The organism is Thermosynechococcus sp. (assembly GCF_025999095.1).
Lineage (GTDB): Bacteria > Cyanobacteriota > Cyanobacteriia > Thermosynechococcales > Thermosynechococcaceae > Thermosynechococcus.
Genome location: NZ_AP024678.1, coordinates 1,479,025 through 1,706,063 on the forward strand (window position 1 = coordinate 1,479,025; position 227,039 = coordinate 1,706,063).

Genomic DNA, 227,039 nt, shown 5'->3' on the forward strand with positions numbered 1-227,039 from the left:
ACTGCACATAGACGGGGACATCCTGGGCACGGACCAAAAGGGCGCGGGCACGGCCATCCTGAGAGAGAACCTGCAGTTGCCGATTGCCCGGCTCTAGGAGCGCTGCAAAATTTAAGCCCAGCCGTTGGAAGTAGGCAATACTGTCCTTGAGTAGGGCACCTTTGGGTAGGGCGATCGTTAGCATGGCCTAGACACTCTGAATCTGCAAATAGGTTGCCCCATCACTGAGGGCTTCAATCTGCGGTGGCGCATCACTCTCAATCCAAGCAATATAGGGAATCTGGCGATCGCGGGCATAGGCGCGGATTTGCTCTGGCGCCAGATCCAGAAGTGCCAACTCCACCCGGGTCGAGCCATCCGAGCGCAGTGTTTGGGCATGGTGGAGGGCAGCAGCGAGGGCGCTGGCTGTGCGGGGCACCACAAGCCATTGACTGCGGGGGGCTAATAGGGCGGCTGGGGGAATGGCGATCGCCTGCAGCAGCGCTTCAACATTAAAAACAAAACCAATCCCTGGCACTGCGGCACCGTCGGGATGGTAAATACTGAGCAGTTGATCATAGCGCCCCCCTTGAGCCACCAACCGCAGTTCCGTTGCTGTAGGAATCAAGACCTCAAAGATAATCCCTGTGTAGTAATCAAAGGACTGCACAAGGCTAAGATCCAGGGTAATGGCCAAGGACTCCGCCACCAACGCCAACAACTGTTGAAGTTCCCCAAAGCGATCAACAACCCCTGCAACATCAGACCACTGTGCCAAACGTTCCGCCACTTCCTTTGGGGTGCCCCGTAGATCAAAAAGGGCCAGGGCGCGATCGCGCCAAGGGGCAGGGAGAGCCTGCAAACTGACGCGGTCTAAATTGGCCAGGCATTGGCGGACGGTTTTTTGGAGGTCCGCTGGAAAGGTACTGAGCAACTGTTGCGTCAGGTGGGCATCCCCCACCAAAAGATAGGCCTCTTCAACCGCTAAAGCCCCCAGGCACTCCTGCACCAGCCAGAGAATTTCTGCATCCGCCGCCAAACCAGTGGCCCCCAGTAGTTCGACCCCCGCTTGGAAAAATTCCTGCTGATTCCCCAACTGTGCCCCGGTAGTGCGCCGAAAGACATTGGCTTTATAGTACAGCCTTTGGGGCAGTTGCATCCCTGCCATACGGGTCACCGCAGCCCGAGCAATGGAAGCCGTTAATTCTGGTCGCAATCCCAAGGGTTCATCCCCACTCCCCTGCACTTGAATAACCGTTTCTGGATGGACAGTGCCCCCCGCGGTGAGGGTTGCCAGGGTCTCAATTGTGGGGGTGATAATTTCTTGGTAGCCCCAGCTTTGGAAGACGCGCTCTAGGCGTTGCTCTAGCCACCGTTGCCGTGCCACATCAAGGGGCAAAATATCGCGGGCACCACAGGCAGGTTGATAGACCATAGTGAATTATTTTTTCCCAAAAAGACCAAAGAAGGAGAATTTCTTTTGCTCCGGTTTTGGTGGCTCAGTACTTTTTTGCTGTTTCTGGGCTTGGCGCTCTTTTTTGTTAATGGCTTCGAGTCCCTGTATTGCCATTACCTCTTGAGGATTGAGCTTCAGGGCTTGATTAAAGTGAATTTTGGCCATGCTGAGGGAGCCTTGCTGCAGATACACCTTGCCTAGTAGGGCATGGCAGCGAGCACTGCGGGGGTCAATTTTCAGGGCATCCTTCAGTTCTTTGATAGCCTCCAGATAGATGCCTTTATTGAAGAGTTCCTCTGCCCGTCGGAAGTATTGCTCTGTAAATTGCTCTGTTTTGGAAACTTCTGTAGAGGGTGTCGTCCCTGGGGTGGCTACTGGTGTGGCATGCCCTTGGGTTGTCGCCTCTGATTTAGCTGCAGCCGCAGGTGTAGAAACGCTAGGCGTGGCCGCCGTTGCCTGGCCGCCCGCCGATCGCCACAGGTAAATTAAATTCAGTTCACTAATTTGTTCGCTGATTTTTAGCGCATTGTTTAAGTCTTTGTATTGATCTTGGGCAAGGGTATTGAGAGCCCTGTGATAGGCCTCTTCAACATTGGTAGCGTTAAAGACTTCCTGTGCCAAATCAAAGGTGGGTGTGGGCACAATATTAGCTGTTAGCAGTTGCTTTTCCAGCAAGCGCAAAATGACTTGATATTCTTCCCGCTCTTTTTCTTGGGAAAGCACTTCATAGGCAGGATTCACAAACTTCGAGAGCAAATCACTGGCCATTTTTTTACCCGATTCATCATCACGACTATCGGGGTGCAGTGTCTTGGCAATTTTGAGATACCGCTTGCGAATTTCCCCGGGTGCTGCTGACAATGGAATACCGAGGGCAGCATGGAGATCCCGTTTGGAGTTAAAGCGACCCAGACCGTGATTGATCTCGAAGGGCATAGTCAGTGAAACCGCAGGGGCAGAACATTCCTTAATTATAGCTGCTGATAGCGGGGCTTGGCGACGCCAGGTTAAAGCGACAGGAATCCCTGAAGGCAACAGGCCCGCAGCGGTGAACCCCCTCAAGCAAAGACTGCCGTGCGATTACCATACACCAGAATCCGATTTTGCAAATGCAGCCGTACCGCCCGCGCCAACACCACCCGTTCCAAATCCTTGCCCTTGCGGATGAGATCTGCTACCGTATCGCGATGGCTCACAGGCACCACCGCCTGCTCAATGATTGGCCCTTCATCCAAATCCACGGTGGCATAGTGGGCAGTGGCACCAATGATTTTGACCCCCCGCTCATAGGCACGGTGGTAGGGGTTAGCTCCCGCAAAGGCCGGCAAGAAGGAATGGTGGATGTTGATCACTTGGGGAAAGGCCTCAATAAAATCAGGACTGAGCACCTGCATATACTTAGCCAGCACCACCAGATCAATCCTGTAGTCCTTGAGGAGTTGCAGTTCCTTGGCTTCCGCAAGGGGCTTGGTCTCTGGCGTCACAGGAATATAGTGAAAATCAATGCCAAATTGCTCGGCAATGGGACGCAAATGCTCATGGTTACTGATAATCAGGGGAATTTCTGCAAAGAGATCCCCCGCCCGCTGCCGCAGCAGCAAGTCCCATAGACAATGATCTTGGCGGCTTACCCAAATGGCCAAGCGATAGGGAATATCCGATGCCCGCAACTGCCAGCGCACCCCCTGCCAACTGGCAAAGACCTTTTCCCGCTGCGCATAGTTGATGAAAGTGGTGGCAATTTGATCCCGGGGGATTTCAAAGCCTTCTAATTCCCACTCCAACCGGGAGAGAAAAATACCGGCAACGGCGTCGGTGTGGTGGTCGGCATGGACAATGTTGCCGTTGTAGCGATAGACAAACTGCGCTAACTTGGCCACTAGTCCCCGTTGATCGGGACAGGAGATACAGAGGGTCATTGTCGGCCGGGGCATAGGGTAGGGACCAATTAAGCCAGAGCAACCTGTATTCTACTACTGCTGATGACTGGCAAAGCGATTCAATGCCTTGGCAAGATACCGCCCGGTGTAGGATTGGGGCATCAGTGCCACTGCTTCAGGGGTACCGACGGCAACCACTTCTCCGCCGCGATCGCCCCCCTCCGGTCCAAGGTCAATGATCCAATCGGCACAGCGAATCACATCGAGATTGTGCTCAATCACCAGAATCGAGTTGCCCTTGTCCACAAGCCGCTGCAGTACATCGAGGAGTTTGTGCACATCGTAGAAGGACAGCCCCGTGGTGGGCTCATCAATCAGGTAGAGGGTTTTACCGGTGGCGCGGCGCGATAGCTCAGCCGCCAGTTTAAGGCGTTGGGCTTCGCCCCCAGAGAGGGTGGGGGCAGTTTGTCCCAATTTCAGATAGCCCAGGCCGACATCCACCAAGGTTTGCAGCTTGCTGACTGCCTTGGGAATGTTTTCAAAAAACGCCAAGGCGGTCTCTGCGGTCATCTCCAAGACATCGGCAATCGAACAGCCCTTGTACTTTACTTGCAAGGTCTCGCGATTGTAGCGTGTCCCTTTGCACACCTCGCACTGGACATAGACATCGGGCAAAAAATTCATCGCAATGACATTCACCCCTTGGCCACCGCAGGCCTCACAGCGGCCCCCCTTGATATTGAAGGAAAAGTGCCCCGGTTTGTAGCCCCGGGCTTTGGCCTCAACGGTTTGGCTAAAGACTTCGCGGATGACATCAAAAACGCCAACGTAGGTGGCAGGGTTAGAGCGGGGCGTCCGACCAATGGGAGACTGGTCAATGACAATCGCTTTGTCAATGGCCTCTAGGCCTTGAATCTCCCCAATTTCCTTTGGCAGCGGCACATTCTGACCCAGATGGTGCTGGAGGGCAGGATAGAGAACCTCGTGCATGAGGGTGGACTTGCCTGACCCCGATACTCCCGTTAGACACACCAGTTTGCCGAGGGGAATTTCTACAGTGATGTTCTTGAGGTTGTGGCGAGAGACATTTTTTAGAATCAGGGATTTGCCATTCCCCGGCCGGCGAGCGCTGGGGGTTTCAATGCGCTTGCGCCCCGCCAGATAAGCCCCTGTCAGGGAGTCGGGATGGTTGAGAATCGCCTCGAGGCTGCCTTGCGCCACAATCTGACCGCCGTGGATTCCCGCCCCTGGGCCAATATCAACAATGTAATCGGCAGCCCGGATCGTGTCTTCGTCGTGTTCGACAACAATCAGGGTATTCCCCAAGTCCCGCAGGCGAAACAGTGTTTGCAGCAGACGATCGTTATCCCGTTGATGCAAGCCAATACTCGGTTCATCCAGGACATAGAGGACACCCGTCAAGCCAGAGCCAATTTGGCTCGCCAAGCGAATGCGTTGGGCTTCACCCCCAGACAGAGTTGCTGCACTGCGATCCAGGGTCAGGTAATCTAGCCCCACATCCACCAGAAACTGCAACCGCGCCGTCACTTCCCGCAAGGCTAGTGCCGCAATTTGTTGTTGGCGAGGCGTAAGTTGCAGGGATTGAAGTCGTGCTAAACACTCGCGGATTGAAACACCAGTGAGATCCGTGAGGCGGTATTGCCCCAAGCGCACCGCCAAGGCTGCCGGCTTCAGACGTTGCCCCTGACAGGCAGGACAGGTCTGATTGACTTGGTAGGCTTCCAGTTTTTGCCGGTAGGTCTCGGAGGTGGTTTCGCGATACTGCCGCTCGAGAATGGGAATCACCCCTTGGAATTGGCGGTAATAGTCCCGTTTGCGGTAGCGGGAATCGGCGGGGACCAAAATTGGGGTATCGGTGCCGTAGAGAATGATTTCCCGCTGTAATTCCGTCAGACGGTACCACGGTGCATTGATGTCAAAGTCAAAGGCTTCGGCAATGCCGCACAGGAGGGCAAGGTAGTAGTCATGTTCCTTTTCAGCCCAGGGGGCGATCGCCCGATAGACCGGTAATGCTGGATTGGGCACAATCAACTCCGGGCTAAATTGACGCAAGTAGCCCAAACCGTGACACTCCGGGCAGGCCCCATAGGGGGAGTTAAAGGAAAACAGCCGTGGGGATAGCTCATCCATGACTGCCCCATGCTCAGGACAGGCAAAATTCTCGGAAAATAGCAGGGTTTGTGCCCATTCGCCAGGGTCACGGGGCACCACAGTGACCATTGCCGTGCCATTGCCCTGGTGCAATGCGGTTCGCAGCGAGTCGGCTAAGCGTTCTTCAATACCCGGCTTGAGCACCAGGCGATCCACGACCAGTTCAATGGTGTGGGCATGGTTTTTCTCCAGTTCAATCGCCTCACTGAGTTCGCGCACCTCGCCATTGATGCGAACCCGCACAAAGCCTTCACTGGCCAAACTCGACAGGAGTTTTTTGTGGGTACCCTTCTTGCCCTTGACAAGGGGCGCCAAGACTTGAAAGCGGCTCTGGGGCGGTAACTCCATGACCTGATCCACCATTTCATCAATGGTTTGGGGGCGGATCGAGCGATCGCAGTGGGGGCAGTGGGGTTCACCGGCACGGCCATAAAGCAGCCGCAGGTAGTCATAGATTTCCGTAACGGTGCCCACGGTTGAGCGGGGATTGTGGGAAGTGGACTTCTGATCAATTGAAACGGCAGGACTCAATCCCTCAATGGCATCTACATCCGGCTTGTCCAACTGGCCGAGGAACTGCCGCGCATAGGCACTCAGGGACTCCACATAACGGCGCTGGCCTTCGGCAAAAATCGTGTCAAAGGCAAGGGAGGACTTTCCCGAACCGGAAACCCCAGTCATTACAATCAGGCGATCGCGGGGAAGATCGAGGTCAATGTTTTTCAGATTATGCTGCCGTGCACCTCGAATGCGAATTGCATCCGTAGGGACTGGATCGCCCATAGAACAAAGAAGAAATGTTAAAAAACGTTACATTGAGGCCTATTATAGCAACCCGGCCAGACCCTGTCGCAGCCACTCAGCCATGAAAAAAGCGGGGTCTGGTTGCCCCGCTTTCCGTCTGATTCAGGTGATGCTGGGTAACCCCAGCCTAGGCAGGTTCAGGGATTTACTCTGTGCCCAGGGTAGGGATGGGCTTAGTAGTCGAAGTCACCGCCCATGCCAGCACCGCTGCCCGCAGGATTATTTTCCTTGGGCTCGGGCTTGTCAACGATGATGCACTCGGTGGTCAGCACCATACCGGCAATAGAGGCCGCATTTTGCAGAGCCGAGCGAGTCACTTTGGCAGGGTCAACGATACCGGCGTCGAACATGTTGACATATTCATCTTTGGCGGCATCATAGCCAACGTCGAAGGGTTTTTCCTTGACCCGTTCAACAATGATCGAGCCGTTTTGACCAGCATTCTCGGCGATGCGACGCAGCGGAGCACTGAGGGCCCGCTCAACAATGTTGGCACCGATCAGTTCTTCACCGGTCAGGTGCTCAGCTGCCCAGTTGCTCAACTCAGGAGCCAAGTGCACCAAGGTGGTCCCACCACCGGGAACGATCCCTTCTTCGACAGCGGCTTTGGTGGCGTTAATCGCATCTTCCAGACGCAGTTTGCGATCTTTCATTTCCGTTTCGGTGGCAGCACCGACTTTGATTACGGCCACACCCCCCGCCAGTTTGGCCAACCGCTCCTGCAGTTTTTCTTTGTCGTAGCTGGAGTCGGTTTCTTCGATTTGGCGACGGATTTGCTCGCAGCGAGCCTTGACGGCTTTTTCATTGCCTTCGGCCACAATGGTGGTGTGATCTTTGGTGATTGTGATGCGGCGAGCTTTACCGAGCATGTCTAGCTTGGCATTTTCCAGCTTCAGACCCGCATCTTCGGTGATCACTTGACCCCCTGTGAGGACGGCAATATCTTCGAGCATGGCTTTGCGGCGATCGCCAAAACCAGGCGCCTTCACCGCAGCCACATTCAAGACACCGCGCAGACGGTTGACCACCAGGGTCGCCAACGCTTCTTTCTCGATGTCCTCCGCAATGATGACCAAGGGCTTACCGGCGCGAGCCACCTGTTCGAGGATCGGCACCAGGTCTTGCACCAAGGTAATTTTCTTGTCGGTAACCAGCACGAAGGGTTCATCGAGCACAGCTTCCATGCGCTCGGTGTCAGTGGCAAAGTAGGGGGAGATGTAGCCTTTGTCAAAGCGCATCCCCTCCGTGACCTCCAGTTCAGTGGTCATGGATTTGCCTTCTTCAAGGGAGATCACGCCTTCTTTGCCCACTTTGTCCATGGCGTCGGCAATCATCTGACCCACTTCTTCATCGTTTCCCGCCGAGATGGCCGCCACTTGGGCAATGGCTTTGGAGTCTTCCACTGGCCGGGCATGTTCGGCAATTTTCTCCACCAGGAAGTGGGTGGCTTTATCAATCCCGCGTTTTAGGGCAATGGGGTTAGCACCAGCAGCAACGTTGCGCAGCCCCTCTTTCACCATGGCATGGGCAAGAACCGTCGCCGTCGTGGTCCCATCCCCAGCCGCATCATTGGTTTTGGAAGCAGCTTGGCGGATCAGCGCCACACCGGTGTTTTCAATGTGATCTTCCAGTTCAATTTCTTTGGCAATTGTCACCCCATCATTGACAATTTGGGGGGCGCCAAATTTTTTCTCGAGAACCACGTTCCGCCCTTTTGGACCAAGGGTGACGGCCACGGATTCAGCCAAGATGTCCATCCCTTTTTCAAGGGCACGACGAGCATTTTCGTTGTAGATAATGCGCTTCGCCATAGGTGTTTCCTACCTCACTCGTTCAACAGTGATGAAAAATCGCACACAGATGTAAGGAAAGTCAGGGACCTAGCCCACAATGGCCAAGATGTCTTTTTCTGAGAGGAGAACGTAGTCTTCGCCCGCTAGTTTCACTTCGGTACCGGCATATTTGGAGTACAGCACTTTGTCACCCACTTTCACATCCATGGGCTGACGCTTGCCGTCTTCAGTGAGTTTGCCGGGACCGACGGCAGTCACCTCACCCACTTGGGGTTTTTCACGGGCGTTGTCGGGCAGGAGAATCCCCCCTGCGGTACGTTCTTCGCTTTCACTGACTTTGACAAAAATGCGATCGCCCAACGGCTTCACGGTTGAAACGCTTAGAGATACGGCTGCCATAGCGTACTGTTCTCCTAGTTGTAAGAGGATGGATTGATACCACTCACTGCACGGCTCATCGCGCAGTCTTTGCGGGGTAAGAGCATCACTGGTAATTTTTAGCACTCTCACCCTTCGAGTGCTAATGTAGCGAGAGACGGTTGGCGATCGCAACTCCTGCCGCAGTACGGTTTTCCGAACGGTACTTTAGTTTTTGAGCCCCGTGGTGGCAATACCGCGAATCAGTTGCCGCTGACCCAAAATAAACAAAATGATCACCGGTACCGTAGCGATGACAGCTGCAGCCATCATCAATGGCCAATCATTGGTAAATTGTTCCTGAAAATTAGCCAAGGAAAGCTGCACGGTGATCAGTTCTGGCTTGGTGGTAAAGACCAAGGGCTTAAACAGGTCATTCCACTCGCCAATGAAGGTAAAGATAAAGAGGGTTGCCAAGGCTGGTCGGCTCAGGGGCAAGAGAATATGCCAGAGAATCTGCCAGCGATTTGCCCCATCCAAGAGGGCTGCCTCCTCAAGGGCAACGGGCAATGTGAGAAAAAACTGCCGCATCAAAAAGACACCAAAGCCATTAGCCGCCGTTGGCAAGATCAACGCGCCATAGGTATTGATCAGATGAGCCGCCTTCAGGATGAGAAAAATTGGGATCACCAAAAGCTGAAATGGGATCACTAGGATTGCTAGCAGCAGCAGCAGAATTGTCTGTTGTCCCGGAAATGAAAGTCGCGCAAGGGCATAACCCGCTAGGGCTGAAGTTACCAACTGGAGCGCCGTCACCGCCAAGGCCACAAATGTTGAGTTGGCAAAGGCTAAGATAAAGTGCCCCTGCTGCCATGCCCCTTGATAGCTCTGCCAGGTCCAGCCTTGGGGCGGCAATAATTGGGTGGGGAGGGTGCCGGGTGGCCAGCCGGAGGTACAAAGCACCACTAGCAAGGGACTGAGAACCAACAATGCCCCCAGTATTAATAGGAGCGTTAAGCCTACCCTAGGAGCGACCACTGCCAGACATCCGTTTGAGCAAATCCACAAATCCTTTGACTTCTTCGCGCAAAAGGAAGCCCGCATAGGCCTCCATGCCATGCTCGCCAATGTCCAATCCCTCGATTTCCTCCTCCGGAGAAACGCGAATGCCAATGGTAAGATTCAGGAGCAGCCACACTGCTGTACTAAAGGCAACGACAAACCCGCCCACCGCCAGCACCCCCACCAATTGGCGCCCCAACTGGGTAAAGTCACCACTCCAGAGCAATCCCCTGAGAGGCCCTGCCCCAGCGTCGTAAAAGCGCCCCGGTCCATCGGCAAAGAGACCCACGGCTAGGGTCCCCCAGATGCCGTTGACTAAGTGTACGGAGATGGCTCCCACGGGATCGTCAATTTTCAGGCGATCAATCGTCACCACCGAAAAGATAATGATGCTCCCAGCAACAATACCAATTAAGGCCGCACTCTCAATGCTGACAAAGGCACAGGAGGCGGTAATGGCCACTAGTCCCGCCAGAATCCCGTTAATGATCATCGAAAGGTCGGGCTTACCAAAGTAGAGGGTGGAAACCACCGTTGCCGTGACACCTCCGAAGGCTGCCGCCATATTGGTGGTTACAACAATGTGGGCGATCGCCTCCGGATCTGCAGTCATCGTTGATCCCGGATTAAAACCAAACCAACCAAGCCAGAGGATCAAACAACCCAAGGTGGCGATCGCAAAATTATGTCCGGGGATGGCCGCCACCGACCCATCCGGCAGAAAGCGCCCCAAACGCGGCCCTAGGAGAGCTGCCCCCATCAATGCGGCCCATCCACCTACAGAGTGCACGACCGTAGAACCGGCAAAATCCCACATGCCTAGCTGTTGCAGCCACCCGCCACCCCAGATCCAGTGACCCGTAATCGGATAGCAAATCCCCACCAGCAGCAAGCTAAAGATAAAGAAGGCATAGAACTTAATTCGCTCCGCCACTGCCCCGGAAACAATCGTGGCCGCTGTTCCCGCAAAAACCAGTTGAAAGAAAAACTTGGCAGAGAGGGGCACCGCCGCCCAACTCAAGGAACGATAGACTCCCCGATAGGCTTCGCCAGTGGCCGGACTATTATCGGCACCCAGTAAAAAGAAACCGCTGGTGCCCAAAATCCCATTGCCATCCCCAAACATTAAGGCAAAACCAATCGCCCAATAGGAAATACTCGACAGGGCAAAGACAATCAAGTTCTTTGAGAGCAAGTTCACCGCATTCTTGGCACGGCAAAAGCCCGTTTCCAACATGCCAAAGCCAGCATTCATGAAAAATACCAACACCCCCGCAAAAATCACCCAGAGCGTGTTGAGCGCCACCTGCACCTTTGCCGGAACCGCTGTTGAGGCGGCAGTATCCTGCCCCAAGGCGGCTGTTGCACTCAGGACCCCAATCATCACCCCAACGGTCAAGAGCGTGCGGCGAGTGGGCAGATAGAGAATCTGAGTCAGGGGATGCTGAAGACGTAACCCGCGGCGCAAGATAGAACGCAGTTTCATAGGTGCAGATGTCCAATCTAGAAAGAAAACAGTTGGAACTGATAAATCCCCGGCTAAAATCCCTAGAAAAATCCTAGGGTTGAGCTGCAAAGTTTGACACAAATAAGTCAATCATCCCTGGATTCACCCCTAAGCATACGTATTCCACAATACAAAAACTTGGGTCTCTGCCTCAATTCTGCATAGGGGGCAAGCTGTGCCAGTTAAACAAGTTGCAATTGTCCACCCCTGTGGAGTGTCCAGTGATGACGCATCCGCACCATGCCAATTCCGCTGTTGTTCACCGCTGGGTGATGAGTTCGTTCTTGATTGGTTTAGGGTGTGCAACCCTACAGTTGGCTCCTGTCACTGCTCAAATTGCTGTCTATGAAGGGCAGCGGGTCACGGGGGACGTCACCCTAACCCTCCCCGATGGCAGCACCTACAAGGGGGAATTGCTAAACGGTCGCTTTAATGGCCAAGGCATCCTCACAATGGCCAATGGCAACCGCTACGAAGGGGAATTTCGCAATGGCCGCTACCACGGTCAGGGGGTGCTCACCTATGCCGACGGCGGACGCTATGAAGGTGGCTTTGCCGATGGTATCTTCAATGGCAAGGGCATGCTGCAACTGGCCAATGGCCAGCGCTACGAGGGGACGTTTCTCAATGGTCAATACCATGGGGAGGGGGTACTCACCTTTCCCGACGGTACGCGCTACGAGGGACAGTTTCTAGCGGGCAAGTATCATGGCACTGGAATGCTCTCCTTTGGGAATGGCACAAGCTATGCTGGACAGTTTCGCAATGGCTTATTTGAAGGGGAGGGGGTACTCACCCTGCCCGATGGCTCCCGAATTATTGCCACGTGGCGCAATGGTCGTCGCGAACCGCGCTAATCCTTTTCAAGCGGGCTGGCTGTGGCTGATCCACTGACGGCAGCGCTAGCCCCCTACGCCCGCTTTGGGGTGCGCCTTAGCCTTGAGCCTATCCAGGCGCTCCTGAGTGCCTTGGGGTCTCCCCAGTTACAGGTGCCCTTGATCCACGTTGCGGGGACAAATGGCAAAGGCTCCGTGTGTGCCTATTTGGATAGTGTTTTGCGGGCAGCGGGCTATCGCACGGGTCGTTATACCTCGCCCCATCTGTTGAGCTGGTGTGAGCGCATTTGTGTCGATGGTGAAGCCATTGCCCCTGGGGTCTTTTTGACCCTCCTTCAACACATTGAAGCAGTCCTGCCCCAGGTGGCCTATCCCCCCAGTCAGTTTGAAGTGGTCACGGCGGCGGCATGGCTGTATTTTGCCCAGCAGCAGGTGGAGGTGGCGGTGATGGAGGTGGGTTTGGGGGGACGCTTGGATGCCACGAATGTGTGCCAGCCCCCTTTGGTGAGTGTGATTACCTCCATTGGCTGGGATCATTGGCAGCGGTTGGGCAACACCTTGGGGGCAATTGCGGGCGAAAAAGCTGGCATTCTCAAGCCAGGGGTGCCCGCCGTTATTGGTCCTGTTCCCTCCGAGGCGCAGCTGGTGATTGCCCAACGCCTAAAAGCTCTGGCATGCCCGGCGATCTGGCCAGAACCGGCGCAGTGGTGTGTTGAGCGGGCTGGATGGGCGACGTGGCGTGGCATCGAGTACCCCTTGCCGTTGGCGGGAGACATGCAGTTAATCAATTCCGCAATCGCGATCGCCACGCTACAGCAGTTACAATCTCAAGGTTGGCAGATTTCCCTGCCAGCGATTCAACGGGGAATGGCCGAAACCCGCTGGCCAGGGCGCCTGCAATGGTTAAATTGGCAGGGGCGGCGGGTCCTGATTGACGGCGCCCACAATGCCCCGGCAGCGGCCTACCTACGGCAATATGTAGATCAATTGGGCTGGACAGAGGTGACTTGGGTAGTGGGGATGCTGGCCAATAAGGATCATGAGGGAATTCTCAAACATCTCCTGCGAGCCGGCGATCGCCTGTGGTTGGTACCCATACCGGATCACGCTAGCGCCGACTTAGAGGACTTGAAGGCACTGGCCGCCACCTGCTGCCCTCGGTTGGGGGAATGCCGCCTTTTCAAGGATGTGGCTGAAGCCCTCGATAGGGTGGGCGATCGCTGTGTGGTCTGTGGCTCCCTTTACTTGATTGCTCGCGTTTTGGGGGCGATCGCCAGCCAAGAGGCTCAAACAACGAGACTGTAGAAAATTGGCTGAAGACCCACGCTTGCCCGACTGGATCAGTTCAATCAAGAGTCAATATCTTTTATGTGAGTTTTTATGTGGGACACTCGCTTTCAAGGAGACACCTATTTCTACGGCACGGAGCCAAACGACTTCCTCAAAGCCCATGCCCATGCCTTTGTGCCCCAAGGGCAAATTCTCTCCCTCGCCGAAGGGGAAGGGCGTAATGCCGTTTATCTTGCTCAACAGGGATATGCCATCACGGCTGTGGATGCCTCGCAAGTGGGACTGGCAAAAGCACAGCGCCTCGCTCAAGAGAGGGGAGTCTCAATTACCACCTATCACTGCGACCTACGGGATTTTGACCTGGGTGAAAATGTATGGGATGGAATTATTGCTATTTTTTGTCATCTGCCGCCAGAGTGGCGCACCCTGGTCAACCAGCGTATCGTCAAGGCTCTCAAGCCCCAAGGCCTCTATCTCAGCGAGACCTATAGCAAGAAACAACTGGGGATGGGCACAGGGGGCCCCCCTACGCTGGAACTACTGCACGATTTAGAGGAAATGAAAAGAGAACTGACGGGTCTAGAGTGGCTCCACGCCGTTGAACTCCAGCGGGACATCCATGAAGGTCAAGGCCATCGCGGGCGAGGCTGGGTGATTCAACTGATTGGCCGCAAGTTTTGATCTCCCATCCAAGTGCAGCCACAGGGGGGACGGTAAAATTAAGGTAATTCATGTTGTCCTGATTACTATGCCACCGCGCCGCACCCGTAGCCAAGCGATTATTCTCGATGCCCTCAGAGACAGTGGGCGATCGCTCTCGGCGCAAGAGCTTTTTTTAGAACTGCGGCAACGACATACACCCCTAGGTTTGGCAACCGTTTATCGCACCCTCGATAGTCTGCGCATCAATGGTAAGGTGCAAGCACGGCCCTTGCCCAGTGGCGAACTGGTCTATAGCTTGGTGCAGCAGGATCAGCACTATCTCACCTGTTTGCAGTGTGGTACGTCAGTGACCATTGATCAGTGTCCAGTGCAGCCACTTGAAACGGAGCTCCAACAGTCCTATCACTTCAAGGTTTTTTACCATACCCTGGAGTTTTTTGGCCTTTGTGCCAAGTGCCAAGGCATGGCACAGGGCTGAAGCGGTATCCTGGATTAGGCAAGTCTGGGGAAAGTGGTGTGATTGAATTTGCCAACTGTGCTTGGACTCGGGCGATCGGCCAGGGTTGGGAGAATCCTTATCGCGTTCGCTATGCCAGTAATTTAGACGATGGCCCTTGGCATGGCATGCCCCTCGGCGGCTTTGGCGCTGGTTGTATTGGCCGTTCCCCTGCTGGCGACTTCAACCTCTGGCACCTTGATGGCGGAGAGCACCTCTTTGGCACCCTGCCTGCCTGTCAATTTAGCCTCTTCGAGCAGGGTAAGCAAAGACAGGCCTATGCCCTAGGCAGTCCCCCTAAGGATGGTACCCTGAGCTGTTGGCAATGGTATCCTGCCGGCAAAGGCACCTATGGGGCGCGCTATCCCCGCAGTTGGTTTGTCTATGAGGGAGTCTTTAGCGCCCAGATCAGCTGCGAGCAGTTTTCACCGATTCTGCCCCACAACTACCGAGAAACCAGTTACCCTGTGGCGGTGTTTCTGTGGACCTTCAGCAATCCCACAGATCAGTCCCTCACCCTGAGCCTAATGTTCTCCTGGCAAAATACCGTCGGGTGGTTTCGCAATACCACTCCTTCCTCTGCCATTGCAATCCGCGATGATGGTAGCCCCATCTATACCTACACGCCCGCCTGGGGGCAAAGTGACGGCAATTTTAATGAACTGATTCAAACGGCCTCCTATCAAGGTTGGCGACTGCGGCGTCTGCCCCACCCCAACCCACCCCAAGAGGGGGATGGCGAATGGGCAGCATTGATTCCCACGGGCCTCGGTGAGTTTTTTGGCTGTAGTCGCTGGCAGCCAGAGGGAGATGGGGCACAACTATGGCAATCATTTGCCGTGGATGGTTCCCTACCGTTTGTTAATGATCCCACCCCAGCGGCAGCGGGAGAGCAGGTGGCTGCTGCCTTTGCAGTGCGCTTTTCCTTGGCAGCGGGGGAAAGAAAACAAATTCCCCTGGTCCTAGCGTGGGACTTTCCTGTGACCGAGTTTGGCAAGGGGGTGATCTATTACCGGCGCTACACGGATTTTTGCGATCGCCGAGGTACCAATGCCGTCACCCTTGCTGCCTATGCCCTCGCTACCTATGCCACATGGCAAGAGCAGATTCGCACTTGGCAAGCACCAATCCTCAGCCACCCCGATTGGCCCGACTGGTTCAAGATGGCACTGTGCAATGAGCTATACGTTCTCAGTAGTGGCGGAACGCTCTGGAGTGCGGCCAGCGATCGCGATCCTGTGGGTCAGTTTGCCGTTTTAGAATGCCTAGACTACCGCTGGTATGAAAGTCTGGATGTGCGTCTTTATGGCTCCTTTGCCCTACTGCAACTGTGGCCAGAGTTGGAAAAATCCGTGATGCGTGCCTTTGCGCGGGCGATTCCGAAAGCGGATTCAACCCTGAGAATCATTGGCTACTTCTATCGCGGTGATCCCGAAACCGCCTACAAAGCACCTCGTAAACTGGCCAATGCCGTACCCCACGATCTCGGTGCCCCCAATGAGCACCCTTGGGAAAAGACCAACTACACGGCCTACCAAGACTGTAATCTCTGGAAAGATTTGGCCTCGGATTTTGTGCTCTTGGTCTATCGAGACTTTTTGTTCACTGGGGCAACGGATCTCGATTTTGCCCGTGAGTGCTGGCCGGCTGTGGTGGCAGCCTTAGACTATTTGAAACAATTTGACCACGATGGCGATGGTCTGCCAGAAAATGGGGGTGCCCCAGACCAAACCTACGATGACTGGCAGCTCCAGGGGGTCAGTGCCTACTGTGGTGGCTTGTGGTTGGCGGCCCTAGAGGCGGCGATCGCCCTCGGCACAACTCTCCAACAACCGCAGGTGGAGATCTACCGCCAGTGGCTTAGCCAAGCTCGCCCCCGCTACCATCAACTGCTGTGGAATGGCGAGTACTATCGTCTTGATACGGGCAGTGGCTCCGAGGTGATCATGGCGGATCAACTGTGTGGCCAGTTTTACGCCCAGCTCTTGGGCCTGGTGGATATTGTGCCCCCGGACTGTTGCGATCGCGCCCTGCGGCAAATTTACGACACCTGTTTTCTGAAATTTCACAACGGTCAGTTGGGCGCTGCCAATGGTCTATTGCCCAATGGGCAACCTGAAAACCCCGACGCTACCCATCCCCTTGAAGTGTGGACGGGGATTAACTTTGGCCTGGCCGCCTTCCTATGGCAGCGGGGAATGACCGACGAAGCATGGCACTTAGCTGAAGTGGTGGTACGGCAAATCTACGGCAATGGCCTGCAATTTCGGACACCGGAGGCGATTACGGCCAAGGGCACCTTCCGTGCCGGTATGTACCTGCGCCCTATGGCCATCTGGGCACTGGCTCTAGTCAGTCGGGGATCACAATCCGCCTAAAAATTTTGTAACCTATTTTACATTGTTTTAATTGCTGCAACCGCGACAATAGCGACCAATAGGCTGCCCGTCTATGATAGGGGGTAGCGCGTCAACAACCATCTCTTTAGATAACCTATGGATACTCTCAGCCAACGTTACCTACGTCTGTGCCAAGCCTATAGCCAACTGGCAGAACGCTATACCAAACTCGATATTGACCACATGGCCCTGCGGGAAAAGCTCGTCCCTTTTCTAATGGCGTTCAAATACTACAAGCAAATGACAGAGCAGCTTATGGCCGAAAAAGAGGCCATGCAGCGGGAACTCCATGACCTGCGCGATCGCTACCAGTTGCTAGTCAGTCAAAACGGCAACGTCCCCCTCCATGAAGAACTGCTCAGTGCCCTCGCTGAAGCAGAGGAGCAGATGGAACTCATTGAAGAAACCCTCAAGGAACAGGAGGCTGACCCAGATCCCAACCTGCTTCCCATCGAAAAGCAATTGCTGGAAGAATATACAAAGGGGAGTGGTGACTTCCAAGCCCTGCTCCCGCAAGTGTCGAGTCACTCCGGGGTTACTGCCTAGATGCTCTGGCCAGCCAGTGAAGAATTTGCTGCCCTCTGTCGCACCCAATTGGAACTCGTTGTCAACAGCTTGGGTGCCTCTTCACTGGCGGTCTATCTTAGTGAAACCCTCAACGACTCCCCCTCATGGTCTCCTGTTGCGGTCTATCCAGAGGCGTCCCCTCTCCTGAGCTTACCCATTCCCCCGACACTACCACCGCCAACCGCCGCCCCAGCGATCGCTTTAAGCCATTACCCTCAACAGGTTGTCTCCTCCTTGACCAATCAACTGATCCTGCCCCTGATGTACCAAAATTGGGTCTTGGGGGTACTGGTGGCGCAGCGGCAACACCGTCCTTGGCTAGCAGCAGAGCAGGCACAATTGCAACAGGTGGCACAAACCCTGGCCATCGCCTGCGTCTTGGATCAGCGGCAACAATGGCTCAGCCACTCCTGCGCCCACCCCCTAGATCAACAGCAACAGCGCTTTGACGATCTACTCCATCAACTGCGCAATCCCGTGGCCGCCATTCGCACGTTTGTCAAGCTCCTGCTCAAACGCTTGGAACCTGATCACAGGGGGCGCCCCCTCGCCGAAGGCATTGCCAAGGAAACAGAGCGGCTCATGGCACTGTTGGAGGACTATCGCCAACAGCGCAACGATATTCCCGCCCTCACGGGTAACCAGCCCCTATCCCTTGCGGGTAAACCCCTCGATCTAGCTGAAACTCTCTTGCCGCTGATCAGCGCCGCCCAAGCTCGCGCTGAAATGGAGGGTAAAACCTTTGTGGTGGAGATACCGCCCCAACTGCCGCCCGTCTGGCTTGAGGAACGGGTGCTGCAGGAGGTTGTCGGTAATCTCCTGGACAATGCCTTTAAGTACACCCCGAAAGGGGGCACGATTGGTCTGCGCTTGACGCTCTCGCCCGCCGCCTTAGAGTTAACCGTTTGGGATACCGGCTGTGGCATTCCTAAGGAGGTGCAGCCGCGTCTTTTTGAACGGGGGTATCGGGGGATTCAAGCGGACAGCGAGATTGAGGGTAGTGGCCTGGGCTTGGCGATCGCCCAGGATTTGCTGCGTCCCTATGGTCTGAGCCTGCGGGTGACGAGTCCCTACGCAGGCGATCGCGGCACGGCCTTTACCTTGGCGATTCCCTGGCAAATGGAGGTGGAACCATGAGCGCTCTGAAACAGCGTCTTGCCAAGATCAGCAGTCAGGGGCATCAATTCCTTGGGGTGATCTTTGCCCTGCCCCTATTGATCTCAGCCACAACGGGAATAGCCCATCGTCTTGGGCGCAGTTGGTTTGGGCTATCTAAAGACTTTGGGCGGGCAATGATGACCCTCCATGAGGGTCGCTATCTGGGGGAATGGGGCGTGCCCCTCTATGTGTTGGTCATTGGCTTGGGCTTGCTGGGAATCATTGCTACGGGTTTGGGTCTCCTGTGGGGGCGATCGCTCCCTGGCCAGTGGTCAGCGCGGCGGCTGCATCACCTCCTAGCTGGCGCTGCAGCATTGCCCTTGCTCGTGAGTGCCACGACGGGAATTGCCTATCGCCTTGGCCGCAACTGGTTTGGCCTCTCCAAAGAGCAGGCGGCAATTTTCCTGAGCCTACATCAGGGAAGCTATTGGGGGGAGGTGGGGCGTTCCTTCTATGTGCTCTTGGTGGGGCTGAGTTTGCTGACACTTCTGGCCACAGGAGTGTCAATGCTGACTATCCTGCGACGGCTGCCCCACTGGCGTTCTAGGGTCACCCCAGAGACCTAGCTGCAAAATGTTACGAACTATGAGCAAGCGTTGCCAAAGGGAAGCGCCTATGGAGTAATAAATACAGCACTTAATCGCGACTGTTATTCCATAAAGGAGTTGTTCATGGCGCTGACCGATACCCAAGTTTACGTTGCCCTTGTGATTGCCCTGCTGCCTGCGGTGCTGGCATTTCGGCTTTCCACTGAGTTGTACAAGTAGTCAGAGCTGTTGTTGCCAACTGGCGGCATTGCTCTATTTCGCTAAAAATTTAAAAATTTATTAGGAAAATTTATTAGGCGGTTCCCAAGGGTGTGGCGCAGGCAAGGGAACTGCTTTTTTATCTTTATACTGATAGATAACTTGCCGTTCACGGTTTAGCCATGGCTCACTCTCTTCGAACAATTCCTGCTGCGATTGCCTGGGAAGCGGGTGCCAAAATTGCAGTGAATCTGGTGCTGCTTGCCTTTGCCCTTGGGGCGATCGCCAAGCTGGTGCCCTATCAACTGAGTCAACTGCAAAAACTCCATGCCCTCGAAGCCGAAGTCGCCCAGCTGGAGGCGCGAGTTCAGGAATTACAACGGGAACAGGAGCGCGATCGCCAGCCCCAAGCATGGCGGCGCATTGCCCAGGAGGAGGCCAATTTAATTGGCGCCAATCAGCGGCGGATCATCTGGGTACAACCTAAAAAGCCAAAGCAAGAACCTGATTAAGCCCAAAACAAGGCCAAAACTAAACCACAGACACCACAGAGGGCGGCGCTAAGGGAAGCATAGGTCATTTTTCGTTTTTGCTGTTTGTACTGCTGAAGCAGCGGATCCTCAACGCTCAGGGAAATGATGAATTTTTGTCCCCTATTTTGCGGCCTTTGGAGGCGGAGAACTCCCCCCCGATCCGAGGCCATGCCCACCACCGAGATGGGTTGCCCCAAGGGCAGCACCCACTCCTGATAGCGATAGCCAAGCGTTGTAGTACTGCCAAACCGCCAATTCAATGACAGAAACCCTAAGGAGAAGGTCAAGGCATGGGGTTTATCCGCTGGCCGCAGTTCATCTAAGACCTGCACCGCTTCAATCTCAGCACCGACAGGGTTCACCTCAATCTCCCCTTGAGGATCGCGCAGCAAAAATAGGGTTGACTGCTCATGGCGGCCAATGATTTCCCAGTGGCGATCGCGCCCCTCTTTTTCATACTCGCGGCTGATAATCGTTTTGTAATAGACACAGGGAATGCGCTTCACTTCCGAGAGCAAGGGCTGCGACGCGCTGACTTGACCAACCACCTGCACATACTCGCGCCAACTGCCGCTACCCATCTCCTGAGCCACCTGTTGTTGCAATTTTTGTAACTCGCCAATGGTGCTAGGACTGGCCACCTTTATTCCCCTTAGCTTTAGCCGATAATAGCCCTCAAGGGCAAAGAGAAAGGCCGACCCCGTTAAGCAAAGGTGAGCAAAAACCCCCATGGCTGCCGTTGAATCCCTCTGTGCTGATTTTAGCTTTAGGGGCGGGCAGCCCCCATGCCAACAGAGGTTAATTTGTTCAACTCATGGAGATTAGGCCAATGGTGAGGCCAAAGAGACCATCAACAACTAGGGTGCTCAAGACAGCGCCCATAAATCCCCATAGGGGCAAGACGGCGGGATAGCCACGACGAATCTGGGATTCAAAGAGGGGCAGCAAACCAATGAGGAGCAAACTCAGGCTCAACAGCACCCCCCACACCTGGCCACTAAAGGTCTGGGCTTGGGCGATCGCCTGGGCGAGCATCTCCTGAACTGAAATGACATCCCCTTCGAGATACATAATGGCGCGCCAATGGGGAATCACATCAATTAAGTAAAAGTAGGCATCAGTGATGGCAGTGCCCAGAAAAGATCCGCAAAAAAAGAACACCCCCAGCAGTTGCTGCCGTCGCCGCAAGTGCCAGAGCATGAGCGGAATGGGTAGAGCCTCAATGGGCAAATGCCACAGAGGTTCCCAGCGCAACCATCCCCAGTAGAGCGAACCTGCCCCCCAGCACCAGCTAAATCCATAAAGCATCTCACCCCAATAGCGGCAGTGGGGCTGGCGTTGGAGATAGAAACTGAGACCCACAAGCAGCGGCGTCAAAGCCAAACTCAGCCAAGGCCATGTCCGCACGAGAGGGGCCTCAATAAACACGGGAATGGAGACCAAGAAGGCGGCAAAGCCAAAGACCAACCAGGCCAGCCGTGAGCCAAGGCGCAGAGAGGAAAGTGTCGAGGGGGAAGTAAGAGCAGTCAAGGGAAGATCGAAAATTGTTAACTTTTATTTCTTTCCTTTAAGGTATCACAGGCTGGAACGTCGGGGCGATCGCCGCGGAGCTTGAGAGCGCGCTTTGCGCCGCAGCGTTTCTGATAGATCAATAAAGGCATCCCGCTGCAAAATGGGGTAGGTGCCAATCCAGAGGCGATGGCGGGGCAGGAAGACTTCAGAAATCAGGTCAATCTCTGCAAGATCAGGACGCCGGGAAAGAACTAGCATTTCCGCTATATCGCCGGGGCGAATCCCGCGGTGTTGCCGCAGCAGCTTGGCACGGACTCTGGTTTCAAAGCCGGTTTTATCGCCAATCTCCAGATTCAAGCAGCGTTCACGGTTCTCAATAATCACGAGTTGCCCCCTCGCGTCAACGGTTTCCTCCTTGCCAATTAACTCTTCTGTAACATAGACCTCCAAAACGCGCCCGCGCCAAAAGCCCCCATAGGGAAACTGCCGGTGACGACGATTCCGCAAGGTCGCCAAAACGGCCGGTGCCCAAAGCCAATAGAGACCCGCCACCAGACCTAAAATCAGTTGGGTGCTATCCCCTAAAAAATTGAAACCAAAGGCAATAACGGCCACCGCCACCACGGAGAAGGTTAAGCGTCGTAGAAAGTCCTGAAGTTTACCCCAAACATAGCGATACTGGGAGCCAGTGGCTGCCAAGGGCACCAATTGCCGAACTTTTTCTTGGGTGAGGGGAATGAGCACAACCAGTTAGGGCGTAGGTGTTGTCTCCAGGGTATTCGTAGCGGGACGAGGCGGCTGGCGATCGCGCCACCAGGCAAGGAGGGTACTGGCAATGAAAATACTTGAATAAGCCCCTGTTGTGAAGCCAATCAGCAAGGCCAAGGCAAAGTAGCGCAGTGTATCGCCCCCAAAGAGAAGGATTGTCATCAGGGGCAGCAACGTTGTCAGGGTGGTATTGATGGAGCGGCCAAGGGTTTGCACCACGGCCTGATCCACCACCTCTTGAATTCCAAGCTCTGGGTTGAGCTTCAGTGTTTCCCGCACGCGATCGTAGATGACCACTGTATCGTTCACCGAAAAACCAATGATCGTGAGCAGCGCCACAATGAAGAGGCTGTCAATTTCTACCCCTGCCACAAGTCCTAAAATGGCAAAAATTCCCGCGCTCACCAATACATCGTGGACAAGGGCGACCAGGGCAAAAAAGGCATAGTCAAACTGGAAGCGCAGCGTCAAATAAATCGTAATGCCAATAAACGACACCAACAGTGCCAGCAGTCCCGATCGCAGGATTTCGTTGCCAAGGGTAGGGCCAACGGTCTCAATTTGCGTTTTCTGGGGGTCAAAGTCACCGATTTTTTGCCTGAGGGCATCACTGAGGCGGGTGCGCTGATCCACAGAAAGGGGCACTGTGCGAATACTCACCCCATACTCACCCACAATTTGCAGGCTGCTGTTGCCCAATCCCTGCTGGTTGAGCACTTGACGCACCACATCAATATCAATGGGCTGCGAACAGTTCTTGGTGGCGCTACAGGCCAGCTCAAATTGCAACCGCGTCCCGCCAATAAAATCTAAGCCTAACCGCAGGGGACTGCCCAGGGACACCCAAGAGATGGCCATGGCCACAAGCCCACTGAGAATGACCACCAAAGATAGACCCCACCAGAGCGATCGCCAGCGATTGACACTAAAGCTCATCGAACGCTCTCCAGTTTTGGACAGAACCAATGGGGCCTACGCAGACTGGGAATGCTAATGGCATAGAACAGGAACGTGCGACTACAGGTGAGAGCCGTAAACATACTAATGCCAATCCCAATGGCAAGGGTAACGGCAAAGCCGCGGACAAACCCTGTCCCGAAGGCAAAGAGGGCAGCACAGGCAATCAAGGTGGTGACATTGCTATCAAGAATACTGGCAAAGGCGCGATCGAATCCCGATTCAACGGAACGGTAGAGGGTTTTCCCTGAGCGTAACTCCTCGCGAGTGCGCTCAAAAATCAGGACATTGGCATCCACTGCCATACCAATACTGAGAATAAAGCCCGCAATCCCCGGCAGGGTGAGCGTCACCCCAAACAGCAGAAAGGCCGCATAGGTAAAGATGGCATATAGAAGCAGGGCAATATCGGCAATGAGTCCCGGCAGGCGGTAGTAGGCCACCATAAAGACTAGCACCAACACCAAGCCCGCCAAGCCGGCATAGAGGCTATCGCGAATGCTATCTTGCCCCAGGGAAGCCCCCACCGTGCGGTTTTCCACCACCTCTAGGGGAACCGGCAGCGCTCCCCCCTGCAACTGAATTGCTAAATCATTGGCAGTCTGGGCGGTAAAACCACCGGAAATCTCCGCACTGCCCCCGACAATTCCCGTTGCGGCATATTCTACAGAGACCGTTGGGGCACTGATCAGGCGATCGTCGAGAAAAATCCCAAGGCTGCGCCCTGTACCAGCAATCTCCTTCGTCAGTTGGGCAAAAAGTTCAGCCCCCTGGTTGTCAAAGCGGACAATCACACTCCAGTTGGGGGAGCCAGGGGCGACAGGACTGGCAAAGGCTTCCTTGAGCATTGCCCCCGTCAAATCGGAGGGCCTAAAGAGGCTAGCGATCGCTTGCTGGCTTTTTTCAAGGGATTCCCGATTTTTTTCTAGCTTTGCTGCAATCTCCTTGAGGGCTTCTGGATCCTTAGCCTTTTCAGCCTGCTGCGCCAAGAGTTGAGCCTGTTCCAAGAGCAGTTGCGACTGAAGTTGCCGCTCAATTTGCAGTTGTGCCTCTGTGCCCGGTTTTTGCACAGCAAAGAGCAGTTGCGCCGTCCCCTTGAGAATGCGCTCCGCCTGCTGCGGATCCGTCACCCCCGGCAATTGCACCAAGAGCTTGTCGTCCCCGGCGGTTTGTACTACTGCTTCGGTGACACCAAGGCCATCAATCCGCCGTTGCACCACCCCTTGCACCGCTGCCAGCACTTGGGGCGTAATTTGCGGCACCTTGTCTGTGGTTTGCACCTGCAACGTCAGTTGGGCACCCCCCCGCAGATCTAAGCCCAGCCGCGCCGGCGTGCGCACAATGACCCAGGTGGCAGCCATCAGTAACACTAAAATGGCAATCAACCAGCCCCGATACTTGCCCATGGCTAAACCTGTCCCTGCACCAGCTTTTGCACTGCCGCTACAATTTGAGGCGGTTGCACAATCGTCAGATTCTCTAGGGTGCCATTGTAGGGGGTAGGGACATCTTTGGAAGAAAGGCGAATGACCGGCGCATCCAGTTCATCAAAGTAGCGTTCCATAATCGAAGCTGAGAGTTCGGCCCCAATCCCCCCTGTCTTCATGCACTCTTCGACAATCACCACGCGATGGGTTTTGCGAATCGAGGCACCAATTGTCTCAAAGTCCAAGGGCTTGAGGGAAATCAGGTCAATCACTTCGGGGTCGTAGCCCTCTTTTTCAAGGGTTTTCACCGCTTGCAGAACATGGTGACGCATCCGCGAGTAGGTCAAGATGGTCACATCTTCGCCAGGGCGAACAACTTCCGCTTTATCAAGCGGTAGGAGATATTCTTCCTCCGGGAGATCCTCCTTGAGGTTGTACAGGAGCACATGCTCAAAGAACAGCACCGGATTGGGATCGCGAATCGCCGACTTGAGCAAGCCTTTGGCGTTGTAGGGAGTCGAGCAGGCAACAATTTTTAATCCCGGCACCGCTTGAAAGTAGGCTTCGAGCCGTTGGGAGTGCTCTGCCCCCAGTTGTCGCCCAACGCCACCGGGACCACGGATAACAATCGGAATTTTGAAGTTGCCGCCAGAGGTGTAGCGCAGCATGCCAGCATTGTTGGCAATTTGATTGAAGGCCAAGAGCAAAAAGCCCATGTTCATGCCCTCGACAATGGGACGCAAGCCAGTCATGGCTGCCCCAATGGCCATGCCAGTAAAGCTATTTTCGGCAATGGGGGTATCCAATAGGCGCAGTTCACCATACTTTTTGTAGAGGTCTTTGGTGACTTTGTAGGAGCCGCCATAATGTCCCACATCTTCCCCCAGCACAAAGACCGTGGGATCCCGCTCCATTTCTTCATCAATGGCAGCACGAAGGGCGTTAAACATGAGGGTCTCAGCCATGGTTGCGCGGCATACATTCAGTAAGGACTATTTCCTAGGGTAGTTGAAACTGGGCCGCCTGCGATCGCCCACCCCTACTAGTTCTGATGATTAAAAGTCTTGATTGATATCCCGATGCCTTCTAACGCCTAGGGCGTGTACACTGCAAAAAAACATACTGACCCTCAGCGGTTTCGGAGTACCCACCATGAAGTCCTTGGCGCGATCGCTCCCGGCCAATCCCAGCAGTTTTGCAACCATTCACCATGAGCTGCAACAGGATCAGGTGGTCATTTTGCCAATGGCAACCGTCTATAGCTTGGTGGCCAATGGCACCAGTCCAAGGGCGATCGCCCAGCTGCGCCATCTCAAGCACTTTGGTACAGAGCAACCCCTCGCCATTCTCACCCGGGGCGATCGGGCAGCTGAAGTGGCAGAACTCTCCAAAGATGCGAAAACAATGGTGGAGCATTTTCCCTATCCCGTAACGATGATTGTCAAGGGGAAGCCCCACTTGGATCCGCAAATCATGCAGGGGTTTGACTGTGTCTATCTCGCTTGTCCTGATCAGTTCATTTACGATCTCGTGGGGACTTTGCCCTTCTTTCTGGTGGCGGCAACAGCAAAAGTGGGCACAGAGCTCATTGTCAACTTTGAAGATGCCCAAAAATACTATGGTGAGCAGGTGCCCCTCATTGTAGACGGGGGTCGCTGTCGCTATGGCCGGCGAGGCACACTGGTGGACTTCACACTCGAATTGCCAACGATCATGAACTTTGGCCCTGTCTCTGTGGATGACTTGCGACCTCTGCTGCCCAATATTATTTTGCCGTCACATTTAATGAAGTGAAAAAGGAAATGAAATGGGTATAATCCATTGAGAACTATCGCGACGACCGTAGGGAGGGTTGAAAATTTCACAGCATTGCCAGTCTTTACTCATTACCGGTGTCGATACTGGTGTGGGCAAAACAATGATCACACGAGCCCTGTGGTCTTACGCCCATCGCTATCGTCCCCAAGAACGCTGGGGCATTCTCAAGCCCATGCAAAGTGGAACAGCGGTTGAGATTGGGGATGGGGATTACTACTGTCAAACCCTACCTCTAGAACAAACGCCCAGGGAGGTGTGCCCTCTGAGTTTTGGAGCCCCCCTTGCGCCTCCCATGGCAGCCCAATTGGAAAATCGCAGGATTGATTTAGCCCCCATCTGGCAGACTTACCAGCAGCTTCAGGAGCGGTTTGATTATCTTTTAGTTGAAGGAATCGGGGGCCTAGGCTCGCCCATTACTTGGGAGTGGACAGTGGCGGATTTGGCAGCCGCTTGGAAGTTGCCCATTATTTTAGTGGCAACGGTACGCCTGGGGGCGATCGCCCAAATTGTGGCCAATATTGCCCTTGCCCGGCAATATCAGTTGGCCATTCGCGGTCTGATTCTCAACTGTGTCACCCCCTGTAGTGATGCCGAGATTGAGCAGTGGACTCCGCCAGTATTTCTCAGCCATTTTACCCAAGTGCCGGTGTTGGGGGTACTGCCCTATGGTCAACAGTCCAATGAACAGTTGGCGGAAATGGTAGCTGAATGGCCCCTGGATCTGCTTTGGCGCTGAGGACAGTTAGGCAGGAAATTATTTTGAGGTCCCTCAAGGATCAATCAAGAATCATAATAAATAAAAGAATAAATAAAAGTGACTGAGATTTGATTGACACATTGATCGCTGCAACTGACCTATGCTAAAGCTCTATGGCGGCGCCAAATCCCGCGCCAGTATTGTCCGCTGGTATTTAGAAGAACTGGGCATTCCCTACGAGTTTGTGCTGATAGATCTCCAAGCTGGGGAACAACATCAGCCTGAATTTCTCAAACTCAACCCCATGGGTAAAGTGCCCGTGATTGTGGATGGGGATGTGGTGCTTTGGGAATCGGGGGCGATTTTGCTCTATCTTGCCCAAGTTCACGGTGAATTACCCAAGGATGCGGCCGCCGCTGCCCACGTTTATCAGTGGGTGCTGTTTGCCAACTCTACTCTAACCCAGGCCATGTTTCCTTCCGAAACCCGCGATCGCCAGCTTCCACAACTGCTCAAGGGCATTGAGACGGCTCTGATGGGGCAATCCTACATTCTCGGCAAGGACTTTTCAGTGGCCGATGTTGCCCTAGGGGCAATGCTGGCCTATCTTCAAATGCTCTTTCAGGTGGACTTGAGTCCCTATCCTGCCGTAGCGGATTATGTAGCCCGCTTGCAACAACGGCCTGCCTTTCAGAAGGGTTTAATGGGAGCTAGGGCATGAATGTCATCTTCCGTGAAGTGAATCCCTTTGATGTATGGATTTGGGTGGAATTTGCGGCACCCCCTTCGTCCGTGGAGCAGCAGTACCTGGAGGAAGTCTTTAACTCCTGGTTTTTCCTAGGGAAACTGGGGGGATTCAATGCTGAGAATCTCCAAGTCCAGGAAACGGGTTTAGACCTCAGTCACCTAGAGTACGATCGCGCCCAAGCCGAGAGTTCGCTGATGGCGGTGATGCACAATATGGGCGAGTTTGAGTACAACGATCGCTGGGCTCGTTGCTGGTTTGATTTGGGCACCAGTGACGCCTTGGCCCTGGATGTCTTAATCAATGCCCTCCATCAATTTAGTGAGGACTATGTCCCCTTAAAAACCCTCGTGATTGGTGGTGACAACCCCGAATGGCCGATCGCCACCAGTGAACAGCGGGAAAGGATTGCACAATCGGCGTGGAACTAAGGGCGCGGCGGCTTGCCCTCGATGCCCTAGACCGGGCAGCCAAGGGAGCCTATGCCGATGTGGCACTGCATCAGGTCTTGCAGCGGTATGCCCCCGATGGGAGCGATCGCACCCTAGTAACTGAACTGGTCTATGGAACTATTCGCCAACAGCGCACCTTAGATACCCTGATTCAGGGGTTTTGTCGCCAACTGCCGCCCCTCCCTGTCCAGTTAGTCTTGCGTTTAGGCCTCTATCAACTGCGGTACCTAGATCGCATTCCTACCCATGCCGCCGTCCACAGCAGCGTTGAACTGGTCAAAGAGATTGGCTTAGGCGGCTTTGCCAAACTGGTCAATGGGGTCTTGCGCCGTTACACCCGTTCAACCCTGGATCCCCTTGACGCCCTGATTGCTGATCTACCGTTGATCTCACAACTGGGCTGTCGCTACAGCTTTCCCGACGAATTGATTACCTCTTGGTTAGAACGTTTGCCTCTTCAGGAGTGTACTGCCCTCTGTCAGTGGTTCAATCAGCCGCCCCGCCTCGATCTACGCCTCAATCCACTGCGAACAACAGCTGATCAACTAATCGCTGATTTTGAAACAGCAGGCTATGGGCTGCAACCAATTCCCCCCCTGCCCCAAGGACTGGTTCTATCCCACTGTGGGCAATCCATGCAGGCACTCCCCGGCTATGCCGCGGGTCACTGGTCGGTTCAGGATCGGGCAGCACAATGGGTAAGCCATCTGTTAGATCCCCAGCCTGGGGAGGTGGTTATTGATGCCTGTGCAGCACCCGGGGGGAAAACCACCCACATTGCTGAGTTAATGGGAGATCAAGGCCGTGTCATTGCCTGCGATCGCTCCCCCACTCGCCTGCGGAAGTTAGCGCAAAATCGCGATCGCCTCGGCCTCAAAAGCATTGAAATCCACACCCTAGATAGTGCGACGGCAGAGAATTTTGCAGCAGTGGGCGATCGTGTCCTTTTAGACGTACCCTGTTCGGGAACAGGAACGCTGCACCGCCATGCCGATGCCCGCTGGCGACCCCTGAAGACGCGATTAGCTGAACTCTTGCCCCTGCAAGCCCAACTTTTGGCCACCGTCTGCCAGTGGGTGAAACCCCACGGCTTACTCGTGTATGCCACCTGTAGCTTGGAACCGGCAGAAAATGAGGCCCAGATTCAGCAGTTTCTGGCCCACCATCCCCAGTGGCACATTGAACCGCCACCCCCAAACTTTCCCCTCAAAGCAGCGCCCGAAGGTTGGATCACCGTGTGGCCGCAACGGGATGATATGGATGGCTTTTTTATGGTGCGGTTGCGACGCGATAGCTAAGCCCCAAAGCCACCAGAATTAAAATACCTACCCCCATCAGGCCGGCGATCGGGTTACCGTTAATGCCCGTTAGCCACTCTGGTGCCACACCGGTGTAGGTCACCAATTTTCCCGCATTGACACCAAAATAAGCCCAGACTAAGCCACCGTGAAGTCCCATGGGAAAGCCTAAACGGCCACCAAAGACCCATTTACTCAAACTGAGAATCCAACCCAACAGTGCTAAGCCAAAAAACTGCGGCCATGTGGCTAAAATCACCTCTAAGGGATGCAGATAGTGCAACGCCGCAAAAATCAGGCCATTGAGCAAGAGAGCAAACCACGGTTGGTACTCCAGCTCTAGCTCCTGCAACAGCCAGCCCCGGAACAACAATTCCTCAGCAAAGCCCACAGCAACACCGGTTAGGACGCCATCCAGCAGGACCAGACCAAAGCGATCCGGCAGCCCCTGCCAGCTCACCCAACCCAAAAGCCCCTCAATGACAAATAGCAGGCCAACCAAAAACACACCCGCTAGCCACCCCAGCAGAGCATCCCGCCCAAAGTTCCAACCGCCCTTCAGGCCATAAAACACGAGGGGCGATCGCTGGTGGTGTACCCGCTGCCCCCAGACTCGCAGCAAGAGGATAAAAATGAGATACAACAGCCCCATATTGACAAAGCTGGCTGCTCCCCCTTCTCCCCACAGAAAATAGATGCCTAGGCCAAAGGGCAGCCACAGCAGCAGCAGGGTCAGGGCAAAACTAAAGATGCGAAGCCAAAAGGGGCGGCGGATCATTTGCCGCCAAAACTGGGAAAACAGTGGCTTACTCAGTCGGCTCAATGGTACTCGTTAGGCCTGCCATTTTCAGGCCTTCACAGTAAAACTCAGCGTGCTCAAGGGCACAGGTAATCACCAGGGCAACCCCCGTCAGGTGTGCCTCCATCATAATATCCACGGCCTGGGGTTGGGTGAGGCTTGGCACCGTCTTCAGCAATACCTCCACCACATACTCCATAGAGTTGACGTTGTCATTGTGAAGGAGCACCCGATAACGGGGAGCCAACTTGCGAACGGTTGCTGGTTTTTCAATAGTTTGCACTGACATTGTTGGCCATGCCTCCATTCAGTGGACATTCAGGGTAAGACATTCAATAAATACGCTTAAGATTTTAGCAAACCCATCAAACCTGACCACCCGCCGATTCAGGACGTAACAGCGGGAAAGCAATCACATCACGAATACTTGGCGAGTCCGTTAGCAGCATTACCAAGCGGTCAATGCCAATTCCTAGACCTCCCGTGGGCGGCATTCCATGTTCCAAGGCGGTGAGAAAATCTTCATCAACACTATGGGCTTCCAAATCCCCAGCCGCCTTGCGTCGTGCTTGTTCCTCCAAGCGTTGCCGTTGATCCAACGGATCCGTTAACTCCGAAAAACTATTGGCATGCTCGCGGCCGACGATAAATAATTCAAATCGCTCCACCAGTCCCGGTTGACTGCGGTGGGGCTTGGCCAAGGGAGAAATCTCCACAGGGTAGTCGAGAACGAACGTGGGCTGAATCAATGTAGGTTCAACGGTTTGCTCAAAGACTTCGTTGAGCACGCGGCCTATGGTGTCGCAGGCTGCTAAGTCTTTTACCCCTGCCTTTTGGGCCGCGGTTTTAGCCGCTGCTAGATCGCTGAATTGGCGAAAATCAATCCCAGTGGCTGCCCACACCGCGTCGTGCATCGTCACCCGTCGCCATGGGGGCGTCAGATCAATTGTTTCTCCTTGATAGGTGATCTTGAGTGTGCCCAACACCTCCATCGCTGCTGTGGTGATGATCGCCTCGGTGAGCGTCATCATATCGTTATAGTCCGCATAGGCCTGATAGACCTCAATGGAGGTAAATTCAGGGTTGTGCTTGGTGGAGATGCCCTCATTGCGAAAGATGCGCCCCAGTTCATAGACCTTCTCAAACCCACCGACAATGAGGCGCTTCAGGTGCAGTTCGGTGGCAATGCGCAGATAAAGCTGCATCTCCAACGTGTTGTGGTAGGTAATAAAAGGACGTGCCTCGGCCCCCCCGGCTTGCGCCTGGAGAACAGGTGTTTCAATCTCAATAAAGCCCTGGGCATCGAGGTAGCGGCGAATGGCAGCAGTAATCAGTGCTCGCTTGCGGAATGTGTCACGGACTTGGGGATTGACGATGAGATCCACATAGCGCTGACGATAGCGCTTTTCCACATCCGTGAGGCCGTGCCATTTATCCGGTAGGGGCAACAATGATTTTGTCAGCATGGTGTAGGATTCCACCACAACCGAGAGTTCGCCCTTCTCAGTGCGCTTGAGGGTGCCTACAGCGCCAAGGATATCACCGACATCGGTAAGGTGCTTCAAATCGGCAAAGGCGGCGTCCCCCATGCCTTGGCTAATGGTTTGCCTATCGAGGTAAAGCTGAATCGTACCGCTGTCATCCTGTAGCGTAAAAAAAGCTAGCTTGCCAAAGATGCGCCGCGCCATAATGCGGCCGGCCACACTCACGCGATCGCCCACCGCTTCGCCAGCGGCCAAGTGGGCATATTTTTCTTGCAGAACTGCCGCAGTATGGGTGCGCTCCCAACGATAGGCATAGGGGTTCATTCCCTGTGCTTGCAATGTTTTTGCTTTCTCAATCCGTGTTGCCCGAATTTCGGCTCCCGTTGCCCCCACGTCGGCCATATTGGTACAAACTCTCCACGATTAGCAAACCTTAACCTTCTTATTGTACGCTCTGGAATCGGTAGCAACGCTGTAAAAGGGGAATCGAGTACAGTGGAAGCTAGTGTGACCAATGAACAAGAACAAACGGCTATGCCTTCTGCGAAGTCCCCTCGCCGTAAAGCACCCGACCCCATTGATCTACATGATCCGCAATACTACTTCAATCGCTCTTTAAGCTGGCTGGAATTTAATAAGCGGGTTCTTCACGAAGCCTATGACCCCCGCACACCGCTACTAGAGCGGCTCAAATTCATGGCCATATTCAGTTCCAACTTGGATGAATTTTTCATGGTGCGTGTGGCCGGTTTGAAGCAGCAAGTGGAAAGTGGCATTCTCCAAGGCGGAGCCGATGGCATGCCTCCAGCGGAGCAATTACAGGCAGTGCGGCAATATCTCCTACCGATTGTTACGGAGCAACACCGCTATTTCGACCAAGAACTGCGTGCCCTCTTGGCCAAGGAATCTATTTTCCTCACTCGCTTTAATGAGTTGACGCCCGAGCAGCAGGCCTACCTTAACGACTACTTCCAAGCCCAAGTGTTCCCCGTGCTCACCCCTTTAGCCGTTGATCCAGCGCACCCTTTCCCCTACATTTCTAGCCTCAGCCTTAACCTTGCTGTCCTGATTCGTGATCCAGAATCTGGCCAAGAACGACTGGCACGGGTGAAGGTACCGAATCAGTTTCCACGCTTTGTTGCCCTTCCCCAGCACTTGCACTCGCCCCAAGGTATTCATTGGCTGGGCGTTCCCCTCGAAGAAATTATTGCCCACAACCTCAGTGCTCTCTTTCCGGGGATGGAGATTCAGGCCTACTTTGCCTTTCGCATTACCCGCAGTGCCGACCTCGAACTAGAAACGGACAAGGCCGATGATTTACTGATTGCCATTGAACAGGAAATTCGTAAACGGCGCTTTGGCTCTGTGGTGCGTCTGGAGGTGCAGCGGGGCATGCCACCGCTTCTGAGGCAAACCCTAATGGAAGAGATGGATCTCGAGGAAATTGATGTCTATGAACTCGAGGGTCTGCTGTGCCTCAATGATCTTTTCGCGTTTATGAGCCTGCCCTTACCCTACTTGAAGGATCCAGAGTGGCACCCCCAGATTCCGCCAAGTTTCCAGCGCGTGGAGGAGCGGGAATCCATGTTTGACACAAGCAGTGAAATTACCACCCTTGGCACCGACTATTGGGAAGCTGTTGCCAACGAACTCTTTGGTCTCATTCGCGAAGGGGATATTATCGTTCATCACCCCTACCATTCCTTTGCGGCAACGGTACAGCGCTTCATTACTTTGGCGGCCCATGATCCCCAAGTGCTGGCCATTAAGATGACGCTTTATCGCACCTCCGGTGACTCGCCGATTGTCAGTGCCCTGATTAAAGCTGCAGAGAATGGCAAACAGGTGGCGGTTTTAGTGGAACTGAAGGCGCGCTTTGATGAGGAAAATAATATCCTCTGGGCACGAAAGCTGGAGAAAGTGGGGGTCCATGTGGTCTATGGTGTACCGGGTCTGAAGACCCACACCAAAACAGTTTTGGTTGTGCGCCAAGAGGCGGGGCAAATTCGCCGCTATGTCCACATTGGCACTGGCAATTACAATCCCAAAACTGCTGGTCTCTATGAGGACTTGGGGCTATTTTCCTGCCGCGAGGAATTGGGAGCAGATCTCTCGGAACTCTTTAATGTGCTCACGGGCTATGCCCGCCAGCGGGATTATCGCAAGCTTCTTGTTGCCCCAGTCACGATGCGCGATCGCACCCTCCAATTGATCCATCGCGAGATCGAACATGCCCGCAATGGTCAGCCGGGGCGGATCATTGCCAAGATGAATGCAATTACAGATACGCAGGTGATTCGTGCCCTCTATGAGGCCTCCCAAGCAGGGGTGGAAATTGATTTGATTGTTCGCGGTATGTGCTGTCTGCGCCCCGGTGTACCGGGCGTCAGCGATCGCATTCGGGTGATTAGTATCATTGGCCGCTTTTTAGAGCACTCCCGCATTTTCTACTTTGGCAACAATGGGGAGCCAGAGTATTACATCGGCAGTGCCGACTGGCGATCGCGCAACCTAGACCGCCGCGTTGAGGCCATTACCCCCATTGAAGATCCAACCATTCAACTGGAACTCAAAGAATTACTTGAAATTATGTTGGCAGACAATCGCCAAGCGTGGGAACTGCAACCCGATGGCACCTACCAGCAACGACAGCCAGCACCTGGAGAAGCGGAGCGGGGCACCCATAGTGTTTTAATGGCACGCACCCTCAAAGAAGTACAAGCAAGCCACTAGGGTGCTCCTGCATACCCTTGGGCAATGGCTCGAAAGTCTGGACTCGTTTGCAGAAGTTCTTGGTAGCTCCCTACAGCGATCACTTGGCCATTGGCCATTAGGTACAGGCGATCGCACCCCATAACAGTGCTCAGGCGGTGGGCAATCATAATGATTGTCTTGTTGCCGCTAAGGGCTTGAATTGCATCCATGACCCCCGCTTCCGTTTGGTTATCAAGGGCGGCTGTCGCTTCATCCATCACCAAGACGGAAGGGTTGTGATAGAGGGCCCGAGCAATGCCAATTCGCTGCCGCTGTCCCCCAGAAAGGCGGATCCCCCGTTCCCCGACCACCGTATCCAGACCCTGCGGTAGCGAATCAACAAAGGCAGCCAGCTGCGCGGCCTTGACCGCTGCCCATAACGCCTCCTCATCAATCGCCTCATCCGCTAGGCCAAAGGCAATATTCCGACGCAAGGTATCATCCGATAGATAAATTGTTTGGGGAATATAGCCAATTTGCCGTTGCCATTGGCCAAGGTTGCCATAAATGCTGCTACCATCGACGCGAATATCCCCCTGGTAAGGGGTGAGCAACCCCAAAATCAAATCAACAATGGTCGTTTTCCCTGCGCCCGACGCTCCCACAAACCCCACCATTTCCCCCCGTTTAATCTTCAGGGAAACGCCTCGAATCGCAGGTTGAGCAGCATTGGGGTAGGTATAGTGCACATCAATGAGTTCTAGGCAGTCTTGAAAAATGGGTTCTTTTTCCCTTCGCCACTCCAGAAGCTCAGAGAGCGGAAGCGTCCGCGCCGCCCAAATATCCTCATAAACCAGATCCACCGCAGCAGAATAGTAGATTATAGTATTGAGGCTAAACATCAGGCGCCCTCCCGAGGGCAACAGGCGAAATGCGGCGGCGGCAAACAGGGAGATTAGGGGTAACACCTGCGCCACATTACCTCGTTGCAGCAGGGTTAGGATAATAATCAGAACGATGATGAGAACTGCCAAGCTTTCAAAGTAAAGACGGGGTAACTGCTGCATAAACAGGACAAATAAGTTGGCTTTGCGTTCGTTAGCCATGTTTTCACTATAGGTCTTGAGGAAGTAAGCCTCTCGACCAAGTAACTTGACTTCCTTGATCCCACCCAAAGCTTCATTAATGCTTTGGATCACTTTTTGGGCATAACCAACACGGCGCTGACCCACAGTCTTAAGTTGGCGCCGAAACCCTTGAAAGAAGATAAAAGAAAGTATTGAAATTAAAGCGATAACCAGAATTGAGATGAAGGGATTGGCCAAAATAATAACTGAAAATATAGCCAAAACAATCAAGGATTCCGAAAAAACAGTCAGTAGGGGCAGTAGGTAGTTGTTGAAAACATTATTTACTTCATTATTTACATTTTGGATCAACGTGGCGGTATTAGTTTGTAAATGAAAGGTGTAGGGCTTGTAGAGATAGCCTTGCAATAGTAAAGTCGCAAACTTACGGTTCTTGCTATTTAAGAACTGCAACTGCAGATAACTGCTCAAGGCAAGAAATAAATTTTTGCATAGATACAGAAGGCCAAAAGCTACACTCAATATCAAAAGCCACTGAGCTTGCTCTGTATCTGTAAGGGGACTTTGACGCCAAAAGAGAAGGGCATTCAATCGCTCCGGTTTTTCCACAACCGCTATAAAGGGCAGCACTAACCCTACCCCCGCCGCTTCCCAAAGACTCGCAAGCACCATCAGCAAGCCAATGCCGAGCAATTGCCAGCGATCGCCCCGATCCAGGAGTTGCCAAATTTTGCTAAGGGAGCGCAACGCAGGGTGCTTTCGCATTTCATTTGTTTAGGCCTAACAACGCCTCTATCTTAAACCAGTTATGCCCAGGTGGTGCTTCCTAGATCTGGGGGAATGTCTTGCCAGCGACCTTGACCAACCGCACGAACGGCTTCCCGCAAATCCACTGCTTTGGTATAGAGCGCCTTGCCAACGATCGCTCCCACTAAACCATGGGGTGTCAGAGTAAAAAGGCTGAGAATATCACTGAGGGAACTCACACCGCCAGAGGCAATCACGGGGCGATTAGTTACGGCCAACAATTGCTGCAGTGCTGGAATATTCGGTCCTTGGAGGGTGCCATCCCGCTGAATATCGGTGTAAACAAACCCCGCCACCCCCCTTGCTGCCATGTTTTGGGCGAGATCGATTGCCAGAATTTTTGAAGTTTCCAACCAACCCCGCGTTGCCACATAGCCATCGCGAGCATCTAGCCCGACCCAAATCCGTCCGGGGTATTCTGCAGCCAAGCTGGTGACTAGCTCTGGATCCTCAAGAGCCACAGTCCCCAAAATGACACGATTGACGCCTTGCAGAAGCAGATCAGCAACTGCTTGGCGCGATCGCAAGCCGCCCCCAACCTGTACCGGAATTTCTAGGGATGCGACAATTTTGCCAATCAGGTCGTAGTTGCGCGGCTCTCCTGTTTTGGCGGCATCTAGGTCAACTAAATGCAAGCGGGGGGCGCCCAAGCGTTGCCAATAAAGGGCGACTTTTAGAGGATCGTCATGAAAGACATTGACCTTGTCATAGTTCCCCTGCACTAGACGCACACATTTGCCGTCAAGTAAATCAATGGCGGGAATCACATCCATTGGCGTCAGAAATCCTTTCCTTATTGAAAAATTAAAAATTTAAGCATAACCCCCATCCTAGCAGTCACAGGGGATGAAGCGTATGAGTGGACCCATAAAGAAGGCGGGCGGTGAGTGAACCTGTAATCTGTTCTGAGTTGAGCGCGGTGTTGAATGCCCCTGCAGGGAGGCAGGCCAGCCTTCAGGCTATGGACAAAAAGCTGGATATTCCCATTGCCACCAGTAGCAAGCAGTTTCAAAGACTGAAAAGACTGAGAACAAAATTGATGCAGTAGAGGCAAGCTGGAGCAATGTATTGGTGGGGGCAAGCACAATTGGGCCAGGGGATTAGACAGTAGAAGCCACATTAAAGGATATTTTCAGCGGCAGGCTAGAACAGATGCAAGAGTAGGGGGGTCTTGGCTGCGCTTTTGCTGGCTACCCTTGGGTGACTGCCAAACCTCCTCTGCGCCATAACGATGTTTTGAGAGCGGACGATGGGACTCGAACCCACGACGTTCAGCTTGGGAAGCTGACATTCTACCACTGAATTACGTCCGCAGTCTTGCAATCTATAATCTTAGCACGAACTGTCCGGCTGGCGATGGTGTTCGACCGTAATGATGGTATGTACATTGCCACGGGGGGCAAAGTCCCCTTTGATTTTCATGTAGAGGGGGTCACAGGCAGCCACAAGATCATCGAGAACTTGATTCACAGCTTCTTCGTGGGAAATGTAGCGATCGCGATAACTGTTGATGTACAGCTTAATGGCCTTCAGTTCCACCACCTTTTCATGGGGAATATAGCTGACATAGAGGGTCGCAAAGTCAGGATAGCCTGAAAATGGACACTTGCAGGTAAACTCCGGCAGGGTAATCTCAATAGTGTATTGCCGACCGGGACGGGGGTTGGGAAATGTAATCAGTCGGCCTTCTTGAATGGCGCGTTCGCCGTACTTCATTTCTGATACTTGCATTGTTTACTTCCAACAGGTTGAGAATGAATAGAAGATTTTCTGTGGACCATAACTAAAGTTTATCAAGATTTAAGTTGTTCGCCCCTCGACACCAAGGTTGCAGGGTGAAAATAGGGTGGAGAGTTTGTTGAGGCGAGAGTCCTATGGAACGGTATCAGCCAAATGGAACCCCTCTCTCAGAGGCCGATAAAGCAGAACTCGCCAAACTAAAGGAACTACTAGAGCGAGCGATCGCTGACGGGGTACTGACCGCTGACGAAATGGGCCAGATCAAGCAACAAATTCGTGCCGACGGCAAAGTGACCTATGAAGAGCTAGAGCTTTACCGCCAGCTTGTGGAGGAGCAAATCCGTCAAGGGCTGTTGGTGCGGGAAATCTGCTAACGCCCTAGACTTTGTAGGGAATGTTGGTGTCCTGAAAGGAGTGGGCTGGATCCAATCCCATCAGGATGACGGTGTCAATGACATGGATAATACCGTTCTCCGCTTCTATGTCGGCAGCAAGAACCGTGGCGTTTTTCACCTCAAGGGGATTATCACCATGAATAGGAATGGTGGAACCTTCGAGGGAAGTGACGGTGCCCATCCTTTTCAGGTCTGCTGCTTTGTAGGCACCAGCAACCACATGGTACTTGAGAATCCGCCCTAACTGGGGAGGATTTTGCACAAGGGAGGTAATGGTGCCATCGGGCAACTTGGCGAAGGCGTCATCATTGGGGGCAAACACTGTAAAAGGTCCCGGCGACTGTAGGGCTTCCACCAGATTGGCCACTTTTACAGCAGTGACTAGTGTGGAAAAGCCGGGAGTATTCACTGCAATATCAACGATGGTTGCCATAAAAGTGTGCCCCAAAACTGCGATGAGAATAGACAACAATGATTTGCGATCGCCCCATTGATCAAAAAGACGAGAACTATAACAAACGCTAGAATTAGCATACTGAACCCGGGTCCTAGGCGCTAGCGATCGCTGGCGTTAGCCAGATAGGGAAATTTAATTATGGCAATCGCGTCCGTTAATCCCACAACTGCTGAGGTCTTAAAAACCTTTTCTCCCTTGGGGGCTGAGGAAGTGGAGAAAGCCATTGCCCAAGCGGCGATGGCCTTTGAGACCTATCGCCTGACATCCTTTGAACAGCGTGGCCAGTGGCTAGGAAACACGGCAAATCTCCTGCAACAGCAGCGGGAGGCTCTTGCTCGCCTTATGACCCTTGAGATGGGCAAACCGATTACAGAGGCCCGGGCTGAAATTGACAAATGTGCGTGGGTTTGTCGTTACTATGCCGAGCAGGGGGCAACTTTCCTGCAGCCTGAATTCATTCCTACGGAGGCAAGCTACAGCGCCATTCATTACCAGCCCCTTGGCATTATTCTGGCGGTGATGCCGTGGAATTTTCCCTTTTGGCAGGTATTTCGTTTTGCGGCACCGGCTTTAATGGCGGGGAATGTGGCTCTGCTCAAGCATGCTTCTAATGTGCCGCAGTGCGCACTGGCGATCGCTCATCTGTTGAGTGAAGCGGGCTTTCCTGAAGGGGTCTTTCAAACCCTGCTGATCCCTGGCAGTGCTGTTGCTGATCTGGTGGCGGATCCACGGATTAAGGCGGCTACCCTCACCGGCAGCGAAGCAGCGGGCAAAAGTCTCGCCCAAGCAGCGGGTCAGCACCTCAAGAAAACGGTTCTAGAACTGGGGGGGAGTGATCCTTTTATTGTGATGCCCAGCGCCAATATCTCCCAGGCGATCGCCACCGCGGTCCAAGCGCGCATGATTAACAATGGCCAGTCCTGCATTGCCGCCAAACGCTTTATTGTCCATGAGGCGGTCTATGACACCTTTGCCGAGGGTATGAAAGCTGCCTTTGAGTCCTGGGTAATTGGTGATCCCTTGGCACCCACCACCCAACTCGGCCCCCTGGCCACTGCCGCCATTCGCGATGAGCTCCACGCCCAAGTTGCACTCGCCCTGAGTCATGGTGCCAAGGTATTTTACCGCCGCTCTCTAGATCTGCCGACCCAGCAGGGGTATTTCTTTGCGCCGACAATTTTGACAGAGGTAACTCCCGATAACCCCGTATTTACCCAAGAGCTGTTTGGGCCTGTGGCCGTGCTCTTTCGGGTATCGTCCCTGACTGCGGCAATTCAACTGGCCAATGCCACACCCTTTGGTTTAGGCGCCAGTGCTTGGACACAAAGGGAGGAGGAAGCGGCGTTACTGGTGCGGGATCTGGAAGCTGGGGTTGTCTTTATTAACGGAATGGTCAAGTCTGATCCCCGTCTGCCCTTTGGGGGGATGAAGACCTCCGGCTATGGCCGTGAACTGGGACGGGCAGGACTTTTGGAATTTGTTAACATCAAAACCGTTTGTCGCTGGGGCTAACGGACAGCGTAGAATTGCCATTCGCGATCGCCTTTCAGTTCCAGAACGTGGGTGTGATACTGCAGCAGGCTCTCACGGTGGCCTACACTGATGTAGCTGCGAGTAATGCGCTGAATATGGGCATAAACCCGTTTTTCGTTGGCTAAGTCGAGGGCACTGGTGGCTTCATCTAAAATGGCGTAGGGGCGCTGATTGAGTAGGAGGCGAGCGATTGCCAGTCGTTGCTGCTCCCCAAGAGACAGCACATCATCCCAGGCCAATTCCACATCGAGACCACCCACGCGATCGGGCAAATGGGCCAAGTTCACTTCATCCAGGGCGTGCAAAAGCACATCGTCCGGGGTTTGGCGATCGCCCCCAGGATAGAGGAGTTGGGTGCGCAGCGTGCCCAACACCATATAGGGACGCTGGGGCAAAAAGAGCACTTCATCCATGGGTGGACGAATAATGCGACCGCTGCCACTTTGCCAGAGGCCGGCGATCGCCCGCAGTAGCGAACTTTTACCGACGCCACTGGGCCCCATGATCACCACACTGTCCCCCGCCTCAAGGGCAAAGGTGACATCTTCCACCAGCCGTCGTGCCAAATTGGGGGTATCCACGGTGACATGTTCTAGGGCAATGTAGGGTTTTTCCACCAATTCAATGTGCGATTGCGGTGGTAGCGTGGGAGTTGTTAGCGACTCATCAAACTCTGCCAAACGCTCAATGCCGGCAATAAAGCCCGTGAGGTTCGTAAACTGGTTCACAATGACTGAGAGGGCCCCCAGCACCTGAGAGAAGGCAAAGCTAGCTTGGCTAATAGAACCAAAATCAATCTCACCAGCAAAGTAGCGGGGAGCAACCACCGCTGCCGGCACAATAATCACAAAATAGTTATAGGCTGTCGTGAAAAAATCAAGATTTCGCTGCCAGCCAATCAAAAGGTTAAAGTTCCGCAGCACTTCAAGAAAGCGTTGACGCACTTGCACCGACTCTTGGGCTTCACCGCGATAAAAGGCAATAGACTCGGCATGATCGCGCACATGGACAAGGCCATAACGAAAGTCTGCCTCCCGCCGCAGTTGGTTAAAATTCAGCCAAATCAGCCGTTGCCCAATTAAAACCGTGACGATGGTGCCGACAATGGCATAGCCAATCAATGTCAGTGTCAGGGTTTGCGAGATACTCCAGAGAATGCCACTAAAGGCAATGAGGTCAATAATTTCGCCAAGAATGATCAACAAAAACTGGAGCGAGGTTTGCGTAAATGAGCGGACATCCTCAGTAATCCGTTGATCAGGGTTATCAATCTCCCCTTGGTTTTCGATGGTGTAGTAGGCCCGATTCTGGAAATAGCGATCCAAAAAATGGCGGGTGAGCCAATCCCGCCAGCGCAGCCCTAAATACTCCCGCACATAGCGATAAATGACGACAATGGGTGTCCCCACCACAAAAACTGCGGCATAAACCCAGAGAAAGCGCCAGTAGGTTTCGGCATTTTTTTCCGCCAGTGCCGTTTGGAAGAAGCGCCCGACAAAGCTAATGATCACGTTTAGGCCACTCACCGACAGGGAGAGCATCAGCAGCAAGCCCAGGAGTGCCCATGCTTGCCACCGCGGCAATAGGTCTTGCCGTAGCAAGACAAAAACCCCCAAGGGCACAATCACTGTGCCTAGGATGAGACTACGACTGAGGGGCTGTGCCCACAGGGAGTGCATCATCTCCATGAGGCCCCCGGCAATTTGTCCCATCAGTTCGGGGGCAAGGGCATTCAGGCCAAAGGTGATAGCTGCCGTGAGGCCAAAGAGGAAGCCAAACATGAGGGCAATGACCAGAAAAAGCAGCAGGATAAAGATCACACTGCTGCCCCCGCGATCGCGGGGGAAAAAGTAGGGTTGGGCAATCCGCAGAAACTGCCCCCAGACACGGGCATCAAAACGATGGGTCGGCTGTGACATTGGCTGATTCCTCGACAGTGGCAAGGGGCTACAAGGCTACTATTGTAGTAGGGTGGCTAGGGAGACGCACGGATGCATCGTCAAAAAATAGCACCCACCACATCTCATATCTCGCCCTGGCTTTACTGGGGACTCTGGCCTCTTCACCGTCTATTTCTGCCCCTATATTTTTCGCGAATAACGATTGTGGGTCGCGAGCATTTACCCAAGGAGGGCCAGTTTGTCCTCGCTCCCAAGCACTATAGTCGCTGGGATCCCGTCATCTTGCCCTTGGTGTGGCCCTATCCCCTGCGCTTTATGACCAATGCCATTGAGTTTGGCGGTGTGCAGGGCTGGTTTATCCGTCGCCTGGGGGCCTTTGCTGTCAATCTGAAATGCCCCCAACCCAGCAGTTTGCGCCATGTCTTGGCGATTCTCAACGCGGGCCAGCCCTTGGTGATCTTTCCGGAAGGGGGGATTGTTCCCAATCAAGTGGTTCGTCCCCTCAAGCCAGGCCTTGCCCGTCTGGTCTTGCAGATCGATCGCCCGCTACCGATTTTTCCCGTCGGTATTGCCTATCATCCGCAGCCACAGTTCCGTGCTCGGGTGGCGCTGTGGATTGGATCACCCCTGTGGACAGCCCCTGGGCAAGAGGGCAACCGCAAGCAACAGGCTCAAGACTTCACCCAGCAGTTGCAAGCAGCTTTGCATGCAGCCGTGCTTGAGGCTCGCAAATGTGCCCAATCCTAGGGCTAATTGGTAACCCATTGCACAATTGGCCTAAGTCAAGGGAATTTTGTAGAATAAAGGCAAGATTGAATTAAATCATCCCAAGCCTCAATCGCGATATCTTCCAACCCTGGAGGGAGCGATCGCCCACCCGCATTATCCACTTAAAAATTCTTCATTAAGTTAGAAAAAGTTGCAAAACAGCCACCAATCCTAAAAGTTAATTAAGACAGCGGGCAAATTGTTCTTCTGCCTTTATGCTGAAATTATAGTTTTACTGAAGTTCAGCACTTCACCACTTTTTGCCCAAGGATGGAAGACACCCATAGAGCCTGTAGGACAGACGTGCTCCCTAGGCCGTAGGCCAGACGTCGAGAGCCATTTAACATTGAGTTTTTGTTAACTGGGATACTTTCTTAAGAGCGATCAAAATTTTAATTTTAAGGAATCTTTTGGCCGGTTCTTGGCAACTCCGTAAAAGCTAGCTAAAGTCATCTGTTTTTACCGAGGTTCTAATGATGGTTTCGACACTCCCTGAAAAACAACCCAAAAAACAAAAGGTGACAGGCTATATTCATTCGGTTGAAACCTGTGGCACGGTTGATGGTCCCGGTATCCGCTATGTCATTTTCACCCAAGGTTGTCCGCTGCGCTGCCTGTACTGCCACAATCCTGACTGCCGTGAACCCCATCAGGGGAAGCTCGTCACCGTGGATGAACTGATTGCCGACATTCAACACTATCAGTCCTATTTGCGCCAAGGGGGCGTGACGGCCAGTGGCGGGGAACCCCTGATGCAGCCGGAATTTGTCCGCGAAATTTTTGAGCGTTGCCACGAGTTGGGATTGCACACTGCCCTAGATACCTCAGGTTATGTCGTTCTTGAGGCGGCAAAGCCAGTTGTGGCGGTCACCGATTTAGTCTTGCTAGACATCAAATCCTTCCTGCCAGAGACTTATCGGCGGGTCACCGGTGTCACGATTACCCCCACCTTGGAGTTGGCCAAGTACCTTGATGAGATTCATAAACCGACCTGGGTCCGCTTTGTCTTGGTACCGGGGCTGACGGATGATCCCGAAAATATGCGGGGGTTGGCGCAATTTGTGGCTGGTCTCAGCAATGTTGAGAAGGTGGAGGTGTTGCCGTTTCACAAGATGGGGGAATACAAGTGGCGGCAGTTAGGGTTGCCCTATGAACTCTTTGATACTCCAGCCGCTAGTCCAGAGGAGGTGCAGCGGGCGATCGCCCTCTTTCGGGAATATGACCTCAACGTCCAATAACTTGCCAATTTGAAAAATTCCTTTTCTAAGGAGTCGTCCATGAATGCCCCAACCTTGAACAGTTACCCACCCGTTCAAAGCCTTGCCGATCTGGAAGGGCTGATTGAGCGCGTCCAACGGGCGCAGCGTCAGTACGCCCAATTTACCCAAGAGCAAGTGGATCACATTTTCCACCAAGCAGCCATGGCGGCCAACCAAGCACGGATTCCCCTGGCCAAACACGCCGTAGCCGAAACTGGCATGGGGGTTGTCGAAGATAAAGTCATTAAAAATCACTTTGCTTCGGAATACATCTACAACAAGTACAAAAATGAGAAAACCTGCGGCGTCATTGAGGATGATCCCATTTTTGGTATCCAAAAAATTGCCGAACCGGTGGGGATCATTGCTGGTGTGGTCCCGGTCACGAACCCCACTTCAACGACCATCTTCAAGGCACTGATTACCCTGAAAACTCGCAATGGCATTATCTTTTCGCCCCACCCCCGCGCAAAGGGCTGTACGGTTGCAGCAGCCAAGGTGGTGTTGGATGCAGCGGTCGCTGCCGGCGCGCCCCCCGATATTATTGGCTGGATTGATGAGCCGACGATTGAACTCTCTCAAGCCCTGATGCAGCACCCGCAGATCAAGCTGATTTTGGCCACGGGGGGGTCGAGTATGGTCAAGGCAGCCTATTCCTCTGGCCATCCGGCGATCGGGGTCGGGGCGGGGAATACCCCCGTGCTCATTGATGCCACAGCCGACATTCCCACGGCGGTGAGTTCGATTCTCCTCAGTAAGGCCTTTGACAATGGCATGATCTGTGCCTCGGAGCAGGCAGTGATTGTTGTTGATGAGATTTATGACGCGGTCAAAGCTGAGTTTCAACGGCGAGGTGCCTACATTCTCTCCCCCGAGGAACGGCAGCAGGTGGCCCAACTACTGCTGAAGGAGGGTCGCCTCAATGCCGCCATTGTTGGTCAATCGGCAGCCACCATTGCAGCAATGGCCAATATCCAAGTGCCGCCAGAGACGCGGGTACTCATCGGCGAAGTGAGTGAAGTGGGGCCGCAGGAGCCATTTTCCTATGAGAAACTCTGTCCGGTATTGGCCTTATATCGGGCACCCCAGTTCCATAAGGGGGTGGAGATGGCGGCCCAGTTGGTGAATTTTGGGGGCAAGGGGCATACCTCGGTGCTCTATACCGATCCCCGCAATCAAGATGATATTGCCTATTTCAAATACCGCATGCAAACGGCGCGGGTTCTGATTAACACCCCTTCTTCCCAGGGGGCAATTGGAGATCTCTACAACTTCAAGTTAGATCCGTCGCTGACCCTTGGTTGTGGCACCTGGGGCGGCAACGTCACATCGGAAAATGTTGGTCCCCGTCACTTGCTGAATATCAAAACGGTGAGCGATCGCCGGGAAAATATGCTTTGGTTCCGGGTGCCGCCCAAAATCTACTTCAAACCCGGCTGTTTGCCCATTGCCCTGCGTGAGCTGGCAGGGAAAAAACGCGCCTTCCTCGTGACTGATAAACCCCTCTTTGACTTGGGCATCACTGAACCAATTGTGCACACCCTTGAAGAACTGGACATCAAGCACGACATCTTCCATGAGGTGGAGCCAGATCCAACCCTCAGTACTGTCAACCGCGGCCTAGAGTTGCTGCGGCAATATCAGCCCGATGTAATTATTGCCGTGGGGGGTGGCTCACCTATGGATGCGGCCAAGGTGATGTGGCTGTTGTACGAACACCCAGAGGTGGAGTTTGACGGCCTTGCCATGCGCTTCATGGATATTCGCAAGCGGGTGTATCAACTGCCTCCCTTGGGTCAAAAGGCAATCCTGGTGGCAATTCCCACCACCTCAGGGACAGGTTCGGAAGTGACCCCCTTTGCCGTGGTTACCGACGATCGCGTGGGGATTAAATACCCCTTGGCGGACTATGCCCTTACCCCAACGATGGCGATTGTGGATCCCGACTTGGTGCTGCACATGCCCAAGAAACTGACGGCCTATGGTGGCATTGATGCGCTGACCCACGCCCTGGAGGCCTATGTGTCGGTGCTCTCGACGGAGTTTACGGAGGGACTGGCTCTAGAGGCGATCAAACTGCTCTTTACCTACCTACCCCGGGCCTATCGCTTGGGGGCTGCCGATCCAGAGGCGCGGGAAAAGGTCCACTACGCCGCTACGATCGCCGGCATGGCCTTTGCTAATGCTTTCTTGGGGGTTTGCCACTCGATGGCCCACAAACTGGGCTCTACCTTCCATGTGCCCCACGGCCTGGCGAATGCACTCATGATTTGCCATGTGATTCGCTACAATGCCACCGATGCTCCCCTGAAACAGGCGATCTTCCCGCAGTACAAGTATCCCCAAGCCAAGGAGCGCTATGCCCAAATTGCCGACTTCCTTGAATTGGGCGGCACAACTCCAGAGGAAAAAGTGGAGCGTCTCATTGCGGCAATTGAGGATTTGAAAGCCCAGTTAGAGATTCCCGCCACGATTAAGGAGGCCCTCAACAGTGAGGATCAAGCTTTCTATGAGCAGGTGGAGAGCATGGCCGAACTGGCCTTTGACGATCAGTGCACGGGGGCCAATCCCCGCTATCCGCTGATCCAAGACCTCAAGGAGTTGTATATCCTTGCCTATATGGGGTGTCGGCGGGAGGCGGCAGCCTACCATCCCGAGGAAGCACCTGCGAGTTGATGTGGCGTTATATTCCCCCCTTGGCAGCGCCGGGGAAGGTACAAATGGCGGTGGATTGCTGGCTCTGGCAGGGGAGCGATCGCCCCTGTCTGCGGTTTTACACCTGGTCACCGCCAGCCATTTCCCTTGGCTACCGTCAACGGCAAATTCCGCAGCAGTGGCAACACCAGCACTGGCAAGGGCAACCTGTAGAGCTGGTGCGGCGACCCACCGGTGGGCGAGCTGTTTTACATCAAGGGGACCTCACCTACAGTTTGGTGGTGTGGGGGTTAGGGCAACGGCGGCAGCAGGTCTATGCCGATTTGTGTCAATTTCTAAAGGTGGGATTTGAGCGCCTAGGGTGGCCACTGCAGTTGGGACAGGAACGCTATCGCGCCAACGCTCCCATCAATTGCTTTGCACGGGCAACTGTGGCCGATTTAGTTTTACCGACTGGCGAGAAGGTCATTGGCAGTGCCCAAGCCTGGCGGGGCGATCGCGTCCTTCAGCACGGTTCGATTGTCCTTACCCCTGACCCCAATCTATGGCAGCAGGTCTTTGGCAGTGTTCCGCATCGGCAGTCCCTTCCCCCTTTGCCGGTGGTGCAAAGGGCTCTCTTGGACGCCTTTGAGGCGCAGTGGCAGGTGAGCCTGACCCCAGAACCCTTGAGCGATCGCGAGTGGCAAGACATTAACAGAATTTTGAACTGAGCCTGGGGCTGCCCCGCCTAGGCTATGATTGGCTTATTGTCTTGAGTATTGCCATGGTTCGCTGGCTGAGTGCACTTGTTTTAGCCCTTACGCTTTTGATCACGGGTTGTGCCTCCACCCCCCCCTCGCCCTACGAGCAGGTGCAACAGCAGAGCACCCAGCGCAATGCCCCAGCGGCAGTAAGTCGCCAAGCCACCCAAGGCAGCGAATTTAATCGCTTCTTTCCGCCGGCGGGGAATGGCTTTGAGCGCATCTTTGTCCAAGAGAAAAAGGGCTTTGCCGAGGCTAAGCTGAAAAAAGATGGCAAAGAGTTGGCGATGCTGGCCATCGCCGATACCATTAGCACCCCTGAGGCGGCAGCCAAGTTCCAAAACACTACGATGCAGATTGCCGGCTATCCAGCCGTAGAGGTGGGGACAACGCAAACGGCAATTCTGGTGGCTAACCGCTATCAGGTGAAGGTGCTCTCCCGCGATCCCAGTTTTACCGCCAGCGATCGCAAGGAATGGATTGAAAAATTTGATCTGGCTGGTTTAGACCAACTTGCCCCCTAAGGAGACAACCGTGAGCGAACCTATCTACAAAATCGTTGATCAACTCCCCACCGGGGGTCTTACTGTTATGGCTCTCAAGTCCTTGGATTTCATCATCCCGGGGCAGTGGCAAAATATCGTTGGTTTTGATAACACGATCCGCCATGTGACGGGGGAAACGGATCCTGCCCTGATCCGCCAAATTGGCGATCGCGCCGTGCGGCTCTTTAATGACAAATCCCAAGGCTATCAGCGGGCACTGTGGCTCTATCAAACCGTGGACAATACCGATGCCCTCCTAGGGGCGGCTGCCCTTGCCAACAAAGTGGGTGAGAAAATTTCATTCTTCGGTTTCCTAGACAAAATCACCCCCAAGCCAGAGCGGGCGCAGTCCCTTGACCTCAGCCTTAAGCTGATTGTAGAAATTCTCGCTTTTTGTCAAATCAATGGCATTCCCGGTGATAGCCTCGGTGACTTCCTGCGGGCCCTTGCCGACTACAGTGGTGAATCCCTCATGCGGATGGCCGCCCTCATCTGCTTTGATGGTCTGATTCCCCTAGGGCCTGACTTTCTCCTCAAATGCTTGGGCACACTGCAAAGCTTGCAACCCAACGACTTGCAGGAAAACCCCACCTTCAAAGCCATTAGTGCTGTGGTGCCGGGGGGCAATCCCAGCGGTCAATTGGGCTTTATTATTCAGAGCTTTAATGCTGTGCAGGGGTGGATGAGCCAATTTGTGAGCAGCCACGAGTTAACACCGCAAAAGGTGATCAATCGTCTGCAAAGCTTTATTGAACTCTCGAAAGATAACCTCGACTACTTGGGTGCTTTTTTAGACATGAGCACCAACTACTACTACCACACTGGGGTGCAAACCTTGGCGCGGCGCCTGATTGAGCGAGCAGTTGCCGAGATCTAACCTTAGGACATTTCCAGCATGCGTTGGATGGGCTTGAGGGCAGCAAGGCGCACGTCCTCGGGCAGCTGAATTTGGGGCTGGCGATCGCGCATACACAAATAGAGCTTTTCTAGGGTATTCAGACGCATAAAGGGGCACTCGTTACAATTGCAGGTCTGATCCTGAGGCGGTGCAGGAATAAAGGTTTTCTGAGGGTTGCGCCGCTGCATCTGGTGGAGAATCCCGGGCTCGGTGACAACGATAAACGTGTCGCAATCTTCGGTTTGGCTGTAGTTAAGCAGGGCGGTTGTTGAACCAATGAAATTGGCATGGCGGAGCACCGCCTCTTCGCATTCGGGATGGGCAATGACCTGAGCGGTGGGGTAGGCAGCCTTGAGTTCGAGGATACGTCGCTCTGAGAAGGTTTCATGGACAATACAACTGCCCTGCCAAAGCACCATTTGCCGACCCGTTTGCGCCATCACGTAGCGGCCAAGGTTGCGATCGGGGGCAAAAATCAAGGGTTGATTCGCCGGCAACTGCTGGACAATTTTCACCGCGTTGGAACTGGTGCAGATGATGTCACTGAGGGCCTTAATTTCGGCAGAGCAGTTAATGTAGGAAATCACCAAATGGTCAGGGTACTGCGCCTTAAAAGCAGCAAAGGCGTCTGCAGGGCAACTATCTGCTAAAGAACAGCCCGCCGCCAAATCGGGCAGCAGCACCAACTTATCGGGGTTGAGGATCTTGGCGGTTTCGGCCATGAAATGCACCCCCGCAAAGACAATGACATCGGCATTGGTACTGGCCGCCTGCCGTGACAGCCCCAAGGAATCACCAATATAATCGGCCACATCTTGAATGGCCGGGTCTTGGTAGTAGTGCGCCAGAATGACTGCATTCAGTTCCCGCTTCCGGTCTTGGATAGCGGCAACCAGATCAAGGGGGAGGGGGGGGGTGGGGGGCAGCAAGGGTGGCAAACACAGCGTGTCCGTTTCCTCATCAATTGATTGGCCTCGGTGTTCCTCTATTATAGTGATTTTTACCAAAATTGGTATCACTGGCAACCACCTGTTGGACGAGGGCACGGGCACCGTAGCTGACGCCGGCAGTGCCTTCCCCTGGATGTACAGAATCTCCCACTAACCACAGGTGGGGAATTGGGGTGCGGCTTGCCAAGCCAAAGGGGCCAAAGGTGCTCAGGCGTTGACTAATGCCACCGACAATGCCATCTATCCGTGCCGTGTAGCGCCAGAAGGTGCGGGGAGTGGCTGCTTCGCAGTGGACAATGTGCTCGGGCCGCAGATCAAAGAATTCCCCGAGGCGTTCCAGAGCCGTTTGGGTATATTGTGCCTTGGTGGCGGCGTAATCTAAGTGGGGCTGCCGCCAGAAATTCGGTTCGGTAAAACTAGAAGCAATCAGGGTGCGATAGCCGTCGGGAGCACGGCCATCCTGGGGCTGACTCACAGAAACAAAGAGGGAGTTGTTTTCGCCAATTGGCCCCTGCGGATCGTAGAGAAATTGCAGGTGCGGTGGACACGCTTCCGGAATGGCGGACTCCTTCACTCCCAGGTAGAGGACGAAGGCACCGGCGGCCGGCGGCAGCCTTTTTAAGCGGCGGGCATAGCCAGGGGGAAGGGCATCGCCAAGGAGCTGGGGCAGGTTTTGGGCAGGGACATTGGCCACAATGTGATCGGCGGCAACGCGCTCCAAGGTTTTTGTTTTTAGGTTTTCCACCTGTACGGCGACGGCACGCCCTCCCTCGACTTCAATGTAATGGACCCGATGACGGGTGTAGATTTGGCCGCGATCCCGCCGCAGGGCATTGGCTAGCAAATCACTGAGCACCTGCATACTGCCGTGGAGATGGTAAAGACCGTGGGGCTCCTGGGCAAGGCAGAGAGCGGTGGCACCATAGAGCAATGCCGTTTCACTGGCATCCACTTGGGAGTAGAGCTTGAGCTGGAGATCTAGAAATTGCCGCAGCCGGCGATCGCTCCCCAGACCACAGAGATTCAGCCAATCGGTTACCGTCATCAGACTAAAGGGCACCGTGAGGAGGGTGTCGGGACGCAGGGCTTGCACCAGTTTCCACAGATCAAAGCCATTGCGGGGGGGCAAAATTGGCTGCCGCTGCTGAAATCGCCAACTAATGGCAAATAGTTGTTCAAGGCCTTGCCAAAATCGCTCACTGCCCAGAAAGTGGCGTTGACGTTCTAGTCGCCAGCGATCGCGATGGCGCCAAACATTAATGGGCGTTGTTTCCTGCGGCAGATACACCGCACAGGCGGGGTCACAGGGGGTTGCTGCTGGCAGAGGCATCTCTAATTCAGCCAAAATCTGGGCATGGATCCCCCCCGGCTCCAGACCCGCCACTTGGGTGGCACCCACATCAAAGGTAAAGCCGCGTCGCTGAAAGGTTGAAGCACAGCCCCCTAATTGGGCGGCCTGTTCAAATAGTTGGACGCGGTAGCCCCGTCGTGCCAACAAGGCTGCTGTCGTCAGACCACCAATGCCGCCGCCAATGACGACCACGTGCTTTGCCATTGTTATTCCTAAGTCAGTGAGCAGTACTTAGCACTTTAGCCACGGGCAGCCAGGGCTGACAAGGCAAAAGGCGATCACCTAGCGCCGCCGCAACTGCAGCTGCTCATAGACCTGCCGCAAAGACACCCGATGATAGGCCAAGGCAACAAGGGTGTGGTAAAACAAGTCTGCTACCTCGCTGGCGATCGCCTCTGGATCATCGTCTTTGCAGGCCATGACCACTTCTGCGGTTTCTTCCCCCAGCTTCTTGAGAATTTTGTTATCCCCGGCAGTGAATAGGCTAGACGTGTAGGACTGCAACTGCGGGAAATCCCGCCGCTGGCAAACAATGCTATATACCTGTGAGAGGGTATCGGCGGGAGGGGGCTCAATGTATTCTCCCTTGGCTCCATGGCGGTGAAAACAACTACGCTCGCCTGTGTGGCAGGCAATGTGCCCCACCTGTTCTACAGTGAGCAATAGAGCATCACTATCGCAGTCATAGCGGATACTTTTTACCCACTGCACATGGCCAGAGGTTTCCCCCTTCGGCCACAATTCTTGGCGCGATCGACTCCAAAACCATGTGCGACCCGTCTCAAGGGTTTTCTGGAGCGATTCCCGATTCATCCATGCCAGCATCAGCACGGTTCCGTCCAAATAGTCTTGGACAATCGCTGGCACTAAACCCCGTTCATCGTAGCGAATCTCATCTAGGGGGAGGCTAAGGGCAGTGGCGGGCATCAATTCGTTGGCAGTTCTCCAGAGGGTGACCCGGAGATCACGCCTATCGCAAGCATCCCGTATTGCTGCTTCCTTCCGGACCTGACAAGGTTTAGGCGTTGCGATCGCATGATTCCGAGCCAACCTATATCATAGCACATGTCATCCAACCCCATAAATTGCCCTATTAGGAATTTTTATCCCTAGTTTCTTAAAGAAAGTTTATATTAAAAGGGTAACAGCGTAAGATTTGGTAATGCCTATGACCCTTGCTGCACTGATGGTGACGCAGGCTGAGACTCTCCGGGGTCTCTTTCGGACGTTGACGGCAACCAGTTGTCCCTATCGTTATAACTTTCATCTCCACACGATTTGTTCAGATGGCCAGCTAACACCGCAGCAAGTGGCGCAACAGGCAATGATCCACGGTCTCAAGGGCTTTGCCATTACCGATCACCATGCTTTAGAGGGCTATTTTCAGGCTCGGACATACGTCGAAGCCTATCCAGGGACGGATCGTCCCAAAGTTTACACCGGTATTGAAATTACTGCCCAACTGCTTGACACAGAAGTGCATATCCTGGGCTATGGCTTTGACCCCCATGCCCCAATCCTGCATCCCTATACCCTGGGCAGCACCCCTGAAGGAGAATGGGCCCAGGCGGAGCGTGTGATTGCGGCTCTCCATGAGGCGGGTGGCTTGGCGATTTTGGCGCACCCGGCTCGCTATCGGCTGCCTGCGGAACAACTGATTCCCGCTGCGGTGGCACGGGGAATTGATGGTGTGGAGACCTACTATTGCTACGGTAACCCCGATCCCTGGGAATCTACGCCAGAAACAACGGCCTTGGTGCATGCCTTGGCGGCAGAGCATCAACTCCTAGAGACCTGTGGGACCGATACCCACGGCCAAAGCATTCTGGTGCGGCGATGACAGGAACTGAACTTCTGATCACCGTGGGGGCGATCGTCATCAGCTGGTTTGTGCTCCGCTGGCTCATCACTGTGCTCAAGGTCACTCTCGGTACGGCGATTAAAATTGCCCTGGTTGTCTTCCTATTGCAAATCTTTTTTGGTATCGGTCCCGATCGCCTAGGGGAGCAGCTACAGCTTCTATGGTCACAAGTTACGTCACACGTTACTCGTTATCTGCCCAGACCTGCTTTGCCATCCTCCCAATAGGAACAACCTGCAGCTGCTGATGCTGGGGGGCGATCGCGAGCCTTTTTGTGATTGCAGTCAGAATCCAGCCGTCCCTATGAAAGTGATCTTCAATTACCAAGAAGAGAAATCTTGGCATTCTAGGCAGCCAGCCACGCCTCCCACATCAACACATTCCACAAATGGTATGCCCAGTTCCGCCGACCCAAAAGATGCTCCTGCCACTTTTGCCGCACTAGCTCTGGATTGAGAAAAGCTTTGCGCTTGAGGCGCGCTTCCGACAGCAAATCCTCCGCCCACTCCCGCAGCGGGCCGCGCAGCCATTGATCCAGCGGCACGCCGAACCCCATCTTAGGCCGCTCGATCAATTCCTTGGGCACGTATCGGTAGAGCACCTGGCGCAGCAGCCACTTGGACTGCCCCTCCCTGATCTTGAAGTGATAGGGCAGCCGCCAAGTAAATTCCACCACGCGGTGATCCAGGAGCGGCACGCGGGTTTCCAGGCTCACCCCCATCGCCGCGCGATCCACCTTGACCAGGATGTCATCCGGCAGATAGCTGAGCTGGTCGAGGAACATCATCACTTCCTCGAAGGGCCGCTGGCCCTGGGCCAGGCTCGCCGGCCACGCATCGCGGCGGGAAAGAATCGTCTCGGGCTCCGTGCAACCGATGACCAACTCCTCCGCCGGATGCTTCCAGTGGGAGACCAGGTAGCGATACACTGCCTCCAGGGAATCGAGCGCCAGCAACTCGGCGAGCTTGTGCATCTTGTCGCCGGCGAGCTTTACCCTAAGCCGGCGCGGCAGCAGCGGGCCCAGCAACCGAAACACGCGATTCCACGCGGCGGGTGAGGGCCCGGTCAAAGCTGCCGCCAACGCCCGGCGCAGCGGCATGGGTACCACACCCAGCCGCTTCCACAGCGCGCGCGTCCAGAAATAGCGGGTGTACCCCCCAAAGAGTTCGTCGCCCCCATCGCCCGAGAGGCTCACCGTCACCTGCCGGCGCGCGAGCCCAGCTACCAGAAAGGTAGGAATCTGGGACGAATCGGCGAAGGGCTCGTCGTAGAGCGCGGGCAGCCGGGGAATGACCGCCATCGCGTCGTCCGGTGTCACATAGAGATCGGTATGCGCCGTGCCCAGATGCCGCGCCACGGCCTTGGCGTGCTCGGCCTCATTGTAGTCGCCCTCGTGAAAACCGATGGTGAAGGTCTGCACCGGCCGCGCAGATTGCGCCTGCATCAGCGCCACCACGGTGGAAGAATCCACCCCGCCCGACAAAAACGCCCCCAGGGGCACATCGGCCACCATTTGCCCAGTGATGGCTTGCCTGAGCAGGCGTTCGAGTTCCTGGGCGGCCTCCGCTTCCGTGCACGCAAGCGGCTCTCTGAACCCCGCCTCTGCCACCTCGCGCACCGACCAATAGGCTTTGATCTCCCCTTTCCCGGCAGGAGAGGCGCCGGGGCTGAGGGACTGCTCCCCAAACTGCACAAAGCAACCCGGGGGCAGCTTCCAAATGTTTTCGTAGATGCTCCACGGTGCGGGTATGTAGTCGTACCGCATGAAAAGCGCTAGCGCCTGGCGCTCGATAGCATTGTCAAACCCTGGATATGCCCGCAATGCCTTGAGCTCGGAGCCAAATACTAGTGTGCCGTGCACCCAGCCATAGTAGAGCGGTTTTTCACCCATGCGATCGCGCGCCAGTGTGAGCATACGCCTTTTCCGATCCCAGAGGGCAATGGCGAACATCCCCACGACGCGCTCGAGGGTCTTTTCAATACCCCAAGCTTCAAATGCCGCGAGCAATGTCTCCGTATCGGAATGGCCGCGCCATGGGGGAACCATCCCGGTAGGGTTGACTTTGGTAAGCTTTTCGCGCAACTCGAGATAGTTGTAGATCTCGCCGTTGAAGACGATCACGTACCGTCCAGAGGCCGACACCATGGGCTGGTGGCCAGCAGGAGATAGATCGAGGATAGCGAGCCGACGGTGACCCAGTGCAATGCCCACTTCTGCATCTACCCATACTCCCGCATCATCCGGCCCGCGGTGGATGAGAGTGTCGGCCATGCGTTGCACAGTGGCGCGAGCATCATCACCAGGGCAACCGCCAAACTGCCAGAAACCAGTTAAACCGCACATAGCTCAGCTCTGCACCAATTGTTTATAGAGTCTATAGACGTAGTCATTGCATCCCGAACCGACAATATCCGAAAACCTTCCCTAGCGTGCGAAAATCGGAACTGGTGTAAAGTTAGCCCGATCATTCGGGCGGACACTTCATCGGGCCTGATGGACTCATACGGCCAGCCACCCAGTCCATCATGGATATCGTGGTAGTAATCCATTGCGCGGTTACCACGATAGGCGGTCACATAGTCTGCAAACCGCCGGCCAGTTAACCGAAGGCCAAGGCGCAAAAGGGTCACATACACCCATCGCATCCGAGCCTGAGCCGCAGGAGAAGCCTGCGCATACCAGTACAATTGTTTTCCCAACTGTTTTCCCAACGCCAGAACAGCTCCATCCAGATGCGCCGATAAAGTGCCAACACAAGGAGACCCTCGAGTGTCACCATCCGCGCGGCACAAGCCAAAGCGCAGTCGAGGTCGCCGGTGTGGTGCAGTCCCCCAGGAATAAACCACATCGAAAGTTCCCCATTCGGTGGGTGCGAGCTTGAAGATACTTTCTTGCTTGATGCGGTAAGCGCCGCCGGACACGAAATGAGAAAGCACAGCATGGGTGGTTGCCACCGAATCGGCGTTGCTGTTCACCGCCACCACCTCCCGCGCCCCAAGTCGAAGGGCCGCGAGATTGTGCAGATCTGAACCACCTCCGATATTGAGAAAGCGCTTGCCATCAAGCCCCTCTCCACCCAGAAGCTACAAAAGCCCCGCTTCCGTCTCACGCACTTCAACCTCTGTGATCTTCCAGCCAGTTGCGCCCGAAGGCAAGGTGAGCCTCCGCTTGGGTTAGTTTTTTGGGGGGGCATTAGTCTCATTTCCTCTAAAGAGTTTGCTCAATAAGTTGTTCCGCGAGCAGAGGCTCTCGGTCAGTCAGTTGTGTTCATTATAGTCATTCCAATAAACTATTCCAATAAATAATGAGACATTACGCACCACAATAATTCCGAATCACCTCATCAATAGAACCGTTGGAGCCTGCATCCATCGGTGCTCGCTTCAGCGCAGGTCAAGACCCGGGACATGACCTACCTTTGAAACAACAACTCTGGTCGCTCCATTGGCCATGTTCAGAGTTTCTCGATGGGTGTCATGTGGTCCCAAGCGCGTTGGGGAATTCGGTGATTGTGCGTCCAAAGGTAGCCTGTGAGCGTCTCTTGCAGATCAGCGGCGGAGACAAACGCTCAGCGCCCAGAATCTCGGCAATGCGACCGTTGAGGCGCTCGACGATGCCATTGGTTTGCGGGTGGCGAGGTTGGATGAGCCGATACTCAATTCTCTTGTTCGCACAGAGCTGATCGAACGGATGGCGTCCGGTGGGTTGGCGATCGCCCGTGGTGCAGAAGCGGTCGGTGAACTCCTTGCCGTTATCTGGAGAAAGAGTATGTACCCCAAAGGGGTGTTGGCAAGCACGTGCGCAAAAAAGTGCGTCGCAAATTCAGCGTTCTGATCCTCGTGGATTGCCAGATAGACCCAACGCGTTGCCCGGTCAATTGCGACGCAGAGCTAAGGGCACTTCTCTTCTTGAGACATTGCGGCAGGTACTTGAGTTGATGCGAATAAACCTTGGCTCGTCGTCTTTGAACTGCCGCGTGGTCGTTTTGTCCCTCCTTCTGCGCTTGCGCGCTCCTTTTGCAGTGCGCGTAGGTTCGAGATCCTGTGGCGGCGCAGACAGGGATCTAGCGCTGAGCGGCTGAGGTTGGAGTTGAGGAAGGTTCAGGCAAGAACCAGCAGGTCATCAAGGGGCAGCAAAAGGAGCTTACGCACCTCAACGATCGCAAGCTCTTGCGCTGCAGTAAGCATAGTGTTCAAGCGATGAGGGCGGGTGCTCTTGTCTGCAACACCTCTGCGGCACCCCGGCGCTTTCGCCATTTCGCGACCGTATGGCGGTGGATACCGTAGCGTCTGGCAAGGTCGCGGTGACTTACCGAAGCGGGTGCTTGTCGGGCCTCGCGGCGAATCCGAGGTGTGGTTCGGGCTTAGCGTGAATCCGGGGCATGGCTACGCTCCTTCCTTGCATGCTTTTCGGTCTGGTAACAGGCGTTCGAAGAGCCGGTCTGCTTCGAGGAGTTGAGCACAACTTCTGGGAATATAACGATGCAGGACCGGACAACTAAACCCTCAGAGGCCTTAAAACTCCAGCTCATCCTCTTCAGCAGCTTCAGGAATTGGGGTGTCCGGACTTTCGCCCTCATCGGGTAGGCGAATAACCACACCGTTAAAGAATCGTGCCAGTTTTTCGGCAGATTCACGCACAGGATCGGCAGCGGTGGTGAGGGGTGGTGGGGGTGGAACAGGGGTTGGCTCTCCAGCGGGGGGGTGGTGGGGCTTCTCTTGGCTGCTGGGGGATGACGACAGAGGATTGCGGCGGCTCCTTGGCTTCGGGTGCAGGTGTGGTGTTGTGGGGCAGCGGCGCAACCTCAAGAGTGCAACTTTGGTGCGGCGGCCTAGAACTTGGGAAAAGGCAGCTTCAATTTTGGCTTGGTTATTTTTCGTCAGATTTAACAGAGTTTGGTTGACAATACCAATCTGTACCTCGCGATCGTCCAAGTGCCGTAGGTGACCATGTTGTGAAAGCAGCGCATAGGTACTCATTTGCATCTGCTGCAAGACCTGTAGTGCCTGTTGCCACACCTGTTCGGGATTGGCTACGGGATTGGCTACGGGTTCAGGAGATGCCGCTGGTTCAGGTGCCGCAGCAGCGGTTTCTTTAATTTGCAGGTGTTTAACTGACAATTCCGAGTTCTGAGGGAGGGGTTCTGCGGGCTTGGCGGCAACAGCAACTTCGGGTTTAATCCTAGGCGGCGCCCCAGTGGTCGGTTGTGGACTGGCAGCAGGCATGACCGTAGCTGGGGGCGGTTGGGGAACCCTCTCTGTCATCAGTCCTAAAATGCTAATTTCCAGCCAGAGGCGGGGTTGATTGCTCTGTTTGATTTGGCTTTCACAGGTGCGCAGATGTTGTTGGGCGTGCAGAATCTCCTCAACTGACCATGCCTCAGCAAGGGCAATCAAGGCCTGCCAAGTTTCTGCGGTGAGGGCTACCAAGTCCTGCCGTTGAGGGACAGTTTTTGCCAAGAGCAAATCACGATAGAGACTGGCCAGATTTTGCAGAATTGTCAGCGGATCGCGACCCCGCTCCAGTAATTGGCGGGTCTGCTCGAGAACTGCCACTGCATCCCGACGGGCGATCGCCCCCAACAATTGCCGCAAATCTTGTTCTGGCACCGCTCCGGCCAGTTGCCATACGTGTTCTACCGTGATCCGTTCAGGATATAAGCTCAACTGATCCAGCAAGCTTTCAGCATCCCGCAGTCCCCCTTGGGCTAATTGGGCCACAAGGGTCAAGGCTTCAGGCTCAATATCAATTTGCTCTTTATCAGCAATGTCCTGAAGGTGGGCAACCATCTCCCCTAGGGGAATCCGCCGAAAATCAAAGCGCTGGCAGCGGGAAATAATGGTGGGCAGCACCCGCTGTGGATCCGTTGTCGCTAGGATGAAGACCACATGGGGCGGCGGCTCCTCTAGGGTTTTGAGGAGGGCATTGAAGGCCGACACACTCAGCATGTGACATTCGTCAATCACATAAACCTTGTAGCGACACTGCACTGGGGCAAATTGTGCCTTCTCAATCAGTTCGCGGATATTATCCACCCCAGTGTGGCTGGCTGCATCAATTTCAATGACATCCAAACTGGTGCCATTAGCGACCTGCCGACAGACTTCGCACTGGCCACAGGGGTCAGGAGTTGGTTTCCGACTCTTCAGGCAGTTGAGAGACTTTGCCAAAATACGGGCACTAGAGGTTTTGCCTGTGCCACGGGGACCGCAAAAGAGATAGGCGGGTGCAATGCGCTCCTTGAGCAAAGCCTGGGTGAGGGTGGTGGCGATCGCCCCCTGACCCACTAGGTCTGCAAAGCGTTGGGGGCGGTATTTGTGATGCAGGGGTTCGTAGGTCACCGCTGGGCTGCAATGGATAGGCCAAAGAAATCCTGTGGTTAACTTCCTGAACTTAAAGCTTTAAACTTGAGTGTGCGCCTGTTATTCTAGCAGGCCAGCAATTGCCGCCATCTCCCCGGATGGAATAAATCCGAGACCTTAGAACCACCCCTTTTTAGCAGCGATGTAGGTATTGTAAAACTCCTGGTCACTTTTGCTGAGGTACATAATTCCCTCAATTAAGCCAATAATACCCATGACCGGGGCGGCCAAGCCGCAGGTCAACAAGCTTAGCAGCAACATGATCAAGCCCTCGGTGTTGTAACCAAGGACAAATTTGTCAATGCCAAGGGCACCCAAGAGGATACCACAGATGCCAGCGGCAAGTTTTTTCCCTGAGATGTCGGAATTTGAAGTCATCGTCCCTTTCCCAATGGTTATTTTTGATACAGGGAGACCAAGCCCCTCTGGCCTATATCCTTCAGAGTTGAAGGAAGACTGTCAAGGGGCAAGTAGGCAGTTTGTGGATTGACGCAGCAGTGTTAGAGCCTAGGCAGCAGCAACCCAATCCGCAAGGGGTTCCCAGCGCACAACGCGATCGCCCCCCACTTCCACCACGACTTTGAACTTCGGTAGGGTTTGGGTCAACTGTGCCAAGTAGGCAAATTCTTGCCTTGAGAGCCGCTTACCATCAATCAGCCAGAGCACCAGTCCCTTAGCATTGGGGGGTAGGTTTTCCAAATGGTACGTCACTAAGGGCGGCTGAAAATAAACGCGAATGTCTTCTTTGCCCGTGTGAGCCGGACGAATTCCGTGCTCTTGGGTCAGGTAGGCTGCTAAATCCCCCAAGCCCGGTGCGCTCATGGGCAAAGTGGTATAGCCCTTGGAACGCAGTCGCCGTTGATAGCGACCCTCAAAACCGCCCTCTGGGGGAACAAAGAGTGCCAATGCCCCAGCGGATTCTAAATCTTTGACAAATTGATAGCCAGCCAGCAGACCCATAGATCTTTTCTCAGAGGTTTTAGCATTTCATCCAGCACTTTATCATGGTTATTCTTACTGCGGGTATGCCTAAGTTAATAGCAGTGCAAATAACCCACATAAGGCAATGCCATCAAAGACACCCGCACCACCAATACTGAGCACCCCCGCCGACATTCGCTCAATTTCCCGCAGGTGTAGTAAATCCGCACCAATCAGCGTTCCCAACACGCCCCCGGCAAAGGCAATAGGTGCTGCCGCTATGCCCCCAGAAATTAAAATGGCTGTCATTGCTGCCGTGAGGGGGGCAACCAAAGCATTCATTTGAATCCCAATGCCAGGTACCACTTGGGCAGAATAGTAGCTCACCACAGCCACGATCAAGGTCACCAAAAGAATCGCTAGGGGACTCACACGGGTAAATTGATAGAGTGCCAGCAGTGTGGGGATTAGGCCACCGCCCACATTCAGGGCCACAATAGTTTTTTGCTGAATTTTGCGCAGGGGAATTCCCCAAAACCGACTTAACCAGAGTTCTTCAAAATCGGGAACAATCGCCACCGTAGAGACCCGCTCGTAGAGGGGAATGTTAATTGTACTGCCGAGAATCACCATCAGCAGTAAGACCGAGGCAGCAGTCGGTGAAAAGCCCAACTTGGCAACGGCCACCTGTACGGCATCGAAGGCGATCGCCAGCCAGAAGAAAGGCAGCGACAGGAGCAGCAGCACAAACAGCAGGGCAGTAACGGGCAGATAAATCATAGAAACCTACAACTCGTTCAAACTGGAGCATCAAACTTTGGACGATTCTTGGGAGAGTTCTGCCAGGGTCTGCCTAAGTGCTTTGGCCAAAGCAATAGCAGAAGGATAGCGCTCAGATAGCAAAGGTGCGGTGGCGCGGTGGATCACGTCCTTCAAAGGATTGGGAATTTCTGGGCGATCCGATACATCAAGCCGATGGTAGCCCTGACGGTGATGATAGAAGCGCATTGGATTATCTCCCAAAAGTAGAAAGGCTAAGGTTGCGCCCACTGCAAACAGATCGGACTGAATGGTGGGTTTGCCCATCATCTGTTCCGGGGCGCTGTAGCCCTCCACAGCAACGCGGGTGGGGGAATGCCCCAGTTCTTTGACCGCCCCAAAGTCAATCAAAACAATTTGGTTATCCCGCGATCGTACCAACAGGTTACTAGGTTTCAAGTCACGGTGAATCACTGGTGGATCCTGATTGTGCAAGTAGTCTAAGACACCACAGGTTTGAATCATCCACTGCAGCGCCTGAGGAATCAGCACCGGGCCATTGCGCAGTACCCAGCGCTCTAGGTCAATACCATGAATGAGTTCCATGACCAAATAGCTTTTCCCATTTTCCACAAAAAAATCATAAAAGCGGGGAATCCCTGCATGCTCAAGGAGTTGCAGGATACGAGCTTCCCGTTCAAAAAGTTCCTGCGCCTTCTCATTATCCGCCATCTCAGACCGCAGTTCCTTGAGAACCCGCACCTCTGGAACCTTGCCAGTCCATCCCCCAGGGGGGTGAGCTTCACAGGCCAAGTAGGTCCTGCCAATCCCACCTTGGCCTAAAAGGCGCAGGATGTGATAGTTGCGTACGGTGCGCTGCACATTGAGGGGTTGACCGCAGTGAATGCAAAACAGATTCCCGGGCATATTACCGGCATGGGTACACTCACCAAGAGTGGGGGCACTGCGGCGAAAGGTTTGCTCATGGAATTCCAGAATCGGGCCTGTGGGTCCTAGCTGGATGAGGCTGCCACTGGCAAGTTTGCTCTCATCAACAAGGCGACCATCGACAAACGTACCGATCGCCCCCAAACTTTTGAGAAACCAACGACCGAGATTCTCTGGATCCCGGTAGCACGAGAGTTCCGCGTGATAGCGGCTAACCAGAATATCGTTGAGAATCACATCATTGTCGGCAGCGCGACCAATGCGGATGGTTGTTTTTATGGGAAAACGCCAGGTTCTAACCGGAGTGCGTTTCCAAGGGTCCAACAGGTGCAGGATAATCACGGTAGTGCAACTGCCACAGGAAGCTAATCAAAACTTAGATCATTTTCTTTAGATCATTTTCTAGGCGTTGCTGATGGCTGCTGGGGTTTGCAATGAATCATTAACAACTCAAGCCCGATTGCTGCGATCTTCAACTTGGCATCCCCTTAGCAGGCCGCCTTGCCCTTGCATCTTTGCGGCGCTGGGACTGCGCAATGCCCAAAAAAGATTGATAGGTAAGGTTCCCCACTGTTGCTAAGACGTAGTATGCTAGAAATAGTGCTGGTGTAGCTCAGTTGGTAGAGCAACTGACTTGTAATCAGTAGGTCGTCGGTTCGAGTCCGACCATCAGCTTGGCGAGAGGTTACTCTTCCTAAAGAGTCTTGCCCTGCCGCAAGGGTGGCAGATATTCTGGGGGCATTATTATAGAGGAAACCTTGGATCAGCAGGTCCATGTTGGCTTATTGTACTCGTCCCCATTGCCCGCGTCCGCAAAACGCTCTTCCCGAATTGGATCAACCTAACCAGAGCTACAGTCGCATTCGTGACCGATTTTGCATCACCTGTGGCATGCCCCTCATTTTGCGGGGTCGCTATGTGGCAGAGCGGGTCTTGGGGCGGGGGGGCTTTGGGGCTGCCTACTTAGCACGGGATTTGGATACGCCAGGGTGGCGATACTGTGTTATTAAACAATTTTTGCCCAACGTCTCAGACCCCCGCAGCTTGCAAAAGGCTCAAGAACTCTTTGAGCGGGAAGCAAAAGTTCTCGAAGAACTGGGTCAACATGCTCAAATTCCTGATTTACTGGCGTTTTTTCGCGAGGAAGTCCCCAGCTTTAACGGCTCCGGTGAAGAAAGCTACTTTTACTTGGTTCAGGAGTTTATTGATGGCGAAACCCTAGAAGACGAGTTGGCCCAGCAGGGCTGCTTTAGCGAAGAGCAGGTACGACAAGTGCTGCGGGAGCTGCTGCCTGTCCTGCAATATGTCCATGAGCGCGGTTCTATTCACCGCGATATTAAGCTCTCGAATATCATGCGCCAGCACCCCAGTAAAACCAAGTTTCCCGGCCAAGGGCGGCTCTACTTGCTGGATTTTGGGGCGGTGAAACAAGTTTCCCAAACGTCTATCCAAAGCCGCAGTACCGGTATTTATACCGCTCACTATGCGCCTCCAGAACAGATACGCGGTGAACGGGTCTTTCCTAACTCAGATCTCTATGCTTTGGCGGTCACTTGTATTGTGCTGCTGACGGGCAAAGACCCCGAAGAGCTATTTGATGCCTATAACAACCGCTGGAATTGGCACTCCTATGTTCCCTCTGTCAGTCAGCAGCTCCAGCACATTCTAGACCGCATGTTGCAGTCGGCGCCGAGCGATCGCTACCAATCGGCGGCAGAGGTCTTAGCAGACTTAAATGCTTCGCCTACCCCCGCCCCAGCACCCCCCCCCTCGCCACAATCAGTAACACCGCTCCCCTCGCCACAGCCAGTGACGGCGCCCCGCCCGCCCTCCCAAGTGAGCTCACTACCGTCACCTTCGGCGCCGATACCGTCCCCCAAAGGGGCACCCCCTGCAAAGGCGAGACCACCGCGGCGGCCTCCTCCACCCTTACCCGCCTTCAAAATTCTCATGGGGGCGGGCTTTACAGGCTTTGAAATGGCGGCGTTGGGGGTGATGGTTTCCAGCTTAATGACCAGTTGGCAATTACCCCTTGGGGTCAGTGCTGGTGTGATTGGGGGGGTGTTTGCCCTCTTGGTATTTATGCAGCTCAAAGGCTGGATTGAACACTGGGAACAATTGATCATTGCGACATTGTCAGGGGCGGCTCTTTTCTTTTTTCCTTCCTTGCAGGCGGGATTGGGGGGACTGACGGCCCTGCTCATGTGTGGTTTAGTCGGCTTAGGTTGCGTTGTTGTCGGTAACATCTTTTTGTTGATTTACAACGTTTTGGCGCAGTTCTTGTAGGAGCGGAGCGATGCAGTTAATGTGGCTGGAGAGCAATACGTGGTTGTGGAAGCTGGGTTCTACAAGGGTTCTGGTTGATCCGTGGTTGGTGGGCCCGCTCACCTTTGGCAATACCCCCTGGCTATTTCAGGCGGAGCGATCGCGCCCCTGTGCCATGCCGAGCGATGTGGATATCATTTTGCTCTCCCAAGGACTACCGGATCACTGCCATGAGCCTACCCTCCGTGCCTGCGATCGCGCCCTACCAGTCATTGCCTCCCCCAGTGCCGCCAACGTTGCCCAGAGTCTTGGCTTTGAAACGGTGATTTCCCTTAGCCCCCACCAAACCCATACCTACCGCGATCTGGTCATCCAAGCCACCCAGGGTGCCAGTATCGGCCCCACGCAACAGGAAAATGGGTACATTCTGCGCTGGGGTACTCAAAGTCTCTACTATGAACCCCATGGCTGTCATGATCCGTGGCTGCGCAGCTATGGCAAGGTGGATGTGGTGATTACCCCCCTATTGGATGTGTGTTTACCCCTGGTGGGGGCGATTCTCAAGGGGGGCAAAACGGCCTTGACCCTGGGGCAATGGCTACAACCGAAGGTCATGATCACGACAGCGGGCAATGGCACCCTCCGCCTTCAGGGATGGCTACCGCGACTACTCTCGGTTCAAGGAACCCTTGAGGAATTGCAAGGGTCGTTTCAGCGGCTTGGACTCAGCACGCGTTTGGTGGAACCAGTGGCCTACACTCCCCTTGTTCTGCTGGCTGAGGCATAGGAATGCGAGGCTGGTTGCGGTCTTTAATTGGCCTTGGGCAACAGGTCGTCATGCTGCTGCAGGACAATCAGCGATTTTTGCACCTTCTCAGCCAGATTGAAGGCATAGCAACGCGGGTGCTGGCGATCGGGATGCTGCTGGTGGTCATCGTCGCCATTGTTGATTTGGGGCGGATTTTGACCGTAGAGCTACTCTCACCCCCCGTGGGGCAGTTTAGCTTGGAACTGGTGAAAATCTTTGGCCTCTTTCTCAATGTTCTGGTGGCATTGGAAATTCTCGAAAACATCACGGCCTACCTGAAAACCCATGTCTCCTCCCAGATTGTTGAGCTGGTGATTGTTACCTCCCTGATTGCCATTGCCCGTAAAATCATCATTCTGGATATTAGCCAACCAGAAACGGTGGCAAAGCTCCTGGGGCTGGCGATCGCCATCTTGGCCTTGTCTGCCAGTTACTGGATTGTGCGTCGTCTAAACTATCGGCGGCGTCCCTGAGGGATAGACCTGCTCACGGTAAGCTTTGGCCTGCTCCAAGGTTGTTTGCAGGCGCTCCCAGTCCTGCTGCTCCACTTGGCGAATCAGATCATCAAGGGTGGCACGGTAGTGAATCAGGCAGTGGCGCAGGGCGGCGCGGTTATATTCCGCCATCATCCGTCCCAACTCTGGGTTACCACCCCCAACGCGGCTGGTATCGCGAAAGCCAGAGCTAGCCAACTGCTGGGCAAGCGTCCGAATTGGCTCATTGGCTTCTTGGGCATTAGCAAGAATCAGGGCTGCACTCACCAGTACGGGGAGGTGGGATATCCAAGCAACGGCGCGATCGTGATCCGATGGGGTGGCATAGAGCAGCTTTGCCCCGAGATCATTGACCACGCCAGCGACACAGTCAATGGCAGCACTTTGGGTGTGCAGGGTGGGGGTGAGAACATAGGGAGCATTCTCAAAGAGATGGGCCTGGGCCGCTTCAATGCCGGATTCTGCCGTACCGGCCATCGGGTGACCACCGACATAACGTGGCCAGAGTTTTTCGAGGGCGGGGACGATCTCTCCCTTGACGGATCCCACATCCGTCAGCACGGTTTCCGGACTGAGATAGGGGATGATCTCAAGTGCGACAGGAAGGATGCTGCCGATGGGGGGGCAGAGAAACACCAGATCAAGGGCACGCAAAATTTGCGGCTCCGTACCGCCCCAGTCAATGGCTCCCCTGGCGATCGCCCGCTCGCAGGTTTCAGGGCGCCGACTCAGCCCCACCACATAGTGCCCCCTGGCCCGCAGATCAATGCCCAGCGACCCACCAATCAGTCCCAATCCGACAATGCCAATGCGCAGCATCCCGCCTCTAACCTGAACATCTTTCCAATTGTGACCTGATTCTTGTTCTGAGGGATATTCTCCGCCGCTGCAGATTTGTGCTTTGGCTTCACAGCCAGCGGAGATAGCTTCGATACAATCAGAAATAAATCTGTTGCGCTCTAGGCCATCCATGATGAAACGCCTTGCCCATTTACTTGAGCAGACTCTCAAATTCTGCCTTGGCCTTACCCTGGTTTGGTATCTGAATAGCAATACACCGGTCTGGGCCGCCGCAGCTCACCATAGTTTTGTCGCAGCTGCAGTAGAGCGGGTTGGCGATGCGGTTGTTCGCATTGATACTGAACGCACAATTGTGCACACCCCCGATCCCCTCTTGAGTGATCCCTTCTTTCGCCAATTTTTCCCCGGTTTAGCCTTGCCCCCCCAAGAGGATCGGCTGCGGGGTCAAGGGTCAGGGTTCATCATTGATCCTAGTGGCATTGTCATGACCAACGCCCATGTGGTGAGTCAAGCCGATACGGTGACAGTGCGCCTCAAGGATGGCCGAGTCTTTGAGGGGGAAGTGCGCGGCGTGGATGAGGTGTCTGATCTAGCGATTGTCAAACTCAAAGGGGTCACCGAACCATTGCCCACGGCGCCCCTTGGTGATTCCAGTGAGGTGAAAGTGGGGGATTGGGCGATCGCTGTCGGCAATCCCCTTGGCCTTGATAACACGGTAACATTGGGGATTGTTAGTACACTCCACCGCTCCAGCGCTCAAGTGGGTATCCCCGATAAGCGCCTTGATTTTATTCAAACGGATGCGGCCATCAACCCCGGCAACTCGGGGGGACCTTTGCTCAATGAAGCGGGGGAAGTAATTGGCATTAATACCGCCATTCGTGCCGATGCCATGGGGATTGGCTTCGCCATTCCCATCAACAAAGCCAAAGCCCTGCAAGCCCGCCTGATTCGGGGTGAGAAAATTCAACACGCCTACATTGGCATTCAAATGACCACCTTTACGCCGGCAATGGCTAAGGAAAACAATGCTAACCCCAACTCACCGGTGATTCTGCCGGAAGTCAATGGCGTTCTTGTTCTACAGGTGTTGCCCAATACGCCTGCGGCCAAAGCCGGTCTGCGCTGGGGGGATGTGATTACGGCAGTAGATGGGGAACCCATTACCAGTGCCGAGCAGTTGCAGACTATTGTGGATAGTGCCAGTGTTGGGCAAGTGTTGAATCTCACGATTCAGCGGGGCGATCGCGCCCAACGGATTGCAGTGCGGACAGCGGCGTTGCAGGGAGCGGCCTAGGATGCGCGCAGGGCTACTGCTGCTCTGGCTCTTTGCCCTTGCTACCCGCTTTTGGGGGCTGAACCGCTTTCCCACCCTAGTGTTTGATGAGGTCTATTTTGCCCGCTTTGGCCGCCACTATCTTGCAGGTGTGCCTTTCTTTGATGCCCATCCCCCTCTGGGAAAATACCTGATTGCCCTGAGCATCTGGCTGGGGGGCGGCTTTCACCCTTGGGGCTATCGCTGGTTGAATGCACTAATGGGATCACTGATTCCCGTGGCCGTGGCGGTGTTGGCCTATCTCCTGACGCGGCGATCGCGCCTGGCGCTGTTATCGGGAGTTTTCGTTGCCCTCGATGGCCTCTTTTTGGTGGAATCCCGCTATGCCCTCATCAACATCCCCCTTGTCCTTTTTGGCGTGGTGGCACAGATTCTGTGGCTGTGGGGGTTGCGCCACCAGGGAAAGGCGCGATCGCTCTGGCTGATGGCCGCAGCTATTGCCTTTGGGGCCTGTGGGGCTGTCAAGTGGAGTGGCTGGGGATTCCTGCTGGGGGTGGGGCTTTTCTGGATTGTGCAGCAGAGGTGGCCCCTGGCTGCTGAGGGGCAGACGACCTACCGGTGGTGGCAGATGTGCCTGCTTCTACCCCTGGTCGCCTTTGTGGTTTATACCCTGCTCTGGCTGCCCCATCTCCAGTTTCATCCCCACCAGGGCCTGCTTGACCTCCATCGCCAAATGTTTAACTTTCACCGCAGTGTTGCCAGTACCGCCCATCCCTACTGCTCCCCGTGGTGGTCTTGGCCGCTGTTGCTGCGCCCCATGAGCTACTTTTTTCAGCGAGTGCAAACCCTCAGCGAACCCGTGCCCGTCATTGGCCCGCCCCTACCCATGGCAGATACGCCGTGGGTTTATGCCGTTTATGCCCTCTTCAATCCCCCCCTGCTATGGCTAGGTACCCTAGCCACCCTTGCACTTTTACCCCTTGGGCTGACCACAACGGCAGGCCGTTTTGTGCTCTTAAACTATGCTGCCAATCTCTTACCGTGGGCAGTTGTAACCCGCTGTGTCTTTCTTTATCACTACCTCCCCGCTGCCCTCTACAGCTTTATGGCTTTGGCCTTGGTCTGGGCAGCCAGCCACCACTGGGGAAATTGGGCACACTGGGCACGTATTGCTGTGTTAGGGGCGGTAGTCGGGGGATTCCTCTACTGGCTTCCCCTCTACTTAGGACTGCCCTTGACGCCTCAAGGCTTTTTCAGGCGGATGTGGTTACCGTCTTGGATTTAGAGCTATCCCAAGAGCTGTTTGACGGTGGCAACCAGTTCTGCAGGATCAAAGGGCTTAGTGATGTAGGCATCTACACCCTGTTTTTTGCCCCAGTGAATATCAAATTCTTCACTTTTGGTAGTACACATAATCACTGGCACCTTTTGGGAAGCCGCTTCTCCCTTAATCCAGCGGCAGAGTTCGTAACCATTCATGCGCGGCATCACCACATCGAGAATCACTAAGTCGGGACATTGAGCTTTAATTTTTTCCTGAGCTTCGATGCCATCCTCTGCTTCCACAACATCGTAGCTCTGCGCCTTCATCAGCTCAACAATCATTGCCCGCAGGGTGGGACTGTCATCAACAACCATAATTGTGGCCATAGAAGTTTTGCCTGATGCCGCAAACAACGCAAACAATATGCTGACTATTATGCATGAGTATTGGGCAATAGAACAGCCCATGATACTGCCTATGCTCTAAGCTACCCATTTCAGGTCTGAAACTTATCAGGGTTGGAAAAGTGCCCGCAGTTCTCGGCCAAAGTCCGCCACTGTGCGGGGCAGGGGGCGCCCTTGTCGCCAGGGGGCGGGCAATTGTTGCCAAAGAGCAAGGAGGGTGGGGGTTCCCAGTTCAGGCGCAAGGTCAGACCACTGTTGAAAGACCTGCTGGGCGCGATCGCTCACCGCCACACGACCATTGACGAGAATCATAATCGAGTCTGCCCAGTCGTAGGCAAAATCCAGATCATGGGTGGCAATCATAATGGTTGTCCCCTGTTGGTGAATTTTCCCTAGGACTTCTCGCAACTGCTGCCGCTGCTGATAGTCGAGGTAGGTGGTGGGTTCATCCAGGAGCAACAGCCTGGGTGCCAAGGCCATCACCCCTGCCAGAGCTACCCGTCGTTTTTGCCCCAAGCTCAAATGATGCAATGGACGATCAGCGAGATCGACTAAATCAAACTCCTGCAAGGTTTGGTAGAGGCGAGCTTCCACGGCGGGGGGGCTAAGACCCAAATTGCACAGCCCATAGGAGATGTCCTCGGCTACGGTTGCTGCCACCAACTGTTGTTCCGGATCTTGAAAGGCTAAGCCAATCCGTTGCCGCCACTGCCGCAGTTTTTCCGGTTGATGAACCAGGCGTTGTCCCTGCCAGTAAATTTCGCCGCGATCGCGCCGGTAGAGGGCCGCAGCCAAATAAAAGAGGGTGGATTTCCCTGAGCCATTCAGGCCCAAAAGGGCAACTTTCCGTCCTGCCTCTAGGGTAAAGGAGCAGTCCCGCAGAACCGGTTCAGGGGTATTGGGATAGCGAAACTCAACCTGATGAAATTCCAATAGGGGGACAGACATCTTAGACCATCACGGTGTTTAGCAGGAGCAGGGCACTGCCACCAATGAGGGCTTCGAGGCCATACCGCTGGGAATAGGTATAGGTGCAGGGGCGCAACACTCGAAACTGCCCTTGAAAGCCCCGACTGACCAAAGCAAGCTGAATGGCTTGATAGCGATGCAGCGATTGTTGCAGAAGCTGAGCTGCTAAGAGACTGACACTGAACAGCCAGCGCGATCGCCGTTGATAGCCTCCCCGCGCCCGCTGCGCCAACTGCAGCGTGAAGGCAGTTTCGAGCAGGGTGAAGATATAGCGGTACATCAGCATCAAGACATCGAGGACGAAAGCGGGAACGCCCCAGCGCTCAGCCACTGCCAACAGTGCTGGGAAGGGAGTCGTCAATAAAATCAATAGTAAACAGGTGCTGGCAACAATTGTCCGCAGTCCTACCGTTAAGCCTTGGTGCAATTTCTCGGCACTAATAAAAAGCGACCAGCCCATTAGGGAGATGTCACTAAGCACCACTTGCCCCGAAGCCCTTAAAGTCTCCGTCGGGATGATTTGCACCACTAACCCTGGCAAACTCACTAGCCAAAACACAGCCACTGGAGCTAAGAGGGTGAAGTAAACCCGCCACGGAATGCGGGCATAGCCAAGAATCCAAAGGCTAAGCCATAGCCAAAGCAAGCTCTGGATAAGGGGGCGAGCAAAAAATGTAAATAACAGGCTGGCGATCGCAAAAATCAGCTTTTGTTCGGGGTGCAGATGCCGCAGACCATTGGTGTAGGCGTAGGTATCGAGGTGATGGTGCATTCACGCCCTAGGATCCTTAGAATGTCGAGGGGTTGCTGAACGGGCGTGGTACTGACCGGCAATAAAGCCGATGACCCCCGCCCCTAGGGCTGCTTGTACCGCAAATAGGAGCGATTCCACTTCACTACTGGGCGGCTCAAAAAGGGGTTTTGCCCACGGCTGAAAGTCTGGCGCCACCTCCTGAATCAAGTCCTGCGCTTGGGCATCGGCACCTTCAAAATTCCCCTTGACGAAAAGTAAAGGAAAGATGCCCAGGGCAACGGTTCCTGCTCCGAGTAGGAGGGCCGCTATTTTTTTATTCATCAAAAACCTCCACCATCTTTCTGCTGCACAGCCTCGAGTGCCAGTTTTTACCAGTTTTTAAGATCAAACGTCCCAGAAATAACCATCCTTCAGTAGCCAGTAGAGTCCTTTAGGGCAACTCTTCCTCAGGCAAGAGTCTTAAGGCCTGCAGTTCTGCAACACAGTAGGTCGTCAACCAGTGCCACACCAAGACCGTCAGCAGCCCTTCACTGATGGCGAGGGGAATCTGTGTGACTGCAAAGAGGGTGCCAAATTTGGCAAAGGAAGTGGCCACGCCACCCCCGCTGTCGGGAAAGGCCAAGGCCAATTGGAAAGACGTCAAGGTGTAGCTACCTACATTGCTAATGAAGCTAGCCCAAAACAGAGCGATCGCCGGCTTTGCTTTCAAACGAGACGCGCCGCAGTAGGTAAGCCAAGCCAACCACGGTCCTACGACAGCCATCGAAAAGGCATTGGCTCCCAGTGTCGTCAATCCACCATGGGCAATGAGGAGGGCTTGAAAGAGCAACACCAGTGTCCCCAATACTGCCATCAAGGGAGGCCGAAAAAGAACCGCCCCAAGGGCAATCCCCATGGGATGGGAACAGCTGCCAGTCACCGAGGGAATCTTCAAAGAAGAGACAACAAAGGCATAGGCGCCTGCCAAGGCAACCAGTAGGGTGGATTCGGGGTGTTGTTTGATCTGTTGCTGCAATGACCACAGTCCCCATGCCAAGAAGGGGAGAAAGGCCAGCCACCAACCCACAGCCCACCCTAAGGGCAAAAAGCCCTCGCTGATGTGCATGGCCAAGGCGGGATTAGGACTCGCTACCACGAGGTATGTAGTCAGAAGGGCGATCGCCCCCAGGGACGCATATCGCTTTGCTTGACTACGTTGGACCATATTACTAGACATAGCCTCCAATCCAAGTAGCTCCCATCTTAGGGGTCAACCGATTGCCTGACTATCCCTAGTGGGGGCTTCAACGGATAAGGAAAACAGCCACCCATAGCTCAAGAATTGATTGGTAGCCAGATCTCAAAGCTGAAATATGCATAGACTTTGATGTAGTCGGTATAACAAAATAGAAGTCTAATGGGATTATTAAATCCATAGGTACAGTTGCTATGTTCCCAAGGGGGGTGTCATGAGTGAACTAACTGCCTTTAGTCATTCCTTGAGCAGCGGTTATGAAGTAGTGGTGATCAAGCCGCAGTCCCTCAGTGATACCACCTTGATTGTGCAAGCGCTGCGGGCGGACAAGGCAGTGATTCTCAATCTGGAGCACCTTGATGTGGCTGAGGCACAGCGCATTTCCGATTTTGCCGCGGGTAGCACCTATGCCATCAATGGCCATCAATCGCGCCTTGGGGATGGCGTCTTTCTCTTTACCCCCAACGTGATTAATATCCAGGAACGCACAGCAACACCGACACCCGCCGGACTGGTCTGAGCAAAGCTGTTGATGAACCCTGAGGATCTGCTCACCGTCAGCGAGTGTCAAGAGATTGATCAACTGCTTTTGCCCGCAGCAGATCGCTTTGCGATTCGAGTGGCGGTCTATGCCCAGCGCTATCTGCGTACCAAGGCTGAAGGGAAACCCCTCGAAGACCTGACAGAAGCTCAAGTGTATGAACTCATTGCCGCCGATCCGCGGTTGCAAGTGGAGGAAGCACGCCAGGGGGGATTTATGACCTGGTATGGCCAAATTCTCGTCAGTGCCCTCAAGCAACTACGGCAAATAGCTGAAAGGGAGAAGGTGCCTATTGCCGAGCTAACCATTCCCCAGATTAGTCGCTGGTTTGAGCAGCAGTGTCAGGCACGCTTGCGATCGTCCCCGCCGTTACCTTAAGAATTTGCGCCTGCTTGCGCCAAGGGGTTGCGAACGGGGCAAGGTGGGTGGTGGTAATCAGGGTTTGGTGGCGATCGCCCATCACCTCCAGCAAGATTCCCTGTCGCTGCAAATCCAGTTCGGCAAGAACATCGTCCAGGAGCAAGAGGGGCACATCCCCCACTACCCGTTCCAGCAGTTCCAGTTCTGCCAACTTCAGTGCCAATACCAGTGTGCGCTGTTGACCTTGGGAAGTAAATTGGCGAGCCTGTTGCCCGTTGAGCCAAAAGCCGACATCGTCACGGTGGGGACCCACAAGGCTGGTTTTTTGCAATCGTTCAATCGGACGTCGCATCGCCAAAGCCTCATAAAAGGCGGCAGCAATGGCTTCAGAGGTGCCAGCGCCAAGGGGCACATGGCTTTCATAGGTCAAGGTCAAAACCTCGCGATCGCCACTCAGCACACCCTGCCAATGGTGTGCCAAGGGCCCTAAGCGCTCAATCAGTCGCTGTCGGCGTCGGATGATGCGGGTGCCATAGATCACCAACTGCTGATTCCAGGCTTGCCAGAGGGCTTCATCCCACGGTTGACTGTCAGCCTGTTTGAGGAGCGCATTCCGTTGGCGCAGGGCTTTTTGGTAGGTTTGCAGGAGCTGGCTATAGAGGGGTTCTAGTTGTACCAAAATCCGATCTAACCAGTGGCGGCGAATGGCCGGTGTGCCCCGCACCAGTTCCAAATCCAAGCAGGAAAATTCCACGACATTGAGTTGACCCAGAAATTCCGCAGTGCGCTTGACCGTACAGCCGTTGACCCGTAGGACACGACCTGAGAGGGGGCGCAAGCTCACCGCCAGATCAACGGGGATGCCTTGGCGCTCAAGGGTGGCTTCAATTTGGGCGCTCTCTTGTCCCTGCTGAATCAGGTCGCGATCCCGATGGGTGCGATGGGATTGCAATGTGGCCAGCCACTCCACAGCCTCCAGCAGATTAGACTTGCCCTGGGCATTGTCCCCCACGACGATGGTTTTCGGCGCAGCAAACCTGATCCATGCATCACTGTAGTTACGGAAGTGGCGCAGATGGAGTGATTGAAGAAACACTTAGCAGCCCTTACCAAGCCCACGTTCCCGGTGCCCCCTTAAATGGGCCAACAATCTCCGGAGTGATCCAGCCACCATAGAAGGCCCCCGGCTGCGGAATCACCACCACACCATCCACGGTGCATTCATCCATCAAAGCAGCATAGAAGGCAATGTAGTGGCGGATCGGCGCAAAGGCAGGGGTGGGTTTCGGGTAGAACCAGGCCGCATTAGCCGCCTGGCGATCGCCCACCTTGACGTGGTAGTAGGCTCCTTGTCCTTTCCATTCACAAAAAGTTTGCCGTGCCGAGGGCACCAGATACTGCAACTGTACATCCTCTGGCGGAAAGTAATACACCGGGGGGTGACTGGTTTCAAGGACCCGCTGTCCCCGCCGGGTGTCGGCAATCACCACGCCATTAAAGACCACCCGCAGGTGTTTTGCCGTGGGTTCCACACGGGGTGGACGGGGATAGTCCCAAACTGATTCTTGGCCAGGGGGAATCCGTTGCATGGGGTCTCAGCTCCTGAACATCCTGCTTTGACAGTAACCGTTATCGCTCAAATATCGCTCAAAGCTGGGAACTGGTTTGTTGCTCCACCAAGCCCTGTTCAATTGCCAGGCGCACCAGCTCAGCCCGATTGTGAACTGCTGTTTTTTGAAAAAGGCTACTGACGTGCTTTTCAATCGTTCGCGCGCTCAAGTGCAGGCGATCGCCAATCTGGGCATTGGAGAGTCCCGCCACCAGCAAAGCCAAAACGTCCTTTTCCCGCGGCGTCAGATCCACCCTAACGCGTTGGCTTTTCGGGACAGAGAAAGGCTGCTGTCGCCGCTGCCACTCCATTTGTACCAGTTGGGCCCGATCGAGTAGGTTGCGCACCACCGCTGCCAACTCATTGAGGTCAAAGGGCTTGGCCAGATAGACATCGCCGCCGGTACGATAGGCACGAATTCGCTCCTCCAGTTCCGTGCGCGCCGTTAGGTAAATCACTGGCAGTAAGCGTAATGCGGGATGCTGGCGGACCTGCCGCACCAACTCATAGCCATTCATATTGGGCATGGCAATATCCGTAATCAGCAGGTGAGGTTGATAGCGATGGATCATTTCCAACGCTTGGGCACCCTCTCCCGCCGTCAGGCAACAGTACCCTTCGGATTCCAAAAAGCGACTCACCGACAAGCGGATGCCGGGATCATCGTCGGCAATGAGTACCGTAAGGGACATAGGAAATTTATGTCTCCACTAGACCACAGTATTTCTCCACACAGCGGACAAACAGCTCAACCCCAATACTTAAAACGGTTTCATCAAAGTCAAAGCGGGGATGGTGGTGGGGAAAATCTAACCCCAGTGTGCCATTGGCTGACCCCAAAAAGAAGTAGCAGCCTGGAACAGCTTTCAGAAAAAATGACATATCCTCCGCCGCCATCGTTTGACAATGGGACGTGACTCCAGCCGGCACCTCGACGACCGATTCCGCAACAGAGCGCACTAATTTCGCCATTTTGGCATCGTTGACCGTGGGGGGATACATCCGCTCATAGTGAAAGCGATAGGTGGCACCATGACTCTGGCAGATACCAGCAATCACCTGTTCAATGCGCTGGGGTAGCCAGTCCCCCAACTGTGGCTTAAAGTATCGAACTGTGCCCCGAAACGTTGCCGTATCGGCAATCACGTTTTTTGCGGCGCCCGCGTGCACTGCCCCCACGGAGATCACGGCCGTCTCTAGGGGATCCACATTGCGCGAGACGATGGTGTGCAACGCTGTAATGATTTGAGCCACAACGAGCACAGTATCCACCGTAAACTGGGGTAAAGCCGCGTGTCCTCCCTTGCCGTGCACCTCACACTCAAAGAATTCCGCTGCCGCCATCAAGGGCCCACTACGCACGCCCACCGTGCCAACGGGCAGAAAATTCCAGAGGTGCAGGCCAATAATGCCATCCACTTTTGGGGCATCGAGAACCCCGGCTTCAATCATTGGTTTGGCACCACCGGGACCTTCTTCGGCCGGCTGAAAGATGATTTTGACCGCACCAGCAAAATCGCGGTGAGTCGCCAGATATTTCGCAGTGCCGAGGGCGATCGCCGTATGACCATCGTGCCCGCAGGCGTGCATTTTCCCCTCATGGAGAGAGCGATAGGGCTTATCGTTTTCCTCCTGGACTGGCAGGGCATCCATATCAGCGCGAATTGCCAGCACAGGCCCCGGTCGAGATCCCGGAATGACCGCCACAATGCCCGTTTCGGCAATGCCAGTGCGATGCTGAATGCCCCATTGCCGCAGTTTTTCACTGACAAAGGCCGCTGTCAGGTGTTCCTGAAAGCCCAATTCCGGTCGTTGGTGCAAATAGCGTCGCCACTGCACAAGTTCAGGTTGGAGGGCAGCGACCTCCGGACGCAGTTGGCAGTTCACTTGGGGAAGATGGAAGGCCATGGAACAGTCTTTAAGATTTTGTTTAGGATGCACTTCTAGGATAAGGCATGCCCTTAGCTAGCGGCTTGATATGGTATTCAGCCCTCAAGGCAACTTGGGTGCCACTTACTTCCACCAGTCCTAGGATTTTCTTCGTCAGCACCCCCTGACTTAGGAAACATTTGTTATTATGGCAGGTAGCTCTCTAGGGCAAAAATTAAAATAGTTCAGTATTGGATATTACAATTTGCCAATTCTGACTCCTAGGGTCTCTTCAGCCAAACGAGGATGTTATGGTTCAATCCCTTCAGTACTCCATTGAACTCGTCAAAGATGAGGCACGACGACTGGTGGCCAAAGGTGTGGTAAGTCGGCAGCAGCCCATTTATACCCTTTGCCAGTTTGTGCCCGTTCGGGAGTGGCCCCTCATTGAGGCAGAGTTAGAGCGCTGTGATTTTATGCTGCGCGATCGCATTGGTGACCTCATTGGTCGTGAATGCTGGGACAACGACTAAAGAGCAATAAAGAGCAATCCGTAAGGGCACCTACTTCCCCCACTGGGCAAATCCTAGGACGTGGGTGCCTCTAAATCCTGCTGTAGGTCTTGGCGAAGAGCTCGCAGCGTTTCCAGAAGCGTCTGAATATCTGCGGCCAAGTCGGCACTTTCGCGGGGAGCAGGCTCAGGGGTGGAAGGGGATGGCGGCTCCTGAGCAATAAAGGCTTGAATCAGTTCCCGGGCCTGGGCTTCAGTGAGTCGGCCTTTCTCAGCGCAGACCGTGGCCAGTTGCCGGGCATCCACTCGCAGTTGCATCAGGTATTCTTGGCGCTTGGCTTCATCCTGTAGCGATTCAATGGCAGCGGCCGCAGCTCCAATACCGGTGTAGTAGAGTTGCTGTACAATTTCCAGGGGATTGCGATCCATAGAGTTCATCCCGAAGCAGACTATCCCTTTTACTCTACGGGAAATCTCTCGTCCTCATCAAGGTTGAGGAAAGCGGCTGCGGTAGAGATGGACAATTTTACTCACTACCTCATCGATCCCCAAGTTGTCAGTACAGACTTCTATCGCATCGGCCGCTTTACGAAAGGGGGCGTAGGCGCGTTGCTGATCCGCTGTGTCGCGAGCGGTCATCTGAGCGAGTAATTCCTCATAGGAGAGGTCGCATTGTCCCTGCTGTTGTAATTCCTGCCAGCGGCGCTGGGCACGCTCTTCGGGGGAGGCCGTTAGGAAAATTTTCAAGCCCGCCTCTGGAAAGACATGGGTGCCAATATCACGCCCTTCAGCAGCGATTCCGCCATTGGCCCCGATCGCCCGCTGCTGTTGTACCATTAGCCGCCGCACACCGCGCAGGGCGGCAATCTGGGATACCCGCTGCGTCACCTCTAGGGAGCGAATCGCTTGGCTGACCTCGCGATCATTGATCCACACTCGCGTTGGTTGATGGGGATCATTGCTTTCAAGACGCAATTGGCAGTGGGCGATCGCCTCTACGATCGCTGGCTCATCCTGGAGATCAATGTTATTTTCCAAGCACCACCAGGTTACCGCCCGATACATGGCACCGGTGTCAAGGTACTGCAACCCTAGGGCTTGGGCAGCCAGTCGCGTCACGGTTGACTTCCCGGCACCGGCAGGGCCATCCACGGCCAGAATCGGCAGGCGGCGATCCAGTAGACAATTGTCAATGAGGCGCGTTTGCCCCACCCAGCCAGCGATCGCCAACAGACCGACGGTCTCAATGCGTTCCAAGGGCACAAGGGTCTGGGGATGCACCAATTCGGCATAGTCGAGGCGCAACTGGGGAAACTGGCGCAGATGATCTTGAACCTGGGCTAGAAGCAGACTCGCTTCCAAGCAGCCCTGACGGAATGCCGCCTGAGCCACCTCCAGGCTTTGGCTTAAGGCAAGGGCAGTGGCGCGCTCCTTAGGACTCAGGTATTGATTGCGGGAACTGAGGGCAAGGCCATCGGCAGCGCGGACAATGGGGCAGCCAATGATCTCCACGTCCAGATTCAAGTCCGCTACACAGCGGCGAATAATCGCTAACTGCTGGGCATCCTTTTGCCCAAAGTAGGCGCGATCGGGCTGTACCAGATGCAACAGCTTCAGCACAATTGTTGCTACCCCGCGAAAATGGCCGGGGCGCGATCGCCCACAGAGGTGTTCCGTTAACTCCCTTGGCGGCTCCACCACGGTCAACTGCTCCATCCCCGTTGGGTAAAGCTCAGCCACACTGGGCACAAAGAGCAGATCCACCCCTAACTGCTGACAGAGGGCAGTATCGGCCTCAAGGGCACGGGGATAGCGTTCCAGATCCTCTTGGGGACCAAACTGCAGTGGATTGACAAAAATACTGACAACAACCACATCACACTCTTGCCGTGCCCGCTGAATCAAGGCAGCATGCCCCCCATGGAGGGCCCCCATTGTTGGCACAAAACCAACCGTGGTTGCGGCAGAGAATGTGCCAAGGGCAGTCTGTAAACCCGCCGTGGTGGTTAAACGGTAAAACTTACCCATAGAGTGCTTCGGGGGCGATCGATGGAGTTTTGATACAATCTGTCATATTACAGCCCTTTTCCCACACAGAGAAGCCACGCAAGCTGGTGAAAACTACGATCCGATCAGAGAGGCTTTTTAGGGTATCCCGATTGTAGAAAGGGTCTGTTCAATGCCCGGGCCTGCTTTTTTGACCAAAGTTTGTACATTTGTTGCAAGGGCTTTAATCTTGCGGGCAGGTTTTCTAAAATTCAGGTACTTTCGTTTTTCTATACTTGCAAACCCTGTAACACGACGCCAAGTTTCACCCCCCCTAGTCAAAAGCTTGTTTTTTAACTGGAACCGTTAAGGATACGCCGCGAGGATAGCCCCTATGGCCAACGAACTACAAAACAGCTTACAAAAATACCGTTTCGTCTGCACCCTCACCTTCGGGGATATTTATGGCCAAGTCATTGTTTGGCTGATTGTGATCTTTATTGGTTTGGCTGCCTCCCTCACCCTCTACAACAATCCAGTGCAGGCGTTTCTGGTCGGGGGACTAATTTTGGTCTTAACCTTGCCCTTTTTACTTTTTGCCTTTGTCACGACTCTGCTCAACCATATTGAAATGCGACCTGTGACAGTGACAGAGAAGAAAAAACGTAAAGATGCCGCCGTGGCCTCAACCACCGAAGTGGCTGCTGCAAATTAAAAACCCGTAAAAACAGCGGGCGATCGCTCCCCACACTGAAATTACCCCTGCAGGCCTATGATGCTTTACTGGCTGACATTTTTGCAGGCATTACCGACACCAGAACTGTCAGCACGACCCCGAGCGCAAACCCAAGCCACGCTACTGGCGGAGCCTCCCCCCATGGTCATGGGTAATCTGGGCGGGCTGCTCTTCTTTCCCGGTGTTATTGCCGGCATTGTAATTTTGCTGCTCCTGAGTATTTGGGCCTACACGCGCGTCTATGTCATTACCCCCAACAATGAAGCCTTTGTGCGCACGGGGGGGATTTTTGTTAAGAAAAAAACCGTGATCCTCAATGGTGGTTGCATCGCCCTGCCAGGGTTCCATGAATTGACACGGGTACCACTGCGGGAGATTTCCATTGATGTAGAGCGAACTGGCAAATTGGCGGTGCGTACCCGAGATTATCTACGGGCTGATATGCGGGTCACCTTCTATGTCTGCATCAACCCCACTGAAGAGGATGTCCTTACCGCTGCCGCTCGCCTTTCCCAAAATAACCGCATTACCCCCGAAGACATTAAAAATGCCCTCGAAAAACGGGCGGACGATGCCATTCGCGCAGCAGCAAAACACAAATCCCTTGCTGAAATTGACTCCGACAAACTGGGGTTTGCCCAAGAGGTGCTCAACTTGATGCAGCAAGATCTGCAAAAAGTCGGACTCACCCTCAATAACATTGCCATCTCAGAAGTCCAAGAGAGCGACACCTACGACGAAAATAACTTTTTTGATGCTCAGGGGGTGCGGCTGCGCACAGAAACTATTCAACGCTCGATTCAGCAAAAGCGGGAAGTCGAACTCTCAACGCGGGTGGCGATCGAACAGAAGGAGCTGGATGCCCAAAAACGCTCCCTGCAAATTGAAGAGGAAAAAGAAGCGGCACTGTTGAGCCAACGCTTGAAGCTGGAAGCCCTGAAAGCGCAGCGGGAGCGGGAAATTGAGGAGGCCAAAGCAGCGGAGGCCGCCGCGATTCAGCGGGCAAAGTTGCTCCAGGCCCAAGTGGTCGAGGAAGAAGCAATCCGCAAAAAACTGGCCATCCAACAAAAGGAAATTGAGGCCAGCATTGAACTGGAGGAAAAAAATAAACTCCTGAAAGTGACGCAAGCCCAGCAACAACAGGAGGCAGAAATCGCCGAGATCAGTCGCCAGCAGCAGGTGCAGGCCAACCGTTTACAAGCGCAGGTGGCCATTGCAGAGTCCGAACGTCAAGCGCGCCTTGCCCAAGAGGACGTGGCGATCGCCGTTGCCACCAAGAAAAAAGAAAGTCTGATGGCCGAAGCCGAGCGGGCACGGGCAGAATCTGCGGTCACCACCGCCATCGAAGTGGAGAAAGCTAATCGCCACAAGAACCTAGCCATCATTGCCGCAGAACGGGAAGCAGCTGAAAAACGGGTACTGGAGCAAAACGTTGTGGAAATTGATGCTTTTCGGCGGCGGCGGCAAGCGGAAATTGCCCAACAGGCAGCACAACTGGAGGCGGAAGCGATTCGCACCCTTGCTGCGGCCAACCGCGATAAAGCCCTTGCTGAGGCCGAAGGAATAGAGGCCATGCTCGCGGCCAAAAATGTCATTAGCAACGCTAACTTGACAGCTCAAGTGATTACAGCCCTCTGGCCAGAACTGGCACCCCAACTACCGCAAGTTCTCCAAGCCCTTGCCCCCCAACCGGGGGTGATTGGCGATGCCAAAATTTATACCTTTGCCAATGGCGGCGGCACCGCTGATTTTAATAACCTGCTCCTGTCTGCTAGTGGGTTGGCCCTGATCAATGCCCTTTTTGAGGAGGGGAAACTTGGCCAATTGTTAGCACAAATTAAATCCCTTCTCCAAGACAGTACGGCCAATTCCTAAAACGTGACTGCATACCCCTAGCTGCAGGAGTGGATAACTCTTCAGTCGGGCTGGGGGGCAGAGGCATGCATAAAGGATTTATTGAATTCATCTCTATTTTCAAAATTCATAGAGCCTTATCAATAGAGAAAATATAAAAGAAAGATTAAGAACCGCCAAAGGTCAGTGTTAGTATTCTCACGAACAGATTTAGAAATGTTAAGATTCTTAATATATGTAACATATCCAGGAAAACGCTGTTAAAGCACCGTTGGCTTGGCCGCGCTCTTTAGCAGAGGCGATCGCCCATCCTATAGAGAAAACGATATTCCTAGGCCTTGAACGAATCACTGCTGTCAACCTTGAGAACGAGCGAGAGGGACTATGGATACCTCAAAAGATTTAGTGCGCACTTACCTACGGGAGATTGGCCGTGTGCCATTGCTCACCCACGAACAGGAAGTGATCTATGGCAAACAGGTGCAGCAGCTTGCCGCCATGAACGAGATTCGCGAAAAGCTGGCGGCAGAACTGAACCGTGAACCCACCCGAGCTGAATGGGCTGCCGCCGCCAACATAAGTGAAGCGGAGTTGCAGACAATTATCGAGAATGGCGAGCGCGCCAAACGGAAAATGGTGGAAGCCAACCTACGGCTGGTGGTTTCAGTGGCCAAAAAGTACATCAAGCGCAATGTGGATCTGCTCGATCTCATCCAAGAGGGAACCATCGGGATGCAGCGCGGGGTAGAGAAATTCGACCCCACCAAGGGGTATCGCTTCTCGACTTACGCCTACTGGTGGATTCGCCAAGCCATCACACGGGCGATCGCTGAAAAGGGGCGGACAATTCGCCTGCCTATCCACATCACCGAAAAGCTGAACAAAATTAAAAAAGCCCAGCGACAACTGTCCCAGCGCCTGGGTCGCGCCCCCACGATTAATGAACTGGCAGCAGAACTGGAATTGACCCCTGCCCAAGTGCGGGAATACCTCGAACGGGCACGGCAGCCCCTCTCCCTTGACGTCCGTGTCGGCGATAATCAGGATACGGAGTTAGGGGAATTGCTGGAGGATTCCGCCATTTCACCCGAGGAGTTTGCAACTCAATCCTCATTGCGCAGCGACCTCGAACGGCTGATGGCGGATCTCACGCCCCAGCAACGCCACGTCCTCTCCCTCCGCTTTGGTCTAGAGAATGGTCAACCCCTCACCCTTGCCAAGGTGGGAGAACTGCTCAACATTAGTCGTGAGCGGGTACGGCAAATTGAGCGGGAAGCCCTCAGCAAACTCCGCAAACGCCGGGGCGATATTCACGAGTACCTTGCCAGCTAGCCCATGCTCACTGACGAACAGCACCGCCAAAAAATGCAGCAGCGCAAAGCCGTGCAGGCCCAACGCCTCGCGGAGCGCACCCGTGAAAAAGGTCTGATTATTGTCCATACGGGCAACGGCAAGGGCAAAACCACAGCGGCCCTTGGCATGGTGCTGCGTTCCCTAGGGCATGGCTACCGAGTAGCAATTATTCAGTTCATTAAGGGGGCATGGGAGCCAGCGGAAAAAACCGTCCTTAGCCATTGGTCAGACCAATTGGCCTTCCATGCGATGGGAGAAGGCTTTACGTGGGAAACCCAAGACCGGCAGCGGGATATCGCCTGTGCCCAAGCCGCTTGGCAGCTGGCCCTCAGTTACATCACAAACCCCGAGTACCGCCTGGTGCTGCTGGATGAAATTAACGTTGCCCTCAAGCTAGAGTACTTAAATGTGGCAGAGGTGCTCGAGGGGCTTGCCCGCAAGCCCGAAATGACCCATGTGATTCTCACGGGGCGCGGTGCTCCCCAAGCCCTGATTGACACCGCGGATTTGGTGACCGAAATGACCCTTGTCAAGCATCCCTTTCGGGAGCAGGGGGTCAAGGCCCAGCCGGGGATCGAATTCTAAAGCAGGAGTTCCCCGGAAAAGATGGTAACCGCCTGACCCAATAGCAGCAGGCGATCGCCCCCTTGGGGTCGCATTTTAATCACGCCGCCCCGTACTGAAGCTTGATAGGCCACCAGTTCCCGTTGACCGAGCTTGGCCTGCCAGTAGGGATAAAGACTACAGTGGGCAGAACCAGTGACAGGATCCTCTGGGATGCCCAATTGGGGGGCAAAAAAGCGAGAGATAATGTCATATTCATATTTCTCGCCACGGGCGGTCACAATCAGTCCCCGGCAGGGCAGGCGGGCAATCTGGTCAAAATCGGGTTTTACCTGTGCTACCGCATCGGCATCGGCCAGTTCCACCAGCAGATCACTCCCTGCTTGTCCCATAAACAGGGGCGTTGTTCCCAGGGCTGTCATGATTGCAGCTTGCACCTGCTGATCCTCAAGGGGGGTTACGGGCTGCTGCGGAAAATCAAGGGCGATCCAATCCCCAAGGCGCTGGGCACGCAGGAGACCACTGTGGGTGTGAAATTCTAGGTCCTCCACCACCCCCTGATGCTGCCAGAGGACGTGGGCCGTTGCGAGGGTGGCATGACCACAGAGAGCCACTTCCGCCACAGGGGTAAACCAGCGCAGGTGAAAGCCACTGGTCAGCGGTACGACAAAAGCCGTTTCTGAAAGGTTCATTTCACGGGCGATCGCCCCCAAGGTCCCATCATCAAAAAACGTCCCTAGGACACATACGGCGGCCGGGTTCCCCCGAAAGGGTTCTTGGGTAAAGGCATCAACTTGGTACAGTGGTAGCGGCATCCGACCCCCGAAAACCGTAAGATCAATCCTGTAGATCGAGCAGAGGACATACTGCGTGGAACGGACATTTGTAGCCATTAAGCCCGATGGCGTACAGCGTGGGCTAGTGGGGACGATTATCCAACGATTTGAACAAAAAGGCTACACCCTGGTCGGCCTCAAACTCATGCGCGTCAGCCGCGAACTTGCGGAGCAGCACTACGGCGAACACAAAGATAAGCCCTTCTTTCCGGGGCTTGTGAATTTCATTACCTCTGGGCCAGTGGTGGCCATGGTCTGGGAAGGACGGGGGGTGATTGCGAATGCCCGCAAACTCATTGGTGCCACCAACCCCCTCAATGCTGAACCCGGAACGCTACGGGGCGATTTTGCCGTGGATGTGGGACGGAATGTGATTCACGGCTCTGATAGTCCCGAAAACGCGGAGCGGGAAATCAATCTCTGGTTCCAAACCCAGGAACTCGTGCCCTGGGAGCCGGCCCTTACCGCTTGGGTGTATGAGATGTAGGCTCATGGGTTGATTTAGAAAGACTTGGGGGAGTTTCTGGCTCCCCCACCTGCCGCTTGGAAAAGCCCCACGTAAAGCAAAGGGCAATTAGGCTAATCATCACCCAGTCAGAGGGGACCAGTTGCGGATTGATGACACGAATCAGCAGCCGCAGGCCCACTAGCGTCACCGTGAAATAGCCCGCATCCTCAAGGCGAGGAAATTCTTGGAGCCAACGAATAAATAGCTCCGCCATAAAGCGCAGCATAATCACCCCAATCGTGCCGCCGAGTAATACCAGCCAACGCTCATCCGACAGGGCGATCGCTGTGGTCACGCTATCGAGGGAAAAGGCCAAATCCGCTAAGGCCAGCAGGGGGACTGCCTGCCAAAAAGAACGAATCACCCGCTCGTGCTCATGCTCTGGCTCAGTCGTAAAGAAAAAGTACTTTGCCGATAACCACAGTAGATAAAGGGCCCCCGCCAACTCAAACTGCCAGAACTGCAAGACCCAAGTTGCTGTGAGGATGAGCCCAATCCGAAAAACATAGGAAATGCTGAGTCCCAGATTGAGTGCCCGCCGCTGTTGATCTAAATCTTCGATGCCTCGCACCAAAGCTGCTAGGGCGATCGCATTGTCCGCTGAGAGAACTGCTTCCAATGCCAACAACACCACAAGTAACAACAGGGTATCTAGTCCCCAATTGGGCGAGAGTTCCAATAGTTCATCAATCATCGGGCGAGGGAAGTTCTCCAGATTTTTGGCTGCTTATCCTTATCGTCGCACACTAGCGGCACAGCCTTTTTCCCAGGATGGAACCCCTCACGTCAGTACTGGCTTCAGTCTTGGAACCCCAAGGAGTTCCTTTGTCGGAGCCAGGACCCTAGCCCTGCGGTAGGATGCGGCGGCTAAACTGCTGAATCTCCTCGCGAATGCCTCGTGGCAATTGGTTTTGTTTGGCAAGGGCCTGCTGGAAGTATTGCTGCGCCTGCGATCGCTTGCCACTGGCGGCTAAAATTTGCGCTTTCAGATAAAGCAGTTCTGGATTGTTGGGCGCAAGGGCCAAGGCTTGATCAACAGCGTTTAAGGCTTGGGGCCATTGCTTGCGATCGCGATAGGCCAAGGCTAACCCCCGATATCTCAGGTAATCAGGAGCAGCGTAGACTTGCAGGGTTTGAATCGCCCGATCCATGCTGACAAAGCTGACATTACTAGCAATGCCCCACTCCATAAAGCCACGGATAAGATTCAATTCCGGATCGCGAGGATTGACAGCTTCGGCGCGGCCCACATGATCGAGAACCCGCTGTACCCGCAACAGAGCAGCTGGTGTACCCATTACAGGACCGGATCCTGCATCGGAGATTTCATAGCCAGCCATCAAGAAGTGACCGACTGCTTGGTAAAGGTTACCCCGCAGGGGATCGCGGCGCGTGAGGGCTTGGGCAGCGCGGAGGGTTTCCTCAGCATAGCGTTTATACCCTGCCCAGTCTTCATTGAGGTAGGCAATGGCGGCAGCCAAGGTCAGCGTTAGGGGTTCTTGGCGATCGCGCTCGAGGGCAGCGGGCAGTAGCTCCTTACCTTTGACATAGTTACCATCGCGAAAGAGGGCAACAAAGACGGCTTCCGTTGCATCCGAAATGGGTCGCGCCTGGGAGCCGTTCCGGAAAGGATCGCCAGCAAGGGCCGCGCTACTCAGTACCCAGGGCGCGATCGCTCCACTAAGATAGAGAGCAAAGTATTGCCATAGGCGCCATTGACGTCTTTGCACGGTCGTTACCTCCGGAGTCTGCATCTTGTTTTCGGTTCGCCATCTCAGCTACCATCCCGCCGCCACCCCTCAACCCATTTTGCGGGACATTAATTTAGATTTGGGTATGGCTGAACTGGGATTGATTATCGGACCCAGTGGATCCGGCAAGACCACCCTACTAGAGATTTTAGCGGGCTTGGCCACCCCTAGTCGGGGAATCATTCGATGGCAGGATCAGGTTCTCACACCAGATCATTTACAACAGTTGGCCGGATTGGTCTTTCAGTTCCCAGATCGCTACTTCTGCGGCAGCACCATTCTTGAAGAGTTGCGCTTTGGCCACCCAGAAATTCCCTACGAGAATTTTTACCGTGCTCTTGCCGATGTTGGCCTCGAGCACTTGCCTTTGCACACCCGCCCTGAATCCCTCAGTGGTGGGCAGCAGCGTCGCCTTGCTCTCGCTGTGCAACTGGTGCGCCAACCCTATCTGCTCTTGCTCGATGAACCCACGGCGGGTCTGGATTGGTCCATGCGCCGCCAATTGGTACAGGTCCTGGGCCGCCTCAAGGAACACTGGAGTCTTCTTGTGGTGACCCATGAGGCCACCGAACTGTGGGAGATTAGCGATCGCAGGTGGCGATTGGAAAATGGTTGTCTAGTGCCACTGACTTCCCATCAGTCAAGTCCTGTAATAAGTTTTAATACTTAGGTAGCAAAACTTTGCAATTTGTTACCACAGGGGCGCAAAGTCGCTCTACAGCTTGATTTTCTGCTACAACCACAAGAGGTACAGCCCTTCTTGCAAGGATGGAAAACCGGCAGCACTGTGCAGGCCTGAGGGAGATAGTACTTCCTCGATGTCCGCTATCGTTTTAGCAAAAGGGCGTATATCCCACTTGGGGTTTGGTCTCGATCGTTACAAGGAGTTTGAACGCATGTTCACCCACGTCAAGTCCACGATTCGGCATATCGCACCAGTGGCGTTAAATGGGCGATCGCTGTTGCGAGTGGTGTATGTGGTACTTGAAGCCCAATACCAGAGCGCGCTGTCGGCAGCGGTTCGGCGCATTAACGATACCCATCCACAGGTGGCCATTGAAATCAGTGGCTATCTCCTTGAGGAACTGCGCAATCCTGAAAACTATGCCGCCTTCTGTGAAGACGTGGCGCGGGCGAATGTGTTTATTGCCTCCCTCATTTTTATTGAGGACTTGGCGGATAAGGTGGTCGCGGCCGTTCAGCCCTATCGCGATCGCCTCGATGTAGCGGTTGTCTTCCCCTCACTGCCGCAGGTGATGCGCCTCAACAAAATGGGCAGCTTTTCCTTGGCGCAGATTGGCCAATCTAAGAGCGTGATTGCCAATTTCATGAAAAAGCGCAAGGAGAAGTCAGGGGCCGGCTTCCAAGATGCCATGCTCAAACTCCTGCGAACCCTGCCCCAAGTCCTGAAGTACCTCCCCATTGACAAGGCACAAGATGCCCGCAACTTCATGCTCAGCTTCCAGTACTGGCTGGGGGGCTCGCCGGAGAACCTAGAAAACTTTCTCCTGATGCTGGCCGATCGCTATGTCTTCAAGGGGCAATACAGCAGCCATCTCAACTACCAAGAACCCATCACCTACCCCGACACGGGCATCTGGCATCCCCTAGCACCCCAAATGTTTGAGGATCTCAAAGAGTACCTCAACTGGTTCAACAGTCGTCGCGATATTGGCGCCGATCTCAAAGATCCCCTGGTGCCGACCATTGGCTTGCTGTTGCAGCGCACCCACCTTGTCACAGGTGACGATGCCCACTACGTGGCAATTGTGCAAGAGTTTGAATCCCAAGGGGCGCGCGTGATTCCCGTCTTCTCCGGCGGCCTGGACTTCTCAACGCCCCTAGAAAAATTTTTCTACGATCCGCTGCACACCGATAAACCCCTTGTGGATGTGGTGGTTTCCCTAACAGGCTTTGCCCTCGTGGGAGGCCCCGCCAAGCAGGATCATCCCAAAGCTGTAGCGGCACTGAAAAAGCTCAACCGTCCCTACATGGTGGCACTGCCCTTGGTGTTTCAAACCACCGAGGAATGGGAGGACAGTGATCTGGGGTTGCACCCGATTCAAGTGGCACTGCAAATTGCCCTACCGGAACTGGATGGCGCCATTGAGCCAATTATTCTTTCGGGTCGCGATGGCATGACTGGTAAGGCGATCGCCCTCCAAGACCGCGTCGAAATGATTGTGCAGCGAGCCTTGAAGTGGGCCAATCTGCGCCGCAAACCCAAGGTACAAAAGAAAGTTGCCATCACCATCTTTAGCTTCCCACCCGACAAGGGCAACATTGGTACGGCTGCCTACTTGGATGTCTTTGGCTCCATCTACAAAGTCATGGAAGCCCTGAAAAACAATGGCTATGATGTGCAGGACATGCCGGCGAGTCCTGAAGCCCTGATGCAGGAAATTCTCCACGACGCCCGCGCCCAAGTGGGCAGTCCTGAACTCAACATTGCCTACCGCATGAGCGTGCCCGAATACGAGCGCCTCACCCCCTATGCCAAGCGCCTTGAAGAAAACTGGGGCAAACCGCCGGGACACCTCAACAGCGACGGCCAAAACCTGCTGATCTACGGCAAAATCTACGGCAACGTCTTTATTGGCGTGCAGCCCACCTTTGGCTACGAGGGGGATCCGATGCGGCTGCTCTTTTCTCGCTCCGCCAGTCCCCACCATGGCTTTGCTGCCTACTACACCTTCCTCAACCACATTTGGCAGGCGGACGCCGTCCTTCACTTTGGCACCCATGGCTCCTTGGAGTTTATGCCCGGCAAACAGATGGGGATGTCCGGCGATTGTTATCCCGATAATCTCATTGGTTGTATTCCCAACCTCTACTACTACGCCGCCAACAACCCCTCCGAGGCCACTATTGCCAAGCGCCGCAGCTATGCCAACACAATTAGCTACCTCACACCGCCGGCGGAAAATGCCGGTCTCTACAAAGGGCTACGGGAACTCAGCGATCTCATTGGTTCCTACCAAAGCCTCAAAGATAGCGGTCGAGGGGTCCAGATTGTCAACACGATCATGGACAAGTGCCGGATGGTGAATCTCGATCAGGATGTCGCTCTCCCCGACAAGGACGCTGCCGAACTCACGGCTGAGGAGCGCGATACCCTCGTGGGCAAGGTCTATATCAAGCTGATGGAGATTGAAAGCCGCCTTCTGCCCTGTGGTCTGCACGTGATTGGTAAACCACCAACAACGGAAGAAGCAGTGGCCACCTTGGTGAATATTGCCAGCTTGGATCGCGCTGAGGACGGCATTAAGAGTCTGCCCCGCCTGATTGCCGAAAGTTTAGGCCGGGATATTGACGACATTTATCAGCAGAGCGATCGCGGCGTACTGGCGGATGTCGAATTGCTGCGCCAGATTAACGCAGCCACCCGCGCCGCCGTCAGTGCCCTTGTCCAAGCTCAAGCTGATGCCGATGGTCGGGTGTCGCGGGTCTCGAAGCTGAATTTCTTTAACATGGGGCGCAAAGAGCCGTGGATTGAATCTCTCCATGGTGCAGGCTATACCCAAGTGGATGCCGCCGCTCTCAAGCCCCTCATGGAATATCTCGAATTCTGTTTGCAGCAAATTGTCGCTGACAATGAACTGGGAGCACTGTTGCAAGCCCTTGAGGGCGAGTACATTCTCCCGGGTCCCGGTGGCGATCCAATTCGCAATCCTGAGGTCCTGCCGACCGGCAAAAATATCCACGCCCTGGATCCCCAAGCCATTCCTACGGCCGCGGCGGTGCAATCTGCCAAAATTGTTGTGGATCGCCTCCTCGCACGGCAAAAAGCAGAAAATAACAACCAGTGGCCAGAAACCATTGCCATGGTGCTCTGGGGCACAGATAATATCAAAACCTATGGCGAGTCCCTTGCCCAAGTGCTGTGGCTAGTGGGGGCACGTCCTTTACCCGACTCCTTGGGGCGCGTCAACAAGGTGGAACTCATCCCCCTCCAGGAGCTGGGGCGGCCCCGCATTGATGTGGTTGTCAACTGTTCGGGCGTCTTCCGCGATCTCTTTATTAACCAGATGGCGCTGATTGACCGTGCCATCAAAATGGCTGCCGAAGCCGATGAGCCCCTTGAGCTAAACTTTATCCGCAAGCACGCCTTGCAACAGGCCTCAGAACTAGGGATTGACCTGCGCCAAGCGGCCACACGGGTCTTTACCAATGCCTCTGGTTCCTACGCGGCCAATGTCAACCTAGCGGTGGAAAATAGCTCCTGGGAACAGGAGTCGGAACTTCAAGATATGTATCTCTCCCGTAAATCCTTTGCCTTCTCGGCGGATTCGCCGGGGACGATGCAGCAGGCCCGGGAACTCTTTGAAACGGCGCTCAAAACTGTGGATGTGACATTCCAAAACCTCGACTCCTCAGAAATTAGCCTCACGGATGTCAGCCACTACTTTGACTCGGATCCGACCAAGCTGGTGGCAGCACTGCGGGGGGATGGCAAGCAACCCAAGGCCTATATTGCCGATACCACCACCGCCAATGCCCAAGTGCGAACCCTCTCGGAAACCGTTCGCCTCGACAGCCGTACCAAGCTCCTGAATCCCAAGTGGTACGAAGGAATGCTCGCCCACGGCTACGAGGGGGTGCGCGAGATCTCGAAGCGGCTCGTGAACACAATGGGCTGGTCGGCTACCGCCGGGGCTGTGGATAACTGGGTCTATGAAGAAGCGAATGCCACGTTTATTCTCGATGAGCAGATGCGGCAGCGGCTTTTGAATACCAACCCTCACTCGTTCCGTAAGATGGTCAGCACCTTCCTAGAGCTCCACGGACGTGGCTACTGGGAGACCAGTGAGGCCAATCTGGAACTGCTACGGCAACTCTATCAAGAAGTGGAGGACAAGATTGAGGGAGTTGAGTAAACAACGTTAACAAACTGGGGGAAACTCTCCCCCTTTTTATTTGATTTGGGTTTATTTGATTGGGGCGCAGGTGTGATCGGAGCCCTCCCTATAGATTGCGCATCAGACCCCGCAGGATGTTTTTTCTGGGGAGGAGTTGCGGATGTTGACAACGCTCCAAGTAGTTGGCCTATCCTCCTTGACTGGTTTGACCATCCTTTCCTTTGCGGATACAACCACCGCTTAATTGAATGCCAATGTGGAGCTCGGTGGTTGCCGTCAGCCGGTGTATGGGGTGCCGCTAAGAGGGGTTAGTGTTCCGCCAGCCTCCTGGCGATCGCGCCATCACCGCAAAACGCCCCATCCCAATCAACCGCAATGAGTGATTCCCACCAATCCTAGACAGGTGCTGATCACGTTTTCAGCATTTCAGCTAGAATCACCACCCCTTCTGCTAAGATGGATTGGCATATCGGTATTCCGATCGATTTATCGTAGATTAACAGTAGAATGGTGAGTTGGCGGCGTTTTAGGATTGGGTTAATCTTATTCTTACTAGCGGTCGGCCTCAGTGGTCTCACCGCTGCCTGTCAGTTTCAAGCCACCTTACCGGATGGTCGTCCTGCCCAGGTCAACTTGACCTTGGTGTCCTTCGCCCTGACTAGGAAAGCCCACGAGGCAATTATTCCCCTCTTTGCCGCTCAGTGGCAACGGGAACATCAACAGGAAGTCCGCTTTCGCACTAGCTATGGTGCCTCTGGGAGTCAAGCCCGAGCAGTCATTGATGGCCTAGAGGCCGATATTGTGCATTTATCCCTTGGCTTAGATGTGGATCGCATTGCCCAGGCAGGTTTAATCCGCCCCGATTGGGCGCCTCAGGCCCCCCACAACAGTATTGTCACCACCTCTGTCTGTACCCTGATCACCCGTGAGGGTAACCCGAAAAATTTACACACCTGGCAGGATTTAACCCGTGAGGGCGTGACCTTTGTGACGGCCAATCCCAAAATCTCTGGAGCCGCCCGCTGGAACTTCCTTGCCCTCTGGGGATCAGTAACACAGACGGGGGGGACCCCTCAGGAAGCCGAAGCCTTTCTCACTGAGGTCTTTCGCCACGTAGCGGCTCTCCCCCGCGATGGCCGTGAGGCCACCGACGCCTTTTTGACGCAGGGACAGGGAGATGCCCTGATCAACTATGAAAGTGAAGTGATTTTGGCCCGAAAGCAGGGGAAGCGCCTCTCCTACCAGATTCCTCAGGTAAATATCCTCATTGAAAACCCAGTGGCGATTGTGGACAAATACGCCGATAAGCACGGTACTCGTGAGGTTGCCCAAGCCTACATTCAGTTTCTCTACACACCTCAGGCTCAAGAAGTTTTTGCTCAATATGGCTTTCGGCCAGTGGATGGGACAGTTCTGGCTGCCCATGCCCAAGAATTTCCACGGGTACCTACTCTGTTTACCGTTAGGGATCTCGGGGGATGGGAGAGGGTGCAGGCTCAATTTTTTGCCCAAGGTGCCCTGTTTGATCAAATTCAGCGGCAAATTCAGCGGGAGAACCAAGCCTGATGAGTGCTACTCACCCCATTTCCCCCACATTCTCTCCTCAGAAACGGCGCTGGCGGTTCCCTTGGGTCTGGAAAATCACCGTCTTTTACTTGCTGGTGATGCTGGTTGTGCCCGTAGCTGCCCTCTTTAGCCGCGCGAGCAGTGCCGGGCCATTGCATTTTTGGCAGGTAGCAACGCGGCCGATCGCCCTCTCGGCCTATGAGGTAACTTTTGTCACTGCCCTAGTGACAGCCCTGATCAATGGCGTTTTTGGCACCCTGATTGCTTGGGTGCTGGTGCGCTACTCCTTTCCAGGGAAGCGCTTTTTTGATGCCGTGGTGGATCTGCCCTTTGCGCTGCCAACGGCGGTGGCAGGTCTGACCTTGGCAACGGTCTATAGTGAAAACGGCTGGATTGGCAGTGTACTGGCCCCCTGGGGAGTGAAAATTGCCTTTACCCGCTGGGGAGTTGCGGTGGCTATGCTCTTTATTTCCCTGCCCTTTGTCATTCGCACGGTTCAGCCTGTCCTCATGGAAATGGAAAAAGATGTAGAGGAGGCTGCGTGGTCCCTGGGGGCCACCCATGGGCAGACCTTTTGGCGAGTCATTTTGCCGCCTTTGATGCCCGCGATTCTCACAGGCGTTGCCCTGGGCTTCTCACGGGCCGTAGGTGAATTTGGCTCAATTGTTATTATTTCCTCCAACACCTCGTTCCGGGACTTGACTGCCTCGGTGCTCATCTTTCAGAGCTTAGAGCAGTACGACTATGAGGCGGCAACCATTATTGGTACGGTGATGCTCTTGGTCTCCTTAGGAATTTTATTTCTGATTAATCTGCTGCAAGCATGGGGACGGCGCTATGCGGAGCCTTAAACCCTCTCCCACCCAAGCAAAGCCGTGGCTGCATGTCCTTTTAATTGGCATTGCCATCGGCTACCTAGCCCTTGTGCTGCTGATTCCAGCGGCCAATGTCCTTTTCCAAGCGTTTCACAAGGGAGTCATCCCCTTTGTCGAAAATTTGCTGGAGCCCGATTTTCTCCATGCCCTGTGGTTGACGTTTGCCCTTGCCTTGGTGGTGGTGCCCTTAAACACCGTCTTTGGCCTCTGTGCCGCTTGGGCGATCGCCCGCCATCGTTTTCCAGGACGCACCCTCTTGCTCAGCATTATTGACTTACCTTTTTCCATCTCCCCCGTTGTTGCTGGACTGATGCTGGTACTGGTCTATGGCCGCAATGGCTGGTTCGGGGGCTGGCTGCAAGCGCTGGATATGCGCGTTATTTTCTCCTTTGCGGGGATGGTGCTAGCAACCGCCTTTGTTAGTTTGCCCTTTGTGGCGCGAGAAGTCATTCCTGTGCTGGAAGAAATCGGCACCGAGCAGGAGGAGGCCGCAAAAACCCTTGGAGCCAATGAGTGGCAAACTTTTTGGCGAGTCACTTTACCCAATATCCGCTGGGGGCTGCTCTACGGTGTCTTGTTAACCAATGCCCGCGCCATGGGGGAATTTGGTGCTGTGATAGTGGTCTCTGGCAATGTGGCTGGCCTTACCCAAACCCTGCCCCTCTTTGTGGAGGACGCCTATAAAAATTACAACACCGAGTCTGCCTATGCGGCAGCGGTCATCCTTGGCCTGCTGGCCTTGGTGACCCTGGTAGTGAAGGAAATTTTAGAGCGCAAGACAGGCATCAAGCCCAATCCCTAGGACATGCCCAAAACCCGCAAAACGGAGGGCACTGCTTCAATGTCTGCCATTTGGGCAATCTCGGCCATCGCTTGGCGAAACTCGCCCTCGCGCACGTGGTGGGTGACAATCACAATTTCTGCCAGCTCGTTATGGCTGCCAATTTGAACTAGGGATTCCAAGCTAACATGATGCTGACCAAAGCAGGTGCCCAGTTTTCCCAGCACCCCCGGATGATCTTGGGCATGGACACGAGCATAGAAGCGACTATCCACCTCTGCCATCGGTAGCAGCGGCATAAACTGATTGTGCTGGCAGGTGAGCAAAGGGTGGCTGGCGGGTCCCTGGGGTAGAAGAGCAGCAACGTTAATTAAATCTGCCACGACGGCACTGGCGGTTGCCCCTGCCCCGGCACCGGGACCATAGAACATCACCTGTCCTAAGGGCTCTGCCTCTAGGAGAATGGCATTATAGACGCCATTGACACCCGCAAGGGGATGATCGAGGGGCACGAGGGTGGGATGAACGCGCACCTCAAGGGGCTGACCACTGAGTTGGCGGGCGATCGCCAGCAGTTTAATGCGAAACCCCAGTTTTTCAGCGTAGGCAATATCCACTGCTGTGATCCCACCAATGCCCTCGGCATAGACTTCTTCGCGGCGAATCCGTCCTCCAAAGGCAAGGCTGGCCAGAATGGCAATTTTATCCGCTGCATCCCAACCCTCAATGTCGGCACTGGGATCAGCTTCGGCATAGCCTAGGCGCTGGGCATCGGCAAGGATGGGGGCAAGATCCCCCTGCTCCTGCTGCATGCGGGTCAAAATGTAGTTGGTGGTGCCATTGAGAATGCCGCTGACACTGTGGATACGATTGGCCCCGAGGCTCTGTCGTAGCGCTTGAATGACGGGAATGCCACCGGCTACGGCAGCTTCGAGCATCACATAGACCCCTTGGGCATTGGCAGCATCAAAAATTTCGGCACCATGACGGGCAATGACGGCCTTGTTGGCGGTCACAATGTGCTTGCCATGGGCAATGGCCTTGAGGATCAGCGATCGCGCCGGTTCAATACCGCCGAGGACTTCCACCACAATGTCAATGGCTGGGTTGGTGACAATGCTTTCCAAATCCGTTGTCAAAAGTTGCCGATCAAGGGCAACGGCACGGGGCTTATGGGGATCCCGTACCCCCACTTGGGCGATCGCCAGTTCCTTGAGCAGGGGATGGCGCCCCGCTGGATCTGCCAAAATTTGCGCCACAGCGCCACCGACCGTGCCCAATCCCAGTAAACCAATGTGATACATCAGAGCCGTCCTATTGCACTGTTCCTATTATCAGTTGCCCTCGCCCTAGTCACACACATGGCGAACGTAGGGCTCCTCCTCCGGTAAAAAGGGTTCAAAATTGGCCATCTGGCTTTCTAGCAGTTCTGGAGTAGCCTCGGCAATATCCCCCTGGCGATCGCTCAAGCGGCGGCGCAGTTCCTCCGGCGGTGCATTGCAGAAATGGATCTCCAGGGGCGTGTGCAGTTTCTCGGCTAGGGCAATCACCGGTTGGCGCAGCGCCACGCGATCGTACTTCGCATCCAAAATCACCGTTTGTCCCTGACGCAGCAACAGTTCTGCATAAACCAAGAGTTGATCGTAGGTTTTTTGGGTCATGGCCTCAGAATAGAGATCTAGTTCGGGAAAATCTCTACTGTGGCGGTCTAGTGGCAAGCCTGCCAAGTGCTTGCGCACGGCATCGGAGCGAATTTGAACTGCTTGCTCCGCCTGGGCTAGTCGCCGTCCCCGCGTACTTTTGCCTGCCCCTGAAAGACCGCACATGACATAGAGTTTTGCCGAACGCGGCTGGGTATAGCGATAGGCGGCTGCATAGTAAGCAGAGGCGGTGGCTTGGATTTGGGCCTTTGCGGCGGTGCTAATGGCCGGGTCATTGAGGGCCAAGGCGTTCACATTGCCCCGAATATAGGCTCTCACACACAGGTACAGGGGCAAGAGCACCGCCCCCTCATAGTCACCACTCCATTCCAAGTAGGTGTTGAGGAAAAGATTGGCCAGGTCACCACGACCGCGAAACTCCAAATCCATCAGCAAAAAGGCGGCGTCATAGATGCCATCAATATTGCGAAATTCTTCGTTGAACTCAATACAGTCAAAAATTTGGACCCTGCCCCTGTATAGACAGATATTATTCAGGTGCAGATCGCCGTGGCACTCGCGAATTTTGCCCCCTGCCTGCCGCTGCACAAACCACTCTTGATGACGGCTCAAAAAGTCATCGGTAAAGGCTTGAATGGCCGCGTACTGCGCTGGGGATTGACACCGACCGACAAACTGGGCAGCCAAGGCATGGCAGTTGTTAATCACTTGGGCGATCGCCCGCGGAGAGCCAAATTTACTAATGTGGGGACTCGTAGCAGCGCTGCGGTGGAAGCCGGCTAGTTCTTTGCCGAGGGATTCAATCAGGTGAGGGGTGACTTGGTTAGCCGCAAAGAGGTGAGAAAACAGTTGCGACTGATCAAATTGGCGCATTTGCACAGCATAGTCAATGACCTCAGCCCCCGCGGGTAAGTCTTGGGGATCCGCCACACAATAGCGATCGCCCACCGCCACAATGGGCAGCACCCCCAAGTAGAGATCTGGCGCCAAGCGGCGATTAAGCCGCAACTCCTCCTGACAGTAAAACAGCCGCTTGTCTAGAGTTGTAAAGTTCAAAAAACCAAAGTCCGCTGGCTTTTTCACCTTATAGGCATACTCCCCCGTCAGAAACACATAGGAAATATGCGTTTGCAGCAATTCAATCGGCGCGGTGACCGCATGGGGGTAGGCAGCAGGGGTTAATAGGGCTTCAACAAAGGCAGGCAAAGACATGTGTATTGTGAGTGAACGACCCCCGACGCTCCTCTTCCCTGAATAAACACATTTCAGAGGGGGATCGGGCTTCACGTTTTATGGATATCTTTATACACCGGTCTTAGGGTGCTGCCACCGTGGAATCCAGGGCGCAGACATATAAGACCTATCAAGGAAACTCTCCCGAGACCTCAGTTCTCTTTAATCAATCATACCCTATACAGCTGTGACCTCGACACTGAATTTACTTTTGAGTGAACAGAATTCGCAATGGGCGGCTTCCTGCTGATAAAGCTCAATTGACGTTTTCTCTGTTCCTTTAGAGGATGGGGATACAACCCTTTTAGATATGGCTATGGTGCGTCGCCCTGTAACATTACCCCAACTCCAAGAAAAAAAAGTGCTGGGAGAACCCATTACCATGCTCACGGCTTGGGATTACCTGTGGGCACGCCTGTTGGATGCGGCAGGGGTAGATGTGATCCTTGTGGGGGATTCCCTGGGGATGGTTGCCCTGGGATATCAAACCACGTTGCCTGTGACCCTTGACCAGATGATTCACCATGCCCAAGCCGTGCGCCGAGGCGTTACCCATAGTTTCCTGGTGTGTGATCTGCCCTTTTTGAGCTACCAAGAAAGCCCTGAACAGGCTCTGAGATCGGCGGGGCGCTTAATCAAAGAGGCAGAAGTGCAAGCGGTGAAAATGGAAGGCGCCTCCCCTGTGGTGCAGGCAGCCACGCGGCGCTTAGTGGAGGCGGGAATTCCAGTGCTGGGTCATGTGGGTCTATTGCCGCAGCGGGTGCATCAGTTGGGGGGATGGCGACAACAGGGGAATACTCCCCAGGGGGCAGCCGGGATTCTAGCGGATGCCCTTGCCCTTGCCGATGCCGGTGCCTTTGCCGTGATTTTGGAGCATATTCCTGCGGCTTTGGCGCAGCAGATTACTGCCCAGCTCAAGATTCCCACGATTGGGATTGGCGCCGGCCCCCACTGCGATGGTCAGGTACTGGTGACGGCTGATATCTTGGGTTTAAGCGACCAGGTGCCGCCCTTTGCCAAGGTATATGCCGACTTGGGAACACAGGCGATCGCCGCCATTGAAAATTACTGCCAAGCCGTCAAATCGCGGCAATTTCCCTGACTTAGATCGGCCAATGGGCACGGGGATTAAAGGTACGGAGCGATCGCAATTTTTCGTAGAGGTCTTTTTCTTGGGCACTCAGGGATTTGGGGGGGACAATTTGCACCTTGGCAAGGAGATCGCCAGCCATGCCGCCACTACTGCGCCAGCCTTTGCCCCGTAACCGCAGCGATTGCCCCGATCGCGTTCCCGCCGGCACATTCAAAACCACATTCCCCGAAGGTGTCGGCACCGTCACCTGCGCACCCAAAGCCGCCTCATCGGGAGTGATAGGCAAATCAATCACCAGTTGATCATCCTCAAAGCGGAAGAGGGGATGGGGCGCCACCTGTACCGTGAGATATAAATCTCCCCGCTGTTGACTATAGGGGTTATATTGACCTTTGCCCCGCAGCCGCAACTTTGTCCCTGGCTTAATGCCAGCGGGAATCGTCACGGTCACCTGTTCATTACCAATGGCAAATGATTTTTGGCAGCCCTGAAAGGCCTCCTGAAAGCTAATTTGGATCTCCGCTTCTGCATCGGCACTGCCAAATCCTGAGGTGTCAAACCCAACCGTGCTCCAAGTGCGGGTACGCCCTGTGCCTGTCGCAAATCGCCCCAGCAATTCATTGATAAACTCTTCAAAGTTGGCAAACTGACTAAAATCAGCGCCAAAGTCGCCCACATTGACATTAAAGCCACCCGCCTCCGCGGCACTGGCCTGCTGCCAATACTGACCAAATTGATCGTATTTGCGTCGTTTTTGCGGATCTGAAAGCACTTCGTGGGCTTCGTTAATTTCCTTAAAACGAGCTTCTGCCTCTTTATCCCCCGGATTCAAGTCGGGGTGGTACTTGCGAGCAAGGCGGCGAAAGGCCTGCCGAATTTCGGCCTCCGTGGCATTTTTGCTGACCCCGAGGATTTGGTAGTAATCTTTGAAGTCGGTACGCGCCATAGGAACATTCGCCTCTACGTAATCAAAAGATAAAGGTTGAGTATCAGGGCTGGCAGCAAATTAGGGCAAAAAGCTCAGTGCTATTATAGTTGAATCCCTTTATACCGTCTTGGCATGGCGACGTTTCTTCGTCCAGAACTGAGCAACTTCCGCGCCTACTCCACCCCCACGAGCGACTCCCTACCCCTAGAACTGGACTACCTCGATACCAATGAGTTTCCGTGGGATTTGCCCACTGCCCTTAAGGAGGCGTTAGCTCAGCAGTACGTCAGCACCCTAGCCAGTCATCGCTATCCCGATAGTCACCACTGGCCACTGCGGCAGGCGATCGCCCGCTACGTCAGTGAACACAGCCCAACTGAAATTTCCCCACACCAAATTGCGGTTGGCAACGGCTCCGATGAGCTGATTCGCTCCATACTGCTGGCCACGGCGATTGGGGGCTACGGTTCTATCCTAGTGGCAGAACCGACATTTTCCATATACGGGATCCTCGCCCAAACCCTAGGGATTCCCGTCCATCGGGCACCCCGTGATCCTGACACGTTTGCAGTGCAAATTGCCGCCGCCAATACCCTCATTGCCCAAGCGGCTCCACCGGTGCGCGTTCTCTTTATGCTGCAACCCAACTCGCCGACCGGAAACCCCCTCACTGCAGCTGAGGTGGACTGGCTACGGCAGCTTCCTGAGGATATTTTAGTGGTGATTGATGAGGCCTATTTTGAATTTTCCGGCAAGACACTAGTGGGGGACTTGGCAGCCCATCCTAACTGGTTGATTCTACGGACGTTTTCCAAGGCCTTTCGACTGGCGGCACATCGGGTCGGCTATGCCATTGGCAATGCAGAGGTGATTGCGGTTTTAGAAAAAGTTCGTCTGCCCTATAACCTGCCTACATTTTCGCAAGTGGCGGCGCAAGTTGTGCTTGACCATCGTCAGGCCCTGCTCGCAGAAATTCCCACGGTGCTAGCGCAGCGGGATCAGCTCTATGAACGGCTTCAGTCCTGCCCCCAACTGCGGGTGTGGCCGAGTGTGGCCAATTTCCTCTTTTTCCGCTTGCGGGAACCCCAACACACTTTGCCCCTGTGGGCTGCCTTCAGGAGTCAGGGGACCCTTGTGCGGGCGATCGCCGGCGGCATCCGGGTAACCATTGGCACGCCTGCGCAGATGGAGCGCTTTTGGCAACGGCTGCAAGCCTATTTGAACCAACACGATTAATCCGACACCTAATCCGACAACCGGCCATTGGGGAGAACTGTGCCCCGCAGGGTTGCCGCGGCCAAGGAAGTACGGGTGAGTTTAGCACCTCGCAGATTGGCTCGACTCAGATTCGCCTGGTGCAGTTGCACCTCCGTGAGTTCAGCATTGATCAGCTGAACCTCAATCAGCTTGGTATCAGTCAAATCTACATTGGTGAGTGTGGCATTGCTTAAATCCGAACCACTGAGGTCTGCCCCTGCTAAATTCACGTCTTCTAGGGTGATACCGCGCAAATCAAGCCGCCGAAAGTCACGCCGCCCTCTGCCATAATCCGCCAGCATTTGATTGGCTCTATTTTGATTAATAATGGCTGGGGCGTAGCGACTGAGAAAACCATGTTTATCAAAGGAGTCTGAAGATCGCCCCGAAGAAGCAGACATCACTAAAGTTACGAAAGTTAGGATCAGGATTCGGATGATTTTACTATAGCCTAAGCCTAGGGCAGCAAGCGTTTTTGAGACTCGTGGCCACAGGATCTGAAGAAAGTGGCATACTGCTATAGATAAGGAACCAATAGGGAGATAACGCTGTGGGACTCTTTGATCGCGTCAGCCGTGTGGTTCGCAGTTGGCTCAATGCGCTGGTGGGTGCTGCCGAAGATCCTGAACAAATTCTCGAGCAGACCATGATCGAAATGCAGGACAATCTGGTAACACTGCGGCAAGCCGTTGCCCAAGCGATCGCCTCCCAAAAGCGGTTAGAGCAACAGTTCAACCAAAATCAACAGCAGGCGGCTGAGTGGGAACGCCGGGCCAAAATTGCCCTACAACATGGGGATGAGCAACTGGCGCTGGAGGCCTTGAGTCGCAAAAAAACAGCACTCAATGCAGCCATGGCCCTCAAAGGGCAACTGGAGCAGTCTGTGACTCAAGTAGAAACGCTCAAAAAACAAATGCAACAACTTGAAAGCAAGATTGCTGAAGCGAGAACCCGCAAAGAAATGCTAGTGGCACGGGCACGGGCAGCCAAGGCCTCAGAGCAACTGCAACAAACCTTTAGCAGTATGAACATCAACGCCCCCATGGCCGCCTTTGAGCGCATGGAAGAGCGGGTTCAGGAACTGGAGGCTCGCTCCCAAGCGGTGGCTGAACTCAATAGCGATACCCTCGAGGCCAAGTTTGCTGCCCTCGAAGCGGGCAGTGTGGAGGAGGACTTAGCGCGGCTGAAGGCAGAGTTAGCCAATCCGCAACTGTCCCCCAGTAGCACCCCTGCCTACGATCCAGAGTTGGAAGCGCTGCGGCGGCAACTGGAGAAAAACTAACTATTTTCCATGGATTTGCTGCGATCGCTCCCCCTAGGGCTCTACCTTGAACAACCGATCACTTGGCTGCACCGCCTTGATCCACGGGTCAAGTTGGCATGGTTGATGACATTTCTGTTGGCCCCCATTTTAGCGGATGTCACTTGGCGGTTGGGGCTAGTGGTCAGCTTAATTCTGCTGACACTCGTAGGGGGAATTCCCGCACGGGTATGGCGGCGGCAACTGCTGTGGCTCCTCCTGGTGGGTAGTTTAATTCTAGTGATCACAGCTTTGATGCCCGATGGGATGGCTGTCACCTATCAACCCCGCCGTCCCTTGGCAGCGGCAGTTCCGGCCACGAGTTACCGCTATATCCTGTGGCAATTTCACGCCCAGGTGGGTCAGTTTCCCCTTCAGCTGCAAGTCTCCCAGCGATCGCTGGATTTAGGCATCCGCCTGAGTACCCTCCTGTTTACACTCCTGTACAGTACGCATTTGTTTTTGCTCACCACTGCTCCTGAGGAAGTGACCGCTGGCTTAGAAAATCTCATGCAGCCCCTGAAACGCTTTAAGCTGCCGGTGGCCGAAATTGCCCTGACGTTGACACTTTCACTGCGGTTTATTCCCTTGGTCTTGGAAGAAGTGCAAAACCTGAGCCGCTCGGTGCGGACTCGTGCCATCAATTGGCGACTCGTGGGCATTAAAGGCAGTATCAAGCTGTGGCTCACCTTAGCGGTACGGCTGTTGGAAAATTTGCTCCTGCGGGCAGAACAGGTGGCCTGCGCAATGCACGTGCGGGGCTTTCAAGAACCGGGAACCTACGATAATCCGTGGCACCATCTGCGATTGCAGCGGCGAGATTGGTTGGCCTTGGGGGGTATGGGGCTATTTTGGTTAATTCGCTTGGGTTGGTTGGGGGTTGAGCACTCGTGATGCGCCCCTGTGAGCCGTGGCTTTGGCGTTCGCTGCCCCTGTGGGGGCGCCCGGGTCGCGCTATTTTTCAGCAGTTGTTTTTGCGGGAGCCGATTGCTGTCCTACTGGAAAGTCCAGCCCAAGCCCCCACACCCCAAGCTCGCTATTCCATTTGTGCGGGGTCACCGCGGCGCGATCGCCAGTGGGTTTTATCCCTCGGTGAGGTGTTGCCAACCCTACAAACATTTCCCCAAGCAACCGCCGTGCCTGAAGAAGTCAGCCATCTGCCCTTTGCAGGCGGTTGGTTGGGATGGCTGGGATACGAATTGGCATGGGAAATTGAAGCGCTACCACCGCCCAAGCCCGATCCGCTCCCTTTTCCAGTGGCCTTTTGGTATGAGCCTCAAGCCTTTGCGGTCTTGGATCATCAGGCGGATCGCCTGTATCTGGCGGCTTCGAGCGCGAGTGAACTGGCGGCGCTGCAACAAACTCTTGAAGATCCCCCCCCTGAGCCGTCGCTTTTATTCCCGGATCGCCCCAGCCGCATTGAACTCGCGGCGGGCTGGCAGTCCGATACCTACCAAGCAGCCGTTGAGCAAATTCTCCACCATATCCGCGCCGGCGATATTTTTCAGGCCAATCTGTCGGCGCGCTTTTGCCATAATGGCCGCGTTGATCCGTGGCAACAATACCTGCGGCTACAGCAGATTAACCCTTCTCCCTTTGCCAGCTTTTGGCAAACCCCTTGGGGCTACATTGTCAGTTGCTCACCGGAACGCTTGGTGCAGGTGCAGGGAGATTGGGTGCAAACCCGACCCATTGCCGGTACCCGTCCCCGCGGCCAAACCCCTGCGGCCGATCGCGCCCATGCTGAGGAACTCCGCAGCAATACCAAGGAACAGGCAGAACACATTATGCTTGTGGATTTAGAGCGCAACGACTTGGGGCGGATCTGCCAATGGGGCAGTGTGGTGGTGGATGAACTCCTAAGTTTGGAGTACTACAGCCATGTGATGCACCTCGTGAGCAATGTGCGCGGCAAGTTGCAGCCGCGGAAATCCCCCGTGGATGTGATCTGTGCCCTCTTTCCCGGTGGCACCATTACCGGCTGTCCCAAGGTGCGCTGCATGGAGATTTTGGCAGCTCTTGAACCCTTTCCCCGCAATTTGTTCTACGGTTCCTGTGGCTACTGGGATCAGCGAGGGCATCTGGACTTGAATATCCTCATCCGTACCCTCTTGGTGGGGCGCGATCGCCAGACAACTTGGGGACAAGTAGGTGCCGGTATTGTGGCCGACAGCGATCCAGAGCGGGAATGGCAAGAATCCCTGAGCAAAGCCCAAGCCCTGCTCCTTGCCCTCGGAACAGCAACGCCCATTGCCACCCGTTCCTAAACTTCCGCCATCAGGGCCTGCCACTCAATGACCACCGCGGCAGGAACAGCAATCTCAATCCCCTGCTCCTCTAGGGGTGGACGCAGAACCAAGGGTTCACTCCGCGGCAGTTGCGAGGCGAGGGGCAATAGATCAAACTGTCCTACATTGGCAACAGTGTCTGCCTTGGGAAAGTCATCCGCAGCTGTGAGGGTTTGACCGCTGGACGTGACCAACACCAAGGGATCGGGATGGCGAAAATGGTACTGCTCTGGAAACCCCACCAAGCGCAACTGCAACTGCTCGGGACGCGAAAAGAGAATCACCTGCCACGTAAAGCCCCGGTTATCGCGCAACGAATGCCGCGACTGCACCACCACTTGATTGGGAGCCTCTTCAATGGTGCGAATCATGGCATCGCTACTGGGGGACACCGCCAGCCACAGGGGAATCATTAACAGGATCAAAAGTAAGCAACGTTCCCAACGGACCATGGGAGCACCTCCTTAGGGTGAGGTTTGGAGTGCCTGCTGAATTTGCGGAATCGTCACAGCGTACATGCCCCGCAGATCGCCAACACGGAAGCCATAGGCGCGATCGCTGGGATATTTTTCCTGAATAAAGGCAGGACGGCGATTTTTAGCCCCATGGCAGGCAAGGCAACTGGCTTGGACATCAATGCGACGGAAGTAGTGCACCCCTTCCTTATCGGTTTGCCAAAAGGCTTGCAGTTGGCGGTTGTTATCAAACTGATTGAGGGCTTGCACTTCCAGGGCTGTGCGCGGGGCATGGTTGGGGTTGCGATACTTGAGTGCCACCTGACGCACTTGCCAGCCATTGGCAGCGGCAATTTCCTTGGCTTGCTTGCCCACGGGGGCACAGACGGCCTTAAAGGTGTCAAGGGTCGGTTCGCTAGTACCCCCTTCTAGGGTAGAGGCAAGGCCAATGCGCATTTGATCCAACTGTTCAATGGCCGTGACCACTTTCCCCAGTTCATCGGGATTCACACTGGCCAAGGTGGCCGGAGAACCCTGGATCCATAGGGACGCCATCAACAGAACCATGAGCAAGATGCGCACCATAGACATTACTCCTTTATTAAATTTTGTCAATGTTTGTCTATCAAACTTTGATGATGGGTTGCTGCTCTGGAAACACCGTGGGTCGCAGGGGACGCACAAGGGAAAGGCCAAAGAATAGCCGCAGTCCCCACTGTTCAAACCAAGGGACACTCAGTCCCCACCGCATTTTCAGCAGGAAGTAGCGTTCAAAGGCGGCCTTGACCCAACTGACCCACGATCCTTGAATGGCATAGGCCAAGCGACGCCTCTCCCCAGGGGGTTCCGGCATCACCGGAGCGGCAATATAGGCAATACCGGTATTGCCAAAGTCAGCAAAACATAGGGCATCCAGTGTCGGTACCACAGGGTCAGCCGCTAATTCCCCAAGGGCAACGGCAATGTTGTGGCTGGCAGCGATCGCCATCTCCTCCGTCATTTGACCGGTTTTGGGCACTCCCATAGGCACAGGGGTCACTTCTAAAGGCTGAAGGTGAACACTGATGCCAACCCCGTAGATCTCAGGATAGTCGGGATGCTGAAGTGTGGGCAGCAGGGGCAAAAACCCCTTCTCATTGCCAAGGCCAGAGGCGCGCACAAAGCCCACGCCGCGAAAAGGTGGCAAAATCATGCTGTAGCCAAAGGGGATCACCTGTCCATCCCGCAGCAGGATTCGATGCGGCTCGATGGCAGTTATCTCAGCGTTGGTGATTGTTGCAATGCCTCGTTTCTCTATCAGGTTGCGGGTGAGTTGATCGCTGTTGGCCAACCCGCCAATCCCCAAGTGGCCAACGTAGGGTTCAGGGGTAATGAAGGTGATCTTGACCCGATCGCGCAACCCATGACGCCGCAGGGTGTGCTCTGCCAAAAAGAGAAATTCATAGGCAGGCCCAAAGCAACTGGCTCCGGGAGCGGCCCCCACAACTAAGTCCTTTGGCTCTTTTAGGAATTCTTGCCATGCTCTCTGGGCGGCAACGGCGTGGGCGGGAGTACACACGGAATGGCTGTGGAGGCCAAGGCCAGGAATCAGATCGACAGCGAGTTCTGCCCCTGTGGCAATCACCAAATAGTCGTAGTCAAGGGTTTGTTCAGGCAAGTCAATTTTCTTTTCCTGAGGAGCAAGCCGCTGAACTTTGCCTTGCACCCATCTCAGCCGATGGCGCCGGCTCACTGTCTCTAGGGGCACTTGCAGGTGTTCGAGGGAATTGTATCCGAGGGCAACCGCCACTAATCCCGGGATAAAGGTAAAGCGATCCCCATCAGAGACCAAGATCACTTCATGGCGATCGCCCAAACGATGTTTCAATTCGTAGGCTGTGGGCAATCCACCAATGCCCGCCCCAAGGACAACCACCCGTGCCATGACTGTATCCTCTACAAATTTATTTAATTAACTATATGGTAGTATAAGAACATAAAATTGGCCACAGGCGTCTGTGCTGAGGCAACCCCCAGAGTGGTACTGTATTCATCCTGTGGCCTTGTTGCGGCAGCGATTGGGACTATACTGGAAGGAACATGAGCTGTTGGAAGTCCACAGATGAATAGTTGCGTCCTCTTTGCGGAAGTGATCCAAGCCCCAGAGCTGCGCTACACCCAAGAACATCAGATGGCAGTGGCGACGATGGTGGTGCAGTTTGCCAGCCTTCGCAGTGAAGACCCCCCCATGAGTTTGCGAACAGTTGCTTGGGGTAATTTGGGACAAAAAATGCAGGCAGAATGCAAGGTGGGCGATCGCCTGATTTTAGAAGGTCGGCTAAAAATGGACACCATTGACCGCCCCGAGGGCTTCAAAGAAAAACGCGCCGAGTTAGTGGTGAGCCGTTTCTACACAGTTGAGGGCAACATTGTGGACCACGCGGCACAACCTGCAGCAAGCCCAATGGCCACACCCGCCGCCACCGTACCCATGACACCCAGGGTGGCCTCCCCACCCCCCGAACCGGAGGATATTAGCTTGGACGAGGTGCCCTTCTAAATTTCCAGCCGCAGGGTTACCACTTCCCATGGCTCCAGGGTCATTTGGTCTCCACGGTCGGTGGACATCTCCAGAAGGGTTTGTGCCCCTTTGACTTGCCATGGGATGAGGGTTGAGTGCAGTGCCAAGGTGCCCCCTTCCCCAACCACGTCTGCCACTCGCAATTGCCAGCCCTCTCTATCTTCAGCTTCCTTGAGAGCAAGGCATTGAATGCCAGCCTCCGACCAATGGAGCAGATGGGCGTGGGCGGGTAAGGTTCCCGTACAGTGGCCAAACAGCTCCGCTGCACCGTGGCCGATCGCGCTCCTGAGGGGATGATCAAACTGAGCCGCCCATTGCGGGACAGCCGCCGCCCGCCATGAGCCACTGTGGGGAAACACACCATAGCTAAAGCGGTGCTGACCGCGATCGCTGGTCGGATCAGGCCATGTGGGCGATCGCAAGAGGGTCAAGCGCAGTTGATTGGCTTGGGCATCCAGGCCATGCTTGCCGTCGCTGAAAAGACTCACCCCATACTCCGGTGTACTTAGATCTACCCACGTGAGAAAGGGCACCTCCCACTTTGCTTGCTCATGGGGACTGAGGTGCGGATTAGGGAGTGTCGGGCGCACCGTAACACCACCGGGAGTTTCACAGGTGATCTGCTCAGCACTGATTGCCAAGGGAAACGCTGCCTTGAGGAGAATATGTTCCTCCTGCCAGTCAATTATTGTATCAATGCGCAGCCAGGGGGTTTGATACTGCAGCACATATTCCTGCTGAATCCACGAGGACTGAAAGCGCCACCTTACCCGTAGGCGTTGCTCCAGTTGGTGCCACGTCACCCATGCAATTGACTCTAAGATCGCGCCCGCCAGTCGGTGCTGCCCATAGTTGGGATCAATGTTCCAGGCATCCCAGTACTGCCCCTGATCACGGAAAAATTGCAGTTGATTGCCGCGATCGCCCAAACAGGGACGATGATTCAACTTGTCGTAGAGGTTGGTGATTTCCCCCGTTGCCGGATCAATCTCAACGTGGAGATAGTTATTTTCCAAGACATAGCCCAAGGGCGGGGTGGGTAAGGGGTCGGGGCGCGATCGCGGGCAGAGCCACAGGAGTGTGTAGCCAATTCCCGGCACCTCAGGGGTACAAAACGTCAGACACCCTTGGGGAGTATTTAACTGGGCTGGTAAGTCGTAGTCCCCCCGTGGACAATACACCCGCCAAGAGGGGATTGCCGGCGGTAGCTGCGCCAAATCAATGTGGACAACCCCAGCGCGATCGCCTACCCCACTGTTGAAAATAACCACAGGAATTGCCCCTGCCACGGGGGGGGTGCCGTAGTCTATAGAGGCCCACAGAGCGGTTTGGGCCGCCTTAAGTAAGGTTTCTGTCGTTGTCAGAAGTTGCTGCCATGTTAGATTGACCTCAGCATAGACCTCAGGAATTGAGGATCCGGGCAGAATATCATGAAACTGGTTAAAGAGCAGTTGTTGCCAACAGGTTTTGAGTTCTTCCCTGGGGTAGGAAAAAGCAGTCGTCATTGCGGCGAGGGCACACCAGCGCTCTGCCTCTTGCAGTTGCCGTTGGGCGCGATCGTGGGCAGCCTTTTGATCACCATGACTGGTATAGCAACCGCGATGGAATTCTAAATACAGTTCCCCTTGCCACTGCGTGGTCGGCGGGGTTTCTTGGCTCAACTGTTCTAAATACTGCCGCAGGGTTGTCCATTGCCACTGCGGCCCAATACCGCCAAGGTGTTGCCAGCGTCGCACCCGTTCCAACATTTCTGCCGTCGGCCCACCGCCATGATCCCCAACACCGGGGAGCCAGAGGCTGCGCCGCGATCCCGTTTGTTGCCACCACTGTTGGGCGTAGGTAGCCATTTTCACTGGATCAATCCCCTCGCCAATGGGCGCTGACATCAGGGCGTTGATCTGAGCCCCCGCCACATCCCGCCAGACAAACCAACCGTGGGGAAAGCGGCTGGTGTCATTCCAGCGCAATTTTTGGGTGACAAAGTAGCGAATCCCCCCTTGGGCCAAGAAACTGGGCAAGCGTTCCGGAAAGCCAAAGGTATCGGGCAACCAAGCAATGGGGCTAATGTCACCAAAGACCCGCTGCACGTACTGCTGCCCATAGAGAATTTGACGGGCAATGGACTCAGCATTAATGAGATTTAGCTCCGGTTCCACCCAAAGACCCGCTGCCACATCCCACCAACCGGCGGCAACGGCTGCCTGAATTTGCCCAAAGAGTTCCGGGGCATGGGTTTGCAAATGGGCATACAACGCTGGGGTGGAGTGGCTAAAGGTCAGCTCAGGGTAGCGTTTCTTGAGCCCCAAGACAGATTGAAAAGTGGACTGTGCCACTTGCCATGTTTCTGCGATTGGCCAGAGCCACGCCAAGTCTAAATGGGCATGACCACACAGGTGGATTGTGAACTCCCGTAAAGGGGTGGCGATCGCCAGCATGCTGTCATGAATCTCCGCCAGCAACGGATCTAAAATGGGGCGCTGCCCTTGACTTTCTAGAATTTCCTTAAGCAGCGGTTCAAGGGGTTCTAGGTTGAGGGTTTCACCAAAAATCTCCAAAATGTGCAACTCAGTGGCAACAAAGTCGGGGTCAATTCCCAGGGGCGATTCAAACCGCAGGCAGGATCTCACCAAAGCACCGTCATCGTGGCCGGGACTGATGAGATGCAACACCACATCCCAGGTTTGGCCGGGGGTTACGGCTTCCCCTAGGCAAAGACTCACCGAATGATCGAATAAATCCCCCTGATGCATCGCCTGGCCATTGACATACACCGTTGCCTGATCCGCCCACCACGTGAGATCAAGGCGTAGAGTTAAACCTGCCACGCTATAGCCTTGAACCATCGCCGGTACCCTGATCCGCTGCCCCAACCACAGGGAGTGCCGACCCTTGGGCCACGCCAGATGACCCTTAACATTCACGGCATAGGGAGTCGTCCCTGCATCCTGGAGCGAGGGTGAGGTGAGGGGAAGCCACTGGGAATGAATCTCGATGACTGCCAATGAATGTAAATAGTTACGAGATTCTTTGATTAATTCTGTCAAGACCATAAGAATTCGTTAATTTGCCGGCGATCGGCCTAGGCCAATTGCTATGCTGGAGGTGTGAGGAGCTGTCGTCATTTATTTAACCAAACTGTCAATAAAAAATTTTATTTAAGGGGAGTGACCTCATGGTAACCCGACGTGAGCCCTGGCGGGGCTTTTTGCTCTCCTCGGTCTGTGGCATCCTGACCGCCCTGGCGATCGCCCCAGTGATGCTTGCCCAATCCCAACGCCCCCCTGCCCCCGATCAACCTGGGGAAACTGTTGGGGCGGATCCCCGCCAGAGTTCCCTCCCGCTCCCTTGGCAATGGATTGAGGACGGCCACGCTGCCGCCGTCAAAGCCAAGAAATCCCTCCGCTTCACGCAACAGACCCCCCAATATATCTCTCCCGATGGCCGCTATGTGGCACAGGCCACCCTCTATTTCACGGCACATCCAGAAGCTCATCGGCAACAACTGGTGAGTGTTCTTGAAATTCGCGATCGCCAAAGGGGCACTCAAGAGCGGATTGCAAGTCTCAAGGAAATGCCGCCTGAATTTTTGGCAGAGGTGCCCCAAGGCCAAGGTCTAATTGCGGTGCTGGTTCCTGTGGGTTGGTCAGCAACGGGCAATCGTCTTTTGGTGCGACAGGTCGGTGGGCTTTTTGCCACGGATTTAATCAGCGACGGTGCGTGGATTTGGCAGGCGGGGGTGGGTCATGTGGCCACAGTTTATCCCACCGCTGCGGAATACGACTTTGCCACCCTCCTCGGCTGGAGCACAACGGATCCGCAACGGGTACTCTTTCAAACCCAAACGATGGGGAATCCCAAAGCTACGATTTGGGCAGTGGATGCCCAAGGCAGCAGCCAATTGGCCCAGGGCGATCGCCCCCGTGTCTATGGCACCACCCTACCCGCCACTGCCAATGCCCAACGTCAGCCCTAGGTTTCCTTCCCTAGGGCCATTCAGAGATGGAAAGAAATTTTATCCAAAATTCCCAGCGCCCCAATTATCTCAGTTGGCTGAGGTAGCGGTCAATGAAGCCAATCATCACCGCCGGGCACTCCAACTGGGGCGTTAGTCCCACCTCCGGAATCACGTCAAAGGCACGAATCGCCTCCCGGTTTAACTGTGCCAAGCGTTGACCGACCGCCAGCGGAGGGAGTTTTGCCTGCTCTCCCCAAACGATATAGGTCGGCACCGTCAAATGGGGCAGGCAGCGACCGAGATCGCAGCAGAGATCACCCCGCACAAAAGCCAGTGCCGCAAATTCCGCCCCCGGTGACTGTGCCACTTGGGTATAGGTGGCAACCATTTCGGGGCTGATGCGGCTGGGTCGGGCAAACTGTTGATTGGCCATAAAGGACTGCACACTCAGGGAATTGGCCACGCCAAGGCGATAAAAGACTGTATCTACGTAGGGCTGGCGGGCAATCTGGGCAAGGGGGGTTTGGCGGTAATCTTGACCAAAATCACTCAACCCCGTTGGACAGGTGAGAATGAGGCCGCGGAAGCATTGGGGATGGGCGATCGCCCCCTGGATGGCAAAGGCTGCCGTCAGTGACGACGTGATCACCACCGCTGGTTCCGCCGTCAATTGACCAAGGCACTCCAGCAAGTGATCCACATAGGCCGCCACCGTATAGGGTTGATCGCGATGCTCAGAGGCGCCCCAACCGGGCAAATCCAAAGCAAAAAGGGAATACTCGGCTGCAAAGGCTGGATAAACCGCCGACCACTCATAGCGGCTCGAGCCACCGCCAAAGCCATGCCAAAAAAATAGAGGCGGCCGGGCATGGTTCGCCGTGCTGACATCATTCGTCACGTAGGCCACCTCACCCATAGCCGTTGTCAGGGTGCGCGATCGCAGGCAATCAAACATGGGGATTTCCTAAAGAGAAGAAACCTGCTATGATGATAAATCGCGCTGAATTAAACGGGTAGCAACGGGCTGCCCCGCCCCAATGGAGTGCCGCCGTGAGCAAGAGTACCGAAGGCGAAAAGCCCACTAGTGGCTTTAATCTAACCGAGTTTTTCCGCGAAACCAAGGAAGAACTCAACAAAGTGGTGTGGCCCGATCGCCAGCGCCTGATTGGCGAATCTGCGGCGGTCATTCTCATTGTTTCCCTTTCCGCTGCGGTCATCTACCTAGTGGATGAACTCTTTCGTTGGCTGGCCACACTGATTTTTTAGACAGCCAAAGATTTCTACGAGTACGCGCCTATGGTGAGTGAATTTACTGATCATACTGATCATTCCGCTCTCAACGATCCTCTTGACGATACCGTTGAAGTATCTGAAGGGGAGCAAGCGGGTAAGGTCAAACGGTTTTGGTACGCCGTCCAGGTGGCCTCTGGCTGCGAAAAAAAAGTGAAAAGCACCATCGAGCAGCGGCTCCATACGCTAGATGTGGCCGATCGCATCTTTCGTATTGAAATTCCCCAAACCCCAGTCATCAAAATCAAAAAAGATGGCTCGCGGCAAACCATGGAGGAAAAAGTTTTTCCCGGTTATGTGCTTGTCCAAGTACGGGCACAGCAATCTCCCGAAACCGGCGAATGGCAAATTGATGATGAAGCTTGGCAGGTGATTAAAAACACCCCCAATGTGATTAACTTTGTCGGTGCTGAGCAGCGCCGCAGTACAGGCCGGGGACGCGGTCACGTCAAGCCTATGCCCCTGAGTCCAGCTGAAGTGGAGCGCATCTTCCGCAAAGCCCAAGAACAGGAACCGGTGCACCGCATTGATCTCAACAGTGGTGATAAGATCAAAGTTCTCAATGGTCCCTTTAAGGACTTTGAGGGAGAGGTGATTGAAGTCAGTGCTGAGCGCAGCAAACTGAAGGCATTACTCTCGATTTTTGGCCGCGAAACGCCGGTCGAACTCGAAGTAACTCAAGTGGAAAAAGTAGATTAGGACGCTAACTCACTATGGCGAAAAAGGTCGTCGCAGTTATTAAACTTGCCATTCAAGCAGGTAAAGCCAACCCTGCTCCCCCCATTGGCCCAGCCCTGGGCCAGCACGGTGTGAACATCATGATGTTCTGCAAAGAGTACAATGCTCGCACCGCCGATCAAGTGGGGATGGTGGTTCCCGTTGAAATTTCGGTCTATGAAGATCGCAGTTTCACCTTTGTTCTCAAAACTCCACCCGCTTCCGTATTGATCCAAAAAGCCGCTGGCATTGAAAAGGGCTCCGGCGAACCCAACAAGAAAAAAGTGGGCAGCATCACCCGTGCCCAACTGCGGGAAATTGCTGAGAAGAAAATGCCGGATCTCAATGCCAACGATATTGAAGCGGCCATGCGGATTATCGAAGGCACGGCCCGCAATATGGGCGTGACCATTACCGACTAAAATTTTCTGAGGGTGTTCCTGTTGAGTCCTTTGTTGTGTTGGGGGAGAAACTTTGTTTCGTTGGTACCCCGTGGAGGTAAATTCTGATGCGTAAACTCTCGCGACGACTGCGCGAACTCTATGCCAAGGTGGAGGATCGTCCCTACGCTCCCCTTGAGGCCTTGCAATTGCTTAAGGAAACGGCCACCGCCAAATTTCCTGAATCGGCCGAGGCCCACATCCGCTTGGGCATTGATCCGAAATATACAGATCAACAATTGCGTACTACCGTGGCGCTCCCCAAGGGCACCGGTCAAACCATTCGCGTGGCCGTGATTGCTCGGGGTGAAAAAGTGACCGAAGCTAGTGCCGCCGGTGCCGATGTTGTAGGCTCAGAGGAGCTGATTGAGGAAATTCAAAAGGGGCGGATGGACTTTGACCTCCTCATTGCCACCCCCGATATGATGCCCCAAGTGGCCAAAGTGGGCCGGATTCTCGGTCCGCGGGGACTAATGCCATCCCCCAAGGCGGGTACGGTGACTTTTGACTTGCCCCAAGCAATTCAGGAGTTCAAAGCGGGGAAAGTGGAATTCCGTGCCGATCGCACCGGGATTGTCCATGTGCTCTTTGGCAAAGCCAGCTTCAGCGCCGAAGACCTGCTCGTTAACCTCAAGGCCCTGCAAGAAAGTATTGACCGCAACCGCCCGAGTGGTGCCAAGGGGCGCTACTGGCGCAGTGTCTATGTGGCTGCGACAATGGGGCCGAGCATTCAGGTGGACATTAATGCTCTGCGGGAGCTAAAACTGGCCGAAGCCGCCTAAGGAGGACTTGCCTATTGCCCAATACCTGACAACTCAAGACGAAAACCGAAGACCGCAGGGGTCTGGCTGAGACATAATCTTCCTGCCGAGGTTTGCGAAGTCCATCCATTGCGATTGGGCGATCGCCCCGGCACCACTGCTGGGGTTTTTCTTTCACTGACTAGAGGAGGTGATGCGCGTGGGACGCACGCTAGCAAACAAAAAAGAAATTGTGGCGGAGCTCAAGGAACGCCTGAGGGAGTCCCAAATGGCACTGGTGATTGACTACCAGGGTCTCACCGATGCTGAGATGAAGGATTTGCGGCAACGCTTGCGCAAGTGCAATGCCAGTTGCAAGGTCACGAAAAACACCCTGATGGCATTGGCGGTCAAAGAAAGTGACACTTGGCAACCCATGACCCAATTCCTCAAGGGACCGTCAGCGTTTCTCTTGGTTAAGGATGACATTGGCGGCGCAATTAAGGCCTACCAAGAATTCCAAAAGGCCACGAAAAAAACCACCCTCCGCGGTGGGGTCATGGAGGGACGTGCCCTTGACGAAGCGCAAGTGAAGGCCATTGGTGATCTGCCCTCAAAAGAACAACTCATGGCGCAGATTGCCGGTGCCCTCAACGCCGTCACAGCAAAGATTGCCATTGGCATCAAGGAGGTTCCTGCTTCCTTGGCGCGGGCAACGCAGGCGATCGCCGACAAAGGTGCGGAATAGATCGATCCTGTTTTCGGTTTCCCTTGGGAAGCCACCTGTTCTTGTTTTCCAACTTTGAAACGATAGGAGTTTACAATGTCTGCTGCAACCGATGAAATTCTCGAAAAGTTGAAATCCTTGACCCTGTTGGAAGCGGCCGAGCTGGTCAAGCAAATTGAAGAGACCTTTGGCGTCAGTGCCGCGGCGCCGGTTGGTGGGATGATGGTGGCGGCGCCTGTGGCCGGTGCGGCGGCAGCTCCCGCAGAAGAAGTCGAAGAGAAAACCGCCTTCGATGTCATTCTTGAAGAAGTCCCCGCGGACAAGAAGATTGCTGTGCTCAAGGTGGTGCGCTCCTTGACTGGCTTGGGTCTGAAGGAAGCCAAGGAAGTGGTGGAATCCACACCCAAACCCGTGAAAGAAGGTGCCACCAAAGAAGACGCCGAAGCCGCCAAGAAAGAACTGGAGGAGGCCGGCGCCAAAGTCAGCATCAAGTAATCTTTGGTATCCATTTGTTTGGAGGGTGGTGTTCTGGCCACCCTCTCTTAGTATTTGGGGAGTATAGAGACCCATGACCCCTATTCGTGCCATCTATACCGATGGTGCCTGTGCAGGCAATCCAGGACCGGGGGGGTGGGGCGTGGTTATTTACTTTACCGATGGCTCTGTGCAGGAGCTTGGGGGACACCACCCGGCTACTACGAATAATCGCATGGAATTACAGGCTGCTATTGAAGCCCTCAAGGCATGGCACCAACTGGCGCCGGGGAGCGCGATCGCCCTTTACACCGACAGCGAGTATGTCCTCAAGGGCATTACTGAGTGGATCCTCAATTGGAAACGGCGGGGCTGGCAAACGGCCGCCAAAAAGCCGGTTCTCAATCAAGACCTGTGGCAGGAGTTAGATGCCCTCAATCATCCCTTAATCCAATGGCACCATGTACGCGGCCATAGGGGCGATGTCGGGAATGAACGCTGCGATCTGATTGCCCGCAGTTTCAGCCGTGGGCAGCCCATTGCCCTAAGAACGCTGCCACCACCGCCGGGGTAATGTCGCGGGTGCGTTCAAAGACTGCACTGGCTCCCGCTGAGCGCAGGCGATCGCCATAGCGTTGCCGATCTTCGGGCTTGACATGGGGAGGAATCACCCCAAGGGCAATCCAGGGCGTTGTTGCTTGTTCTTTGCGAGCATTGACAACGGTTTGCATATCCGCCACAGTATCCCCCACATAAAAGGCGGGAATCGTTTCTTGATCACTGGCCTGACGGTAGGCTATGCGGAGTCCTGTGGGGTCAGGCTTGCCAGGAGCATCTTCCATGGCGATCAACAGGGGCTGATCCAGACCCAAGCGGTGTCTCAGGACATATTCTGCCGAGTCCCGCGGGGCACCACTGACAAAGCCCCAGTGGATCTGCGCTTGATCGAGGGTCTGAAAATAGGCAACATCCACTAGTAGCGGCTCATCTTGAATATAGCCTGACCAATTTTCACCGCTATAGCGCTCCTCAAAAAAGATCACCAACTGTTCGTAGTCCAAGGGCACTTGGGAACGGGGGCTTCCTTGGTGTTCAAAGTAGCGGTAAATGAGTTCGCGGGAGGCTTCCCAGTCGTTATTCCAGCAGCCCTCTGCTTTGAGGTTGTCAATTTCCTTTTGACTGGGGCGATAGGCACCCCCTGTAAAATGCTCAACGGTATCCGCTAGGGCACGGCGATAGGAACGACTGACGTCGCGAATCACCCCATCAATATCAAAAAAGACACAGGCACAGGGGGTACTCAACTGTCCCTCTCCAGAAACTTGTATGCAGTTGGCCTGATTGGTTATTATAGAAGATGGTCTTCGGTAAAAAATACGTTTTAGGAGGTTAGAATTGTCCCGTTTTACCCTAAGAGTGCTTTGGTTAGAGAAAGACGTGGCGATCGCTGTCGATCAAATTGTTGGCAAAGGGACAAGCCCCCTCACCTCCTACTTCTTTTGGCCCCGCACCGACGCTTGGGAACTCCTCAAGGCAGAGTTAGAGAAGAAATCTTGGATTACGGAAGCCGAGCGCATTGAACTCCTCAACCGTGCCACCGAAATCATTAACTACTGGCAAGAGGAGGGCAAAAATCGTCCCGTTAGTGAGGCCCAAAAACGCTTTAGTGATGTTAGTTTTGTAGGCACAGCCTAGGGTGCTCTCAATCCCAGGGTCAATTATTGCAAGTTGAGGAGAAACAGAATGGGAGTTGTTTTGTACTTTGTCATTGTTGCTGGCGCGATCGCCCTAGCCACGATTTTGTTTCACACGCTACGCACCGTGAAGCTCATTTAGCTGCATCCTACCCTCTTCGTATCTCTGGATTGAAGTTCTGCATAGGGAGAGAGAACTCGTGTCCCACGCTGTCACCTTAATTCGCGGCGACGGTATTGGTCCTGAGGTTGCCGCTGCAGCTCGCACCGCCATTGATGCCACAGGCGTCAAAATTGACTGGGTAGTTGTGGATGCCGGCGTGGACATGATGGAACGCTACGGTACTCCCTTGCCCGAACAGGTTCTCGATGCCATCAAAAGCACGAAAACTGCCATCAAAGGCCCAATTACCACCCCCGTGGGGACAGGCTTTCGTTCTGTCAATGTCGAGATCCGCAAGCGGCTGAATCTCTATGCGAACCTACGGCCTGCCAAATCCATTGTGGGGGTGAAAAGCTATTTTCAAAACATTGACCTCATCATTGTTCGCGAGAATACCGAAGACCTCTACGCCGGGATTGAGTTTGAATACACCAGTCCCGAAGCAGCTAAAGCCCGCGCCTTTTTGAGTGATCTATCGGGCAAGCCGATTCGGGAGGATGCAGCCATTGGTGTCAAGCCCATTTCTGTGCTGGGGAGCGATCGCATCCTTGAGTTTGCCTTCAAATATGCCAAGGCCAACGGCCGCAAGAAAGTGACAGCTGTTCACAAGGCCAACATCATGAAATTTACCGATGGCCTCTTCCTCGAACGGGCCCGCGAAATTGCCACCCGTTACCCCGAGATTGCCTTTGAAGATCGCATTGTCGATAACATGTGCATGCAGTTGATGCAGAAGCCCGAACTCTACGATGTGATGGTGATGCCCAACCTCTACGGCGATATTCTTTCAGACCTGTGTGCCGGGATGATTGGCGGTCTGGGGGTGGCTCCCGGCGCCAATATTGGCGATGAATATGCGGTTTTTGAGGCGATTCACGGTTCAGCCCCCAAATATGCAGGTCAAAACAAAGCCAATCCCACCGCCTTGATTCTCTCAGGGGTATTGATGCTGCAACACCTGGGTGAAATGGAGGCAGCACAGCGTCTGCAAGCGGCTGTCGAAAAAGTAATTGCTGAGGGGCGCTTTGTCACCTACGATTTGGCGGCACCGGGCAAAGACCCCGTAGGTACCCAACAGATGGCTGCTGCGATTGCCGAGTACGCCGCACCCTAACCCACCAGCAGATTCTCCTCGGGATATTGAACGTTAGAAGGCCGGGGATCACCGATAATTGCCGCCATCAGCAGCAGGATACCCACCCGTCCGGCATACATCGTTACAATCAAGACCAACTTGGAAAAGATGCTTAGATCACTGGTAATACCGGTGGAAAGCCCAACGGTGGCAAAGGCAGAAACGGTTTCAAAGAGGATATTGATGAAATTTTCTTCCGGGTCAGCGATCGCAATCAGGGTGGTTGAAACCAGCACCGTAAACATTGACCCAAAGGCAACGGCAACGGCTTTCATGATGAGGGAGGGGGGCACTTGACGGCGGTAGAGCAGTACCACCTCTTTCCCTTGGAGCGCCGACTTGGTAATCCCTGCCAAAATTCGTAACGTAGTTGTTTTAATGCCCCCTGCCGTGCCACCGGGGCTGCCGCCAATAAACATCAGGGCAATCATAATAAATAGCCCGCTATTATTGAATTCACCAATGTTGACCGTATTAAAGCCCGCTGTGCGCGCTGTAACCGACTGAAACCACGCCAAGAGGAGCTTCTGATCCCAGGAAAAAAGACCAAATCGCTCGGGCGATCGCAGCTCCGTCAGGAACAGCATGACTGTTCCCAAGATTAGGAGAACTGCTGTGGTACTGGTAACAATTTTGAAATTGAGGCTAAAGGTCATCTGGCTGGCTTTGCGGATCAAGTAGGCGGGTTTGCCCCAGTAGCGCAGATGCTCCCGGAGCCAAAGGTAGAACTCAAAGATGACCTCGTAGCCAATACCACCAAAAATAATCAGTAGGGAAATCACCAAATTCAAGGGCACTGAGGTTTGATACCCCATTAAACTGTTGCTAAAGAGGCTAAACCCGGCATTATTCCAAGCACTGATACTGTGAAACACCGCCAGCCACAGGGCCTGTGGATCCCTAAAGTCTTGGCGAAAAATTAGCCACAGCAAAAAGGCACCCGTCAATTCAAAGAGAAAGGTCAAGCCCAAAATCGAGCGCACCAGTTGCCGTGCCCCCTGGATGCCCCGCCGATCCAAGGCCTGCTGGAGCGCTATTTTTTGCCGTAGGTTAAACTTGCGCCCTAGTAAAATAATCAAAAATGTCGTGGCCGTCATGTACCCCAGACCGCCCACTTGAATCAGCAGCAGAATCACCAGTTGGCCAAAGGGGGAAAAATGGGTGGCCGTATCAACAATGATGTGGCCTGTCACGCAAACCGCTGAGGTGGCTGTAAATAGGGCAATAACGAAGGGATTCCAATGCCCATTACTGGTGGACCAGGGCAGACACAGGAGGAGCGTCCCTACCATAATCACTGCCAAAAATCCAAGGCAAATTGTCCGTGGAACCGTCAACATCAATGAATGCGTATCCAAAAGGCCTGAGGCTAATCTATCGCAGGATTGTATTGGCAACAATCTTCTAGGGTTACGGTTCCCAATCGGGATGACAGGATTTGAACCTGCGACCCTCTGCTCCCAAAGCAGATGCGCTACCAAGCTGCGCTACATCCCGGCAGTTAATCTCTATCCTACCACTGAATTCTCAGCACAATAGGACGGGGACCCTTAGAATCAAGATAAGGAGTTTTTCATTTTGTTAAGGTTGCCCTCGCTGGTATGACCGACGTCCCCGTTTCCCACATTCGCAATTTCTCGATCATTGCCCACATTGATCACGGTAAGTCAACCCTTGCCGATCGCCTGCTGCAATTTACGGGCACGGTGGACCCCCGTGAAATGAAGGAGCAGTTTCTCGACAATATGGACCTGGAGCGGGAGCGGGGAATTACGATTAAGCTGCAAGCCGCCCGCATGACCTACATCAGTCGCGATGGCGAAACGTACATCTTGAATTTGATTGACACCCCCGGCCACGTGGATTTTTCCTATGAGGTGTCGCGATCGCTGGCCGCCTGTGAAGGGGCACTCCTGGTGGTGGATGCCTCCCAAGGGGTAGAAGCCCAAACCTTGGCCAATGTCTATCTGGCCTTGGAACACAATTTAGAGATTATTCCTGTCCTCAACAAAATTGATTTGCCCGGGGCTGAACCCGAGCGCGTGAAGGCAGAAATCGAAGAGATTATTGGCCTCGACTGCTCCCAAGCGGTTCTAGCCTCTGCCAAGGAAGGGATTGGCATCGAGGAAATTCTGGAATCCATTGTGCATTTGGTGCCCCCCCCGCGCGATACCCTGGATCAACCCCTGCGGGCATTGATTTTTGATAGCTACTACGATGCCTACCGTGGGGTAATTGTCTATTTTCGAGTCATGGATGGTGTGGTCCGCAAGGGCGATCGCATCCGCTTGATGGCCTCCGGCAAAGAATATGAGATTGACGAACTGGGGGTCCTTGCCCCCCACCAAAAACCGGTGGACAGCCTCCATGCCGGGGAAGTGGGCTACCTCGCCGCCGCCATTAAAGCCGTTGGCGATGCCCGTGTCGGCGACACCATTACATTGGCGCAAAACCCGGCCAAGGAACCCCTCCCTGGCTACGCCGAAGCCAAACCCATGGTCTTTTGTGGCCTGTTTCCCACCGATGCGGATCAGTTTGAAGATCTGCGGGAAGCCCTTGAGAAATTAAAGCTTAATGATGCTGCGCTCCACTATGAGCCGGAAACCTCCAGTGCCATGGGTTTTGGGTTCCGCTGTGGCTTTTTGGGACTGCTGCACATGGAGATTATCCAAGAGCGGCTCGAGCGGGAATACAATCTGGATTTAATCATTACCGCTCCTTCGGTGGTTTATCGGGTCACCACGGTGAAAGGGGAAGTGCTCATGATTGACAACCCCAGCCTGTTGCCCGAACCCCAATACCGCGAAAAAATTGAGGAACCCTACGTGCAACTGGAGATGATTACCCCCGAAACCTATGTCGGCACCCTCATGGAATTGGCACAGTCGCGGCGGGGCATCTTTAAGGATATGCGCTACCTTGCCCAAGGGCGTACCACCTTGGTCTATGAAATGCCCTTGGCGGAAATTGTGACGGACTTTTTCGATGAAATGAAGTCGCGATCGCGGGGCTATGCCAGTATGGAATACCACCTCATTGGCTACCGTCCCAATGATCTAGTGAAGCTGGATATCCTTATTAATAACGACCCTGTGGACTCCTTAGCAGCCATTGTCCACCGCGATAAGGCCTACTATGTGGGACGTGCCTTGGTTAGCAAACTCAAGGATCTAATCCCGCGCCACCAATTCAAAATTCCCATTCAAGCAGCCATTGGTTCACGGGTGATTGCCAGTGAAAGCATTCCCGCCCTGCGCAAGGATGTCTTGGCGAAGTGCTACGGCGGTGACGTGACCCGCAAACGCAAGCTCCTAGAAAAACAAAAAGCGGGTAAAAAACGAATGAAGGCGATCGGGCGGGTGGATGTGCCCCAAGAGGCCTTTATGGCGGTATTGCGACTCAAGAATGAATAGGAGGCTCAGGGTGTCTCAACGGTCATCGGGCAAATGGGTGGCGATCGTCACCGGTGCCATTTCCCTACTATTGGGAATTGGCTACTTGGTGTTAGTACAGCTTTTGGATTGGCGCGGCGATTGGCAGCCGGCTCCCTTGGGCCTCCTGCAATTGCTCTTCCCTTAAAACTGTTTAGACAAGCGGGGGCAGTTCACCGTGAATGGTAAAGCGCACATGGTTGAGGGCTAAATCTCCAAGGCGTAGGCCGCGATCGCGATAATTGGTGGTCTCAAAGCGAATGCCTTTGCCCACTTCCACGTGGTACCAGGGCAGTCCCATAAAAAACCGTGTCGGATAGGGACCGCGCTCTACCACATCATCGGGGTTGGACTCCATGGGCAGCCAGCCAATTCCCGGCACATAAAATTCCAACCAGACATGGTTATAGGTAGGCTGGAGGGGAATGCCGCGCTTTTGGGGATAGGGGGGACATTTATAGCGACCTACCGTGCGGCAAGCAATGCCGTTCAGTCGGGCTAAGGCCAGCAGTACGCCCACATACTCGCCGCAGGAGGCCGTTCCCCGCTTCAAAACCACATCGGGCGTGTCAATTGTTGGCCGCATAGCATAGCTGAGGCGATCGTAGACATAGTTACGAATCTTGAGCATCTGGCGCAGGATATGGGTCTCTGTGCCCACGGCTTCCCGCGCCGCCTCGCGGACTATGGGTTGATCCATTGCCAACTCATCGTTATCCACCAGATACTGCGCTGCAAATTCCGGCGGCAGCGGTAGCGTCTCATCAATGTCGTCAAAGCCAAGATGGTACTTCATACCTCTCACTTCTAGCCAAGCCCGCCAACCAAAAAGGCGGGCTTCGTAGGGACGCACCTCAGGAAACTCAAACACTGCCACTGGCTGATCCGCCACCGTTTCCAAGCGAAAGGGGGTACCCACGGGTTCGACCCGCAGTAGTTTTTGGCGCAGGGAATTGATCGGCAGCGCAATCCGCCACTCGAGGTTATCTAAGTGCAGCGCATCAAGGGGAGACATTTCCTCTACGTAGGCCATCTCAATCAGATAGCCATTGGAGACTGTGTAATGCTGCTCCCTATGGGTGTGGTAGAGCAGCGGGTGAATCAGGCAAATATCGCGATAAGCAATTTCGAGGGGGGCTTCGCGGTTGTTGGGGTTATCCCGCAGATAGGGCTCTTCACCGCCATAGGCCACCCACAACTGGCCCGTCGCATCAAAGGTAAAGGCCGTTGGCTGGGCAAAGGGGGTCAAGGCCACCCATTCAACACGGCCGCTCTGGCGATCGAGGCAATAGATGGATTGCTCTAGGCGATCGCTCACCCACAAATAGCCATCCTTGAGGGCTAAATTTTCACAGCCAATGCCCGGGGCACTCAGGCGATACTGCTCTCGAGCGGTCTCATCAAAACAGTGGATGTAACCGGATTTTTGACAGGCCACATAGATGCCTGTGTCATCCACCGCCACACCGTAAATGGGATAGCGGCACTCCAGCACCTTTTCTACATGCCAGTCAGGGAGATGACAACGGTAGAGCCATGTGTCCCGACAAAACCAGAGGGTCTCGCGATAGAGACAGAGGCCATGGGCATCAAGAAATGGCTCTAGATCGTAGGGATTGAGAATCTCGCTGTGGTCGTTTTCGCCGTTAATGAGCAAAATAAAGCCCCGTACCCGATCCAAGGCCAAAAAGTTGGCGCCAAGGGTTGCTTGGCAAAAGGGTAAACGGGGCAATTGACGTAGCCACAGGGCTTGGGGATCGACCCATGCCAGACCGGAGAGCTGGTAAGCACCTAGGGGATAAATAGTGCGCCAATTGTGATCCAGGGCTCGGGAGCTGAGGGAGTCCCCATAACCCTGTGCCGGTGTCTCTGGCATAGGCAGCAAATACCCTACTCAACCGCCTGGGGCAATAGCTCACGCCGCGGTTGAGCTTGGATCTTCACTTGACCGGATTCATCCACATCAATGAGGGCAGTGTCGCCTTCGCGGATGCGGCCAGAGAGCATTTCCTCAGCCAAGGTGTCCTCCAAAAGGCGCATAATCGCTCGCCGCAGGGGCCGTGCTCCATAGCTGGGGTTGTAGCCCTCATCAATGAGCCGGTCCTTGAAGCGCTCGGTCACCTCCAAGGTGATGCCTTTTTCGGTGAGGCGCGAGAACACTTCCTTGAGGAGAATGTCGGCAATTTGCTTGACTTCGTCCTTCGTCAATTGGCGGAAGACAATAATCTCATCCAGGCGGTTGAGGAATTCAGGGCGGAAGTATTGCTTCAGTTCCTCATTCACCAAGGAGCGAATGCGATTGTATTGGGATTCAGCGGCATCCTCAGTACCAAACTCAAAGCCAAGGCCAGCCGCCCCCTTCTCAATCACCTTCGAGCCAATGTTCGAGGTCATGATCAAGAGGGTATTCTTGAAGTCAACGGTACGCCCCTTGGAGTCAGTAAGACGGCCATCTTCAAGGATTTGCAGCAGCAGGTTAAAGACATCGGGGTGCGCTTTCTCGATTTCATCGAAGAGCACCACCGTATAGGGACGCCGCCGCACGGCTTCGGTGAGCTGACCGCCCTCGTTGTAGCCCACATAGCCGGGGGGCGAACCGATGAGCTTAGAGACGGTATGCCGCTCCATGTATTCGGACATATCCAAGCGGATCATCGCCTCTTCAGAGCCAAAGAAGTAGGCCGCCAAGGCTTTCGTTAACTCCGTTTTACCGACACCGGTTGGCCCAGAGAAGATAAAGCTGGCAATGGGACGGTTGGGATTTTTGAGACCGACACGGGCACGGCGAATGGCGCGGGAGATCGCCTTCACCGCTTCATCTTGACCAATGACCCGCTGGTGTAAGGTCTCCTCCATGTGCAGCAGTTTTTCCGACTCGCTTTCGGTGAGCTTGCTCACGGGCACACCCGTCCAAGAGGCCACAATGTGGGCAATGTCTTCTTCGGTGACGACGGGGGTTTCCTCTTCACCGTTGGCGATTTCGGCTTTTTTCTGCTGGGCAATGGCACGGATTTGTGCTTTCAGTTCCATCTCGCGATCGCGCAGTTCACCCGCTTTGTCAAAGTTTTGGGCCCGCACGGCATCATCTTTTTCTTTGAGCACTTGCCGCAATTCGCGATCCAGTTCCTTGGCCGCAGGTGGTAGTTGCGAGTTAATCAGGCGCACCCGTGAGCCCGCTTCGTCAATGAGGTCAATGGCTTTGTCGGGTAGATAGCGATCGCTAATGTAGCGATCGGACAGCTTCGCTGCCGCCTCAAGGGCTTCATCGGAAATTTTCAGTTTGTGGTGCTTCTCATAGCGTTCCCGCAGACCATAGAGAATCTCAATGGTTTCCTCAACGGAGGGCTCACCCACCATCACCGGTTGGAAGCGCCGCTCCAGGGCGGCATCCCGCTCAATGTGTTTGCGGTACTCATCCAGCGTAGTGGCCCCAATGCACTGCAACTCACCGCGAGCCAGGGCGGGTTTGAGGATATTGGCTGCATCAATGGCACCCTCCGCCGCCCCAGCCCCAATTAACGTGTGCACCTCGTCAATCACTAAAATCACGTTACCGGCTTGGCGAATTTCATCCATGATCTTTTTCAGCCGCTCTTCAAACTCACCCCGGTACTTTGTGCCTGCCACCAAGAGGCCGATATCAAGGGTGACCACCCGCTTGTCTTCAAGAATATCGGGGACATCTTTGTTGGCAATGCGCTGGGCAAGACCTTCAGCAATCGCGGTTTTACCCACCCCCGGTTCACCGATCAGCACGGGGTTATTTTTGGTGCGACGACCCAGAATTTGAATCACCCGCTCAATTTCTTTTTGCCGACCCACCACGGGATCTAGCTTGCCCTCAATAGCCATCTGGGTGAGGTTGGCACCAAATTCGTCCAGCGTTGGCGTTTTGGTACGTCCTTGGCTAGCCCCCGCGGTCACCTCTGCGGTTTCCCCCAGCATCCGAATCACTTGAGTGCGCACTTTCGATAGATCAACACCCAAATTTTCAAGGACGCGGGCGGCCACCCCTTCCCCTTCGCGAATCAGTCCCAGCAGGAGGTGTTCGGTACCAATGTAGTTGTGACCCAGTTGGCGGGCTTCTTCAAGGGAGAGTTCTAACACTCGCTTGGCACGGGGGGTAAAGGGGATCTCCACCGCGACAAAACCAGACCCACGGCCAATAATTTTTTCCACTTCAATGCGGGCATCCTTGAGGTTCACGCCCATGGAACGTAGAACCTTGGCAGCCACACCGGTACCTTCCCCAATCAGTCCGAGGAGAATTTGTTCGGTACCGACAAAGTTGTGGCCGAGGCGGCGAGCCTCTTCCTGTGCCAGCATGATGACTTTGATGGCTTTTTCTGTAAAGCGTTCAAACATGACCCTTCCCCTAATGGCTCCTGCGTGCTGGTAACACTCATCTTAACACGTCCACTTTGGCGTGTTTTTGTATGCCAATTTACAGCCCTTTTGCCAAAATATGGAACAGACTCAGAACCGTCAAATCCACTTTCAAACAGGATCAATGTCCCTTGACCTACCCTATGGCATAGTCTAGATACAGGGCTGTACTCTTACTATAGATGTTGACTTATTTTTTTGCAGGTGTGGTTGCCCGTATTTGAGTTGAGATTTGGGGGGCTCTCCTGCGGCAACACTCCATTGATGAATTGGCCAGCCTCTTTAGGCTCAAAAGGCGATAGACTACACTTGCTGATGCCCAAATTTTTCCACAATGGCTAATTCTTCGCAGTTTTTCGCCGTTGAACCCTCGCAGCGGGCCCTGATTTTCGACATGGACGGGGTCATCTGCCATACGATGCCCTATCACCTGGAAGCTTGGCGCGTCTATGTGGAGCGCACCCCTGAACTGCGGCAGCACATCAACCTGGAACACCTGCGGCACATGGGGGGCAAACGCAATGCGGAACTGTTGCCGGAACTTCTAGGGCGATCGCTGAGCGAAGCGGAAATAGAGCGTTGGGGCGCGGGCAAAGAGGCGGTCTTTCGGGAACTGCTAGCACCCCATTTGGAACTGTTGCCGGGGTTATTGCCCTTTCTCAAAAGTGCCAAGGAAAAAGGCTACCGCTTGGGCTTAGGCACCTCCGCCTGTGCCGCCAATGTGGAATTGGTGCTCTCCTGTGAAGGGGTGGGTCACTTTTTCGATACGGTGGTGATGGAGCAGGATGTGCAGCGGGGCAAGCCCGATCCAGAATGCTATCTACTGGTGGCGGAGCGGTTACAGGTGGTGCCGCAGCACTGTCTTGTCTTTGAGGATGCCGTGGCGGGGGTTGTGGCAGCGGTGCGGGCAGGGATGCTCTGCTGGGGAGTGTTGACAACGCAATCGGCAATGACCCTTCAAGCCGCAGGGGCAGAGGTCTGTATTGAGGACTTTACCGATCCACGCCTTCAACGGCTATTGTCCTAGGGAATTTTCGGCGATCATGGGTACTGGCGCGTTAGGAATCCACCACATTGGGCGTTGATCTGCGCAGTTATGTCTATCTCGATTCCATCCAACCGCAACACGCGGCCTATTTGGGAACCGTGGCCCAAGGGTTTTTGCCATTGCCGGGGGACTGCTCCCTTTGGGTGGAGATTTCACCGGGCATTGATGTGAACCGCCTTTTGGATATTGCCCTGAAGTCTGCGGTGGTGCGGCCGGGAGTCTTATTTATTGAGCGACTCTACGGACTACTGGAGGTGCATTCAGGCAATCAGGGGGAAGTGCGGGCAGCGGGGCAGGCCATTTTAGATGCCATTGGCGCTCGAGTCCAGGATTGCTTGCGGCCACGGGTGATTTCAAGTCAAGTCATTCGCAACATTGATGCCCACCACACCCAACTGATTAACCGCTCCCGCCGGGGCAACATGATTCTAGCGGGACAAACCCTCTATGTCTTTGAGGTGGAACCGGCAGCCTATGCGGCACTGGCAGCGAATGAGGCTGAAAAGGCAGCACTCATTAATATCTTGCAGATTTCCGCTGTGGGCAGCTTTGGCCGTCTCTTTTTGGGGGGCGCAGAGCGGGATATTCTGGCGGCGGAACGGGCAGTCTTGGCTGCCATGGAACGCTTACCAGGGCGCGATAGTTTTAGCGATCGCCGGGAGTAGCTGCGGCATGGGCCTTTAACTTTCTCTCAAGGTGTTCGATAAAAGGACAAGGGTCACTGTCCTGTAGTTGATAAAACCCTCGCCAATTAAAGTTTTGCCAGTTAAAGGGAGCCTGCTTGGCAGCTGCTAGCCACAGGAGGCGCTTGGCACGGGTCATGGCGACGTAGAGCAGGCGATATTCCTCGGCGGTTTTGGCTGCTGTGGCTTTTTTGTAGGCAGTTTGCCAGTTGGGCAGCGGCTGGTTATGGCCGTAGGCCCGCAGTTGCGATCGCACCACGTCCATAAAATCCACCTCAGGACTGAGGAACTTAGCATTGGCAGCAACCCGACTCTCACCGGGGAGGGTTCTTTTCTCTAAAAAGGGGACAAAAACCGCATCCCAATCCAGCCCCTTGGCGCGATGCATCGTCATAATGGTTACCTGACCCGGTCGCACTAGGCGGCTATGGAGATCTTCCATCTCCACCGCTTGAAAGCGATCCGCTGCCACCAATTCTTGCCAACGGGGATAGATACGCTCCCACAGTTGCGTTGGTTCCTGCTGGGTCAATTCCCAGATCAGGCGATCGGTAGTGGCCAATTCAGCGGCATCATAGCCCAATTCCTGGGCGCAGTAGGTGATCAAGGGAAAGAGAGACAGCTCTAGGCGGGCTTTGAGGAGACGTTGGCAGTAGTGGCGTGCCTTCAGCACCGGTTCCTCGGCAGGGGGGTCTAAAGGACCGGGGTAGAGAAACACCTCTGGCTGGGCTGCCAAGCGATCCAAATTTTGGGGTGGAATGCGTTTGCGCTCCTGAAGCACCGTTAGGGCTGCCTTGACCGCTGCCGGAGAATAGGGACAGTGGAGAAAGTAGAGAATGTCCAGCAATTCCTTGGGCACCTGCGATCGCCGTTCGATGCCGGCCACGTCCAGCAGCAAAATTCCTTGAGCACAAAGGTCAATATCCAGGTTGAAGTCACTGGGCGATCGCAACACATCGGCAACAAATTCAGCCTGGCGGTTAGTGCGCACCAGCACCGCTACTGCAGCCTCTGGATGGGCCGCCAGCACCTGAGCAATGCGCTGCGCCAGATGCTTAACCGTCTCAACAACCGTTGGCGGTCGGGCAATTTCTACCCCTTGTCCCCAGGGGGGTGGGTTGGCCTCCGTTTGTTGATCCGTCGGCGACACACACTGAATGACTTGGTCACGGAAGGGGGGTTCTTGATCTTTGAGTGCCTGATTCGCCCATCGCACCAAATAGTTAGCGGCGCGAATGATCAGAGGGGTCGATCGCCCCGCTTGGGTCATTTCATAAAAGGCCTGCTGCTGAGCACATTCATCACAGAATTCATTAAAGAAGAGCGGGTCTGCTGCCGTAAACGTGGAGTTAATGGCTTGGTTGGGATCCCCCACCCGCACAAAATGAACTTGCCCGGTGGTGTGGTCCTCGGCTAGCAGTTTCAGTAACTGCGATTGCAGGGGGGTTGAGTCTTGAGCTTCATCCTCAAAGACGGCATACACGCGCTGTTGCCATTCCTGGCGGTACTGGCGATCGCCCTCTAGGAGTTGAACAGCTGCCAAAATCATTTCATCGTAGTCAATTTGCTCCCGCTGCGCCAGATAATTCTGGTACAGTTCCAAAAGGTCGGCACCAATCTCTAAAAAAGGGTAGGGTTCTGCTTCGGCTGCGCTTTCGGAGCGCAACTGCTGGGACAACTGCCGCAGATCATGGGGCATCAAAGCCATACTGCGGGCACTGCTCATAACGGTCTGGGCCAACTTCACCAAGATGTCGGTCAACAGTGCACTTTTGCGGCCATCGTGTTCAACGTCGCTCAGGGGACTGGTATCGCAACCTTGGATGAGTTGCTCGAGGATGTCGGGGTGCGATCGCGCCCACTCCTGAACACAGGTGATACAGAGGCGGCGCTGCTCATGCTCACTGATTAAATTCTCCCCACTCCAACGCAGACCCGCTGTGGGGTGGCTGGTGGCAATTTTCAAGGCCAAACTGTGGAGCGTCTGCACACTAAAGCCATTGCGGGGCAGCCCCATATCTTGTAGGTACTTGCGGATGCGCCCCTTGATATTGGCGGCAGCTGAACGACTGTAGGTGACTACCACCAGTTGCCGCTGTTGATGGAGCCTTTCCCGCGCGATGGCGATCGCTGCCCCTACCGCCATGCCGTGGGATTTGCCCGCCCCTGGCACTGCCGAGACTGCCAGCATTCCCCCTTGCCATTCACTGATTTCCCGTTGACCTGGACGTAGTGTCCCGAGGAGGTGACTCACCGTGGGGGAGAGTGGCAACGAGTTCATAGGAAAACTATTAAGAGGCCAAAAGATTGATTACAAAAACTGGCATTTACCGGCTGAATATCGGAAAATCGTATAATAGAATACAGAAAGTTAGGGACAGGTTGTTCCTTCAGAGAGACCACCTAAACACCTAAAGACGAGTCAATAGGATTCAGCGAGGAGCCTTGATTTAATTATGCAACTAATCTATCGCGGCGCTAAATACGAAACTTCTGAGCAGCACATTGCCCTTGTTGAATCGGGGACCAAGGGGCTCTACCGCGGTGCCCAATGGGTGGGGCAGAAGGCGGCTGAAACTGTTCCGCAACCCAATCATGTTCTGTGCTGGCGGGGGGTGACCTACCAAACCAACCGGGCGCCAGTGGCCACAACCGCTCCAAAGGCAAGTGCTGCCCCTTCGGTAGTGCCCCAGCGTAGGCGCGACTCCTGGGTCGAAGCCCATCGCCATGCGATTCTGAAAACGCTGGAGCGGCGGCTGCAAGTGGCCCGGAGTCAGGGCAACAAGGAACTCATCAGTCTGCTAGAAGAAGAGTGGCAGCAATTTGCCTAAGGTTTGGATCACCAAACCCCAACCTGTGGTGCCGTTGGTTACAGCGGCACTTTATTATTTTTTATTTTTTTTAACTTTTTTGTTTTTCATTGGTGATGCTCCTTCCCTTGGCGAAAGGCTGCCGCCTGGGCAAAGGCCGCCGCCGCCCGCGCGCGATCGCCCAAGGCTTCATAGGCACGCCCCAATTGTTCCGCGGCAATTTCCCGCACATAACCCAAAGGAAAAATCATCTGTTTGCTGTAGCCATTGGTGCGTCCCAGTTCAAGGCAATACTGAAAATAGGCCGTTGCCCCCAAAGGAAATCCCAAGGTCATCAGCCAGCGACCGGCCAAATCATTGAGGGGCGGATAGGTGGGAAACCAAGCCAAACTTTGCTGACACAGAAGTTGCAAGGTATCGTGATCCCCTGTGGCCAAGAGGCGCCGTCCCAGTTGATTGAGCATTTCCGGCAGGGCACCGGGGGCATTCTCAGGCAGTTGGCCGCTGAGGAGGTGAGGCAGGAGGCGGTCAAAGAGTTCCTGGTAGCAGTTCTCCGCCCCAGCGGCATTATTCACCGCCTGGTACATATCTGCCAAGGCAAAAAGGAGATTCAAAGGCAGACCTTCACTGGCACGGATGCGCTCCAAAATCGGGATGTTGCGATCGCGCATCTTAGCTTGAATTTGGGCGGGTTGATAGCCATAGTGATCAATGCGCAGGGTTTCCAGAGTACCAATGGTCAAGGATGCTGCGGCTGTGGAAACCAACTGCTCATGGAAGCGCCCCTGATAGCGCAGTGTCGGCAGATTGCGAAAGAGCCGCACAATGGCAAAGTCGGAAAATTGCTCCCCCGTGCCGATTTCCCGCCGTAGGAGCTGGTAGGCAGTGAAGGTACTGCCCGCCAATTGTTGTCCGAGGGGCACAGGGGGTTCTTGCAATGTCACCAGCACCTCATCGGCATCCATCACTAAAATCCAATCGCCTGTCGCCTGTTCTAGGGAGTAATTACGAGCGGCGGCAAAATCGTCTTGCCAGGAGAAGTGAAAGAGGCGGTCTGTAAACTGGCGTGCGATCGCCGGCGTCTCATCCCTGGAGCCAGTGTCAACAACAACAATTTCATCCACCCAGGGCTGAACACTGCCCAGACAGCGTGCCAAATGGGCAGCCTCATCTTTGACAATCAGACAGGCAGAAACCCGCACCATCTACAGGAGCTTTTCCAATTGTTGGCGCAGGCGATTCAGTTCACTTTCGGAGAACTCACTCTCCGCAGCGGGCGGCACGCGATTTTCCAGTTCCCAGTCGGTTTCTTCAACATTGCGTTCGGGGGGCGCCAAGAAGAGACGCTCAGCCTCATTTGTCGGCACAAATCCCGCGGGAACCAAGTGACAGCTATAGCCTGAGGATTCACAAAAGTCCTCAACTTCCTTGGCATCAATGGGAACGACACTGGGGGGATGAAAATCCTGTGCCTCTAGGAGCATGGCGTAGCGATTGGCATCGTCTTCGCTTTCAAACATCAGAATCAGGTTGCGATCGCCCAGTTGCAGAGAATGAATACCCTCATTTTCAGTCCCCGGGTTATAGAGCAACACGTAAACGCGCATGATGCCTCGCCAATGAAATCTCAACAGCGATTATAACGATTTTAGTTCACCCTACCCGTAGGATTTTTGAGTTCCGGGTCATCCGAATGCCAAAAATAGACTTTGGATTAGAACAATGTTTTTTCAGGTTCCCCCTTGAGCCGCTGCTCAAGCCAGGCTTGGCGATAGGTGAGTTCTAATTCGTTGCCAGTGCGACGAAAAATTTGTGCCTGCTGCAACAGAAAAGCCTGAAAGAGCCGCTGAAAGGCAAGGGCGATAATCGCGACCACCAAGCCAGAAGCAGTACTAATTAAGGCCTCACTAATGCCGAGACCTACCCCCATGGTTGCGGGTGTGCCAATATCCCCCAAGCGAATAGAACTGAGGGCACTAATGAGACCTAGCACTGTTCCCAACAAACCCAACAGAGGTGCCATCGTAATCGTTGCCTCTAGGACCTTTTCGCCCCGCCGCATGGCACTTAGTTCCTCATCGGCCGCAGCCTCTAGAGCCAAGCGAAAGATTTCTGGGTTGGTGTCAATCAGTTGTAAAGGAGTGTAGAGGAAGCGCCCAATGGGTTGATCACAGGCATTTGCCGCCAACTCAAGCGCCTCTTGCCAATCGTGGCGAGCGGCATCTAGAATTTGCTCCGCCAGTTTGGTCTCTCCTCGCAGAACCATGCCCCAAAACCAAAGCCGCTCAAAGATGGTGCCTAAGGTCAAGATCGAGAGGATCAGTAGTGGCCACATGGCCAAGCCACCACGGTTAAAAATTTCAGCGATATTCACGGCCAGTTCCCTGTCAGAGCATCCGACGTTTAGTATAGTCCAGCCGGTGGCGGCAATTGTTTCCCAACTTCTAGCAAACCGCACGGCCAAGGGGCTTGAACCACTGTTTCTGATGTCCCGTCTAATACAGTGATTACGTTAATGGAGCGATACCTCGCATGAGTGTATCTTTACCCCTATCAGCGGCAACCGCATCAACGGATATCGTGACCCAAGTGAACGATCCCGATCGCCCCCTGATTGAGCAGTGCCTTGCCGGGCATCCCAACGGCTTTCGGGAGCTGTATCAACGGCATCAGCAACGGGTGCGATCGCTCCTGTTTCAGTTGTGCGGTGCAGTTGCCCTTGATGATTTGGTGCAGGAGGTTTTCCTACGGGCATGGAAGGGGCTAAAGGGTCTCAAACACGAGGCAAAGTTTTCGACATGGCTCTACCGGATTGCTTGGAATGTGGCTTGCGACTACCGCCGTCAATTGGCAATGCGCAAATTGCGACATCAGCAATACTTGTCTCAAAGGGAGCCACTCACCCCTGGACTAGATCTACGGCAATTGCACTATGAAGATTTGGTACAGCGAGGGTTGGCTACATTGCCCTTAGAGTATCGCAGCGTTTTGGTCATGCACGATCTCCAGGGCTTACCCCAAAAAGAAATTGCTGAAATTCTGGGCATTCCCGTGGGTACTGTAAAATCCCGCCTCTTTCGTGCCCGTGGCACCTTGCGGACTTACTTTACCGAAGCCGGAGTCAGCCTATGAAACGTGAACCCCCACCTACGGAGGATACAAATTTGGTTAAGTTTTTGCAGATGTACGCGGGAACGCCCCCGCTACCACCTCCCTACTTGGAACAGCGTATTGTTCAAGCCGGTTTGCATCAATATCAACCGCGTAAGCGACGTGGGCAGCTCGTGTCTATTTTGGGGGTTGGCGCGATCGCCACTGCCACCAGTGTCTGGTTCCTCAAACCTGCGGCTCAAGTGGCGGAGCAGACACCTGCCGATGACCTAGAAACCTTCATTGCCAGCAATTGGCAAGCGCTGTTTGAGAGTGTGGAACCTGTCCCCTTCGAGTAAATCTTTTCTCACGTGATTTTTACGTTCGTTTTGTTAACTTTTGACACAGGAGACCACAGCAATGTTGAAAAAATCCCTTACTACCCTTTTGCTCTTTAGCACCCTCAGTTCCTTGGCAGTTGTGTTGCCCACCTTTGCAGGTCCCGCTGACGGTGGCATTGGTTGGGGTGCCAAAGTGGAGAATCTCAATCTCACCCCTGAACAACGCCAAAACTTACAGGCGGTGCGGCAGCGATATCAAAGCCAAATGGAGCAAACCCGTGCCCAACTGCGGACTGCCAAAGATGAACTGCGGCGGCTTATGGCCAGCAATGCTAGCGATGAGGAAATCCGCGCCAAACATGCCCAAGTGCAACAGCTTCAGCAGAAACTAGCAACATTACGGTTTGAAAGCATGCTGGCCACACGGAAAATTTTGACCCCTGAGCAGCGCCAAGCCCTGGCAGAACGCATGCAAAACCGTCAGGGTCAGCGGCGACTAGAGCGCTAGGTAACTGTTTTATAGGGCTTTGAGCCTTTTGGCGGTCAGGGCATCAGGCTCTGGCCGTTTTCTTTCGATTGGCAAAAGTCGATGGCATCCTGACTCCCATATTTCCTGAAGGGGATGGGAACTCCCGCCCTGCGCTTTAAGGCAGGAGGGCCACTCAGCAACCTAAGATCAGCAATTTTAGATCAGCAATTTTGAAAGATCAGCAATTTTGAGCGATTAAGTTCAGAATTTCTGTAGCGGCGCGATCAACGACGCCAGGAGTGCCCATGGCCGCTCGCATTTCCGCGTAGCCTGCCTGCATGGCCAATCGTTTTTCCGGGTGCTCCAATAGGGCAAAAGCTGCGGCGGTGATGTTCTCAATCGTGGCGCGATCCTGTAGGAGCTCGGGGACAATTTCTCTGCCAACCAGTAGGTTCGGAGGCGATACAAACTGGAGATCGAATTTGAGGAAGCGCCGATAAAGCCACAAACTTAGGGGATGCACACGGTAGATGACCACTTGGGGCACATTCAAAAGCGCCGTTTCTAAATTCACTGTGCCCGATTTGGCGATCGCCAGATCGGCGGCCGCCAGAACTTGCAGTGAGTCTGCCGCAAGGGTGACGCAAATGGGATATTGCTTGAGAGCTGCTTCAATGGCTGGACGATACTGCTGTAGAGACAAAGGTAGCCAAAAGCGGGCTTTAGGATAGGCTTTACCGATATTCGTAGCCGCCCCTAGGATCAAGGGCAACAGAGATTGAATTTCCTGTTTGCGCGAAAGGGGCAACAGGGCGATCGCCAGCTCATCGGCAGCAATCCCCAGACTTTGGCGTGCCACCTCACGACTAGGAGCGGCGGCCATACGATCCAACAGCGGATGCCCTACCCACACCACATTGGCCCCGTGACGGCGATAATAGCTTGCCTCCTCCGGAAAAATGGCCAGCAGGCGATCGCTGAGGGCAACAATCTGCCGGGTCGTCTTGAGGCTATGGGACCAGACCCACTCCTGGGGGGCAATATAATAGACCATTGGGATGGCAAAGTGCCGCCGAATAAACTGCCCCATGGCCACATTGCCACCAATGTAATCAATCAGAACCACCAAGTCCGGCGGATGCTGCTGTAGGTAGCGACGTGCCTTCAGTTGCAGGGCGATCGTGGGTTTGATGAGGGGCAGGGCTTCTAGCAGTCCCACCGAGCCAATACTCCCCGTATTAAAGAGCACCTTTGCCCCTGCTGCTGCCATGCGATCGCCCCCCAGGGCAGAAATTTCCAAAGGAATTCCCCGCTCTGCAGCCAAGCGATAGAGTGCCTTCACCAGTAGCGCACCCTGCAAATCCCCGGACACTTCCCCCGTACTAATGAACAGATGCGCCATGCTTAGCCCCGCACTGCCGCCACTGGTTGACAGACTTGATCCGCAAATTCCTGTTCGCTGGCGGCCATTTCCTGTACGGCTGCGGCCATAATCTCAGGGATGGATTGTCCTGCTGCATACTGAGCCAACCATTGCTGGGCGGTATTTCCCTGTCGCAGGATTTTCTTGATCGGTGCCAGAAAGCAGCTAAAGCCCTGTGCTTTGGCGATTGGCCAGACCTCCTCATAGAGCTCTGCTATCCAGGCAGCTGCCGTTAGTTGCCGGCGATCGCGCCAGTGGGTCAACACCGCCTCAAGGCTACGTTTTGCAGCAAGCTGCTCATTCGCATCTGCCAGTTGTACCAAGGTCTCGCGATCGCCCCAGCGCAACGGATCCAGGTCAGGGGTGTCGAGCAATTGCAGCAGCCGCGCCTCTAGGAGAGCCGTAATGGCCAGTAGGGCAATGGGATCCGTCACCAAATCACAAATGCGCAGTTCCAGACGATTCAGATCGTAGGGCCGGCGATCGCCATTGGGACGCACAGCACTCCAGAGATGCCGCACATTTTGCATCGTGCCCTGTTGCAGTTGCGCCTCCGTCCACTCAATAAAGTGGGCATGGCTAGTAAATAGGGGCACTTGGGGTGGCGTTTTAGGAAAGATGGCCCAACGGGTGGAGTGATAGCCCGTAACCTGGCCATCGAGAAACGGTGAAGCAGCACTGAGGGCTAGAAACAGGGGTGCCTCTAACCGCACCAAGCGACAGGCACGCATCAACTCCTCTGGATCGCGCAAACCAATATTGATGTGGACACTGGCCGTCACCACCCGCGTGCCGTAGGTTTGCTCAATGTAGGTGTGATAAGGATTCTGGGGGTCAGAACGATAAAAGCGTTGAGTATCACCAAGACTCAGGGTGCTGCCCGGAACCAGCGTTAAGTCCCCCAAGGACTGCAGATAGGCCCGCAGCCGAAAGCGGGGGCGCAGCAAGTCACAGAGGGCTTGATCATAGAGATAGACAGGGGGCGTCGTAAATTCCACATTGCGGCTATCCGGTTCACGCACAAACCCCGGCAAGTCCCTCACAATGCGATCGGACAATCCCACAATCTTGCCTGTGGGTTTACCCGTATAGAGTTCAACCTCAAAGCCCTTTGACAGCATGGCAGCCCCTTAACTGAGTTGGCTGAGCGGGCAACCCCGCATAAATGGGGAGTTTTTAGATACTTAGTCACAATACCACGCTCTCGCCCTTGCCGCATACATGAACATTCCTGAAACTGCCACTGTAAGCATAACAATCTGATAGGATAGCCTGTAGTGCAAATTACACTGGCCAGTAGGAGTTTTCGCATGTTTGGTCAGCGGCGAGTCCAAGCAGATGTGCGTGTCGGGCGTCTCTTAGATCAATTGGGGATTCGTTACCAAGTGGATGAGGATGGCGATTACCGTGTTATTTTTGATCTAGGTAACGGGCGATCGCAACAAGCCTTTATTGACTCGCAGACCCAACAACTGGGCAGCTACGAGATTCGCGATGTCTGGTCAATTGGCTACATCTGTGACGGCTATCTTGACCAAGAGATAGCTAACTATCTCTTAATTGAAAATAGCACTAAGAAAATTGGCGCTTGGGAATTGCGCCCCCTTGCTGATAATAAATACATTGCTGTGTTCTGTAACAAAGTCGCCGCTGATTGTGATGCAGAAGCCCTCAATATGAGTATCCGTATCGTCTTACAGGTGGCTGACGAATTAGAAAAAATTCTTGAGGCGGGCGATCGCCTCTAGTTTTTAGTTGTTCTAAACCATCCTCAGCACTGATTGCCGCCTAGGGTGACGCCAGATGCGAGCTGCTGACTGATTCAAACCCCTCGCCGCCACAACTCAAGGGGGGTAAATCATTTCAAAAATAGAAAAAAGATTTTTTGTGGTATCCCTGCTGCCTATTCCGACTAACTGCGCCGGATAACACATTAGCTGCGATCGCTAGAGGCACACCCTAGCGGGTTGCAGTGGTCTCAATATTATGTACCAAATTAAAATATGTGCCAAATTAGCAGGAAAACTGAAGCAGCCAAAACCAATGCTCCTCGGAAGAAGGAACACGATTACACCAGCAATCAGCATATATTCATCGCCGTATTGAGCATTTCAAAAACCTACCCTTAGAGATGCTTTCAGAATCCTTTGTTCAAAATCTCAGTGACGAAGATCAGTTTTTTCTGCTCTTGGCCATGAAACAAGAAGAAAAGGATAAGCAGTGGGAGCATCCCGTTAGGACCGGTCTCGGAATTGCTGCGCCAGCGGGGGTCATCCTCCTGCTCTCTCAGCTCTTTTTTGGTAATCCCTCTTAATTTGAATGGGTTTGAATGGAGAAGCGCCATCAGGAAGAAAAAGCATGCACCACTCTTTTTAGGGGGAGCCTGTCCCTAAAACCCATCCTACCCCTACCTTGAGCGAAATAAAATGTGGTAGCATATCTGCTCTGGCATTATAGATAGTGTTTAGCTATGCCCAAGGTTCTGGTTTCCGATCCCATTGAACAGGTGGGGCTTGATTTGCTTGCCCAAGTGGCACAAGTAGATGTCAAAATCGGCCTCTCAGAGGAAGAACTGATCAAAATTATTCCCGACTACGATGCCCTCATGATTCGATCGGGAACCAAGGTCACGAAAGAGGTGATTGAGGCTGCCAACCAACTGAAAATTATTGGCCGGGCTGGGGTGGGTGTAGATAACGTTGATGTGCCTGCCGCCACTCGCAAAGGGATTATGGTGGTCAACTCTCCGGAGGGCAACACCATTGCTGCTGCGGAGCACACCTTAGCGATGATGCTCTCCCTTGCCCGTCATATTCCCGATGCCAATGCTGCGGTTAAAGCGGGCCAGTGGGATCGCAAACGCTTCACAGGGGTAGAAATTTACAAGAAAACCCTTGGCATTATTGGCTTGGGTAAAATTGGCTCCCATGTAGCCACGGTTGCCCGGGCCATGGGGATGAAACTCCTTGCCTATGACCCCTATCTTTCAACGGAGCGAGCTGAACAACTGGGCTGCCGCCTTGTGGAGTTGGATGTTCTCTTTGCGGAGTCAGACTTTATTACACTGCACTTGCCAAAGACTCCCGAAACGCAGCATCTGATCAACGCTAAAACTATTGCTAAGATGAAGCCCACGGCCCGCATTATTAACTGTGCGCGGGGCGGCATTATTGATGAGGCAGCCCTTGTGGAAGCGCTCAAGAGTGGTAGGCTGGCGGGGGCGGCCCTCGATGTCTTTGAAAATGAACCCCTTGAGGCCGATTCTCCCCTGCGGGGTCTGGGCATGGAAGCCATCTTGACTCCCCACTTGGGGGCGTCTACTGAGGAAGCACAGGTGAATGTGGCTATTGATGTCGCTGAGCAAATTCGCGATGTCCTCCTGGGATTGCCGGCGCGATCGGCAGTGAATATCCCCGGTCTGCGTCCAGAGGTCCTAGAAAAACTAGCGCCCTATATGCAGTTGGCGGAAACCCTTGGTAACTTGGTGGGGCAGTTGGCTGGTGGTCGGGTCGAGTCTCTGGAAGTCCGTTTGCAAGGAGAACTGGCCACTAATGACAGTCAGCCCATTGTGATTGCTGCGCTGAAGGGGTTGCTTTCCCCAGCCTTGCGGGAGCGGGTCAACTATGTGAATGCTGGGTTAGAAGCCAAGGAGCGGGGAATTCGCGTAGTTGAGACTCGCGATGAGTCGCAGCGCGACTATGCCGGCTCCCTGACGTTGATTGCCAAAAGCCCATCGGTGACGCGCTCGGTGTCTGGAGCTTTGCTCTCCCACAATGAATTGCGCATCACCAGTATTGATGACTTTCCCATTAGTGTGGCGCCAACCCGTTATATGCTGCTGACATTGCACCGCGATATGCCCGGCATTATCGGCAAGATTGGCACCCAGTTGGGGAGTTTCAATGTCAACATTGCCAGTATGCAGGTGGGACGCAAGATGGTGCGCGGCAATGCGGTGATGGTGATTAGCTTGGACGATCCCCTACCCGAAGGACTCTTGGAGGAAATCCTCAAGGTCCCCGGTATTCGGGATGCCTATATCGTGAATTTGTAGGCACGGTTGTGGTGCAGCGTTGGTGGGAAATTACCGTCACTTGCCAAGCTGAGGCGGAAGAGCTGGTCTATTGGCGCCTGCAATCCTTTGGCTGTCAAGGAACGGCAACTCAACTACAGCAGGGACGGGTGTTGATCCAAGGCTATGTGCCGCAGCAGCAGGTGACCTTACTGGATATTGCTGCCCTAGGGGTTTGGATTGAGCAGGATGTGGTGGCCCAGGGCTATCTCTCGCCAAAACTCCACTGGCAGTTGGTGAACGAGCAGGATTGGGCCCATAGTTGGCAAGCCTATTGGCACCCGATACCCGTGGGCGATCGCCTGCTGATTTGTCCCGCTTGGGAAATGCCGCCCCTCGATAACACACGCTTGGTCATCAAACTGGATCCCGGCATGGCCTTTGGCACAGGCACCCATGAAACCACCCAGCTTTGCCTTGAAGCCCTAGAGATGCAATTGGATCAGACCTTTGAGCCGCTGCCGCCCACGGTAATTGCTGATATTGGCTGTGGTAGTGGCATTCTGGCGATCGCCAGCCTCTCGCTGGGGGCACAAAAAGCCTATGCCGTGGACACCTCGGATCTTGCCGTCACCGCCACTCAACGGAATGCAGAACTGAATGGCATTGGAGCCGACCAGTTGATTGTCCGCCAAGGAAGTTGGGAGCAGGTTCTCGAACTCGTTGATGGGGTCGTCTGTAACATTTTGGCCTCTGTGATTATTGAGATTCTGCCCCACTTGCCCGCAATTGTGAAACCCAAGGGCTGGGGTATCTTTAGTGGCATTCTCTTGGATCAAGCAGATCGTGTTGCAGAACAACTGAAACAACAGGGCTGGAGCTTGGGGAGTGTCTGGCGACGGAACGAGTGGTGTTGTCTCAATGCTCGCTTTGAACGTTTGCCAGACTAAAGGGAGCTAGCTTTTCACCTTGGCCGCAGGTCGCAGCAAAGAATAGGAGGTCATCACTTCTTGATAACAGGCCTCTAGGCGATCCAAGTTGTGACTAAGGCTATAGCGCTGCAGCACTCGTTGACGGGCTTTGTCCCCCAGGAGGCGAATCATTTCCGGATGTTGATAAAAAATGGGCAGCAGCGCCTGCAACTGGGTTTTCACATACTGGGGATTCAAGACAATGCCGGCACCGGTGAGCACTTCACCATCAGCACCGACATCAGTGGCCAAGCAGGCCAAGCCACAGGCCATGGCCTCTAGGAGCGAAAGGGATAACCCCTCAATTTGCGAGGGCAGGATGAAGACATCACAGCCACGTAAAATTTGCAGCCGTTCTTGATCATTGATGATCGAGCCGAGCCAGAGAATATTTTGCTCCGGACCGTAATTCGCCATCAGTGAGGGCATCAGCGCCCCACCCCCCACCATCAGCAACTTACAATCCGAGGGCATTTCTGCTGCGCACCAAGCGCGCAGGAGCGCTTCAACATTTTTCTCAATGGCCATTCGCCCTTGGTAGACATAGAGGTAGCGCGCCTTAAAGTCCTCTTTGGCCGTAGAAGGTCCTGGGGTATATTTGCGCGTATCCACCCCATTGGGAATCACTCGCAGGGTCTCAGCACCGACCCCAAGACGAATCAGCAGTTCCTTTTGCGATTGGGAAAAGACAATTACGCGGTCATAGCGAGCTAAAAAGGGGGCATAGAGCTGGTAAGTCATCAAGGCGGTACCCGCCGTTAGGGTACGATACTTTTCGCTATAGGCAGGATGAAATGTGGCAACTAGGGGAATCTTTAACTCTTCGCAGATGTCAGGAAGAAAGAAATCGAGGGGAGACAGGGTCAATGAGGCGTGGACAATATCGGGTTTGAGTTTCTTGAGGGATTCAACCAGAACTTTGTTGGCTCGCAGGGAGGGCAGGGTATAGACTTGCGATTTATAGAGGCAAGGGAGCGTTACATCTGGCATCTCACCTTCGCGCTCAGCTTCCTGTTCATCCTCTTGGGCAAAATGCAGAAAGCTCACCTGATAACCGCGATCCAATAGGCCATTGGTAATTTCACGACTATAGGTGACATTGCCACAGGGGGGAGATTTTTTGCCAAGCCACGCGATATGTAAAGCCACAATTAGGGATTCCTTTTTATGCGTTGTCCATGGAGCCTATTTATAGAGCAGCGGTACCCACTTGATCAATGATGCGGATGGGACCATTGACATCGCCGCTGAGAAACTGCCGCAAATAGGGATTATCTGTTGTCTGAGCTTCCCTTTGGGTTCCCTCCCAATAAATGCGCCCTTGATAGAGCAGGATCAAGCGATCCCCCGTGTGTTCAATCGTACTGTTTTGGTGGGTCACGACAACGTAGGCATGACCCGTCTTCTCCTGTAATTCACGAATCAGATCCTCAATCACTGTCGAGGCAATGGGATCTAGCCCTGCCGTTGGCTCATCGTAAAGCAGGAGATAGGGATCATCATCGGGGTCTTCCGGATTATCGACAATGGCACGGGCAAAGCTGACTCGCTTGCGCATCCCCCCAGACAACTGCGCTGGGTAGAGGTCTTCGATGCCAGAGAGGCCGACCATCGCCAGTTTTTCACTGACAATTTCGCGGATGCGGGCTTCGGGCAAACGGGTGTGCTGGTACAAATAAAAGCCAACATTCTCAGCAACCGTGAGGGAGTCAAAGAGGGCAGATTGCTGAAAGACCATGCTCATGCGCAACCGGCACAGACCATCCTGGCGTAAGCCTTGGCGGCGTTGACCGGCCACATAAACTTCGCCCCGATCAGGAGCAAGTAACCCAGCAATAATTCGCAGAAGCGTTGACTTGCCAGTCCCAGAAGGTCCCAGAATCACAAGGGCATCCTGGGGATAAATCACTAAATCCACACCATTGAGGACAGGCTTATTGCCAAAGGCTTTGCAGACACCGCGCAGCTCTACCAATGGTTCGGCCATGTGACCCATCCCTTAGCCAAAGGCTTCTAGTTGTAAATCTTCGATGGCTTGCAGTCCCCGCGCATCCCCCAGCTTAAACAGCGCCGCCTTAGCATCTTCTTGGACGCCCATATCACTGTCTTGGAGGGCAGCAATCAGTTGATCAATGGCTTGGGTGTAAAGGGGCCCAAGGGGAATTTTGCGACAGGCATGACCCAAGGCCCAAGCACAGTTACTACGCACAGCAGCGATCGCGTCCTGAGCCAAGGCAAGGGCAAGGGCAGGAATGGCAACCGTAGCCGCCTCTTCACTTGCGTCTGCCACCTGACCCAAGGAACTAGCTGCCCACAGGCGCACGGCAGAAATATCCGTTTGCAGGGCATGAATCAAGGGGTCAAGGGTTCGGCGATAAATTTCTGGCAAGGGAAAGCGGACGCCACAGTTGCCCAAAGCCCAAACAATGCCTTTGCGGACATAGCCATTCCAGTCTCGCTCCAATTGCTGAATAAGGGCATCCACCGCTGCCAAACTGGGGTTACGGCCAAGGGCATAGGCAGCACTGAGGCGAACCAGAGGACAGGGTTCTTGCAGGAGATGGATGAGATAGGGTGTGGCGCGTTCATCCTGCAATTCGCAAAAGGCGCGAGCCGCCAACATCCGCTCTGTCACATCGGCAGAGGTCAGCAGGGGCAGCATGGCTTCCGGATCGGGGCGATCGCTCTCCTCATTCGGTAGCGCCGCTAGGGCATCCTCGGAACTGTCCAGAAGGGGGAAATCATTCTCATCCATACTGTTTAATCTACAGGATGCTTGGAATCCCGACTAGAGCGCACCGTTGACTTCCCCCCGAAAGCCATAGATTTGACGAGTGCCACCAAAGGCCACTAGTGGCACCACCCGCTCATCCCCCGGCTCAAAGCGAATGGCTGTGCCAGCGGGAATATCTAAGCGCATTCCTCGTGCTTGTTCACGAGCAAACTGGAGGGCCGGATTGACTTCGTAAAAGTGGTAGTGAGACCCCACCTGAATTGGGCGATCGCCCGTATTGGCGACCGTTAAAGTCACCGTTGGCCGGCCCGCATTAAGTTCAATGGTTCCCTCTGCGGGGATCAGTTCACCGGGAATCATGGGGGTCGCAGCCCATCTCTAAAGATATCCCTATCCTAGGGGTAGAGGCGCACCCGCTGCCAGTGGTCTCCTTGGCGACGATAGCACAGGCGATCGTGGAGGCGATTGGGTCGCCCTTGCCAAAATTCAATCAGAGTCGGTAGGACACGATAGCCTCCCCAATGCTCTGGCCGAGGGACATTTTCGCCGTAGCGGGCCTCCACTGCCGCCAGGCGGGCTTCCAGCTCGGCGTAGGACTCTAAAACCTCACTCTGCTGGGAGGCCCATGCCCCCCAACGGCTACCCAGGGGACGACTTTGAAAGTAGGCATCAGACTCCGCCGCACTAATTTGCTCAACATTGCCCTCAATGCGCACCTGCCGTTCTAGCTCTGCCCACCAAAACACAAGGGCAGCCTTGGGATGGGCGGCTAATTCCCGACCTTTGCGACTGCGGTAGTTCGTGAAAAAGACAAACCCGCGATCGTCCACTTCCTTGAGCAACACCAGTCGGGCAGCGGGCATCCCATCCAGGCCAACTGTGGCCAGTGTCATTGCATTGGGTTCCGGCAACTCGGCGTTGACCGCCTCCGTAAACCAGAGGCGAAACTGTTCGATGGGATCCTCGGCAGCCTCGCTTTCGAGGAGACGTTGACGACGGTAATCACGGCGCAGATCAGCAATGCTGGTCATGGGTTTTCTTTGGACTGCTTGTTTGGGAATTCTTCACTGATCCTAGAGGATTCCACGGGCGATCGCCGCCAGAGGGCGCGGAAAAAATAGCTCAGCAGTAAAAAAATTAAACCAAACCCCATGAATAGGAGCACTCGCCACACCGGCGCAAGATTGATGAGATCAACCAAGAAAAGCCGCCCTAAAGTAATGATGAGGGTGATTAAGGCCACCGTGCGCACCGCGGCGCTGTCCCGTTGCAACCCAGCGATGAGCAGTCCCACGCCAAACAGTCCCCAGACAAGGGTGGCTGCCCCCGTGCCCAAGGGTGCTAGTTCGTGCTGAATCCAACTCATCGTTACCCCATAGCCCAAGGTCCAGTACAGGGGGCGGGTGGGTGGGGGCAAAAAACGAGTACTGACGGCTGCGGCGCCAAGCACCACCAAATGGGTGACAAAAGCCAGATTCCACAGCGGGGGGCGATCGGCGCCGGTAAAAAGCAGGTGACCAACAAAGCCAAGGCTGAGTAGTCCCCACCAAAGATGGGCAATAATCCGCAGGGGTCGCGAGGAATAGTGTTGGCTCAGATAATGCAAAATCAGTCCCTCAATCGCCAGGGGTGCCAGGATAAAGCGATTGCTGGAGGAGCGAACAACAATGCCAAAGGCAATCAGCACAAGTCCCGTCAAGCTATAGACCCAGCGCCAAGGTGGCGGTAGGCGTCGCCAGAGCAGACTAGTTCCGAGGTAAAGCACCCCAAAAAGGATAAACATCCGCCCCGTTATCGTTGCTGACCACCCCCAGAGGGCAGCACTCAAGCTGAGGGCAATCAGTGGGTTAAAAGGGGCGATCGTTTGACCATAGGGTTGTGGGGAAGTCTTTTGGGGGCGATATAGCTCCGCTGCGCTGTTGCGATCGCGCCACTGATACCAAGGGGGCAATACCGTAAAGCCCAACCAAGTCAACCCCAGAATCCCCTGTAACGCCACCACCTGATCAACGTGCTGAACGGTCACAGACACCCTTAACATCACCCATCCCAGCCAAAAGGTTGACAGCAGGAGCGATCGCCAGCCCTTTACCGCATAAATTGCCCAGCTGCCTAAGAGGATTAAAAAGGTGTAACTGGCCAAGGCCAAAGGGCGACTAGTCTCTGGGTTGTAGAGCAGCAAGGGGGTCCCTAGGCCGCCAGCCACACCAATCACTGCAAAGATGGCTCGATTTTGGCGCAACGACATGAAAAACGCCCCCAGGGTTAGCAACACCATCACTGGGAAGGCCACCCCCCAAGGCATGACCCTCAAAAACTGATAGCCAGCAAAGATCGTGAGGTAATAGGTTGCGAGGCCACCCCCCTGCAAAAACTGGCTCAAGATAGCTCGCCGCTGCAACCGCCAGCCCAAGCCCATCAAGGCAGTCCCGATCGCAAAACCCATGGCAACGAGAACTGCATCGCTAATCCAGCCCAATTCAACGGCATACCGAAAGAGGAAACCAATCCCCAACAGCAGCAGGCCAATGCCGAGACGGTTGAGCCACAGTTCCCAATTTTGTAGCCAGTCAGCTTGGGCAGGGGTGGGTGCCACCAATGGGGATTCAGGAGCTTGGGATTGTGCTTTGATCGCCGCCGGTTCCTCAGGTGGCGTTGATGGTGTTGAAGGTTCTGGGACTCCAGAAGAAGAGCGGTCTTCACGGAAAATAGCGGTTTGCAGAATCTCGAGCGATCGCTGGAGAGCAGCCACAGCGGCTTCTAAGTTGTCCAGACGACGCCGCAAGTCATCCCTGTCTTCCATAATCTGACTCCCTACGGACGATATCCCCGTTTTATGCGCTCCAGGGGAGGGCAATTCCTTGGGCAATGCACTTTATGGAGTGGCTGGAGGAGCATCGCCACAGGAGTAAAAGAGAAACAAAATTGGGTCAGCCATCGTCCTGTAACACACAGAAAAGGTTACAAAAAGCAAATTTTCTATCTTAGAAAAATTTTTATTTTTGGTGATCTGAGTCACAAAAGCATTCGGAAATTAAAAACAATTTATTAAAAGTTTATAAAATTTCCTTATTTTCTCTTATCAACTGTAAATTCCGTCAATGTGCCAGTCTGCGTAGGTTTCACCGCCTTCAGCGCTTTTTTATTCTCTTTCAAAATGTTTGCCACAAACAAAATGCTCCTGATGCTTGATTCTAGGCCTTCGTGGTAGGTTGAAACAGTTCCGCGATGAGAGCGAACACGGCACCAGTAGGGGGTACCCCTGTGTGATGTTGGTGCCCTACTGTCCAGCCGTATGGATGCCCTTTTTAACGGACGCCTATGAAAAAAACGCTTTATGTGGGTCTGACAACAACCACGTTGGCTGTGTTGGGAACGCTTTCCAGTAGCCGGGCAATTACACCCACACCAGCCCCAGACTCTGTTTCAGCCCCAGCCTCGCCCGCCGTTGCCACCAAAGTTGGGGAACGCCAAGCCACTGCCCCGGTGATAACGCGAGCGATCGCCAGTCTCCATCGTCACCAACAGCAAGGCCGCGAAGCCGTAACCGTCTACTTGCGGGGGATTCCTGTACTCACCTTCTTGGGGCAGCGGGTCGCAGCCACGCAGGGCGTCAAAGTCGCTGCCGCTAATAGCGCTGGCATGCCAGAGCAAACCACCCTCTCAGAGGCAGCCCAACAGGCAACCCTTCTCACTGCTCGCCTCAATCAGCTCCACGAACAGGGCTTTGACGCCAACCTTGTGCGTGTGCGTTGGGATGCCCAACAACAGAGCTATCGCATCTACGCCGATCAAGAACCTCTCCTGACCCTGAACAATCAGGTAATCCTCCCGAATAGTTCACAACGCAACGATGAAAACGCCCTGCGAATTGCCAACCTGATCCGACGCCAGTTGGGCAATGCCCCTGCTTTAACCAGCGTAGAGGGCAGCCCAAATACAGTTGTGGCCGTGGGGCCAATTCGGATGCAGTTTACGGGCATTGCCTCCTGGTATGGCCCCGGCTTCCATGGTGGCCGCACCGCCAATGGTGAGCGCTTTGATCAAAATGCCCTGACGGCCGCCCATCGCACACTGCCCTTTGGTAAACGGGTGCGGGTGACCAATCTCCAAAATGGCCGCTCAGTGGTGGTGCGGATTAACGATCGCGGGCCTTTTACGGGGGGACGGGAAATTGACCTCTCGCGGGGGGCGGCGGCTGCCATTGGCCTCATTGGGGCCGGTGTCGGATATGTACGCATTGACGTTTTGGACTAAGCCCACCCCCTAAGGGCAAAGTGATAGAATGAACGACATGCTAGGGGTGTCTGCGGTCACAGCAGGCTGAGAGCAAACCCTTAGAACCTGAACCAGATCATGCTGGCGCAGGGAAGCTGTCTAGAGAGGATTCTATCAATGGTGCGTAGCGAATGGATTGCTGCCCGCAAAGGGCACGACAATGTCACCCAAATGCATTATGCCCGCCAAGGGATGATCACCGAAGAAATGCACTATGTGGCACGGCGGGAAAACTTGCCCCCTGAATTGATTCGCGATGAAGTGGCCCGCGGGCGGATGATTATTCCCGCCAATATCAATCACCCCAACCTTGAGCCGATGGCAATTGGAATTGCCGCTAGGTGCAAAGTCAATGCCAACATTGGTGCTTCCCCCAACTCCTCCAGCCTTGAGGAAGAGCTAGAAAAGCTGCGGCTTGCAGTGAAGTATGGTGCCGATACGGTGATGGATCTCTCCACAGGGGGGGGTGACCTCGATGCCATTCGCACCGCCATTATTAATGCCTCACCGGTGCCCATCGGTACAGTGCCCGTCTACCAAGCCCTTGAAAGTGTCCACGGCAACGTTGAGCGGCTCACCCCTGAGGATTTTCTCCATGTGATTGAAAAGCACGCCCAGCAGGGGGTGGACTACATGACGATCCATGCAGGGATTCTCATTGAATACCTGCCCTTGGTAAAAAACCGTATTACTGGAATTGTGTCCCGCGGGGGTGGCATTCTTGCCAAGTGGATGCTATATCACCACAAACAAAATCCCCTCTATACCCACTTCCGCGACATTATTGAGATCTTCAAAAAATATGATGTCTCCTTCTCCTTGGGAGACTCGCTGCGGCCGGGGTGTCTGCATGATGCTTCCGATGAAGCCCAACTGGCGGAATTGAAAACCCTTGGTCAGCTTACCCGCAAGGCTTGGGAACACGACGTCCAAGTCATGGTGGAAGGGCCCGGCCATGTCCCCATGGATCAAATTGAATTTAATGTGCGCAAGCAGATGGAGGAATGCTCTGAAGCTCCCTTCTATGTCCTTGGTCCTCTGGTAACTGACATTGCCCCCGGCTATGACCACATTACCAGTGCCATTGGCGCTGCCATTGCCGGCTGGTACGGCACGGCCATGCTTTGCTATGTGACCCCCAAAGAGCACCTCGGCTTACCCAATGCCGAAGATGTGCGCAATGGCTTGATTGCCTACAAAATTGCGGCTCACGCGGCGGATATTGCCCGTCACCGGCCGGGGGCGCGCGATCGCGATGATGAACTGTCGCGGGCACGGTACAACTTTGACTGGAACCGCCAGTTTGAACTGGCGCTAGATCCAGAGCGGGCCCGGGAATACCACGACGAAACCCTGCCGGCAGATATCTATAAAACCGCCGAGTTCTGCTCCATGTGCGGGCCCAAATTTTGCCCCATGCAAACGAAAGTGGATGCCGAGGCCCTTGCGGAACTGGAAAAATTCTTGGCCAAAGATAAACACCAAGTGAGCGCTTCCGCCTAGGACATGGCAGCGAACTGGCAGGGAGGGGGGGTGATTGCGATCGCCCTCCTTTTTGATGTCACCAATGGCTTCCATGATGCCGCCAATGCCATTGCAACGGTGGTGGCCACCCGTGCCCTTTCCCTGCGCTCGGCGCTCCTCCTTGCTGCTGTGGCTAATTTTGGTGGTGCTTTCCTGAGTACGCGGGTGGCACTCACCATTGAAGCAGGCATTCTCAACAGCACTGCCTTGGGTGGTCATTGGTTTGGCGTCATTGGTGCTGCCCTCCTTGGTGCGATGGCCTGGAATTTGTTCACTTGGTATTGGGGCTTGCCCAGTAGTTCTTCCCATGCCCTCATTGGCGGCTTGGTGGGGGCGGGGATGTCCCAAGTCTCACCCGCGATTGTCTATTGGCAGGGAATTGTGCAGGCAGTTCTCATTCCCATGGTTGTCTCCCCTCTGGTGGCGATCGCCGTCGGCCTGAGTTTCATGACCCTTGTCGAGCAATGGCTGCAATGGCAAGACATTCCCCCAGAACACTGGCAACGGTTGCAGATGCTCTCCGGTGCCTTGATGGCTGTGGCCCATGGGGCCAATGATGCTCAAAAAACCATGGGGGTAATCACCCTCGCCCTTGTGGGTTGGGGAAAACTGTCGCCAGAGGCGGGGGTGCCCTGCTGGGTCATTGCTGCCTGTGCTCTAGCGATCGCGATCGGAACCTATGGCGGCGGCGAGCGCATTATCCACACCACGGGGGAGAAAATTACCTCCCTTGACCCTGTGAGTGGCTGCTTAGCTAACCTGAGTGCCGCCTTGACAGTCGGAGCCGCTAGTCTAGTCGGCTTTCCCGTCAGTACCACACAAGTCGTGGTGGGGGCGATTACGGGTGCCGGGTATCGCCATCAAGGGAAAGTGAACTGGCAAGTGTGGGGCCAAATTTTCATGGCATGGCTGCTGACGTTTCCCGGTGCAGCCCTGCTGGCGATGGCAATCTCTTTTTTTCTGGCGCAACTTTAAGCCAAACTCAGGAAACCTGCGTGGGTTGTCTCCGTTGGGCATACTCCCGAAAGCGCTCGAGATCCGCTTGCAGTGTACTTTCAACTACCCGACCCAAGAACAGGCGATCCATCATTTGTGCCAAGACCCCCGGAATGGCATAGGAGACCGAGAGCTTGACAATGGTGCTGCCCTGGCGATCGTAAAAGCGAATGGCCCCCCGATTGGGGAGGCCATCCACGGACTCCCACTGAATAATTTGGTGCTTTACTTGGCGGCAAATGCGCGATCGCCAGCTAAAGTGCCAGTTTCCCGTGGCCAATGTCCAGCGGGATAGCGTGGGGTCCTCAGCGGTGATGACCACCGATTCAATCCACTTCATCCACAGGGGCATTTTCTCCAGATCGGACCACAGGGCCCAGACGCGATCAACATCGGCGGCCACCTCAATCTGCACCGTGTGCTCTAACCAAGCCATGGGTGACCTCCTGCCAAAATCGCCTGGGCGGCTTGTCGTCCGGACATCGTCGCGCCCTCCATACTGTCAATGTAGTCCTGCTGCGTGTAGCTGCCCGCCAAGTAAAAGTTAGGAACAGGCGTCTTTTGGGGTGGCCGATAGGGATCCATGCCGGGGGCTTCGCGATAGAGGGACTGCGCTAATTTAACGACACTGTACCATGTCATGTTGAGATGGCGCGACGACGGGAAAAGCTCATGGACTTGCCGCAACACGTGTTGGGCAATCTCGGCATTGCTGGCCTTAATGAAGGGATCACCGGGGGTGAGCACCACTTGCAGCAGGGAGCCTTGGCCTTCGCGATAGTAATCCGCAGGGCTAGTGAGGGCCAAATCGGCAAAGCAGGAAAAATCGGCATCGGCGGTGTACAGCAGGTTATCAATACCCGTTGCCGCCACCTGTTTTTGTTTACTGGGGTCTTGCAGTTCCGTAACCCAGCCATCAAATCGCAGTTGGACCGTGGCCACCGGCACCGCTTCGAGCTTAAAGATGTTGTCGAAGGTTGGGTGCGATCGCCACGCTGGCGGAATCAGGCGCTGAATCCCCGGCACATCACAGGCACAGAGATAGGCATCTGCCGTTACAATTTCCAACTGCTCCCCCAGGGGAATCACCAAACCTTCCACGTACCAAGTCCTTGGATCCTGGCCGCGAAAGAGAATTTCCCTCACCCGCCGCCGCAGGTGAATCTTAGCCCCCCGCGCTTCAATGTAGTTCACCAAAGGCTTGAGCAAGTACTCCGCCGGTGAGCCCTTGAGCATATTCAGCCGCGAGGCGGTGGTCTTGGCGGCAAACATCATAAAGATCGTCAGCATGCAGCGAGCGGACATGTGCTCGGTATCAATGAAACCCAAAGCGTAGGAAATGGGATTCCAAAGACGTTTGAGGCTATTTTCTGAACCGCCATGGCGGCGAAACCACTCGGCAAAACTCATGCGATCTAGGGCACGGATTTGGCGCATCGCCCCTTCATAATCCACAAGACCGCGAACAATGGGACTGGTACCCAGGGCAATGGCATTAAAGAATTTATCGGCCACTGAGAGTTGACTGGTCGTAAAGAAGGCCTTGAGACCGTTGAAGGGAGCCCCCAAGGGAAAGCGAAAATCCAGTTCTCCCACCTGAGCGCCACGATTAATAAATGTGTGGGTATGTGCCTTGGGCAGGAGGTTGGCGATCGCCCCCACCTTGGTCATCAATTCAAAGAGATTGGCGTAGTTGTAAAAGAAAACATGCAACCCCATCTCAATGTGGTTGCCCTCAGCATCTTGCCAACTGCTGACTTTGCCCCCCACAAAGGGACGGGATTCATAGATTTCAACACTGTGACCGGCATCCACCAAATCCACTGCGGCGGCTAGGCCAGCCAGCCCTGCACCAACAATGACAACCCGCATCGGTAATCCCAGAAAACTTTACAGATTTTAACATTTTTCGCCCCGCCGCTGGTTTCCTGCGCGTTAAGAAACTTGGCAGAGACCCTTGCCCCCGCGAACCCTCATCTATGATCAAGGTAAGTTGCAGTTTTTGAATCGCTCACGCTCACGGTGTGCTTATGGCTACGCGTCGTGTCCTTGCCTTTCCCCTCTGGCAGTATTTGAACCAACGGCTATTCAGTCCAGGCTTTACCCTGAATCCCAAACGGTTCTGGCGGCAGTATTACGATGCTTACCTCGAACGCTGCTGGCAAAAGGACTGCGCCTCCAAGGAAGAACCCTCCTGTTAGTCGTTTTAATCGTTTTAATCATTCCACAGGTTCGCTAAAATGAGATAGCTCACTTTCCCGATCAAGATTAGGGACTTTTAGCCGTCATCATTTTGGTTACCTTCACCTGTGGGAAGACAGAAATACTATGGTTGCTTCGCCCCCGTCTGCCGATGCTGCACTAAAACGCTCAAAAATTGAAACGCTCAAGGAACAGAGCCAACATCTGCGAGAGCCTGTGGCCACAGAATTACTGGAACCAACGAATCGTTTTAGTGAAGAGGGTGTACAGATCCTCAAGTTTCATGGCTCCTATCAGCAGGACAATCGCGATAACCGCGTCAAAGGGCAGGAAAAAGACTACCAGTTCATGCTGCGCACCCGCAGTCCAGCTGGTTATATTCCGCCCCAGCTCTACTTGACCCTGGATCGCTTGGCAGATGAGTATGGCAACCACACCCTGCGAGCCACCACCCGCCAAGGGTTTCAATTGCATGGCATTCTCAAGAAGAATCTAAAAGCGGCGATCGCCGCCATTGTTCGCAACATGGGATCGACGTTGGGGGCCTGCGGTGATTTGAACCGCAATGTTATGGCGCCCCCCGCCCCCTTTCGCGATCGCCCGGAATATACCCTTGCCTATGAGTATGCCCACCGCATTGCCGATCTCCTAACACCCCAAACGGGTGCCTACTACGAGATTTGGCTCGATGGAGAAAAAGTGATCTCCGCCGAAGAGCACCCCGAGGTCAAGGCGGCACGGCAACGTAATAGCAATGGCACCATTTTCCCGAATAACGAAGAGCCAATCTACGGCGATCACTATATGCCCCGCAAATTTAAGTGCTGCGTCACGGTGCCGGGGGATAACTCGGTGGATCTTTTCTCCCAAGATTTGACGCTGGTGGTGATCACCGACCCCCAGGGGCAGCTTGAGGGTTTTAACATCTATGCCGGGGGTGGCTTGGGGCGCACCCACAACAAAGAAGAGACCTTTGCCCGCATGGCCGATGAAATTGGCTTTGTGCGAGCGGCAGATGTCTATGAGGCGGTGAAGGCCATTGTGGCGACACAGCGGGATTATGGCGATCGCTATAATCGGCGCCACGCCCGTTTGAAATACCTGATCCACGATTGGGGGGTCGAAAAATTCAAGGCTAAGGTGGAGGAATACTTTGGCAAACCCCTCGAACCCTTTCGCCCACTGCCACCGTGGCGCTATCAGGACTTTTTGGGCTGGCACCCCCAAGGGGATGGCAAATTCTTCTATGGCTTGTCCATTGCCAATGGCCGCATCCTGGATCGGGGGAACTTCAAACTCAAGTCGGCCCTCAGGAAAATCGTTGAGGACTTTCATCTCCCCCTGCGGGTGACGCCCCACCAAAATCTGCTCCTGTGCGATGTCTCTCCCGAGCAACAGGCTGCGATTCAGCACCTCCTTGAGCAGCACGGCGTTCGGGATGTCAGCACCATTGATCCCCTCGAACGCTATAGCATGGCCTGCCCGGCATTGCCCACCTGTGGCTTGGCCATTACCGAATCGGAACGGGCGATGCCGGGGGTACTGGAGCGGATCCGCCGCCTCATGGATCGGCTGGGACTGAAGGACGAACATTTTGTGATTCGGATGACAGGGTGTCCCAATGGCTGTGCCCGTCCCTACTTGGCGGAATTGGGCTTTGTCGGCATTGTCCCCGGCGCCTATCAAATTTGGTTAGGGGGGAGTCCTGATCAAACCCGCTTGGCGGAGGTCTACATTGAGCGGTTACCTATTGCCGAACTGGAAACGGCCCTAGAGCCATTGCTGGTCTTTTATCGCGATCGCCGGCAGCGGGGAGAATCCTTTGGTGACTTTTGCCATCGGGTTGGTTTTGCAGCCTTGCGACAGTTTGCGGCAAATTACGTGCCCCCTGCCACAACAAAGCGCTATCGCGTGGATGTGCGGGCTGATCAATACCAACAACTCAAGGAATTGGCAGCAGCGCAGGGCAGGTCTCTAGCGGCGGTGACCCGTGAAGCCATTCAGCATTACCTTGAGCAATCGCGGCAAAACAAGCAAGGATAGGATGCCTATCGGCTATAATGAGGAATCGCCAAATAGGGCGGCATAGCCAAGTGGTAAGGCAGAGGTCTGCAAAACCTTTATTCCCCGGTTCGAATCCGGGTGCCGCCTTCCTTCCCTTAGGTTGCCGTTTCAAGCTGCTGCTCAAGCCAATCTAAGAGTCGATGGATACCCCAGCAGTAGTCTGGATCGCCCCAAAGGCGTTGGCACTTGCGATCGCTGGTAAAACCCACGTGACCCCCCTGTTCGGTCAGCAGTAGGGTAAGGGCAGGATTGCCTTCGGCAATTGTGAGCAGCTCGGACACAAGACAGGGATCAAATAGGGGATCATCAGCGGCATAGAGAATCCATAGGGGTATTTTCAGTTGGGGCAGCAGCGGTAAGGGACTGCTGGCAGCGTAGTACTCAGCCACACTGCTAAAGCCAAGGCGGTCAATGACTAGGGCAGCATCAAAACCGGCAATGGTGTCAATCTTGGCAATGGTGTTGAGGTCAAAGCTCTGAGGATGCAAGCGATGGAGGCGGCAAGCCAAGTGTCGGAGTTGACGGCTGATGGCGCGTTCAAATTGCCGTCCCCAAAACGTGGTGCCTAGGTAGGCTAGGGACCGGTTGGAGTCAAGGTTGGGGCAAATCACAGCGGCGCCCCCAATCTCTTGTTGCCGTTGCTGTTGGGCATACCATGCCCCCCAAAGGGCTAACTGACCCCCCAAGGAATAGCCAACCAACCAGTAGGGAGGGGTATAGCCAAGGACTTGACACTGCTGGGCGATCGCCACAAAGTCCTGCCCTTCGTAGAGGCCATCACTGGTTAGCACTGGGGACAGTTCGGCGCTGCGGCCATGGGCGCGCCAATCAAAGAGCACCACATTAAAGCCGCGGGCGATCGCCCAATGGGCGAGGGTATGTAGGTACCATTGATTCTTGAGATCACCGGTAATGCCGTAGGTGGCAATAATGGTGCCGCGGGCTTGGTCAACCCGATACCCCTCACCGTACAGGGGCACCCCCTCAGCCCCGTGGAACACATGGCTGGTTTGCCCTTGCCAAGGGTAGAGACATCCCCAGCGTTGAACATAGGCGGTAAAAACGGTGTGGATCACGCCAGAGTGCAGGGGCAGTGGTGGCCAATAGGAGAGGGATTGCATAGAATTTAGTCATCCATCGTAGGCAAAATGGGCAAACTTGGGGGTTTTTCGTGATCATTGTGAGGCATGGGCGATGACACAGAGTGATAATCTGCAGCGGACAGACCCCTACATCATAGAAACCTGTCTGACAGAGGTCCAAGCCAATCGCTTGCTGGATGAGGTCTTTGCCACTGTGGAGGCCAACCCCAATGAGCCAGAATCCCTAGCAGCGGTTTTAGAGCCTCAGCCTTCCCTCGCCGTCCCTTTTGAACCAACAACTCCTCCTTCGGAACCTTCTCGCTGGCTGCACTGTCCAGAGCCACAGCAAACATTTTCTTGGGGCGATCGCTTTTTGATGGGGGTAGGCATTGCCGCCTTTGTCGTGGGGGTTGGCCTTTGGATCAGCCTGAATCGCCAACCGGTCGCAGTTGCCCCTGACGCTGCGGTGACCCCAAGCACTAGCCCTGCCGACATGGCCTTCGCTGAGTATCTCCAAACCTCCCTGCAACTCCTTAGCCAACAGGCGGCCACCTCCTCTCCTTCACCGCCGGCGATCGCCAGTAATTCTGCTGGTCTCAGCCCCTCCGCCTCTGCCCCAACGGTTGAGCGCATCTATATTCCGCTGTACCAAGCCCCCAGCCCGCCGGCAGTCACACTGCCCAATTTGCCCACAGTAACAGCTCCAACCCCAGCCCCAACAGCGTCGCCCCCGACGCCTGCTCCCCCCCAACATACGCTAGTTGGCATCTTAGAACTGGGCGATCGCTCGATGGCACTTTTTCAAAGTAATGGCCAAACGCTGCGCTTGAGTGTCGGTGATACCATTGGCAACGACGGCTGGCAATTGGTACAGATTCAAAATCAGCGGGTGGTGCTACGACGTCAAGGGGAAGTGCGCTCCCTCACCGTTGGCCAAAGTTTTTAGAGAAGGGGCACCCATGAGCTTTTTTCGAGACTTGAATGCATTCCTAGAGCAAAAACTCGAGGACTTTATCCGAGCCAATCCTCAGCTCGAACTCAATCTGTTGCTTTTGGAGCTAGAGGATCAAGAACGGGAAACCCAAGAGCGATTACTGCGGTTGCAACAGGAGGTCAATGCCTGTGAACAAGAAATTTTAGGCCTTGTTTCCGAGATTCGCCGCTGGCGCGATCGCACCCAAACGGCGCTGGCCGCTCAGCGTCCTGATCTTGCGGAATTGGCACAGCAACGGGAGGGCGAATTACGCCGCCGCGGAGAGCAATTGTGGACCCAGCGCCTCAATGCCCTCAATCAAATTCCCGTTACCCAGCAGCTCCTGCAAAAGATTCGCGATCGCCGTCAGGAAGTGATGAACCGCGTTCCTGCCGCCAGTGCAGCCCCACCCCCACCCCCCCCCGCCGCGCCTCAGCAGTGACCTCAACGATCCAATTGAAGCTGAGTTTCGCCGCCTGGAATTGCAAACTGCCCTGGAGGAACTGAAACGCTCGATGGGGTTATAGGGCAACAGACGTGGGACAATCGAGAACGCGGTTTTATCCAAATGTCCCATGGCGGTTATTCAGATTACCTCCGACAACACGTGGCAGATTCAAGCCGATGGCCATCCCCTGCGGGGCACCCTCCAAGTCCCGGGGGATAAGTCCATTTCCCACCGTGCCCTGATGCTGGGGGCCATCGCAGAGGGCACTACCCATATCGCAGGATTGCTCGTGGGTGAAGATACCTGTAGTACCGCCTCCTGTTTCCGTGCCCTGGGGGCGGAGATTTCGCCTCTCAATGCCACAGCAGTAACCGTACAAGGCTTGGGAATTGGCCGCCTTCAAGAGCCTGGGGATGTGCTGAATGCCGGCAACTCCGGGACAACGATGCGGCTATTGTTGGGGGTATTGGCCGCCCAAACGGGGCGCTTTTTTACGATGACTGGGGATGCCTCCTTGCGATCGCGCCCCATGGCCCGGGTCGTCACCCCCCTCCTACAGATGGGTGCTCAGATTTGGGGCCGTCAACACCACAGTCGTGCCCCCTTGGCCGTTGTGGGACAGCCCCTCGAGCCCATTACTTACTACAGTCCCATTGCCTCCGCTCAGGTAAAATCAGCGCTACTGCTGGCCGCCCTCCACGCCGAAGGCACCACCATTATTCGCGAACCCCACCGCTCACGGGATCACAGTGAACGGATGCTGCAGGCCTTTGGTGCCCGTTTGAGCGTGGATGAGGCCACCTGTACAGTCAGTTTGGAAGGGCCGGCAGTCTTAAAGGGTCAGAAGGTCATTGTCCCTGGGGACATCAGTGCAGCTGCCTTTTGGTTGGTGGCAGCCTCGATTATTCCTGATTCAGAACTGCTGCTGACCAATGTGGGGGTCAACCCCACCCGCACCGGCATTCTCGATGCTCTTTGGGCAATGGGGGCAGAGATTACCCTTGAAAATGAGCGACTGGTTACGGGAGAACCGGTGGCAGATCTGCGGGTGCGATCGGCGAGGCTCAAGAGCACCCGTATTGGCGGTGAATTGATTCCCCGCTTGATTGATGAGATTCCCATTTTGGCCGTGGCTGCCGCCTTTGCGGAGGGGGTCACCGAAATTCGTGATGCGGCAGAACTGCGGGTCAAGGAGAGCGATCGCCTCAAGGCCGTGGCCACAGAATTGCAAAAAATGGGCGCTCACGTCACCGAACTCAGTGATGGCCTCGATATTCAAGGGGGCGTGCCCTTGCAAGGCGGCCATCTAGAAACCTACGGCGATCACCGCATGGCCATGAGTCTGGCGATCGCTGCCCTCAATGCCAAGGGAACCAGTGAAATTCACAACGCCAGTGCAGCAGCGGTCTCCTATCCAGAATTTGTAACAACTCTGCAACAAATTGCTTGATAGCACAAAAATCCCAGGAATTTTTGGGAAAACTTCACTCAACACTAAACGCTGTATGCTAACATCAAATAAATTGTTTTGGCATCACAATCGCGGCTGGCCGGAAGCTGAATTCTGCGTACCCCTAGGTAATGGAGTGTGGGTGTTCCCGGGGATGCCGCGACTCACTTGAGCACCAAAATGATACACGATCAATAAAATACGATATCATAGTTTCACCTCTGCCCTTCTACCCTAGGAGCGCTGCTGCCTTTAACCTAGGCTTTAGAAACTTTCCTGACTCTCTGTTTTTATCCAAAAAAGGTTGAGTTTGTTCATCATGGCAACAATTCAAGACTTCGTTCATGTTCAGGATCAATGGTCATTAGATGAGTTGGTGGAAATCGCCAACGAACTCTTGCCGCAGCACCTCCCCCAGGAGGACTCCAAAAACCGTGTTTTAGAAGAGGTCAACCCGCGGCTGGTGCGCCATTACACCTCCTGTAAATTGATTGACCGTCCCGCTCGCATTGGCCGCGAAGGTCGCTACGGCTATCGCCACCTTGTGCAATTGCTCGTGGTGCGGCGGCTGTTGATGGAGGGCTATACCGCAGGTGCCATTTACAAACTGGTGTATCGCATGAGCACCCCAGAACTGCGGGCCCTCCTTGAGCAAGGGGTGCATCTTCAATTGAATCCACCCCCAATCAACCCCGCTTTGGCCTTTCTGCAGCAGGTACAGGAGCGCTCCGAGCATCGCTTTGGAGAGCCCATGCGCGTCAGTCCCACCATCAGCCGCCGCGAGGTAACGCCCCCGAACCATTCACCGCAACCAGAGTCTTGGAAGCGCATTGAGGTGGCGCCCGGCTTTGAAGTTCATATTCGCGATGACTTTAACTTTCCCCAAATCAATCGCGATCAGGAAGCCCTAGTGAAGCAACTGGTGCAATTGCTCTCTAGCTATACCCAGCGCTAATTGAGAGCGCCAGCCGAGACTAAATATCCTGTGCCGCGGTCAGCTCGCCGGCGATCGCTATAATAGCGCCATGGAAGGATGCCTCAACGATACCGATATTTACACGCTGTGCCAAACCCTCGCCCTTGGCCAGCGCACCGGGGAACTGTACCTCGAAGATGATGCCGGTTGTACGTGGCTGCTCTTTTTGAATCATGGTTATTTGGTCTACATTGCCGATCGCCACAGCCACAGTTTAGAGCGGTTGCAGGATCTGCTCTATGGACAGGACATTCCTTGGCCAAGTCCCGATAGCTTGATCGAAAGCAAAGCCGGTGCCAGTTGGGTAGAATACGAATGCCTGTGGTGGCTCCTTGATTACTGCAAGCTCAATCAAATCCATAGCGTGTGGCGTGCGCTGCTGCGGGAGAGTCTCTTTGACGTTGTTAACCGCAATCGCGCTTGGTTCAAGTTTTATAGTGCGAGTCCCCTCACTCCCCAATGGCACAATCTCTCCCTAACGGCCCTGCTCAATGACAGCCTGAGTCATCTGCGGGAATGGAAAAAACTGCATCCAGAATTGCGTTCCCTCGATCAATCCCTTGAACTGACGGATATTAAACCCACGGGCAACGATCCAGCGGATCAGTGGTTTCGGCAACTGGAACCCTTTGTGCGCGCGCCAATCACCTTGCGCCGCCTGAGTCGACAACTGGGACGAGATGGCGTGACTGTGGGCAAACTCCTGCTGCCCTATCTTCATAAAGGGTACTTACAAGTCAGTTCTTGGGGAACCAATGGCCACACCCGTACATTTCCATCCCTTTCTGGGCGGCGATCGCCCCGGGTCGTGTGTGTGGATGATGCCGCCACTGTGCGTCAAGTGGTTGAGTCCACTCTGCAGGCAGCAGGCTATGAAGCCACGGCGATCGCCCACCCGCTGACTGCCTTGAGTCTCATTTTCCAACTCAACCCCGATCTGATTTTCCTCGATATTGCCATGCCCGAATTGGATGGCTACGAATTTTGCACCCTCCTGCGGCACACGCCGCGCTTCCGCTATACGCCGATTATTATGCTGACTAGCCTCGTCGGTTGGAGCGATCGCCTGCGAGCCAAGGTAGCGGGTGCCACTGATTACCTCAGTAAACCCTTTTCCACCCAAGAATTATTAACAATTACCCATCATTACATTGGCGCAGCCCCACCTGTAACCTCCTTAACAGACGAGTGCTTTGGCGACGTGCTAGAACCAAAATCAGGCCTCGAGACATCCCCTTAACCTCCCCAGGTTGACTGTTATGAAGCTGTCATACGCTTAGGCTTTTAGAATATAAAGCAAAACCTTAGTTCTACGTGTAACCCCCTATGACCAAAGTCTTAGTTGTCGAAGATAGTCCACCCCAGCGGGAAATGATTAGCGAATTGCTAGCAAAAACAGGCTTTGACGTGACCGTTGCCACCGATGGTGTGGAGGCAATGGAGCAATTGCAGCAGAGCACCCCAGATGTCGTTGTCCTCGATATTGTCATGCCCCGGATGAATGGCTATGAAGTCTGCCGCCAAATTAAGTCCGACCCCCGCACCCAAGCAATTCCCGTGGTTATGTGTAGCTCCAAAGGTGAGGAGTTTGATCGCTATTGGGGCATGAAACAGGGGGCCGATGCGTACATTACGAAGCCCTTTGATCCCAAAGAACTTGTTGGCACGATCAAGCAACTCTTGCGAGGCTAGAAAAGATGTTTAGTAGTTCAGATCTACTCGCCACCACTGCCCCCATCGAAAGTGGCAGTATCGATGACCTCAGAACCCCCGAGGGAGATTTACATATCCTGTTTACGATCCCTAGCGGTGATACCTTGGCGCTACCGGCTATTGGGGTGCGCGAAGTCGTGGCCGTGGGTCCCGATCGCATTACCCCAGTGCCCAATACCTCCAATCTCCTACTGGGGATTTTGAACTTGCGGGGCCAGGTGATTTGGGTAGCGGATACGGGTAAGTTTCTGGGGGACGACACCCCCTTGAATACCGATCGCTCTGAGCTATCGATTATTGCCATTGAGGATGATGAGTTAATGGTGGGGCTAGCAGTTCATCAGGTGCGGGGTATGGAGTGGCTCAACAATGACACCATTAAGCCCGCTACCCATGTCAGCGATCAGATGGCTCCCTTTGTACGTGGCGAGTGGGTCTTTGATGCCGAGCAACAGGACATTGTCAAGCTTTTGGATCCCCTCGCCATTTTACGCAGTGCTCGCTGGGGACTCTAAACTAGAAAAAGTAGAATCTCAATGGAGATTCGCCCTCAAGCGTCACCCTGGAACTCATCGAGACCAGTCACTTTAGAAAAATTAACACACCCATGATATCTTTCCCAGGGATTGGCGCATACTTTGTAATTAAAGCTTCCTTGATTTCGTTCTGAGAATTATCTGCCTCTTTTGATCGTCCATTCTGGGAGTAAACCCATGGCATCCAGCAGCACCCAACACACCCAAGAATATCAAAAAGCGGTTGCCGCTTATGTGCAAGGCAACTACGAAGAAGCAGCCAAAATCACTGACCAATTGGTAGGCAACCGACCGGGCGATCCAAACCTACGGCTGCTGCGGGGGCACATTTACTGCTGCCAACAACGCTACAGGGAGGCTCAAGAGCATTACCAGGCGGTTCTCAATGCCACAACTGATCCAGAATTAATCACTCTGGCCAACGAGAGCCTCGCCAAGATTAAGGATCTCGTTCCTGCTGCTGAACCTGCCAAGAATGGGGGCGAAGAATACCACACGACTCTGCAAGGAGAGTATACCCAACTTCAGGGGGAGAATACCATCTTGCAAACCACCCCAGCCATGGGAGAACCCCAAGCCGCACCCCCCCCAGCAGCAGAATTAAGTCTGGGACACTTTGATGACTTTGGCAGCAATTTAGGAACGAGCAACCCCTTCGACGATCTCGAGCTTGCTGGCATTGAGGAAGAGTTTGGCGCCAGTTTAGAACAGGGTACCTTTAACCCCTTCGACGAAGATGCAGCGGTTCAGGATCCCTTTAGCTTTTCGGTTAATCCTTTGGAAGAGCAAGTCGCAGACATTCCAGAAATTCCCATTGGTGAATCCATGCAACCCCTAGGCGTTGAAGCCATTGGGGATGATGATGTGACGATGCTCATGGGAAGTTCTCCTTTGACCCCGTCCGAACCGCCCAGCCCTAGTCCTATTTTTGAGGGTGAGGCGGCAGCAACTACTGCGGATCCTTTTCAAGAAATGACGCCGCCCACCCCAGAAACATTTGATAATCCCTTTGCCGCTGCAGTGGCCGGATCTGAAGAGAGCCTCTTTGGGGGGCTGACAGAATCGGGAGCAACCAATGTTTCTGAGGAGAACTTTCTTCCGGATGTTGAGGAATCTCCAGCAGTAAATATCTCGGCAGAAAGTCTCTTTGCTGATATTGAGGAAGCCCCAGCAGCCAGCATTTCTGAAGAGAACCTCTTGCCAAATCTGACGGAATCCGTTCAGACCAATGTTCCTGAGATCTCTACCCCTGCCGCTGGCATCAGTGATTTGTTAACTAATGATAAAGCAGAGGCCAGTGAGCTGTTGCCGCCGCCGGAATTCAGTTCTCCTGAGGCTGCCGAGGAAGAAAACGATCTCTTTGGTGACTTCCCAGCTTCCCTTGAAGCTTTTGAAGCTCCAGGTAGTGTGGCAGAACCCCTGTCTCCTGAGGCCTTTGACCCCCCAACTTTTGAGGATGCGCAAACAATCGCCATCTCTGAGTTTCCCGCACGTGCAGCTATTGCCAAAGACATGGCGGGGTTGGCGGCACCGGCGATCGCTGAAGGGGAAGTCAGCTCTGGTGGTGCTGAACCGGTTGAATCCATTGCCAACTTTGATCTAGAAGATCTTTCCTTTGGCAGTGCAGATCTGGCCGATGCTGGACTTGATGATGAAATGACCATTGCCAATCCCCAAGTCCATAGCATGGGCATGAGTGCCGTTGGCTCAGAGGCCGCAGTGATGACCGATGCTGGCACTGAGACCTTTGCGGTTCTACCGGATGAATTTGATCTCAACCAGCAAAGTCTTGAGGAGTTGGCTGATTTTAGCCTCGATCTCAGCCAAAGCACGGCCAGCCATGCCGAAGCGCCTGCCTCGAAAGAAAAACAACATCTCTCAACCTTTACTGAGCAAGCGTCGGTTGCCAGTGTCGCTGCTTCACCCTCTACGGCTTCACCTGTAGTTGAGGGCAAAGCAACGTCCACCCCAGCCGCAGCCGCAGGCTCCTTAGAGCAACAAACCATTACCGCAGCGCTGTTAACAGGTGTTCTTTCGGCCTTAGCCGCTGGCGCTGTCAGTGTGGGTTTTCGTACCCCGCTGCCTGTTCCTTTGATCAGTACTGCTGCTACCGGTCTGATTGCCGGTGGGGCAGCCTATGGCTTAGGACGGCGCACTGTCAGTCGCATCAAACACTTCTGTACAGATTTGCAGGCCCAGTGTAACGCCGTGATTGCCGGTGACATGACAGCCCGAATGCCAGTGGGCAGTGATGATGAGCTGGGACTTCTCGCCCAAAGCTTTAACCAGATGACGGACACCATCCAGCAAATTACCGCGGATGCTCAGAGAAAAGCTGAGGAAATCGAGCGGCAGCGGGATGACCTGCAACGCCAAGTGATCCGACTCCTCGATGATGTGGAGGGGGCTGCCCGCGGGGACCTGACCGTACAAGCGGAAGTGACAGCGGACGTACTCGGAGCAGTGGCTGACTCCTTTAACCTGACAATTCACAACCTGCGGACGATTGTGCAACAGGTGAAAATTGCCGCCCAGCAGGTGAGTCGTGGTGCCGCAGAAAACGAAACCTTCGCCCGTAGTCTCTCAGCAGATGCCCTGCGGCAAGCGGAGGAGCTAGCCGTCACCCTGAACTCGGTACAGATGATGACCAATGCGATTCAGCGGGTGGCCGAAAGTGCCCAAGAAGCCAATGAGGTGGCCCGCAATGCCTCAGAAACAGCCCTCCGTGGTGGTGAGGCAGTGGAACGCACGGTGGCAGGTATTTTGCAGATTCGGGAAACAGTAGCGGAAACCACCCGCAAGGTGAAGCGCCTAGCGGAATCTTCCCAAGAGATTGCCAAGATTGTGGGTGTGATCTCGTCGATCGCCAACCGCACAAACCTGTTGGCGCTAAACGCCAGTATTGAGGCCGCACGGGCCGGGGAAGCAGGTCGGGGGTTTGCGGTGGTGGCCGATGAGGTGCGGCAACTGGCAGACCGAGCAGCCAAAGCCTCCAAGGAAATTGAGCAGATTGTCTTGCAAATTCAAAGCGAAACTGGCGCGGTGATGACCGCTATGGAAGAAGGGACGCAGCAGGTGATTGAGGGGACGAAGCGGGCAGAGCAAGCCAAGCACGCCCTTGAGGACATCATCCAGGTGTCGTCGCAAATTGATACCCTGGTGCGCTCGATTACCAACGCCACAGTGGAACAAACCGAATCGGCACGAGCGATGGCTCAGGTGATGCAATCCATTGAGCTGACAGCGCAGGCCACTTCTCAGGAGGCACAGCGGGTGTCCGACTCATTGCAAGGTCTAGTGAGTGTGGCACGCAACTTGCAGGCATCGGTGGAACGATTCCGCGTTGAAAATACTGAAGATCAAGCCTAAGCAATCCGGGAGGGGGCTATGCAAAGCGATCAACAAAAGCGCATTCTCGGCTACTTCATTGAGGAAGCGCAGGAACACCTGACCACCATTGAAGATAGTTTGATGAATCTCCAGCAGGTAGTCAATGACCCTGAGGCGATGAGTGAAATGTTTCGGGCAGCCCACTCCGTCAAAGGGGGAGCGGCCATGCTCGGACTCCACAGTATTCAGCACACCGCCCACAAGCTGGAGGACTACTTCAAAATCCTACGGGAGCATCCCGTCACCGTGGATGAAACCCTAGAGCAACTGTTTTTGCAAGCCTTTGATGCCCTGCGGGAACTCCTCGATGAATTGCAAGGCCCCTTTGGTTTGACGGAGGAGACAGCAACCGCAACCCTGAACCGGGTGGAGCCAGTCTTTAGTCAACTGCAAGCTCACTTGAGCCACTTGACCCAAGGAGGAGAGGCGCCGCCTCCTGTAACTGCTGCTTCTTCCCCCGTGGCCGAACCCATTGCGCCAGCGGTACAACCCGTTGCTGATTCAAGCTACCGCCTAGTCTTTCAAACGGAGGTCCCCGATCGCCTGCGGGCAATGTTGCAGCTCTTTAAGCAGACCGATTCGCCCCAAGTGCGGCAAGCATTGGCGGAGGCCTGTTCTAATTTGGGTCAATTGGGGGAAACCTTTGCCCTGCCCCAGTGGGTTGAATTGCTGGCGATCGCTCAACAGGCGGTGAGTAACACGGCTCAGCCCCTCACGGCTTTGGCACCAGTGGTGATCAAAGAGATTATGGCAGCTCGCGACTTGGTGCTCAATGGTCAAGGCAGTGCGATTCGTCCCAGTGACAGTTTAGTGGCGCTTCAACCCCCTGTGATTGAGGAAACTGCGGCGGTTGTTCCCGAAGGGCCAGAGCCTTCGGTCTTGGCATCAGCCCCCGTGACCGAATCACCGGCACCCCTTGAAATGGCCTCTGAGGTTGCTCCGCCAGAGGTGGCTGCCCCTGAAGAAGTTGAGATTTCCGAGCCAATGAGTGGCGGCCATGGTGTCACTGTTTTTGAGGAGGAAAGTAGCACTGATTTCCAAGAATTGAGTGACATTTTTAGTGATCCAACGGCGCTGCCGACGGAGTGGCTAGAGGAGACCCTTGAGGAGAATTTGGCCAATTTAGGACCGGGCGATGAAGCGGCCTTTGATGAGGAGATTTCCGACTTTTTGAACATGATGGCTTCTGAGGAGTTGCCTGAGGCAGAATCCAGCCTTGAGGCCATCCTCGATGAAATTCAGGAACTTTCTGATGAGCAGCTCTCTGCAGAAGGAGGGGAGGCATCCCTTGATGATCTCATGTCGCCAGCGATCGCCGAAAGCATAGCTGAAGCCCTTGAGGCGCCCCTGACACCTGACCGTCCTACCGAGGAGAGGGCAGCCGCAGAGCCCGCCGAACTCGATCTGAGTGCATTCCTTGAACAATTCACCGAGGAAGCCCCCTCAGGGATGGCAGCTTTTGATGAGGCAGTGGCTTCCCTAGAAGAGTTTTGGGGTGAGGTGGAAACCCCCGCGGCTCCCGATCTGCTTCCCCTAGAAGAGGATTCTGAAATCCCTGCCTTGAGTGATGTTGCTGAGGATGTGGCTGAGTTCCTCGAAGAGGTACCGGGTCTCAATGATGTCCTAGAAAACTTGGTTGTGGATAATGGGGCGGAAGAAGCCCTTTCAGAATTTATTACCCCAGCAAGCACTGACGATCCTTGGGCGGAAACGCCATCCTCCTTGGAGGCGCCAGCGATCGCCGAGCCAAGTATGCCGGAAGTCACAGCGGCAAATATGACTGAACCCGAAGCACTCGTGGAGGAGGTCCTAGCCTCTGCCGAGACGGAGGGTATCGCCGAGCTAGAATCCCTCTTGGAGGCGTCTGTACCCTCTGCTGAGGCGGCGAGCATTGCTGAGCCAGAAGCAGTGGTGAATGACGCCACCGCCCCTGCCACCCCCGAAAGCGTCCTGGAGGAATTAGAGGGGTTAATTGAGCAAAGTACAACCCCTACAACCCCACCCGAGGCTGCCCCATTCCACGAATTGGATCAGCTTTTGGAGACGGCGGCAGCACCGACATCGGCCTTTGAGGATCTAGAGCAACTCCTGGGGCAAGCCACCCCTGGGGCACCCACACCACCGCCACCAACAGCAACGCCTTCCACGGCTGAGGATAGTTTTGCCGATCTAGAGAAATTAATTCCCCAACCCGCAGGGAGGAGTGAAAAGGCAGCCACCCCGCGGCGAACGGCAGCAGGGGCAAAAGGCGGCTCCTTGGTGGAACAAACCATGCGTGTACCGGTGCGCCACCTCGATACCCTGAGTAACCTCGTTGGGGAGTTGGTGGTCAACCGCAATAGCCTCGAAGACACCCAAGAACGTCTGCGGCAGTTCCTCGATAACTTGCTCTACCAAGTCCAACAACTGGGGGAGGTCAGCCAACAAATGCAGGACCTCTACGAGCGATCGCTCCTAGAGAGTTCACTGTTGGGCGCGACAACTGCACGGGCAGCCAATGGCCAAGGAGAACAGAGCACCCACGCCACAGGTGTCGAGTTTGATGCCTTGGAAATGGATCGCTTTACCGGCTTCCACACCCTTTCTCAGGAGGTGATCGAGCGGATTGTGCGGGTGCGGGAGGCCGCCGACGATATCCAGTACGTAATTGATGAAGTGGAGCAGGTGGCCCGGCAGTTTCGTCAAGTCACGACCCAAGTCCAAGAGGGCTTGAGCCGCTCCCGAATGGTCCCCTTCCGTGAAATGTCTTCCCGCTTACCGGGAGCTGTGCGCCGCGTTGCCAGTACCATCGGCAAACAAGTAGAACTCAAGATTGAGGGAGAAGATACCCTCATTGACAAGGGGATCCTTGAAAAACTCTTTGACCCAATGACCCACCTGATCAATAACGCTGTCTATCACGGTATTGAAATGCCCGAAGAGCGGCGGCGATTGGGCAAACCTGAAAAAGGCCTGATTCGCGTACGGGCCTTCTATCAAGGTAGTCAAGCGATTATCTCCGTCAGTGACGATGGGGCGGGAATTGACCCAGAACGGGTAAAACGCAAGGCGATCGAGAAGGGTCTCCTGAAGGAGGCCGATGCCCCCAACCTTTCCCGCCAAGAGGTCTATGCCTTCCTCTTCCAATCGGGATTTAGCACCAAAGATCAAGCGGATGCCCTGGCGGGTCGCGGTGTGGGTATGGATGTGGTGCGCAAAAATCTGGAGGACATTCGCGGCACCATTAACATTGACTCCACGGTAGGCAAAGGCACGACATTTACCATCCGCTTGCCCCTGACCCTGAGCATTACCAAAGCCCTCTGTTGCATTGATAACCACTGCCGCATTGCCTTCCCCATTGACGGCGTGGAAGATATGCTGGATATTCCCCAAGAGCGCATCCAAACCCGAGAGGATGGTCAGCGCGTCCTCTCGTGGCGCGATCGCCAGCTGCCGGTGCGTAAACTCGGGGATTTGCTGAAGTACAGCCGCCAGATCAGCCGTAGCAATGTCTATGGCGGTAGTACCCAAGATGATGGCATGGTCTCGATTGTCGTGCTGCGCAGTGGCGACGATCTCGTAGCCATGGAGGTGGATCAGGTCATTGGTGAACAGGAAATCGTGATCAAGCAGTTGTCGGGGCCGGTACCGAAGCCGGTGGGGGTTGCTGGGGTCACTGTCCAAGGGGATGGCCGCGCGATGGCGATCGCTGACGTGCTGGAAATTATTGACCTGTCCCTAGGACGCATGGATCGCGAGTGGCGCGGGTTTGGCCACACCATGGAGGTTGCCGAGCCAGAGGAAGCCTCGGAGCCCCTAGTGCTGATCATCGACGACTCAATTACGGTGCGGGAGTTGCTCTCAATGACCTTTACGCGGGCAGGCTACCGCGTCGAGCAGGCCCGCGATGGTCAAGATGCCTGGGAAAAACTGCGCTCTGGCTTGCCCTGTGACCTGGTGTTCTGTGACATTGAGATGCCCCGCATGGATGGTCTGGAGTTGCTCTCGCGGATTCAAAAGGATCCTAAGCTCAACCATCTGCCGATCGCCATGCTCACCTCCCGGGGCGCCGATCGCCACCGCAGAATGGCCGCCCAACTGGGGGCACGGGCCTACTTTACCAAGCCCTACCTGGAGGAGCAATTACTGGATGCGGCGGCGCGCCTCCTCAAGGGTGAAGTTCTGGTGCAACAGGAGCCGACACCTACCCCATGAGTGAGCGATCGCCGGCCCTAGCAGACTTTCTTGCCCAACTCCCCTTTCAACTCGACGCCTTTCAAGAAGCAGCGATCGCTGCCCTAGAGGCGGGTCGCTCTGTGGTGGTTTGTGCCCCTACGGGGTCAGGCAAAACCCTCATTGGTGAGTATGCAATTCACCGTGCCCTGACACGGCAGCAACGGGTGTTTTACACCACCCCCCTGAAGGCCCTCTCAAACCAGAAGTGGCGGGACTTTCAGCAGCAGTTTGGCGCGGAGCAGGTGGGCCTCTTAACCGGGGATGTCTCAATTAACCGCGATGCCCCGATTCTCGTGATGACGACGGAAATTTTCCGCAATATGCTCTATGGTACCCCCATTGGCGAAGTGGGCACCTCCCTTGCAGGCGTTGAAGTGGTGGTGCTGGATGAATGCCATTACATGAACGATCGCCAGCGGGGCACCGTCTGGGAAGAATCCATTATCTACTGTCCCAAGGACATTCAACTGGTGGCCCTCTCCGCCACAATCGCCAACGGCGAACAACTCACCGACTGGATCCAATCCGTCCATGGGGAGGCCGAACTCATCTACTCCGACTGGCGACCCATTCCACTGCACTTTTACTTTTGCAATGGCAAGGGACTCTTTCCCCTCCTGGATGGTCAACGTAAACGCCTCAACCCGAAGCTCCACGGCCAGAGCGAACTGCGGCGCCGCGGCGGCAAGCGGGACTTCTTGAGCATTCGCTACGTGGTTAGTCAACTGCAACAGCGGGACATGCTACCGGCGATTTACTTTATCTTTAGTCGCCGTGGCTGTGACCAAGCGGTTCAAGAGGTCTTGGGCATGAATCTGCTCACCCAGGCGGAACAGCAGGCACTGGCGGAACGGGTCGAGGCCTTTTGGGTCCAGCATCAGGACATTGTGGCCCCGGAAATGATTGTCCCCCTCTACCAAGGGATTGCCGCTCACCATGCCGGGGTGCTCCCCGTGGTGAAGACCCTTGTGGAAACGCTCTTTCAGGAGGGCCTGATCAAACTGGTTTTTGCCACAGAAACGCTGGCTGCGGGGATCAACATGCCGGCGCGCACCACTGTGATTTCGACTCTCTCGAAGCGCACCGACAGCGGTCATCGCCTCTTGACAGCCTCGGAGTTCCTGCAAATGGCAGGACGAGCCGGCCGCCGGGGCATGGATACGGTGGGTCATGTAGTTACCTTGCAAACCCCCTTTGAGGGTGCCCATGAAGCAGCATTTTTGGCCACCGCCGCTCCGGATCCCCTGATGAGCCAATTTACCCCCAGCTATGGTATGGTCTTGAACCTGCTGCAACGCCACACCCTTGAAGAAGCGCGGGAACTGGTGGAGCGCAGTTTTGGCCAATATTTGGCCACATTGCAACTGACCCCGCAGCGGCAGGCGATCGCCCAACTGGAAACGGAACTGCAAACCGTGCAACAACGCCTTGCAGGAATTGATCGCCAGCAACTAGCGCAGTATCAAAAGCTGCGGGAACGACTACGGCAGGATCAACGCCTCCTGAAAATCCTCGAACAGCAGGCGGAGCAGGAACGGGCCCAAGCACTTCTTCCTTTTATGATGGCCGTGCCAGCGGGGACCTGGCTCCATATCAAATCCCCCCTGCGGGAGCATCCCCCCTTAGCCGCCGTCCTCTGTCAACCCGTTGCCGGTGCAGGCCAGTTGCCCCACTGGTTGTGCCTTGCTGCCGATGGTCGTTTGCGGGTAGTTGGCATTGATGACATTTTGGGGGTCTATCCCGATCGCCCCCCCTGTGATCGTCTGCCGCCGCTCCCAGAGGCGATGAAACTGCGCCTAGGGGAAAGCTATCCCTGCCATGGGGCGGATCACTACCTTGGTCCCCTCCCTGACCTTCCACCCGTCTTAGCTGCGCCGGAAGTGGCTGCCCAAGCTGCTAAAATCGCTGACCTAGAGGCCAAACTCAGCCAATTGCAAGGGCGTCTGCCGCAAAATATCCATTCGCTGCTGCGCTTAGTTCGTCGCGAAGAACGGCTACAAACGGAACTGCGCGATCGCCAGCAGAAACTCCATCAACAGTCCCAACGCCACTGGGAGCAATTTCTGGCCCTCATTGCTGCACTGCAAGACTTTGGTGGCCTCAACGACCTCACCCCCACTCCCCTTGGGGAAATGGCCGCTGCCCTGCGGGGAGAGAACGAACTCTGGTTGGCCTTGGCCTTAGCCTCTGGCGAACTAGATGACTTGCCCCCCCACCTCTTGGCGGCAGCGGTTGCGGCTCTAGTGACTGAAACGCCCCGCTCCGACAGTTGGTGCAACTACCCCATTCCCAGTGAAGTGGAAGAACGCCTTGCCGCCCTTAGCCCCATTCGCCGGCGGCTCTTTCAGGTGCAGCGCCGCCACGGCATTATCTTTCCCCTGTGGTACGAGTGGGATCTCATTGGCTTGGTGGAGCAGTGGGCCTTGGGCACGCCCTGGAATGAATTGTGCGCTCAAACCAATTTGGATGCCGGCGACATTGTGCGATTGCTGCGGCGCACCCTCGATTTTCTTGCCCAAATTCCCCATGCCCCCCACACCAGTCCCCAACTGCGCCAAAGTGCCCAGCAGGCACGCTATCTCTTGGATCGCTTCCCTGTGAATGACCTGCTGGAAGGGGTGGAGCTAGAGGCGGCAACCGTCTAGTTTGCGTCATCATGGGTTCTCCAAGGAGTGGCTCAGGCGGGATTCGAACCTGCGACCTTGGGCTTATGAGTCCCCTGCTCTAACCACTGAGCTACTGAGCCGCAATTTTTGCACAATCTCTATTCTATAGCGTGAATATAGCAAAACTCAAGACCCTAAGCCGCGGATTCAGGGCCGAGTTAACTTTACAATAGACAATGGATGGGTTAGAGGAAAGATAGGCATTGAGCAAAGCAGAGCGCGTTGCCCTTGACAATAAGCTGTCGCAGCGGTTTATTCATCTCGATCCGGCAGGGTATTTCATTATCTACATTGACCCTGAGCAAGAACTGATCTGGATGAAACACTATCCCAATGCCATTAATGAGAAGGGCTTAGCAGTGGACCCCGACACCGGGGAACCCATTCCCACCAAAGGGAAAGTCACGCGGGAACCCGATTTGGTACTGAGCGGTCGAACGGCTAAGGAGTTATGTATTGAACTCTTTGAAAAAGGTCGTCAACTGGTGACGATGTTTGACCATGCGGCCTATCTCGGTCGTGAATTGATGCGGGCACAGTTTTGTTTGGATGAAGGACTTGAGTATATCCAAGATTAGACAACCCTGGCGCTGGGGGGTAGGGGCAGTCCTGTTGCTGCTCTGTGCCCTAGTGGGTACTGCCCTAGCAGCGATCGCCACCCCCGGTGGGAGCGGCACTGTCGATGTTTTGCCCTTAAATGCCCAGTTGGGGGCGCAAATTTATCTGCAGCGCTGTGGCAGTTGCCATCTCGCGGTGCCCCCGGAAACACTGCCCACTCAGGCATGGCAGGTGCTGATTCAAGATACCAATCACTACGGCGCGACCCTCGAACCCATCCCCCGCCCAGAGTTAGTGCCGCTGTGGAACTATTTGCGCACCTATTCGCGACCGCTTCCTGAGGATGCCCAAATCCCCTTTCGCGTGGGGCGATCGCCCTTCTTTCGCATCCTCCATCCCCGTGTTGAAGTGCCGCAGCCAGTCACCCTCAATGGCTGTGCCCAGTGTCATCCCCAGGCCACCCTCTTTAACTTTCGTGAGCTCAGTCCGCAGTGGCTGGATTCCCCCTAGAATGGTTAGGGATGGCGAATTCTCCACCGCCCCATGGGTTTTAGCTCCTCCAATTCCTCTTTTTCGCCGCTGCAACGGCTGAGGGTGCGCCGTCGCTGGCTACAGCAGGAGTGGTGGACGGTTGTGGCCCTCCTTCTCTGGGGAATTTTGTTTCTCCAATATGGGTTGCAGAAGCGACTGGGGTTACTGATTCATCCCAACTACTTTGGACTGGCGATCGCCAGTGGTTTTCTTTTAGTGGCTCTGAGTGGTTGGCAAGGGTGGCGGTTGTGGCGGGGCCGAGGGACACCTGGGCAACATGTTGCCCTCTTACCGGCCCGTTGGACACTCCCTATCCTCATTTTCGCAGCAGTGGCGGGCTTGCTGATTACGCCCCGTCCTTTCAATAGTGCGACGGCCATTCATCGCGGTCTCGAGGATGGCTTGACAGTGACCCGCAATAGTCCAGTGGCTTTTCGCCTCAATCAACGGCCACAGGAGCGCACACTCATTGACTGGATTCGCACCCTTGACGTCTATCCCGAACCCGATGCCTATAGCGGGCTACCCGCTCGCATTGAGGGATTTGCTGTCCATAGTCCCCAACTGCCACAGACCTATCTCACCCTCAGCCGCTTTGTGATTACCTGTTGTGCAGCGGATGCCTATCCGGTGGGACTGCCGGTGAAATTGGGGCGATCGCGCCAAGCCTATCCCCAAGATCAGTGGTTTCGAGTTGAAGGTCGCATGACCACAGAAACCCTCAACGACCGCCGCCAATTGGTACTAGTTGCTGAGACGATAACGCCGATTCCTGAACCTGAAAATCCCTTTATGTACTGAGGCAATGCTTTTTCACCTGATTCACACTCCCTACTGGATTGTCTTGGGTATGGGCATCCTACTTTTTTTGACGGTGATCTTTGGGGATGTGGGGAATGACGAGGTCGAGCTAGAGGGAGATGCCAATCCCTGGGAAGTGGCAGTCGATGTAGAGGAGGGCATCTCATTTCTGGCGATTCTCCATTGGTTGGGGGTGGGGAGAGCGCCCCTCGTCCTTTTACTCGCCTTAGACTTTAGCGTTTTGGGCCTGCTGGGCTGGTTTTTTAATGTCCTCTTTTACACTCTGACTGGTAGCTGGCCGGGGGTGGTGTATTCTGGCGTGATTGCGATCGCCGCACTCCTGTTGGCACTGACAATTGGGGGTCTGAGTTCGCGGCCTTTGGGACAGATTTTTGCGCAGTTTAGTGAAGATACCAGTCGCGATCGCCTACTGGGGTGCAGTGGTCACGTCAGTTCTGCCCATATTCCCCGCAGGGGTACGGGTATTGGTCAAGTAAGTGTTTTGGATGCCAATCGCAATCGGCTGCTTGTGCCAGCAGTGCTGCCGCCTTGGGCAACGGTCACCCCCCAGCATGGTCAGGACGTTTTAATTATCGATCGCCAAGAGAATGAGTACATCGTTGTAACCAAAGACAGCTTGGATGAAGCCACATGGTTACGCCAGCAAGGACAATCTCAGATCACCCAGATCAAGGACAGCGAAGAATCCTAGGGAATTCTTAATGGGCGGTGAGGGACTCGAACCCCCGACAGCCTCGGTGTAAACGAGATACTCTACCAACTGAGTTAACCGCCCCAGTTCCAGAGTATTTATCATAGCAAAGGGATAGCCCATTTCTAAAATATCCGTAGACAAAGGGGCCTAGCCTGTTCTACAGGAGTTTGCAGCAAGCCGGGGCAATCTCCGAGAAAAGCGCTGTAGGTCAACACGAGTCATCGCTTGCAAAGAAAATCCGCTAGGATCAACCTGTTGAGATATGCAAGGAATGCCCTATGGGAGCAGCAACGGCAGCCAGTGGTCAACGGCTACGGAATTTTGTGATTGCTGTTGTCGCCATTCTCATTAGTTTTGCCCTATTGGCTGGTTTACGCAGTGGCAATCAACCCCTCACCCTTGCCGAGCAAGCCAAACACGCCACCCCTTGGGAGGAGGCTCAAGTCAATGGCAAGCCCACACTTTTGGAGTTTTATGCCAACTGGTGCAGCACCTGTCGTTCAATGGCCAAGGATTTAGGGGAATTAAAGGCGCAATACCGCGATCGCGTGAACTTTGTCATGCTGAATGTGGACAACCCCAAGTGGCTACCAGAAATTGAGCAATTTAATGTGGATGGCATTCCCCACTTTGTCTTTCTGAATCGGCAATTGGAACCCCAAGCGGTGGCGATTGGCCTGCAACCCAAGGAAGTGATGGCCAAAAATCTTGAAGCCCTCAGCAATAACCTCCCCTTGCCCTATGGTCAACTGACGGGTGAAATGTCGCAACTCCCAGGTCCCCTCGCCCGTCAACGCAGTGATGATCCCCGTAGTCATGGGGGCTAGACGGTGGAACCCCAAGATGAGGTGCGCCAAGTCTATGAAGAGACCCAGGCGCGGATCAACCAACTTTACCGCGAGTATGAGCAGATCAAAGCCACCCAAGCCCGGTTGCAAGAACGTAACCAGGCTGCCTTAGATCAAGAGCGCGATCGCCTGCAACAGGAACTGCGGCAACTAGAGGCGGAGTTTGGCCTCACCCTGCTTTTTCACCTAGGGGAGGCAGCCCAGGAACGTTGGCAAGAGATTCTGGCTCAAGAAAACTTTTGGCAATTTGTGCGTTTTGCCGGTTTGGGGTTCATCCTTGGCCTCCTCGTTAAGAGCCTGATCGGCTGATCCTCAGGGCAGTTTGCCAGAGGCCAGGGCGAGAATCGGGAATGGGCATTGCGCCAACGGTCTTTGCATAAAATGCCTCTGAGGCGACCCAACCAATGACGGCATAGCCATAGCCTGCACTGCGCATTTGAGCCAAGGTTAACTGCAAGAGAAGGCGACCAATTCCCCGTCCTCGGTGCGGTTCTGCCACCGCCATGGGTCCAAACAGTCCTAGGGCGGCGGCATCATAGCAGGCAAAGCCCAGCAGTTCCCCCTCTTGAACCGCAATCAGTCCCCGTGGGGGGCGCTGGGTGAAGGCGATCGCCACTTCACTCCGCCAACCGGCACTAAAGCGATCGCCCACCCACTGCACAATCCAATCCACTTCCGATCCCAAGGGCTGCCGATAGTGAATCCCCTGCTGTTGATGCGCCATCACGGCGGGCCAATCCACCGCCAGATCGTAGAGCCTGACCAGCATATCGGTCATTGGCTGTTTCCTGTCTTTTCTAGCGGCTCAAACTGACAAGGGGGCGTTGGAGCGCCTGCATCAACTCGTCAAACTGATCCGGGGTAAGGGATTGGGCACCATCGGAAAGCGCCTTGGCTGGATTTGGGTGTACCTCAATCATCAGAGCATCAGCGCCTGCGGCCACAGCGGCTTTGGCCATGGCGGGCACAAATTCTGCCCAGCCGGTGCCATGACTGGGGTCAATCATAATCGGTAGATGGGTAAGCTTGCGCAGCACGGGAACCGCCGCTAAATCCAAGGTATTGCGGGTATATTCGCGGTCAAAGGTACGAATGCCCCGTTCGCAGAGAATGACATTGGGATTGCCTGCCGCCAGAATGTACTCCGCAGCCATCAACCATTCCTCAATAGTGGCGGACATGCCCCGTTTGAGGAGGATGGGTTTCGGTTGGGCACCCACCCGCTTCAAGAGAGAAAAATTTTGCATATTGCGGGCACCAATTTGCAGCACATCGGCCACTTCGGCAATTTTGTCTAAATCCGCTGCGTCCATCACTTCGGTAATAATGCCCAAACCGGTTGCTGCTTTTGCTGCCGCCAACAGCTCAAGGGCACTTTCGCCATGCCCCTGGAAGGCATAGGGGGAGGTACGGGGCTTGTAGGCACCGCCGCGCAGGAATTTGGCCCCCGCCGCTTTCACCCGCTGCGCCGTTTCAAGGATCATGGCCTCATTCTCAACCGAGCAAGGCCCCGCCACAACCACCACATCATGGCCTTCGCCGAAAATAACCTCTCCATTGGGCGTTGGCACCACCACTTCAGTGGGTTCACCGTGGCGATACTCGCGGCTGGCTCGCTTGAAGGGTTGCTCAACCCGCAAAACCTGTTCAATCCAAGGGCTAATTTCTTGAATGCGCAGCGGATCGAGTTCTGCCGTTTCTCCGACAAGGCCAATCACCACTTTATGCTTGCCAACAATTTTTTCAGGGGTCAATCCCCAACTTTGCATTTCACTGCTGACCCGCTCAATTTCTTCACTGGGGGTGCCACTTCTTAGAACGATAATCATTGGCTTGCTGATTCCCAATTTTCGGCTTAAGCTTTGATTGTATTTTGCCAAATTGGCTCGATTCTGCCTATGTTGCCTCGTGGCCAAGGCCTGCGGTTTCTGATTTCCCTAGCGATCGCCACCGTGGTTGTGCTCTTCCTTTGGAGTGCCATGATTGGCTCTATTTCCAAGGGAGATCCACCCCTTGATCGCAGCCAAGCCGTATCTATTAATGATCCCCAATTTGATCCCCCAGCGGAATCGTTGTCCCCCTTGCCAGAGTCCTCCCCTGAGACTCCCCTACTGCCTCTCCAGCCCAGTAACGGCGCTGCCTACGATCGCCTCTTTGCTCAAGTGCGCCAAGTTCATCAACAGTGTGCGGCTGCCCCCCCTTGGTACAGTGTGCCCGCCGATCCCACCAATTTTGGCGATCGCTACCGTAGCGATTTTCAGGGTCAAGTGCTGGATCATGAACCCCTGATTGTTTTACATGAAACGGTGGCCTCTGCCCAATCAGCCCTCAACTTTTTCCAAACGCCGCATCAGCGCGATGAAGAACAGGCGAGCTACCATGAATTGATTACCCTCAACGGTTGGCTGCTGCACTTAGTGCCCTGGTCGAAGCGAGCCTATGGTGCCGGCAATTCCGCCTTTGGCAAAGAAGCGGTGCAGACAAATCCCCGCCTTGCCCCTTCGGTGAATAATTTTGCCCTCCACTTTTCCCTAGAAACACCGCCCCAGGGGCGCCACAATGGCTCTAGCCATACTGGCTACACCGATGCTCAATACCGTGCCTTGGCGTGGCTAGTGGCGCAAACGGGAATTGATCGCCAACGGGTGACAACCCATGCGGCGGTCGATCGCTCCGGGGAACGTATAGATCCGCGTAGCTTTGATTGGGTTAAATTTAAGCGCTATTGGCAGCTCTATCGCGATCGCCCCTGTGGAGATCCCCCTCGCTAAAAGTAGCGATCCAAGAATGTCTCTAGGGATTCAAAGGAGAGCTGAAAATAGGTTTGGGCACGCTCAATTTCACTGGCCGGGCAAAGACTTTCATAGGCCAACAGCGTCCGCAGCGTCCCAAGACTGGCTTCCAAATCGCGACTCATGACGCCGAGCAACTGGCGAGCACCATCAATGACACTCAGGGGCAGTGTCATGACAAAGGGGCGTTTATTGAAAAAGCGACCGAGGCGATCAGCAATCTCTTGGCGGGTTAAAACCTCTGGATGCGCCATGCTAAAAATTGCTGGCTGACTGGCTTGACTGGCAATGAGAATACAACGGGCTAAATCATCGGGACTGAGCAGTTGTAGCCGATGCTGCGGATCGCCAAGGATAACGTAAACCCCCGTCTGCTGAAAGCGCGCCGCAAGGGGAAGCAAACTCGACATCAGGGTGGGACAGCGAAAAATGCCGTAGTTGAGACCACTGCTGATGAGCACCTGCTCGACTTCGTACTTGGCTTTGAGAAAGGGGGACTGCTGGCGATCGCCCGTCACCGCCAGAGGAGAAATCAGCGTTAGATAGCGCACCCCCTGTTCCTGAGCCGCCTGAATTACATCCAACGTGGCGCGGTAATCAATCCCTTGAATGGCACGGCCGAGTAACTGACTACCATGGCAGCAAATGACCACCTCCACTCCCCCCATGGCAGCCTGAATATCGCGGGGCTGTTGTAGATCGCCAATGAAAATCTCAGCACCCCATTCCTTGAGAAGATCGTATTGGCTCGTTAGGCGCACAAACGCCCGTACAGGTAGCCCCCACGCGATACAGCGGCGCACCACCCGCAAACCTAGTTGTCCTGTGGCACCCGTGACCAAGTACATGAAGCACAACCATTAAAGGATTCTTGTCTCAGCGTGCCTTAGGGGGCGCCACAATGCAAGACTCCCGAATTTAGAACGTAATAAATTTTATTGTCATTATCTTTTTTAGTTGAGTTATTGTGAGCCGACTGCCTGCTTTTTATATGCATGAAAGTGGCAGCTGGTTACTTTGCGGTTGTGAAGTATGAATCAAACAGGATGTTGATACACACTGAACAGTAAGAACCTTTACCAAATAGGCATCAGGTACTCCTGTTTTGATAATCTCCCCTAAAAATAACAAAACCACTACCTTGCCTTTTAGAACTTTTAGTGCGGTTCTGTGGCGCAGTCATACAACTCGCCCTCAGCAGTACTCCAAATAATATAATGAGGACTAGTAACCACTAGAATCGAAGTTGGCAAATATTTTCCCTATTTTTTGAGGAAATTTGAGGAAATTTGAGGAAATTTGATCAGTGGCCATAGAGAACAGCTCGAGAATGGGTTAACTTAAGGAATACCCTTGAGAATTTTCATAACAACTCTGTGCCGCATGACCCTTGACTTTTCTGCTGCTCAGCAGCTTAGCCATCAGTTGTTTGCTGCCCTGAAACCGACAGAGGCGCTTTTCGTTGAAATTGCAAGTGAATCCAGCCAGTTTATTCGCTTCAATCGGGCACGGGTGCGTCAAATTGGCACCGTAGAAGATACGGTGGTGACCCTGCGGTTGCAAGTGCAGCAACGGACGGCGAGCACGTCCTTTCTCTATACGGGAACCGCAGATCTGGCGGCTGCCCTAGACTATTTGGCGCAATTGCGCTCAGAAACGGTTCAGCTCCCTGTGGATCCCTACCTAGTGCCACCAACGGATACGGGCTCTATTCAAGACACCTACCTTGGCCGCCTACCTGATCCTGACTCGGTTGTAGAAACCCTCCTCAAGCCCGTGCAAGACCTTGATTTTGTCGGCATTTATAGTGGCGGCACCATCGCTCGCGGTAGCTTTAACTCCGCGGGCCAGGCGCACTGGTTTGCCACGGAAACCTTTTGCGTGGATTATTCCCTCTTTACAGACACGGGCAAGGCAGTCAAAAATAGCTATGCCAGTACCCATTGGGACACTCTCACCTATGAAACCCAAATTGCCGGCGATCGCCAGCAGTTAGCCCAGTTGGCACAGCCGCCGCGCCAGTTGCCGCCAGGACGCTATCGCACCTACTTTGCGCCCGCTGCTGTCGCGGCACTAGTGGGGATGCTCTCCTGGGGAGCTGTCAGTGAGGCCGCCTATCGTCAAGGGGGCAGTGCCCTCGCCAAGTTACGGACAGGGGTTACTCTATCCCCCCTCTTCAGTTTGCAGGAGGACTTTACCAGCGGCACGGTGCCCCGCTTCAATAGCGATGGCGATATCGCTCCTCCCTACCTGTCTTTAATTGAGCGCGGCCAGTTGCAAACATTGCTCATTAGTCGGCGCACCGCTCAGGAATACAACCTTGTGGCCAATGGGGCCAACCGCCAAGAAAGCCTGCGATCGCCCCTGGTGCTCCCCGGCACTCTGCCGGAGGCCGAGGTGCTTGCTGCCCTCGATACCGGTCTGTATGTGGGCAACTTGCACTATCTCAACTGGAGCGATCGCCCCAATGGACGAATAACGGGCATGACCCGCTACGCCTGCTTTTGGGTAGAGCAGGGCAAAATCGTTGCCCCGATTGGCGATCTACGGTTTGACGACAGTCTGTATGACTTTTGGGGCAATAACCTAGAGGCCTTGACGGACACCCCGATTTGGATCGCCAATACCGATACCTACGAACGCCGCTCCCTTGGCGGCATTACGGTGCCGGGGATGCTTGTCAAGGCCTTTCAGTTTACCCTCTAGGTTACTCGGCGGTGGCCAGTTCAGTGCTGCCGCGCTGTTTGCGCCGAGTCAGCGTATTAAAGAGCAATTGGCCAATGGCCTTAATCAGATTGCCCTCCAGTTCTTGGAAGATCTTCATGTTCATGCCAAAGGCAGCATTGGCCTCATCCACAATCCGCTCTGCCGTGGCCTCATCCACCGCCAGTTCATCGAGGCGTTGGCGATAGAGTTGCTTAAAGGCCTTTTCGTCACTAATGGACTCAAACCGATAAAACGCGGTGCCCTCACCGTCTTGCAAATTCATCGCCCGCTCAGCAATCCCCTTGAGAATTTGGCCGCCCGAAAGATCCCCTAGGTAGCGGGTGTAGGAGTGCGCCACCAAGAGTTCCGGGGCAGTATTGGCCACTTCGTGGATGCGGGCTACATAGGCCTGCGTAGCTGGCGAGGGGGGAATTTCCTCGCGCCAATTGGAACCAAAGTAATAGGTGAGATCTCGCTCAAGGCTGCTTTTGCGGTTCAGCTCCGGAAAGTAAATTTTGCCAACAATGGGATGGTCTTTGAGCCGCTCCATCTCCTGTTCCATGGCGCTGTAAACGTGATAGAGGCTGGCAACGAGCTTGCGGTAGGAGCTTTTTTCTACGGTGCCTTTGAGGAAGCAGCGCACAAAGCCAACATTCTCGGCCATGGTATGGGCTTTTTTGGTGCCTTCGCGCAATTTCGTCGCTAGAGACGTCGTCATCACGAGATCCTTCTTAAAGATTTGCAATGTTTTGCTTCTAAAAGTGACTGTCAGCACAGTCTATTTTTCAGGCTAAGGGCAAACGACACCCTTTTTCATTAAAAATCATTAAGGCGATCGCGAGCGGCAGCGAGGGCTTGGCGCACCTGATCAAAGCCTGTGCCCCCATAGCTATTGCGGGCAGCCACCACCTGTCGCGGTGCAATCCGCTCGTAAATATCCGCTCCAAAGGCAGGATGCAAGGCCTGCCATTCCTCAAGGGTGAGGTCTTTGAGCAATTTCCCCTGGGCAAGACAGGTTTTCACCACTTGCCCCACCAAATGATAGGCCTCGCGGAAGGGCACCCCTTTGCTCGCCAAGTAGTCGGCCACATCCGTGGCATTGGCAAAATCCTCCTCGACGGCCATTGCCAAACGCTCGGTTTGAAACACCACTCCCTCGGCCATTAGGATCGTCATTGCCTCTAGGCAGGCCCGCACGGTATCAACGGCATCGAAAAGGGCTTCTTTATCTTCCTGCAGATCCTTGTTGTAGGCCAAGGGTAGCCCCTTCATCATCACCAAGAGGGCCTGCAAATGGCCAAAAACTCGCCCCGTTTTTCCCCGCACCAACTCCGCCACGTCAGGATTTTTCTTTTGGGGCATGATGCTAGAACCGGTGGCACAGCTATCGGTGAGCCGCACAAAGGCAAATTCCTCGGAGGCCCAGAGAATGATCTCCTCCGCAAGCCGCGATAGATGCACCATAATCAAGCTAGCGGCACAGAGAAATTCAATGGCAAAATCGCGATCGCTGACGGCATCGAGGCTGTTGCGATAGGGTTCCCGAAAGCCCAACAATTCCGCTGTGTAGTGGCGATCGATGGGGAACGTCGTGCCCGCCAGTGCCCCAGCCCCCAAGGGAGAGACGTTCACCCGCTCCCGAATTTGCCGCAGTCGCTCAACGTCCCGCTCTGCCATTTCCACATAGGCCAGCAGATGGTGAGCCAGGCTCAGGGGTTGTGCCCGTTGCAGGTGGGTGTAGCCAGGGATGAGGGTTTCCACATGGGATTGCGCAAGATCTAGCAGGGTGCGCTGCCACTGCTGCAGTTGTTGAAGAATTTGGTCAATTTCTGAGCGCAAATAGAGGCGAACATCGGTGCCCACCTGATCGTTGCGCGATCGCGCCGTGTGGAGCTTCTTACCGACATCGCCAACAAGTTCTGTGAGGCGGCGTTCGACCGCAAAGTGCACATCTTCGGCTTCAATGCCAGGGGTAAACTGGCCGGCTCGGTATTCTTGGCGAATTTGTTCTAGGCCTTGGATCAGCGTTTCTGCTTCCTCTGGCGCAATAATTCCCGTTTTTGCCAGCATGCGGGCATGGGCCTGAGAGCCGGTGAGATCGTATTCAATGAGGCGAATGTCAAAACCAATACTGGCATTAAAGCGGGCGATCGCCGGGTGCAGGGCTTGTTCAAAGCGTTGGCTCCAAGGCTGGGGTTGGGCAGTCACAGACAAATCTCAAACGGAGAAGATTCAGAAGTTAAGCAGCTTGCCAAAAATCCAACCAATGGCAAGGCCAATAATCAATGCCCACAGTTGGCCAGAATCCACAAAGTTATTCCACGCCTTAGCAAAGTCATCCCCCAAGGTATCTTTGAATTTCTGGGCCACAATAATCTGCGGCTCAATCGTCATTTGGCTGGCAACAAAGTAATTGGGTGCAGGATTCATACTGAGCACTAGCGACAACTTCACTGAGGTTGATCCTAGCGGAGGTGGGGGCGATCGCCAAGCCCCATCAGACAATCAAAGCAGACTTCAGTATGCTAGTGTATTAGCGTGATCAGGGTAACGTGATTAGCTTGACCATTCCAAAAGAAAACAGCGATCGCGTCCCTGCTGCTTGGCCTGATAAAGCGCAGTATCAGCTACAGCCAGTGCAGATTGCCAATGGCTCTCCCTCAGAGGCAGCGCGACATAACAAAGGCCAGCACTAAGGCTAAGATAGGGAAGGTTTACTCCTTTTGCTGGCCTAATCTGCAAAGCGCGTACCCCCTCTAGTCCTCGCCGGACAATGGCCAACGCAAGTTCGCCGCTGACCTGTGGCAGCACTAGGCTAAACTCTTCCCCCCCATAGCGAGCTAAAACATCTTCGGCACGAAAACTAGCCTTGAGAACCTGGGCCACTCGTTGCAATACGGCATCTCCTGCCAAATGACCGTAGCAATCGTTATAGGCCTTAAAATAATCCACATCCAAGAGGGCAAAGGTCAAAGAGTAGCCGTAGGTGTGGGCCTGTTGCCAAAGGCGAGCTGCGGCCGACTCGAAAAACCGGCGATTCCCTAGCGCCGTTAAGCAATCTTGCTCTGCCAATCGCTCCAATTGTTGCTTTTGCCGCTCTAGGGTCTGACGCTGATCTTGCAATTGCCGCACATAGGCCCGCTGCCGCTCGAGTTCCTCTTCCAGGCGCCGAACCTGTTGCTGGAGGTACTGTATTTCTCCTTGGCAGGAGGCGGGCGCAAGCCGCACCAGGATCAACGCTTTACCTTCGCAATTCAAGCCAATGCCCTCAATAACCGACCCTGCCCGCTCTCGCTGCCCTAAGTCAAAGGCACTTGCTAGCATCCGACAGCTCTGTTGGCAGCGATTGAGCCAAGTTTGCACCGCAGTCTGGGGTTGTTGCAGGAGTTGGGCTAGATTCCTTCCCCTTAAGATCAACCCATGCTCCTGCCAGCACAGAGTGGCCGCTTCGTTAGCCGCCAGTACTTGCCCTCCAGGATCTACTAGAAGAATTGGTTCCGGAAAAGCCCGTATATAAGCCAGCAAATCTGCTTTCAAGCCCAACATATAGGAAAGCTCTGTTAAATTTCAGACCCATTCTAACTACTGCTGGCTTATCTAAACTTATCTAAGTAAGAAAGGAACAATCCAAGCAATAAAATAGTGTTTTGGTCTAGTAACTAATAACTGATATAACTAACAACTCTAAAGTTCGGCTCCTAGGGATTTTCTCTGCTTTGGTGGCAATTGACAACTGTAGTAATCGGGAAACACAACATAAAGGGGCTTGCTTAAGAGAGTAGCAATTTCCTGTTCAATGGCAGCTGAACGGGTACGCCTGCGGATAACTGCAGAGACACAATGACGCGAAACTCCTAGCTTTTGAGCGATTTTAGAACCATTCCAGCCCCGCTTGCGTAGCTCCGCTTTAATGTCTTCAGGATGCATACCCGACTCTAAGGATTCTCAGCAATCAATCTAGTTATAGCTGATGCTAGAAGCAAAGACCTGATGTTGTCAAGTGACAACTGAAGCGCTCTAGCACTTTTCTTGAGAAAGCACGGGAGCGGCGAGTTAACATGTAAATCTATACATCTCTTGATAAACCTCTTGACAGGCGTAGAAAGGCTCGAACCGTGCAAGCCCTGGTAAGGGGCCGCTTCCCTTTGAGGTACGCCCTCGGAGGTAAGCCAGTGGTTTGGGTATTTTGACAATGCACAACAATCCCCATGCAAACATCACCATCTAGCTCCATTGCTCGGCAAAATCTGGCAAAACTGCTGCGACAGCATCGGGGTGTGCGCAGTCAACGGGCCTTTGCTGCAGAACTTGGCATTTCCTACACCTGCTTACAGAAGTGGGAAAAAGGGCTTTCGTTTCCTAATGTAGAAAACTTGCATAAACTCGCCGACTACTTTGGCTTTGAGAACATGGATGCCTTTTTGGGCTATCTCAATCAAGCAACCTCACTTCCCTTGACAACAGCGGAAGACGACGAAGCCCTAGTAGCAGAAATCATCTCCAAAATTCGCCACTTACCTTTGCGTAAAGCTACGCGGGTTATTGGCAGTGCCATGCACTTTATCTCCTTAGATACTCCGGAAGAGCCTCAGTTTTAAGCTCCTTTGGGGAGTACTGCCTGCCCCACCTGGACGCTTCTGTGGCATTCTGAAAGGGAGAAGTTGCACAATTTGGCCACTTAGATTCTATGCAAACGCTGCCGAGTCCTGTTCAAACTACTCCGACAGAAACCGCCATTGTCCGTCGCAAAACCCGTCCTGTGCCCATTGGCTCTGTCATCATTGGGGGCGGTCATCCCGTGGCGGTGCAGTCGATGATCAACGAAGACACCCTAGATATTGACGCCTCAGTGGCCGCCATTCGTCGTCTCCATGAAATTGGCTGTGAAATTGTGCGGGTGACAGTACCCAGCCTTGCCCATGCCAAGGCCATGGAAGAGATTCGCGATCGCCTCTACAAAACCTACAAACCCGTGCCCCTGGTTGCCGATGTCCACCACAACGGCATGAAAATTGCCCTTGAAGTAGCTAAGTATGTGGACAATGTACGCATCAATCCGGGGCTATACGTCTTTGAGAAACCCAAGCCCGATCGCACAGAATACACGAAAGCAGAATTTGAGGAAATTGGGGCCAAAATTCGCGAAACCCTTGAGCCACTGGTGATCTCGCTGCGCGATCAGGGCAAATCCATGCGCATTGGCGTCAATCACGGTTCCCTTGCTGAGCGGATGCTCTTTACCTATGGCGATACCCCAGAAGGAATGGTGGAATCGGCCCTGGAATTTATCCGCATCTGCGAGTCGTTGAACTTCTACAACCTGGAAATTTCCCTCAAGGCCTCACGGGTACCGGTGATGATTGCTGCCAACCGCCTGATGGTCAAGCGCATGGACGAACTGGGCATGGACTACCCCCTCCACTTGGGCGTCACCGAAGCTGGGGATGGCGAGTATGGCCGCATCAAATCCACCGCAGGCATTGCCACCCTCCTTGCTGAAGGGATTGGCGACACAATTCGTGTGTCCCTCACCGAAGCTCCCGAAAAAGAAATTCCGGTTTGCTACGGCATTTTGCAAGCCTTGGGCCTGCGGCGAACCATGGTGGAGTATGTGGCCTGTCCCTCTTGTGGGCGGACGCTCTTTAACCTTGAGGAAGTGCTGCACAAAGTCCGTGAAGCCACCAAACACCTGACGGGTCTGAATATTGCCGTCATGGGCTGCATTGTCAATGGGCCGGGGGAAATGGCCGACGCCGACTATGGCTATGTGGGCAAACAGACGGGCTACATCTCCCTCTATCGCGGCCGTGAGGAAGTTAAGAAAGTCCCAGAAGCGGAAGGCGTGGCTGCCCTTGTGGAATTAATCAAGGCCGATGGCCGCTGGGTTGATCCCTAAACTATCAAGTATCTGTGAGGAGCAAAACATGACCACGGAAACCATTTTTAGCCGCATCCTTCGCCGCGAGATTCCTGCGGACATTGTCCATGAGGATGAGCTGTGTCTGGCCTTTCGCGACATCAACCCCCAAGCCCCTGTACATATTCTGGTGATCCCCAAAAAGCCGATTCCCCAACTAAGCCTGGCAGAACCCGAAGATCACCGCGTGCTGGGGCACCTGCTGCTGACTGCGAAACGCATTGCCGAGGCAGAGGGTCTAACGAATGGCTATCGCGTCGTCATTAACAATGGTCCCGACGGTGGGCAAACAGTCTATCATCTGCACCTACACTTGTTGGGTGGGCGACCCATGCAATGGCCACCGGGCTAAGGTCCGAGCTAAACTTGTGTAGCAGTCAATCCACTTCTTGACAAAGGGTACTTAGCCATGGGGAGCGATCGCTGAAACTTTGTAGCCTAGAGTACAGTTTGCACCAATCATGTCTTTTAATCTATGGGAGATTATTGCTTATACGAGAGAACAAAACCCCATGGCTCAAGAATTTGGACTTGGACGCCGGAAATTTTTAGTCTATGGCTCAGCCGCATTGGGAACGAGCCTTCTGATTAAAGGGTGTGCTCCAGCTACAGAAACCGGAGGTGGTGGACAACCAACCGCCGCTGGTGGTGACACTATCAAAGTAGGGATTTTGCATTCCTTAAGTGGCACCATGGCCATTAGTGAAAAGAGTGTGGTGGATGCTACCCAACTGGCCATTGAGCAAATCAACCAAGCGGGGGGGGTTCTGGGCAAGCAGATTCAACCTATTCTGGAGGATGGGGCATCTGACTGGCCGACCTTTGCCGAAAAAGCCACGAAATTAATCGATCAAGATAAAGTGGTAGCGGTTTTCGGCTGCTGGACTTCTGCTTCTCGGAAAGCAGTACTGCCGGTTTTTGAATCCAAGAATCACATGCTTTGGTACCCTGTGCAGTACGAAGGTCAAGAGTGCTCGAAAAACATTTTTTACACGGGTGCCGCTCCCAACCAGCAAATCGAACCTGCCGTAGATTGGCTCCTGCAAAACAAGGGTAAGAAATTTTTCTTAGTGGGCTCAGACTACGTCTTTCCCCGCACGGCCAACACAATTATCAAGGCACAACTGGCGGCTAAAGGTGGTGAAACAGTGGGTGAAGACTATCTGCCCTTGGGTAACACCGAAGTCACGCCCATCATTACTCGCATTCGCAATGCCTTGCCGGATGGCGGTGTGATTTTCAACACCCTCAACGGCGATAGCAACGTGGCCTTCTTTAAGCAGTTGCAGGGAGCAGGTCTGACACCAGATAAATACCCAACGATGTCCGTCAGTATTGCTGAGGAAGAGGTTCAAGCCATTGGCGTTGAGTACCTCAAGGGGCAGTATGCTGCTTGGAACTACTTTATGACTGTGGATACCCCTGAAAATAAATCGTTTGTCGAGGCCTTCAAAGCGAAGTTTGGCCAAAACCGCGTCACCAATGATCCAATGGAGGCCGCCTACATTGCCGTTCACCTCTGGAAACAGGCCGTGGAACAGGCAGGCACAGCTGACGATTTGGAAAAAGTGCGCCAAGCTGCCATTGGCCAGACGTTTAATGCCCCGGAAGGTCCCGTGAAGATGTTTGCGAACCACCACATTTCCAAAACAGTGCGCATTGGTGAGGTGGGTGAAGATGGTCTCTTTAAGATTGTTTACTCCACACCCCAACCCGTGGATCCGCTGCCTTGGAACCAGTTTGTGGCGGAAACGAAGGGGCTTGTCTGCGACTGGACGCGCACTGATGTGGATAACCCCGGCAAATTTAAGGCTACGGGGGCTTGATTCCCTAATTTCCGAAATTTAGTAGTCCTAAAAACAGTTTTTGCCCCCTAAGGGGCTTGACAATCACAGTTAGCTATCTGGGGTGGCTTCTTTCCGACAGGTTTTAGAACCATGACCTTTTTGCTAGAAAGTGTCTTCAATGGCATGAGTATCGGTGCGGTGTTGCTGTTAACCGCACTGGGGCTGGCGATTGTTTTTGGCATTATGGGTGTGATTAACCTCGCCCACGGCGAACTGATGATGCTGGGAGCCTACACCACTTTCGTGGTACAAAATGGCTTCCGTCAATTGGGGGAGGGTTGGTTTGATGCCTATCTATTAATAGCAGTGCCCTTAGCCTTTGCCGTGGCAGCGGGGATCGGTGTCGTTCTTGAGCGGGGAGTCATTCGCTATCTCTATGGTCGCCCCCTTGAAACCCTCTTGGCCACTTGGGGCGTGAGTTTGATCCTGCAACAGTTGGTGCGCAGTATAAGTTGGCAGATGACGCTGCAGATCGCCCTCTTTTGTCTGCTCTTCTTTGGTGGCCGCTGGCTCCTCTCTAAACGGGCGATCGCTCCCCGTTGGCAGGCTTGGGTATCGCCAGTGTTACTGCTGCTCTCTGTCGGGATTGGCCTGACGGCTAGCCTCGTGGCTGGGGGCGCGGTGGGTCTGGCAATGACGAAGCCCTGGTTTGGTGCTCAGGGGGTGGATGTGACCGCTCCTAGTTGGCTGCGGAGAGGGGTCAATCTTTGGGGAGTGCAGTTTCCCTTTGTGCGCCTCTTTATTATTGCCCTGACGGTGGTGTGTCTGGCGGCGATTTACTGCTTTCTTCTGCGATCGCAATGGGGCCTACGGATTCGCGCCGTAACTCAAAACCGCAGTATGAGTGCCTGCTTAGGTATTCCCACCCAAACGGTTGATAGCCTCACCTTTGCCCTTGGCTCTGGTCTAGCGGGAGTAGCAGGCTGTGCCATTAGCCTTTTGGGTTCTGTGAGCCCCAATACAGGTCAGAACTACATTGTTGAAGCCTTCATGGTTGTTGTCGTGGGGGGAGTCGGTAAAATTGTCGGTTCGATTGTGGCTGCCCTTGGCATTGGCTTTGTCAACTATGTCATTGGTTCGGGGTTGATGACCCGCTTTCTTGAACCGCAAACAGCACTGTTTGACTTCTTTGAATTTTTTGCCAGTACCAGCATGGCACGGGTGATGGTCTTCATCCTGATCATTGCTTTCCTACAACTGCGTCCCGCTGGTCTTTTTCCACAAAAAGGACGGGCAGTCGATGCCTAAGCTATCGCAGTTCTCTTTTCCGAAAGATCGCCTCAGTGGTCGCGAGTTAATCGCGGTGGCTATCCTTGCTTTGATCCTGATTTTCGTGATGCCACCTCTGTTGCCGGGGTTTCGCTTGGATTTGCTGCACCGCTATCTGGCTCTGGCGATTGTGGCTTTGGGGATTGATCTGATTTGGGGGTTTACGGGGTTGCTTAGCCTTGGCCATGGCATTTTCTTTGCTTTGGGGGGGTACGCGATCGCCCTGCATTTGAAACTACAGGTACCCGCCACTGCTCCTAGTCCACTGCCGGACTTTATGTCCCTCTACGGGGTCACGGAGTTGCCGTGGTTTTGGTATCCCTTCTATTCCTTTGCCTTTGCTGTCGCAGCAGTGGTGCTGATCCCAGCCCTATTGGCGGCACTCTTGGGGTACCTTGTCTTCCGCAACCGCATCCGAGGGGTCTATTTCTCTATCCTTACTCAGGCAGCCATCATCGTCTTTTTTAACTTCTTTAATGGTCAGCAAAAACTTTTTAACGGCACCAATGGCCTAACGGATTTTCAAACCCTGCTGGGGTTCCCTGTGCGCAATGCCCAGACCCAGTATTGGTTCTATGTCATAACAGTAATTTTCTTGGCCTTGGCCTATCTTCTTTGCCGTTGTCTGACAATGGGACGCTTTGGCCGCCTACTGGTTGCTATTCGCGATGATGAAGTCCGCGTCCGTTTTTCGGGATACAATCCGACCAGTTATAAGGTACTCGTTTTTGCTATTTCCGCTGCCTTAGCAGGGATCGGTGGCGCCTTCTTTACCCTGCGCACAGGCATCATTTCACCACGGGCGATGGACATTGCCTTCTCGATTGAGATGGTGATCTGGGTGGCGGTTGGCGGCCGTGCCACCCTCATTGGAGCCGTGCTGGGGGCACTCTTGGTCAACTTTGCCCGCAGTCTGTTGAGTGAGCAGTTTGCCGATATTTGGCTCTTTTTCCAAGGGGCACTGTTTTTAATTGTGGTGTTGGCACTACCTACGGGAATTGTTGGCTGGCTGCGCACCGAAGCCCCCAACCTGATTACGAAACTCTTGGGGCGACCACAACCCGTGGCAACATATCCAGAGTTGGAGTTTGATCCTGAGGTGCAATATGAGCGTCAAGTTCTCGAACAGGAGGGCAAATAATTGCTGTGACACCTATTCTTGAAATTGAGGATCTCACCGTTAGCTTTGATGGTTTCAATGCCCTAAATCATCTCTCGTTTCGGATGGAGGCGGGGGAACTACGGGTGATTATTGGCCCCAATGGTGCTGGTAAAACCACGTTTCTCGATGTGATTACGGGCAAAGTCAAGCCGACACAGGGGCGAGTGCTCTTTAAGGGGCGCAATCTGCGTCGCTATAGCGAAGATCAAATAGCCCGTATGGGCATTGGTCGCAAGTTTCAAACTCCCCGCGTTTATCTCAACCTAACAGTGCAGGAAAATTTGGAGTTGGCAGTAGCCCGCCATAAGGGCGTCTTGGCAACGCTGTTTCAGCCACTGTCCCGCGAGGAGCGCGATCGCTTGCACACCTTGATTGAGACCATTGGTCTGCGGCCAAAGGCTAACTTTCCGGCAGGACTCCTCTCCCATGGTGAAAAGCAGTGGCTAGAAATTGGCATGCTGGTAGCACAATCCCCCGATTTGCTATTGGTGGATGAACCGGTAGCGGGTCTCACGGATGAGGAGACCCACCTAACGGGAGAGCTTCTAATAGCCCTGGCCGAAAGCCACTCCATTATTGTCATTGAGCACGATATGGAGTTTGTCCGCCAAATTGCCCGCACGGTTACGGTTCTCCATGAGGGCTCGGTACTTTGCGAAGGTTCTATTGAAACCGTACAAAATGATCCCCGCGTGATTGAAGTCTATTTAGGTGCTCCCCTCGAAGAATCTGACTTGGCACAACAACCATGACCCGCGTTGATCATTACCCCCTAGCGAGGACAGCAGTGGATGCCGATTGGATGCTGCGCATTCGTGGCCTCAATGTCTATTACGGCGAAAGCCATATCCTGCGGGATATTGACCTGAGTGTGCCCGTTGGCAAAATGGTGTGCCTCATTGGCCGTAATGGCGTCGGCAAAACCACACTCCTGAAAACCATCATTGGCCTGATCAAGCCCCGCAGTGGCCAACTGGACTGTCAAGGAGAATCTCTCCTGCCGTTGCGTCCGGATCAGCGAGCCAAGCTGGGAATTGGCTATGTACCTCAAGGACGGGAAATTATTCCCCGGTTGACGGTGAAGGAGAACCTACTCCTTGGTTTGGAGGCGCGTCCCCGTCAGCCGGCAAAACAGGAGATTTCAGAGGAAATTTTTGAACTCTTTCCTATCCTGAAGAAAATGCTCCACCGCATGGGAGGAGATCTCAGCGGTGGGCAGCAGCAACAGTTGGCGATCGCCCGCGCCCTAATGGGAGAACCCAAACTGCTTCTACTGGATGAACCCACCGAAGGAATTCAACCCTCGATCATCCTTGAGATTGAAGCGGCAGTTCGTCGCATTATTGCCGCCCGAGGCATTTCTGTCCTCCTAGTGGAACAGCACCTCCACTTTGTCCGCGAGGCGGACTGGTACTATGCAATGCAAAAGGGGGGCATTGTTGCCTCTGGCCCCACCAGCAATCTCAGTCAACAGGTGATTCAGCGGTTTCTCGCGGTCTAGCCTCTAGATCGGGCGATCGCCCCCCTCCAAGGAGCTGGGTTGCTCCACCAGCGTTACCCGTCGGGGTTGTGCCAGTTGCCGTAGCACGGGTTGCAGATGCCCCAGTGTGTCGTTGAGGCGATCGAGAAGCAGTTGCAGATTCCCTGTATCGGCGAGGGCTTGCAGGGCTTGGTTGAGGGTTTCTAACAGTTGTAACCGCTGCTGCAGGGTGCGATCGCTGGCGGCCAGGAGTCCAGCAATGTATTCGCTCTGTTGCCGCAGTTCTTGAGCAATGGCGGTCTGTTCCTGACTGACCTGCGCCAGGAGTTCCCCTTGGCTGTGCTGAAGCTGGGTCACAAGGCGCTCAAACTGCTCAATGGACTGTTGCTGCCGCGCCTCGAGCGTGGCCACAAATTGCTGCCGATCCCTGATCACACTAAGGGCCAGTTGATTTAAGTTGTCCAAGAGTTTTTGCAGCTTTTCTTCTGTGGGCAACGCCGTGCAAATGGTTTCCTGAATCACTTGTTGGAGAGTGGCGCCATCCACCCCTGCGTTCGTAACGGGGAGGCGGGGCAGCAGTTGATCGTTAATGTAGGTGTCAATTTGCAGCAGCAATTTATTCTCCCAGCGTTCAACCATCACCATTGGGATCATCGCCAGCACACTGAGGACTAAGGCTACGAGGGTAGTATCAAAGGCCACCGCTAGCCCCGTCGTCACCCCACCAATTCCCTCCTTGATCTGGTTCACGTCCTGAGCTGTCTCCAAAAAGCTGGAAAAGCCACTGACCGCTTGACTAATCCCCACCACCGTGCCAATAAAGCCCAACAGGGGAATTGCCCACAGTAGAACCCGGGGAATCGTATAGGAGGCATCGGTAGCTGCTGCGGCACTGCTACTGTCTTCTGCGGCGGCTTCAACAGCAATCTCTCGCTGGCCACTACTGAGAAATGCCCCTAAAACACGAGCACAGCGATTGGGAAGAAGCGTCCGCCGTTGGGCAAGAGTTTGCTGCAATTGCAAAATATCCCGCATCGCAGTGAAGGGATAGTTGGCGGGGATCCAGATTTGACGCAGGCTGGGGGTCTGTTGAAACAGAGCGATCGCCTTCAAAATTGTAAACACCAAAACCGTCCACGCAAAAAAGACAGCCACGGGTTGCGTCCAGCCGCGATTGAGGAGCAGTTGGCCAAGGTAGGTGCCCTGAAGGGGCAAAAAGAAAATGTAGAGGAGGACCGTGGCAACGGCAGCGATCGCCAGCGCTAACCACAGCGGAACCGTGAGATCACGGCGGGGTACTGGTACTGGGGTCAGGGAAGGGACAGTTGTTGTCGAAATGGGAGAAGCAGCTGTCATGACAATATTCAGGGCGCAAACATTTTTCAATCTATCGTGAAGGAGCCTCAGATTTTTGGAACAGCTGCGGCTCCCTGCTGCCACCGCCAAAAACCTGCCAAGAGACTGCCAATTAGGGAATGAACCACCCCCGAAATCGCGCAGGGTACTGCGGTGAGGGGATTTGCAAAGGCTTGCCGCGCCAACGCCACCCCGAGCCCAGAGTTTTGCATGCCCACCTCGATGGCGATTGTCCGACAGGTGCGCTCTGAATAGCCCACAGCTCGAGCAAGATAGTAGCCACCAAGAAAGCCCAAACTGTGGAGGGACACAATGGCTGCCAACAGTTGCAAACCATGACTGAGAATCGCCTTGGCACTTGCGGCAAACACACCACCACAGATGACACAAATACCCAAAACTGAAATCAAGGGAGAAATAGGGAGCATTTTTTTCACCAAGGTGGGGGCTTTGGTATTCAAAGCTAAGCCAACAAGAATGGGCAGCAATACCACTTGAACTGTGCCCCAAAATAGTTGCAGGGCGTTTACTTCAACGTATTGACCCGCCAGGAGCTTGGTTAGTAGGGGTGTTAATATAATCGCTGCCAGCGTTGAGCAAAGGGTCATGACCACTGACAGCGCCACATGGGCGCGGGCAATAAACGTCACCACATTGGAGGCCGTTCCACCAGGGCAGCAAGCGACTAAAATTAGTCCTACAGCAAAGGGCGTGGGCAATTGATATAACTGTGCAACCAGCCATCCCGCCGTCGGCATAATCACGTACTGGCCAACAAATCCGAGGGCAACCGTGCGAGGCATTAACCCCACGGCCTGGAACTCCTGCCAACTTAGGGTGATCCCCATCCCTAGCATGACAATCATCAGGATCCAGACAATGAGATCGCTGTTGACCCACAAAAATAGGGGTGGATATACCAGCGCCACAATTGCCGTGAGCATTACCCAAAGCGGGAATAGGTTGGTCAACCATTCGAGGCGAGACATTAGGAAAAACCTATAAAACCTATTAGAGTGTCTAAAGATCCTAATAAGGAACGTCAAGGAAACGTTAAGTAGAATACATTTTTCGGGAAGACATGAGCTTTACAATAGCAGATAAAGCAAAGATACTCGAAAATATAGAGATTGGGGGAATGATTGGAAAAATGGGAGTAGCCACAGCTTTTTCCTTTTCATGATACTATCCGACTACAGAACAAGTGAACGTGTGTGAAAACGGTTGCATTGTCTTTTGTTTGTTCAATTCTGATAACAAGGTCAATAAAACAGTTTTCTTTGTACAGCAAGCCTAAAGATTTAGCATTGGGTACTCTAGTATATTACTTCTAACCCTAACGATATCAAAAAATTTATAGACTTTTAGCGCAGCAGTTGTCTAGTACTGATTCAGCGATCTATTAGCGATCTATTAGGTTGTCAAAGGAACAATTGCTATGACAGCAAGCACACCTACGTCAAGTTCAGTAGCACAAGTGGGCGACAAAGCATTGGCATTTCCAGCGCGGGTAATTCAGAAGGTGATTGGCGATCGCCTCTCCGGTCACTTAATATTTACCGATCCGCGGGACCCCTCCATCGGCTGGAACCTGTATGTGGGCAATGGTCAACTGCATTACGCCAATAGCACTGTTGGCCATCAGGAACGCTTCAACTACCTGTGTCAACGCTATTGCCCTCAACTCAGCACCACACTTGCAACCGATGAAACGGAGTATCAGTATCTCTGTCGTCTTTGGCAACAGGGGCAATTGACCCTTCCCCAACTGCGTAAGCTACTCTTTCTCTTTAGTCAAGAAGCGCTGGTTCATATCTTTGCCATGCCCCAAGCCGCGTTGCAGATGGAGCGGGTGGCGGGTCTTGATCACTTGGTTCTCTGTGTGCCGATCAAGGAAACTCTGAGTCAACGGCGGCAAGCCATTACCCAAGCAGTACAGGTGCGCACCTATTTGAACTCGCCGCTGCAACGACTGGTGCTAACCACAACCGAGGGAGTTCCCGCTGATCTGTGGCCAATGGACTATGGCCGCAATATTGCCGCTGCCTTGCCTCAACTCTTGGAGCAGACACCCGTACTCTATGAAGTGGCGACTCAGTTGCGCATGGAGGCGATCGCCACTGCTCAGTTACTGCAACCCGCCTTAGTCAATGGTTTGATTGCCCAGCATCCCTACACTATCCCCACCAGTGATACTCGCCCCATCGTGGCTTGTATTGACGATAGCCGCACCATTCAGCGCAATGTCCGCCTCATTTTGGAAACCTGTGGTTACCGGGTGCTAGGCTTGATGCAACCAACCCATGCCCTAAGTGCCCTCAATGATACCAAGCCTGACTTAGTCTTGATGGATATCTCGATGCCAGACATGGATGGCTATGAGCTATGCCGTCAACTGCGGCAAACAGAAGCCCTTAAGGATGTGCCAGTAGTCATGCTCACAGGGCGCGACGGGCTAGTGGATCGGATTCGAGCACGGATGGCAGGGGCGACCGAGTATTTAACGAAACCCTTTACGCCACAGGAGTTACTATCGTTAGCGGAGCGATTCACTCAGACTGCGGCAATGGAGAGTCATTCATGAAGCAGGTGCTAGTCGTTGAGGATTCCCGCACAGAGCAAACCATGATTGTCTCAATTTTAGAGAAATTGGGACACCAGGCCCATGTGGCGGAAACAGCGGAAAAAGCCATGGAATGGTTGGCTACGCATCAGCCACCGGATTTGATTGTGCTCGATATTGTGATGCCAGGAGCCAATGGCTTTGAACTCTGCCGCGAAGTACGGGCAAATTCCCTCCTCAAGACGGTGCCGATTATCTTCTGCTCCTCTAAGGATCAGGACTTTGATCGTTTTTGGGCGTTGCGTCAGGGGGGAAATGCCTACATCACGAAACCCTTTGAACCGCAAGATTTAATTGAAACCATTAACGAGTACTTACCTCCCTTGCCTCAATGATGTCTGTGAGTGCCCCAGTCCTTCAGGAATACTTTCATGTGGAACTGCCCCAAGGGGTGAATGTAGCGATTCCCCTTGGCCAAACGGCGCAGGTTTTAAGCGTTGAGCCACGGGATATTTGTCTGGTGCCGGGGGTTTCGGCCGCTCTTTTGGGCATTAGTAACCACCGGGGGCGGTTATTGTGGATGCTTGACCTATTGAAGTTGCTGGGGGTGCAGTATGCTTGGGGGCGATCGCCCCACCAACGTTGGACGGCAGTGGTCATGCAAGATACTGATGGCTCGTCACCGCGTCAACTGGCGTGTTTGGTGAGTCAACTGCGGGGCATTATTCATGTGTCGCCAGAGCAGCAGCAGCCGGTGCCCCAGCGACTTCAAGGGCAGCTGCAGCAGTATTTGCAGGGTTTTGTGCGGTTGGATCGCCTGCCAATCTTACTATTGAATGTTGAAGCCGTTTTTCAAGCTGTTGCCCATTCAGCTGCGCCAGACCTATGACCTCCCTTGCTAATTCCACCCCGCCGACCTCATCCCTGAGCGATCGCTACTTCAATGCCATCCTCACTCAGGATATCCCGACCCTGCGCGCCCTCCTTGAGGAAGAACCCACTGATCATTTGGTACAGTTGACCCTAGCCACTGCCCTTGAACAGGCGGGTGATGTTGCTGCCGCCAAAGACCTTTATCGGGCGATCGCCGAAGCAGATCAGGGAATTTTTGGTCAAAGTGCCCGCCATGCCTTGGCACTACTGCAGACAAGCCCTGCGCCTCCCCCGCTCCCCCCACTGCCCAGTGCCCCTGTTGCCGCTACCCCCATTCCCCTAGGACGGGGTCAAATCAAACAGTTGCGGCAGGGGCTGCACACCTTAGAAACATGGCTAGTGCAACTCCAGCAACAGGAGTGGCATAGCCCCTTGCCTGAGTTTAACGATCCTCAACTCGCCGCCATTGGCCAAGGCATTGCCGTCTTGGTCGCTCAGCTCCAGCAGCAGCAGGATGAGATTCAAGCCCTCGAAGCCCAACGTCAAGGGGAACTACAGCGGCAGCGCCAAGAACGGATGAAAATGCAGGAGGCAGTGATTAACCTATTGCTGGATATTGAAGGAGCCCAGCGGGGAGATCTCACCGTACGCGCCAAGGTGGATGCAGGGGAAATGGGTTCCATTGCCGATGCTTTCAATGCCACAGTGCGTAGTTTGCGTCAAATTGTCGTCCAAGTCCAAGCTGCCGCCAACCAAGTCCAAACCGCTGCCCAAATCACCCAGGGGGCGATCGCCGGATTGGTTGCCGGGGCAACCCAGCAAGCCGCCGACATTGATCGCAGTGTGGAAGCGGTCGAAACAATGGCCGCCTCAGTGCAAGCAGTAGCCAAGTCTGCCCAAGAAGCAGCAGCGATCGCCGCAGAGGGGTTGACGGCAGCACAATTGGGGGATACAACTATGGACACCACCGTGGAGAGTATGGAGAATATCCGCCTCAGCGTGGCCGAGACCGCCAAGAAAATGAAACGCCTCGCTGAATCCTCCCAAGAAATCTCCAAAATCATCAACATCATCTCCAACATCTCTGAGAAAACCAACCTTTTGGCCTTTAATGCTTCGATTGAAGCTGCCCGCGCTGGGGAGCACGGCCAAGGCTTCCGGGTGGTGGCCGATGAGGTGCGCCGCCTGGCCGAGCGAGTCACAGATTCAGCACGGGATATTGAGCAGCTAGTGACGGGGATTCAGCAGGAGACGGCTGAGGTGCTTCAGGAAATGGAAGTCAGTACGGCACAAGTGGTCAAGGGCACCCAGTTGGTGAGTCAAACCAAAGCAACATTACAGGGACTCGCTCGCCTCAACCAACAAATTGATTCACGACTGCAAATGATTTCTGAGCGCACCGCCTTGCAAACATCCACTGCGGCAGACGTGATGGAGACGATGCAGGGAGTTGCCCAGATGGCACAAACAACAACGTCAGCCGCTGCTGCTGTGGTCGATGCCATGGACAGTCTAGTCGCCGTTGCCGCAGAACTGCAGGCCTCGGTATCGCGGTTCCGTGTGGATCCTTAGAGATGGATAACCTATGACCCTCGATGCCGCCGACCTGGATGCAATTACCCAAGAAGCACGCCATTGCTTCCTCTACGAGGATGCCCCGGAGTATCTACTGCTCCTCGAACAATGGGCAGAGCAAGTGGCCACCGATCCCGAGCGGCACTGTACGGCTGAGGATTACAACAGGCTGATGCGGGCAGCGCATTCCCTCAAAGGGGGGGCTGGGATTGCCCAACTCAGTGAGCTACAGGCCTTGAGCCATCGCCTAGAGGATGTTCTGGAAGCCCTCAAAGAGGGCCGCCTGGGCGATCGCCCCCGTGCCCATCATCTTCTGGTTCAAGGCATTGAGCAGGCCCAAGAACTCTTGGCCGCCGCCAAACAGAATCATTCCTTAACACCAACGCCCCACTATCAAGCCCTTCTTGCAGCCCTCACGGAACTCCTCGGCGCCGTCTCAGCCACACCCTCGCCCTCCACTGCCGCTCCCCCCGATCTACGTACCGCCTTGACACAAACCCTTGAGGAGTCCCTGCAGATCCTAGAGGCGAGTGCCACGGATGCAGAGCGGGAGACGGCCTTGGCTCACCTGATTGCCACGGCCCACACCCTAGGGAAACAGTACGCCCTGCCTTGGTTGCAGCAACTGGCCGCCGAATTACCGAAGTTGGCAGCGGATTTGCCCCTTGGGGAATTAGTGCCCGCCATTGTCGCTGAGTGTCGTCAATTGCAGCAGGCAGAACTGGTCAAGTTACTGCCGCCTGAAGCGACCCCTACCCCGCCTGCGGCCACAACTCCCCCCCAAGACAGCTATCTGCGCATTCCCGTTAGTCGGCTGGATCGCCTCGGTAACACTGTCAGCGAATTGCTCATTGGCCAAGAACGCCTCACCCTCTATCAACAGCAGTTCTTGCGGGCCAATCGCGAACTTAAGCACCGCCTTGAGCAATTTCGCCCCATTCGCGATCAGGTACAGACTTTTTACGATCGCTTGGCCACCCCCCTGGGCGGTCGCGGTCGGCCAACGAATGGCCACAATGACTTTAACGGCCACAATGACTTTGATGCCCTGCAATTTGACCGCTACACAGAACTGCACACCGCCCTCCAGGATTTTCAAGAATTGCTGGTGCGGATTCAGGAGACAGGCGCCGATATTGATCTGCTCAACCGCGATCTCCAAGAAGCCCTTGATCTCAACCGCCAGCACTTAAATAGTCTCTACGCTGAACTGACGAATTCCCGCTTGCTGCCCTTTCGCCAACTGGCAGCAAAGTTTGTGACCGCTGTGCAAGCCTTAGGCGATCGCCACCATAAACCGGTTCAACTGGTGATCGAGGGGGGCGATACCCTTGTAGATCAAGTGATTTTGCAGCAACTCAAGGCCCCCCTGACCCATCTGGTGCGCAACGCCTTTGACCACGGTCTTGAGCCGCCCGAACAGCGGCAACAACTGGGCAAGTCCCCGCGGGGAACCATTTGGCTACGGGCGCAACTGCGGGGGAATGCCGTGGAAATTCAGGTGGCCGATGATGGTCGGGGAATTGATCTGCAACGGGTGAGTCAAAAAGCGGTGGAACTGCAGCTTTGCTCTGCCGAAAAAGTTCCTCACCTGAGCCGCGAGCAGATTTTGGAATTTCTCTTTGTACCGGGGTTTTCAACCGCCAAGCAGGTGAGTGATCTCTCTGGTCGGGGGGTAGGACTGGATGTGGTGCGTGAGCAAGTGCGGCGATTGCGGGGGCGTCTGCAGATTACCACTGAACCCCAGCAGGGAACGACCTTCAGCCTCACCCTCCCCTTGACCCTGAGTCTGCTGCCCATGGTACTGTGTCAAGTCGGGGAGCTAACCTTGGCCATCCCAGATTTGAGTATCCGCGAAGTCATTGCCCTCAAGGAATACACAGATATTCGCCACCCCAGCCCCACCATTGATTGGCAAGGACAATCCATTCCCCTGTGCCCACTGCATCAATTGCTGCCCTATCAGCGTCCCCTGAGTGCGCCAACGCAGCCCCTTGGTGTGGGTGTGGTTGTGGATGTGGCTGGTCAGGCGGTGGCCTTGGCGGTGAACTATCTCATTGCCGAGCGGGAGTTAGTGGTCAAGCCCTTTGATCAAACGGTACCCGTGCCCCCCTACGTCATGGGTTGCACGGTTCTGGGAAGCGGGGAAGTGGTGCCGGTTCTGGCTCCCGATAATTTTACGGTGCTGCTGAGGCCAAGGGCGGTACCGGCCTCGCCGATCATGGCAAGGCCCCAGCAGCGCACCATTCCCCAAGTGCTCATTGTCGATGACTCCATTACCGTGCGACGGCTCCTGGATCGTGTGCTGCGGCAGGCGGGCTACGATGTGGTGCAATGCCGCGATGGCAAGGAAGCCTTGGATTTCCTCCTTGGTCAAGGGGATCAAGTCTCCCTTGTGATCACAGATGTCGAGATGCCCCGCCTCGATGGCTATGGCTTGCTAGAGGCAATTCGTCTTTCGGCGCGTTTACGCCATTTACCCGTTGCAATATTAACCTCCCGGGGGGGGGGATACCCACCGCCAAAAAGCCTTTCAACTGGGTGCCAATGGCTACATTACCAAGCCCTTTCAACCCCAAGGGTTGCTGCAAACGGTAACCCAACTGCTCGCTGGTCGTGATGCTGCTGTGGCGACTTTCAGCCACTAAAGCTATCAGAGTGCATTGCCGCGAAAATTTTTATGAAACATGGCGATCGCCAGATTGCGTGGACATCCTTGCTAGGATCGGGGTGACTTGCGCTGGAGAGAGCAACCATGCCTGCCCAGGTGGAAGAAAAATCAATTGTGCCGACGGTCATTGTGGGAGTGGGTGGCACAGGCATCGAGGTGCTATCGCGGGTGCGGCGACTGGTGGAGGAAACCTACGGCAGCCTGAAACAGTTTCCTGTGATTAGCTTCCTTGCCATTGATACCGATCGCGACTACAAAGTAAGCAACCCCCTCGCCGCTGGCTCTCCCCTCAAGGACAACGAAAAGCACTGGGCCAGTGTCAGTGGCAAAAATGTGCAGCAAATCATTCAAAACCTCGACAACTACCCCTGGATTGCCTCTTGGTTTCCCAAGGAACTGGAGCGCAACATTACTGCCCTAGAGGCAGGGGCAGGTCAAATCCGTGCCTGTGGTCGTTTTGCCTTCTTTTGCAACTACCATGCGATTCAACAAAAGTTCCAAGCGGCCAGCGATCGCGTCAAAGGTCACGAAAGTTTTATGCAAAGCCGCTACGGCCTCAGGGTCAACAATAGTAGCCTCAATGTCTTTGTTACAGGTTCCCTCTCTGGGGGTACGGGTAGCGGGATGCTCATTGACCTCGGCTATTGTGTCCGTCACTGGCTGAAGGGGCAGTCGAGTCCCCTGGTGACCGCAATTGTCCCTATGCCCAATGCCTTTGCTGCCATTAGTGTGGGCGATCGCGTCCTTGCCAATGGCTATGCCACCCTCATGGAACTCAGTTACTTTTCCGACTACCGCACTGAGTACCTTGCCCAATTTAGCAGTAGCCTGGCTGATGAAGTGCGTTACAACTGCCCTCCCTTTGACTTTACCTACCTCGTGGGCACCAAAAATGGCGAGAGCGAATTCAAGCTCGATGAGATCCGCGAGATGATTGCTCAAAATATCTTTTTGGATCTCACCTCGGACTTTGCTCCCCACAAACGCTCTATTCGGGACAACATTAAGGCGGCTTGGGCGTCTCAGGATGCCGGCGGGCGTGGCTACCCCAAAAATTTCATGGCCTTTGGCCTCGCTAGTATTGAAATTCCCATTGCCCAAATTCGCGCCTCCTTGACCTATCGCCTCTGTCAAGACTTTATTCACTGGTGGCTGAATGAATCGGTGCAATTGCCGCCACAACTGTTGGAGGTGACCCAAAGCCTCCTGAAGCCCATGAACTTGCTGGATATGGATTTGGTGCTGGCCTTGGCGGCAGCCGGCGATCGCCCCTATATGCAGGAAATCTCCCGCTGGGTCAACGATCTGCGCAATCAAATTAGCCGTGAAAACCTCCTTGAATGTACCCAACAGGGGTTAGGGGGTGTGATTGGTGCGGAAAGAGGCAAAATTTTGCAATTTGTGCCCTGGCTAACTGAACAGGTGGACAATTACCGAGCCGCCCACTTGCGCGAACTAAGCCCCGATGAGCGCCTCCACGGTGACTTTTTCCAGCGCATGTACGACAACCGCAATCAAATCATCCAGCAGGCTCGCCAAAGTCTTGAGGAGGAATTCTATCGCATTGTCGAAGATCGCAACCGCGGGCCGAAGTTTGCCCAGGCCTTTCTGCGGCAAATTCGCCAGATTTTTCTTAGTCAAAGGGAAAAGTACGACCGCGAGATCCAGAACACTTGGCAGCCCAACATCACCAATCGTCAGCGGCAATACGAAAATGCCCTCCAGGACATTAACCACTTCAGTACCCTGTTTGGCATCTCCAAGCAAGCAACAATGGAGGAATTTTGCCAGCAGGCCCTAGAAGGAATTGAGGGGAGTTTCAATGCCATTATTCAAGCCAAAGCGCGGGTGCTTGCCAAGGAGGTGATGGCCAAACTGGAGGAGTGGCTACAAGGGATGGAGGCACGCCTTGCCAAGCTGCACCAGCGGCTCCTCAGCTTACGCGATGGCTTCAAGGCAATGGCCGACAGCCAAGCCGACAGTGCCGATGCCCTGCGCATTAACGGTGTGAAGCTCTATGATCGCCAAGAACTCAACGGCCTCTATCAAGACCTCGTCGAGCGCTATGCCGGTGCCAATACAGGGGTAGAGTCCACATTTACCATTGGCCTCAATCAACTCTGTACCACAACAGCGACAACGGTGTTGCAGGAGGCGAGTCCCCTGTGGAAGGAAACCCGCGCTGCCAATGAGGTGATGCGTCTATTGGATGTGGCGCAACTGGCGGATGCCCAAGAAAGTGACCTGGCTGAGATTATCCAGGAAACGGTACGGCGCACCGTGCAAAATGCTCCGGAAGAAAGCCGCCTTGTGCGGGATCTCACCGCCGGCGATCGCCTGTTGCAGTTCTATCGCAACGACGAAGCCGAAATCCTCAGTGTCCTGCGCCTCGCCTACCAAAAGTCTAAGCCCCTGCTACTCCTCTCCCAGGCGGTGATGAGTGGGCGCGATGCCGGCTTTACCCCCTCGGTAAATACGAATATTGCCATTGTGGGGGGTGAAAATACCGCCGATTTGGCTGCCAAAAAACTCATTCCCCTCCTCAAGAACCTCGTCAAACCCAATGGCCAGAGCATTACCAGTGATGACATTAAGCCCTTGGGGGAGCGCGAGCGGCACCGCATTGTTTTTGTCCAAGAGATGGGGGGCTTTTCATTGCGCTGTATTGAGGGCATGCCTGAACTGCGCCAGTCCTATCAAGATTGGCGCGGCCAAATGATTACCGCCAAGCGTGCCCGCCTGCGGGGAGAAAACCGCGACCTGCCGATTCCCGTACATTTGCAAAAGGATCCCCCCTTCTGGGATGTGTTTCCGGAAAACCCGCGAATTCTCAACCTCGTGGTCACTGCCCGCGCCCTCGGTGTCCTGAAACAGGCGGAAAATCGTGCCACCCGCGAAGCCACAATCCGCTACACCCGCCATACGGCTATTGGCCTTGAAGATGTGGACATTGCCGCCAACTGGGAGGAGGTGACTCAAGTCCTAGAGGTGCTGGCCTGTCGCCCCGACTTAGAGGAAATCCAGCACCAAGTCACCACCATCCTCAAAGGAGCGGAAACGCCCCCGCAAAAGCAAGCCCTCTACGAGCATTTACTTCATTACCTGAAGCAGCGCGAGGAGGAACTTCAGAAAGCGGGAGGACGCGACAGCCTTGAATACAAGCGGGAAGCGGCGATTCTGCAAGAGGTGATCCAAACCTATCAATTGGCTCAACGAACGTCAGCTCCTAGTCCGATGCCAACACCGCTGCCCCAACCCGAACCAACACCTGAAACCACTGCTTCAGCAAGTTCCTCGGGGTTAGAGCAACTGCAACAACTGATGGCCATGTATCAGCAGGGTCTGCTCTCAGAGGCGGAGTTCCAAGCTGCGAAGAAAAAACTGCTGGGGCTTTAGAGGAGATCTCTGTAATTTCACGAAGAACTGTGGGAACACTTTAGGATAAAGACGAGTCCAAAATTGGAGCATTTCTATGTCTCCCTATCGTTCCAGCCTCCCTTGGTTCTATCGCTCGCTCCTTACCTGCAAAGGCCTGACCCTCATTGAACTGCTCGTCGTTGTCATTATTATCGCTATCTTGGGAGCGATCGCCCTCCCCTCGATGTTGAATCAGGCCATTAAAGCCCGTGAGTCCCAAGCCAAATCCAATATCGGTGCAGTTAACCGTGCCCAACAGGCCTACCGCTTAGCAAATCCAACCTTCACCGACGACCTAGCAAGTTTACAAATCGGCTTTAGTGATACACCCGACTATGAGTATCAAATCAGCCATGCCGACAGTGACTATGCTCAATTCCAAGCCACCCCTGAGCGAGCAGAATTAAAGGCATTTACAGGTTGCACCTACGCTACGTATACAACATTGACCACAACCCAAATTTTAGAAGCTGCTCCCTCTGGTTCAAGCACAGCATCACCACCGGCCTGTCCCGATCCCACTCCCTGAAGTGTCTGATTCTTCTTCATCTAAATGTTCTGCCGCTGCCTTGTAAAGGGTGAGGACATGGTGATCTAGTAACTGATAAAAGATATGACGTCCTTGGCGGCGAAAACGCACCAGTCGCAGCGCCTTCAGCATCCGCAATTGGTGGGAGACAGCGGATTCGCTCATTTCTAGAGCCACGGCGATATCCCTGACACAAAACTCCCCCTGGGCCAGCAGGTCCACAATTCGCAATCGATTCGTGTCGGCCAGTAGACCAAAAAACTGCGCCATCCGCTGGGCTTTTTCCGTAGAGAGCAAGCGATCGCTCACCTGCGCTAAAGCCTCTGGATGATGAGGATCAAGAGTATTCATATCTTCATCATAGGCGCTGGTTGGGCAATAACCAATTGACATATGAACAGTTGTTCAGATATATTGAAGTAGAGGTGGAAAACAACCTCACTAATCTTGGCCATTTGGAGGAAAAGCCATGACGACCGTTACCCAAATGAAATGCGCCTGTCCCCACTGCCTGTGCATTGTCTCCCTCAGCGATGCAATCATGGTTGACGGCAAACCCTACTGCTCTGAAGTCTGTGCCAATGGCACCTGCAAAGAGAGTAACGGCTGTGGTCACACAGGTTGTGGCTGTGGCTCTGCTTAGAAGTTACAATCTGTAACAGTGGATAATGACGAGGCGATCGCCCCATCCACGCTATACAATCAAGAGGTGGAGATTGTCCTCGTCATTTCTTATTAGTTGCGATCCAGTGTGGCAGACCTCCCATCTATTTCCTTGATTACAGCCACCTATAACGCTGCCGACCACCTGTCAGACCTGATATGGACTTGATGATTAAGGTTGTTGCAATCGCAGCATTTCGGCCTGGATACGTTGGCTAAAGGCGCCATCTTGCTGTGCTCGCAGTGTAATCGCATTGAATTGCTCTAGGGACATATTATATTTTCTCAGCACCTGCATTGCCTCCCGCCCATAGTTGGCACAAATGGTCTCCAATCCCCTGGGCATATTTTGGGGATTCATGCCAAAGCAAGAGTTGCGGGGCACTTGACCTTGGAAAGCTGCCTGAGCTTGGCGATAGTATTTTTGGCGAATCGGTTCAATTTCGAGAACTACACGGGCATAGGTCGTGATCTCCCACGGAGCAATCACATCTGTGCGCGGGGAAGTCTGAGCCAAGGAATAAGGTGAAGGCACAGGCACCGGCAGCAGACCGGCACTACACAGAGCAAGGGGCAACCACTTCCAGGACATTGACCACCACACACAACGCGTCCGACTACACTCTACTTGGAATCCCGCGAACTGCTTCAAGTTCCCCAACGCCGGCAAGCAGCAGCCATTAAAAACCGTTTTGGCCAAGATTGAAGGCACAGTAGGTAAATTTACTAGACTTTACAGAAAAGTTACATTCTTTGAAGTTTGCTCATCCAGCCCCTCCAGCAATCAACCACTGCGGTATCCTAAATCTCGGTATTTCTCTCCAGACTGCCCTTATTGTCGTAGCTTAGGGGCTTCCTGAGTTGGCGGCAGGGCATCCACCTGTCATCCTGATCGTTTTAGGAGCGGTTATTACATGGCTCACACTGTCAAAATCTACGATACCTGCATTGGCTGCACCCAGTGTGTGCGGGCCTGCCCCACCGATGTGCTGGAAATGGTGCCTTGGGATGGTTGCAAAGCTGGCCAAATTGCCTCCTCCCCGCGCACGGAAGATTGCGTTGGCTGCAAACGTTGTGAAACCGCCTGCCCTACTGACTTTTTGAGTATTCGTGTCTATTTGGGTGCAGAAACCACCCGCAGCATGGGTCTAGCCTACTAGTTCCCTATTTCTGTGAAGCTGGTCTTAAATACTTGACTGGGCTTGAGGCAGCATTCGAATGTCTCAAGTCTTTTATTTGTGCTTTTCTTATATATTGGCTGGGCTTATCCCTAAGTGCCACCAGTTGAAGTGCCACCAGTTGGCTGCTTAGGGTTGGTCCTCATGGCTGAGGCGGTTTTGCAGGTCATCCACCGCTTCATTGATCTGGGCAATTTTGGCCTCCAGCTCCAGGCGCATTGCCTCCATCAGAGGCTCGTCATTCCCTTGGAGGGGAGCTGACCGCTGATCTTTGATCCGTGGGCTCTTGTCGGTAGCTGCTGCCGCAAGTCTGTCCTTGAGTAGGAGCGTGACCAGAGAGCCAGTAATGCCACCAAAGAGGGCACCCACCAGAAACCCCCAGCCAAAACCATTGCCACGATTCTCCATAAGCCTGCATTGCCCAACAAGACAGCTACCCCAACTGTAGCAGACGGCAAATCGCTTCCCCATAGCTAGGGCAACCCTGTCCTGAGGCAAAAAATTTTTTGAGGGGGGGTGTTAAGTTTGGGGCAATGGCTGGGTATGTTAACCGTAGAGACAAGATTGTTGACCTAAGGAGTCTCAAGACTATGAAAACCGAACTGAAAGCTAAATTCCTCCAGCACCTGCTGGCCAAGAAAAAAGCCAACGAAGGCTTCACTCTGATTGAACTGCTTGTGGTGGTCATCATCATTGGTATTCTGGCAGCTATTGCCCTGCCCTCTATGCTCAACCAAGCATCTAAAGCTCGGCTGTCCAGCGCCAAGAATGCGATTGGTGCCATCAACCGTGCTCAGCAAGCCTACCGTCTGGAGAACACAGAATTCGCTCCTGATGTAACAACTTTGAAGCTCGGGGTCTCGACACCTGATGGGTATACAACTCCTACGATTAATGCTAATGCTGGTAACTGGGCGACTGCTAAGACAACAGCGAATGATCCTCAAGGGACGGGTGTAACGGGTTGTGTAACGGTTGCAAATGGTGTTACAACTTCTACGATCGTAACGGGCAATTCTAACAGTGCTCCTAAGTGCTCCTAGGAGTAAGTTGATTGTCCGCTTAAGCCCTTAAAAATTAGAACAAGGTTGACCCTATTTAGTCATACCAAAAAGAAGCCAAGATGCAGGAGTCTTGGCTTTTTTATTGGAAAATAATTGCTGTAGGTAACCATTTCCTCATAATTAGCCCCCTCGGTTCCGATGCGCCTTCTCTTTATTGATGGGATTGGTTGGCAGTACACCCTCAATACACCCTACAAAGCTCCCCTAGGAGGGTCACAGTCAGCACTCTGTTATTTAGCAGAGCAGTTGCAACAGCGGGGGCACGAGGTTTGGCTCTTTAACAACACGCGGCACATTGAATGTATCCGCCACGTTCCCCATCTACCGCTGGCTTGGCTGACGCTGCCATTTCTTGAGCAACTAAAACCTGATATAGCCATTATTTTGAATAGTACCCTTGGGGCCAACCAGCTTCGTTTAGTCTTGCCACCTCAGACTCCCTTATTATTGTGGGCACACCACGCTGCCGATCAACCTGACGTTGAATCTTTGCGCTCCCCTGAACATCAAGAGGTTTATGAACGGATTGTTTTAATTAGTCAGTGGCAGCAGGAGCAATATATCCAGGCATTCAAGATCCCTGCTGCGAAAACCGCTGTACTGCGTAATGCCATTGCCCCTTGCTTTGAAAACCTTTTTGATTCTACAGAGTCTATTCTCAAGGCAAAGGCACAACCCTGGACGCTGGCCTATACGAGTACCCCCTTTCGCGGCTTGAATTTGCTCCTTGACCTCATGCCCGCCCTACAAGTCAGCCATCCCTCCGTTCGTCTCAATGTCTATTCCAGTATGAAGGTCTATCAAGCCAGTGAGTCTGAGGATCAACAGCGGTATGGCAACCTTTACCAACGCTGCCATGATTTGGCTAATGTCAACTATGTGGGTTCCCTACTGCAGCCTGAACTGGCTCAAGCCCTCAAATCCACAGCCATTTGGGCCTATACCAATATATTTCCAGAAACCTCCTGCATTGCCGCCATGGAAGCCATGGCCAGTGGCTGCTACCTGATCACCAGTGAACTGGGTGCCCTTCCTGAAACAACCGCCGGTTTTGCCGACTTGATTCCCATTCCCCAGGAGAATTATCTGGCCGACTATAGCCGCCTGCTCAATCGGGCAATTCAACGGTTCAATGATCCTCAAGCCCATGCCGCCCTTGAGGCGCATCTTCGCGCTCAAGTGGACTACATCAATCACCACTGCACATGGTCAGTTCGTGCCCGCGAATGGGAAGCATTTCTAGAACAGGTGTTAACAGAGTCCGTGCCGATGCTGGTCAACTGGCAGCACAGACTTTGCGATTACCTTGAGCAGCAACGATATGAGGATCTACTAGCTGCCTGCGAGACCTTGAGTAAGCAGTTTCCTGGGGAGCATGGCTGGGTTGCCTATCAGGGCGCCACCTACATTTTCCAGGGCCAAGAGTCAGAGGCGCAACTTCTGTGGTCAGTGTATCTCAGTAACTTTACTGAAGAAGAGCAAGCAGAGATAACTGCAACATGGGCAGCGATCCTATTGGAGCTCGCAAATTTGCCCCGCAATACCTTGGAACTGCGATTTGCTCTCACAAGCTACGCCTACGAATTTAGCCCTAACCTCAAGATAGGACTGAAATTACTGAACCTCTCACTTCAGTTAAAATTAGGGACACAGGACATCACTCAATTGTTACATCAGCTGACTGCTTTATTGCCCCCTAATGGAGGTTTAGAGGAAATAAACCCTGAGGATGTTGTCAATACAGTGCAGCACTTGGTGGGTTACAGCAGTGAGCTAGAGGGGTTACCTGAGTTTATCAAAGCGCTAGGCCAATATCCATCCATACAACCATCTCTAGAGAGGGTACTCTTTGAACTGCTCAACAACGACCCCGCACGCCTAGCTTCTACATTGGCTGAACCTTTCCTCAAAATTGCTAGAGAAAAATGGGGGCTGTATGAATTTCTCTGCCGTGCCTGTGCTCAAAGTAAGTTACATGAGTTGGCACTTGACTGTGCGAACAGGCTTTTTGACTATTCACTCAATCCTTTGGGCGAAGACTTGAGCCTGATATCTAAATTGCACGTAATGCAGACGTTCAAGTATAACCTCAATTATTCTGAAGAGGTTATGGCTCTTTGTGAGAGATGGCTCAAGAATGCCGATCGCTGTAATCAGTTTCTTGCTGAAAATATCAACAATCAACAGAGTGATTTTGGCAGTGTATTTTATGTTATCTCTTCCTACTTTCATCTAACACATCAGTTTGATGCTCCCGCAATTATCAAACCAATCTATAATAAACGCAACCGAATATTTTATGATAATGCTCACTCGTTTCTGCCTGTCCAGAATAGATATAGGAATTGCCAGCCAGCTATCAATACTGCCACAAAAACCTCCTCTCCTCAAAAAATGAAGGTAGGATTTATCAGTAGTTGTTTTCATGAACATCCTGCTGGCCATCAAATGCGTTCCTTTATTCGCCTTTACAATCGCCAGCGGTTTGAATTTTATGCTTACAATCCATGGTCTGCTGCCAGTAAGCAAGATCAACTTTCCTATTGGTTTCAGGCAAGCTTTGATCACTTCTACCACGGTGAAATGAAAGCCACTGAGATAGCTGAGCAAATTTATGAAGATAAAATTGATCTTCTCATTGACTTAGATAGTTGTACGAGCGACATCACGTACCAAGTTCTCACACTTAAACCAGCACCCGTTCAGGCGACATGGATAGGCTTTGATGCCGTTGGCTTGCCAGCAGTGGATTACTTTATTGTTGACCCCTACATTCTCCCTGAAGGAGCGCAAGCATGGTACACAGAAACGCTGTGGCGACTGCCTGAGTGCTATCTTTCCCTCGATGGCTATGAGGTAGCCAATAAAACTGGCATTCGCGATCAATTAGGACTGAGTGCTGATGCAGTGGTCTTTCTGTGTGCCCAGCGCCCTAGCAAAATTCAACCGGAAATTCTCAAGCTGCAATTTGCCATTGTTGGGGCCGTCCCCAATGGGGTGTTGGTTGTCAAATACCACCGTGGTAGCCCCATCTTTGAGGAGTGGTGCCGTAGTGTTGCTGAAGCTGAGGGGTTTGATTTAGATAAACTCTATTTCTTAACGTCGAACTTACCAGAGATTCACCGTGCCAATCTCTATGACGTGGATGTGGTGCTGGATACCTACCCCTATGCGGGTGGAGCAATGAGTCTAGAGGCACTGTGGATGGAGGTGCCAATAGTGACCAAGGTCGGCCAGCAGTTTGTCTCCCGCCACACCTATACCTTTCTAAAAAATTTGGGCATTGAGGAGGGGATTGCCTTTAGCGATGAGGAGTATGTGAATTGGGGAATTCGCTTTGGAACCGAACCCGAACTACGGCAACGGGTCAGTTGGAAGCTGCGGCAAGCTAAGCGCCATGCGCCCCTATGGAATCCCCAGCGGTTTAGTCGCGAGATGGAAAAGGCGCTGGCGGCAATGGTACATCGTTATCGCACAGGGGAGTTAATCGTGCCGCCAGGACATCAGGTGGGGGCTTAGCTCAGGTTATGGGGTGTGTTTAATGTTCTCTATAAAGCTCAATGTCTATAAGTATTTTAGATACCTTGGGAGTCTAAAATTACGAAAACGATACAAAAAGGGACTTGAATGGGCCCATCAAGGCTGAGCTTTTCCCCTAGTATCTAAATTGGAGCGTGATGGCTCCCTGCCTTTTCCATACACGAGAGGACAAGATTCATGGCAACCTACAAAGTAACGCTAGTGCGTCCTGATGGAAGCGAAACAACAATTGACGTGCCCGAAGATGAGTACATTCTGGATGTGGCCGAAGAGCAAGGCCTAGACCTGCCCTTCTCCTGCCGTGCTGGTGCTTGCTCCACCTGTGCCGGTAAGCTTCTGGAGGGAGAAGTGGATCAGTCGGATCAGTCCTTTTTGGATGATGACCAAATTGAGAAGGGCTTTGTGCTCACCTGTGTGGCCTATCCCCGTTCTGACTGCAAAATCCTCACCAACCAAGAGGAAGAACTTTACTAAGGCGAATTTGTACAATTTATATTGTTTTTATATTATTGGGGCGATTGTTGTGGGGCATCGCCCCTTTATTTTGGGGCTGGAGTCCTTAAGATGGAAGTAGTAATTGGTGCCCGCTGATGGTTTCTGACTTGCCCCCCACTGGTGATTTGCTGATTCGTCCCTTGGCCTATCGGGATGTGGAGGTGGTGGAACAGTGGCTGCGCCATCAAGGGGTACATGAGCAACCCTTTGGTCTACCGTCCTTGGCGGGTGGACCGATGACCTCACCACTGCATTTACTGCAGTGGCTCATGGGGATGAGCAAGCAGCGCATTTATGTTGCGGAGCAGGACAACCAAGTGCTAGGCGTTGTGCAGGTGGCTCCCTTTAATGAAAGTCGCACCACATGGCAGATACAGCAATTGTCTGCCCAAGCGTTTACGGAGGTGGGGACACAGCTTTTGCGCCACTGTTTTAGTACCCTTGTCGAAGCCCGTACGTGGATAGTGGAAATCAATATTGACTACCGCGAGGCACTAGACCTGTATCGCCAAAATGGCTTTCAACCCTTGGCGCATCTCACCTACTGGCAAATTTCAGCGGATCAGTTGGCAGAACTGGCCCAGGGCACGCCTTGCTTGCCTAATCTGCTAAAGGTCACCAATGCGGATGCACGGTTGCTCCATGAGTTGGATACAATGTCGATGCCGGCACTGGTGCGCCAAGTTTTTAATCGCCACTATCGCGATTTTCAAACGAGTCTTTTGGATTGGCTACACCACAGTTTGACCAGTTGGTCGCAACAGGTACAAGTGCATCGTGCTTACGTGTTTGAACCGCAGCGGAAGGTAGCGATCGCCTCCTACACCCTCCATACGACTCAAAATGGGCACACCCCCCACTGGCTAGACTTAACGGTGCATCCTGCCTATACAAATCTGTATCCGGGAGTACTGACCCATATTGCTCGCTTGGTGCAGGCCTATCCACCGGTACCGCTACTGCTGTCTTCGACGGATTACCAAGGGGAGCGAGAAGCTTACCTCGAAAGCTGGGCTAAGCCTATTCGTCGCAGTTTGATGATGTCGCGCTCGGTGTGGCACAAGGTGCGGGAGGTGCGATCGCCCCTGCCGGAAGGTCTGACCTTATCAGAAGTCCTCCAAGGGTTGCAAACCCACCGCCGTCCTCAACCCGGTCAGATTCATACCAAAGAGGGGGCACAGGCCTACTACCATAAGCATTCCTCCGAAAACACGTCGCCCCCAGAAGCCCAATCTTAATCTTGGGGGAGGGAAATTTCCGAAGTTGCAGTATAGCCTTGGAGCGCTTGCAGAAGGCGTTGGATTGCGGTTTCGTTGTCGAGGGCCAGCCGTTCAGGTTCAGGAGCAGCCAGACGCTGGGCGAGCTGCGGTATATTTTCGAGGGGTTGAGCGCAGGTCTTGCCCTTGATGGCCAGCGGTGTACTTTGGGGCAGCGGATTGAGGAAGCTAATTTGCTCGGGCAAGTAGAAGATGGGTTGCAGTTGCTCTAGGGGAAAGGTGCCGTAGCCTTGGGCATCCGCTGGATGGTGTTGCCAGTAGTCCAGGAGGGTCTGGCGATCGCAAAAACCGAGCATCTGTGCCAGCCGGCGATCGCGATTCAAGCCAACAGCAACCGCCAAATCGGCATTAATCACCCCCAAAAATGTGGGGCAATGAATCCGCAGGGCCTCTCCCTGCTCCACAGGATAGATAGATAACTGCACCCCTTCTAAGTTGAGATCCGCAATGTCCACAAGGTCAAGCACCTCTGGCCGCTCACACCAAGTCGTACTCAAGGCTAGATCATCAGGCAGGTCCTCAAGCTCATCCCGCTTGCTGGGAACACCCTCATTTTCCCACCAGTCTATGAACGCATAAAGCGCCACCAAATAGGGCAGAACTTGCCGTTGCCGACTGGGACGACACCCCTGAAGCACCGCATGGGCGGCATCCAATGACAGGGAACGAATGGGAACAGTCGGTGCCAAAAAGGAAGTCATAGCCGTCGTCATCCAAACGAAGTACGAAAAAGCGAGGCTGCCTAGGGAAGATAGTAAATGTCGTTACGCTCGCACCACTGGGCAAGCTGGGCTTCTATTTGCTCATCAATTTGTTTTGCGGTGCACAGACCACGGGCATAGTCAGAGTGAATTTCACGGCGGGCTTGCCGTCGTTGGTGGGGGCTGGGAATGGATTGGGTTTCATACCATCGCCTCATCCATTGGGGAATTTGCGGATCTTGAAAGAATTTACGGTAGAGCCACAGGCGATATTCACGACCGAGGCAGCGAGAAATCGTGGGCTGGCTCACAAAGAGTTCACGGGCAATTTCTGCTTGAGTACGGCGACGCTCACACCAATCCCTGACCCATGTCGGCGTCTGCGGATCATTGAGAAACTCCACCATACACTCCACCCCTTGGCCATTGCTGGTTGGCAGTGTGCGGCTATCGGGATAGTTGTCAATCCACTCTTGGTTACTGTCGGTAGAGCAAATGTTGAGGGAGCGGGTGGACTGAACATACCGTCCGAGGATCCGTCGCACCTGCTGATGAACATCCCGCGTATATTCAATTGTCCAACCCAAAAGTTGGGCAATGTGCTGCCGCAAACGTGTCGTTGAAGCGCGGATGCGAGGATCCGTAATCTCCGTTTGCACAACTGTAATCAACTGAGCGCAGGCTTTGGGATCAATCCCCCGCTGTACCTCAGGGGGCGCTGCTTGATAACGATCTTGAAAGACCTGCAGGGCGCGGTTGTCATAGAAGAGCAGTTCATCCGCCTCACGCTTAAGCAGTTTGCGTTTTTCATCCGCCAGTTTATTGCTGATGACCGTGCGCACCCAGGCTTCAAAGGTGGGACGACCATGGCCAGTGGCATCAAAGGGCTTGAGGGGGTCAAAGGATTTCATTGCCTCCCAAAGCCAGCCCGTGAGGTTACTTTGGCATAGTTCGGGATCAGAGCTACCCAGACAGACGGTACGCAGCAGATCGCGGTACTCGTGACGAAACTGGGGGGATAGGAGAACCGTTGCGCCGAGTTCTTGGCGTAGGCACTGAATAAAAAAGGCAAGGAAACACTCGGCCTCCGTGAGTTTGGGCACTGGATTACAGTTGGCTAGAACAGGGCGACTAAAGGCAAGCACCAGTTGCTTGAGGGACTGGTTGTACTGAGCACGATTGAGGCGATCGTACTCATCTTGAATCACCGTGGTGGGAATTTGCAGTAACCGTAGCACCGTTTTTTGCACAGCCTGCTGTTGCAGTTGATCGCGGCTGAGGTGCTGGAGGCAGCGAGGAAACAGACGAAAATAGGCTTCCACTAAGCGTTGGAGATATCCCCCCCGCTGGCTGAGATGGGGATCAATGTTGCGCTCGAGGATGGCTCGCAGGGCTTGAGAGAGGGGCTTCATCACAGCGGGCGATCGCTCCCCGGCCAAATAGCGGGACCGCGCTGCCTGCAATAACTGCGGCAGTTGCGCCACCTCCAGATCAGGACTGCGGGTCGAGGGACTCATCCGAAATCGGCAACATGAAATGGTTACTGAACATAGTAGCGGTTTTTGCCGAGACCCCTGGGGGAATCCTCAGCATCCCTTAAAACAACTCTTCTTCACGGGAGAGGGGAGTTTTCATCTCCTCAGGAATCACGGTTCCCAGTTGTGCTGGTAGGCGGGCGATCGCCTGCTGCACAAAGGAGCGAATAAATTCATCGCGGCGATTGAGTTGAAACTGCCGTTGCACCACTTCACCGATGCCCCCATCCCCCCAGTCTTGGTTGTGGCGAAAATACTCAATAAAACTTTTACCCGCAATGCGAGTGAGGTAGGCGGCCGTAATCCCTTGAACGGCTTTGCCAACGACTAGCCCCCCGACACTTAACTGCAGAGCCGTTCCCACCAGATTCATCGCACCTTTGACAATGCCAAGACTAGCAAGGGTTTTGCCTAAGGAAAGGGCTAACTCGCGGGCGCGATCGCGATTCAAGTCACAGCCATAGACCTTGCCAATCTCCATCACCATTTGCGCATTCACAGCGGCAGCCGCCAGCAGATCTACGCCGGGAATCGGCGTGACACAGACGACACCTGCACCAATCCACTGGTAGCGCTCCACCACCTTATCCGCTTGGCGGCGCCGTTGCTGATCAATGATTTTGCGGGCTTGCTCCCCTAGGCGCTGAGACTGCAAGAGGATATTGTCTGCCACAAGGTCATCCCCTTCCTGGCGGAGAATGGCACTCATCCGCCGAATCAGGGGCCAAATATGGGGTTCGGGTTCTAACCACTCTCCTGTATCGAGCTGGATCGGTTGAGGACAAGCGGCAACGCCTACCACATCTTGGGGCGGAATCAACCCCTTAACGCGCTGCCGCAGATGGCGCAGCAGAGCCAGTTGATCAGCCTCGCAGCGCAGGTCAATTTTATTGAGCACCAACAGCGATCGCTTCCCCATTTCCACCAAGTTGACCAGGGGGGTATATTCCGACTGCCGCAAGTCGTCGTCCAAGACAAAAAGGAGTAGGTCTGCTTCGGCAGCAAGTTGGCGGGCTAATTGCTCACGGTAGGTACCAGCGACCCCTGCTTCCAAAATGCCGGGGGTGTCGGTAATGAGAATTTCCCGCTCAGTATTCGGTAACCAAAAACGATAGGTTTGGCCGACGGCAGTCGTACCCATTGTGGGGGCCACTTCCCCCACCATCTCCCCCAGCAACGCATTAACCAGGGAGGTTTTACCGGCCGAGCCGGTGCCAAAAACAACAATGCGCAATTCGGGGCGACAAAAGTCCTCCTCTAGCTGCCGTGCCCTTGCCAACAGTGCTTGCCGGGCCACCTCATCCTCAATTTGCCTCAGTTGCTGCCGTAGGGCTTTGAGGTTTTCAGCGGCAGCCGCCGCCCTATCAAGGGGGGCTTGGGGTACAGCGGGGGCAGACTTGTGCCTACCCTTGCTTTCAAGGAGATATAGATAGCGAAAGAACGTATAGAGCAGTCCCCCCAACAGGCCAATGAAAATCAACACCAAGAGATTGGCCAAAAAGGGCGCCGTAAAGGCCACCTGCACATAGAGCCACGTCAGTGCCGAGATCAGCCAGAGGATGAGCACCAGAATGGCGCTGAATCCCAAAAGTGGCCAAAACCAACGTCTGGGGGTCATGGCAAGTATTTCATCAGAGGCTGCACGAAGGGCAATTTCAGCGATTGCCGCCGCCATAGGCGCACCATTAGCCCCAAGTTCACCAGAAAGTAGGCCGATCCCCAGAGACTGTTCAGCAATAGCAGCAGGCCATGGTGCAGAGACTGGACTTCACTCACGCTGGCAAGCCCATTCAGCAGACCATAGCCCAACAGCCAACTAAGACCAATCACAAGGGCAAGGCGACTCACTTGGCGCGTCTGGCGATCGCTCCCCCGGCGACTTAATTGCCACAGTGCCGGAATCATGCCAAAAATGGGCAGCAAATAGACAAAGAACCACAATCGCTGCACTGTCGGGTTGGTAAAGGCTTCCCGATCCACGGGGTCGAGCGGTTCCATCCAATACTCCGCTATGCCTACTGTTATCTACTCTAAAAAAGATTGAGGCTTAGCTTCCTTGATTCCTAATATATCCTCGATTGCAAAACTTCCCCAGGGATGCCGACCCATCTTTAGACATAGAGGATCGCTCCATTGCTAGACTGAAGATTGGCTTGTTTGCGGCAGTGCCCGCGATCGCCAGTGTTGCATTGTGACTCGATTGTTATTAGGGAAGCTGCGTTTATGTCAGTGATTCAGGAGCTACACCGTCAACTCGTTCGCAAAGAACGCTCCGCCACTGAAATCACCCAGGCCTATCTGGATCGCATTGCCCAGGTGGAGCCAAGGCTCCATAGCTTTTTGACGGTAACGCGCGATCGCGCCCTTGCCCAAGCTGCCGAGGTGGATAAACGCCTTGCTGCCGGTGAAGAGATTGGTTTGCTCACAGGGATTCCCCTGGCCATCAAGGATAACCTTTGCACCTACGGCGTTCGCACCACCTGTGCTTCTAAGATGCTGGAGCACTTTGTACCCCCCTACGAATCCACCGTAACCGAAAAATTGCAGGCCGCTGGCGCGATTATAGTGGGCAAAACCAACCTTGATGAATTTGCCATGGGCAGCTCCACGGAAAACTCTGCCTTTGGTTTCACGGCCAACCCCTGGAACCCGCAGCGGGTTTCTGGCGGCTCCTCAGGGGGATCCGCTGCAGCCGTTGCTGCCGGGGAATGTGCCGCTGCCCTGGGCTCCGATACGGGTGGGTCCATTCGTCAACCCGCCGCGTTCTGCGGAGTAGTGGGCCTCAAGCCCACCTATGGTTTGGTGTCCCGCTATGGTCTGGTTGCCTATGCCTCCTCCCTCGATCAAGTGGGTCCCTTAGCGCCGACGGTGACTGATGCGGCTATTCTCTTGGGGGCGATCGCCGGCCACGATCCCAGGGATGCCACCAGTCTCAGGGTGCCGATTCCCGACTACACCCAAGCCCTCAAACCCGATCTCAAAGGCATGCGCATTGGCCTTATTCAAGAAACCGTGGATGAAGGCGTGCAACCGGAGGTGAAGTCCGCCCTTGAGACCGCCCTAAAAACCCTAGAGGAATTGGGGGCAACAATTGTTGAACTCTCCTGTCCCCGCTTTGCCTACGGCCTGCCCACCTACTACATCATTGCCCCTTCAGAAGCCTCGGCGAACTTAGCCCGCTATGATGGCGTCAACTTTGGTTTCCGGGCTGAAGGGGCCCGCGATCTGCTGGAGATGTACATGCAAACCCGCGCCCAAGGCTTTGGCCCCGAAGTAAAGCGACGGATCATGATTGGCACCTATGCCCTGTCTGCCGGCTACTACGATGCCTACTACCTACGAGCCCAAAAAGTACGCACCCTGATCAAAGAAGACTTTGCCCGTGCCTTTGAACAGGTGGATGTCTTGGTTTGCCCCACCGCTCCCACCACTGCCTTTAAGGCAGGGGAGAAAACCACCGACCCCCTAAGTATGTACCTGTCAGACTTGATGACTATCCCTGTAAACCTCGCGGGCTTACCCGGCCTGAGCCTCCCCTGTGGCTTTGATAGGGAAGGACTGCCCATTGGTCTGCAATTGATTGGCAACGTCCTAAAGGAAGAGACCCTATTTCACGTTGCCTATGCCTATGAACAGGCCACCCCTTGGCATCAGCAGCAGCCGCAGCTCTAGGCGCGAATCCACCAGCAGATAGCGCTTCCCCGATGGAAGTGGCTTTGCTGTGGACCAACGTCATCAAAAACCCGGTGGCGCTTCCAAACAGTCGCCAGTGAGCTAGGCTAGAAGAAAGACATTTCCCTCAGCCGGGATATAAATTTTATCTGAGAACAACAAATTAGAATTTGTTAGCGGTTGTTGACGCGAGCGATCGCCAGCACTGAATTCTGGAAAACTTTATCCCTTTCCGGTGGGCGATTTCTGTTAGAAAGGCTACAATCAATAAGGTTTTAGTTAAAATTACTCAAAAGATTCCTGCACAGTCTCAACCGCTCGCTACTGCCTGCTCCCTGACCCCGTGGGTCACACAGGAACTTCTTCAAGATGATCCAGCGGTAGAGATTCTGAGGATGTGGAATCTAGAGCTTATTCCCCCGTCCAACCGCTTTCCTTAGCTGCATTCCATGATTGAAATGTGGCTGACGATCCTAGCGTCACCGAAGGCAACGGTTGCCGACAACACACCGACACCACATATTTAGGGAGATTTTACGAGGACAACGGCATGACCCAAGCAAATGTACTTGACGTTTACGACCCCACAACAGCCCCCCTTGAAGATGAGGTGGCTCTGCTCAGTGACTATGGGCTTGAGACCGTAGAGATTGAGGAAGAAGAGAGCGAAGACTTTGAGGAGGTCAGCGATGATCTCGACGACAAGCCTACAAAAGGTCGTGCCAGCCGACGACGGACCCAAGTCAAGAAGAAACATTACACCGAGGACTCGATTCGCCTCTATTTGCAAGAAATTGGCCGCATTCGTCTGTTGCGTGCCGATGAGGAAATTGAACTGGCTCGTAAAATTGCCGACCTCCTAGAAATGGAGCGGGTGCGCGATCGCCTATGCCAAGAACTGGGCTGTACGCCTGAAGAACTAGAGCGCAATCCTGAACCCTGGGCCAAAGAACTGGGGATGACGGTGCCGGCATTTCGCCATCGTCTTTTTGTCGGTCGCAAGGCCAAGGAAAAGATGGTGCAGTCCAACCTGCGACTGGTGGTGTCAATCGCCAAAAAATACATGAACCGGGGGCTATCCTTTCAGGACTTGATTCAAGAGGGCAGCCTAGGGCTCATCCGCGCTGCTGAGAAATTTGATCACGAAAAGGGCTATAAATTTTCCACCTACGCGACATGGTGGATTCGCCAAGCCATTACCCGCGCCATTGCCGATCAATCCCGCACCATTCGTCTGCCTGTGCACCTGTACGAAACCATTTCACGGATTAAGAAAACCACCAAACTCCTCTCCCAGGAAATGGGGCGCAAACCTACCGAAGAGGAAATTGCCGATCGCATGGAAATGACCATTGAAAAACTGCGCTTCATTGCCAAATCGGCCCAACTCCCCATCTCCCTAGAAACCCCCATCGGTAAAGAAGAGGATTCCCGTCTCGGGGACTTTATTGAATCCGACGGTGAAACGCCTGAAGATCAAGTGTCGAAGCACCTGCTACGCGAAGATTTAGAAACGGTATTGTGCACCCTTAGCCCCCGCGAGCGGGATGTGCTAAAACTGCGGTATGGCTTGGACGATGGTCGCATGAAAACCTTAGAGGAAATTGGTCAACTCTTTAACGTAACCCGTGAGCGCATTCGCCAAATTGAGGCCAAGGCCCTGCGGAAGCTGCGCCATCCCAACCGCAACAGTGTCCTCAAGGAATACATTCGCTAAGGAGTCGTTTATGTTGCGTCCCCTCATTGCCCTGACCGTTGGTCTGTCTGCCACCCTGGTGGCAATGCCGCAAGCCAGCCGTGCTCAATCCTGCGCTTACGCCAAAGGGTTCAGTCAAAGTCTGAGCAATACTGCGTTCTTCGATAGCAGCAAGCTACCGATCGCCCTTGGACTGGGTGTGGGTGCGATTACAGCAGGGGCAGTGGGGGTGACCCTCTGGCAACGGCGGCCGCAAACTGATGCCCGGACCTCTGCTTCTGGTGCTGCCTCTTTAGAACTGCCGGTGGTCTTACCAGAGTCTGACGGTGCAGAGCGTTGCCAAGATGTAACACCGATTGTGTAGTCAGGGATTGCAACCAATCAAATGATCGCCCCTGGGCGGGGCAATCAGGAGGCTCCTTAGCTGTTGCTGCGTGGCACAGTCGGGAGCCTCCTTTTCTTTACCACTACTGGAATTAAAACCATCGGTATCCGCTCAACTGTTGTTCTAACGTGAGAGCATCCCTGGGCAGGTGCTTAACTATCTGTCGGTGCATTGATTGCTAAAAAAACGGATCAATCAAGTCACTGCATCTAAAGACTGCTATCACGCTTAACTTCTTAATGTTGATTTAAACAGCGCTTTATTGCTTCTTTAACGCCAACCAATATTCTTACTTCAGAATAAACAACAGTCCCGTGCTGCGGACTTAGTGGTGGAGGAGTGAATATGCATTCTTGGCGGAGGCTTTTAGGGAGCTGCTTACTTGGCTTAGGTGTGATTTTCGGATTCAGCGATGTAGCCATTAGTCAATCCGCAGCAACTGAGATTTTAGGGCCTCGAATTCAGCCCCGTGGAACTATTCGTTTCAACAGTGAAGGGGCTGGCTTTGACAATTTCCTTAGTGCAGAGACATTTATTCCTCTCTTTCAAAAACCAGGTGCTAGTCTTGGTTTTTTTGAAGGTAAACTCTTCATACCCACATCCAATACAGCCCTAGCTTACAACCTGACCCTGGGCTACCGAGCGTTGATAGCCAATCAAACATTTTCTGTGGGGGGCTACTTATCCTATGACTTTCGCAACACAGGAAACGCTGGCTTTGACCAGCTGGGGGTAGGTTTAGAGCTCTTGGGCAATGTTGATGTTCGGATCAACGGTTACATTCCCCTAGGAAATCGGCAAGTTCTCCTTAATCAAGCAGTCGGAGCAGTTGGCACTATTCAAAATAACCAGATTCTCCTCAATCGCAATCGCCTTTTCCAAGAAGCGCTTACGGGCTTTGACATGGAAGTGGGTACCCCTTTGGTTCCAATAGGTCAAGATTATCTGCGGGGCTACGCAGGCTTGTACTACTACAGTGGCGAGAGGATTGCTGACTTTGTTGGCGTCCGTGCACGTTTATCTGTGCGCCCCATTGAATACCTCAGCTTAAGTGCAACTGTTCAAAATGATGAGCGCTTTGGTACCCAGGCTTGGTTTGGAATTGGATTATCTTTTCCGGGGGTGGCTGGCAATCGTCGCCGTGCTCCTGAGCGGGGGCAAAACATTGCAGTCCGCCTAGGCGAGTCCCCGGAGCGTATCAGCTTTATTACTGTTGATAACGAAGGGGTGCAGGATCAAGTTGCGGCAATTAATCCTGCCACCGGTCAGCCCTATCGAGTTTTTGCAGTTGATACTGGGGCGGGTAGTGCTGCTCGGATTAATGATTTACCGCTTGCTCAAAATGACATTGTCTTGGTTGGTGTTAATGATAGAGATGGCAATACTGCTGGTCAAGGTGCAATTAATCTTCTAGATGGAGTTCAACTCCTTTCTACAACTGTGGATCGGCAACTGCCAAGTCCACTGGGAACGATTACCATTCCAGCACTCACGCCGAGTACCCAAAGGCCTATCATCGCTACCACTATTACTTTAGCTAGGAACAATACCATTGATGGTTTCAATATTCAACCGCCCGCTGGCCAACCTGCAATCATTGGTAATAACATCAATCCAGCTCGTATTATTAACAATCAAATTACAACAATCAATGCAGCTGGAATTGATATAACAACTGCTCAATCTCCTATTGTGCGTGGTAACACGGTTACAATTACGAGTACAACTGTGCCTGCCTTTAACCGCCGTGGGATTAGCATAACTGAAAGTACTGACGCTGTGATTGAAAATAACATTGTTAATGGTGCCATTGGCGAGGGAATTGGTCTAGATAATGCCCTTGGGAATGTGATAATTCGTGGTAACACCGTGGCCAATATTGGTCAGACACCAACAGATACCAATCTCGAAGCAGGTATCTTCATTCGCAATAATCGAGGTAACGCCAATATTACGATTGAGGGTAACGTTACTGAAAACAACCTGACGCCCACCAATCGTGTGGATGGCATTGAGTTCAATCTTTGTCGAGGAAATAGCTTCAACGTCCTTGACCGCTTCACTGACAATCAGTTTGCGAATTGCACCGCTCCCGCAAGTGCAACGGTTACCGTGCGGAACAATCAGATTCGTAATATTGGCACGGGTACTGATGGCAGCGATGGTATTGACTTCAATATTGGAGATGGCGCTAACCTCACAGCTATCTTAGAGGGTAACGTTGTAAACAGTATTTCTGATGCAGGCATAACCTTTGACATTGTAAGCAGTGCTACCCCAATTGCAAGTCCCACCGCAAACATCACAATTCGCAATAATCAGATAAGCAACATTCTCAATGATGATGCGATTACTCTAGAGTCAAATAGCGCGGGACAAGTGGTGTTGAACATTGAGAATAATGTTATGAGTGGTATTGGCGGTGGTAATGATGGCATTGACATTGAGTTCACCACGATTGCTGCTAGTCCAACACCAGCACGGGTGAGAATTGTTGGGAATGACCTGTCTAATGTCAGCGATCGCGGGATAGAGATTGACACCACTAACAATGCTGCCTTGCAACTTGAAGTCAGCAATAACCGTATCCAAACAACCGCTGGCGGTGAAGCAATGCGACTGCGGGCTCAGAACACTTCTCGTCTCAATGCCACTGTCAACAACAACACCCTCACTCAAGGAAACCCTGCTACACGGAGCTTGGAACTGCGGGCTGATAACAATGCAACACTGTGTGCGAACGTATTTGGCAATATCCAAACAAGTGGTGCCGGTTTCCGATTATTGCAGGGTGGCACTTCCAGTTTACGTATTGTGAATTCTCTTAATTTAGGCCCGAACAACGGTGGTGTGACGATTACTACAACAGGGACAGTAACGAATATCACAGCTGCCACATTCAATGCTGCACCCCCTGGCGGTTGTACATTCCCCTAGCGCTCGGCGGGGTCTGGATATTCAGTGAAATTGGGCAAATTCCACTGCCAGCACTGTTCTAGCCAATCGACGAGGGTGTCGCGGGAAGCAGAGAATTGCCGCACCACTGACCAGACTTGCAATGCGACTAAAGGGGAGTTGACCTCAACAGTCAAAGGTTGATAGGGGAGACACTCACAGGGCACCTCTAGCTCAGTTAGCCGCTGATAAATTGGCCAACGCAATTGCCACTGAACTGCAATAACCTTGGGGTTTATAGACATTCAATAAATACTCCTTTATTGAAAATGCAGTGATGGATAGTTTAAAATTGACCTATTAAAGTTGCAGCTTTCCTCTGAGTCTTGGGTATAGCTATGCCTACATCAGTTATTCCTCCTCTAGAGCTGTTTTGAGGGCGGATTAACAGGACTCCCTTTTGTAAAAAGGACTGTAACTGGATTGCTTCACTATTCTGTCCGCAAAGGAGTATCGTTCTATGACGACCAGTGCGTTGCCACGCCAAGCCTTTGGCGAGATGGGTAACACGGTTGTGTTGCTGGACAAGGCCACCACTACCCCAGTATGTGAGGGGATGAATCGCCTCTTGGCCAGTTTTCAAGCCCTGTATTTGCAGTACCAGAAGCATCATTTTGTTGTTGAGGGTGCAGAGTTTTATCCACTGCATCAGTTTTTCCAAGACTGCTATGAACAGGTGCAGGGGCATGTTCACGATTTGGGAGAGCGCCTGAATGGTCTGGGGGGCGTACCTGTGGCAGGTTTCCAACAGTTGGCGGCTCTTTGTTGCTTTACCCCTGAACCTGAAGGTGCCTTCAACTGCCGGCAAATGCTCAGTAATGACTTGGCAGCAGAGCAGGCCATCATTCCCATCCTGCGGCAACAGGCAACTCAAGCAGAGAGTTTGGGCGATCGCGCCACGGCCTACCTCTACGATCAAATCCTCTTGAAAACGGAGGAGCGGGCTTACCATATTGGTCATTTTCTGGCCAATGACAGCCTCAAGGTGTAGTTTGCTGCAATCGGAGTTAACGACTCCTAAGAGAGGTTTACCGTTGTTCATGGTTGTTTATGGTTGTTCATAGACTCCCCCCAATTGGGGGGGTTCTTAATGGCGATTTTTCCCACTGCTTAGTCTAGCTTAGTTGC

213 protein-coding genes, 6 tRNA genes, 1 other RNA gene, 1 pseudogene, 1 riboswitch and 1 other annotated feature (1 of these 223 running past the window's edge) are annotated in these 227,039 nt (G+C 54.1%); of the genes and pseudogenes, 122 read left to right on the top strand and 99 right to left on the bottom strand.

Translation table 11 applies throughout. From position 1 onward, the window contains the following. The 9 genes from hisG to Q0W94_RS07320 form a co-directional block, all read right to left on the bottom strand. On the bottom strand, positions 1-184 hold the start of the coding sequence (gene hisG / locus Q0W94_RS07280; protein ID WP_297757217.1) for an ATP phosphoribosyltransferase. 452 nt of this gene lie to the left of the window's left edge; 184 of the gene's 636 nt are visible here — the first part of the coding sequence; it begins with the start codon at positions 182-184; the stop codon falls past the left edge of the window. Positions 185-187: 3 nt separating this feature from the next. After that, complete coding sequence (locus Q0W94_RS07285) at positions 188-1,414, bottom strand: ATP phosphoribosyltransferase regulatory subunit (RefSeq protein ID WP_297757220.1); 1,227 nt, start codon at positions 1,412-1,414, stop codon at positions 188-190. A 6-nt stretch (positions 1,415-1,420) separates the two neighbouring features. Continuing rightward, entirely contained in the window at positions 1,421-2,371 is a 951-nt protein-coding gene (locus Q0W94_RS07290) for a DnaJ domain-containing protein (RefSeq protein ID WP_297757223.1), read from the bottom strand. A gap of 122 nt (positions 2,372-2,493) precedes the next feature. Beyond that, positions 2,494-3,369 carry a formyltetrahydrofolate deformylase gene (gene purU / locus Q0W94_RS07295; RefSeq protein WP_297757226.1) on the bottom strand — a complete coding sequence of 292 codons (876 nt, stop codon included), beginning with the start codon at positions 3,367-3,369 and terminating at the stop codon, positions 2,494-2,496. A gap of 39 nt (positions 3,370-3,408) precedes the next feature. After that, positions 3,409-6,270, bottom strand: coding sequence for an excinuclease ABC subunit UvrA (gene uvrA / locus Q0W94_RS07300; protein WP_297757229.1), 2,862 nt, complete (start codon positions 6,268-6,270; stop codon positions 3,409-3,411). 194 nt (positions 6,271-6,464) lie between these two features. After that, positions 6,465-8,102, bottom strand: a complete 1,638-nt coding sequence (gene groL / locus Q0W94_RS07305; RefSeq protein ID WP_297757230.1) for a chaperonin GroEL — start codon at positions 8,100-8,102, stop codon at positions 6,465-6,467. Positions 8,103-8,171: 69 nt separating this feature from the next. Next, on the bottom strand, positions 8,172-8,483 hold the full coding sequence (groES, locus tag Q0W94_RS07310) for a co-chaperone GroES (RefSeq protein ID WP_149820030.1): 312 nt from the start codon (positions 8,481-8,483) through the stop codon (positions 8,172-8,174). Between the two features lie 186 nt (positions 8,484-8,669). After that, entirely contained in the window at positions 8,670-9,545 is an 876-nt protein-coding gene (locus tag Q0W94_RS07315; protein ID WP_315863054.1) for a carbohydrate ABC transporter permease, read from the bottom strand. Beyond that, entirely contained in the window at positions 9,466-10,989 is a 1,524-nt protein-coding gene (locus tag Q0W94_RS07320) for an ammonium transporter (RefSeq protein ID WP_297757237.1), read from the bottom strand. The genes Q0W94_RS07315 and Q0W94_RS07320 overlap by 80 nt, the downstream gene beginning before the upstream one ends. Before the next feature lie 245 nt (positions 10,990-11,234). Between Q0W94_RS07320 and Q0W94_RS07325 the strand changes: the two genes are divergently transcribed. From Q0W94_RS07325 to Q0W94_RS07370, 10 genes are all read left to right on the top strand, one after another. Continuing rightward, entirely contained in the window at positions 11,235-11,867 is a 633-nt protein-coding gene (locus Q0W94_RS07325) for an MORN repeat-containing protein (protein WP_297757239.1), read from the top strand. A 21-nt stretch (positions 11,868-11,888) separates the two neighbouring features. Further along, entirely contained in the window at positions 11,889-13,151 is a 1,263-nt protein-coding gene (locus Q0W94_RS07330; RefSeq protein WP_297757242.1) for a folylpolyglutamate synthase/dihydrofolate synthase family protein, read from the top strand. Positions 13,152-13,226: 75 nt separating this feature from the next. Continuing rightward, positions 13,227-13,817: a bifunctional 2-polyprenyl-6-hydroxyphenol methylase/3-demethylubiquinol 3-O-methyltransferase UbiG gene (locus Q0W94_RS07335; RefSeq protein WP_297757246.1), complete on the top strand. Its 591-nt coding sequence runs from the start codon at positions 13,227-13,229 to the stop codon at positions 13,815-13,817. 67 nt (positions 13,818-13,884) lie between these two features. Further along, positions 13,885-14,277, top strand: coding sequence for a Fur family transcriptional regulator (locus Q0W94_RS07340; RefSeq protein WP_297757248.1), 393 nt, complete (start codon positions 13,885-13,887; stop codon positions 14,275-14,277). A 38-nt stretch (positions 14,278-14,315) separates the two neighbouring features. Further along, positions 14,316-16,673 carry a GH116 family glycosyl hydrolase gene (locus tag Q0W94_RS07345; RefSeq protein ID WP_297757251.1) on the top strand — a complete coding sequence of 786 codons (2,358 nt, stop codon included), beginning with the start codon at positions 14,316-14,318 and terminating at the stop codon, positions 16,671-16,673. 117 nt (positions 16,674-16,790) lie between these two features. Then, on the top strand, positions 16,791-17,240 hold the full coding sequence (locus Q0W94_RS07350) for a hypothetical protein (protein WP_297757255.1): 450 nt from the start codon (positions 16,791-16,793) through the stop codon (positions 17,238-17,240). Next, positions 17,241-18,398, top strand: a complete 1,158-nt coding sequence (locus tag Q0W94_RS07355; protein WP_297757258.1) for a HAMP domain-containing sensor histidine kinase — start codon at positions 17,241-17,243, stop codon at positions 18,396-18,398. Then, positions 18,395-18,985: a PepSY domain-containing protein gene (locus tag Q0W94_RS07360; protein ID WP_297757261.1), complete on the top strand. Its 591-nt coding sequence runs from the start codon at positions 18,395-18,397 to the stop codon at positions 18,983-18,985. Before Q0W94_RS07355 ends, Q0W94_RS07360 begins: the two co-directional genes overlap by 4 nt. Before the next feature lie 105 nt (positions 18,986-19,090). Next, positions 19,091-19,186, top strand: coding sequence for a photosystem I reaction center subunit XII (gene psaM / locus Q0W94_RS07365; protein WP_011056052.1), 96 nt, complete (start codon positions 19,091-19,093; stop codon positions 19,184-19,186). Between the two features lie 161 nt (positions 19,187-19,347). Further along, the gene (locus Q0W94_RS07370; protein ID WP_297757264.1) at positions 19,348-19,677 is read left to right on the top strand and encodes a hypothetical protein; all 330 of its coding nucleotides are present in this window, start codon (positions 19,348-19,350) and stop codon (positions 19,675-19,677) included. On the opposite strand, the gene Q0W94_RS07375 is transcribed toward Q0W94_RS07370, so the two are convergent. From Q0W94_RS07375 to Q0W94_RS07400, 6 genes are all read right to left on the bottom strand, one after another. After that, complete coding sequence (locus Q0W94_RS07375) at positions 19,674-20,429, bottom strand: E3 ubiquitin ligase family protein (RefSeq protein WP_297757268.1); 756 nt, start codon at positions 20,427-20,429, stop codon at positions 19,674-19,676. The genes Q0W94_RS07370 and Q0W94_RS07375 overlap by 4 nt on opposite strands. Before the next feature lie 76 nt (positions 20,430-20,505). Beyond that, a complete protein-coding gene (locus tag Q0W94_RS07380) occupies positions 20,506-21,228 on the bottom strand; it encodes a DUF3120 domain-containing protein (protein WP_297757269.1) in 723 nt (240 codons plus the stop codon). Between the two features lie 45 nt (positions 21,229-21,273). Next, a complete protein-coding gene (locus Q0W94_RS07385; protein WP_297757272.1) occupies positions 21,274-21,954 on the bottom strand; it encodes a phosphate ABC transporter permease in 681 nt (226 codons plus the stop codon). Between the two features lie 6 nt (positions 21,955-21,960). After that, on the bottom strand, positions 21,961-22,914 hold the full coding sequence (secF, locus tag Q0W94_RS07390) for a protein translocase subunit SecF (RefSeq protein WP_297757275.1): 954 nt from the start codon (positions 22,912-22,914) through the stop codon (positions 21,961-21,963). Further along, positions 22,911-24,341, bottom strand: a complete 1,431-nt coding sequence (gene secD, locus Q0W94_RS07395) for a protein translocase subunit SecD (protein ID WP_297757277.1) — start codon at positions 24,339-24,341, stop codon at positions 22,911-22,913. Before secD ends, secF begins: the two co-directional genes overlap by 4 nt. A 2-nt stretch (positions 24,342-24,343) precedes the next feature. Next, entirely contained in the window at positions 24,344-25,327 is a 984-nt protein-coding gene (locus Q0W94_RS07400; protein ID WP_297757279.1) for an alpha-ketoacid dehydrogenase subunit beta, read from the bottom strand. 187 nt (positions 25,328-25,514) lie between these two features. Here Q0W94_RS07400 and Q0W94_RS07405 point away from each other — a divergent pair, with 187 nt between their 5' ends. The 5 genes from Q0W94_RS07405 (at position 25,515) to Q0W94_RS07425 (ending at position 29,372) form a co-directional block, all read left to right on the top strand. Continuing rightward, the gene (locus tag Q0W94_RS07405) at positions 25,515-26,156 is read left to right on the top strand and encodes an L-threonylcarbamoyladenylate synthase (protein ID WP_297757282.1); all 642 of its coding nucleotides are present in this window, start codon (positions 25,515-25,517) and stop codon (positions 26,154-26,156) included. A 58-nt stretch (positions 26,157-26,214) separates the two neighbouring features. Then, complete coding sequence (bioD, locus tag Q0W94_RS07410) at positions 26,215-26,916, top strand: dethiobiotin synthase (RefSeq protein ID WP_297757286.1); 702 nt, start codon at positions 26,215-26,217, stop codon at positions 26,914-26,916. 121 nt (positions 26,917-27,037) lie between these two features. Further along, positions 27,038-27,598 carry a glutathione S-transferase family protein gene (locus Q0W94_RS07415; protein WP_297757288.1) on the top strand — a complete coding sequence of 187 codons (561 nt, stop codon included), beginning with the start codon at positions 27,038-27,040 and terminating at the stop codon, positions 27,596-27,598. Continuing rightward, on the top strand, positions 27,595-28,053 hold the full coding sequence (locus Q0W94_RS07420; RefSeq protein ID WP_297757291.1) for a DUF3531 family protein: 459 nt from the start codon (positions 27,595-27,597) through the stop codon (positions 28,051-28,053). Before Q0W94_RS07415 ends, Q0W94_RS07420 begins: the two co-directional genes overlap by 4 nt. Next, a complete protein-coding gene (locus Q0W94_RS07425; RefSeq protein ID WP_297757294.1) occupies positions 28,044-29,372 on the top strand; it encodes a 16S rRNA (cytosine(967)-C(5))-methyltransferase in 1,329 nt (442 codons plus the stop codon). The genes Q0W94_RS07420 and Q0W94_RS07425 overlap by 10 nt, the downstream gene beginning before the upstream one ends. Here the strand turns inward: Q0W94_RS07425 and Q0W94_RS07430 are convergent. The 3 genes from Q0W94_RS07430 to lysS all read right to left on the bottom strand — a co-directional run bounded on the left by Q0W94_RS07430 (position 29,344) and on the right by lysS (position 32,057). Next, positions 29,344-30,195, bottom strand: coding sequence for a CPBP family intramembrane glutamic endopeptidase (locus Q0W94_RS07430; RefSeq protein WP_297757296.1), 852 nt, complete (start codon positions 30,193-30,195; stop codon positions 29,344-29,346). The genes Q0W94_RS07425 and Q0W94_RS07430 overlap by 29 nt on opposite strands. Next, positions 30,179-30,460: an ATP-dependent Clp protease adapter ClpS gene (gene clpS / locus Q0W94_RS07435; RefSeq protein ID WP_024123996.1), complete on the bottom strand. Its 282-nt coding sequence runs from the start codon at positions 30,458-30,460 to the stop codon at positions 30,179-30,181. The genes Q0W94_RS07430 and clpS overlap by 17 nt, the downstream gene beginning before the upstream one ends. Positions 30,461-30,536: 76 nt before the next feature. Beyond that, complete coding sequence (lysS, locus tag Q0W94_RS07440) at positions 30,537-32,057, bottom strand: lysine--tRNA ligase (RefSeq protein ID WP_297757300.1); 1,521 nt, start codon at positions 32,055-32,057, stop codon at positions 30,537-30,539. A gap of 132 nt (positions 32,058-32,189) precedes the next feature. On the opposite strand from lysS, the gene ppk1 reads away from it, so the two are divergent. After that, positions 32,190-34,388 (top strand): polyphosphate kinase 1, encoded by a 2,199-nt coding sequence (gene ppk1 / locus Q0W94_RS07445; protein ID WP_297762387.1) that lies wholly within the window; start codon positions 32,190-32,192, stop codon positions 34,386-34,388. Here the strand turns inward: ppk1 and Q0W94_RS07450 are convergent. From Q0W94_RS07450 to queF, 4 genes are all read right to left on the bottom strand, one after another. Then, the gene (locus Q0W94_RS07450) at positions 34,385-36,202 is read right to left on the bottom strand and encodes an ABC transporter ATP-binding protein (RefSeq protein ID WP_297757301.1); all 1,818 of its coding nucleotides are present in this window, start codon (positions 36,200-36,202) and stop codon (positions 34,385-34,387) included. The two genes, ppk1 and Q0W94_RS07450, sit on opposite strands and share 4 nt — an antisense overlap. A 41-nt stretch (positions 36,203-36,243) precedes the next feature. Further along, positions 36,244-37,017 carry a 1-(5-phosphoribosyl)-5-[(5-phosphoribosylamino)methylideneamino]imidazole-4-carboxamide isomerase gene (hisA, locus tag Q0W94_RS07455; RefSeq protein WP_297757304.1) on the bottom strand — a complete coding sequence of 258 codons (774 nt, stop codon included), beginning with the start codon at positions 37,015-37,017 and terminating at the stop codon, positions 36,244-36,246. Positions 37,018-37,485: 468 nt separating this feature from the next. Then, a tRNA-Gly gene (locus Q0W94_RS07460) sits at positions 37,486-37,557 on the bottom strand. A 19-nt stretch (positions 37,558-37,576) separates the two neighbouring features. Next, positions 37,577-37,975 carry a preQ(1) synthase gene (gene queF, locus Q0W94_RS07465; protein WP_297757307.1) on the bottom strand — a complete coding sequence of 133 codons (399 nt, stop codon included), beginning with the start codon at positions 37,973-37,975 and terminating at the stop codon, positions 37,577-37,579. 143 nt (positions 37,976-38,118) lie between these two features. Between queF and Q0W94_RS07470 the strand changes: the two genes are divergently transcribed. Beyond that, positions 38,119-38,358: a hypothetical protein gene (locus Q0W94_RS07470; RefSeq protein ID WP_297757309.1), complete on the top strand. Its 240-nt coding sequence runs from the start codon at positions 38,119-38,121 to the stop codon at positions 38,356-38,358. A gap of 4 nt (positions 38,359-38,362) precedes the next feature. Here Q0W94_RS07470 and Q0W94_RS07475 read toward each other — a convergent pair whose 3' ends face one another. Continuing rightward, positions 38,363-38,812 carry a fasciclin domain-containing protein gene (locus Q0W94_RS07475; RefSeq protein ID WP_297757312.1) on the bottom strand — a complete coding sequence of 150 codons (450 nt, stop codon included), beginning with the start codon at positions 38,810-38,812 and terminating at the stop codon, positions 38,363-38,365. A 162-nt stretch (positions 38,813-38,974) separates the two neighbouring features. On the opposite strand from Q0W94_RS07475, the gene Q0W94_RS07480 reads away from it, so the two are divergent. Further along, positions 38,975-40,348 carry an NAD-dependent succinate-semialdehyde dehydrogenase gene (locus tag Q0W94_RS07480; RefSeq protein ID WP_297757314.1) on the top strand — a complete coding sequence of 458 codons (1,374 nt, stop codon included), beginning with the start codon at positions 38,975-38,977 and terminating at the stop codon, positions 40,346-40,348. On the opposite strand, the gene Q0W94_RS07485 is transcribed toward Q0W94_RS07480, so the two are convergent. After that, entirely contained in the window at positions 40,345-42,288 is a 1,944-nt protein-coding gene (locus tag Q0W94_RS07485) for an ABC transporter ATP-binding protein/permease (RefSeq protein WP_297757316.1), read from the bottom strand. The two genes, Q0W94_RS07480 and Q0W94_RS07485, sit on opposite strands and share 4 nt — an antisense overlap. A 186-nt stretch (positions 42,289-42,474) precedes the next feature. On the opposite strand from Q0W94_RS07485, the gene Q0W94_RS07490 reads away from it, so the two are divergent. From Q0W94_RS07490 to Q0W94_RS07515, 6 genes are all read left to right on the top strand, one after another. Then, on the top strand, positions 42,475-43,017 hold the full coding sequence (locus Q0W94_RS07490; protein ID WP_297757319.1) for a 1-acyl-sn-glycerol-3-phosphate acyltransferase: 543 nt from the start codon (positions 42,475-42,477) through the stop codon (positions 43,015-43,017). 494 nt (positions 43,018-43,511) lie between these two features. Next, positions 43,512-44,276 (top strand): pyruvate formate-lyase-activating protein, encoded by a 765-nt coding sequence (pflA, locus tag Q0W94_RS07495; RefSeq protein ID WP_297757321.1) that lies wholly within the window; start codon positions 43,512-43,514, stop codon positions 44,274-44,276. Between the two features lie 39 nt (positions 44,277-44,315). Further along, positions 44,316-46,973, top strand: coding sequence for a bifunctional acetaldehyde-CoA/alcohol dehydrogenase (gene adhE / locus Q0W94_RS07500; RefSeq protein ID WP_297757323.1), 2,658 nt, complete (start codon positions 44,316-44,318; stop codon positions 46,971-46,973). Continuing rightward, positions 46,973-47,662 carry a lipoate--protein ligase family protein gene (locus Q0W94_RS07505; protein WP_297757326.1) on the top strand — a complete coding sequence of 230 codons (690 nt, stop codon included), beginning with the start codon at positions 46,973-46,975 and terminating at the stop codon, positions 47,660-47,662. The genes adhE and Q0W94_RS07505 overlap by 1 nt, the downstream gene beginning before the upstream one ends. Positions 47,663-47,715: 53 nt before the next feature. Further along, complete coding sequence (locus Q0W94_RS07510) at positions 47,716-48,216, top strand: hypothetical protein (protein ID WP_297757331.1); 501 nt, start codon at positions 47,716-47,718, stop codon at positions 48,214-48,216. 10 nt (positions 48,217-48,226) lie between these two features. Next, entirely contained in the window at positions 48,227-49,114 is an 888-nt protein-coding gene (locus Q0W94_RS07515; RefSeq protein ID WP_297757334.1) for a hypothetical protein, read from the top strand. A 2-nt stretch (positions 49,115-49,116) separates the two neighbouring features. Here Q0W94_RS07515 and nadA read toward each other — a convergent pair whose 3' ends face one another. From nadA to ffs, 4 genes are all read right to left on the bottom strand, one after another. After that, the gene (gene nadA, locus Q0W94_RS07520; protein ID WP_297757337.1) at positions 49,117-50,073 is read right to left on the bottom strand and encodes a quinolinate synthase NadA; all 957 of its coding nucleotides are present in this window, start codon (positions 50,071-50,073) and stop codon (positions 49,117-49,119) included. A 22-nt stretch (positions 50,074-50,095) separates the two neighbouring features. Then, the gene (gene crtD / locus Q0W94_RS07525) at positions 50,096-51,640 is read right to left on the bottom strand and encodes a C-3',4' desaturase CrtD (RefSeq protein ID WP_297757340.1); all 1,545 of its coding nucleotides are present in this window, start codon (positions 51,638-51,640) and stop codon (positions 50,096-50,098) included. 78 nt (positions 51,641-51,718) lie between these two features. After that, positions 51,719-52,363, bottom strand: a complete 645-nt coding sequence (gene hisIE / locus Q0W94_RS07530; RefSeq protein ID WP_024123980.1) for a bifunctional phosphoribosyl-AMP cyclohydrolase/phosphoribosyl-ATP diphosphatase HisIE — start codon at positions 52,361-52,363, stop codon at positions 51,719-51,721. A gap of 24 nt (positions 52,364-52,387) precedes the next feature. Beyond that, positions 52,388-52,484: signal recognition particle sRNA small type (gene ffs / locus Q0W94_RS07535), an RNA gene on the bottom strand. Between the two features lie 120 nt (positions 52,485-52,604). Here ffs and Q0W94_RS07540 point away from each other — a divergent pair. Continuing rightward, on the top strand, positions 52,605-53,276 hold the full coding sequence (locus Q0W94_RS07540; protein ID WP_297757344.1) for a PHP domain-containing protein: 672 nt from the start codon (positions 52,605-52,607) through the stop codon (positions 53,274-53,276). Then, complete coding sequence (locus Q0W94_RS07545; protein WP_297757346.1) at positions 53,273-53,524, top strand: hypothetical protein; 252 nt, start codon at positions 53,273-53,275, stop codon at positions 53,522-53,524. Before Q0W94_RS07540 ends, Q0W94_RS07545 begins: the two co-directional genes overlap by 4 nt. A 119-nt stretch (positions 53,525-53,643) precedes the next feature. Here the strand turns inward: Q0W94_RS07545 and asnB are convergent, their stop codons facing one another. The 7 genes and pseudogenes from asnB to Q0W94_RS07580 form a co-directional block, all read right to left on the bottom strand. Beyond that, positions 53,644-55,641, bottom strand: a complete 1,998-nt coding sequence (asnB, locus tag Q0W94_RS07550) for an asparagine synthase (glutamine-hydrolyzing) (protein ID WP_297757348.1) — start codon at positions 55,639-55,641, stop codon at positions 53,644-53,646. Positions 55,642-56,681: 1,040 nt separating this feature from the next. Beyond that, a pseudogene (locus Q0W94_RS07555) lies at positions 56,682-57,702 on the bottom strand (integrase core domain-containing protein). Between the two features lie 110 nt (positions 57,703-57,812). Next, on the bottom strand, positions 57,813-59,639 hold the full coding sequence (locus tag Q0W94_RS07560) for a DNA polymerase III subunit gamma/tau (protein ID WP_297757350.1): 1,827 nt from the start codon (positions 59,637-59,639) through the stop codon (positions 57,813-57,815). Between the two features lie 138 nt (positions 59,640-59,777). Next, positions 59,778-60,038 (bottom strand): TM2 domain-containing protein, encoded by a 261-nt coding sequence (locus Q0W94_RS07565; protein ID WP_297757352.1) that lies wholly within the window; start codon positions 60,036-60,038, stop codon positions 59,778-59,780. Positions 60,039-60,167: 129 nt separating this feature from the next. After that, positions 60,168-60,620, bottom strand: coding sequence for a photosynthetic/respiratory NAD(P)H-quinone oxidoreductase subunit N (gene ndhN / locus Q0W94_RS07570; RefSeq protein WP_297757355.1), 453 nt, complete (start codon positions 60,618-60,620; stop codon positions 60,168-60,170). A 69-nt stretch (positions 60,621-60,689) separates the two neighbouring features. Next, complete coding sequence (locus Q0W94_RS07575; protein WP_297757358.1) at positions 60,690-61,361, bottom strand: DUF1614 domain-containing protein; 672 nt, start codon at positions 61,359-61,361, stop codon at positions 60,690-60,692. Between the two features lie 30 nt (positions 61,362-61,391). Continuing rightward, positions 61,392-62,630 (bottom strand): protein kinase domain-containing protein, encoded by a 1,239-nt coding sequence (locus Q0W94_RS07580; protein WP_297757362.1) that lies wholly within the window; start codon positions 62,628-62,630, stop codon positions 61,392-61,394. A 260-nt stretch (positions 62,631-62,890) separates the two neighbouring features. On the opposite strand from Q0W94_RS07580, the gene Q0W94_RS07585 reads away from it, so the two are divergent. From Q0W94_RS07585 to Q0W94_RS07600, 4 genes are all read left to right on the top strand, one after another. Beyond that, positions 62,891-62,963: transfer RNA gene (locus tag Q0W94_RS07585), tRNA-Thr, on the top strand. A 99-nt stretch (positions 62,964-63,062) separates the two neighbouring features. Next, positions 63,063-64,574, top strand: coding sequence for a serine/threonine-protein kinase (locus tag Q0W94_RS07590; protein WP_297757365.1), 1,512 nt, complete (start codon positions 63,063-63,065; stop codon positions 64,572-64,574). Between the two features lie 10 nt (positions 64,575-64,584). Continuing rightward, positions 64,585-65,340 (top strand): MBL fold metallo-hydrolase, encoded by a 756-nt coding sequence (locus Q0W94_RS07595; protein ID WP_297757368.1) that lies wholly within the window; start codon positions 64,585-64,587, stop codon positions 65,338-65,340. A gap of 2 nt (positions 65,341-65,342) precedes the next feature. Next, positions 65,343-65,834 (top strand): phosphate-starvation-inducible PsiE family protein, encoded by a 492-nt coding sequence (locus tag Q0W94_RS07600; RefSeq protein ID WP_297757371.1) that lies wholly within the window; start codon positions 65,343-65,345, stop codon positions 65,832-65,834. Here the strand turns inward: Q0W94_RS07600 and Q0W94_RS07605 are convergent. Continuing rightward, positions 65,811-66,671, bottom strand: coding sequence for a prephenate/arogenate dehydrogenase (locus tag Q0W94_RS07605; protein WP_315863112.1), 861 nt, complete (start codon positions 66,669-66,671; stop codon positions 65,811-65,813). The genes Q0W94_RS07600 and Q0W94_RS07605 overlap by 24 nt on opposite strands. Positions 66,672-66,825: 154 nt before the next feature. Between Q0W94_RS07605 and Q0W94_RS07610 the strand changes: the two genes are divergently transcribed. Beyond that, a complete protein-coding gene (locus Q0W94_RS07610; protein ID WP_297757377.1) occupies positions 66,826-67,953 on the top strand; it encodes an HhoA/HhoB/HtrA family serine endopeptidase in 1,128 nt (375 codons plus the stop codon). A 1-nt stretch (position 67,954) separates the two neighbouring features. Further along, positions 67,955-69,217, top strand: a complete 1,263-nt coding sequence (locus Q0W94_RS07615) for a phospholipid carrier-dependent glycosyltransferase (protein ID WP_297757379.1) — start codon at positions 67,955-67,957, stop codon at positions 69,215-69,217. A gap of 2 nt (positions 69,218-69,219) precedes the next feature. Here Q0W94_RS07615 and Q0W94_RS07620 read toward each other — a convergent pair whose 3' ends face one another. From Q0W94_RS07620 to Q0W94_RS07640, 5 genes are all read right to left on the bottom strand, one after another. Beyond that, positions 69,220-69,582: a response regulator transcription factor gene (locus Q0W94_RS07620; protein ID WP_297757382.1), complete on the bottom strand. Its 363-nt coding sequence runs from the start codon at positions 69,580-69,582 to the stop codon at positions 69,220-69,222. Between the two features lie 126 nt (positions 69,583-69,708). Further along, positions 69,709-70,548: an energy-coupling factor ABC transporter ATP-binding protein gene (locus Q0W94_RS07625; RefSeq protein WP_297757384.1), complete on the bottom strand. Its 840-nt coding sequence runs from the start codon at positions 70,546-70,548 to the stop codon at positions 69,709-69,711. A gap of 1 nt (position 70,549) precedes the next feature. After that, positions 70,550-71,341: a cobalt ECF transporter T component CbiQ gene (gene cbiQ, locus Q0W94_RS07630; RefSeq protein WP_297757389.1), complete on the bottom strand. Its 792-nt coding sequence runs from the start codon at positions 71,339-71,341 to the stop codon at positions 70,550-70,552. Then, positions 71,342-71,644 carry an energy-coupling factor ABC transporter substrate-binding protein gene (locus Q0W94_RS07635; RefSeq protein ID WP_297757392.1) on the bottom strand — a complete coding sequence of 101 codons (303 nt, stop codon included), beginning with the start codon at positions 71,642-71,644 and terminating at the stop codon, positions 71,342-71,344. 109 nt (positions 71,645-71,753) lie between these two features. Further along, positions 71,754-72,527 carry an energy-coupling factor ABC transporter permease gene (locus Q0W94_RS07640; protein ID WP_297757395.1) on the bottom strand — a complete coding sequence of 258 codons (774 nt, stop codon included), beginning with the start codon at positions 72,525-72,527 and terminating at the stop codon, positions 71,754-71,756. A 244-nt stretch (positions 72,528-72,771) separates the two neighbouring features. On the opposite strand from Q0W94_RS07640, the gene Q0W94_RS07645 reads away from it, so the two are divergent. Both Q0W94_RS07645 and Q0W94_RS07650 read left to right on the top strand, forming a co-directional pair. Beyond that, complete coding sequence (locus Q0W94_RS07645) at positions 72,772-73,077, top strand: cell division protein SepF (protein ID WP_297757397.1); 306 nt, start codon at positions 72,772-72,774, stop codon at positions 73,075-73,077. Positions 73,078-73,089: 12 nt separating this feature from the next. Then, positions 73,090-73,476 (top strand): hypothetical protein, encoded by a 387-nt coding sequence (locus Q0W94_RS07650; RefSeq protein WP_297757400.1) that lies wholly within the window; start codon positions 73,090-73,092, stop codon positions 73,474-73,476. On the opposite strand, the gene recF is transcribed toward Q0W94_RS07650, so the two are convergent. The 4 genes from recF to Q0W94_RS07670 are packed head-to-tail and all read right to left on the bottom strand — an operon-like array spanning position 73,415 to position 76,975. Continuing rightward, positions 73,415-74,554 (bottom strand): DNA replication/repair protein RecF, encoded by a 1,140-nt coding sequence (recF, locus tag Q0W94_RS07655; protein WP_297757402.1) that lies wholly within the window; start codon positions 74,552-74,554, stop codon positions 73,415-73,417. The genes Q0W94_RS07650 and recF overlap by 62 nt on opposite strands. 10 nt (positions 74,555-74,564) lie before the next feature. Further along, positions 74,565-75,047 carry a DUF427 domain-containing protein gene (locus tag Q0W94_RS07660; protein WP_297757406.1) on the bottom strand — a complete coding sequence of 161 codons (483 nt, stop codon included), beginning with the start codon at positions 75,045-75,047 and terminating at the stop codon, positions 74,565-74,567. Positions 75,048-75,105: 58 nt separating this feature from the next. Then, on the bottom strand, positions 75,106-75,759 hold the full coding sequence (locus Q0W94_RS07665; protein ID WP_297757409.1) for a response regulator transcription factor: 654 nt from the start codon (positions 75,757-75,759) through the stop codon (positions 75,106-75,108). Between the two features lie 7 nt (positions 75,760-75,766). Beyond that, positions 75,767-76,975 (bottom strand): M20 family metallopeptidase, encoded by a 1,209-nt coding sequence (locus Q0W94_RS07670; protein WP_297757414.1) that lies wholly within the window; start codon positions 76,973-76,975, stop codon positions 75,767-75,769. Between the two features lie 272 nt (positions 76,976-77,247). Here Q0W94_RS07670 and Q0W94_RS07675 point away from each other — a divergent pair, with 272 nt between their 5' ends. Beyond that, positions 77,248-77,469, top strand: a complete 222-nt coding sequence (locus Q0W94_RS07675) for a DUF4327 family protein (RefSeq protein WP_024123956.1) — start codon at positions 77,248-77,250, stop codon at positions 77,467-77,469. A 53-nt stretch (positions 77,470-77,522) separates the two neighbouring features. Here Q0W94_RS07675 and Q0W94_RS07680 read toward each other — a convergent pair whose 3' ends face one another. Then, complete coding sequence (locus Q0W94_RS07680) at positions 77,523-77,876, bottom strand: hypothetical protein (protein ID WP_297757417.1); 354 nt, start codon at positions 77,874-77,876, stop codon at positions 77,523-77,525. Between the two features lie 57 nt (positions 77,877-77,933). Next, entirely contained in the window at positions 77,934-79,475 is a 1,542-nt protein-coding gene (locus Q0W94_RS07685; RefSeq protein WP_297757420.1) for a bifunctional pantoate--beta-alanine ligase/(d)CMP kinase, read from the bottom strand. 352 nt (positions 79,476-79,827) lie between these two features. Between Q0W94_RS07685 and Q0W94_RS07690 the strand changes: the two genes are divergently transcribed. The 4 genes from Q0W94_RS07690 to cobO all read left to right on the top strand — a co-directional run bounded on the left by Q0W94_RS07690 (position 79,828) and on the right by cobO (position 83,961). Further along, positions 79,828-80,148 carry a hypothetical protein gene (locus Q0W94_RS07690; RefSeq protein WP_024123953.1) on the top strand — a complete coding sequence of 107 codons (321 nt, stop codon included), beginning with the start codon at positions 79,828-79,830 and terminating at the stop codon, positions 80,146-80,148. 60 nt (positions 80,149-80,208) lie between these two features. Next, positions 80,209-82,044: a flotillin family protein gene (locus Q0W94_RS07695; protein ID WP_315863113.1), complete on the top strand. Its 1,836-nt coding sequence runs from the start codon at positions 80,209-80,211 to the stop codon at positions 82,042-82,044. Positions 82,045-82,407: 363 nt separating this feature from the next. Next, positions 82,408-83,355, top strand: coding sequence for an RNA polymerase sigma factor, RpoD/SigA family (locus Q0W94_RS07700; RefSeq protein ID WP_297757426.1), 948 nt, complete (start codon positions 82,408-82,410; stop codon positions 83,353-83,355). 3 nt (positions 83,356-83,358) lie between these two features. After that, positions 83,359-83,961 carry a cob(I)yrinic acid a,c-diamide adenosyltransferase gene (gene cobO / locus Q0W94_RS07705; RefSeq protein ID WP_297757430.1) on the top strand — a complete coding sequence of 201 codons (603 nt, stop codon included), beginning with the start codon at positions 83,359-83,361 and terminating at the stop codon, positions 83,959-83,961. Here the strand turns inward: cobO and Q0W94_RS07710 are convergent. After that, positions 83,958-84,755, bottom strand: a complete 798-nt coding sequence (locus tag Q0W94_RS07710) for a PhzF family phenazine biosynthesis protein (RefSeq protein WP_297757433.1) — start codon at positions 84,753-84,755, stop codon at positions 83,958-83,960. The two genes, cobO and Q0W94_RS07710, sit on opposite strands and share 4 nt — an antisense overlap. A gap of 55 nt (positions 84,756-84,810) precedes the next feature. Here Q0W94_RS07710 and ndk point away from each other — a divergent pair, with 55 nt between their 5' ends. Beyond that, entirely contained in the window at positions 84,811-85,263 is a 453-nt protein-coding gene (gene ndk / locus Q0W94_RS07715) for a nucleoside-diphosphate kinase (protein WP_297757436.1), read from the top strand. Here the strand turns inward: ndk and Q0W94_RS07720 are convergent. Both Q0W94_RS07720 and Q0W94_RS07725 read right to left on the bottom strand, forming a co-directional pair. Continuing rightward, positions 85,238-85,978, bottom strand: coding sequence for a TerC family protein (locus tag Q0W94_RS07720; protein ID WP_297757439.1), 741 nt, complete (start codon positions 85,976-85,978; stop codon positions 85,238-85,240). The two genes, ndk and Q0W94_RS07720, sit on opposite strands and share 26 nt — an antisense overlap. Before the next feature lie 148 nt (positions 85,979-86,126). Then, positions 86,127-87,014, bottom strand: a complete 888-nt coding sequence (locus Q0W94_RS07725; protein ID WP_297757441.1) for a Sll0314/Alr1548 family TPR repeat-containing protein — start codon at positions 87,012-87,014, stop codon at positions 86,127-86,129. Positions 87,015-87,039: 25 nt separating this feature from the next. Here Q0W94_RS07725 and Q0W94_RS07730 point away from each other — a divergent pair, with 25 nt between their 5' ends. The 5 genes from Q0W94_RS07730 to cysW all read left to right on the top strand — a co-directional run bounded on the left by Q0W94_RS07730 (position 87,040) and on the right by cysW (position 95,137). Further along, positions 87,040-87,705: an ABC transporter ATP-binding protein gene (locus Q0W94_RS07730; RefSeq protein WP_297757444.1), complete on the top strand. Its 666-nt coding sequence runs from the start codon at positions 87,040-87,042 to the stop codon at positions 87,703-87,705. 226 nt (positions 87,706-87,931) lie between these two features. Next, the gene (locus Q0W94_RS07735; RefSeq protein WP_297757447.1) at positions 87,932-91,912 is read left to right on the top strand and encodes a magnesium chelatase subunit H; all 3,981 of its coding nucleotides are present in this window, start codon (positions 87,932-87,934) and stop codon (positions 91,910-91,912) included. 489 nt (positions 91,913-92,401) lie between these two features. Beyond that, complete coding sequence (locus Q0W94_RS07740) at positions 92,402-93,460, top strand: sulfate ABC transporter substrate-binding protein (protein ID WP_297757450.1); 1,059 nt, start codon at positions 92,402-92,404, stop codon at positions 93,458-93,460. Next, complete coding sequence (cysT, locus tag Q0W94_RS07745; RefSeq protein WP_297757452.1) at positions 93,460-94,311, top strand: sulfate ABC transporter permease subunit CysT; 852 nt, start codon at positions 93,460-93,462, stop codon at positions 94,309-94,311. Before Q0W94_RS07740 ends, cysT begins: the two co-directional genes overlap by 1 nt. Beyond that, positions 94,298-95,137 carry a sulfate ABC transporter permease subunit CysW gene (cysW, locus tag Q0W94_RS07750; protein ID WP_297757455.1) on the top strand — a complete coding sequence of 280 codons (840 nt, stop codon included), beginning with the start codon at positions 94,298-94,300 and terminating at the stop codon, positions 95,135-95,137. The genes cysT and cysW overlap by 14 nt, the downstream gene beginning before the upstream one ends. Here the strand turns inward: cysW and Q0W94_RS07755 are convergent. After that, complete coding sequence (locus Q0W94_RS07755; protein WP_399371454.1) at positions 95,134-96,420, bottom strand: homoserine dehydrogenase; 1,287 nt, start codon at positions 96,418-96,420, stop codon at positions 95,134-95,136. The two genes, cysW and Q0W94_RS07755, sit on opposite strands and share 4 nt — an antisense overlap. A gap of 45 nt (positions 96,421-96,465) precedes the next feature. After that, entirely contained in the window at positions 96,466-97,989 is a 1,524-nt protein-coding gene (locus tag Q0W94_RS07760) for a bifunctional aminoglycoside phosphotransferase/ATP-binding protein (RefSeq protein WP_297757457.1), read from the bottom strand. A gap of 337 nt (positions 97,990-98,326) precedes the next feature. On the opposite strand from Q0W94_RS07760, the gene panB reads away from it, so the two are divergent. Continuing rightward, positions 98,327-99,112 (top strand): 3-methyl-2-oxobutanoate hydroxymethyltransferase, encoded by a 786-nt coding sequence (gene panB / locus Q0W94_RS07765; RefSeq protein WP_297757460.1) that lies wholly within the window; start codon positions 98,327-98,329, stop codon positions 99,110-99,112. Position 99,113: 1 nt separating this feature from the next. Here the strand turns inward: panB and Q0W94_RS07770 are convergent, their stop codons facing one another. Next, positions 99,114-100,049, bottom strand: a complete 936-nt coding sequence (locus Q0W94_RS07770; RefSeq protein WP_297757463.1) for a DnaJ C-terminal domain-containing protein — start codon at positions 100,047-100,049, stop codon at positions 99,114-99,116. A 114-nt stretch (positions 100,050-100,163) separates the two neighbouring features. Here Q0W94_RS07770 and Q0W94_RS07775 point away from each other — a divergent pair, with 114 nt between their 5' ends. Then, the gene (locus Q0W94_RS07775) at positions 100,164-101,267 is read left to right on the top strand and encodes a histidinol-phosphate transaminase (protein ID WP_297757465.1); all 1,104 of its coding nucleotides are present in this window, start codon (positions 100,164-100,166) and stop codon (positions 101,265-101,267) included. Positions 101,268-101,275: 8 nt separating this feature from the next. Here Q0W94_RS07775 and Q0W94_RS07780 read toward each other — a convergent pair whose 3' ends face one another. Further along, complete coding sequence (locus Q0W94_RS07780) at positions 101,276-101,689, bottom strand: pentapeptide repeat-containing protein (RefSeq protein ID WP_297757467.1); 414 nt, start codon at positions 101,687-101,689, stop codon at positions 101,276-101,278. A gap of 149 nt (positions 101,690-101,838) precedes the next feature. Here Q0W94_RS07780 and Q0W94_RS07785 point away from each other — a divergent pair, with 149 nt between their 5' ends. From Q0W94_RS07785 to Q0W94_RS07795, 3 genes are read left to right on the top strand one after another with little or no spacing between them, the layout of a single operon-like run. Next, positions 101,839-102,570, top strand: a complete 732-nt coding sequence (locus tag Q0W94_RS07785) for a PspA/IM30 family protein (protein WP_297757469.1) — start codon at positions 101,839-101,841, stop codon at positions 102,568-102,570. A gap of 9 nt (positions 102,571-102,579) precedes the next feature. Continuing rightward, entirely contained in the window at positions 102,580-103,482 is a 903-nt protein-coding gene (locus Q0W94_RS07790; protein ID WP_297757471.1) for an energy-coupling factor transporter transmembrane protein EcfT, read from the top strand. Then, the gene (locus Q0W94_RS07795) at positions 103,482-104,855 is read left to right on the top strand and encodes an anthranilate synthase component I (RefSeq protein ID WP_297757473.1); all 1,374 of its coding nucleotides are present in this window, start codon (positions 103,482-103,484) and stop codon (positions 104,853-104,855) included. Before Q0W94_RS07790 ends, Q0W94_RS07795 begins: the two co-directional genes overlap by 1 nt. Here the strand turns inward: Q0W94_RS07795 and Q0W94_RS07800 are convergent. Genes Q0W94_RS07800 through Q0W94_RS07810 form a run of 3 tightly spaced genes read right to left on the bottom strand, consistent with a single transcriptional unit; the run spans position 104,852 to position 107,255 of the window. Continuing rightward, positions 104,852-105,328, bottom strand: a complete 477-nt coding sequence (locus tag Q0W94_RS07800; protein WP_297757475.1) for a DUF3122 domain-containing protein — start codon at positions 105,326-105,328, stop codon at positions 104,852-104,854. The genes Q0W94_RS07795 and Q0W94_RS07800 overlap by 4 nt on opposite strands. A 12-nt stretch (positions 105,329-105,340) precedes the next feature. Further along, the gene (locus tag Q0W94_RS07805) at positions 105,341-105,916 is read right to left on the bottom strand and encodes a DUF3365 domain-containing protein (RefSeq protein WP_297757477.1); all 576 of its coding nucleotides are present in this window, start codon (positions 105,914-105,916) and stop codon (positions 105,341-105,343) included. Positions 105,917-105,956: 40 nt separating this feature from the next. After that, positions 105,957-107,255, bottom strand: a complete 1,299-nt coding sequence (locus tag Q0W94_RS07810; RefSeq protein WP_297757480.1) for an NAD(P)/FAD-dependent oxidoreductase — start codon at positions 107,253-107,255, stop codon at positions 105,957-105,959. A 177-nt stretch (positions 107,256-107,432) separates the two neighbouring features. Between Q0W94_RS07810 and Q0W94_RS07815 the strand changes: the two genes are divergently transcribed. Next, positions 107,433-107,870 (top strand): single-stranded DNA-binding protein, encoded by a 438-nt coding sequence (locus Q0W94_RS07815; protein WP_297757482.1) that lies wholly within the window; start codon positions 107,433-107,435, stop codon positions 107,868-107,870. On the opposite strand, the gene Q0W94_RS07820 is transcribed toward Q0W94_RS07815, so the two are convergent. Beyond that, positions 107,867-110,941, bottom strand: a complete 3,075-nt coding sequence (locus tag Q0W94_RS07820) for a glycoside hydrolase family 38 C-terminal domain-containing protein (protein ID WP_297757484.1) — start codon at positions 110,939-110,941, stop codon at positions 107,867-107,869. The genes Q0W94_RS07815 and Q0W94_RS07820 overlap by 4 nt on opposite strands. Positions 110,942-111,063: 122 nt before the next feature. On the opposite strand from Q0W94_RS07820, the gene Q0W94_RS07825 reads away from it, so the two are divergent. After that, complete coding sequence (locus tag Q0W94_RS07825) at positions 111,064-111,864, top strand: hypothetical protein (RefSeq protein WP_297757486.1); 801 nt, start codon at positions 111,064-111,066, stop codon at positions 111,862-111,864. 64 nt (positions 111,865-111,928) lie between these two features. On the opposite strand, the gene Q0W94_RS07830 is transcribed toward Q0W94_RS07825, so the two are convergent. Next, positions 111,929-112,801: an alpha/beta fold hydrolase gene (locus tag Q0W94_RS07830; RefSeq protein WP_297757487.1), complete on the bottom strand. Its 873-nt coding sequence runs from the start codon at positions 112,799-112,801 to the stop codon at positions 111,929-111,931. Positions 112,802-112,896: 95 nt separating this feature from the next. On the opposite strand from Q0W94_RS07830, the gene secE reads away from it, so the two are divergent. From secE to rnhA, 7 genes are all read left to right on the top strand, one after another. Continuing rightward, positions 112,897-113,112, top strand: coding sequence for a preprotein translocase subunit SecE (gene secE / locus Q0W94_RS07835; RefSeq protein WP_297757489.1), 216 nt, complete (start codon positions 112,897-112,899; stop codon positions 113,110-113,112). 30 nt (positions 113,113-113,142) lie between these two features. Continuing rightward, positions 113,143-113,835 (top strand): transcription termination/antitermination protein NusG, encoded by a 693-nt coding sequence (gene nusG / locus Q0W94_RS07840; RefSeq protein ID WP_297757492.1) that lies wholly within the window; start codon positions 113,143-113,145, stop codon positions 113,833-113,835. Between the two features lie 14 nt (positions 113,836-113,849). Next, positions 113,850-114,275, top strand: coding sequence for a 50S ribosomal protein L11 (gene rplK, locus Q0W94_RS07845; RefSeq protein WP_011056150.1), 426 nt, complete (start codon positions 113,850-113,852; stop codon positions 114,273-114,275). Positions 114,276-114,358: 83 nt separating this feature from the next. Next, complete coding sequence (gene rplA, locus Q0W94_RS07850; protein ID WP_315863114.1) at positions 114,359-115,075, top strand: 50S ribosomal protein L1; 717 nt, start codon at positions 114,359-114,361, stop codon at positions 115,073-115,075. A gap of 27 nt (positions 115,076-115,102) precedes the next feature. Then, positions 115,103-115,235: a sequence feature (ribosomal protein L10 leader region), on the top strand. Between the two features lie 18 nt (positions 115,236-115,253). Further along, the gene (gene rplJ / locus Q0W94_RS07855; RefSeq protein WP_297762391.1) at positions 115,254-115,781 is read left to right on the top strand and encodes a 50S ribosomal protein L10; all 528 of its coding nucleotides are present in this window, start codon (positions 115,254-115,256) and stop codon (positions 115,779-115,781) included. A gap of 75 nt (positions 115,782-115,856) precedes the next feature. Beyond that, positions 115,857-116,255 carry a 50S ribosomal protein L7/L12 gene (rplL, locus tag Q0W94_RS07860; RefSeq protein ID WP_024123920.1) on the top strand — a complete coding sequence of 133 codons (399 nt, stop codon included), beginning with the start codon at positions 115,857-115,859 and terminating at the stop codon, positions 116,253-116,255. 73 nt (positions 116,256-116,328) lie between these two features. Continuing rightward, the gene (rnhA, locus tag Q0W94_RS07865; protein ID WP_297757496.1) at positions 116,329-116,808 is read left to right on the top strand and encodes a ribonuclease HI; all 480 of its coding nucleotides are present in this window, start codon (positions 116,329-116,331) and stop codon (positions 116,806-116,808) included. On the opposite strand, the gene Q0W94_RS07870 is transcribed toward rnhA, so the two are convergent. Continuing rightward, positions 116,756-117,538, bottom strand: coding sequence for a TIGR01548 family HAD-type hydrolase (locus Q0W94_RS07870; RefSeq protein ID WP_297757498.1), 783 nt, complete (start codon positions 117,536-117,538; stop codon positions 116,756-116,758). The two genes, rnhA and Q0W94_RS07870, sit on opposite strands and share 53 nt — an antisense overlap. Before the next feature lie 91 nt (positions 117,539-117,629). On the opposite strand from Q0W94_RS07870, the gene Q0W94_RS07875 reads away from it, so the two are divergent. Next, positions 117,630-117,929 (top strand): 30S ribosomal protein PSRP-3, encoded by a 300-nt coding sequence (locus Q0W94_RS07875; RefSeq protein ID WP_149817201.1) that lies wholly within the window; start codon positions 117,630-117,632, stop codon positions 117,927-117,929. 199 nt (positions 117,930-118,128) lie between these two features. Continuing rightward, positions 118,129-119,205, top strand: coding sequence for an isocitrate/isopropylmalate dehydrogenase family protein (locus tag Q0W94_RS07880; RefSeq protein ID WP_297757500.1), 1,077 nt, complete (start codon positions 118,129-118,131; stop codon positions 119,203-119,205). Here Q0W94_RS07880 and Q0W94_RS07885 read toward each other — a convergent pair. Together Q0W94_RS07885 and Q0W94_RS07890 are read right to left on the bottom strand one after the other, a co-directional pair. Further along, positions 119,202-120,566, bottom strand: coding sequence for a TrkH family potassium uptake protein (locus tag Q0W94_RS07885; RefSeq protein ID WP_297757502.1), 1,365 nt, complete (start codon positions 120,564-120,566; stop codon positions 119,202-119,204). The genes Q0W94_RS07880 and Q0W94_RS07885 overlap by 4 nt on opposite strands. Positions 120,567-120,649: 83 nt before the next feature. After that, positions 120,650-120,723: transfer RNA gene (locus Q0W94_RS07890), tRNA-Pro, on the bottom strand. Positions 120,724-120,827: 104 nt separating this feature from the next. On the opposite strand from Q0W94_RS07890, the gene lepA reads away from it, so the two are divergent. Both lepA and Q0W94_RS07900 read left to right on the top strand, forming a co-directional pair. Next, entirely contained in the window at positions 120,828-122,639 is a 1,812-nt protein-coding gene (gene lepA / locus Q0W94_RS07895; protein WP_297757505.1) for a translation elongation factor 4, read from the top strand. A 10-nt stretch (positions 122,640-122,649) separates the two neighbouring features. Then, positions 122,650-122,805 carry a hypothetical protein gene (locus Q0W94_RS07900; protein WP_297757508.1) on the top strand — a complete coding sequence of 52 codons (156 nt, stop codon included), beginning with the start codon at positions 122,650-122,652 and terminating at the stop codon, positions 122,803-122,805. A gap of 6 nt (positions 122,806-122,811) precedes the next feature. On the opposite strand, the gene Q0W94_RS07905 is transcribed toward Q0W94_RS07900, so the two are convergent. Further along, the gene (locus Q0W94_RS07905) at positions 122,812-124,533 is read right to left on the bottom strand and encodes a transglutaminase domain-containing protein (protein WP_297757511.1); all 1,722 of its coding nucleotides are present in this window, start codon (positions 124,531-124,533) and stop codon (positions 122,812-122,814) included. Positions 124,534-124,547: 14 nt separating this feature from the next. Beyond that, positions 124,548-127,022 carry an ATP-dependent Clp protease ATP-binding subunit gene (locus Q0W94_RS07910; protein ID WP_297757514.1) on the bottom strand — a complete coding sequence of 825 codons (2,475 nt, stop codon included), beginning with the start codon at positions 127,020-127,022 and terminating at the stop codon, positions 124,548-124,550. A gap of 355 nt (positions 127,023-127,377) precedes the next feature. On the opposite strand from Q0W94_RS07910, the gene Q0W94_RS07915 reads away from it, so the two are divergent. After that, a complete protein-coding gene (locus Q0W94_RS07915; protein WP_297757516.1) occupies positions 127,378-128,070 on the top strand; it encodes an HAD family phosphatase in 693 nt (230 codons plus the stop codon). Positions 128,071-128,117: 47 nt separating this feature from the next. Then, positions 128,118-128,756 (top strand): carboxysome structural protein, encoded by a 639-nt coding sequence (locus tag Q0W94_RS07920; protein ID WP_024123910.1) that lies wholly within the window; start codon positions 128,118-128,120, stop codon positions 128,754-128,756. Here Q0W94_RS07920 and Q0W94_RS07925 read toward each other — a convergent pair. After that, positions 128,737-131,055 (bottom strand): ATP-dependent helicase, encoded by a 2,319-nt coding sequence (locus Q0W94_RS07925; RefSeq protein ID WP_297757520.1) that lies wholly within the window; start codon positions 131,053-131,055, stop codon positions 128,737-128,739. The two genes, Q0W94_RS07920 and Q0W94_RS07925, sit on opposite strands and share 20 nt — an antisense overlap. Positions 131,056-131,230: 175 nt before the next feature. Here Q0W94_RS07925 and Q0W94_RS07930 point away from each other — a divergent pair, with 175 nt between their 5' ends. Further along, positions 131,231-131,605 (top strand): DUF4278 domain-containing protein, encoded by a 375-nt coding sequence (locus Q0W94_RS07930; RefSeq protein ID WP_297757523.1) that lies wholly within the window; start codon positions 131,231-131,233, stop codon positions 131,603-131,605. An 86-nt stretch (positions 131,606-131,691) separates the two neighbouring features. On the opposite strand, the gene Q0W94_RS07935 is transcribed toward Q0W94_RS07930, so the two are convergent. From Q0W94_RS07935 to Q0W94_RS07945, 3 genes are all read right to left on the bottom strand, one after another. Further along, positions 131,692-132,789, bottom strand: coding sequence for a glycosyltransferase family 2 protein (locus tag Q0W94_RS07935; protein ID WP_297757525.1), 1,098 nt, complete (start codon positions 132,787-132,789; stop codon positions 131,692-131,694). Further along, the gene (locus Q0W94_RS07940) at positions 132,790-133,191 is read right to left on the bottom strand and encodes a DUF3110 domain-containing protein (protein ID WP_297757528.1); all 402 of its coding nucleotides are present in this window, start codon (positions 133,189-133,191) and stop codon (positions 132,790-132,792) included. A 107-nt stretch (positions 133,192-133,298) separates the two neighbouring features. Further along, positions 133,299-133,958 carry a MotA/TolQ/ExbB proton channel family protein gene (locus tag Q0W94_RS07945; protein ID WP_297757530.1) on the bottom strand — a complete coding sequence of 220 codons (660 nt, stop codon included), beginning with the start codon at positions 133,956-133,958 and terminating at the stop codon, positions 133,299-133,301. Positions 133,959-134,116: 158 nt separating this feature from the next. On the opposite strand from Q0W94_RS07945, the gene Q0W94_RS07950 reads away from it, so the two are divergent. The 3 genes from Q0W94_RS07950 to Q0W94_RS07960 all read left to right on the top strand — a co-directional run bounded on the left by Q0W94_RS07950 (position 134,117) and on the right by Q0W94_RS07960 (position 135,523). Then, the gene (locus Q0W94_RS07950; protein WP_297757533.1) at positions 134,117-134,716 is read left to right on the top strand and encodes a sigma-70 family RNA polymerase sigma factor; all 600 of its coding nucleotides are present in this window, start codon (positions 134,117-134,119) and stop codon (positions 134,714-134,716) included. Then, complete coding sequence (locus Q0W94_RS07955) at positions 134,713-135,033, top strand: hypothetical protein (RefSeq protein ID WP_297757536.1); 321 nt, start codon at positions 134,713-134,715, stop codon at positions 135,031-135,033. Before Q0W94_RS07950 ends, Q0W94_RS07955 begins: the two co-directional genes overlap by 4 nt. 61 nt (positions 135,034-135,094) lie before the next feature. Then, positions 135,095-135,523, top strand: a complete 429-nt coding sequence (locus tag Q0W94_RS07960) for a Spy/CpxP family protein refolding chaperone (RefSeq protein WP_297757540.1) — start codon at positions 135,095-135,097, stop codon at positions 135,521-135,523. A 199-nt stretch (positions 135,524-135,722) separates the two neighbouring features. Here Q0W94_RS07960 and lpxB read toward each other — a convergent pair whose 3' ends face one another. Then, positions 135,723-136,886: a lipid-A-disaccharide synthase gene (gene lpxB / locus Q0W94_RS07965; protein WP_297757542.1), complete on the bottom strand. Its 1,164-nt coding sequence runs from the start codon at positions 136,884-136,886 to the stop codon at positions 135,723-135,725. Positions 136,887-136,888: 2 nt separating this feature from the next. Next, positions 136,889-138,028, bottom strand: coding sequence for a glutamate--cysteine ligase (gene gshA / locus Q0W94_RS07970; RefSeq protein ID WP_297757545.1), 1,140 nt, complete (start codon positions 138,026-138,028; stop codon positions 136,889-136,891). Between the two features lie 156 nt (positions 138,029-138,184). Here gshA and Q0W94_RS07975 point away from each other — a divergent pair, with 156 nt between their 5' ends. The 3 genes from Q0W94_RS07975 to prmA all read left to right on the top strand — a co-directional run bounded on the left by Q0W94_RS07975 (position 138,185) and on the right by prmA (position 141,869). Continuing rightward, positions 138,185-138,655, top strand: coding sequence for a hypothetical protein (locus Q0W94_RS07975; protein WP_297757548.1), 471 nt, complete (start codon positions 138,185-138,187; stop codon positions 138,653-138,655). Between the two features lie 722 nt (positions 138,656-139,377). Further along, a complete protein-coding gene (gene serA / locus Q0W94_RS07980) occupies positions 139,378-140,961 on the top strand; it encodes a phosphoglycerate dehydrogenase (RefSeq protein ID WP_297757551.1) in 1,584 nt (527 codons plus the stop codon). A gap of 8 nt (positions 140,962-140,969) precedes the next feature. Further along, positions 140,970-141,869, top strand: coding sequence for a 50S ribosomal protein L11 methyltransferase (gene prmA, locus Q0W94_RS07985; protein ID WP_297757554.1), 900 nt, complete (start codon positions 140,970-140,972; stop codon positions 141,867-141,869). Positions 141,870-141,875: 6 nt separating this feature from the next. Here the strand turns inward: prmA and Q0W94_RS07990 are convergent, their stop codons facing one another. The 6 genes from Q0W94_RS07990 to Q0W94_RS08015 are packed head-to-tail and all read right to left on the bottom strand — an operon-like array spanning position 141,876 to position 147,427. Next, on the bottom strand, positions 141,876-143,039 hold the full coding sequence (locus Q0W94_RS07990) for a glycosyltransferase family 4 protein (RefSeq protein ID WP_297757557.1): 1,164 nt from the start codon (positions 143,037-143,039) through the stop codon (positions 141,876-141,878). 40 nt (positions 143,040-143,079) lie between these two features. After that, positions 143,080-143,877 carry an ABC transporter ATP-binding protein gene (locus Q0W94_RS07995; RefSeq protein ID WP_315863055.1) on the bottom strand — a complete coding sequence of 266 codons (798 nt, stop codon included), beginning with the start codon at positions 143,875-143,877 and terminating at the stop codon, positions 143,080-143,082. A gap of 12 nt (positions 143,878-143,889) precedes the next feature. Then, positions 143,890-144,645: a HEAT repeat domain-containing protein gene (locus tag Q0W94_RS08000; RefSeq protein ID WP_297757563.1), complete on the bottom strand. Its 756-nt coding sequence runs from the start codon at positions 144,643-144,645 to the stop codon at positions 143,890-143,892. A gap of 33 nt (positions 144,646-144,678) precedes the next feature. Continuing rightward, positions 144,679-144,984, bottom strand: coding sequence for an urease subunit beta (locus tag Q0W94_RS08005; RefSeq protein ID WP_297757566.1), 306 nt, complete (start codon positions 144,982-144,984; stop codon positions 144,679-144,681). 35 nt (positions 144,985-145,019) lie between these two features. Beyond that, the gene (pdxH, locus tag Q0W94_RS08010; RefSeq protein WP_297757568.1) at positions 145,020-145,655 is read right to left on the bottom strand and encodes a pyridoxamine 5'-phosphate oxidase; all 636 of its coding nucleotides are present in this window, start codon (positions 145,653-145,655) and stop codon (positions 145,020-145,022) included. Next, positions 145,652-147,427 carry a DUF2339 domain-containing protein gene (locus Q0W94_RS08015; RefSeq protein WP_297757570.1) on the bottom strand — a complete coding sequence of 592 codons (1,776 nt, stop codon included), beginning with the start codon at positions 147,425-147,427 and terminating at the stop codon, positions 145,652-145,654. The genes pdxH and Q0W94_RS08015 overlap by 4 nt, the downstream gene beginning before the upstream one ends. A 518-nt stretch (positions 147,428-147,945) precedes the next feature. Between Q0W94_RS08015 and Q0W94_RS08020 the strand changes: the two genes are divergently transcribed. The 3 genes from Q0W94_RS08020 to Q0W94_RS08030 all read left to right on the top strand — a co-directional run bounded on the left by Q0W94_RS08020 (position 147,946) and on the right by Q0W94_RS08030 (position 151,401). Beyond that, positions 147,946-148,881: a septal ring lytic transglycosylase RlpA family protein gene (locus tag Q0W94_RS08020; RefSeq protein WP_297757573.1), complete on the top strand. Its 936-nt coding sequence runs from the start codon at positions 147,946-147,948 to the stop codon at positions 148,879-148,881. A gap of 32 nt (positions 148,882-148,913) precedes the next feature. Beyond that, positions 148,914-149,012, top strand: a riboswitch (TPP riboswitch). Between the two features lie 10 nt (positions 149,013-149,022). Then, complete coding sequence (gene thiC, locus Q0W94_RS08025) at positions 149,023-150,405, top strand: phosphomethylpyrimidine synthase (protein WP_297762393.1); 1,383 nt, start codon at positions 149,023-149,025, stop codon at positions 150,403-150,405. Positions 150,406-150,408: 3 nt separating this feature from the next. Further along, a complete protein-coding gene (locus Q0W94_RS08030) occupies positions 150,409-151,401 on the top strand; it encodes an inorganic phosphate transporter (protein WP_297757576.1) in 993 nt (330 codons plus the stop codon). 7 nt (positions 151,402-151,408) lie between these two features. On the opposite strand, the gene Q0W94_RS08035 is transcribed toward Q0W94_RS08030, so the two are convergent. Beyond that, complete coding sequence (locus tag Q0W94_RS08035; protein ID WP_297757579.1) at positions 151,409-151,858, bottom strand: SRPBCC family protein; 450 nt, start codon at positions 151,856-151,858, stop codon at positions 151,409-151,411. Continuing rightward, on the bottom strand, positions 151,846-153,294 hold the full coding sequence (gene zds, locus Q0W94_RS08040; protein WP_297757582.1) for a 9,9'-di-cis-zeta-carotene desaturase: 1,449 nt from the start codon (positions 153,292-153,294) through the stop codon (positions 151,846-151,848). The genes Q0W94_RS08035 and zds overlap by 13 nt, the downstream gene beginning before the upstream one ends. Positions 153,295-153,452: 158 nt before the next feature. On the opposite strand from zds, the gene Q0W94_RS08045 reads away from it, so the two are divergent. The 3 genes from Q0W94_RS08045 (at position 153,453) to Q0W94_RS08055 (ending at position 155,775) form a co-directional block, all read left to right on the top strand. Then, positions 153,453-153,623 (top strand): hypothetical protein, encoded by a 171-nt coding sequence (locus Q0W94_RS08045; protein WP_190278128.1) that lies wholly within the window; start codon positions 153,453-153,455, stop codon positions 153,621-153,623. 127 nt (positions 153,624-153,750) lie between these two features. Continuing rightward, complete coding sequence (sir, locus tag Q0W94_RS08050) at positions 153,751-155,667, top strand: sulfite reductase, ferredoxin dependent (protein WP_297757586.1); 1,917 nt, start codon at positions 153,751-153,753, stop codon at positions 155,665-155,667. Positions 155,668-155,703: 36 nt separating this feature from the next. After that, positions 155,704-155,775: transfer RNA gene (locus tag Q0W94_RS08055), tRNA-Cys, on the top strand. Between the two features lie 8 nt (positions 155,776-155,783). Here Q0W94_RS08055 and Q0W94_RS08060 read toward each other — a convergent pair. Further along, a complete protein-coding gene (locus Q0W94_RS08060) occupies positions 155,784-156,809 on the bottom strand; it encodes a YheT family hydrolase (RefSeq protein ID WP_297757588.1) in 1,026 nt (341 codons plus the stop codon). Between the two features lie 73 nt (positions 156,810-156,882). Between Q0W94_RS08060 and Q0W94_RS08065 the strand changes: the two genes are divergently transcribed. The 10 genes from Q0W94_RS08065 to Q0W94_RS08110 all read left to right on the top strand — a co-directional run bounded on the left by Q0W94_RS08065 (position 156,883) and on the right by Q0W94_RS08110 (position 173,119). Further along, entirely contained in the window at positions 156,883-157,716 is an 834-nt protein-coding gene (locus Q0W94_RS08065; RefSeq protein ID WP_297757590.1) for a hypothetical protein, read from the top strand. 13 nt (positions 157,717-157,729) lie between these two features. Further along, positions 157,730-158,185, top strand: a complete 456-nt coding sequence (locus Q0W94_RS08070) for a TIGR04376 family protein (RefSeq protein WP_297757593.1) — start codon at positions 157,730-157,732, stop codon at positions 158,183-158,185. 133 nt (positions 158,186-158,318) lie between these two features. Next, complete coding sequence (gene aroA, locus Q0W94_RS08075) at positions 158,319-159,641, top strand: 3-phosphoshikimate 1-carboxyvinyltransferase (protein WP_297757595.1); 1,323 nt, start codon at positions 158,319-158,321, stop codon at positions 159,639-159,641. Between the two features lie 319 nt (positions 159,642-159,960). After that, positions 159,961-160,596, top strand: coding sequence for a MerR family transcriptional regulator (locus Q0W94_RS08080; protein ID WP_297757598.1), 636 nt, complete (start codon positions 159,961-159,963; stop codon positions 160,594-160,596). Between the two features lie 70 nt (positions 160,597-160,666). Beyond that, positions 160,667-161,857: a response regulator gene (locus Q0W94_RS08085; RefSeq protein WP_297757600.1), complete on the top strand. Its 1,191-nt coding sequence runs from the start codon at positions 160,667-160,669 to the stop codon at positions 161,855-161,857. 86 nt (positions 161,858-161,943) lie between these two features. Beyond that, positions 161,944-162,309, top strand: a complete 366-nt coding sequence (locus Q0W94_RS08090) for a response regulator transcription factor (RefSeq protein ID WP_297757603.1) — start codon at positions 161,944-161,946, stop codon at positions 162,307-162,309. 5 nt (positions 162,310-162,314) lie between these two features. Further along, positions 162,315-162,845 carry a chemotaxis protein CheW gene (locus Q0W94_RS08095; RefSeq protein ID WP_297757608.1) on the top strand — a complete coding sequence of 177 codons (531 nt, stop codon included), beginning with the start codon at positions 162,315-162,317 and terminating at the stop codon, positions 162,843-162,845. A 198-nt stretch (positions 162,846-163,043) separates the two neighbouring features. Then, on the top strand, positions 163,044-166,235 hold the full coding sequence (locus Q0W94_RS08100; protein ID WP_297757610.1) for a methyl-accepting chemotaxis protein: 3,192 nt from the start codon (positions 163,044-163,046) through the stop codon (positions 166,233-166,235). A gap of 18 nt (positions 166,236-166,253) precedes the next feature. Then, positions 166,254-170,453: a response regulator gene (locus Q0W94_RS08105; RefSeq protein ID WP_297757613.1), complete on the top strand. Its 4,200-nt coding sequence runs from the start codon at positions 166,254-166,256 to the stop codon at positions 170,451-170,453. Then, positions 170,450-173,119 (top strand): RNA helicase, encoded by a 2,670-nt coding sequence (locus Q0W94_RS08110; protein WP_297757616.1) that lies wholly within the window; start codon positions 170,450-170,452, stop codon positions 173,117-173,119. The genes Q0W94_RS08105 and Q0W94_RS08110 overlap by 4 nt, the downstream gene beginning before the upstream one ends. 28 nt (positions 173,120-173,147) lie before the next feature. On the opposite strand, the gene Q0W94_RS08115 is transcribed toward Q0W94_RS08110, so the two are convergent. Next, positions 173,148-173,220 (bottom strand) — tRNA-Met (locus tag Q0W94_RS08115). A 123-nt stretch (positions 173,221-173,343) separates the two neighbouring features. Between Q0W94_RS08115 and Q0W94_RS08120 the strand changes: the two genes are divergently transcribed. From Q0W94_RS08120 to Q0W94_RS08135, 4 genes are read left to right on the top strand one after another with little or no spacing between them, the layout of a single operon-like run. Further along, positions 173,344-173,718, top strand: a complete 375-nt coding sequence (locus Q0W94_RS08120; RefSeq protein ID WP_297757619.1) for a DUF4346 domain-containing protein — start codon at positions 173,344-173,346, stop codon at positions 173,716-173,718. Beyond that, positions 173,690-174,208 carry a cytochrome C gene (locus Q0W94_RS08125; protein WP_297757622.1) on the top strand — a complete coding sequence of 173 codons (519 nt, stop codon included), beginning with the start codon at positions 173,690-173,692 and terminating at the stop codon, positions 174,206-174,208. Before Q0W94_RS08120 ends, Q0W94_RS08125 begins: the two co-directional genes overlap by 29 nt. 33 nt (positions 174,209-174,241) lie before the next feature. Beyond that, positions 174,242-175,030 (top strand): TIGR03943 family putative permease subunit, encoded by a 789-nt coding sequence (locus tag Q0W94_RS08130; RefSeq protein ID WP_297757625.1) that lies wholly within the window; start codon positions 174,242-174,244, stop codon positions 175,028-175,030. Positions 175,031-175,034: 4 nt separating this feature from the next. Beyond that, complete coding sequence (locus Q0W94_RS08135) at positions 175,035-175,742, top strand: OB-fold-containig protein (protein ID WP_297757628.1); 708 nt, start codon at positions 175,035-175,037, stop codon at positions 175,740-175,742. 11 nt (positions 175,743-175,753) lie between these two features. On the opposite strand, the gene Q0W94_RS08140 is transcribed toward Q0W94_RS08135, so the two are convergent. Then, positions 175,754-175,826: transfer RNA gene (locus tag Q0W94_RS08140), tRNA-Val, on the bottom strand. 197 nt (positions 175,827-176,023) lie between these two features. On the opposite strand from Q0W94_RS08140, the gene Q0W94_RS08145 reads away from it, so the two are divergent. Both Q0W94_RS08145 and Q0W94_RS08150 read left to right on the top strand, forming a co-directional pair. Further along, a complete protein-coding gene (locus Q0W94_RS08145; RefSeq protein ID WP_297757631.1) occupies positions 176,024-176,572 on the top strand; it encodes a thioredoxin family protein in 549 nt (182 codons plus the stop codon). 3 nt (positions 176,573-176,575) lie between these two features. After that, entirely contained in the window at positions 176,576-176,902 is a 327-nt protein-coding gene (locus Q0W94_RS08150; protein WP_297757633.1) for a hypothetical protein, read from the top strand. On the opposite strand, the gene Q0W94_RS08155 is transcribed toward Q0W94_RS08150, so the two are convergent. Next, the gene (locus tag Q0W94_RS08155) at positions 176,883-177,371 is read right to left on the bottom strand and encodes a GNAT family N-acetyltransferase (RefSeq protein ID WP_297757634.1); all 489 of its coding nucleotides are present in this window, start codon (positions 177,369-177,371) and stop codon (positions 176,883-176,885) included. The genes Q0W94_RS08150 and Q0W94_RS08155 overlap by 20 nt on opposite strands. 19 nt (positions 177,372-177,390) lie before the next feature. Next, entirely contained in the window at positions 177,391-178,422 is a 1,032-nt protein-coding gene (gene aroF / locus Q0W94_RS08160) for a 3-deoxy-7-phosphoheptulonate synthase (RefSeq protein WP_297757637.1), read from the bottom strand. A 69-nt stretch (positions 178,423-178,491) separates the two neighbouring features. On the opposite strand from aroF, the gene Q0W94_RS08165 reads away from it, so the two are divergent. After that, the gene (locus Q0W94_RS08165) at positions 178,492-179,364 is read left to right on the top strand and encodes a peptidoglycan recognition family protein (RefSeq protein WP_297757639.1); all 873 of its coding nucleotides are present in this window, start codon (positions 178,492-178,494) and stop codon (positions 179,362-179,364) included. Here Q0W94_RS08165 and Q0W94_RS08170 read toward each other — a convergent pair. Beyond that, complete coding sequence (locus Q0W94_RS08170) at positions 179,361-180,233, bottom strand: SDR family oxidoreductase (RefSeq protein WP_297757642.1); 873 nt, start codon at positions 180,231-180,233, stop codon at positions 179,361-179,363. The genes Q0W94_RS08165 and Q0W94_RS08170 overlap by 4 nt on opposite strands. 535 nt (positions 180,234-180,768) lie before the next feature. Between Q0W94_RS08170 and Q0W94_RS08175 the strand changes: the two genes are divergently transcribed. Beyond that, positions 180,769-182,091 (top strand): TldD/PmbA family protein, encoded by a 1,323-nt coding sequence (locus Q0W94_RS08175; protein ID WP_297757645.1) that lies wholly within the window; start codon positions 180,769-180,771, stop codon positions 182,089-182,091. A gap of 1 nt (position 182,092) precedes the next feature. On the opposite strand, the gene Q0W94_RS08180 is transcribed toward Q0W94_RS08175, so the two are convergent. From Q0W94_RS08180 to Q0W94_RS12410, 5 genes are all read right to left on the bottom strand, one after another. Continuing rightward, complete coding sequence (locus Q0W94_RS08180) at positions 182,093-182,809, bottom strand: heme oxygenase (biliverdin-producing) (protein ID WP_297757648.1); 717 nt, start codon at positions 182,807-182,809, stop codon at positions 182,093-182,095. A 98-nt stretch (positions 182,810-182,907) separates the two neighbouring features. Continuing rightward, positions 182,908-184,299, bottom strand: coding sequence for an argininosuccinate lyase (gene argH, locus Q0W94_RS08185; RefSeq protein ID WP_297757651.1), 1,392 nt, complete (start codon positions 184,297-184,299; stop codon positions 182,908-182,910). Between the two features lie 24 nt (positions 184,300-184,323). Further along, the gene (locus Q0W94_RS08190; RefSeq protein ID WP_297757654.1) at positions 184,324-184,545 is read right to left on the bottom strand and encodes a hypothetical protein; all 222 of its coding nucleotides are present in this window, start codon (positions 184,543-184,545) and stop codon (positions 184,324-184,326) included. A 102-nt stretch (positions 184,546-184,647) separates the two neighbouring features. After that, on the bottom strand, positions 184,648-185,637 hold the full coding sequence (locus Q0W94_RS08195) for a diguanylate cyclase (RefSeq protein ID WP_297757657.1): 990 nt from the start codon (positions 185,635-185,637) through the stop codon (positions 184,648-184,650). A gap of 138 nt (positions 185,638-185,775) precedes the next feature. After that, complete coding sequence (locus tag Q0W94_RS12410; protein WP_399371494.1) at positions 185,776-186,018, bottom strand: transcriptional regulator; 243 nt, start codon at positions 186,016-186,018, stop codon at positions 185,776-185,778. A 281-nt stretch (positions 186,019-186,299) separates the two neighbouring features. Here Q0W94_RS12410 and Q0W94_RS08200 point away from each other — a divergent pair, with 281 nt between their 5' ends. The 8 genes from Q0W94_RS08200 to urtE all read left to right on the top strand — a co-directional run bounded on the left by Q0W94_RS08200 (position 186,300) and on the right by urtE (position 193,787). Next, positions 186,300-186,689 carry a helix-turn-helix domain-containing protein gene (locus Q0W94_RS08200; RefSeq protein ID WP_297757660.1) on the top strand — a complete coding sequence of 130 codons (390 nt, stop codon included), beginning with the start codon at positions 186,300-186,302 and terminating at the stop codon, positions 186,687-186,689. A gap of 89 nt (positions 186,690-186,778) precedes the next feature. Next, positions 186,779-187,987, top strand: a complete 1,209-nt coding sequence (gene ispG / locus Q0W94_RS08205) for a (E)-4-hydroxy-3-methylbut-2-enyl-diphosphate synthase (RefSeq protein ID WP_297757662.1) — start codon at positions 186,779-186,781, stop codon at positions 187,985-187,987. A 28-nt stretch (positions 187,988-188,015) separates the two neighbouring features. Beyond that, complete coding sequence (locus Q0W94_RS08210) at positions 188,016-188,360, top strand: histidine triad nucleotide-binding protein (RefSeq protein ID WP_024123856.1); 345 nt, start codon at positions 188,016-188,018, stop codon at positions 188,358-188,360. Positions 188,361-188,520: 160 nt separating this feature from the next. Beyond that, the gene (gene urtA, locus Q0W94_RS08215) at positions 188,521-189,834 is read left to right on the top strand and encodes an urea ABC transporter substrate-binding protein (protein WP_297757666.1); all 1,314 of its coding nucleotides are present in this window, start codon (positions 188,521-188,523) and stop codon (positions 189,832-189,834) included. A 111-nt stretch (positions 189,835-189,945) separates the two neighbouring features. After that, positions 189,946-191,103 carry an urea ABC transporter permease subunit UrtB gene (gene urtB / locus Q0W94_RS08220; RefSeq protein WP_297757668.1) on the top strand — a complete coding sequence of 386 codons (1,158 nt, stop codon included), beginning with the start codon at positions 189,946-189,948 and terminating at the stop codon, positions 191,101-191,103. An 88-nt stretch (positions 191,104-191,191) separates the two neighbouring features. Further along, complete coding sequence (urtC, locus tag Q0W94_RS08225; RefSeq protein ID WP_315863115.1) at positions 191,192-192,265, top strand: urea ABC transporter permease subunit UrtC; 1,074 nt, start codon at positions 191,192-191,194, stop codon at positions 192,263-192,265. 5 nt (positions 192,266-192,270) lie between these two features. Continuing rightward, complete coding sequence (gene urtD / locus Q0W94_RS08230; protein ID WP_297757673.1) at positions 192,271-193,038, top strand: urea ABC transporter ATP-binding protein UrtD; 768 nt, start codon at positions 192,271-192,273, stop codon at positions 193,036-193,038. Positions 193,039-193,088: 50 nt separating this feature from the next. Continuing rightward, positions 193,089-193,787 carry an urea ABC transporter ATP-binding subunit UrtE gene (urtE, locus tag Q0W94_RS08235; protein ID WP_315863116.1) on the top strand — a complete coding sequence of 233 codons (699 nt, stop codon included), beginning with the start codon at positions 193,089-193,091 and terminating at the stop codon, positions 193,785-193,787. 3 nt (positions 193,788-193,790) lie between these two features. Here urtE and Q0W94_RS08240 read toward each other — a convergent pair whose 3' ends face one another. Beyond that, the gene (locus tag Q0W94_RS08240) at positions 193,791-195,122 is read right to left on the bottom strand and encodes a MotA/TolQ/ExbB proton channel family protein (protein ID WP_297757678.1); all 1,332 of its coding nucleotides are present in this window, start codon (positions 195,120-195,122) and stop codon (positions 193,791-193,793) included. A 47-nt stretch (positions 195,123-195,169) separates the two neighbouring features. Then, positions 195,170-196,111 (bottom strand): bile acid:sodium symporter family protein, encoded by a 942-nt coding sequence (locus tag Q0W94_RS08245; protein WP_297757680.1) that lies wholly within the window; start codon positions 196,109-196,111, stop codon positions 195,170-195,172. A 449-nt stretch (positions 196,112-196,560) separates the two neighbouring features. Here Q0W94_RS08245 and Q0W94_RS08250 point away from each other — a divergent pair, with 449 nt between their 5' ends. The 7 genes from Q0W94_RS08250 to Q0W94_RS08280 all read left to right on the top strand — a co-directional run bounded on the left by Q0W94_RS08250 (position 196,561) and on the right by Q0W94_RS08280 (position 206,750). Continuing rightward, the gene (locus Q0W94_RS08250; protein ID WP_297757682.1) at positions 196,561-197,706 is read left to right on the top strand and encodes a response regulator; all 1,146 of its coding nucleotides are present in this window, start codon (positions 196,561-196,563) and stop codon (positions 197,704-197,706) included. Continuing rightward, positions 197,703-198,080, top strand: coding sequence for a response regulator transcription factor (locus Q0W94_RS08255; protein WP_297757684.1), 378 nt, complete (start codon positions 197,703-197,705; stop codon positions 198,078-198,080). The genes Q0W94_RS08250 and Q0W94_RS08255 overlap by 4 nt, the downstream gene beginning before the upstream one ends. Positions 198,081-198,085: 5 nt before the next feature. Next, a complete protein-coding gene (locus Q0W94_RS08260) occupies positions 198,086-198,574 on the top strand; it encodes a chemotaxis protein CheW (protein ID WP_297757685.1) in 489 nt (162 codons plus the stop codon). Beyond that, complete coding sequence (locus tag Q0W94_RS08265; protein ID WP_297757686.1) at positions 198,571-200,130, top strand: methyl-accepting chemotaxis protein; 1,560 nt, start codon at positions 198,571-198,573, stop codon at positions 200,128-200,130. Before Q0W94_RS08260 ends, Q0W94_RS08265 begins: the two co-directional genes overlap by 4 nt. 13 nt (positions 200,131-200,143) lie before the next feature. After that, positions 200,144-202,753 carry a hybrid sensor histidine kinase/response regulator gene (locus Q0W94_RS08270; RefSeq protein WP_297757688.1) on the top strand — a complete coding sequence of 870 codons (2,610 nt, stop codon included), beginning with the start codon at positions 200,144-200,146 and terminating at the stop codon, positions 202,751-202,753. A 135-nt stretch (positions 202,754-202,888) separates the two neighbouring features. Then, a complete protein-coding gene (locus Q0W94_RS08275; protein ID WP_297757690.1) occupies positions 202,889-206,200 on the top strand; it encodes a tubulin-like doman-containing protein in 3,312 nt (1,103 codons plus the stop codon). Between the two features lie 76 nt (positions 206,201-206,276). Then, positions 206,277-206,750 carry a type IV pilin-like G/H family protein gene (locus Q0W94_RS08280; RefSeq protein ID WP_297757692.1) on the top strand — a complete coding sequence of 158 codons (474 nt, stop codon included), beginning with the start codon at positions 206,277-206,279 and terminating at the stop codon, positions 206,748-206,750. Here the strand turns inward: Q0W94_RS08280 and Q0W94_RS08285 are convergent. Beyond that, positions 206,718-207,101: a helix-turn-helix transcriptional regulator gene (locus Q0W94_RS08285; RefSeq protein ID WP_297757694.1), complete on the bottom strand. Its 384-nt coding sequence runs from the start codon at positions 207,099-207,101 to the stop codon at positions 206,718-206,720. The two genes, Q0W94_RS08280 and Q0W94_RS08285, sit on opposite strands and share 33 nt — an antisense overlap. 118 nt (positions 207,102-207,219) lie before the next feature. Here Q0W94_RS08285 and Q0W94_RS08290 point away from each other — a divergent pair, with 118 nt between their 5' ends. Continuing rightward, entirely contained in the window at positions 207,220-207,393 is a 174-nt protein-coding gene (locus Q0W94_RS08290) for a metallothionein (protein ID WP_297757696.1), read from the top strand. A gap of 192 nt (positions 207,394-207,585) precedes the next feature. Here the strand turns inward: Q0W94_RS08290 and Q0W94_RS08295 are convergent, their stop codons facing one another. Further along, positions 207,586-208,005 carry a DUF4168 domain-containing protein gene (locus Q0W94_RS08295; protein WP_297757698.1) on the bottom strand — a complete coding sequence of 140 codons (420 nt, stop codon included), beginning with the start codon at positions 208,003-208,005 and terminating at the stop codon, positions 207,586-207,588. A 322-nt stretch (positions 208,006-208,327) separates the two neighbouring features. Here Q0W94_RS08295 and psaC point away from each other — a divergent pair, with 322 nt between their 5' ends. Continuing rightward, positions 208,328-208,573: a photosystem I iron-sulfur center protein PsaC gene (gene psaC, locus Q0W94_RS08300; RefSeq protein WP_011056855.1), complete on the top strand. Its 246-nt coding sequence runs from the start codon at positions 208,328-208,330 to the stop codon at positions 208,571-208,573. Positions 208,574-208,720: 147 nt separating this feature from the next. Here psaC and Q0W94_RS08305 read toward each other — a convergent pair whose 3' ends face one another. Then, positions 208,721-208,999 carry a hypothetical protein gene (locus Q0W94_RS08305; RefSeq protein WP_297757701.1) on the bottom strand — a complete coding sequence of 93 codons (279 nt, stop codon included), beginning with the start codon at positions 208,997-208,999 and terminating at the stop codon, positions 208,721-208,723. 182 nt (positions 209,000-209,181) lie between these two features. Between Q0W94_RS08305 and Q0W94_RS08310 the strand changes: the two genes are divergently transcribed. The 4 genes from Q0W94_RS08310 to Q0W94_RS08325 all read left to right on the top strand — a co-directional run bounded on the left by Q0W94_RS08310 (position 209,182) and on the right by Q0W94_RS08325 (position 214,928). Continuing rightward, on the top strand, positions 209,182-209,634 hold the full coding sequence (locus tag Q0W94_RS08310; RefSeq protein WP_297757703.1) for a type IV pilin protein: 453 nt from the start codon (positions 209,182-209,184) through the stop codon (positions 209,632-209,634). A gap of 159 nt (positions 209,635-209,793) precedes the next feature. Further along, positions 209,794-213,174 carry a glycosyltransferase gene (locus Q0W94_RS08315; protein ID WP_297757705.1) on the top strand — a complete coding sequence of 1,127 codons (3,381 nt, stop codon included), beginning with the start codon at positions 209,794-209,796 and terminating at the stop codon, positions 213,172-213,174. Positions 213,175-213,372: 198 nt separating this feature from the next. Further along, complete coding sequence (petF1, locus tag Q0W94_RS08320) at positions 213,373-213,669, top strand: ferredoxin PetF1 (RefSeq protein WP_011056851.1); 297 nt, start codon at positions 213,373-213,375, stop codon at positions 213,667-213,669. Positions 213,670-213,785: 116 nt separating this feature from the next. Further along, positions 213,786-214,928 (top strand): GNAT family N-acetyltransferase, encoded by a 1,143-nt coding sequence (locus Q0W94_RS08325; protein WP_297757707.1) that lies wholly within the window; start codon positions 213,786-213,788, stop codon positions 214,926-214,928. Here the strand turns inward: Q0W94_RS08325 and Q0W94_RS08330 are convergent. The 4 genes from Q0W94_RS08330 to Q0W94_RS08345 form a co-directional block, all read right to left on the bottom strand. Further along, the gene (locus Q0W94_RS08330; RefSeq protein WP_297757708.1) at positions 214,925-215,668 is read right to left on the bottom strand and encodes a hypothetical protein; all 744 of its coding nucleotides are present in this window, start codon (positions 215,666-215,668) and stop codon (positions 214,925-214,927) included. The genes Q0W94_RS08325 and Q0W94_RS08330 overlap by 4 nt on opposite strands. A gap of 41 nt (positions 215,669-215,709) precedes the next feature. Further along, a complete protein-coding gene (locus Q0W94_RS08335) occupies positions 215,710-217,185 on the bottom strand; it encodes a hypothetical protein (protein WP_297757709.1) in 1,476 nt (491 codons plus the stop codon). A 79-nt stretch (positions 217,186-217,264) separates the two neighbouring features. Then, positions 217,265-218,821 carry a DUF697 domain-containing protein gene (locus Q0W94_RS08340; protein ID WP_297757711.1) on the bottom strand — a complete coding sequence of 519 codons (1,557 nt, stop codon included), beginning with the start codon at positions 218,819-218,821 and terminating at the stop codon, positions 217,265-217,267. After that, on the bottom strand, positions 218,818-219,201 hold the full coding sequence (locus Q0W94_RS08345) for a hypothetical protein (protein ID WP_297757714.1): 384 nt from the start codon (positions 219,199-219,201) through the stop codon (positions 218,818-218,820). Before Q0W94_RS08345 ends, Q0W94_RS08340 begins: the two co-directional genes overlap by 4 nt. Before the next feature lie 225 nt (positions 219,202-219,426). Between Q0W94_RS08345 and gatA the strand changes: the two genes are divergently transcribed. The 4 genes from gatA to Q0W94_RS08365 all read left to right on the top strand — a co-directional run bounded on the left by gatA (position 219,427) and on the right by Q0W94_RS08365 (position 225,893). Beyond that, positions 219,427-220,875: an Asp-tRNA(Asn)/Glu-tRNA(Gln) amidotransferase subunit GatA gene (gatA, locus tag Q0W94_RS08350; protein ID WP_297757717.1), complete on the top strand. Its 1,449-nt coding sequence runs from the start codon at positions 219,427-219,429 to the stop codon at positions 220,873-220,875. 550 nt (positions 220,876-221,425) lie between these two features. Next, complete coding sequence (rpoD, locus tag Q0W94_RS08355) at positions 221,426-222,592, top strand: RNA polymerase sigma factor RpoD (RefSeq protein ID WP_297757720.1); 1,167 nt, start codon at positions 221,426-221,428, stop codon at positions 222,590-222,592. A gap of 10 nt (positions 222,593-222,602) precedes the next feature. Then, entirely contained in the window at positions 222,603-222,935 is a 333-nt protein-coding gene (locus Q0W94_RS08360; RefSeq protein ID WP_297757722.1) for a hypothetical protein, read from the top strand. 366 nt (positions 222,936-223,301) lie between these two features. Then, entirely contained in the window at positions 223,302-225,893 is a 2,592-nt protein-coding gene (locus Q0W94_RS08365) for a right-handed parallel beta-helix repeat-containing protein (protein ID WP_297757724.1), read from the top strand. Here the strand turns inward: Q0W94_RS08365 and Q0W94_RS08370 are convergent. After that, positions 225,890-226,156: an Asr1405/Asl0597 family protein gene (locus tag Q0W94_RS08370; protein WP_297757726.1), complete on the bottom strand. Its 267-nt coding sequence runs from the start codon at positions 226,154-226,156 to the stop codon at positions 225,890-225,892. The genes Q0W94_RS08365 and Q0W94_RS08370 overlap by 4 nt on opposite strands. Before the next feature lie 215 nt (positions 226,157-226,371). On the opposite strand from Q0W94_RS08370, the gene Q0W94_RS08375 reads away from it, so the two are divergent. After that, positions 226,372-226,902: a Dps family protein gene (locus tag Q0W94_RS08375; RefSeq protein WP_297757728.1), complete on the top strand. Its 531-nt coding sequence runs from the start codon at positions 226,372-226,374 to the stop codon at positions 226,900-226,902. Positions 226,903-227,039 lie beyond the last annotated feature (137 nt).

What these genes read in the sequence shown, in the direction of transcription:
- Q0W94_RS07285 (WP_297757220.1), bottom strand. Translation starts at nt 1,414, where the DNA reads ATGGTCTATCAACCTGCCTGTGGTGCCCGCGATATTTTGCCCCTTGAT.
- Q0W94_RS07290 (WP_297757223.1), bottom strand. Translation starts at nt 2,371, where the DNA reads ATGCCCTTCGAGATCAATCACGGTCTGGGTCGCTTTAACTCCAAACGG.
- purU (WP_297757226.1), bottom strand. Translation starts at nt 3,369, where the DNA reads ATGCCCCGGCCGACAATGACCCTCTGTATCTCCTGTCCCGATCAACGG.
- uvrA (WP_297757229.1), bottom strand. Translation starts at nt 6,270, where the DNA reads ATGGGCGATCCAGTCCCTACGGATGCAATTCGCATTCGAGGTGCACGG.
- groL (WP_297757230.1), bottom strand. Translation starts at nt 8,102, where the DNA reads ATGGCGAAGCGCATTATCTACAACGAAAATGCTCGTCGTGCCCTTGAA.
- groES (WP_149820030.1), bottom strand. Translation starts at nt 8,483, where the DNA reads ATGGCAGCCGTATCTCTAAGCGTTTCAACCGTGAAGCCGTTGGGCGAT.
- Q0W94_RS07315 (WP_315863054.1), bottom strand. Translation starts at nt 9,545, where the DNA reads ATGCGGGCTTCCTTTTGCGCGAAGAAGTCAAAGGATTTGTGGATTTGC.
- Q0W94_RS07320 (WP_297757237.1), bottom strand. Translation starts at nt 10,989, where the DNA reads ATGAAACTGCGTTCTATCTTGCGCCGCGGGTTACGTCTTCAGCATCCC.
- Q0W94_RS07325 (WP_297757239.1), top strand. Translation starts at nt 11,235, where the DNA reads ATGACGCATCCGCACCATGCCAATTCCGCTGTTGTTCACCGCTGGGTG.
- Q0W94_RS07335 (WP_297757246.1), top strand. Translation starts at nt 13,227, where the DNA reads ATGTGGGACACTCGCTTTCAAGGAGACACCTATTTCTACGGCACGGAG.
- Q0W94_RS07340 (WP_297757248.1), top strand. Translation starts at nt 13,885, where the DNA reads ATGCCACCGCGCCGCACCCGTAGCCAAGCGATTATTCTCGATGCCCTC.
- Q0W94_RS07350 (WP_297757255.1), top strand. Translation starts at nt 16,791, where the DNA reads ATGGATACTCTCAGCCAACGTTACCTACGTCTGTGCCAAGCCTATAGC.
- Q0W94_RS07355 (WP_297757258.1), top strand. Translation starts at nt 17,241, where the DNA reads ATGCTCTGGCCAGCCAGTGAAGAATTTGCTGCCCTCTGTCGCACCCAA.
- Q0W94_RS07360 (WP_297757261.1), top strand. Translation starts at nt 18,395, where the DNA reads ATGAGCGCTCTGAAACAGCGTCTTGCCAAGATCAGCAGTCAGGGGCAT.
- psaM (WP_011056052.1), top strand. Translation starts at nt 19,091, where the DNA reads ATGGCGCTGACCGATACCCAAGTTTACGTTGCCCTTGTGATTGCCCTG.
- Q0W94_RS07370 (WP_297757264.1), top strand. Translation starts at nt 19,348, where the DNA reads ATGGCTCACTCTCTTCGAACAATTCCTGCTGCGATTGCCTGGGAAGCG.
- Q0W94_RS07375 (WP_297757268.1), bottom strand. Translation starts at nt 20,429, where the DNA reads ATGGGGGTTTTTGCTCACCTTTGCTTAACGGGGTCGGCCTTTCTCTTT.
- secF (WP_297757275.1), bottom strand. Translation starts at nt 22,914, where the DNA reads ATGAGCTTTAGTGTCAATCGCTGGCGATCGCTCTGGTGGGGTCTATCT.
- secD (WP_297757277.1), bottom strand. Translation starts at nt 24,341, where the DNA reads ATGGGCAAGTATCGGGGCTGGTTGATTGCCATTTTAGTGTTACTGATG.
- Q0W94_RS07400 (WP_297757279.1), bottom strand. Translation starts at nt 25,327, where the DNA reads ATGGCTGAGACCCTCATGTTTAACGCCCTTCGTGCTGCCATTGATGAA.
- Q0W94_RS07405 (WP_297757282.1), top strand. Translation starts at nt 25,515, where the DNA reads ATGAAGTCCTTGGCGCGATCGCTCCCGGCCAATCCCAGCAGTTTTGCA.
- Q0W94_RS07415 (WP_297757288.1), top strand. Translation starts at nt 27,038, where the DNA reads ATGCTAAAGCTCTATGGCGGCGCCAAATCCCGCGCCAGTATTGTCCGC.
- Q0W94_RS07420 (WP_297757291.1), top strand. Translation starts at nt 27,595, where the DNA reads ATGAATGTCATCTTCCGTGAAGTGAATCCCTTTGATGTATGGATTTGG.
- clpS (WP_024123996.1), bottom strand. Translation starts at nt 30,460, where the DNA reads ATGTCAGTGCAAACTATTGAAAAACCAGCAACCGTTCGCAAGTTGGCT.
- lysS (WP_297757300.1), bottom strand. Translation starts at nt 32,057, where the DNA reads ATGGCCGACGTGGGGGCAACGGGAGCCGAAATTCGGGCAACACGGATT.
- ppk1 (WP_297762387.1), top strand. Translation starts at nt 32,190, where the DNA reads ATGCCTTCTGCGAAGTCCCCTCGCCGTAAAGCACCCGACCCCATTGAT.
- Q0W94_RS07450 (WP_297757301.1), bottom strand. Translation starts at nt 36,202, where the DNA reads ATGCGAAAGCACCCTGCGTTGCGCTCCCTTAGCAAAATTTGGCAACTC.
- hisA (WP_297757304.1), bottom strand. Translation starts at nt 37,017, where the DNA reads ATGGATGTGATTCCCGCCATTGATTTACTTGACGGCAAATGTGTGCGT.
- queF (WP_297757307.1), bottom strand. Translation starts at nt 37,975, where the DNA reads ATGCAAGTATCAGAAATGAAGTACGGCGAACGCGCCATTCAAGAAGGC.
- Q0W94_RS07470 (WP_297757309.1), top strand. Translation starts at nt 38,119, where the DNA reads ATGGAACGGTATCAGCCAAATGGAACCCCTCTCTCAGAGGCCGATAAA.
- Q0W94_RS07475 (WP_297757312.1), bottom strand. Translation starts at nt 38,812, where the DNA reads ATGGCAACCATCGTTGATATTGCAGTGAATACTCCCGGCTTTTCCACA.
- Q0W94_RS07480 (WP_297757314.1), top strand. Translation starts at nt 38,975, where the DNA reads ATGGCAATCGCGTCCGTTAATCCCACAACTGCTGAGGTCTTAAAAACC.
- Q0W94_RS07485 (WP_297757316.1), bottom strand. Translation starts at nt 42,288, where the DNA reads ATGTCACAGCCGACCCATCGTTTTGATGCCCGTGTCTGGGGGCAGTTT.
- pflA (WP_297757321.1), top strand. Translation starts at nt 43,512, where the DNA reads ATGATGGTTTCGACACTCCCTGAAAAACAACCCAAAAAACAAAAGGTG.
- adhE (WP_297757323.1), top strand. Translation starts at nt 44,316, where the DNA reads ATGAATGCCCCAACCTTGAACAGTTACCCACCCGTTCAAAGCCTTGCC.
- Q0W94_RS07505 (WP_297757326.1), top strand. Translation starts at nt 46,973, where the DNA reads ATGTGGCGTTATATTCCCCCCTTGGCAGCGCCGGGGAAGGTACAAATG.
- Q0W94_RS07510 (WP_297757331.1), top strand. Translation starts at nt 47,716, where the DNA reads ATGGTTCGCTGGCTGAGTGCACTTGTTTTAGCCCTTACGCTTTTGATC.
- crtD (WP_297757340.1), bottom strand. Translation starts at nt 51,640, where the DNA reads ATGGCAAAGCACGTGGTCGTCATTGGCGGCGGCATTGGTGGTCTGACG.
- hisIE (WP_024123980.1), bottom strand. Translation starts at nt 52,363, where the DNA reads ATGCCCGCCACTGCCCTTAGCCTCCCCCTAGATGAGATTCGCTACGAT.
- Q0W94_RS07540 (WP_297757344.1), top strand. Translation starts at nt 52,605, where the DNA reads ATGACCCTTGCTGCACTGATGGTGACGCAGGCTGAGACTCTCCGGGGT.
- Q0W94_RS07545 (WP_297757346.1), top strand. Translation starts at nt 53,273, where the DNA reads ATGACAGGAACTGAACTTCTGATCACCGTGGGGGCGATCGTCATCAGC.
- asnB (WP_297757348.1), bottom strand. Translation starts at nt 55,641, where the DNA reads ATGTGCGGTTTAACTGGTTTCTGGCAGTTTGGCGGTTGCCCTGGTGAT.
- Q0W94_RS07565 (WP_297757352.1), bottom strand. Translation starts at nt 60,038, where the DNA reads ATGACTTCAAATTCCGACATCTCAGGGAAAAAACTTGCCGCTGGCATC.
- ndhN (WP_297757355.1), bottom strand. Translation starts at nt 60,620, where the DNA reads ATGGGTCTGCTGGCTGGCTATCAATTTGTCAAAGATTTAGAATCCGCT.
- Q0W94_RS07575 (WP_297757358.1), bottom strand. Translation starts at nt 61,361, where the DNA reads ATGATTTATCTGCCCGTTACTGCCCTGCTGTTTGTGCTGCTGCTCCTG.
- Q0W94_RS07590 (WP_297757365.1), top strand. Translation starts at nt 63,063, where the DNA reads ATGTTGGCTTATTGTACTCGTCCCCATTGCCCGCGTCCGCAAAACGCT.
- Q0W94_RS07595 (WP_297757368.1), top strand. Translation starts at nt 64,585, where the DNA reads ATGCAGTTAATGTGGCTGGAGAGCAATACGTGGTTGTGGAAGCTGGGT.
- Q0W94_RS07600 (WP_297757371.1), top strand. Translation starts at nt 65,343, where the DNA reads ATGCGAGGCTGGTTGCGGTCTTTAATTGGCCTTGGGCAACAGGTCGTC.
- Q0W94_RS07610 (WP_297757377.1), top strand. Translation starts at nt 66,826, where the DNA reads ATGATGAAACGCCTTGCCCATTTACTTGAGCAGACTCTCAAATTCTGC.
- Q0W94_RS07615 (WP_297757379.1), top strand. Translation starts at nt 67,955, where the DNA reads ATGCGCGCAGGGCTACTGCTGCTCTGGCTCTTTGCCCTTGCTACCCGC.
- Q0W94_RS07620 (WP_297757382.1), bottom strand. Translation starts at nt 69,582, where the DNA reads ATGGCCACAATTATGGTTGTTGATGACAGTCCCACCCTGCGGGCAATG.
- Q0W94_RS07625 (WP_297757384.1), bottom strand. Translation starts at nt 70,548, where the DNA reads ATGTCTGTCCCCCTATTGGAATTTCATCAGGTTGAGTTTCGCTATCCC.
- cbiQ (WP_297757389.1), bottom strand. Translation starts at nt 71,341, where the DNA reads ATGCACCATCACCTCGATACCTACGCCTACACCAATGGTCTGCGGCAT.
- Q0W94_RS07635 (WP_297757392.1), bottom strand. Translation starts at nt 71,644, where the DNA reads ATGAATAAAAAAATAGCGGCCCTCCTACTCGGAGCAGGAACCGTTGCC.
- Q0W94_RS07640 (WP_297757395.1), bottom strand. Translation starts at nt 72,527, where the DNA reads ATGGTCCAACGTAGTCAAGCAAAGCGATATGCGTCCCTGGGGGCGATC.
- Q0W94_RS07645 (WP_297757397.1), top strand. Translation starts at nt 72,772, where the DNA reads ATGAGTGAACTAACTGCCTTTAGTCATTCCTTGAGCAGCGGTTATGAA.
- Q0W94_RS07650 (WP_297757400.1), top strand. Translation starts at nt 73,090, where the DNA reads ATGAACCCTGAGGATCTGCTCACCGTCAGCGAGTGTCAAGAGATTGAT.
- Q0W94_RS07660 (WP_297757406.1), bottom strand. Translation starts at nt 75,047, where the DNA reads ATGCAACGGATTCCCCCTGGCCAAGAATCAGTTTGGGACTATCCCCGT.
- Q0W94_RS07665 (WP_297757409.1), bottom strand. Translation starts at nt 75,759, where the DNA reads ATGTCCCTTACGGTACTCATTGCCGACGATGATCCCGGCATCCGCTTG.
- Q0W94_RS07670 (WP_297757414.1), bottom strand. Translation starts at nt 76,975, where the DNA reads ATGGCCTTCCATCTTCCCCAAGTGAACTGCCAACTGCGTCCGGAGGTC.
- Q0W94_RS07675 (WP_024123956.1), top strand. Translation starts at nt 77,248, where the DNA reads ATGGTTCAATCCCTTCAGTACTCCATTGAACTCGTCAAAGATGAGGCA.
- Q0W94_RS07680 (WP_297757417.1), bottom strand. Translation starts at nt 77,876, where the DNA reads ATGGATCGCAATCCCCTGGAAATTGTACAGCAACTCTACTACACCGGT.
- Q0W94_RS07685 (WP_297757420.1), bottom strand. Translation starts at nt 79,475, where the DNA reads ATGGGTAAGTTTTACCGTTTAACCACCACGGCGGGTTTACAGACTGCC.
- Q0W94_RS07690 (WP_024123953.1), top strand. Translation starts at nt 79,828, where the DNA reads ATGGCCAACGAACTACAAAACAGCTTACAAAAATACCGTTTCGTCTGC.
- Q0W94_RS07695 (WP_315863113.1), top strand. Translation starts at nt 80,209, where the DNA reads ATGCTTTACTGGCTGACATTTTTGCAGGCATTACCGACACCAGAACTG.
- Q0W94_RS07700 (WP_297757426.1), top strand. Translation starts at nt 82,408, where the DNA reads ATGGATACCTCAAAAGATTTAGTGCGCACTTACCTACGGGAGATTGGC.
- cobO (WP_297757430.1), top strand. Translation starts at nt 83,359, where the DNA reads ATGCTCACTGACGAACAGCACCGCCAAAAAATGCAGCAGCGCAAAGCC.
- Q0W94_RS07710 (WP_297757433.1), bottom strand. Translation starts at nt 84,755, where the DNA reads ATGCCGCTACCACTGTACCAAGTTGATGCCTTTACCCAAGAACCCTTT.
- Q0W94_RS07720 (WP_297757439.1), bottom strand. Translation starts at nt 85,978, where the DNA reads ATGATTGATGAACTATTGGAACTCTCGCCCAATTGGGGACTAGATACC.
- Q0W94_RS07735 (WP_297757447.1), top strand. Translation starts at nt 87,932, where the DNA reads ATGTTCACCCACGTCAAGTCCACGATTCGGCATATCGCACCAGTGGCG.
- Q0W94_RS07740 (WP_297757450.1), top strand. Translation starts at nt 92,402, where the DNA reads ATGGTGAGTTGGCGGCGTTTTAGGATTGGGTTAATCTTATTCTTACTA.
- cysT (WP_297757452.1), top strand. Translation starts at nt 93,460, where the DNA reads ATGAGTGCTACTCACCCCATTTCCCCCACATTCTCTCCTCAGAAACGG.
- cysW (WP_297757455.1), top strand. Translation starts at nt 94,298, where the DNA reads ATGCGGAGCCTTAAACCCTCTCCCACCCAAGCAAAGCCGTGGCTGCAT.
- Q0W94_RS07755 (WP_399371454.1), bottom strand. Translation starts at nt 96,420, where the DNA reads ATGTATCACATTGGTTTACTGGGATTGGGCACGGTCGGTGGCGCTGTG.
- Q0W94_RS07760 (WP_297757457.1), bottom strand. Translation starts at nt 97,989, where the DNA reads ATGTCTTTGCCTGCCTTTGTTGAAGCCCTATTAACCCCTGCTGCCTAC.
- panB (WP_297757460.1), top strand. Translation starts at nt 98,327, where the DNA reads ATGGTGCGTCGCCCTGTAACATTACCCCAACTCCAAGAAAAAAAAGTG.
- Q0W94_RS07770 (WP_297757463.1), bottom strand. Translation starts at nt 100,049, where the DNA reads ATGGCGCGTACCGACTTCAAAGATTACTACCAAATCCTCGGGGTCAGC.
- Q0W94_RS07775 (WP_297757465.1), top strand. Translation starts at nt 100,164, where the DNA reads ATGGCGACGTTTCTTCGTCCAGAACTGAGCAACTTCCGCGCCTACTCC.
- Q0W94_RS07780 (WP_297757467.1), bottom strand. Translation starts at nt 101,689, where the DNA reads ATGTCTGCTTCTTCGGGGCGATCTTCAGACTCCTTTGATAAACATGGT.
- Q0W94_RS07790 (WP_297757471.1), top strand. Translation starts at nt 102,580, where the DNA reads ATGGATTTGCTGCGATCGCTCCCCCTAGGGCTCTACCTTGAACAACCG.
- Q0W94_RS07795 (WP_297757473.1), top strand. Translation starts at nt 103,482, where the DNA reads ATGCGCCCCTGTGAGCCGTGGCTTTGGCGTTCGCTGCCCCTGTGGGGG.
- Q0W94_RS07800 (WP_297757475.1), bottom strand. Translation starts at nt 105,328, where the DNA reads ATGGTCCGTTGGGAACGTTGCTTACTTTTGATCCTGTTAATGATTCCC.
- Q0W94_RS07805 (WP_297757477.1), bottom strand. Translation starts at nt 105,916, where the DNA reads ATGGTGCGCATCTTGCTCATGGTTCTGTTGATGGCGTCCCTATGGATC.
- Q0W94_RS07810 (WP_297757480.1), bottom strand. Translation starts at nt 107,255, where the DNA reads ATGGCACGGGTGGTTGTCCTTGGGGCGGGCATTGGTGGATTGCCCACA.
- Q0W94_RS07815 (WP_297757482.1), top strand. Translation starts at nt 107,433, where the DNA reads ATGAATAGTTGCGTCCTCTTTGCGGAAGTGATCCAAGCCCCAGAGCTG.
- Q0W94_RS07820 (WP_297757484.1), bottom strand. Translation starts at nt 110,941, where the DNA reads ATGGTCTTGACAGAATTAATCAAAGAATCTCGTAACTATTTACATTCA.
- Q0W94_RS07825 (WP_297757486.1), top strand. Translation starts at nt 111,064, where the DNA reads ATGGTAACCCGACGTGAGCCCTGGCGGGGCTTTTTGCTCTCCTCGGTC.
- Q0W94_RS07830 (WP_297757487.1), bottom strand. Translation starts at nt 112,801, where the DNA reads ATGTTTGATTGCCTGCGATCGCGCACCCTGACAACGGCTATGGGTGAG.
- nusG (WP_297757492.1), top strand. Translation starts at nt 113,143, where the DNA reads ATGGTGAGTGAATTTACTGATCATACTGATCATTCCGCTCTCAACGAT.
- rplK (WP_011056150.1), top strand. Translation starts at nt 113,850, where the DNA reads ATGGCGAAAAAGGTCGTCGCAGTTATTAAACTTGCCATTCAAGCAGGT.
- rplL (WP_024123920.1), top strand. Translation starts at nt 115,857, where the DNA reads ATGTCTGCTGCAACCGATGAAATTCTCGAAAAGTTGAAATCCTTGACC.
- rnhA (WP_297757496.1), top strand. Translation starts at nt 116,329, where the DNA reads ATGACCCCTATTCGTGCCATCTATACCGATGGTGCCTGTGCAGGCAAT.
- Q0W94_RS07885 (WP_297757502.1), bottom strand. Translation starts at nt 120,566, where the DNA reads ATGTTGACGGTTCCACGGACAATTTGCCTTGGATTTTTGGCAGTGATT.
- lepA (WP_297757505.1), top strand. Translation starts at nt 120,828, where the DNA reads ATGACCGACGTCCCCGTTTCCCACATTCGCAATTTCTCGATCATTGCC.
- Q0W94_RS07905 (WP_297757511.1), bottom strand. Translation starts at nt 124,533, where the DNA reads ATGCCAGAGACACCGGCACAGGGTTATGGGGACTCCCTCAGCTCCCGA.
- Q0W94_RS07910 (WP_297757514.1), bottom strand. Translation starts at nt 127,022, where the DNA reads ATGTTTGAACGCTTTACAGAAAAAGCCATCAAAGTCATCATGCTGGCA.
- Q0W94_RS07915 (WP_297757516.1), top strand. Translation starts at nt 127,378, where the DNA reads ATGGCTAATTCTTCGCAGTTTTTCGCCGTTGAACCCTCGCAGCGGGCC.
- Q0W94_RS07925 (WP_297757520.1), bottom strand. Translation starts at nt 131,055, where the DNA reads ATGAACTCGTTGCCACTCTCCCCCACGGTGAGTCACCTCCTCGGGACA.
- Q0W94_RS07930 (WP_297757523.1), top strand. Translation starts at nt 131,231, where the DNA reads ATGCAACTAATCTATCGCGGCGCTAAATACGAAACTTCTGAGCAGCAC.
- Q0W94_RS07935 (WP_297757525.1), bottom strand. Translation starts at nt 132,789, where the DNA reads ATGGTGCGGGTTTCTGCCTGTCTGATTGTCAAAGATGAGGCTGCCCAT.
- Q0W94_RS07940 (WP_297757528.1), bottom strand. Translation starts at nt 133,191, where the DNA reads ATGCGCGTTTACGTGTTGCTCTATAACCCGGGGACTGAAAATGAGGGT.
- Q0W94_RS07950 (WP_297757533.1), top strand. Translation starts at nt 134,117, where the DNA reads ATGAGTGTATCTTTACCCCTATCAGCGGCAACCGCATCAACGGATATC.
- Q0W94_RS07955 (WP_297757536.1), top strand. Translation starts at nt 134,713, where the DNA reads ATGAAACGTGAACCCCCACCTACGGAGGATACAAATTTGGTTAAGTTT.
- Q0W94_RS07960 (WP_297757540.1), top strand. Translation starts at nt 135,095, where the DNA reads ATGTTGAAAAAATCCCTTACTACCCTTTTGCTCTTTAGCACCCTCAGT.
- lpxB (WP_297757542.1), bottom strand. Translation starts at nt 136,886, where the DNA reads ATGGCGCATCTGTTCATTAGTACGGGGGAAGTGTCCGGGGATTTGCAG.
- gshA (WP_297757545.1), bottom strand. Translation starts at nt 138,028, where the DNA reads ATGCTGTCAAAGGGCTTTGAGGTTGAACTCTATACGGGTAAACCCACA.
- serA (WP_297757551.1), top strand. Translation starts at nt 139,378, where the DNA reads ATGCCCAAGGTTCTGGTTTCCGATCCCATTGAACAGGTGGGGCTTGAT.
- Q0W94_RS07995 (WP_315863055.1), bottom strand. Translation starts at nt 143,877, where the DNA reads ATGGCCGAACCATTGGTAGAGCTGCGCGGTGTCTGCAAAGCCTTTGGC.
- Q0W94_RS08000 (WP_297757563.1), bottom strand. Translation starts at nt 144,645, where the DNA reads ATGGATGAGAATGATTTCCCCCTTCTGGACAGTTCCGAGGATGCCCTA.
- Q0W94_RS08005 (WP_297757566.1), bottom strand. Translation starts at nt 144,984, where the DNA reads ATGATTCCCGGTGAACTGATCCCCGCAGAGGGAACCATTGAACTTAAT.
- pdxH (WP_297757568.1), bottom strand. Translation starts at nt 145,655, where the DNA reads ATGACCAGCATTGCTGATCTGCGCCGTGATTACCGTCGTCAACGTCTC.
- Q0W94_RS08015 (WP_297757570.1), bottom strand. Translation starts at nt 147,427, where the DNA reads ATGGAAGACAGGGATGACTTGCGGCGTCGTCTGGACAACTTAGAAGCC.
- Q0W94_RS08020 (WP_297757573.1), top strand. Translation starts at nt 147,946, where the DNA reads ATGAAAAAAACGCTTTATGTGGGTCTGACAACAACCACGTTGGCTGTG.
- Q0W94_RS08030 (WP_297757576.1), top strand. Translation starts at nt 150,409, where the DNA reads ATGGCAGCGAACTGGCAGGGAGGGGGGGTGATTGCGATCGCCCTCCTT.
- Q0W94_RS08035 (WP_297757579.1), bottom strand. Translation starts at nt 151,858, where the DNA reads ATGGCTTGGTTAGAGCACACGGTGCAGATTGAGGTGGCCGCCGATGTT.
- zds (WP_297757582.1), bottom strand. Translation starts at nt 153,294, where the DNA reads ATGCGGGTTGTCATTGTTGGTGCAGGGCTGGCTGGCCTAGCCGCCGCA.
- Q0W94_RS08045 (WP_190278128.1), top strand. Translation starts at nt 153,453, where the DNA reads ATGGCTACGCGTCGTGTCCTTGCCTTTCCCCTCTGGCAGTATTTGAAC.
- sir (WP_297757586.1), top strand. Translation starts at nt 153,751, where the DNA reads ATGGTTGCTTCGCCCCCGTCTGCCGATGCTGCACTAAAACGCTCAAAA.
- Q0W94_RS08060 (WP_297757588.1), bottom strand. Translation starts at nt 156,809, where the DNA reads ATGCAATCCCTCTCCTATTGGCCACCACTGCCCCTGCACTCTGGCGTG.
- Q0W94_RS08065 (WP_297757590.1), top strand. Translation starts at nt 156,883, where the DNA reads ATGACACAGAGTGATAATCTGCAGCGGACAGACCCCTACATCATAGAA.
- Q0W94_RS08070 (WP_297757593.1), top strand. Translation starts at nt 157,730, where the DNA reads ATGAGCTTTTTTCGAGACTTGAATGCATTCCTAGAGCAAAAACTCGAG.
- aroA (WP_297757595.1), top strand. Translation starts at nt 158,319, where the DNA reads ATGGCGGTTATTCAGATTACCTCCGACAACACGTGGCAGATTCAAGCC.
- Q0W94_RS08080 (WP_297757598.1), top strand. Translation starts at nt 159,961, where the DNA reads ATGGCAACAATTCAAGACTTCGTTCATGTTCAGGATCAATGGTCATTA.
- Q0W94_RS08085 (WP_297757600.1), top strand. Translation starts at nt 160,667, where the DNA reads ATGGAAGGATGCCTCAACGATACCGATATTTACACGCTGTGCCAAACC.
- Q0W94_RS08090 (WP_297757603.1), top strand. Translation starts at nt 161,944, where the DNA reads ATGACCAAAGTCTTAGTTGTCGAAGATAGTCCACCCCAGCGGGAAATG.
- Q0W94_RS08095 (WP_297757608.1), top strand. Translation starts at nt 162,315, where the DNA reads ATGTTTAGTAGTTCAGATCTACTCGCCACCACTGCCCCCATCGAAAGT.
- Q0W94_RS08100 (WP_297757610.1), top strand. Translation starts at nt 163,044, where the DNA reads ATGGCATCCAGCAGCACCCAACACACCCAAGAATATCAAAAAGCGGTT.
- Q0W94_RS08105 (WP_297757613.1), top strand. Translation starts at nt 166,254, where the DNA reads ATGCAAAGCGATCAACAAAAGCGCATTCTCGGCTACTTCATTGAGGAA.
- Q0W94_RS08110 (WP_297757616.1), top strand. Translation starts at nt 170,450, where the DNA reads ATGAGTGAGCGATCGCCGGCCCTAGCAGACTTTCTTGCCCAACTCCCC.
- Q0W94_RS08125 (WP_297757622.1), top strand. Translation starts at nt 173,690, where the DNA reads ATGAAGGACTTGAGTATATCCAAGATTAGACAACCCTGGCGCTGGGGG.
- Q0W94_RS08130 (WP_297757625.1), top strand. Translation starts at nt 174,242, where the DNA reads ATGGGTTTTAGCTCCTCCAATTCCTCTTTTTCGCCGCTGCAACGGCTG.
- Q0W94_RS08135 (WP_297757628.1), top strand. Translation starts at nt 175,035, where the DNA reads ATGCTTTTTCACCTGATTCACACTCCCTACTGGATTGTCTTGGGTATG.
- Q0W94_RS08145 (WP_297757631.1), top strand. Translation starts at nt 176,024, where the DNA reads ATGGGAGCAGCAACGGCAGCCAGTGGTCAACGGCTACGGAATTTTGTG.
- Q0W94_RS08155 (WP_297757634.1), bottom strand. Translation starts at nt 177,371, where the DNA reads ATGACCGATATGCTGGTCAGGCTCTACGATCTGGCGGTGGATTGGCCC.
- aroF (WP_297757637.1), bottom strand. Translation starts at nt 178,422, where the DNA reads ATGATTATCGTTCTAAGAAGTGGCACCCCCAGTGAAGAAATTGAGCGG.
- Q0W94_RS08165 (WP_297757639.1), top strand. Translation starts at nt 178,492, where the DNA reads ATGTTGCCTCGTGGCCAAGGCCTGCGGTTTCTGATTTCCCTAGCGATC.
- Q0W94_RS08170 (WP_297757642.1), bottom strand. Translation starts at nt 180,233, where the DNA reads ATGTACTTGGTCACGGGTGCCACAGGACAACTAGGTTTGCGGGTGGTG.
- Q0W94_RS08175 (WP_297757645.1), top strand. Translation starts at nt 180,769, where the DNA reads ATGACCCTTGACTTTTCTGCTGCTCAGCAGCTTAGCCATCAGTTGTTT.
- Q0W94_RS08180 (WP_297757648.1), bottom strand. Translation starts at nt 182,809, where the DNA reads ATGACGACGTCTCTAGCGACGAAATTGCGCGAAGGCACCAAAAAAGCC.
- Q0W94_RS08195 (WP_297757657.1), bottom strand. Translation starts at nt 185,637, where the DNA reads ATGTTGGGCTTGAAAGCAGATTTGCTGGCTTATATACGGGCTTTTCCG.
- Q0W94_RS12410 (WP_399371494.1), bottom strand. Translation starts at nt 186,018, where the DNA reads ATGCATCCTGAAGACATTAAAGCGGAGCTACGCAAGCGGGGCTGGAAT.
- Q0W94_RS08200 (WP_297757660.1), top strand. Translation starts at nt 186,300, where the DNA reads ATGCAAACATCACCATCTAGCTCCATTGCTCGGCAAAATCTGGCAAAA.
- ispG (WP_297757662.1), top strand. Translation starts at nt 186,779, where the DNA reads ATGCAAACGCTGCCGAGTCCTGTTCAAACTACTCCGACAGAAACCGCC.
- Q0W94_RS08210 (WP_024123856.1), top strand. Translation starts at nt 188,016, where the DNA reads ATGACCACGGAAACCATTTTTAGCCGCATCCTTCGCCGCGAGATTCCT.
- urtA (WP_297757666.1), top strand. Translation starts at nt 188,521, where the DNA reads ATGGCTCAAGAATTTGGACTTGGACGCCGGAAATTTTTAGTCTATGGC.
- urtB (WP_297757668.1), top strand. Translation starts at nt 189,946, where the DNA reads ATGACCTTTTTGCTAGAAAGTGTCTTCAATGGCATGAGTATCGGTGCG.
- urtC (WP_315863115.1), top strand. Translation starts at nt 191,192, where the DNA reads ATGCCACCTCTGTTGCCGGGGTTTCGCTTGGATTTGCTGCACCGCTAT.
- urtE (WP_315863116.1), top strand. Translation starts at nt 193,089, where the DNA reads ATGCTGCGCATTCGTGGCCTCAATGTCTATTACGGCGAAAGCCATATC.
- Q0W94_RS08240 (WP_297757678.1), bottom strand. Translation starts at nt 195,122, where the DNA reads ATGACAGCTGCTTCTCCCATTTCGACAACAACTGTCCCTTCCCTGACC.
- Q0W94_RS08245 (WP_297757680.1), bottom strand. Translation starts at nt 196,111, where the DNA reads ATGTCTCGCCTCGAATGGTTGACCAACCTATTCCCGCTTTGGGTAATG.
- Q0W94_RS08250 (WP_297757682.1), top strand. Translation starts at nt 196,561, where the DNA reads ATGACAGCAAGCACACCTACGTCAAGTTCAGTAGCACAAGTGGGCGAC.
- Q0W94_RS08255 (WP_297757684.1), top strand. Translation starts at nt 197,703, where the DNA reads ATGAAGCAGGTGCTAGTCGTTGAGGATTCCCGCACAGAGCAAACCATG.
- Q0W94_RS08265 (WP_297757686.1), top strand. Translation starts at nt 198,571, where the DNA reads ATGACCTCCCTTGCTAATTCCACCCCGCCGACCTCATCCCTGAGCGAT.
- Q0W94_RS08270 (WP_297757688.1), top strand. Translation starts at nt 200,144, where the DNA reads ATGACCCTCGATGCCGCCGACCTGGATGCAATTACCCAAGAAGCACGC.
- Q0W94_RS08275 (WP_297757690.1), top strand. Translation starts at nt 202,889, where the DNA reads ATGCCTGCCCAGGTGGAAGAAAAATCAATTGTGCCGACGGTCATTGTG.
- Q0W94_RS08280 (WP_297757692.1), top strand. Translation starts at nt 206,277, where the DNA reads ATGTCTCCCTATCGTTCCAGCCTCCCTTGGTTCTATCGCTCGCTCCTT.
- Q0W94_RS08285 (WP_297757694.1), bottom strand. Translation starts at nt 207,101, where the DNA reads ATGAATACTCTTGATCCTCATCATCCAGAGGCTTTAGCGCAGGTGAGC.
- Q0W94_RS08290 (WP_297757696.1), top strand. Translation starts at nt 207,220, where the DNA reads ATGACGACCGTTACCCAAATGAAATGCGCCTGTCCCCACTGCCTGTGC.
- Q0W94_RS08295 (WP_297757698.1), bottom strand. Translation starts at nt 208,005, where the DNA reads ATGTCCTGGAAGTGGTTGCCCCTTGCTCTGTGTAGTGCCGGTCTGCTG.
- psaC (WP_011056855.1), top strand. Translation starts at nt 208,328, where the DNA reads ATGGCTCACACTGTCAAAATCTACGATACCTGCATTGGCTGCACCCAG.
- Q0W94_RS08305 (WP_297757701.1), bottom strand. Translation starts at nt 208,999, where the DNA reads ATGGAGAATCGTGGCAATGGTTTTGGCTGGGGGTTTCTGGTGGGTGCC.
- Q0W94_RS08310 (WP_297757703.1), top strand. Translation starts at nt 209,182, where the DNA reads ATGAAAACCGAACTGAAAGCTAAATTCCTCCAGCACCTGCTGGCCAAG.
- Q0W94_RS08315 (WP_297757705.1), top strand. Translation starts at nt 209,794, where the DNA reads ATGCGCCTTCTCTTTATTGATGGGATTGGTTGGCAGTACACCCTCAAT.
- petF1 (WP_011056851.1), top strand. Translation starts at nt 213,373, where the DNA reads ATGGCAACCTACAAAGTAACGCTAGTGCGTCCTGATGGAAGCGAAACA.
- Q0W94_RS08325 (WP_297757707.1), top strand. Translation starts at nt 213,786, where the DNA reads ATGGTTTCTGACTTGCCCCCCACTGGTGATTTGCTGATTCGTCCCTTG.
- Q0W94_RS08330 (WP_297757708.1), bottom strand. Translation starts at nt 215,668, where the DNA reads ATGACTTCCTTTTTGGCACCGACTGTTCCCATTCGTTCCCTGTCATTG.
- Q0W94_RS08335 (WP_297757709.1), bottom strand. Translation starts at nt 217,185, where the DNA reads ATGAGTCCCTCGACCCGCAGTCCTGATCTGGAGGTGGCGCAACTGCCG.
- Q0W94_RS08340 (WP_297757711.1), bottom strand. Translation starts at nt 218,821, where the DNA reads ATGACCCCCAGACGTTGGTTTTGGCCACTTTTGGGATTCAGCGCCATT.
- Q0W94_RS08345 (WP_297757714.1), bottom strand. Translation starts at nt 219,201, where the DNA reads ATGGAACCGCTCGACCCCGTGGATCGGGAAGCCTTTACCAACCCGACA.
- gatA (WP_297757717.1), top strand. Translation starts at nt 219,427, where the DNA reads ATGTCAGTGATTCAGGAGCTACACCGTCAACTCGTTCGCAAAGAACGC.
- rpoD (WP_297757720.1), top strand. Translation starts at nt 221,426, where the DNA reads ATGACCCAAGCAAATGTACTTGACGTTTACGACCCCACAACAGCCCCC.
- Q0W94_RS08360 (WP_297757722.1), top strand. Translation starts at nt 222,603, where the DNA reads ATGTTGCGTCCCCTCATTGCCCTGACCGTTGGTCTGTCTGCCACCCTG.
- Q0W94_RS08365 (WP_297757724.1), top strand. Translation starts at nt 223,302, where the DNA reads ATGCATTCTTGGCGGAGGCTTTTAGGGAGCTGCTTACTTGGCTTAGGT.
- Q0W94_RS08370 (WP_297757726.1), bottom strand. Translation starts at nt 226,156, where the DNA reads ATGTCTATAAACCCCAAGGTTATTGCAGTTCAGTGGCAATTGCGTTGG.
- Q0W94_RS08375 (WP_297757728.1), top strand. Translation starts at nt 226,372, where the DNA reads ATGACGACCAGTGCGTTGCCACGCCAAGCCTTTGGCGAGATGGGTAAC.